224 protein-coding genes, 1 pseudogene and 1 riboswitch (2 of these 226 only partly in view) are annotated in these 228444 nt (G+C 62.1%); of the genes and pseudogenes, 124 read left to right on the forward strand and 101 right to left on the reverse strand.

The features are described from left to right. Positions 1-1764: the 3' portion of a pyruvate dehydrogenase (acetyl-transferring), homodimeric type gene (aceE, locus tag VUN82_20970; GenBank protein ID XAS71526.1), read on the forward strand. It extends 1026 nt beyond the left edge of the window; only the last 1764 of its 2790 coding nucleotides appear in the window; its start codon lies beyond the left edge, outside the window; the stop codon is at positions 1762-1764. Positions 1765-1846: 82 nt separating this feature from the next. Here aceE and VUN82_20975 read toward each other — a convergent pair whose 3' ends face one another. Continuing rightward, positions 1847-2038, reverse strand: a complete 192-nt coding sequence (locus VUN82_20975; protein XAS71527.1) for a DUF1508 domain-containing protein — start codon at positions 2036-2038, stop codon at positions 1847-1849. Positions 2039-2196: 158 nt separating this feature from the next. On the opposite strand from VUN82_20975, the gene VUN82_20980 reads away from it, so the two are divergent. Together VUN82_20980 and VUN82_20985 are read left to right on the forward strand one after the other, a co-directional pair. Further along, complete coding sequence (locus VUN82_20980) at positions 2197-2835, forward strand: nucleotidyltransferase family protein (GenBank protein ID XAS74758.1); 639 nt, start codon at positions 2197-2199, stop codon at positions 2833-2835. Positions 2836-2875: 40 nt separating this feature from the next. After that, on the forward strand, positions 2876-3358 hold the full coding sequence (locus tag VUN82_20985) for a GNAT family N-acetyltransferase (GenBank protein ID XAS71528.1): 483 nt from the start codon (positions 2876-2878) through the stop codon (positions 3356-3358). Between the two features lie 73 nt (positions 3359-3431). Here the strand turns inward: VUN82_20985 and VUN82_20990 are convergent, their stop codons facing one another. The 5 genes from VUN82_20990 to VUN82_21010 all read right to left on the reverse strand — a co-directional run bounded on the left by VUN82_20990 (position 3432) and on the right by VUN82_21010 (position 10996). Next, positions 3432-6311 carry a molybdopterin cofactor-binding domain-containing protein gene (locus VUN82_20990; GenBank protein ID XAS71529.1) on the reverse strand — a complete coding sequence of 960 codons (2880 nt, stop codon included), beginning with the start codon at positions 6309-6311 and terminating at the stop codon, positions 3432-3434. Further along, positions 6301-7236: an FAD binding domain-containing protein gene (locus VUN82_20995; GenBank protein XAS71530.1), complete on the reverse strand. Its 936-nt coding sequence runs from the start codon at positions 7234-7236 to the stop codon at positions 6301-6303. Before VUN82_20995 ends, VUN82_20990 begins: the two co-directional genes overlap by 11 nt. Beyond that, a complete protein-coding gene (locus VUN82_21000) occupies positions 7227-8558 on the reverse strand; it encodes an XdhC family protein (GenBank protein XAS71531.1) in 1332 nt (443 codons plus the stop codon). Before VUN82_21000 ends, VUN82_20995 begins: the two co-directional genes overlap by 10 nt. Positions 8559-8906: 348 nt before the next feature. After that, entirely contained in the window at positions 8907-10496 is a 1590-nt protein-coding gene (locus tag VUN82_21005; GenBank protein ID XAS71532.1) for an NCS2 family permease, read from the reverse strand. 5 nt (positions 10497-10501) lie between these two features. Next, complete coding sequence (locus VUN82_21010; protein ID XAS71533.1) at positions 10502-10996, reverse strand: nucleoside deaminase; 495 nt, start codon at positions 10994-10996, stop codon at positions 10502-10504. 399 nt (positions 10997-11395) lie between these two features. Here VUN82_21010 and VUN82_21015 point away from each other — a divergent pair, with 399 nt between their 5' ends. Further along, positions 11396-12739, forward strand: coding sequence for an 8-oxoguanine deaminase (locus tag VUN82_21015; GenBank protein XAS71534.1), 1344 nt, complete (start codon positions 11396-11398; stop codon positions 12737-12739). Between the two features lie 151 nt (positions 12740-12890). Next, on the forward strand, positions 12891-13826 hold the full coding sequence (locus VUN82_21020) for a type IV toxin-antitoxin system AbiEi family antitoxin domain-containing protein (GenBank protein XAS71535.1): 936 nt from the start codon (positions 12891-12893) through the stop codon (positions 13824-13826). 92 nt (positions 13827-13918) lie between these two features. On the opposite strand, the gene VUN82_21025 is transcribed toward VUN82_21020, so the two are convergent. Then, complete coding sequence (locus VUN82_21025) at positions 13919-14095, reverse strand: hypothetical protein (GenBank protein XAS71536.1); 177 nt, start codon at positions 14093-14095, stop codon at positions 13919-13921. Positions 14096-14467: 372 nt separating this feature from the next. On the opposite strand from VUN82_21025, the gene pucL reads away from it, so the two are divergent. Together pucL and VUN82_21035 are read left to right on the forward strand one after the other, a co-directional pair. Then, on the forward strand, positions 14468-15382 hold the full coding sequence (gene pucL / locus VUN82_21030) for a urate oxidase (GenBank protein ID XAS71537.1): 915 nt from the start codon (positions 14468-14470) through the stop codon (positions 15380-15382). A 179-nt stretch (positions 15383-15561) separates the two neighbouring features. Next, positions 15562-17070, forward strand: coding sequence for a nucleobase:cation symporter-2 family protein (locus VUN82_21035; GenBank protein ID XAS71538.1), 1509 nt, complete (start codon positions 15562-15564; stop codon positions 17068-17070). A gap of 159 nt (positions 17071-17229) precedes the next feature. On the opposite strand, the gene VUN82_21040 is transcribed toward VUN82_21035, so the two are convergent. After that, entirely contained in the window at positions 17230-17985 is a 756-nt protein-coding gene (locus VUN82_21040; protein ID XAS71539.1) for an IclR family transcriptional regulator, read from the reverse strand. A gap of 221 nt (positions 17986-18206) precedes the next feature. Here VUN82_21040 and VUN82_21045 point away from each other — a divergent pair, with 221 nt between their 5' ends. From VUN82_21045 to VUN82_21060, 4 genes are read left to right on the forward strand one after another with little or no spacing between them, the layout of a single operon-like run. Beyond that, positions 18207-19607: an NAD-dependent malic enzyme gene (locus VUN82_21045; GenBank protein XAS71540.1), complete on the forward strand. Its 1401-nt coding sequence runs from the start codon at positions 18207-18209 to the stop codon at positions 19605-19607. 16 nt (positions 19608-19623) lie between these two features. Next, entirely contained in the window at positions 19624-21237 is a 1614-nt protein-coding gene (aceB, locus tag VUN82_21050; protein XAS71541.1) for a malate synthase A, read from the forward strand. 1 nt (position 21238) lies between these two features. After that, positions 21239-22501 (forward strand): aldolase, encoded by a 1263-nt coding sequence (locus VUN82_21055; protein XAS71542.1) that lies wholly within the window; start codon positions 21239-21241, stop codon positions 22499-22501. Between the two features lie 14 nt (positions 22502-22515). Continuing rightward, on the forward strand, positions 22516-23328 hold the full coding sequence (locus VUN82_21060) for a bifunctional allantoicase/(S)-ureidoglycine aminohydrolase (protein ID XAS71543.1): 813 nt from the start codon (positions 22516-22518) through the stop codon (positions 23326-23328). Between the two features lie 326 nt (positions 23329-23654). Here the strand turns inward: VUN82_21060 and VUN82_21065 are convergent, their stop codons facing one another. Then, positions 23655-23975, reverse strand: coding sequence for an MmcQ/YjbR family DNA-binding protein (locus tag VUN82_21065; protein ID XAS71544.1), 321 nt, complete (start codon positions 23973-23975; stop codon positions 23655-23657). 70 nt (positions 23976-24045) lie between these two features. Between VUN82_21065 and VUN82_21070 the strand changes: the two genes are divergently transcribed. From VUN82_21070 to VUN82_21100, 7 genes are all read left to right on the forward strand, one after another. After that, the gene (locus tag VUN82_21070; GenBank protein ID XAS71545.1) at positions 24046-24405 is read left to right on the forward strand and encodes a VOC family protein; all 360 of its coding nucleotides are present in this window, start codon (positions 24046-24048) and stop codon (positions 24403-24405) included. A gap of 121 nt (positions 24406-24526) precedes the next feature. Next, positions 24527-25111 (forward strand): DinB family protein, encoded by a 585-nt coding sequence (locus VUN82_21075; GenBank protein XAS71546.1) that lies wholly within the window; start codon positions 24527-24529, stop codon positions 25109-25111. Between the two features lie 309 nt (positions 25112-25420). Beyond that, positions 25421-25894, forward strand: coding sequence for an ATP-binding protein (locus VUN82_21080; GenBank protein XAS71547.1), 474 nt, complete (start codon positions 25421-25423; stop codon positions 25892-25894). A 105-nt stretch (positions 25895-25999) separates the two neighbouring features. Continuing rightward, positions 26000-28180, forward strand: a complete 2181-nt coding sequence (locus VUN82_21085; GenBank protein ID XAS71548.1) for a transglycosylase domain-containing protein — start codon at positions 26000-26002, stop codon at positions 28178-28180. Between the two features lie 99 nt (positions 28181-28279). Further along, a complete protein-coding gene (locus VUN82_21090) occupies positions 28280-29011 on the forward strand; it encodes a glutamine amidotransferase (protein ID XAS71549.1) in 732 nt (243 codons plus the stop codon). Between the two features lie 207 nt (positions 29012-29218). After that, positions 29219-30418 (forward strand): MFS transporter, encoded by a 1200-nt coding sequence (locus VUN82_21095; protein ID XAS74759.1) that lies wholly within the window; start codon positions 29219-29221, stop codon positions 30416-30418. A 174-nt stretch (positions 30419-30592) separates the two neighbouring features. Continuing rightward, positions 30593-31915, forward strand: coding sequence for an ammonium transporter (locus tag VUN82_21100; protein ID XAS71550.1), 1323 nt, complete (start codon positions 30593-30595; stop codon positions 31913-31915). An 83-nt stretch (positions 31916-31998) separates the two neighbouring features. Here the strand turns inward: VUN82_21100 and VUN82_21105 are convergent, their stop codons facing one another. Then, positions 31999-32595: a DUF1992 domain-containing protein gene (locus tag VUN82_21105; GenBank protein ID XAS71551.1), complete on the reverse strand. Its 597-nt coding sequence runs from the start codon at positions 32593-32595 to the stop codon at positions 31999-32001. Positions 32596-32732: 137 nt separating this feature from the next. Here VUN82_21105 and VUN82_21110 point away from each other — a divergent pair, with 137 nt between their 5' ends. Continuing rightward, the gene (locus VUN82_21110) at positions 32733-33083 is read left to right on the forward strand and encodes a VOC family protein (GenBank protein ID XAS71552.1); all 351 of its coding nucleotides are present in this window, start codon (positions 32733-32735) and stop codon (positions 33081-33083) included. A gap of 161 nt (positions 33084-33244) precedes the next feature. Here the strand turns inward: VUN82_21110 and VUN82_21115 are convergent, their stop codons facing one another. Next, positions 33245-35542, reverse strand: coding sequence for a bifunctional SulP family inorganic anion transporter/carbonic anhydrase (locus tag VUN82_21115; GenBank protein ID XAS71553.1), 2298 nt, complete (start codon positions 35540-35542; stop codon positions 33245-33247). 186 nt (positions 35543-35728) lie between these two features. On the opposite strand from VUN82_21115, the gene VUN82_21120 reads away from it, so the two are divergent. Next, on the forward strand, positions 35729-36790 hold the full coding sequence (locus VUN82_21120; GenBank protein ID XAS71554.1) for a glutathione S-transferase C-terminal domain-containing protein: 1062 nt from the start codon (positions 35729-35731) through the stop codon (positions 36788-36790). Positions 36791-36836: 46 nt separating this feature from the next. Here the strand turns inward: VUN82_21120 and VUN82_21125 are convergent, their stop codons facing one another. After that, on the reverse strand, positions 36837-37424 hold the full coding sequence (locus VUN82_21125) for an adenylate kinase (GenBank protein ID XAS71555.1): 588 nt from the start codon (positions 37422-37424) through the stop codon (positions 36837-36839). Between the two features lie 323 nt (positions 37425-37747). Between VUN82_21125 and VUN82_21130 the strand changes: the two genes are divergently transcribed. Beyond that, on the forward strand, positions 37748-40423 hold the full coding sequence (locus tag VUN82_21130; GenBank protein XAS71556.1) for a Tat pathway signal sequence domain protein: 2676 nt from the start codon (positions 37748-37750) through the stop codon (positions 40421-40423). A 77-nt stretch (positions 40424-40500) separates the two neighbouring features. Here VUN82_21130 and VUN82_21135 read toward each other — a convergent pair whose 3' ends face one another. Next, on the reverse strand, positions 40501-41379 hold the full coding sequence (locus tag VUN82_21135) for a MurR/RpiR family transcriptional regulator (GenBank protein XAS71557.1): 879 nt from the start codon (positions 41377-41379) through the stop codon (positions 40501-40503). A gap of 108 nt (positions 41380-41487) precedes the next feature. On the opposite strand from VUN82_21135, the gene VUN82_21140 reads away from it, so the two are divergent. The 8 genes from VUN82_21140 to VUN82_21175 all read left to right on the forward strand — a co-directional run bounded on the left by VUN82_21140 (position 41488) and on the right by VUN82_21175 (position 48243). Beyond that, positions 41488-42882: an MFS transporter gene (locus VUN82_21140; GenBank protein XAS71558.1), complete on the forward strand. Its 1395-nt coding sequence runs from the start codon at positions 41488-41490 to the stop codon at positions 42880-42882. Next, on the forward strand, positions 42879-43391 hold the full coding sequence (locus VUN82_21145) for a GAF domain-containing protein (GenBank protein ID XAS71559.1): 513 nt from the start codon (positions 42879-42881) through the stop codon (positions 43389-43391). Before VUN82_21140 ends, VUN82_21145 begins: the two co-directional genes overlap by 4 nt. Then, a complete protein-coding gene (locus VUN82_21150; protein ID XAS71560.1) occupies positions 43392-44645 on the forward strand; it encodes an amidohydrolase family protein in 1254 nt (417 codons plus the stop codon). Positions 44646-44744: 99 nt separating this feature from the next. After that, entirely contained in the window at positions 44745-45476 is a 732-nt protein-coding gene (locus VUN82_21155; GenBank protein XAS71561.1) for an SRPBCC family protein, read from the forward strand. A 90-nt stretch (positions 45477-45566) separates the two neighbouring features. Next, on the forward strand, positions 45567-46397 hold the full coding sequence (locus VUN82_21160) for an oxidoreductase (protein ID XAS71562.1): 831 nt from the start codon (positions 45567-45569) through the stop codon (positions 46395-46397). Between the two features lie 179 nt (positions 46398-46576). Further along, entirely contained in the window at positions 46577-46747 is a 171-nt protein-coding gene (locus VUN82_21165; GenBank protein ID XAS71563.1) for a hypothetical protein, read from the forward strand. A 196-nt stretch (positions 46748-46943) separates the two neighbouring features. Further along, positions 46944-48059, forward strand: a complete 1116-nt coding sequence (locus VUN82_21170) for a glycosyltransferase family 2 protein (GenBank protein XAS71564.1) — start codon at positions 46944-46946, stop codon at positions 48057-48059. A gap of 7 nt (positions 48060-48066) precedes the next feature. After that, on the forward strand, positions 48067-48243 hold the full coding sequence (locus tag VUN82_21175; GenBank protein ID XAS71565.1) for a hypothetical protein: 177 nt from the start codon (positions 48067-48069) through the stop codon (positions 48241-48243). Between the two features lie 84 nt (positions 48244-48327). Here VUN82_21175 and VUN82_21180 read toward each other — a convergent pair whose 3' ends face one another. Next, positions 48328-49572, reverse strand: coding sequence for a hypothetical protein (locus VUN82_21180; GenBank protein XAS71566.1), 1245 nt, complete (start codon positions 49570-49572; stop codon positions 48328-48330). 367 nt (positions 49573-49939) lie between these two features. On the opposite strand from VUN82_21180, the gene VUN82_21185 reads away from it, so the two are divergent. Both VUN82_21185 and VUN82_21190 read left to right on the forward strand, forming a co-directional pair. Beyond that, complete coding sequence (locus VUN82_21185; protein ID XAS74760.1) at positions 49940-50419, forward strand: NUDIX domain-containing protein; 480 nt, start codon at positions 49940-49942, stop codon at positions 50417-50419. 56 nt (positions 50420-50475) lie between these two features. After that, the gene (locus VUN82_21190; protein ID XAS74761.1) at positions 50476-51048 is read left to right on the forward strand and encodes a molybdenum cofactor biosysynthesis protein; all 573 of its coding nucleotides are present in this window, start codon (positions 50476-50478) and stop codon (positions 51046-51048) included. Positions 51049-51050: 2 nt separating this feature from the next. Here VUN82_21190 and VUN82_21195 read toward each other — a convergent pair whose 3' ends face one another. From VUN82_21195 to VUN82_21215, 5 genes are all read right to left on the reverse strand, one after another. Beyond that, positions 51051-53024: an ABC transporter ATP-binding protein gene (locus VUN82_21195; GenBank protein ID XAS71567.1), complete on the reverse strand. Its 1974-nt coding sequence runs from the start codon at positions 53022-53024 to the stop codon at positions 51051-51053. After that, positions 53021-54754 carry an ABC transporter ATP-binding protein gene (locus tag VUN82_21200; GenBank protein ID XAS71568.1) on the reverse strand — a complete coding sequence of 578 codons (1734 nt, stop codon included), beginning with the start codon at positions 54752-54754 and terminating at the stop codon, positions 53021-53023. Before VUN82_21200 ends, VUN82_21195 begins: the two co-directional genes overlap by 4 nt. 72 nt (positions 54755-54826) lie before the next feature. Next, the gene (locus tag VUN82_21205; protein ID XAS71569.1) at positions 54827-55729 is read right to left on the reverse strand and encodes a helix-turn-helix transcriptional regulator; all 903 of its coding nucleotides are present in this window, start codon (positions 55727-55729) and stop codon (positions 54827-54829) included. A 106-nt stretch (positions 55730-55835) separates the two neighbouring features. Beyond that, complete coding sequence (locus tag VUN82_21210) at positions 55836-56540, reverse strand: AAA family ATPase (GenBank protein XAS71570.1); 705 nt, start codon at positions 56538-56540, stop codon at positions 55836-55838. A 9-nt stretch (positions 56541-56549) separates the two neighbouring features. Continuing rightward, positions 56550-57227: an NAD(P)H-dependent oxidoreductase gene (locus tag VUN82_21215; protein ID XAS71571.1), complete on the reverse strand. Its 678-nt coding sequence runs from the start codon at positions 57225-57227 to the stop codon at positions 56550-56552. A 166-nt stretch (positions 57228-57393) separates the two neighbouring features. Here VUN82_21215 and VUN82_21220 point away from each other — a divergent pair, with 166 nt between their 5' ends. The 3 genes from VUN82_21220 (at position 57394) to VUN82_21230 (ending at position 59274) form a co-directional block, all read left to right on the forward strand. After that, the gene (locus VUN82_21220; GenBank protein XAS71572.1) at positions 57394-58026 is read left to right on the forward strand and encodes an HAD-IB family hydrolase; all 633 of its coding nucleotides are present in this window, start codon (positions 57394-57396) and stop codon (positions 58024-58026) included. Between the two features lie 78 nt (positions 58027-58104). Next, a complete protein-coding gene (locus tag VUN82_21225; GenBank protein XAS71573.1) occupies positions 58105-58512 on the forward strand; it encodes a helix-turn-helix domain-containing protein in 408 nt (135 codons plus the stop codon). 15 nt (positions 58513-58527) lie between these two features. Continuing rightward, positions 58528-59274 carry an alpha/beta fold hydrolase gene (locus VUN82_21230; GenBank protein ID XAS71574.1) on the forward strand — a complete coding sequence of 249 codons (747 nt, stop codon included), beginning with the start codon at positions 58528-58530 and terminating at the stop codon, positions 59272-59274. A 92-nt stretch (positions 59275-59366) separates the two neighbouring features. On the opposite strand, the gene VUN82_21235 is transcribed toward VUN82_21230, so the two are convergent. The 4 genes from VUN82_21235 to VUN82_21250 all read right to left on the reverse strand — a co-directional run bounded on the left by VUN82_21235 (position 59367) and on the right by VUN82_21250 (position 62376). After that, positions 59367-59978 (reverse strand): flavodoxin family protein, encoded by a 612-nt coding sequence (locus tag VUN82_21235; protein ID XAS71575.1) that lies wholly within the window; start codon positions 59976-59978, stop codon positions 59367-59369. Between the two features lie 39 nt (positions 59979-60017). Further along, the gene (locus tag VUN82_21240) at positions 60018-60263 is read right to left on the reverse strand and encodes an acyl carrier protein (protein XAS71576.1); all 246 of its coding nucleotides are present in this window, start codon (positions 60261-60263) and stop codon (positions 60018-60020) included. Positions 60264-60352: 89 nt separating this feature from the next. Further along, a complete protein-coding gene (locus VUN82_21245; protein ID XAS71577.1) occupies positions 60353-61327 on the reverse strand; it encodes a beta-ketoacyl-ACP synthase III in 975 nt (324 codons plus the stop codon). Continuing rightward, entirely contained in the window at positions 61324-62376 is a 1053-nt protein-coding gene (locus VUN82_21250) for an AvrD family protein (GenBank protein XAS71578.1), read from the reverse strand. The genes VUN82_21245 and VUN82_21250 overlap by 4 nt, the downstream gene beginning before the upstream one ends. 180 nt (positions 62377-62556) lie before the next feature. Here VUN82_21250 and VUN82_21255 point away from each other — a divergent pair, with 180 nt between their 5' ends. Further along, complete coding sequence (locus tag VUN82_21255) at positions 62557-63393, forward strand: alpha/beta hydrolase (protein ID XAS71579.1); 837 nt, start codon at positions 62557-62559, stop codon at positions 63391-63393. Positions 63394-63398: 5 nt separating this feature from the next. On the opposite strand, the gene VUN82_21260 is transcribed toward VUN82_21255, so the two are convergent. The 9 genes from VUN82_21260 to VUN82_21300 all read right to left on the reverse strand — a co-directional run bounded on the left by VUN82_21260 (position 63399) and on the right by VUN82_21300 (position 70333). After that, positions 63399-64943, reverse strand: coding sequence for a CYTH and CHAD domain-containing protein (locus VUN82_21260; GenBank protein XAS71580.1), 1545 nt, complete (start codon positions 64941-64943; stop codon positions 63399-63401). 95 nt (positions 64944-65038) lie between these two features. Further along, positions 65039-65524, reverse strand: a complete 486-nt coding sequence (locus VUN82_21265; protein XAS71581.1) for an SRPBCC family protein — start codon at positions 65522-65524, stop codon at positions 65039-65041. Between the two features lie 130 nt (positions 65525-65654). Next, positions 65655-66026: a hypothetical protein gene (locus tag VUN82_21270; GenBank protein XAS71582.1), complete on the reverse strand. Its 372-nt coding sequence runs from the start codon at positions 66024-66026 to the stop codon at positions 65655-65657. A 126-nt stretch (positions 66027-66152) separates the two neighbouring features. Next, positions 66153-66488, reverse strand: a complete 336-nt coding sequence (locus VUN82_21275) for a PRC-barrel domain containing protein (protein ID XAS71583.1) — start codon at positions 66486-66488, stop codon at positions 66153-66155. Next, the gene (locus tag VUN82_21280; GenBank protein ID XAS71584.1) at positions 66475-66903 is read right to left on the reverse strand and encodes a hypothetical protein; all 429 of its coding nucleotides are present in this window, start codon (positions 66901-66903) and stop codon (positions 66475-66477) included. The genes VUN82_21275 and VUN82_21280 overlap by 14 nt, the downstream gene beginning before the upstream one ends. After that, positions 66900-68129, reverse strand: a complete 1230-nt coding sequence (locus tag VUN82_21285; protein XAS71585.1) for an Nramp family divalent metal transporter — start codon at positions 68127-68129, stop codon at positions 66900-66902. The genes VUN82_21280 and VUN82_21285 overlap by 4 nt, the downstream gene beginning before the upstream one ends. Then, a complete protein-coding gene (locus tag VUN82_21290; protein ID XAS71586.1) occupies positions 68126-68611 on the reverse strand; it encodes a hypothetical protein in 486 nt (161 codons plus the stop codon). The genes VUN82_21285 and VUN82_21290 overlap by 4 nt, the downstream gene beginning before the upstream one ends. 569 nt (positions 68612-69180) lie before the next feature. Further along, complete coding sequence (locus VUN82_21295) at positions 69181-69339, reverse strand: hypothetical protein (GenBank protein ID XAS71587.1); 159 nt, start codon at positions 69337-69339, stop codon at positions 69181-69183. Positions 69340-69568: 229 nt separating this feature from the next. After that, entirely contained in the window at positions 69569-70333 is a 765-nt protein-coding gene (locus VUN82_21300) for an IclR family transcriptional regulator (protein ID XAS71588.1), read from the reverse strand. Between the two features lie 112 nt (positions 70334-70445). Here VUN82_21300 and VUN82_21305 point away from each other — a divergent pair, with 112 nt between their 5' ends. The 4 genes from VUN82_21305 (at position 70446) to VUN82_21320 (ending at position 74674) form a co-directional block, all read left to right on the forward strand. Continuing rightward, positions 70446-71840, forward strand: coding sequence for an SLC13 family permease (locus VUN82_21305; protein XAS71589.1), 1395 nt, complete (start codon positions 70446-70448; stop codon positions 71838-71840). Positions 71841-71897: 57 nt separating this feature from the next. Further along, positions 71898-73127, forward strand: a complete 1230-nt coding sequence (locus VUN82_21310; protein ID XAS71590.1) for a CaiB/BaiF CoA-transferase family protein — start codon at positions 71898-71900, stop codon at positions 73125-73127. Continuing rightward, positions 73124-74005: an enoyl-CoA hydratase/isomerase family protein gene (locus tag VUN82_21315; protein ID XAS71591.1), complete on the forward strand. Its 882-nt coding sequence runs from the start codon at positions 73124-73126 to the stop codon at positions 74003-74005. The genes VUN82_21310 and VUN82_21315 overlap by 4 nt, the downstream gene beginning before the upstream one ends. Before the next feature lie 87 nt (positions 74006-74092). Next, entirely contained in the window at positions 74093-74674 is a 582-nt protein-coding gene (locus VUN82_21320; GenBank protein XAS71592.1) for a thymidylate kinase, read from the forward strand. Between the two features lie 145 nt (positions 74675-74819). Here the strand turns inward: VUN82_21320 and VUN82_21325 are convergent, their stop codons facing one another. Further along, the gene (locus tag VUN82_21325; GenBank protein ID XAS71593.1) at positions 74820-75554 is read right to left on the reverse strand and encodes an NUDIX domain-containing protein; all 735 of its coding nucleotides are present in this window, start codon (positions 75552-75554) and stop codon (positions 74820-74822) included. A gap of 104 nt (positions 75555-75658) precedes the next feature. Here VUN82_21325 and VUN82_21330 point away from each other — a divergent pair, with 104 nt between their 5' ends. The 6 genes from VUN82_21330 to VUN82_21355 all read left to right on the forward strand — a co-directional run bounded on the left by VUN82_21330 (position 75659) and on the right by VUN82_21355 (position 82505). After that, entirely contained in the window at positions 75659-76681 is a 1023-nt protein-coding gene (locus VUN82_21330) for an SPFH domain-containing protein (GenBank protein XAS71594.1), read from the forward strand. Positions 76682-76690: 9 nt separating this feature from the next. Beyond that, positions 76691-77593, forward strand: a complete 903-nt coding sequence (locus tag VUN82_21335; protein XAS71595.1) for a hypothetical protein — start codon at positions 76691-76693, stop codon at positions 77591-77593. A gap of 80 nt (positions 77594-77673) precedes the next feature. After that, on the forward strand, positions 77674-78570 hold the full coding sequence (locus VUN82_21340) for a LysR family transcriptional regulator (GenBank protein XAS71596.1): 897 nt from the start codon (positions 77674-77676) through the stop codon (positions 78568-78570). Between the two features lie 133 nt (positions 78571-78703). Further along, complete coding sequence (locus VUN82_21345; protein ID XAS71597.1) at positions 78704-79801, forward strand: tartrate dehydrogenase; 1098 nt, start codon at positions 78704-78706, stop codon at positions 79799-79801. Positions 79802-79894: 93 nt separating this feature from the next. Further along, positions 79895-81349: a C4-dicarboxylate transporter DctA gene (gene dctA / locus VUN82_21350; protein XAS71598.1), complete on the forward strand. Its 1455-nt coding sequence runs from the start codon at positions 79895-79897 to the stop codon at positions 81347-81349. Position 81350: 1 nt separating this feature from the next. Then, positions 81351-82505 carry a glycerate kinase gene (locus VUN82_21355; GenBank protein ID XAS71599.1) on the forward strand — a complete coding sequence of 385 codons (1155 nt, stop codon included), beginning with the start codon at positions 81351-81353 and terminating at the stop codon, positions 82503-82505. A 51-nt stretch (positions 82506-82556) separates the two neighbouring features. Here the strand turns inward: VUN82_21355 and VUN82_21360 are convergent, their stop codons facing one another. The 5 genes from VUN82_21360 to VUN82_21380 all read right to left on the reverse strand — a co-directional run bounded on the left by VUN82_21360 (position 82557) and on the right by VUN82_21380 (position 87473). Beyond that, positions 82557-83060, reverse strand: a complete 504-nt coding sequence (locus VUN82_21360) for a hypothetical protein (protein XAS71600.1) — start codon at positions 83058-83060, stop codon at positions 82557-82559. 335 nt (positions 83061-83395) lie between these two features. Continuing rightward, a complete protein-coding gene (locus VUN82_21365; GenBank protein XAS71601.1) occupies positions 83396-84304 on the reverse strand; it encodes a nucleoside hydrolase in 909 nt (302 codons plus the stop codon). Between the two features lie 63 nt (positions 84305-84367). Beyond that, positions 84368-85228, reverse strand: coding sequence for a carbohydrate ABC transporter permease (locus VUN82_21370; protein XAS71602.1), 861 nt, complete (start codon positions 85226-85228; stop codon positions 84368-84370). After that, the gene (locus VUN82_21375; GenBank protein XAS71603.1) at positions 85225-86118 is read right to left on the reverse strand and encodes a sugar ABC transporter permease; all 894 of its coding nucleotides are present in this window, start codon (positions 86116-86118) and stop codon (positions 85225-85227) included. The genes VUN82_21370 and VUN82_21375 overlap by 4 nt, the downstream gene beginning before the upstream one ends. A 53-nt stretch (positions 86119-86171) precedes the next feature. Further along, complete coding sequence (locus VUN82_21380; GenBank protein XAS71604.1) at positions 86172-87473, reverse strand: sugar ABC transporter substrate-binding protein; 1302 nt, start codon at positions 87471-87473, stop codon at positions 86172-86174. 169 nt (positions 87474-87642) lie between these two features. Between VUN82_21380 and VUN82_21385 the strand changes: the two genes are divergently transcribed. Beyond that, the gene (locus VUN82_21385; GenBank protein XAS71605.1) at positions 87643-88635 is read left to right on the forward strand and encodes a LacI family DNA-binding transcriptional regulator; all 993 of its coding nucleotides are present in this window, start codon (positions 87643-87645) and stop codon (positions 88633-88635) included. Positions 88636-88772: 137 nt separating this feature from the next. Then, positions 88773-90614: a gamma-glutamyltransferase gene (gene ggt / locus VUN82_21390; protein XAS71606.1), complete on the forward strand. Its 1842-nt coding sequence runs from the start codon at positions 88773-88775 to the stop codon at positions 90612-90614. A gap of 8 nt (positions 90615-90622) precedes the next feature. Here ggt and VUN82_21395 read toward each other — a convergent pair whose 3' ends face one another. The 14 genes from VUN82_21395 to mpaB form a co-directional block, all read right to left on the reverse strand. Next, the gene (locus tag VUN82_21395; protein XAS71607.1) at positions 90623-91222 is read right to left on the reverse strand and encodes an NUDIX hydrolase; all 600 of its coding nucleotides are present in this window, start codon (positions 91220-91222) and stop codon (positions 90623-90625) included. Beyond that, entirely contained in the window at positions 91219-91404 is a 186-nt protein-coding gene (locus VUN82_21400) for a hypothetical protein (GenBank protein ID XAS71608.1), read from the reverse strand. The genes VUN82_21395 and VUN82_21400 overlap by 4 nt, the downstream gene beginning before the upstream one ends. Before the next feature lie 26 nt (positions 91405-91430). Further along, entirely contained in the window at positions 91431-92120 is a 690-nt protein-coding gene (locus tag VUN82_21405; GenBank protein XAS71609.1) for a hypothetical protein, read from the reverse strand. After that, positions 92121-92870, reverse strand: coding sequence for a hypothetical protein (locus tag VUN82_21410; protein ID XAS71610.1), 750 nt, complete (start codon positions 92868-92870; stop codon positions 92121-92123). It abuts the gene before it with no gap. Then, a complete protein-coding gene (locus VUN82_21415) occupies positions 92867-93577 on the reverse strand; it encodes an ATP-binding cassette domain-containing protein (GenBank protein XAS71611.1) in 711 nt (236 codons plus the stop codon). Before VUN82_21415 ends, VUN82_21410 begins: the two co-directional genes overlap by 4 nt. Next, positions 93574-95241: a daptide biosynthesis intramembrane metalloprotease gene (mpaP, locus tag VUN82_21420; GenBank protein ID XAS71612.1), complete on the reverse strand. Its 1668-nt coding sequence runs from the start codon at positions 95239-95241 to the stop codon at positions 93574-93576. The genes VUN82_21415 and mpaP overlap by 4 nt, the downstream gene beginning before the upstream one ends. An 11-nt stretch (positions 95242-95252) precedes the next feature. Further along, a complete protein-coding gene (locus VUN82_21425) occupies positions 95253-96485 on the reverse strand; it encodes a YcaO-like family protein (GenBank protein XAS71613.1) in 1233 nt (410 codons plus the stop codon). Next, positions 96482-97300: a daptide-type RiPP biosynthesis methyltransferase gene (mpaM, locus tag VUN82_21430; GenBank protein ID XAS71614.1), complete on the reverse strand. Its 819-nt coding sequence runs from the start codon at positions 97298-97300 to the stop codon at positions 96482-96484. The genes VUN82_21425 and mpaM overlap by 4 nt, the downstream gene beginning before the upstream one ends. Before the next feature lie 82 nt (positions 97301-97382). Continuing rightward, positions 97383-97520: a daptide-type RiPP gene (locus VUN82_21435; protein XAS71615.1), complete on the reverse strand. Its 138-nt coding sequence runs from the start codon at positions 97518-97520 to the stop codon at positions 97383-97385. A 61-nt stretch (positions 97521-97581) separates the two neighbouring features. Beyond that, on the reverse strand, positions 97582-97707 hold the full coding sequence (locus tag VUN82_21440; protein XAS71616.1) for a daptide-type RiPP: 126 nt from the start codon (positions 97705-97707) through the stop codon (positions 97582-97584). Between the two features lie 48 nt (positions 97708-97755). After that, the gene (locus tag VUN82_21445) at positions 97756-97899 is read right to left on the reverse strand and encodes a daptide-type RiPP (GenBank protein ID XAS71617.1); all 144 of its coding nucleotides are present in this window, start codon (positions 97897-97899) and stop codon (positions 97756-97758) included. Between the two features lie 4 nt (positions 97900-97903). Next, positions 97904-99118, reverse strand: a complete 1215-nt coding sequence (gene mpaC / locus VUN82_21450; protein XAS71618.1) for a daptide-type RiPP biosynthesis dehydogenase — start codon at positions 99116-99118, stop codon at positions 97904-97906. Continuing rightward, positions 99115-100389, reverse strand: a complete 1275-nt coding sequence (gene mpaD / locus VUN82_21455; GenBank protein XAS71619.1) for a daptide-type RiPP biosynthesis aminotransferase — start codon at positions 100387-100389, stop codon at positions 99115-99117. The genes mpaC and mpaD overlap by 4 nt, the downstream gene beginning before the upstream one ends. Continuing rightward, positions 100386-101453: a daptide biosynthesis RiPP recognition protein gene (mpaB, locus tag VUN82_21460; GenBank protein XAS71620.1), complete on the reverse strand. Its 1068-nt coding sequence runs from the start codon at positions 101451-101453 to the stop codon at positions 100386-100388. The genes mpaD and mpaB overlap by 4 nt, the downstream gene beginning before the upstream one ends. 100 nt (positions 101454-101553) lie before the next feature. On the opposite strand from mpaB, the gene VUN82_21465 reads away from it, so the two are divergent. The 4 genes from VUN82_21465 (at position 101554) to VUN82_21480 (ending at position 104191) form a co-directional block, all read left to right on the forward strand. Continuing rightward, positions 101554-101778 carry a hypothetical protein gene (locus VUN82_21465; GenBank protein XAS71621.1) on the forward strand — a complete coding sequence of 75 codons (225 nt, stop codon included), beginning with the start codon at positions 101554-101556 and terminating at the stop codon, positions 101776-101778. Positions 101779-102177: 399 nt separating this feature from the next. Next, positions 102178-102585, forward strand: coding sequence for a hypothetical protein (locus tag VUN82_21470; protein ID XAS71622.1), 408 nt, complete (start codon positions 102178-102180; stop codon positions 102583-102585). 51 nt (positions 102586-102636) lie between these two features. Further along, positions 102637-102822 carry a hypothetical protein gene (locus VUN82_21475; protein XAS71623.1) on the forward strand — a complete coding sequence of 62 codons (186 nt, stop codon included), beginning with the start codon at positions 102637-102639 and terminating at the stop codon, positions 102820-102822. 247 nt (positions 102823-103069) lie between these two features. Further along, complete coding sequence (locus VUN82_21480; GenBank protein ID XAS71624.1) at positions 103070-104191, forward strand: hypothetical protein; 1122 nt, start codon at positions 103070-103072, stop codon at positions 104189-104191. A 142-nt stretch (positions 104192-104333) separates the two neighbouring features. On the opposite strand, the gene VUN82_21485 is transcribed toward VUN82_21480, so the two are convergent. The 3 genes from VUN82_21485 to VUN82_21495 are packed head-to-tail and all read right to left on the reverse strand — an operon-like array spanning position 104334 to position 108031. Next, entirely contained in the window at positions 104334-105656 is a 1323-nt protein-coding gene (locus tag VUN82_21485) for an MFS transporter (GenBank protein XAS71625.1), read from the reverse strand. Further along, complete coding sequence (locus VUN82_21490) at positions 105653-107248, reverse strand: AMP-binding protein (GenBank protein XAS71626.1); 1596 nt, start codon at positions 107246-107248, stop codon at positions 105653-105655. The genes VUN82_21485 and VUN82_21490 overlap by 4 nt, the downstream gene beginning before the upstream one ends. Positions 107249-107266: 18 nt before the next feature. Then, a complete protein-coding gene (locus VUN82_21495; GenBank protein XAS71627.1) occupies positions 107267-108031 on the reverse strand; it encodes an enoyl-CoA hydratase/isomerase family protein in 765 nt (254 codons plus the stop codon). Between the two features lie 115 nt (positions 108032-108146). Here VUN82_21495 and VUN82_21500 point away from each other — a divergent pair, with 115 nt between their 5' ends. The 5 genes from VUN82_21500 to VUN82_21520 all read left to right on the forward strand — a co-directional run bounded on the left by VUN82_21500 (position 108147) and on the right by VUN82_21520 (position 113387). Next, positions 108147-109043: a LysR substrate-binding domain-containing protein gene (locus VUN82_21500; protein XAS71628.1), complete on the forward strand. Its 897-nt coding sequence runs from the start codon at positions 108147-108149 to the stop codon at positions 109041-109043. A 127-nt stretch (positions 109044-109170) separates the two neighbouring features. Then, positions 109171-109707 (forward strand): hypothetical protein, encoded by a 537-nt coding sequence (locus tag VUN82_21505; protein XAS71629.1) that lies wholly within the window; start codon positions 109171-109173, stop codon positions 109705-109707. A 322-nt stretch (positions 109708-110029) separates the two neighbouring features. Continuing rightward, positions 110030-111244 (forward strand): hypothetical protein, encoded by a 1215-nt coding sequence (locus VUN82_21510; protein XAS71630.1) that lies wholly within the window; start codon positions 110030-110032, stop codon positions 111242-111244. 275 nt (positions 111245-111519) lie between these two features. Next, positions 111520-112611 carry a DUF4041 domain-containing protein gene (locus tag VUN82_21515; GenBank protein ID XAS71631.1) on the forward strand — a complete coding sequence of 364 codons (1092 nt, stop codon included), beginning with the start codon at positions 111520-111522 and terminating at the stop codon, positions 112609-112611. 521 nt (positions 112612-113132) lie between these two features. Continuing rightward, positions 113133-113387: a hypothetical protein gene (locus tag VUN82_21520; protein ID XAS71632.1), complete on the forward strand. Its 255-nt coding sequence runs from the start codon at positions 113133-113135 to the stop codon at positions 113385-113387. Positions 113388-113539: 152 nt separating this feature from the next. Here the strand turns inward: VUN82_21520 and VUN82_21525 are convergent, their stop codons facing one another. After that, complete coding sequence (locus VUN82_21525; GenBank protein ID XAS71633.1) at positions 113540-113908, reverse strand: hypothetical protein; 369 nt, start codon at positions 113906-113908, stop codon at positions 113540-113542. 213 nt (positions 113909-114121) lie between these two features. Here VUN82_21525 and VUN82_21530 point away from each other — a divergent pair, with 213 nt between their 5' ends. The 14 genes and pseudogenes from VUN82_21530 to VUN82_21595 all read left to right on the forward strand — a co-directional run bounded on the left by VUN82_21530 (position 114122) and on the right by VUN82_21595 (position 127732). Next, complete coding sequence (locus VUN82_21530; protein XAS71634.1) at positions 114122-114445, forward strand: hypothetical protein; 324 nt, start codon at positions 114122-114124, stop codon at positions 114443-114445. Positions 114446-114863: 418 nt separating this feature from the next. Beyond that, a complete protein-coding gene (locus tag VUN82_21535; protein XAS71635.1) occupies positions 114864-115292 on the forward strand; it encodes a hypothetical protein in 429 nt (142 codons plus the stop codon). A gap of 88 nt (positions 115293-115380) precedes the next feature. Then, the gene (locus VUN82_21540) at positions 115381-115515 is read left to right on the forward strand and encodes a hypothetical protein (GenBank protein XAS71636.1); all 135 of its coding nucleotides are present in this window, start codon (positions 115381-115383) and stop codon (positions 115513-115515) included. A 600-nt stretch (positions 115516-116115) separates the two neighbouring features. Then, positions 116116-116919, forward strand: coding sequence for a TIM barrel protein (locus tag VUN82_21545; GenBank protein ID XAS71637.1), 804 nt, complete (start codon positions 116116-116118; stop codon positions 116917-116919). 65 nt (positions 116920-116984) lie between these two features. Then, a pseudogene (locus VUN82_21550) lies at positions 116985-117881 on the forward strand (2-hydroxy-3-oxopropionate reductase). Positions 117882-118013: 132 nt separating this feature from the next. Continuing rightward, positions 118014-119789: a glyoxylate carboligase gene (gene gcl, locus VUN82_21555; protein ID XAS71638.1), complete on the forward strand. Its 1776-nt coding sequence runs from the start codon at positions 118014-118016 to the stop codon at positions 119787-119789. A 19-nt stretch (positions 119790-119808) separates the two neighbouring features. After that, complete coding sequence (locus VUN82_21560; GenBank protein XAS71639.1) at positions 119809-120978, forward strand: glycerate kinase; 1170 nt, start codon at positions 119809-119811, stop codon at positions 120976-120978. Continuing rightward, positions 120971-122320 (forward strand): allantoinase AllB, encoded by a 1350-nt coding sequence (allB, locus tag VUN82_21565; GenBank protein ID XAS71640.1) that lies wholly within the window; start codon positions 120971-120973, stop codon positions 122318-122320. Before VUN82_21560 ends, allB begins: the two co-directional genes overlap by 8 nt. 11 nt (positions 122321-122331) lie before the next feature. After that, complete coding sequence (locus tag VUN82_21570; protein XAS71641.1) at positions 122332-123117, forward strand: winged helix-turn-helix domain-containing protein; 786 nt, start codon at positions 122332-122334, stop codon at positions 123115-123117. Positions 123118-123198: 81 nt separating this feature from the next. Continuing rightward, on the forward strand, positions 123199-123669 hold the full coding sequence (bcp, locus tag VUN82_21575) for a thioredoxin-dependent thiol peroxidase (protein XAS71642.1): 471 nt from the start codon (positions 123199-123201) through the stop codon (positions 123667-123669). Between the two features lie 178 nt (positions 123670-123847). After that, the gene (locus tag VUN82_21580) at positions 123848-125017 is read left to right on the forward strand and encodes a SpoIIE family protein phosphatase (protein XAS71643.1); all 1170 of its coding nucleotides are present in this window, start codon (positions 123848-123850) and stop codon (positions 125015-125017) included. A gap of 19 nt (positions 125018-125036) precedes the next feature. After that, on the forward strand, positions 125037-126998 hold the full coding sequence (locus VUN82_21585; GenBank protein XAS71644.1) for a glycosyltransferase family 2 protein: 1962 nt from the start codon (positions 125037-125039) through the stop codon (positions 126996-126998). After that, positions 126988-127320, forward strand: a complete 333-nt coding sequence (locus VUN82_21590; protein ID XAS71645.1) for an STAS domain-containing protein — start codon at positions 126988-126990, stop codon at positions 127318-127320. The genes VUN82_21585 and VUN82_21590 overlap by 11 nt, the downstream gene beginning before the upstream one ends. Further along, complete coding sequence (locus VUN82_21595) at positions 127313-127732, forward strand: ATP-binding protein (protein XAS71646.1); 420 nt, start codon at positions 127313-127315, stop codon at positions 127730-127732. Before VUN82_21590 ends, VUN82_21595 begins: the two co-directional genes overlap by 8 nt. A gap of 245 nt (positions 127733-127977) precedes the next feature. Here VUN82_21595 and VUN82_21600 read toward each other — a convergent pair whose 3' ends face one another. Beyond that, positions 127978-129072 (reverse strand): alanine--glyoxylate aminotransferase family protein, encoded by a 1095-nt coding sequence (locus VUN82_21600; protein XAS71647.1) that lies wholly within the window; start codon positions 129070-129072, stop codon positions 127978-127980. A gap of 157 nt (positions 129073-129229) precedes the next feature. On the opposite strand from VUN82_21600, the gene VUN82_21605 reads away from it, so the two are divergent. The 6 genes from VUN82_21605 (at position 129230) to purM (ending at position 134413) form a co-directional block, all read left to right on the forward strand. Next, positions 129230-130060 (forward strand): phosphatase PAP2 family protein, encoded by an 831-nt coding sequence (locus tag VUN82_21605; GenBank protein XAS71648.1) that lies wholly within the window; start codon positions 129230-129232, stop codon positions 130058-130060. Positions 130061-130214: 154 nt separating this feature from the next. After that, positions 130215-130724, forward strand: a complete 510-nt coding sequence (gene uraD / locus VUN82_21610; GenBank protein ID XAS71649.1) for a 2-oxo-4-hydroxy-4-carboxy-5-ureidoimidazoline decarboxylase — start codon at positions 130215-130217, stop codon at positions 130722-130724. Next, complete coding sequence (gene uraH, locus VUN82_21615) at positions 130721-131062, forward strand: hydroxyisourate hydrolase (GenBank protein XAS71650.1); 342 nt, start codon at positions 130721-130723, stop codon at positions 131060-131062. Before uraD ends, uraH begins: the two co-directional genes overlap by 4 nt. A gap of 89 nt (positions 131063-131151) precedes the next feature. Beyond that, entirely contained in the window at positions 131152-131496 is a 345-nt protein-coding gene (locus VUN82_21620) for a hypothetical protein (GenBank protein ID XAS71651.1), read from the forward strand. 134 nt (positions 131497-131630) lie between these two features. Further along, positions 131631-133259: an amidophosphoribosyltransferase gene (purF, locus tag VUN82_21625; GenBank protein XAS71652.1), complete on the forward strand. Its 1629-nt coding sequence runs from the start codon at positions 131631-131633 to the stop codon at positions 133257-133259. Next, the gene (gene purM / locus VUN82_21630; protein XAS71653.1) at positions 133256-134413 is read left to right on the forward strand and encodes a phosphoribosylformylglycinamidine cyclo-ligase; all 1158 of its coding nucleotides are present in this window, start codon (positions 133256-133258) and stop codon (positions 134411-134413) included. The genes purF and purM overlap by 4 nt, the downstream gene beginning before the upstream one ends. A gap of 75 nt (positions 134414-134488) precedes the next feature. On the opposite strand, the gene VUN82_21635 is transcribed toward purM, so the two are convergent. The 3 genes from VUN82_21635 to VUN82_21645 form a co-directional block, all read right to left on the reverse strand. Continuing rightward, on the reverse strand, positions 134489-135259 hold the full coding sequence (locus VUN82_21635; protein ID XAS71654.1) for a VOC family protein: 771 nt from the start codon (positions 135257-135259) through the stop codon (positions 134489-134491). After that, positions 135256-136038 carry a VOC family protein gene (locus tag VUN82_21640; protein XAS71655.1) on the reverse strand — a complete coding sequence of 261 codons (783 nt, stop codon included), beginning with the start codon at positions 136036-136038 and terminating at the stop codon, positions 135256-135258. Before VUN82_21640 ends, VUN82_21635 begins: the two co-directional genes overlap by 4 nt. Positions 136039-136341: 303 nt before the next feature. Beyond that, positions 136342-136566, reverse strand: a complete 225-nt coding sequence (locus VUN82_21645; protein XAS71656.1) for a DUF3073 domain-containing protein — start codon at positions 136564-136566, stop codon at positions 136342-136344. Between the two features lie 384 nt (positions 136567-136950). Here VUN82_21645 and VUN82_21650 point away from each other — a divergent pair, with 384 nt between their 5' ends. Continuing rightward, positions 136951-137730: a septum formation family protein gene (locus tag VUN82_21650; GenBank protein ID XAS71657.1), complete on the forward strand. Its 780-nt coding sequence runs from the start codon at positions 136951-136953 to the stop codon at positions 137728-137730. Between the two features lie 9 nt (positions 137731-137739). On the opposite strand, the gene clpB is transcribed toward VUN82_21650, so the two are convergent. Next, positions 137740-140397 carry an ATP-dependent chaperone ClpB gene (clpB, locus tag VUN82_21655; GenBank protein ID XAS71658.1) on the reverse strand — a complete coding sequence of 886 codons (2658 nt, stop codon included), beginning with the start codon at positions 140395-140397 and terminating at the stop codon, positions 137740-137742. 205 nt (positions 140398-140602) lie between these two features. Between clpB and VUN82_21660 the strand changes: the two genes are divergently transcribed. Beyond that, complete coding sequence (locus VUN82_21660; GenBank protein XAS71659.1) at positions 140603-140938, forward strand: hypothetical protein; 336 nt, start codon at positions 140603-140605, stop codon at positions 140936-140938. A 23-nt stretch (positions 140939-140961) separates the two neighbouring features. Here VUN82_21660 and VUN82_21665 read toward each other — a convergent pair whose 3' ends face one another. From VUN82_21665 to VUN82_21680, 4 genes are read right to left on the reverse strand one after another with little or no spacing between them, the layout of a single operon-like run. Then, on the reverse strand, positions 140962-142041 hold the full coding sequence (locus tag VUN82_21665; protein ID XAS71660.1) for an ATP-binding cassette domain-containing protein: 1080 nt from the start codon (positions 142039-142041) through the stop codon (positions 140962-140964). Continuing rightward, positions 142038-142859, reverse strand: coding sequence for an ABC transporter permease (locus VUN82_21670; GenBank protein XAS71661.1), 822 nt, complete (start codon positions 142857-142859; stop codon positions 142038-142040). The genes VUN82_21665 and VUN82_21670 overlap by 4 nt, the downstream gene beginning before the upstream one ends. Before the next feature lie 7 nt (positions 142860-142866). Beyond that, entirely contained in the window at positions 142867-143655 is a 789-nt protein-coding gene (gene modA / locus VUN82_21675; protein ID XAS71662.1) for a molybdate ABC transporter substrate-binding protein, read from the reverse strand. After that, positions 143652-144062 (reverse strand): TOBE domain-containing protein, encoded by a 411-nt coding sequence (locus VUN82_21680; protein ID XAS71663.1) that lies wholly within the window; start codon positions 144060-144062, stop codon positions 143652-143654. Before VUN82_21680 ends, modA begins: the two co-directional genes overlap by 4 nt. Positions 144063-144364: 302 nt before the next feature. On the opposite strand from VUN82_21680, the gene VUN82_21685 reads away from it, so the two are divergent. Continuing rightward, positions 144365-145234: a DUF4031 domain-containing protein gene (locus VUN82_21685; protein XAS71664.1), complete on the forward strand. Its 870-nt coding sequence runs from the start codon at positions 144365-144367 to the stop codon at positions 145232-145234. After that, the gene (locus VUN82_21690; GenBank protein XAS71665.1) at positions 145231-145995 is read left to right on the forward strand and encodes a 2-phosphosulfolactate phosphatase; all 765 of its coding nucleotides are present in this window, start codon (positions 145231-145233) and stop codon (positions 145993-145995) included. Before VUN82_21685 ends, VUN82_21690 begins: the two co-directional genes overlap by 4 nt. A gap of 9 nt (positions 145996-146004) precedes the next feature. Here VUN82_21690 and VUN82_21695 read toward each other — a convergent pair whose 3' ends face one another. The 3 genes from VUN82_21695 to VUN82_21705 all read right to left on the reverse strand — a co-directional run bounded on the left by VUN82_21695 (position 146005) and on the right by VUN82_21705 (position 147932). After that, positions 146005-146406 carry a YccF domain-containing protein gene (locus VUN82_21695; GenBank protein ID XAS71666.1) on the reverse strand — a complete coding sequence of 134 codons (402 nt, stop codon included), beginning with the start codon at positions 146404-146406 and terminating at the stop codon, positions 146005-146007. 87 nt (positions 146407-146493) lie between these two features. Continuing rightward, positions 146494-146943, reverse strand: coding sequence for an SRPBCC domain-containing protein (locus VUN82_21700; GenBank protein ID XAS71667.1), 450 nt, complete (start codon positions 146941-146943; stop codon positions 146494-146496). Between the two features lie 392 nt (positions 146944-147335). After that, a complete protein-coding gene (locus tag VUN82_21705; protein ID XAS71668.1) occupies positions 147336-147932 on the reverse strand; it encodes a phosphoribosylanthranilate isomerase in 597 nt (198 codons plus the stop codon). A gap of 97 nt (positions 147933-148029) precedes the next feature. Between VUN82_21705 and VUN82_21710 the strand changes: the two genes are divergently transcribed. The 5 genes from VUN82_21710 to VUN82_21730 all read left to right on the forward strand — a co-directional run bounded on the left by VUN82_21710 (position 148030) and on the right by VUN82_21730 (position 151385). Then, positions 148030-148677 (forward strand): HutD family protein, encoded by a 648-nt coding sequence (locus VUN82_21710; protein XAS71669.1) that lies wholly within the window; start codon positions 148030-148032, stop codon positions 148675-148677. A gap of 57 nt (positions 148678-148734) precedes the next feature. Further along, positions 148735-148800, forward strand: a riboswitch (guanidine-III (ykkC-III) riboswitch). A gap of 9 nt (positions 148801-148809) precedes the next feature. Continuing rightward, positions 148810-149124, forward strand: coding sequence for an SMR family transporter (locus tag VUN82_21715; GenBank protein ID XAS71670.1), 315 nt, complete (start codon positions 148810-148812; stop codon positions 149122-149124). Positions 149125-149126: 2 nt separating this feature from the next. Next, entirely contained in the window at positions 149127-149513 is a 387-nt protein-coding gene (locus VUN82_21720) for a multidrug efflux SMR transporter (GenBank protein ID XAS71671.1), read from the forward strand. Positions 149514-149717: 204 nt separating this feature from the next. After that, positions 149718-150725 (forward strand): aldo/keto reductase, encoded by a 1008-nt coding sequence (locus VUN82_21725; protein ID XAS71672.1) that lies wholly within the window; start codon positions 149718-149720, stop codon positions 150723-150725. Positions 150726-150734: 9 nt separating this feature from the next. Next, positions 150735-151385, forward strand: a complete 651-nt coding sequence (locus VUN82_21730) for an MBL fold metallo-hydrolase (GenBank protein ID XAS71673.1) — start codon at positions 150735-150737, stop codon at positions 151383-151385. A gap of 14 nt (positions 151386-151399) precedes the next feature. On the opposite strand, the gene VUN82_21735 is transcribed toward VUN82_21730, so the two are convergent. Then, positions 151400-153151, reverse strand: a complete 1752-nt coding sequence (locus VUN82_21735; protein XAS71674.1) for a DEAD/DEAH box helicase — start codon at positions 153149-153151, stop codon at positions 151400-151402. Between the two features lie 376 nt (positions 153152-153527). Then, positions 153528-154928, reverse strand: coding sequence for an MFS transporter (locus VUN82_21740; GenBank protein XAS71675.1), 1401 nt, complete (start codon positions 154926-154928; stop codon positions 153528-153530). 68 nt (positions 154929-154996) lie between these two features. Here VUN82_21740 and soxR point away from each other — a divergent pair, with 68 nt between their 5' ends. Continuing rightward, positions 154997-155458 carry a redox-sensitive transcriptional activator SoxR gene (gene soxR / locus VUN82_21745; GenBank protein XAS71676.1) on the forward strand — a complete coding sequence of 154 codons (462 nt, stop codon included), beginning with the start codon at positions 154997-154999 and terminating at the stop codon, positions 155456-155458. Positions 155459-155505: 47 nt separating this feature from the next. Here soxR and VUN82_21750 read toward each other — a convergent pair whose 3' ends face one another. Beyond that, positions 155506-157320, reverse strand: coding sequence for an FG-GAP-like repeat-containing protein (locus tag VUN82_21750; GenBank protein ID XAS71677.1), 1815 nt, complete (start codon positions 157318-157320; stop codon positions 155506-155508). A gap of 358 nt (positions 157321-157678) precedes the next feature. On the opposite strand from VUN82_21750, the gene VUN82_21755 reads away from it, so the two are divergent. Then, positions 157679-158374 (forward strand): class I SAM-dependent methyltransferase, encoded by a 696-nt coding sequence (locus tag VUN82_21755; protein XAS71678.1) that lies wholly within the window; start codon positions 157679-157681, stop codon positions 158372-158374. Between the two features lie 59 nt (positions 158375-158433). On the opposite strand, the gene VUN82_21760 is transcribed toward VUN82_21755, so the two are convergent. Continuing rightward, positions 158434-159471 (reverse strand): AsnC family transcriptional regulator, encoded by a 1038-nt coding sequence (locus VUN82_21760; GenBank protein XAS71679.1) that lies wholly within the window; start codon positions 159469-159471, stop codon positions 158434-158436. A 139-nt stretch (positions 159472-159610) separates the two neighbouring features. Here VUN82_21760 and VUN82_21765 point away from each other — a divergent pair, with 139 nt between their 5' ends. Both VUN82_21765 and VUN82_21770 read left to right on the forward strand, forming a co-directional pair. Continuing rightward, complete coding sequence (locus VUN82_21765; protein ID XAS71680.1) at positions 159611-160828, forward strand: M20 family metallopeptidase; 1218 nt, start codon at positions 159611-159613, stop codon at positions 160826-160828. Positions 160829-160859: 31 nt separating this feature from the next. Then, a complete protein-coding gene (locus tag VUN82_21770) occupies positions 160860-162152 on the forward strand; it encodes an MFS transporter (GenBank protein XAS71681.1) in 1293 nt (430 codons plus the stop codon). Between the two features lie 122 nt (positions 162153-162274). Here VUN82_21770 and VUN82_21775 read toward each other — a convergent pair whose 3' ends face one another. Next, the gene (locus VUN82_21775) at positions 162275-163528 is read right to left on the reverse strand and encodes an MFS transporter (GenBank protein ID XAS74762.1); all 1254 of its coding nucleotides are present in this window, start codon (positions 163526-163528) and stop codon (positions 162275-162277) included. A gap of 189 nt (positions 163529-163717) precedes the next feature. On the opposite strand from VUN82_21775, the gene VUN82_21780 reads away from it, so the two are divergent. The 4 genes from VUN82_21780 (at position 163718) to VUN82_21795 (ending at position 166036) form a co-directional block, all read left to right on the forward strand. Further along, positions 163718-164164: a hypothetical protein gene (locus tag VUN82_21780; GenBank protein XAS71682.1), complete on the forward strand. Its 447-nt coding sequence runs from the start codon at positions 163718-163720 to the stop codon at positions 164162-164164. Positions 164165-164234: 70 nt separating this feature from the next. Then, on the forward strand, positions 164235-165140 hold the full coding sequence (trmB, locus tag VUN82_21785; protein ID XAS71683.1) for a tRNA (guanosine(46)-N7)-methyltransferase TrmB: 906 nt from the start codon (positions 164235-164237) through the stop codon (positions 165138-165140). Positions 165141-165160: 20 nt separating this feature from the next. Continuing rightward, positions 165161-165553, forward strand: coding sequence for a hypothetical protein (locus VUN82_21790; GenBank protein XAS71684.1), 393 nt, complete (start codon positions 165161-165163; stop codon positions 165551-165553). Then, positions 165554-166036: an SRPBCC family protein gene (locus VUN82_21795; protein XAS71685.1), complete on the forward strand. Its 483-nt coding sequence runs from the start codon at positions 165554-165556 to the stop codon at positions 166034-166036. Between the two features lie 48 nt (positions 166037-166084). Here the strand turns inward: VUN82_21795 and VUN82_21800 are convergent, their stop codons facing one another. Both VUN82_21800 and VUN82_21805 read right to left on the reverse strand, forming a co-directional pair. Continuing rightward, the gene (locus tag VUN82_21800) at positions 166085-166759 is read right to left on the reverse strand and encodes a zf-HC2 domain-containing protein (protein ID XAS71686.1); all 675 of its coding nucleotides are present in this window, start codon (positions 166757-166759) and stop codon (positions 166085-166087) included. After that, positions 166756-167253 carry a sigma-70 family RNA polymerase sigma factor gene (locus tag VUN82_21805; GenBank protein XAS71687.1) on the reverse strand — a complete coding sequence of 166 codons (498 nt, stop codon included), beginning with the start codon at positions 167251-167253 and terminating at the stop codon, positions 166756-166758. Before VUN82_21805 ends, VUN82_21800 begins: the two co-directional genes overlap by 4 nt. Positions 167254-167404: 151 nt before the next feature. On the opposite strand from VUN82_21805, the gene VUN82_21810 reads away from it, so the two are divergent. Continuing rightward, the gene (locus tag VUN82_21810) at positions 167405-167950 is read left to right on the forward strand and encodes a hypothetical protein (protein ID XAS71688.1); all 546 of its coding nucleotides are present in this window, start codon (positions 167405-167407) and stop codon (positions 167948-167950) included. Between the two features lie 92 nt (positions 167951-168042). Here VUN82_21810 and VUN82_21815 read toward each other — a convergent pair whose 3' ends face one another. Then, positions 168043-168993, reverse strand: coding sequence for a hypothetical protein (locus VUN82_21815; protein XAS71689.1), 951 nt, complete (start codon positions 168991-168993; stop codon positions 168043-168045). A gap of 365 nt (positions 168994-169358) precedes the next feature. Next, positions 169359-170207: a hypothetical protein gene (locus tag VUN82_21820; protein ID XAS71690.1), complete on the reverse strand. Its 849-nt coding sequence runs from the start codon at positions 170205-170207 to the stop codon at positions 169359-169361. A gap of 165 nt (positions 170208-170372) precedes the next feature. On the opposite strand from VUN82_21820, the gene VUN82_21825 reads away from it, so the two are divergent. Then, the gene (locus tag VUN82_21825; protein XAS71691.1) at positions 170373-173807 is read left to right on the forward strand and encodes a DEAD/DEAH box helicase; all 3435 of its coding nucleotides are present in this window, start codon (positions 170373-170375) and stop codon (positions 173805-173807) included. A gap of 77 nt (positions 173808-173884) precedes the next feature. Here the strand turns inward: VUN82_21825 and VUN82_21830 are convergent, their stop codons facing one another. After that, a complete protein-coding gene (locus VUN82_21830) occupies positions 173885-175063 on the reverse strand; it encodes an MFS transporter (protein XAS71692.1) in 1179 nt (392 codons plus the stop codon). Beyond that, positions 175060-175725, reverse strand: coding sequence for a GntR family transcriptional regulator (locus VUN82_21835; GenBank protein ID XAS71693.1), 666 nt, complete (start codon positions 175723-175725; stop codon positions 175060-175062). The genes VUN82_21830 and VUN82_21835 overlap by 4 nt, the downstream gene beginning before the upstream one ends. Before the next feature lie 286 nt (positions 175726-176011). Here VUN82_21835 and VUN82_21840 point away from each other — a divergent pair, with 286 nt between their 5' ends. Next, positions 176012-179533 carry a glycoside hydrolase gene (locus tag VUN82_21840; GenBank protein XAS71694.1) on the forward strand — a complete coding sequence of 1174 codons (3522 nt, stop codon included), beginning with the start codon at positions 176012-176014 and terminating at the stop codon, positions 179531-179533. Positions 179534-179619: 86 nt separating this feature from the next. Here the strand turns inward: VUN82_21840 and VUN82_21845 are convergent, their stop codons facing one another. From VUN82_21845 to VUN82_21860, 4 genes are all read right to left on the reverse strand, one after another. Next, positions 179620-180420: a GNAT family N-acetyltransferase gene (locus VUN82_21845; GenBank protein ID XAS71695.1), complete on the reverse strand. Its 801-nt coding sequence runs from the start codon at positions 180418-180420 to the stop codon at positions 179620-179622. An 83-nt stretch (positions 180421-180503) separates the two neighbouring features. Further along, entirely contained in the window at positions 180504-182402 is a 1899-nt protein-coding gene (locus tag VUN82_21850; protein ID XAS71696.1) for a DUF2264 domain-containing protein, read from the reverse strand. Beyond that, positions 182402-183553, reverse strand: coding sequence for a substrate-binding domain-containing protein (locus VUN82_21855; protein ID XAS71697.1), 1152 nt, complete (start codon positions 183551-183553; stop codon positions 182402-182404). The genes VUN82_21850 and VUN82_21855 overlap by 1 nt, the downstream gene beginning before the upstream one ends. Then, complete coding sequence (locus VUN82_21860) at positions 183546-185504, reverse strand: heparinase II/III family protein (GenBank protein ID XAS71698.1); 1959 nt, start codon at positions 185502-185504, stop codon at positions 183546-183548. The genes VUN82_21855 and VUN82_21860 overlap by 8 nt, the downstream gene beginning before the upstream one ends. 164 nt (positions 185505-185668) lie before the next feature. On the opposite strand from VUN82_21860, the gene VUN82_21865 reads away from it, so the two are divergent. The 5 genes from VUN82_21865 to VUN82_21885 all read left to right on the forward strand — a co-directional run bounded on the left by VUN82_21865 (position 185669) and on the right by VUN82_21885 (position 190632). Then, positions 185669-186682 carry a hydroxyacid dehydrogenase gene (locus tag VUN82_21865; protein XAS71699.1) on the forward strand — a complete coding sequence of 338 codons (1014 nt, stop codon included), beginning with the start codon at positions 185669-185671 and terminating at the stop codon, positions 186680-186682. An 83-nt stretch (positions 186683-186765) separates the two neighbouring features. Beyond that, positions 186766-188046, forward strand: coding sequence for a sugar ABC transporter substrate-binding protein (locus VUN82_21870; protein ID XAS71700.1), 1281 nt, complete (start codon positions 186766-186768; stop codon positions 188044-188046). An 8-nt stretch (positions 188047-188054) separates the two neighbouring features. Beyond that, on the forward strand, positions 188055-188981 hold the full coding sequence (locus VUN82_21875) for a sugar ABC transporter permease (GenBank protein XAS71701.1): 927 nt from the start codon (positions 188055-188057) through the stop codon (positions 188979-188981). Continuing rightward, a complete protein-coding gene (locus VUN82_21880; GenBank protein ID XAS71702.1) occupies positions 188981-189925 on the forward strand; it encodes a carbohydrate ABC transporter permease in 945 nt (314 codons plus the stop codon). The genes VUN82_21875 and VUN82_21880 overlap by 1 nt, the downstream gene beginning before the upstream one ends. Before the next feature lie 5 nt (positions 189926-189930). After that, positions 189931-190632: a hypothetical protein gene (locus tag VUN82_21885; protein XAS71703.1), complete on the forward strand. Its 702-nt coding sequence runs from the start codon at positions 189931-189933 to the stop codon at positions 190630-190632. 136 nt (positions 190633-190768) lie between these two features. Here VUN82_21885 and VUN82_21890 read toward each other — a convergent pair whose 3' ends face one another. Continuing rightward, positions 190769-191107, reverse strand: coding sequence for a hypothetical protein (locus VUN82_21890; GenBank protein ID XAS71704.1), 339 nt, complete (start codon positions 191105-191107; stop codon positions 190769-190771). 109 nt (positions 191108-191216) lie between these two features. Here VUN82_21890 and VUN82_21895 point away from each other — a divergent pair, with 109 nt between their 5' ends. Beyond that, entirely contained in the window at positions 191217-191861 is a 645-nt protein-coding gene (locus tag VUN82_21895; GenBank protein ID XAS71705.1) for a hypothetical protein, read from the forward strand. Positions 191862-191946: 85 nt separating this feature from the next. After that, complete coding sequence (locus tag VUN82_21900) at positions 191947-192405, forward strand: hypothetical protein (protein ID XAS71706.1); 459 nt, start codon at positions 191947-191949, stop codon at positions 192403-192405. Positions 192406-192460: 55 nt separating this feature from the next. On the opposite strand, the gene VUN82_21905 is transcribed toward VUN82_21900, so the two are convergent. Both VUN82_21905 and VUN82_21910 read right to left on the reverse strand, forming a co-directional pair. Further along, positions 192461-192763, reverse strand: a complete 303-nt coding sequence (locus tag VUN82_21905) for a DUF3040 domain-containing protein (GenBank protein ID XAS71707.1) — start codon at positions 192761-192763, stop codon at positions 192461-192463. Positions 192764-192898: 135 nt separating this feature from the next. Next, complete coding sequence (locus VUN82_21910; protein XAS71708.1) at positions 192899-193684, reverse strand: carboxymuconolactone decarboxylase family protein; 786 nt, start codon at positions 193682-193684, stop codon at positions 192899-192901. Between the two features lie 104 nt (positions 193685-193788). On the opposite strand from VUN82_21910, the gene VUN82_21915 reads away from it, so the two are divergent. Next, on the forward strand, positions 193789-194187 hold the full coding sequence (locus VUN82_21915; protein XAS71709.1) for a nuclear transport factor 2 family protein: 399 nt from the start codon (positions 193789-193791) through the stop codon (positions 194185-194187). Between the two features lie 6 nt (positions 194188-194193). Here the strand turns inward: VUN82_21915 and VUN82_21920 are convergent, their stop codons facing one another. From VUN82_21920 to VUN82_21950, 7 genes are all read right to left on the reverse strand, one after another. Beyond that, complete coding sequence (locus VUN82_21920) at positions 194194-194616, reverse strand: helix-turn-helix transcriptional regulator (GenBank protein XAS71710.1); 423 nt, start codon at positions 194614-194616, stop codon at positions 194194-194196. Positions 194617-194626: 10 nt separating this feature from the next. After that, positions 194627-195601, reverse strand: coding sequence for a DnaJ C-terminal domain-containing protein (locus tag VUN82_21925; GenBank protein XAS74763.1), 975 nt, complete (start codon positions 195599-195601; stop codon positions 194627-194629). Between the two features lie 90 nt (positions 195602-195691). Then, a complete protein-coding gene (locus VUN82_21930) occupies positions 195692-196351 on the reverse strand; it encodes a nucleotide exchange factor GrpE (GenBank protein XAS71711.1) in 660 nt (219 codons plus the stop codon). Positions 196352-196353: 2 nt separating this feature from the next. Further along, a complete protein-coding gene (gene dnaK / locus VUN82_21935; protein ID XAS71712.1) occupies positions 196354-198225 on the reverse strand; it encodes a molecular chaperone DnaK in 1872 nt (623 codons plus the stop codon). A gap of 306 nt (positions 198226-198531) precedes the next feature. After that, positions 198532-199476, reverse strand: coding sequence for a DUF817 domain-containing protein (locus VUN82_21940; protein ID XAS71713.1), 945 nt, complete (start codon positions 199474-199476; stop codon positions 198532-198534). Beyond that, positions 199469-200275 carry an oxygenase MpaB family protein gene (locus VUN82_21945; GenBank protein ID XAS71714.1) on the reverse strand — a complete coding sequence of 269 codons (807 nt, stop codon included), beginning with the start codon at positions 200273-200275 and terminating at the stop codon, positions 199469-199471. Before VUN82_21945 ends, VUN82_21940 begins: the two co-directional genes overlap by 8 nt. A 41-nt stretch (positions 200276-200316) precedes the next feature. Beyond that, the gene (locus VUN82_21950; GenBank protein ID XAS71715.1) at positions 200317-201069 is read right to left on the reverse strand and encodes a WHG domain-containing protein; all 753 of its coding nucleotides are present in this window, start codon (positions 201067-201069) and stop codon (positions 200317-200319) included. Positions 201070-201212: 143 nt separating this feature from the next. Between VUN82_21950 and VUN82_21955 the strand changes: the two genes are divergently transcribed. After that, positions 201213-202145: an NAD-dependent epimerase/dehydratase family protein gene (locus tag VUN82_21955; protein ID XAS71716.1), complete on the forward strand. Its 933-nt coding sequence runs from the start codon at positions 201213-201215 to the stop codon at positions 202143-202145. 50 nt (positions 202146-202195) lie between these two features. Further along, on the forward strand, positions 202196-202450 hold the full coding sequence (locus VUN82_21960) for a hypothetical protein (GenBank protein XAS71717.1): 255 nt from the start codon (positions 202196-202198) through the stop codon (positions 202448-202450). A 10-nt stretch (positions 202451-202460) separates the two neighbouring features. On the opposite strand, the gene VUN82_21965 is transcribed toward VUN82_21960, so the two are convergent. Further along, the gene (locus VUN82_21965; protein ID XAS71718.1) at positions 202461-203297 is read right to left on the reverse strand and encodes an alpha/beta hydrolase; all 837 of its coding nucleotides are present in this window, start codon (positions 203295-203297) and stop codon (positions 202461-202463) included. A 201-nt stretch (positions 203298-203498) separates the two neighbouring features. Here VUN82_21965 and VUN82_21970 point away from each other — a divergent pair, with 201 nt between their 5' ends. The 12 genes from VUN82_21970 to VUN82_22025 all read left to right on the forward strand — a co-directional run bounded on the left by VUN82_21970 (position 203499) and on the right by VUN82_22025 (position 216305). Then, the gene (locus tag VUN82_21970; GenBank protein ID XAS71719.1) at positions 203499-204161 is read left to right on the forward strand and encodes a hypothetical protein; all 663 of its coding nucleotides are present in this window, start codon (positions 203499-203501) and stop codon (positions 204159-204161) included. 37 nt (positions 204162-204198) lie between these two features. Next, a complete protein-coding gene (locus VUN82_21975) occupies positions 204199-205623 on the forward strand; it encodes a phage tail sheath subtilisin-like domain-containing protein (GenBank protein XAS71720.1) in 1425 nt (474 codons plus the stop codon). A gap of 1 nt (position 205624) precedes the next feature. Further along, positions 205625-206104, forward strand: coding sequence for a phage tail protein (locus tag VUN82_21980; GenBank protein ID XAS71721.1), 480 nt, complete (start codon positions 205625-205627; stop codon positions 206102-206104). A gap of 1175 nt (positions 206105-207279) precedes the next feature. After that, on the forward strand, positions 207280-208038 hold the full coding sequence (locus VUN82_21985) for a hypothetical protein (GenBank protein ID XAS71722.1): 759 nt from the start codon (positions 207280-207282) through the stop codon (positions 208036-208038). A gap of 30 nt (positions 208039-208068) precedes the next feature. Then, a complete protein-coding gene (locus VUN82_21990) occupies positions 208069-209589 on the forward strand; it encodes a phage baseplate assembly protein V (protein XAS71723.1) in 1521 nt (506 codons plus the stop codon). Between the two features lie 3 nt (positions 209590-209592). Next, complete coding sequence (locus tag VUN82_21995) at positions 209593-209931, forward strand: hypothetical protein (GenBank protein ID XAS71724.1); 339 nt, start codon at positions 209593-209595, stop codon at positions 209929-209931. 13 nt (positions 209932-209944) lie between these two features. Continuing rightward, the gene (locus tag VUN82_22000; GenBank protein XAS71725.1) at positions 209945-210379 is read left to right on the forward strand and encodes a GPW/gp25 family protein; all 435 of its coding nucleotides are present in this window, start codon (positions 209945-209947) and stop codon (positions 210377-210379) included. After that, positions 210376-212997: a baseplate J/gp47 family protein gene (locus VUN82_22005; protein XAS71726.1), complete on the forward strand. Its 2622-nt coding sequence runs from the start codon at positions 210376-210378 to the stop codon at positions 212995-212997. Before VUN82_22000 ends, VUN82_22005 begins: the two co-directional genes overlap by 4 nt. Continuing rightward, positions 212984-213559: a hypothetical protein gene (locus VUN82_22010; protein XAS71727.1), complete on the forward strand. Its 576-nt coding sequence runs from the start codon at positions 212984-212986 to the stop codon at positions 213557-213559. Before VUN82_22005 ends, VUN82_22010 begins: the two co-directional genes overlap by 14 nt. Before the next feature lie 6 nt (positions 213560-213565). Next, positions 213566-214042 (forward strand): hypothetical protein, encoded by a 477-nt coding sequence (locus VUN82_22015; protein ID XAS71728.1) that lies wholly within the window; start codon positions 213566-213568, stop codon positions 214040-214042. Between the two features lie 54 nt (positions 214043-214096). Beyond that, on the forward strand, positions 214097-215026 hold the full coding sequence (locus tag VUN82_22020; protein XAS71729.1) for a PASTA domain-containing protein: 930 nt from the start codon (positions 214097-214099) through the stop codon (positions 215024-215026). A 52-nt stretch (positions 215027-215078) separates the two neighbouring features. After that, a complete protein-coding gene (locus tag VUN82_22025) occupies positions 215079-216305 on the forward strand; it encodes a pyridoxal phosphate-dependent aminotransferase (protein XAS74764.1) in 1227 nt (408 codons plus the stop codon). A 28-nt stretch (positions 216306-216333) separates the two neighbouring features. Here VUN82_22025 and VUN82_22030 read toward each other — a convergent pair whose 3' ends face one another. Next, positions 216334-217371, reverse strand: coding sequence for a zinc-dependent alcohol dehydrogenase family protein (locus VUN82_22030; protein XAS71730.1), 1038 nt, complete (start codon positions 217369-217371; stop codon positions 216334-216336). A 93-nt stretch (positions 217372-217464) separates the two neighbouring features. Between VUN82_22030 and VUN82_22035 the strand changes: the two genes are divergently transcribed. Together VUN82_22035 and VUN82_22040 are read left to right on the forward strand one after the other, a co-directional pair. After that, complete coding sequence (locus VUN82_22035; GenBank protein ID XAS71731.1) at positions 217465-217923, forward strand: carboxymuconolactone decarboxylase family protein; 459 nt, start codon at positions 217465-217467, stop codon at positions 217921-217923. Between the two features lie 17 nt (positions 217924-217940). After that, the gene (locus tag VUN82_22040; GenBank protein XAS71732.1) at positions 217941-218843 is read left to right on the forward strand and encodes a sigma-70 family RNA polymerase sigma factor; all 903 of its coding nucleotides are present in this window, start codon (positions 217941-217943) and stop codon (positions 218841-218843) included. Between the two features lie 28 nt (positions 218844-218871). Here the strand turns inward: VUN82_22040 and VUN82_22045 are convergent, their stop codons facing one another. The 5 genes from VUN82_22045 to VUN82_22065 form a co-directional block, all read right to left on the reverse strand. Further along, positions 218872-219684 (reverse strand): hypothetical protein, encoded by an 813-nt coding sequence (locus VUN82_22045; GenBank protein ID XAS71733.1) that lies wholly within the window; start codon positions 219682-219684, stop codon positions 218872-218874. Further along, positions 219659-220873, reverse strand: coding sequence for an amino acid permease (locus VUN82_22050; protein XAS71734.1), 1215 nt, complete (start codon positions 220871-220873; stop codon positions 219659-219661). Before VUN82_22050 ends, VUN82_22045 begins: the two co-directional genes overlap by 26 nt. A 264-nt stretch (positions 220874-221137) precedes the next feature. Continuing rightward, positions 221138-221599 (reverse strand): hypothetical protein, encoded by a 462-nt coding sequence (locus VUN82_22055; protein ID XAS74765.1) that lies wholly within the window; start codon positions 221597-221599, stop codon positions 221138-221140. Between the two features lie 16 nt (positions 221600-221615). Further along, positions 221616-223604: a primary-amine oxidase gene (locus VUN82_22060; protein XAS71735.1), complete on the reverse strand. Its 1989-nt coding sequence runs from the start codon at positions 223602-223604 to the stop codon at positions 221616-221618. Positions 223605-223711: 107 nt separating this feature from the next. Further along, on the reverse strand, positions 223712-224344 hold the full coding sequence (locus VUN82_22065; protein XAS71736.1) for an isochorismatase family protein: 633 nt from the start codon (positions 224342-224344) through the stop codon (positions 223712-223714). A gap of 134 nt (positions 224345-224478) precedes the next feature. On the opposite strand from VUN82_22065, the gene VUN82_22070 reads away from it, so the two are divergent. Both VUN82_22070 and VUN82_22075 read left to right on the forward strand, forming a co-directional pair. Next, positions 224479-225435, forward strand: a complete 957-nt coding sequence (locus VUN82_22070) for a helix-turn-helix domain-containing protein (protein XAS71737.1) — start codon at positions 224479-224481, stop codon at positions 225433-225435. Positions 225436-225492: 57 nt separating this feature from the next. Further along, positions 225493-226083: a TetR family transcriptional regulator C-terminal domain-containing protein gene (locus tag VUN82_22075; GenBank protein ID XAS71738.1), complete on the forward strand. Its 591-nt coding sequence runs from the start codon at positions 225493-225495 to the stop codon at positions 226081-226083. On the opposite strand, the gene VUN82_22080 is transcribed toward VUN82_22075, so the two are convergent. Next, entirely contained in the window at positions 226084-226719 is a 636-nt protein-coding gene (locus VUN82_22080) for a LysE family translocator (protein XAS71739.1), read from the reverse strand. Between the two features lie 162 nt (positions 226720-226881). On the opposite strand from VUN82_22080, the gene VUN82_22085 reads away from it, so the two are divergent. After that, positions 226882-228294: an aldehyde dehydrogenase family protein gene (locus VUN82_22085; GenBank protein ID XAS74766.1), complete on the forward strand. Its 1413-nt coding sequence runs from the start codon at positions 226882-226884 to the stop codon at positions 228292-228294. Between the two features lie 137 nt (positions 228295-228431). Then, on the forward strand, positions 228432-228444 hold the 5' end (the start) of the coding sequence (locus VUN82_22090) for a prephenate dehydratase (protein XAS71740.1). Its footprint extends 845 nt past the window's final position; 13 of the gene's 858 nt are visible here — the first part of the coding sequence; it begins with the start codon at positions 228432-228434; its stop codon lies off the right edge, out of view.

Raw genomic sequence — 228444 nt, forward strand, 5'->3', positions numbered from 1 at the left:
TCCGGCGGGTTCGTCCGGGACCACTTCTTCGGCAAGTCCCCGCAGACCAAGGACATGGTCGCGGACCTGACCGATGAGCAGATCTGGGGCCTCAAACGCGGCGGGCACGATTACCGCAAGGTCTACGCCGCGTACAAGGCAGCGGTCGAGTTCAAGGGCAAACCCACCGTGATCCTGGCCAAAACCGTCAAGGGCTACGGCCTGGGCCCGCACTTCGAGGGCCGCAACGCCACCCACCAGATGAAAAAGCTGACCATGGAAGACCTCAAGGCCTTCCGTGACCACCTGCGCATCCCCATCAGCGATGACCAGCTCGACGCGGACCTCTACCGGCCCCCGTACTACCACCCCGGCATGGACGCCCCGGAAATCAAATACCTGATGGAACGCCGGGCAGAACTTGGCGGGTTCGTCCCCGAACGCCGCCGCACCCACACCCCCGTCACCCTGCCCGAAGCCAAATCCTACGAGGTCGCCAAACGCGGCTCCGGCAAACAACAAGCCGCGACCACCATGGCCTTCGTGAGGCTGCTGAAGGACCTGATGCGGGATAAGAACTTCGGGGCCCGGTTCGTGCCCGTCGTCCCGGATGAATCCCGGACCTTCGGCATGGACGCGTTCTTCCCGACCGCGAAAATCTACAACCCCAAAGGCCAGAACTACCTCTCCGTGGACCGGGACCTCGTGCTGGCCTACAAGGAATCCCCCGCCGGGCAACTGATCCACCCCGGCATCAACGAAGCCGGCGCCGTCGCAGCGTTCACCGCCGCCGGAACCGCCTACGCCACCCACGGCCAACCCCTGGTCCCGATCTACGTGTTCTACTCCATGTTCGGCTTCCAACGCACCGGAGATTCCTTCTGGGCCGCAGCAGACCAAATGACCCGCGGCTTCATCATCGGCGCCACCGCAGGACGCACCACCCTCACCGGCGAAGGACTCCAACACGCCGACGGGCACTCCCCCATCCTGGCCTCCACCAACCCCGCCGTGAAAACCTACGACCCCGCCTACGGCTACGAAATCGGCCACATCATCCGCCACGGCCTCGAAGAAATGTACGGACCCGACACCGAGGCCACCGGCACCGGCACCGGCACCGGTGAAGACCGAAACGTGATGTACTACCTCACCGTCTACAACGAACCCATCACCCAACCCGCCGAACCCGAGAACCTGGACGTCAACGGGCTCCTCAAAGGCATCTACCGCCTCGCGCCCGCCCCGGAAAACACCACCGGGAACGGGAACAGGCCCACCGCGAACATCCTCGCCTCCGGCGTGTCCGTGCCCTGGGCCCTGGACGCCGCCCGGATCCTCGCCGAGGACTGGGGAGTCGCCGCCGACGTCTGGTCCGTGACGTCCTGGAACGAACTGCGACGCGACGGCCTCGCCGCCGAAGAACACGCCTTCCTCAACCCCGGCCAACCCGCCCGCACCCCGTTCATCACCGAACAACTCGCCGGCACCACCGGACCCGTGATCGCCGTGTCCGACTACATGAAAGCCGTCCCCGACCAAATCCGCCAATTCATCCCCAACGACTTCGCCTCCCTCGGAGCAGACGGCTTCGGCTTCTCCGACACCCGCCAAGCCGCCCGCCGCTACTTCAAAAACGACACCCACTCCATCGTCGCCAAAACCCTCCAGTTGCTGGCGGCGAGGGGCGAAGTTGAGGAGGGCGCGCCGTCGTACGCTATTGACCGCTACAAACTGCTCGACGTGAACGCCGGCACCACCGGCGGAGCAGGCGGCGACGCCTAACAACACGCACAAATACAGTTGGCGGCAGTGTTCGTGAAGAACACTGCCGCCAACTTGTTTTTGTGTGTAGTACCGGGGAGGCCTAGGTGCCCAGATTCCTCCGGTCTACGACGAATCCGGTTGCCGCGTTTTCGCGGACTGCGTTGATACCGGCCACGACGGCCTTCAAATTGGGAAACTGTGGCGACACTGCCACAACTGTGCCGTCATCGGCTGTGAGTCGGAACCTGAACGTGTTCGTCCCGGCCTTGAGTATTTCGAAACTGCCCGCCATCTTCCCCTTTTCCTCCACGCATCATTGCATTAGAGCGATTTGAACAATTCCCTACCGACAATAATGGCCGTCGGAACCTACCAACAGACCTACTGAGGAGTAGTTTGCAACCGATTTTGGTAGATGTCCCGGAAAGCTCTGAGCGAGCTACAGACCGCGTGCATGCCCGCGCGTATCGTGAGGATATGACTGGATCCGGCGTGGCGCCCACTACGGGCGTCCTGCTTGCCGCAGGGGCTGGTACGCGCTTGGGCCGCGGACCGAAAGCGCTGCTCCCCTACCGCGGCCGCACGCTGGTTGAGGTGCTCGCCGATACTCTCTTCGACGGCGGCTGCCGGGAGGTTGTGGTCGTGGTCGGGGCCGAGGCGGACCGCGTTCGAAGCACCACAGATCTACGGACATACACCGTGGTCGAGAACGAGAACTGGGCCAAGGGCATGGCTGGTTCTTTCCGCGCAGGAATCGAGGCGGCCTCGCCGGGACACAGCATCATGGTGGCTCTGGTGGATCAGCCCGGTTTAACCCCGACGGCGGTCAGCAGGCTGCTGGGCAGCCACCGTCCAGGTCGGGTCACGGCAGCCGCCTACCCTGACGAGTCAGGGCACCTTAAGCGTCGGCACCCGGTGATTATCGACGTCGGGCTCCGATCCCAAGCGGCGGAAGCGGCGAATGGTGACACGGGGGCGCGATCGTTCCTCAAAGCGCACCCGGGCTTGGTGGACCTGGTGGACTGCAGTGACCTCTGCTCCGGCGAAGACCTGGATACGAAGGACCAGTTGCACCTGCTGGAGGACTGACTGGAGGCTTGATCAATCCCGGGCCGGTAAGTTTGAATCCATGATCCAGATTGCACTTGACGATCCCACGCGCCCGGATGTCCATCAGCTCCTCAGCGAACATCTGGCGGACATGTTTGCGACGTCGCCCGCAGAGAGCGTGCACGCATTGGACCATTCGGCGTTGTCGCATGAAGCGATCACGTTCTGGACGGCCCGCGAAAACGGCGTGTTGCTGGGATGCGGGGCGCTGAAGGAACTGGCCACTTCTGACGGAGACGGCCGGTCCGGCGAGATCAAGTCGATGCGCACCACCGCCGCTGCCCGTGGGCGCGGAGTGGCCACCCTGATGCTCAAGCACATCGTGGCCGAAGCTGGCCGCCGGGGCTACGAACGCGTGAGCCTGGAAACCGGTACCGAAGAATACTTTGCGCCCGCGCGTCGTTTGTATGCCCGGCAAGGATTCACCGAATGCCCGCCCTTCGCGGACTACACCCTTGACCCGAACAGCGTGTTCATGGAGCTCGCCGTCTCCCCCACGTAGCCGTCCCACCCAAGTAAGTCGCAGTTAAGCGCGTTCTCAAAACGCGCTCAACTGCGACTCAGTTGGGGTGGGGTTAGACGGGTGCAGTGGTGCGGTCGCGGAGGGCCAGGTAGATCTTGTCCCGGGCAATGGGCAGTTGGCCGAAGCGGATTCCAGTGGCGTTGCGGATGGCGTTGGCCAAAGCCGGTGCGACGGGGTTGAACGGGCTCTCGCTCATGGACTTGGCGCCGAGGGGCCCGGTGCTGTCGTTGGTAGTGGCGAAATAGACCTCGCTCCGCGGCACGTCCGCGAATGACGGAATGTGGTACTGCCGCAGGATATCCGTGGTGACGTGTCCGGCGTCGTCCACTTTCACTTCCTCGTACAGCACAGCACCAAGCGCCTGCGCGATACCGCCTTCGATCTGCCCACGACACTGCCGCGGGTTCACCACAACGCCGGCATCTGCGGCCTGGACACTCTGCAGAATCCGCAGCTCACCCGTTCCCGTGTTAACAGCAACGCGGAAACCGTGGACATTGAACGCGACTGACCGCGGCGTTCCTCCCCAGTTGCCGTCGGTGGTGAGCCGAACGCCTTGGAGACGGGCGGCGTCGTAAATTTCCTTGAGCGGAACCACGCGGTCGCCGCACTCCACAGCTCCGTCCACCAAGCGGCAATCAGTCAAAGCAGCCCCCGTCAGCGAAGCCGCAACGGTCTGGATCCTGGTGGCAAGCTCGAGAGCTGCGCCGAGCGTCGCCTTGCCGGCCACCACTGTCCCGGACGAACCGAACGCGCCGGTGTCGTGCTCCACGAGGTCCGTATCGGACTGACGGACGGTAATTTTTGAGGCGGCTGTCGCCAGCGCAGTAGCGGCGAGTTGCGCATGCACGGTTGTGGTGCCGTTCCCGAACTCTGCAGTACCGACGTCGACGGCGAACCTTCCGTCCGCTTCCAGGCTCACCCTGGTGTGGGCGAAGTGGCCGCGCGGCGGGACGGTATCGATCATGGAGAGGGCCGAGCCCTCACCGACGACCCAGTCGGGGCCGAGGTCCTCCAGGCCAGCGGCCCGGTAACGCTCCTTGCCCCGGTCCAGAGCGTCCCGGACCAAGGCCACGCACTGGTCCAAACCGTAGCTGCCGTAGTGAACGTCCTCCTCAGGTTCGGGCGTAGTAGACAACATGTGATCGCCTGGACGGACCATGTTCTTGAGCCGGAACTCGAGCGGATCCATGCCGATGCCGATGGCAAGTTCGTCGACGGCGGACTCGATCGCGAAGATCATCTGGCTCAACCCATACCCTCGGAAAGCACCAGCGGGAACGGTGTTGGTGTAGACGGCTTGGGCGTCCACTTTCTTGTTGACGCATTTATAGACGGCCAGCGACTCGCCACAACCATGGAACATCACCCCGGGCGCATGGTTTCCGTAGGCGCCGGTGTTGGTGATGACGTCCAGTTGAAGGGCGGTCAGGTATCCGTCCCGGCTGGCTCCCGCCTTCAAGTGAATAGTGAAGGGGTGGCGCGTTGTGGTGGAGGTGAACTGTTCGGTCCGGGTGAACTCCACCTGCACAGGCCTCCGCAGCGCCAAGGCCGCGAGAGCCACAAGATCCTCGGTGAGGACCTCCTGCTTGCCGCCGAAACCGCCCCCGACGCGGCCAGCCACCACGCGAACAGTCTCCTCCGGCAGGTTAAACAGTCGCATCAGGGTGCGCTTGACCAGGAAGGGAACCTGCGTGGAGGACCGGACAACCAGTCTGCCGTCCTCGTCCAGCCAGGCAATGGACGCGTGCGTTTCCATCGCGACGTGCTGAACCCTTTGCGTCTTGTACGTGTGCTCATGGATGAAGTCGGCTGCCGCAAAGCCGTCCGCCACGCTGCCCAGTTCGGCGTGGACCTCGGCCACCACGTTCTCTAGGGGCCGGGAAATTCTGGAGTAAACGCCGTCCTTGTCACCATGGATTGCGGGGGCGCCGGGAACAATGGCCTCCTGGGGCGTGAACACCGGTTCCAAAAGCTCGTACTCCACAGCAAGCGCTCGGGTTCCGGCCTCCGCAGCACCAACAGATTCGGCCACAACAGCAGCTACGCGCTGGCCGATGAACCGCACCACGTTGTCCAGCACGCGGGTGTCATCGGGATCATCGGTGAAGTGTTCGTGCTGGGCCGTTGAGAACAACTGCGCTGGTGCATCTGCGTGCGTGAAAACAGCGACGACGCCAGGAACCGCCAGTGCCGCGGTCTTGTCGATGGACACGATCCGGGCGTGCGGATGCGGTGAACGCAGGAGCTTGAGGTGCAGTAGTCCAGGCAGCTGCTCGGCCGGAACATCCAGCGTGTACCGGGCAGCTCCGGTAACCACGGCTTGGCCGGCGGGTGCGGGAACGTTGTCCCCGAGCTGGCCGGGAGTAGCTTCCACAGCCACGGGATGTCCGGCGGTGGGATTTCCGGCTGCAGGCTGTCCAGCTGCAGACTGTCCGGCTGCAGGCGATTGTGCCCCGGAAACGTCAGCTCCGGCGTCGTGCTTGTGCTCGACGCCATGACCGTCGCCGTGACCGCACACCGCGTCAGCGATGGAGCGGTAACCGGTGCAACGGCACAGATTGCCCTTGAGGTTGCGGGGCAGGTTGGCGCGTTGCTCGTCGTCAAAAGTGGCTGCGGTCATGACCATGCCGGCGGTGCAGAAACCGCATTGGAAACCCTGGGCTTCGAGGAACTGCTCCTGCACAGGGTGAAGATTTTCGCCGGTGGAGAGACCTTCGATCGTGGTCACGGCTTTGCCCTCGGCGCGGACAGCCGGATAGATGCAGCTGTGGACGGGCGTGCCGTCGACGTGCACGGTGCAGGCGCCGCAGTCACCGCCGTCGCAGCCCTTCTTAACGCCGAAGTTTCCTTGTTCCCGGAGGAAAGTGCGCAGGCATTGGCCGGGGCGGGGTGTGGCCTGAGCGGCAGCGCCGTTGATCTCAATTGCCATGGGAGGCCTCCTTCTGCGGGTTGTTCTGTGCGGGTTGCGTGGATGGTTGGGGCGAAGTGGCGTGCGGCGGCCAGAAATCGCCTGACACGGCCATTGACTCGCCCAGCAGCTCGGCCCGGATCTCCTCGGCCAGTTTGAACGTCATATCGCGACGCCACTCCGGGAACCCATGGATGTCATCGTGGTACAGCGGCCAGGGAATGGAATCCCCGACGGCGTCAGCCAGCATCCCGGCGTCGGGAACCTGGCCGGCGGGGAACCGTAGTTGGACGGGCTTTTTGGTGGAGGCGGTGACCGTGATGACCAAACGGCCGTCGGGATCGAGGCGTCCGATGAGCAGCACGCCGGAGCGGCCAAGGTTACTCAGCGATAATCGCCGGAAGGCGACCCGTGCGGAGAGAGCCGAGGCTGGAAGGTGGATGCTGCGGAGCAACTCCCCCGGGGTCAGGACATTCTCCATGTCCCCGGTGACGAAATCGGCCACAGGTACTGTCCGGCTGGTGCCGTCGGGGCTCTGGATGGTTGCCGCGGCGTCGAGCCCGGCACACAGCGAAATCATGGGGCCAGCGGGCAAGGATGTGCAGATGTTGCCGCCCACCGTGGACATGTTCCAGATCTTGAAGGAGGCCACGAAGGAGTCGCAGCAAGGACGGATCAATGCCAGGCCGGGCCACTCACGGTTGGCTATTTCTGCGGACTGAGGCAAGGCGTACAGCTCGGCAACAGTGCAGGTTGCGGCGAGCTCAATGCCCTCATCGGTTACGGTAATGGCCTGCCAATCCGCTTGGCCCAAATCAAGGAGCCGTTTGAGGACAGTGCTTCCGTAGGAGAAAAGGACAGTTCCTCCGGCGAGCCAGGCATCGCCGTCGCGCCATTGAGAAGGATCCGTGGTGGGAACCACGGCCTCGATGGTGTTCATGTCCATGGGTCCTCCTGAGTGAGGTGTTGAGGTGCTGGGTGAATCGGCGCTGGGTGAATCGGTGCCGCGTGAATCGGGCCGGTGCTGTCCTTCAGCGAGGGGAAGCCGGTGGCAACGCGGCCTGGGGCGTTGGGACTGGGGACTTTGTGGCCGGCGCCTTTGGGGTCCGTGACTCTGTGGCTGGGGGCTCCCCGCTCGGCAATGATTTCCGCCGTAATGGAGATTGCGACTTCGGCCGGTGTCACTGCCCCAAGGTCTAATCCGATCGGGGAGTGCAGCCGCTCGAGCGCTTCGGCGGGACTGCCGGCCTCGAGCAGGGCGTCAATCCGTTGCCGGTGGCTGCGACGCGAGCCCATCGCACCGACGTAAGCCAGATCTAAACGGAGTGCTGTTTCAAGCAGGGGGATGTCGAACTTTGGATCGTGGGTCAGGACGCACACCACGGTCCGGGCGTCGACCCGTCCGGCCACTGCTTCGGCTTCCAGGTAGCGGTGCGGCCAGTCGGTGACCACCTGGTCCGCGCCAGCGAAACGGCCCTGCTGGGCAAACGCTGGCCGCGCATCACACAGGGTGACGTTGTAGCCAAGCAACTGTCCGGCGGGGAGCAATGCGGCACCGAAATCATTGGCCCCGAAAATGAGCATCCGCGCTGCCGGCAAGCGGCTTTCCACGAACAGGGTGATGGGCTCGGGCTGGGTTACTTCTTCCGGGCCGGCCGAGGCCCACCTGTCCACGGTCACCCAGCCATCGATGCAGCCTTCGGGTGCTGCCAGCCGGACCAACCCGGTGCGTCCGCCTTGGAGCAGCGTCTCAACCTGGGCCGCCGCAGCCATCAAGGTGGCGGGATGGTCGCCCACCAACCGCGCCAGTTGCGTTGATTCCATGGCGCGGAACCGAACAGGGTCATCAACGACCACCACTCCCCCTCCGCCACCGAGCCTGCGGATGAGGGCCAAGGCCGTGGGTTCGTTTGATACGGGCATGTCCAACAAGGCCATTTCGCCGGAATCGCTACCCAGTGGCTGGATGTGGACTTCCAGTTCTCCTCCACAGGTGAGTCCTGCGGCGAACGCGTCCTCGGCACTGTAGCCAAAAGACTCAAGGCGTGGGCCGCCGTCGCGCATTGCTTCCAAGGCTGCCTCAACGACGGCCCCTTCCACGCAACCGCCGGACAGGCTGCCCAGGATTTCGCCATGTTCGGAAACCATCATGGAAGTCCCCATGGGGCGCGGGACTGAGCCGCCGGTCCCTACGATCGTGGCCACAGCGCATCGTTGGCCAGAGACCGCAGTCCGCCAGCTGCCCAGTGAAGGCATCAGATCCAGCATGGCAACACGTCCTTTTTCCAGGTGTCCCGGCTGGGTGGCCCGGCCGGAGCAGTGCGCGATCTTGCCCTCATAATCTCATTTCCAGAAGGTGTTGAGGGGTAGTCGCGATTATTGAATAAGAGTTCATAGGAACGGGGGCAAGGGCTTCATCTCCCTGCCCCCGTTCCCTGACGGAGCATCAGCACCCGTTCCTGAATCACCAGGGCCGCCGCCCGCCGTCGTGCCTGTTCCGGAGGTGCTGTTCGGGCAGGGACCACGACGACGGACGCCTATTCGTGCGGTGGGTGCGGATGGACCGCCGTTCGAAGTGCCGGATGTGGACCCGCCGGCGCGGGGTGGGGCTCCGGGCTAGACGCCCATCAAGGCGTTGATCGGGCCCCGTGCGAAGTAGATAATGAAGCCCGCCGTGACCACCCACATGAGCGGATGGACTTTCTTGGCCTTGCCCGATGCCGCGCTGATCACCGCGAAGGAGATGAACCCGACGCCGATGCCGTTGGCAATGGAGTAGGTCAGCGGCATGGTCACGATGGTGAGGAACGCCGGCAATGCGATGGCGAACTTGGTGAACTTGATCTCGCGGATCTGCGCCATCATCATCGCGCCCACCACCACCAGCGCTGCGGCAGCCACTTCCAGCGGGACAACCGAAGTAAGCGGAGTGAAGAACATCGAACCCAGGAACAGCAGGCCGGTGACAACCGAGGCCAGGCCTGTGCGGGCGCCCTCGCCGATTCCTGCTGCGGAGTCGATGTAGACGGTGTTGGACGAACCTGACGTCCCGCCACCCACCACTGCGCCCATGCCTTCAACGATGAAGGCAGACTTCAGCTTGGGGAACGTACCGTCCTTATGTGCCACGCCTGCGCTCTTGGCCAGGCCCGTCATGGTGCCCATGGCGTCGAAGAAGTTGGTGAACACCAGGGTGAAGACCAGCATGGTCGCAGCCAGTCCGCCAATCCTTGCGAACGAACCAAAGAGATCGAACTGGCCTACCAGGCTGAGGTCCGGGACGGACATCAACTGGCTGGACAGGATCGGCACGTTGAGGTGCCAGCCGCCGGGGTTATCGGCGGTGCCCGGACCAATGTGGAACACGGCCTCGGCTACAGCGGCGAGGACTGTTGTGGCGACGATGCCAATCAACAGGCCGCCTTGGATCTTGCGTGCCACGAGGATACCCATGACCAGCAATCCGATGATGAAGACGAGAGTTGGGATGGAGGTGATGGAACCATCCGTGCCGAGCTGGACCGGCGGGCCGCCCTTGGTGGGGCGGACAAAGCCGGAGTCGACGAAGCCGATGAAGGCGATGAACAGGCCGATACCAACGGTGATGGCGGCCTTGAGTTCCTTGGGGACTGCCTTGAAGATCGCCGTCCGGGCACCGGTGGCGCCGAAAAGGACGATCAGGATGCCGTTGATGACCACCAGGCCCATGGCTTCTGGCCATGTGACTTCCTGGATGACAGCTACGGCGAGGAAGGAATTGATGCCCAGGCCGGCTGCGAGGCCGAAGGGCAGGTTGGCCACAAGTCCGAAGACGATGGTCATGACGCCAGCGGTCAGGCCAGTCACTGCGCCCACCTGTGCTGCCGAGAGCCAGCCGCCCGCCACATCCACCGGGGCGTTGTCTGCCGAGAATCCGCCCAGGATGAGCGGGTTGAGGATGACGATATACGCCATGGTGAAGAAGGTGACCAAGCCGCCGCGGAATTCTCGGGCCAGCGTGGAGCCACGCTTGGTGATCTGGAAGAACTTGTCCAGGAAGGAGTTCGACACCGGGGGCTTCTTGTTACCATCTGCCAGGCCGGTTGCCGTGTGCTTTGCCGTTGCCGCTGTGGGCTCTGCGCTCTTGCCTCCGTTGGGGAGGAGCACAGCCTGCTTTTCAGCTGCTGTCTGCATTTCTGCGGGATCCAGGATTGTCATGTCAGCCACCGGCCCTAGTAATCAATCCTGGAATCAAGCGTGTTCCATGTGGTGAACGGCTGGAGGGCCGCCGGAGCCTGGGGGTCGCCCAGTTCCAGCTTGGCTACCGGCATCAGCGCGTCCCGGTTGTCGTTCTCGAAGAACTCGTAGAAGACGGCGTCATCGAAGCCAACGGATGCGGCGTCGTGACGGTCTGCGGCAAAGAACACGCGGTCAACGCGTGCCCAGAGTGCGGAGGCCAGGCACATGGGGCATGGCTCGCAACTGGTGTAGAGGGTTGCTCCGCTCAAATCGAAGGTTCCCAGTTCGCGGCAGGCGTTACGGATGGCCGTGACTTCTGCGTGTGCGGTGGGATCGTTCGTGGCGGTGACGCGGTTGACGCCTTGGAAGGCTTGTCCATCCGCGGTAACAATGACGGCGCCGAAGGGGCCACCACTGTTGAGGACATTGGCTGTTGCCAGCTCAATGGTTTTGGCCAGGAATTGCTCGGCCGTGACGGTTGTACTCATGTTGCGACTTCCTTAGTGCTGAGGAAGCCAGGTGACCTGTTGGGGGGCGCTACGGAACGGAGCTCCAGTTAGCTTGGTTACCAGGCTTCAGCATGTGCGATGAAGGTTAAGTTGCGCCTGGTAGATAGCTTCCCGAGGTCCGGGTGCCCGCCTTTGGCAGTTAGAGCGTAGCATCAGATTTGTGAGCCGCACCATAGTTTTTTGAAAATTTAATTTCGTCATACGAAATCTTGGGGTGGCGACCGGATGTGACCGTGAGACGCCTGCGGGCGTTGACGGCCGCCGTCGTGCGTCTTACGCTTTTCGGACCGGACGCACTTGTTGGCTTCCGGCTCCTGGATCAGCAGACAGGGCCTAACTGAGCTGGAACGCATACATGCCGACCAGACAAGGACCCTCATGACCCCTCTTTGGATCAAGAACCCGCTGGGTATCTTCACCGCAAACGACCTCGACGCCGGCGGCGGCCTGGTGGTTTCTGACGGAAAAATTCTGGAACTCGTGCCTTCGGGCGGGCAGCCGTCGTTGCTTTGTTCCGTCTTTGATGCCTCGGCCCACGTGGTTCTGCCTGGACTCATCAACACCCACCACCACTTCTACCAAACCCTCACCCGCGCCTGGGGTCCGGTAGCAAACGCTCCATTGTTCCCGTGGCTGCAGAATTTGTACCCGGTGTGGGCACGTTTGACGCCCCGGAGCCTTGAGCTTGCGGTGCAGGTTGCACTCGCCGAGCTTTTGTTGTCCGGCTGCACCACCGCCGCCGACCACCACTACCTCTTCCCCGACAGCATGGAAGACGCCATTGACATCGAAGTGGGCGCGGTGCGGTCCATGGGGATGCGGGCCACGCTGACCCGCGGATCCATGACATTGGGAGAGGACGACGGCGGGCTGCCGCCCCGGACCACGGTCCAGTCACCTGAGGTGATCCTTGCGGACAGCGAACGGCTGATTCGTGAGTACCACGAGACCGGCGATGGGGCTTCGATACAGATTGCCCTGGCCCCCTGCTCGCCGTTCTCTGTCACCAAGGAGATCATGGCCGAGAGCGCCGCCATGGCTGAACGCTTCGATGTCCGGCTGCACACGCACCTCGCAGAGACCATCGATGAGGAAGATTTCTGCCGCTCCATGTTTGGGCTGCGGACCGTGGATTACCTGGAATCAGTTGGCTGGTTGGGGCCCCGCACCTGGCTTGGACACGGAATCCACTTCAACGACGACGAGATCGCCAGGCTGGGAGCCGCGGGCACCGCCGTCGCACATTGCCCAACCTCCAACATGCGCCTGGCATCCGGGACCGCGCGCGTCCTGGAACTTGAAGCCGCGGGTGTGCCCGTGGGGCTGGGAGTGGATGGCTCGGCGTCGAACGATGCTTCCAACATGATCCTCGAGGCCCGTCAGGCACTGTATTTGCAACGACTCCGGTACGGGGCTTCGGTCCCGGTGGAGAGGGCACTTGGCTGGGCGACACGTGGGTCGGCTGCCGTTTTGGGGCGCTCCGACATCGGGCAGTTGGCTCCGGGGCTTCAGGCGGACCTTGCCATGTTCAAACTGGACTCGCTGCGGTTCTCCGGGAGCCACGACCCCGTCGCCGCCTTGCTGCTCTGCGGGGCTGATCGTGCCGACCGGGTGATGGTGGGCGGTGCTTGGCGCGTGGTTGATGGCGCGATCCCCGGGCTCGACGTTGCCGGGCTCATCGCTGAGCACTCGGCTGCGGCGCGGAAGCTGGTGGCGGGGTAGGTCTGTTTTTGTGGCGGCCACCCGATTCGATGGTTCCCTGCGCAGGATGCCGTGGGCACGGCACCGTCGGCAGCGAGTCATCGAAACGGGCTTCTCCACATAGTCCAACTCACCCCTGTCTTCGCCCATCGGCTCATTGAAGTCTTGATCCATGACACAGAGCAACAGCAACGAGCTTCCCGCGGGGATGGATTTGTGGCGGACCGATGAGCTCCACGAGTTAGGGATCAACCATCGGAGGATTGCCGCGCTGGTTCGTACCGGCGCCTTAGTACGACTGCGCCGTGGTTGCTATATCCGAGGCAGCACGTGGACAGCCCAAAAACCTTGGGTTCAAAGTCTGCAGCTAGTCGCCGCGCACGCACACGGGACGCTTTCGACGTCGTCCGGCGGCTTGGTCTACAGCCACACCTCAGCGGCGCGTCTCCATGGCTTATTCCTGTGGGATGTTGGAGATAAAGTCCACATCACGACGGAAACAACAGCATCCACCACTTCACACGGCAAGGACGTCGTGCCGCACACCCGCCCGCTGGCGATGATAGGGGCTGTTTTCGTCAAGGGAATGCCTTGCACCACGTTGGAACAGACTATTGTGGACTGCTGCCTCATGCTCAACTACAAACAAGCCTTGGTACTGATGGACCACGCGCTCAGAAAAGGTGCCGACGCCGCGAAACTGCGAGAGATGTGCTCATCGCTAGCCGGACGCAACGGAGTTCTCACTCTTCGACGGGCTCTGGAGAATGCTGACGCCAGATCCGAGTCACCCGGCGAAACCCTGACCCGTGAGCTGCTCCAAAGGTTGCGGATCGAGCTGCCCGAATTGCAGGTGAAGGCTGCGTCAGCGGAAGGTCACCATCGGCTGGACTTTGCATGGAGGGAAAAGAAGGTGGCCCTGGAGTTCGATGGAAAGGTGAAGTACTTCGACTACGCACCCACCGCCGAGGTGATCTACAAGGAACGGCAGCGAGAAAAGGCCCTCACCGAGCTCGGCTGGACGTTCATCCGGATCAAGTGGGAGCACCTGTTCAGGGAACAGGAGTTCAAGATGCGCGTGCTGCAGGTTCTGCGGGGAGCAACCTAGAGCCCGTTTCGGGGGTCCGCTGCGCATTCGATGGTGCGCACGGCATGGTACGCAGGGAACCCCCGAAACGGGCGGGGTCGGCCCAGGGAGTGCTAGGGGCGCTGGCGGCCGAACACCGGGAGTGCGCGGAGCCAACGGGAGAACCCGCCGGCCTTGCGGTCGCAGTCGGCCGGGATGTAGAAGTCCGGATCTGTTGCACCGAAGGGCAGGTACAGCTCCTGACCCGGCGCTGGGAATTCCACGACGTTGTTCGTATCCTTCGAGTCCATCTGTTCCTCCTCTTTCCAGTGCAGCACTTTTCCGTACTTCGGAAAATGTTTATTGCTATGTGAAAAGTGTAAGCAGTGCGTAAAGCAGGCGTCAAGAGCCGTCCAGGAGGGGCCAGAGAGATGCTCCGGTCACATTTGGCTGCTTCATAACGATCTCCGGAAACCCATATACACAAGCCGAAATCATGCGCTACTCTCGAATGAGTTCGTGGCGTACGTCACGTAACCTGAGAGCAGCAGGCAGGGTCGTAATGAGCTGGCATCAATGGATGCCGGCTCTTTTTTGTTGGGTCGGCTCCACCAGAAACGCGGTGGAAACACGCGCTTAATTTCATTGATGGAACGTAGGTTCCACCTCACAGAAGTTGGGATATGACCATGAGCAACAACATCGTCCTCGGCGAAAACCAGTACGGCAAAGCGGAAGTCCGCGTCGTCAAGGTCACTCGGGATACTGACCGCCACCACATCGAAGATCTGAATGTCACCTCGCAGCTGCGAGGCGATTTCGAGGCTGCGCACCTCGAAGGCGACAACGGCCACGTCGTCGCCACCGATACCCAGAAGAACACTGTCTACGCTTTTGCCCGTGACGGCATCGGCTCACCGGAGTCCTTCCTGCTGCGCCTTGCCAATCACTTCACCGGCGAGTTCGAGTGGGTAACCGGCGGCCGCTGGGAAGCCGAGGCCTACAGCTGGGATCGCATCCAGGCACACGGTGCGGGACACGATCACAGCTTCGTCCGCAACGGACAAGAGGTGCGTACCGCCGTCGTCGTCCGTGATGGCGCAACCACCCACGTGATTTCCGGCCTCAAGGACCTGACCGTCCTCAAGACCACGCAGTCCGGCTTCGTCGGCTACCCACGCGACAAGTACACCACCCTGCCGGAAACCACGGACCGCATTCTTGCCACCGATGTTTCTGCACGCTGGCGCTACAACACCAACCTGGACTTGGCAGGCACGGACTTCAACAAGAGCTACGAGGACATCAAGGCCCTCCTGCTGGAAGGCTTCACCGAGAACTATTCGCACGCGCTTCAGCAGACGCTGTTCGACATGGGGAAGAAGGTCCTGGAAGCACACAGCGAAGTGGATGAGATCAAGTTCTCCATGCCCAACAAGCACCACTTCCTGGTTGACCTGAGCCCGTTCGGCTTGGACAACCCCAACGAGGTCTTCTTCGCCGCGGACCGCCCGTACGGCCTCATCGAAGCAACCGTCCAGCGCGACAACACCACTGCCGCGCCCGTTGCATGGAGCGGCATCGCCGGCTTCTGCTAAGCCCGCACCAAAGCACCACTAACAACGCACCACCCAGGGGTTTGTGTGCAGGTCCCCCAACGGCGCCCCGTCAAGGCCGGACCTGCACACAAACCCCAGCCCCAAAAGAACCCAAGATTTTGTTAGCCAGACACAGTTAGCCAGACGAAGACGTCTGCCATGAACCCAGAAAGTCTGCCATGAACACGAAGAAGAAAACCCGCCCTGCGAATAGCACCCCTTCGCAGAAGCATCAGCCAGAACGTCCCGAGGACAAGCGCCTCTCGATCGGAAGCACCTTCGCATACGGCTTCCAGCATGTCCTCACCATGTACGGCGGAATCATTGCCCCGCCGCTGATCATCGGCGCGGCGGCAGGCATGTCCTCGCAGGATATCGGCCTCCTCATCGCAGCCTGCCTGTTCGTTGGCGGGCTGGCCACTATCCTCCAGACGGTGGGCATCCCGTTCTTCGGCTCGCAGCTGCCGCTGGTTCAGGGCGTCTCTTTCGCGGGTGTCTCAACGATGGTTGCGATTGTCCAAGGTGGCGGGGGCATCCAGGCGGTCTTCGGTTCGGTCATTGTGGCGTCCCTCATCGGCCTGGCCATCACTCCCCTGTTCTCCAAGATCATCAAGTTCTTCCCGCCGGTGGTCACCGGCACGGTCATCACCACCATTGGCCTGACGCTCATGCCGGTCGCAGCCAACTGGGCCATGGGTGGAAACGCCAAGGCCGATAACTACGGCAGCATGGCCAACATCGGCCTTGCAGCAGCAACCATGGGCATCGTCCTGCTCCTGAGCAAGGTTGGCAACGCCGCCATTTCCCGGCTCTCCATCCTGCTGGCCATGGTCATCGGCACCATCATCGCGTTCGTTGCAGGAATGGCAGACTTCTCCAAGGTCGGCCAGGGCGACATCGTCGCTTTCCCCACGCCCTTCGCTTTCGGTGCTCCCACCTTCGAGATCGCAGCAATCGTCTCCATGCTCATCGTCATCCTGGTAACCCTGACCGAGACTTCCGCGGACATCATTGCAGTGGGCGAGATCGTCGACACCAAGGTTGACTCCCGCCGCATCGGCGACGGTCTCCGCGCAGACATGCTCTCCAGCGCCATCTCACCGCTGTTCAACTCCTTCACGCAGAGCGCCTTCGCCCAGAACGTGGGCTTGGTGGCCATCACCGGCATCAAGAGCCGTTTCGTGGTCAGCGCCGGCGGCCTCATCCTGGTTGTCCTCGGCCTCCTGCCGATCCTGGGCCGAGTGGTCGCAGCGGTTCCGACGCCCGTCCTGGGCGGTGCCGGCGTCGTGCTTTTCGGGACGGTGGCAGCCAGCGGTATCCGCACCCTGGCCAAGGTTGAGTACAAGAACAACATGAACCTGATCATCGTGGCCGCGTCGATCGGGTTCGGCATGATCCCCATTGCCGCTCCGAAGTTCTACGACCAGTTCCCCTCCTGGTTCTCCACGATCTTCCACTCCGGCATCAGCTCCGCCGCAGTCATGGCGATCCTGCTGAACATCCTGTTCAACCACTTCAAGGCAGGCAACACGGACAACCAGTCAGTGTTCGTCGCTGGTACGGACCGCATCGTCAGCGAGGAAGACATCAAGTGCCTCAGCGAAGGCGACCGGTTCGAGAACGGCAAGCTGATCGACGCCGATGGCAAGGAAGTCCCGCTCAAGACCTCCAGCGCGTCCGAGCACTAGCTCCCGCCCAAAATGGCAGATGACGGCAGCGTTTCCTTGGGGGACGCTGCCGTCATTTGTCGCCTCGGGGGAAGTGCCGAGATGACAAATAACGCCCATGTTTGTGAAAAACATGGGCGTCAAGTGCCAACTCGGCGGGTGGTGTGGAGAAGGAGAAGCCTAGTTCTGGTTGAGCTCCGCGGAAATCGCCAGGGCGGCCTCGCGCAGCATCGGCACAGCACGGTCGGCGAAGCTCTGGTCTACGCGGGTGATGGGCCCGGAAACAGAGATTGCCGTGGGAGTGGGAGCGTTGGGCACGGCCATCGCAAAGCACCGCACGCCGAGCTCTTGCTCTTCCTCGTCAATGGAGTAGCCGCGTTCGCGGATCAGCTTCAGGTCCGCGAGCAGGGAGTCGATGTCGCCGATGCTCTTGGCCGTGGGAGTGGGCATCCCGGTTCGGGCAACGATGCCACGGACCTGTTCATCGTCGAGCTGCGCCAGGATCGCTTTGCCGACGCCCGTGTCATGGGTGTGGGCCCGGCGGCCAACCTCAGTGAACATACGCATGGAGTGCATGGACGGGACCTGGGCCACGTAGATGACCATGTCCGAATCCAGGACGGCCATGTTGGAAGTCTCGCCAAGGCGTTCCACGAGGGTCTTCAATTGCGGACGCGCCACGGCACCGAGCTGCTTGCTGGCACCTTCGCCCAGCCGGATGAGCCGCGGGCCAAGGGCATAACGGCGGTTGGGCAGCTGGCGGATGTAGCCGAGGGACACCAGGGTCCGCAGCAGGCGGTGGATGGTGGGCAAGGGCAGGTCAGTGGACGACGACAGCTCGCTCAGAGTGACGTCGCCGCCCGCATCCGTGATCAGTTCCAGCAGTTCAAAGACGCGCTCAACGGACTGCACGCCTCCGGAGGCTTTTTCAGCCATTCCCTTGTCTCCAATGACTCAGATTCCGACAACTCTTATCCGCATCGTGAAAAGAATTGCTTAGAACACCCAAGATACAGCACAGCGGACACCTGCGCGACGAGACGCAAGATGACCGAGCAGGGGGTTGTGTTTCCACTTGGTAGATAATAATATCCATAATACGAAAACATTTAGTTTGGAACGGCGGCCCGGGAACGGGCCTAACAGGAGGAATTTCAATGGCGAATCCGAGCCCCGGAAACTCGATCACCCTGCGCGTCGCCGCACCGTCCAGCTTCACAGCTACGAGCGAACTGGCAGCAGCCGTCGGCGCAGCCGGTGCCGCAATCACCGCTCTGGACGTCACGGAATCCCACCACGAGACCATCGTCGTGGACGTCACCTGCAACACCACTGATGACGACCACGCAGCACGCGTCAAAGATGCCCTGAATGCCCTCGACGGCGTCACCGTCCAGCACGTCTCGGACCGCACCTTCCTCATGCACCTCGGCGGCAAGCTCGAGGTGGTCCCCAAAGTAGCCCTGCGCAACCGTGACGATCTGTCTCGCGCCTACACTCCCGGCGTCGCCCGCGTTTGCCTGGCCATCGCAGAAGACCCGGCCGCTGCCCGCAACCTGACGGTCAAGCGCAACACCATCGCCGTCCTCACCGACGGTTCCGCCGTGCTGGGGCTGGGCAACATCGGCCCCGCCGCCGCGCTGCCCGTCATGGAAGGCAAGGCCGCGCTCTTTAAGCAGTTCGCCAACGTGGACGCCTGGCCGGTCTGCCTGGATACGCAGGACACCGAAGAGATCATCATGATCGCCAAGGCCATGGCTCCCGTTTACGGCGGCATCAACCTCGAAGACATCGCCGCACCGCGTTGCTTCGAGATCGAAAACCGCCTCCGCGAAGAACTGGACATCCCGGTGTTCCACGACGACCAGCACGGCACCGCGATTGTCACCCTCGCTGCCTTGGTCAACGCCCTGCGCGTGGTGGACAAGAAGCTGTCCGAGGTCAAGATCGTTGTCTCGGGAGTTGGCGCTGCCGGCTCCGCCATCATCCAGCTCCTCAAGGCCCAGGGCGCCCAGCACATCATTGCCGCCGGCCGCTCCGGAGCCATCCACTCCGGCGAAAAGTACGACGACGAGCACCGCAGCTGGATTGCCGAGAACACCAACGAAGAAGGCTTCTCCGGAACCCTGCATGACGCCCTGAAGGGAGCAGACGTGTTTATCGGCGTCAGCGCCCCGCATGTGATCGGCGAGGAGCAGGTGGCTTCCATGGCTGAGAACGCAATCGTGTTCGCCATGGCCAACCCGACGCCGGAAATCGACCCCGTTGTAGCGTCCAAGCACGCCGCCGTTGTTGCCACGGGTCGCAGCGACTTCCCGAACCAGATCAACAACGTGCTGGCCTTCCCCGGCTTCTTCCGCGGACTGCTGGACGCCGGAGCATCGGACATCACGCCGAACATGCTGGTGGCCGCCGCCGAGGCAATTGCCAACCGGGTAGCTGACGATGAGCTGAACGCGAGTTACATTATCCCCAGCGTCTTCGATCCGCATGTAGCCGCCGATGTAGCGACCGCCGTAGCCAATGCTGCGCACGCAAACGCCGCCAGCGCTCTCTAGAAAAGGACACCGCCCCATGGCTATTACAGTCACTGATCCCCGGCCGATCGATCGCGCCGAGGAGATCCTCACCCCCAAGGCACTGGGCTTCATCGAGGAACTGCACAAGCGTTTCGCCGGCACCCGTGCCGAGCTGCTGGAGGCGCGCAAAGCCAAGCGCCAGAAGGTTGCGGACACCAGCCGCTTGGACTTCCTCCCGGAGACCCAGGAAATCCGCGACGGCGACTGGAAGGTCGCGGAGGCACCGGCAGCTTTGCAGGACCGCCGCGTAGAGATGACGGGTCCCGCAACCCCGGCCAAGATGGCCATCAACGCACTGAACTCCGGCGCCAAGGTCTGGCTCGCGGACCTCGAAGACGCCAGCACTCCAACCTGGCCCAACGTCATCGACGCGATCCTCAACCTCCGCGACGCAGCACAGGGCACCCTGAGCTACACCTCGCCGGAAGGCAAGGAATACCGTCTGCGCACGGACGCTCCGTTGGCTGTCGTTGTTGCCCGTCCGCGCGGTTGGCACATGGAAGAGAACCACCTGCTGATCGACGGCGAACCTGCAGTGGGCGCGCTGGTGGACTTTGGTTTGCACTTCTTCCACATCGCCAAGCAGCTGCTCCTCAATGGTCAGGGCCCGTACTACTACCTGCCCAAGATGGAGAGCCACCTTGAGGCCCGCCTCTGGAACGACGTCTTCGTGTTCGCCCAGGACTTCCTCGGCATCCCGCAGGGCAGCATCCGCGCCACGGTGCTCATCGAGACCATCCCCGCCGCGTTCGAGATGGACGAGATCCTCTACGAGCTGCGCGATCATGCTTCAGGTTTGAACGCCGGACGTTGGGACTACCTCTTCAGCATCATCAAGTACTTCCGTGACGCCGGCGAAGAGTTCGTCCTGCCGGACCGCGCGACCGTTGCCATGACGGCTCCGTTCATGCGCGCCTACACCGAGCTCCTGGTCAAAACCTGCCACAAGCGCGGCGCCTTCGCCATGGGTGGCATGGCCGCCGTCATCCCGAACCGGAAGCAGCCCGACGTCACCGCTGCGGCCTTCGACAAGGTCCGTGCCGACAAGACGCGTGAGGCAAATGATGGCTTCGACGGCTCCTGGGTTGCACACCCGGACCTCGTCTCCACGTGCCGCGAGGTGTTCGATTCGGTCCTCGGTGACCCCGCCAACGGTGGAAAGCCCAACCAACTGGACAAGCAGCGCCCCGAGGTGAACGTCACCGCTGAGCAGCTGATCGACGTCGCCTCTGCCGGCGGCACCGTCACGGAAGCCGGCCTTCGGCTGAACCTCTATGTCGCCGTCGCCTACACGGGTGTCTGGATCTCCGGCAGCGGCGCTGTTGCCATTCACAACCTCATGGAAGATGCCGCGACCGCGGAGATCTCCCGCTCGCAGGTGTGGCAGCAGATCCGTAACAAGTCGGTTCTCGCGGACACGGGCAACACCGTGACACGCGAACTCGTCAGCCGCATCCTTGGCGAAGAAACCGAGCGCCTGCGGATCGAGTTCGGCGACGAGAACTTCGCCAAGTACTACGAGCCGGCGTCCAAGCTGATCGAGGACATCTGTCTGTCAGACGACTACACCGATTTCCTGACAACACCCGCTTACGAATTGGTGGGCTGAGATGGGCTCATTCTCTTCCTCTGATCTGGCCCACATCGAGTCGCAGCTTGAGGCGACGGACCAGCTCCTGGACCGCAACTACCCGGGCGACGACGGCTCACGCCAGCCCATCCACACTGTTTACGTCCCGGCGGACCGCTTCACGCCGTCATTTGCGGCGGAGTGGGGCGCCCAGGCCTTGGCGACGGCGGAAGCTCACGGCGGCTTGGAAAAGCTGGGTCAACTGTTGGGCCAGGAGCCTCACTTGGCTGCCGCTGTTGCCTCCCGTGTAGCGGCGAAGCTCTCCTCTGAGCCGATCGAGGACCTGCGTCTGGACTTCGAGGACGGCTACGGCGACCGCGGCGATGAGGCAGAAGACGCCGACGCCGTTGCTGCCGCCAACGCTGTTGCTGCTGCGGTTGCAGCGGGAACTGCTCCGCCGTTCATCGGCATCCGCTTCAAGTGCTTCGAAGCCCCCACGAGGGCCCGCGGACTGAAGACGCTGGACTTGTTTGTGTCCACGCTTGCTGCAGCGGGCGAGCTGCCTGCTGGGCTGATCCTAACGCTGCCGAAAGTCACCACTGTGGCCCAGGTGCAGGCCATGGACTTCGCGGTCTCGCGCCTCGAGGAAGTCCACGGGCTTCCCGCGGGGAGGCTCCGGTTCGAGGTGCAGGTGGAAACGCCGCAGCTCATTCTGGGTGCCGACGGAACGTCCCCCGTAGCGCAGCTCCCCCACGTTGTTCCGGGCCGCATCAGCGCTCTGCACTACGGCACGTATGACTACAGCGCTTCCTTGGGAATCTCCGCGGAGTACCAGTCCATGGAGCACCCGGTTGCCGATTTCGCCAAGGAAGTCATGCAGCTCGCCGTCGCCGGCACAGGCATCCGCCTCTCTGACGGTTCCACGAACATCATTCCCGTGGGCGACGCCGTTGAAGACGCCTGGAAACTTCACGGCCGGCTGGTCCGTCGCTCCCTGGAGAACGGTTACTACCAAGGATGGGACCTCCACGCCGCCCAGCTCCCCAGCCGTTTCTCGGCGTCGTACGCTTTCTACCGCGAAGGCCTGCCTGCCGCAGCGCTGCGCCTCCGGAACTATGTGGAGCACACCGAAGGCGGCGTCATGGACGAGCCCGCCACCGCCCGTGCACTCGCTGGTTTCGTCCTTCGCGGCGTCCAGTGCGGCGCAGTGGGGCCAGATGAGGTCAAGGCGCTTGCCGGCGTCGAACTTTCACAGCTGAACGCACTGGCGCACCCGCGGCTCGCGCAACCGACTTCCCACTGATAGGAGCATTTGGCATGGGCAAGTACTACTACCCGCAGGGCGGCCTGCCGCCGCAGACCCACCTGACCACGGAGCGGGCGATCGTCACCGAGGCTTACACGGTGATCCCCAAGGGCGTCATGACGGACATCGTCACCAGCAACCTGCCGGGATTCTCCAACACGCGCTCCTGGATTATTGCGCGGCCGATTTCCGGCTTCGCCACCACGTTCTCGCAGTTGATCGTTGAGATCGCTCCAGGCGGCGGGGCTCCCAAGGCCGAGTTCGAAGCAGGCGTCGAAGGCGTCATCTTTGTTACCAAGGGCCAAGTGAACCTGAGGCTCGACGGCGAACTGCACCACCTCGAGGAGGGTGGCTACGCCTACCTTGCCGCCGGCGCAGAGTGGGGCCTGGAGAACGTGTCCGACGACATCGTCTCCTTCCACTGGATCCGCAAGGCCTACGAACGCCTTGAAGGCTTCGAGGCCAAGTCCTTCGTGACCAACGAGAAGGACGTGGAGCCTACCTCCATGCCGGACACCAACGACGTCTGGAAAACCACCCGCTTCACGGACTCCAGTGACCTCGCCCATGACATGCAGGTCAACATCGTCACCTTCCAGCCGGGCGGCGTGATCCCCTTCCCGGAGACCCACGTCATGGAGCACGGCCTGTACGTCCTGGAAGGCAAGGCCATGTACCTGCTCAACAACGACTGGGTGGAAGTGGAAGCCGGCGACTTCATGTGGCTCCGCGCGTTCTGCCCGCAGGCCTGCTACGCCGGCGGTCCGGGCGAGTTCCGTTACCTGCTGTACAAGGACATGAACCGGCAGGTGAAACTCACCTGATCTCCGCCGAGATCGCCGGAAAGCTGCCAGTTCGCTGGGAGCTTTCCGGCGATTTCGTGCGTTTCCGGCGGTTTCGGCGCGGGCTCTGTGGAAACCACCCAATGTTCGCTTCGAGGCCATTCCATGCGAGCACGCACCCCACGATCACCGCGGCCAGGCCAAGCACAGGCACGACGGCGGCAAGGACTCTGCGCGCAGGCTGCGGTGTGTTTCGTTCCCCAAGTTTGCTGCGCTCCCCCATGCGGGCGAGTTTAGCCTGAGCTCACGCACCCAAGTAGGTCGCAGTTGAGCGCGTTTTGCCCTCTCTAAACGCGCTCTGCTGCGATCTACTTGGGTGCGTTTGGAGCGGGGGCGCTGGCGATTCTGTACGACTCCTGCAGCAACTCGTCGAGCTCCTCTACGTCGATGTTCTCCAGCCGGACCAGCAGCAACTTTGGTGACCGTTCGTGGTGAGGGGTCCAGAAATAGGTATCCGGCTCCATTGCAGCCAGAGCTTCGCGCTCATCCGTTTTGACAGTAACAACCCCCTCTTCCCAGATCCGGGCCATGAGGGTGTTACCAAACCAGGCAGGCTGGCCCCAACTTGGGCGCTCGGTGACGCCGGGCATGCCAAGGCAGATACGCCTGAGGTCCTCTTCGGTGGCCATGGTTCACTGTGACACCGGCATCCGGGCTCCGGCAAGGAACGCGTGGACTCTCGCAGACTAGGCTAGGCACATGTTGACCATCGGCAGCACCGTCCTCGGCGTCAATGACATCACCCGGGCCACTGCGTTCTGGCACGCCGCGCTCGGCTATGTTCCACGTGAGCCGGGCGATGACACCTGGGTAATCCTCGTTCCGTCCGCCGGTCCAGGCCCCCAACTCGCGTTGATGCTGAGCGAAACGCCTGTCCAGGAGCATCCACGTACTCATCTGGACCTCTATGCGGATGACCAAGCTGCCGAAGTGGAGCGGCTGATCTCCCTCGGCGCTCAACGCGTTGACTGGGACCTGTATCCGGAGAATCCGGATTTCGTGGTCCTCGCCGACCCTGACGGCAACCGCTTCTGCGTTATCGACAAAAGTCCGCGGTAGCGCCGCCGTCGAGCCCCAACTGACTGGCAGTAGTGGTGGTTTTGAGGGCTGAAAACAACCACTACTGCGACTTACTTGGGCGCTGCCAGTTCTGTCGGGGCCCTTGGGTAGAGTGCAAGCCATGGACGACAAAGCGACATTGCTCGGCTATTTGCGCCTTCGCCGGGCGGACCTGCTCGGGAAGCTTGATGGCTTGGGTGAATACGATGCCCGAAGGCCCCTGACACCGACGGGTACCAATCTGCTGGGGCTCGTGAAACACGTTGCGAGCGTGGAGTTGGGCTATTTCGGGGAGACTTTCGGGCGTCCGAGTGGTCGCGAATTGCCGTGGCTGGAGCAAGACGCAGAACCGGATTCCGATATGTGGGTCCCGGTTTCGGAGACCCGCGCGGAAATCCTGGAACTGCACCACTTCTCGGCAGCGCACAGTGATGCCACCATCCAGGCCCTCCCGTTGGATGCTCCCGGCGTTGTGCCTTGGTGGTCCGAAGAGAAGCGGAATGTGACGCTCCATCAGATCCTCGTCCACATGTGTGTGGAAACCGCACGGCACGCCGGGCACGCTGACATCATCCGCGAACTGATCGACGGATCCGCTGGCCAAAGGCCTGGGGATCCCAACATGCCTGGCCGCAACTCCGAAGAATGGGCAGCACACAGGTTCCGCATCGAAGAAGCAGCAGTGGAAGCAGATCTCCGCCACTGAAGACCCCTAGCACTGCTCAGCAGGTCCCGATGGCCTACTACGTTGCCGCCGTCGTGCCCATCTAAGTAGCAATTGATGCGTTCTGAGCGTCCAAAACGTCATCAAATGCGACCTACTTGGGACATCCCCCGCATGAGGTGCCCCGCCTCCGCAAGGCCGACCCGCAAACTTGATGCGAAATTGAGCCAAACAAACAGAGTCCTTGATTTTGCCGCGCCACGCTGGAAGCAGACGAAGCCTCATTACATCAATCCATCGAGGTTTCGGCGACGAATAACCAACGAGAATCACAATGATGTGGGGGACCGAATGGAACAGGCAGCAGCGCTAACAGAGGTGATCGCCATCAAGGGCATCATCCAGGACCAACACCCCGTGGATTTCCACGCACTGGGTGTCGCAGGATGCATCGACAGACTTGCTGCGCCGCTTCGACGCTCCGGCGTGACTGTCCACTGGCACACACCCCACCACGGCATCGAGATCTCGTCCGCATCCGCCGCCCTGCTGTACCACGTAGCCCAGGAGACCTTCAGCAACACCCTGAACTACGCCGACGCCAGCGAACTGACCATCCGTCTCAATGCCGTCTACCACGGAATCCAAATGACGATTATGGACAACGGCAAAGGTTTCGAAATCCACGCCGCCCCCAGCGGCCGCCGCCACGGCTTCGGCCTGCTGCTGATGTCCATTGCAGTGCACGACGCCGGAGGGTCCGTTGAGATCGACTCCGGGGCTGGGCGGGGCACCAGTGTGAGGGTCACACTGCCACTGGATTGAGTCCAATTTGCGACCTTTTTGGGCTCCCAAACCATGGATTGGCGGCGTCCCCGGACGTATTCTGTAGCTACTTTTCAGCCTGACATCTCGACGGAATGGCACGAAATGGCGCGGAACAAGGGTCCCCGGTTAGGTCTTGGCAAGGTCCTTCTGAGGATCTTCGGGTTTTTTTTCGTGAGCGCCCTCTGCGGGGTGCTGATCTGCGGCTTCATGGTGCCGGTGGTTCAGTTCACCAGCACTACTATGGGCGGTTCCATCGGCTTTTACGAAAGCCTGCCCAGCCAACTCGACGTTGATTCGCCATCCCTTTCCAGCAATGTAGTCACTGCTGACGGCCAGCACATCGCCACGTTCTATGCAGAGAACCGGGTGAAGGTACCCCTGGACCAGATGTCACCCTTCATTCGGCAAGCGATCGTGGCAATCGAAGACAGTCGCTTCTACGAGCATCCAGGTGTTGATACGCAGGGCATCATCCGTGCGCTGACATCCAACGTGACCAAGGGGACCCGACAGGGCGCGTCGACCCTGACCCAGCAATACGTCACCAACGTGCTGAACGAGTCCCGCCTCTCGAAGGGCCGGCCCGAGGATGTGGTGCTCAGTGGTGACAAGAGCATCGGTGACAAGCTCCGGGAGATCAAGCTGGCCCTGGAGCTTGAGAAACGCTTCAGCAAAGACCAAATCCTTGAGGGGTACCTGAACATCGTGTTCTTTAACCGGAACGCGTATGGCATCGAAGCCGCTTCGCGGTACTTCTTCAGCACCTCGGCCAAGGATCTCACTTTGCCACAGGCCGCGCTGTTGGCCGGGCTGGTGAACGGGCCGAGCGTCTATGACCCAACAACCGCGCCTGAAGCAGCGTTCAGCCGGCGAAACATTGTGCTGGACAGGATGCTCGAGCAGGGAAAGATCACTCAAGCAGACCATGATGCGGCAGTTGCCGCCCCAGTGGAGCTGAAAATCACCCCGTCCCATCAGGGCTGCGCCGGGGCCTCCATCGCCATCTACTTCTGCGACTACGTGTCCCACCTGATCATGAACAACGAGGCCTACGGAGCAACCATCGAGGACCGCGAACGGCTCCTCTACCGGGGCGGGCTCACCATCACCACCACGCTGGACAGCCGGTTGCAGGCAGCGGCCCAAGTACAAGTGGATGCGTCAGCCGGCGCAAACCCGGACAAATGGGGCGCTGCCATGACCACCGTGCAGCCAGGCACAGGCAAGATCCTGTCCATGGCCCAAAACACGGTGTTCGTTCCGCAGGACGGGAAGTTCGATACCCAGCTGAACTTCAGCGTGGATGCCAAGGACGAAAACGGCAACGACCTCAATGGTGCAGGCGGATTCCAACCCGGTTCCACCATGAAGCCCTTCATCTTCGCGGAGTGGCTCAACGAGGGCAAGTCGCCCACTGCCGTGGTGGATGCTTCCCGGCGGGTCTACCCGGTTGGCTTCCCTTGGCGCTCGAGCTGCGGCAAAGTGCTGGGTGGCTACAGCACCGCGCAGAAGGCGCAAAACCTGGGCGCTGATGATGACCTGCAGAACAACGACGAGGGCTACTACCGCCCCATGCCCATCAACTACGGCCTCTACAACTCGATCAACACCGCCACATTCGCTACTGCAGCGCAGTTGGATTTCTGCGGCATCCAGAAAATGGTGGACGCGGTTGGCCTGCACAGCGGCCTGGACAATGCCCAGATCAACATGCACCAGATCGGCAACCTCCTTGGCTCCATCGGCGTCGCTCCCGTCATCCTGGCGAGCGCCTTCGCAACATTCGCCAACGATGGCACCTATTGCAAGCCCATCGCCATCACCGATATCAGCGACTCACAAGGCAGGAAGTACCCGGCCCAAACACCTGAATGCAAAGAGACCGTGAAACCGGCCGTGGCCCGGGGAGTCACATCGGTGCTGCAGGACGTGCTCAAGCTCGGATCCGGCGTCTACATCGAACCCAAGGTCCAGAACCAGGTCCCGGTGGCCGCAAAGACCGGCACCTCGAACAACAACGGTGCAACCTGGGTGGCCGGATACACTACCCGGCTGGCCACAGCCTCCTTCTTTGGGGACACGACGGCGGGACAACAGCGGGCAGGACAAAACGTCACGATCAATGGCAAGTTCTACAAGTCACTGGACGGCTACATGATTGCCGGCCCGCAATGGGCCAATTACATGATGCAGGCCACCGCCCTCTACCCGAGCGGCGCCTTCAACCCACCGCCTCCCCCGCCGTCGCCTGGCCCGAGCACGTCGCCCGCAGCACCTCGCTGAGCGGGTCTGCGCTGCGGGGACCGGTCTGCGTGGTATTCCCGGCAGCCGAGCCGGCAGAAAGACTTTGAAAGCCAGCCATTCCTCCCGCAGACTGGGCCTGTGAAGCCCTTCCTTCTCTTGGCCACCCGCGCTGAAGACGCAGCAGCGGATGACGAGTATCAGGCCTACCTCCGGTACTGCGGGCTCCGGGCTGAGGAATTGATCCGCATCCGGCTGGAGGCGGCACCACTGCCGGACATTGAGTTGGCCGATTACTCAGGCGTGATTGTGGGCGGCAGTCCTTACACCTCCAGCGACCCTTTGGAGGAGAAGAGTCAGGCCCAGCTTCGCGTCGAAGCTGAACTCTCAGCCCTCCTGGATCGCATCGTGGCCGAGGACTTCCCCTTCCTGGGTGCCTGCTACGGCGTTGGAACCCTCGGTGTTCATCAGGGAGCCATCATCGACCGTCGCTATGGAGAACCGGTCGGGGCTACGGAGATCAAACTGACCCCAGACGGGGAGCGCGACCCCCTGCTCAAAGGCCTGCCACACACTTTCGAAGCGTTCGTTGGGCATAAGGAAGCCTGCAGCCAACTGCCGGAAAACGCCGTGTTGCTGGCGAGTTCCGCAGCCTGCCCTGTGCACATGTTCCGCATCAGGAAGAATCTCTACGCCACACAGTTCCATCCGGAATTGGATGTCGATGGCCTCATCACCCGGATTAACATCTATAAGGACGCAGGCTATTTTCCGCCGGATGCTGCCGACGAGCTCATCGAAACCGCCAAGCATGCTTCGGTGACTGAACCGATGCGGGTCTTGAGGAATTTCACGGAGCTCTACGCTCGCTAGGGATCTTGCGGGGCCCGCTCTGCGCCCCGAGAAAGGGGTTTCTATCAGAGCCTCCCTCGCGCTGCGTTGGCTGGGTAGCGTTGTGAGTACCCACCCATGCCCCCAACGTGATTCATCCATGAGGAGCAATCTTTGAAGCAGGACCCTTTGGCGGTCGAAGCCCAGGTACACGCAGCACCAGATGAAGGAAAGACCAAGCCAGCGAAAATGCGAGCAGCCACCAAGATCCCTTGGGGTGGCCTTTTGGTGCTTGCTGCCGCGGGCTTCACGGCTGTCACCACAGAGCTGCTTCCGTCCGGGCTGCTTCCGCAGATCAGCCGGGATCTGGGCGTGGAGGAATCCGCTGTAGGTTCCCTGACCGCAGCATATGCAGCCATCATCGTTTTCACGGCCCTTCCCCTGTCCCGGCTCCTTGGCGGGCGGGTCCCGCGGAAGACCCTGTTGATCGGGACCGTGCTTGCCTTCGCGTTTAGCAATGTCTTACTCGCCCTGAGCCCAAGTCTTGAAGTGGCCATTGCCGCGAGGCTTCTTGGTGGCATTGCCCATGGCATGTTGTGGTCGAGCATGGCGCCGTATGTGGCGCGCATCGTTCCTGCCCACTCGGTGGGCAAGTCCATGGCGGTGGTCTTCAGTGGTACCAGCATCGCGTTGGCTGTCGGGGCTCCGATTGGCACACTCATGGGCACGCTCATGACATGGCGGGTTTCCTTCGTGGTCCTGGCCGGGGTTGGCTTCCTGTTGGCAGTCTTGGCGTTCTGGCTCCTGCCTGCTGCGCACGATCCCGGCACCCACAAGACACCGTCGATCCGTGCAGCGCTCAAGCTACCGGGCGTGATCGCCGTGGCCACCGCTTGGCCACTCTTGCTGCTGGCACACTTCACTCTCTTTACGTATGTTGCGCCTTTCCTGCTCGCCTCCGGCTTGCCCGAAGCCCTCACTGGCATTTCCCTGTCGGTGGTCGGGATCTCTGGATTGGTCGGGATCTGGATTGCTGGCCTGACCGCCGATTCCCATCCCCGGCGTTCGGTGATTACTGCCGTCGGGCTTCTTTTGCTTGCCTTCGCACTGCTGCCGGTTCTGGGCGGCACCTGGGTGGGGGTTTTCGCGCTGATGGTTGCTTGGGGCGTTTCCTTCGGGGCGATCGGCATCTACAACCAGGCAGCGATCCTACGGGCCGGCGGCGAGCACAAGGATGCGGCCAACGGACTCACGGTAGTGACAATCCAACTAGGAATCGCGGTCGGTGCCGGGTATGGTGCATTGGCGCTGACCACTGTTGGGGCACAATTGGTGCCGCTCGCCGCGGCGCTGCCAACGGCAATTGCCTTGGCGATCATGATTTCCAGCAAGCGCGGCGGATACCCGGCAGGGCCACACGAAAAAGGACGCCGCGAGAAGCGTCGGTAACATTCCCGAAACATGCCAGTCACGTGATCTTCACGAACGTGGGGTTTCTGTAACTTACCTGCAACCTAGCTCTTCCGAGTCGGAAACATAGCTCACCGAATATTGATCGGGGGGTAGTGAGGGCCGTGCATCAACGGGCCCGTTTCGTACAGGCTTGATCAGAAGGGAACGCAGGTGGAGATCTCTGCGCAACACGTCTGGCTGATGTTGTCATCGGCAATGGTGCTTTTCATGACTCCGGGCCTCGGCCTGTTCTATGGCGGCATGACCCGCGCCAAGGCAGCGCTCAACATGATCATGATGAGCTTTATCTCTGCAGGCATTGTGGGCGTCGTGTGGGTCCTGTGGGGATACTCGATGACCACCGGCGACGGTTTCCTCGGCCTGTTCGGCAACCCGTTCGCGCACTTCGGGCTCCAGGACCTCATAGGTTCGCCCGACCTCCTCAAGGCAGTCTTCGCCGCTACCTTCGCCATCATCACCGTGGCACTCATCAGCGGCGCCATCGCCGACCGCGCCAAGTTCAGCGCATGGGCGCTCTTCGTCCCGATCTGGGTCACCGTGGTCTACTGCCCGCTGGCTTACATGGTCTGGGGCGGCGGCTTGATGAGCGCAGGTGGAGCCGTCACGCAGATCTTCGGCCAGGTGATCGACTTCGCCGGCGGTGCCGTAGTTGAGGTCAGTTCAGGTACCGCCGCTTTCGTCCTCGCATTGATCGTGGGAAAGCGTCACGGATTCGCCAAAGACCCCAACCACCGCCCTCACAACGTCCCGTTCATCATGATCGGCGCAGCAATCCTCTGGTTCGGCTGGTTTGGATTCAACGGCGGTGCCGCAACCACCGTTGAGCAGGCAGGCCTGATCTGGGTCAACACGCTGGTGGCCCCGGCCGCGGCGATGCTGAGCTGGTTGGTCACGGAGAAGATCCGCCACGGACACCCGACATCACTGGGCGCGGCCTCCGGCGTTGTTGCCGGATTGGTCGCCATCACCCCTTCCTGCGCCAACATCACCCCGCTCGCGGCACTTGGCCTGGGACTCGTTGCCGGTGCCGCCTGTGCCGTGTTTGTGGACCTGAAGTACAAGTTCGGTTTCGACGATTCCCTTGACGTCGTGGGCGTGCACTTTGGCGCTGGCGTGATCGGCACGCTCTCTCTTGGCTTCGTTGCCTTTCCCACGGAAGGCGTGGCCGGCGGCCTCCTTTACGGCGGCGGCGTGCAGCAGCTCGTGGCCCAGACAGTGGCCGTGCTGCTCACCATCGCCCTCTCCGGCCTGGGCACACTGCTGATCGGCCGCGCTATTCACAAGACCATCGGCTTCCGCGTGGCCCACGAACACGAAGTTGCAGGAGTGGACCTCACCCAGCACGCAGAATCGGCCTACGAGTTTGGCCTCACAGCCCACGGGCACTTCCGCCAGCAGCAGGCCCACCTGTCGTCGCTGATCAAGGGTGGACGCAAAGAGTCGGAGCAGGCAAAGGAAGACAGCTTCGCCTAGCGGCCCACATTCAGAACAGCAGCCGACGGCGGAACCCAGGTCCCGCCGTCGGCTGCTGTTTGCGCCGTCTTACCCATGTAGGGTCAGCCGGAGCCGTTCCAGAGCCGTTTCCACCACGTTCGCTTGATTGGTTCCTCCGGCTCCGGCTCAGGTGGAGCTGCCGCAGCCCGCCGCTCGCGCCATCGTTCCAGCTCGGCGTCAACATCCCGCAGCTTGGTGGTCACTGGCGGCCCACCCTGGAGTTGGCGACGGGCCTCAACCACTCGCTTGTTGAAGTCCTCAAGGATGTCGCGGACCTGCTTCTCGGTGTACTGCTGATCCAGCTTCGCGTCGAGTTCAGCGTCCTCGATCCGTAGGAGAATGGCTGGCGGGCCGATCCCGCTGAGTCGCTCACGCTGGATCAGACCTTTGACCCACCAGTCCGGATCATAGTGCTCGCCCAGACCCGGTATCGGCTTGCCAGCGTATTTGAGGTTGTCGAACTTGCCCTGGTTCATGGCGTCCCGGATCAAATATTCGACCCGCGCGGCGTCGTCCACCTTCCGGCGTTTCTCCCGCTCCTCCGCCTCAGCCGCCTCGAGCTCTGCGTCTTCCTCGGCATTACCGCCCCACGAGCGGACGGCCCGCAATTCCGCGCCCCGCTCAAGCTTCCGTCTGAAGGCGTTGTTCTCGGCGTTCACGTTTCGCCACCTCCTCGCACGGCAGTCCTCTCCTGCCGGAAATCGTGGTTCCGGCTCCAGTATTCCGCACTTTGCTGGGCCGGGGGGAGGGCTAAGCGCTACTCTCGATCCAAATATCTCCACAGGAAGGGCCGCGCGTGACTACTGTTTCCAATGCATTCATTCCGGTCTCGGATCCGGGTCAGGCAGCCAAGTGGTATTCGGAACACCTGATGCTTCGGACTGTCACCGTTTCGGAGTGGACGGCAGTTCTAACGGGCGACGGCGGTGCCACAGTTACGCTGATGGGTCCGCTCAGTGGGATCGCGGCTGAGCCCGGGCTGGCATGGGCGACCTGCGGTTTCCTTGTGGAGGACCTCACGGGCATGCGGGATCGCTTGCTCAGGAATGGCCACGGCGTGTCAGTGGTGGAGGGCGATCCGGACACCTGCCTGTTCTTCACAGTCCGGGACCCCGATGGGAACGTCCTGCTGCTCACGGACAGATAAGCTCCCTGGTTCACCAGCGCCGCAGCCCTGTGGCTTCACGCCCTGTTGCTTCACCACCCCCTTTGATCGCCGGGCGGCCCCCGACACACCGGGATTAGCGGCGTGTCGGGGCCAAGGTCAGCTCAAAGCAGGTGATGGAGCAACGCAGGCTAGCTGGCAGGCTACTGAACGGCCATGCTCGGATCCAGTTGCTCGATGCCCTCAGGAGTAACAAGGACCACCCTGGCCGTGCAGATGTCGTAGAACAAGCCTGTGGCTTGCACTTGCCCGGATGCCAAGGCCGGCCCGGTGACCGGGTGCTCTTCGAGTTTCTGGAGCTGGACGGCGACGTTCACCATGCTTAGCTGGTCGAGGCGGCTGTAACCTTCAGCTTCGGCAGCGAGGGCGACAGGATGGCCATCCAACAGCGCGGTGTAGCTCGGCCGGGCGTGCTCCAACCACGTATCGAAGCCCGCGCCCAAGGCTGCGGGCGCACCCTCGGCGTCGGCTATAACGGCCTTCATCGCGCCACAGTTGGAGTGGCCGCAGATCACGATCGAGTCCACGGACAACCCCTTGACCGCGAATGCGAGTGCCGAGTCGATCGAGGCATCCCGGCCGTCGGGGCACACTACGTTGCCAATATTCCGCAGTGTCAGAAGGTCTCCGGGGCCGCTGCTGGTGATGAGGTTCGGATTGACCCGGGAGTCGACGCAGGCAACAAACAGTGTGTCCGGGTTCTGCCCCTCGGTCAGATCCTGTACCAGTGGGCGAACCTTGTCTGCGTACCGCCGATGGTATTTGTCGATGCCAAGGAGGATTGACCGCAGCGGAAGCTGCCCGCCGTCGTCGTGCGCTTCCTGCTGGGAACCATCCAAAGGCGACGGCTGCCAGGAAGTCCTGGGCGGAAGCGGGAATTCACGTGGATCCTGACGCTGTGGAGTGTTGTCCGCGGCGTCGGTGAAAGCGGTGGTTCCGTGTTCCTCCAGCACCACCGAGGCGCCGCTGGAGCGGTGTTGTGCCTGCCAGGCAACGAGCGCCTCGCGGAAAGCGTGGTCGAGGTAATCGGCGTTGAGTTCAACCACTGCGTCCTGGCCCTCGGGCACGGAGTGCAGGACGCGGTTCAGTCGTGGCAGGGCGAAGAAGCTGCAGGACCCGGCGATCGTGACGCGCCACGGCAGCTGCTCCCCGGCCGGGGCATGGGCGTGGATCTGAGCCCGGAGTACCCGCCACAACACGCAGAGTGCCGCGAGGGCGAGGCCGATAATGACGCCTTCGAGCAGGTTCAGCACAACAACGCACGCGAGCGTGACCACGTAGACCAGGAGGTCGCCGGTGCGGAGGCTGGTTTTGATGTCGGCGACCTTGATGAGCTTGGCGCCGATGACGAGCAACAGGCCGGCGAGCACTGACAAGGGAATCAGCTGGATGAGGCCGGCGAACAGTGCCGAGAACACCAGGACCCACACGCCGTGCAGGATGGCGGACGCCCGGCTCGCGGCGCCGGCCTCGACGTTGGTGGCGCTGCGGACGATCACGCCTGTCACCGGGAGGCCTCCGAGCATTCCCGAGACCATGTTGGCGGAGCCTTGTCCGACGAGTTCGCGGTTGAGGTTGGTGCGCGCGCCTGCGTGCATCTTGTCCACCGCGACCGCAGACAGCAGCGATTCGATGCTCGCGATCAGGGCAACCGTGATGACTGCCATGGCGGCGGCGCGCCAGTTGCCGTCGGGCAAGCTCGGCAGGGCAACGGCGTCGAACAGCGAACCGCTGAAGCTGATGCGCTCGACGCTGGGCGCAACTGCTGCAGACAAAGCGGTGACAGCGACCACCGCCGCCAGCGGGCCGGGAATCTTCTGCACTGCAGTGGGCAGATATTTCCAGGCAAGGAGGATGGCAACAACTGCCAGGCCGAGAAGGGCAGAGTGCAGCTCGACATTGGTTATGGCCGATGGAAGTGCGGTCAGGTTTTCGACGGCGGACCCAGCCGCCTTCCCACCGAGCAGCACATGCAACTGCTGCAGGATGATCGTGATGCCGATGCCAGCCAGCATTGCCTTGACCACCACCGGCGAAACTGCCAGCGCGGCCCGGCCTACGCGACTAATACCCAGCAACAACTGGACGACGCCGGCGGCTGCGGTAATGGCGCACGTCACCTGCCAACCGAACTCGTCAACCAACCCGGCGACGACGACGGTCAGTCCAGCGGCGGGGCCGCTCACCTGCAATGGGGAGCCGCCGAGGCTGCCAGCGACGATTCCTCCGATGGCTGCCGCAATAAGCCCGGCCATGACGGGTGCTCCGGAGGCGGCGGCGATACCGAGCGAGAGCGGAAGGGCAACAAGGAAGACGACGAGGGATGCGGGGAGGTCGGCTCCAAGGTTGCTGAGGAAGCTCGGCTTGGGTGCTTTGCCCCGGCTTCCGGGCGGGCTGTGGGAGTCGGTGGAGATGGAAGCGGAGTCGTTTGTTTGCGGCACTGGAATTTCCTAAGGCTCGGGAACACTGACTTCTCCAGCGTAGGAATGTTGTCACGTGCAATGACAAGATGATGTGATTCTTGTGACAAAACTTGTGAACAGGCAGCGTCATGTGGCGACCAATGGGAACTTCTGCAGGGAGTGGGATCGTTGAGGACTCCATGTGCGTGGACATAGTCTGAAGCAATGAATGAAGAAACCCGCATAGCGGACGAAGACAGCACACGGGGCTCTTACGTCACGGGCAACGAGTTCAACCGCGATACCAACTACATCGAGGACCGGATCACCCGCGACGGCACTCCCGGACCGAACGGTGAACCCGGCTGGCCGGTTGAGCCAGGCAGATACAGGCTGATAGCAGCCCGGGCCTGTCCATGGGCCAACCGCTCGGTCATCGTCCGCAGGCTTCTGGGCCTGGAGCACGTCATCAGCCTCGGACAGCCGGGCCCTACCCACGACGCCAGGTCCTGGACCTTTGATTTGGATCCTGACGGAAAAGATCCAGTACTGGGAATCGAGCGGCTACAGGAGGCGTACTTCCGCCGCTTTCCGGACTATCCCCGCGGCATCACGGTTCCGGCAATCGTGGACATCCCAAGCGGGGCCGTCGTGACCAACAACTACCCCCAAATCACGCTCGACTTCTCCACAGAATGGGCAGAGTTCCACCGTCCGGGCGCACCACAGCTCTATCCGGAGCACCTGCGCGAGGAAATCGACACGGTCAACAAGCGCGTCTTCACCGAGGTCAACAATGGGGTCTATAAGTGCGGCTTCGCAGGGTCCCAGGAGGCTTACGAAGCCGCCTATGTCCGCCTGTGGAGCGCCTTGGACTGGCTTGAGGAACGGCTGGCAAACCAGAGATACGTCGTGGGTGACACCATCACCGAGGCGGATGTCAGGCTGTTCACCACGCTGGCTCGCTTTGATGCGGTCTACCACGGGCACTTCAAATGCAATCGAAACAAGCTCAGCGAAATGCCGGTGCTGTGGGCGTATGCCAGGGATCTGTTCCAAACGCCGGGTTTCGGCGACACGATCGACTTCGTCCAGATCAAGCAGCACTACTACATAGTGCACGAGGACATTAATCCCACACGCATCGTCCCTATGGGACCGGACCTCTCCGGTTGGCTGACCCCGCATGGAAGGGAATCGCTTGGCGGGCGTCCGTTCGGGGACGGGACTCCACCAGGGCCGGTCAAGGCAGGCGAGGAAGTGGCTGCTGGTCACGGGGCCGTCTAACCGGCAGCAGCCCTACTTTACTCGGCGGCCAACCCCGGCCGACCTGTCACTGACGAAGGCCAGCCAGCGCCGCCTCCACCGCAGCGATCGCAGCAGCCGTGATCGAATCCCGCTCGCCGGAGCCGTCCACCATCAACAGAATTCCGCGTTGCGTGTACGCAGTCACCACAGGCTGCGTCTCATCCCGGTACAGCTCCAGCCGGCGCTGAATCACAGGTTCAGTGTCGTCGCTGCGGCCCTGTTCCTGGGCCCTTTGAAGCATGCGGGCAACGAGCTCGGCATCCTCCACTGTCAGCACAAGAACAACTTCAAGCGTCTGTTGTTTTGCGGCCAGGATCTCATCAAGGGCGCCAATTTGGATGACAGTCCGCGGGTAGCCATCCAGTAGGAACCCATTCCCGGTATCGGCATCCTCCAGGCGCTGACGGAGCATAGCCGTGGTGACGTGGTCCGGAACAAACTCACCCCGGTCCATATACTCGCCGGCTTCTGCACCGAGTTCTGTCTTGTCCCGAACATGTGCGCGGAAGAGGTCTCCCGTAGAGATCGCGGGGATGGAGAAATGCCGCGCGATCACTTCCGCCTGCGTGCCTTTGCCGGAACCTGGAGGGCCCATGATGATCAATCGCGCCATGACACAAGTCCGTTTCAAGAGGCGGCCGGGACTTAAACGATACGCCGACGACGGCGCGACACTCCCGCCGTCGCCGGTTTTTCTTTGGGGTCAGAACAGCCGGATTCCGGCTCAAGCACCCACGCGCCGCGGGAATTGATGGGCGACCCTCGAATGCATCCCCCGCCACGTGGATCCCGGTGTCGAGGTGCTTTCTGGGGGGCCAGGGAAGTGACGTCGCGAGACCAAAGCCCGATCGCCCCTTGCGGCCCGCAACATCGGAAGGTAAGTTTTTTGAAACGTACCAAAGAAAGCGCTTTCCGAAACCTTAGGTGGAATCGAACATGACTCAGCACGCCCAGATCACCTGGCTCGACGGCGAACCGCCCGCGGGACTTAGCAGTGGGACAACGTGGGGGATGCCCTTTCCGCGGGGTACCGTGCGGGGTCCGGAAGAGCTGGCCGTCAGGGACGTCCGCGGACGTACTGTCAAAGCCCAAACCTGGCCGCTCGCTACCTGGCCAGACGGATCGCTCAAGTGGGCTGGCATAGCGGTCGGCGCCACCGATAAGCCGTCGGCCTCCTACAGCGTCACCACCAACAGCGGCACCGCGCACCCACCGGAAGAGCCCGACGGCGACCGGGCAGCCGCCGTCGAACACTCACCTGAGGTGACGGTCACTGAAACTGACGAGGCCGTAACAGTCTCCACCGGGCTACTGGAGATGGTGCTCCCCCGTTCAGGCTCCACCCTGTTCAGCACCCTGACCCGCGACGGTTCGGTGGTGGCGAAGGACGGCAGACTCGTGAGCCTTCTCCAGACCGAGCTGAGCGAGGGAGCCGGCAGCACAACACGTCAGGGTTTCACGGGCCAGATCACATCCGTGACAGTGGAACAGCGCGGGCCGGTTCGGGCAGTCGTGCGACTGGAAGGCCGTCATCGGGCGGACCGGAGCGAAAGGGAATGGCTTCCGTTCACCGTCCGCTTCTACTTCTATGCCGGCGCGCGGAGCATCCGGATGATGCATTCGTTCATTTGGGACGGCGAGGCTGACAAGGACTTCCTCGCCGGGCTGGGCGTCCAGTTCAGCGTCCCGCTCGAAAGCGAAATGCACGATCGTCACGTCCGGATCGCCGGCGCGGACGGCGGATTCCTCGTTGAAGCGGTCCGCGGGTTGACGGGCCTGCGACGGGATCCGGGCGAGCCCATACGCCAAGCCCAAATTGCCGGAGAACCCACACCGCCGCTCAACGAATGGAGCCCGCTGGTTTCCGAACGGCTGCATCTCATCCCGTCGTGGAACGACTACACCCTGACGCAACTGACTGCCGACGGATTTGAGCTGCGGAAACGTACCGCTCCCGGCCACGGCTGGGTGGGAATTTCCGGCGGCACGCGCTCGTCGGGATTCTGCTCCCTGAGTGACCTGAGGGGTGGATTCGGGATTGCCGTGCGCGATTTCTGGCAGTCGCATCCTGGCCAGCTGGACATACGCGGCGCCGCAACGTCCGAGGCCACGATGACGGCTTGGCTCTACTCCCCCGAAGCCCAGCCCATGGACCTCCGCTTCTACCACGATGGCCTCGGCCAGGACACTTTTGAGGAACAACTCGAGGGCTTGGAGATCACGTACGAGGATTACGAGCCCGGCTTTGGCAATCCCTCCGGAATCGCCCGCACTCATGAGTTGACGTTGTTCGCCTACGACGCGACGCCCTCTACTGAAAGCCTCGCCGCCGATGCCCTGTCGGCGTCCACTCCCCCGCTTCTGCAGCCGTCCCCCCAGTACCTGCACGCCGCCGGCGTCTTCGGCGACTGGTCACCCGTGAACCGCAGCACCCCGGCCCGGGCAGAGCTGGAAGACAAGCTGGATTTCCTGTTCAACTTATACCAGGGCCAAACGGAACAGCGCCGCTGGTACGGGTTCTGGAACTACGGCGACGTCATGCACACCTATGACTCGGACCGGCATGTCTGGCGGTACGACGTCGGCGGTTACGCCTGGGACAACTCGGAACTCTCGCCCGATCTCTGGCTCTGGTACATGTATCTACGCTCCGGCCGCGCCGACGTTTTCCGCTTCGCTGAGGCCATGACCCGGCACACCGGTGAAGTGGATGTGTACCACCTTGGCCCTTGGCGCGGCCTGGGCTCGCGGCACAACGTGCAGCACTGGGGTTGCAGCGCCAAGCAACTCCGAATCAGCACCCCGGCCTACCGGCGCTTCTACTATTACCTGACCGCCGACGAGCGCACCGGCGATCTCCTCACCGAACTCGTGGACAGTGACCAGAACTTCCTTGGCCTGGATCCGGTCCGAAAAGTACGTCGCGACGCCGATACCTACCGCCCGGACCGCCGCGCCTTGGGCGTCGGGCTCGGCACAGACTGGGGCTCGCTCGCAGCCACCTGGCTCACGGATTGGGAACGCACCGGAAACCCCCGCTCACGCGACCGCCTCTTGGGAACCATGGCCGATATAGGCGCCCTGAAGTACGGCTTCCTCACCGGCGAGGCGCTCTACGACCTCGACCAGGGAAGGTTCGACGCCGGCAGGGAAGTCATCAGCGTCTCGCACCTGAGTGCCGTGTTCGGTTTGGTGGAAATCTGCAGCGAACTGATCCGCTTGGTGCCGGATACGTCCTTTGAAAAAGCGTGGCTGCAGTACTGCCGGCTGTTCCTGGCTTCACCGGAGGAACAAGACGCCGAAGTGGGGCAAGCCTTGGCAGGCATCTACCTGACTCAGGCGCACAGCCGACTCACTGCCTACGCCGCGGCTCGACTCGGGTCTCCTGATTTGGCGGAGCTGGCATGGGAGAGCTTTGCCCAGGGCGGGGAGAACCTGAACCATGCCGAGGCCTTCACCTTGAAGAAGATCCTGCCGCCACATGTCCTTCAACCAGTCGACGAAGCCCCCACTGTTTCCACCAACGACACCGCCCAGTTCGGCCTGGCCGTCATCCAAAACCTGGCCCTCGTCGGAGGTGCGCTGCCCGGGGAGGAGGGCCCGGCGTCGTAGGTCCTGCGGTTTACAACCCGCGTTACCGCCGCAAGCGGGCGATGATCACCCGCAAAGAGGGTCAGGAAGCCACAGCCTTAGGAACTCGACCGCGGATGCATGATCCGCATCTGGTCCCATGTGCGCTCCGAAGCAGCGATGTTCTGGTTTGAGCGTTCGCGGTCCAGGGAGGCAAGTTCGACGGCGATCGCCTGGACCGCGGCTACCGCACCTGTCAGGGAGGGGAAGAAGCCGGCACCTTCGGTGGGCACGACGATCCGGTGCTGGGCGTGCACGGCCACAGGTGAGCCCGCGCTGTCAGTGATGGAAACGACCGGCGCCCCGATGTTGTGGGCAATGTCGACGGCGCGAATGGTGCTGTCGTAAACCCTCCAAAGGCTAATGGCGATGACGAGGTCCTCGGCGCCCAGCCGCGCGATGGCATTTGTCAGGGCGGCGACGTCGGCGTCGAGGAGCCGGACGTTGTAGCCGGCGATGATTGCGTTGTGCTCCAAAGCCTTGCCCGGGATGGCGTAGCTTCCTGCTGCCACAATGAAGGTTTGCCGGGCGGCAGCGATGGCCTTGGCAATCTGATGGATTGTGCCTGCGTCCAGAGTTCGTTCAAAATGGGCCAAATTCGCGCGATCGGTGGAGACCGCAGCCTGTGCAGGACTACTGATGTGGCCGTTGTGCTCGGCGGCAACTTCCACCGCGCTCAGCGATGCCAGGAAGCGTGACCTGAGTTCAAATTGAAAGTCTGCCCAGCCCCTGAATCCCAGTGTTTGAGCGGTTCTAGTCACCGTGGAGGCGTTTGAAGCGGCTGCTGCAGCAATGTCACTCACAGACCCGTATGAGGCAAGGCGCGGCTGCGAGCGCAGGATCCCCACCACTTGCATCTGGCGTGCTGCAAGCTTCCGGCCCTGGACACGGCTGTCGAGCCACTCGGTCAACGTTGACGAGTCGAAATGTTCTTCCACCTATTGACCTACCTCACACTTTGGCCGTAACTTCGAAACATCGCATCTGCACAGACTTGTGCATATTCCTAAAAATGTACAACTTGGCCCACTTTGGCAGGAATCACCATGTCTCTCACAGCACGCTTGGATCGTCTGGCTCTCAGTCGACCACACTACAAGCTTCTCCTCATCGGAGGCCTCGGCTACTCATTCGACGGCATGGACGGCGCCGTGGTCGCGTTCCTGCTCCCTCGAATCCAGGAATTGTGGGGCCTCAGCAACGCCAGCCTCGGCCTGGTAGGTTCGGCCGCCCCGTTAGGCTTCTTCTTCGGCGCGATCCTCTCCGGATGGATGGGCGACCGATTTGGCCGCAAGAAGGTCATGCTTTGGGCACTCGCCTTCTACTGCCTCATGTCAGTGGTTGCAGCCATGGCTCCCAACTTCGAAGTCTTCTTGATTGCACGGGTCTTTGCAGGACTGGGGGCAGGCGCAGAAAGCGTTATCATCGCTCCATTCCTGTCAGAGTTCATCCCCCCGAAGCGTCGCGGCTGGTTCATTGGAACCCTTGCCGGCTTCTTCTCCTTCGGCTTCGTGGGCGCTGCACTGATTGGCCGGTTCATCGTGCCGATGGGTGAGGACGGCTGGCGCTGGGCCCAGGTGGTCACGGCCATCCCTATCCTTCTACTGCTCTGGTGGCGTCGTAGCCTGCCTGAATCGCCGCGCTTCCTTATCAGCCGCGGCCGCGTAGCCGAAGCAACTGAGGTCGTGGAGCGCTTTGAACAGAGTGTGGTTAAGGCCACCGGCAAAGAGCTCGCTTCCCTGCCTCCAGCCCAGGAGGAGATCGCCAAGCACGAGCAGAAGATCAGCATCTGGAACGCGCTGAAGTTCATGTGGTCAAAGGCCATGCGCCGTCGGACGGCCGTCATATGGCTGATCTGGTTCGTGATCACCTTCTCCTACTACGGCTTCTTCTCCTGGATTCCCACGCTGCTGGTGGGCCGCGGCATCACCGTAACCAAGAGCTTCGAATACTCCATCATCATTTACCTGGCGCAGATTCCGGGCTACTTCTCGGCAGCATGGCTGTGCGACCGGATCGATCGGAAGAACACCATCGCCCTGTATCTGGCAGGATCAGCCCTCAGCGCGTTCTGGCTGAGCCAATCCAATGATTCCGGCATGATCCTGGTGGCCGCTGCAACCCTGTCCTTCTTCCTGAACGGTACGTATGCCGGTGTTTACGCCTACACTCCGGAGCTCTTCCCCACCTGGATGCGTGCCACTGGTGTTGGCCTTGCCAGCGCCGTTGGTCGCATCGGCAGCATCCTCGCACCATCGATCATCGGAATCTTCTCAGTGGCCCTCGGTTTCGGCGGGGTGTTCACCATGACCACGGTGGTGTTGACCATCGGCGTGCTGGGCGTTGTGATTTTTGGAGCATCGACCGCAGGCAAGTCTTTGGAGGACATCAACGCGCGTGCTGAACATGATCCGGCTCCGGCAGGAAAGGCGCAGCAATGAGTTTCTTGGCAACTGACGCAGTGTTTCGGCAAACATTCGAGGCCATGGCCCAGGATCCGGGCGTCATTCTCTTCACCGCCCTCCAATGGATCCCGCAGCGATCCGGCCTCCGGCGCATTTTCACAAGCCATCCCGCCGAGTATCCCGTGGGCGCCGAGAAGACCGTGGAGATCTCGCCTGGCTGGCTGGGAACGGTCATCGACGACAAGAAGCCCTTCCTTGCCCCGGATCCTAAGGGCCTCCAAGAGGTTTTCACGGACTCCAGACTCATCCAACAACTCGGCTGTGGCGCGGTCATCAACGTTCCCGTCCTCGACCCTGACGGCAACGTGGTGGGCGTCCTCGCCATGTTGGATGCAGAAGGCCGCTATACCCCGCAAAGTGTGGAAACCGCCGTCAAGGTCGTCAGCCGTAACCTTGCTGACCTCGTTGAGGCATTTTCGGCCCATCCCACCGAAGTCCCCGCAGCCACCGAAGTCCCCGAAGTCCCCGGGAAGGAAACCGTCTAAATGAGCGCCACCCCAGAAACCGAAGCCACCGACCAGCAGTCGCCCGCCCTTGTCGTTCGCAACGCAAGCGTCCTTGATGTCAAGGCAGGCACGTACTCCACAGCCGACGTCGTCAGTGTTGAGGGGAAGATCAGCAGCGTCGGCCCCGACGCCAAGACGCCTTCCGGAGCCCGTGTGATTGATGGAACTGGAAAGTTTGTTGTCCCGGGGCTCATCGATTGCCACGTGCACGTAGTCGCGTCCAGTGCTGACTTCCGCTCGCTGACCTGGACACCGGCATCGTATGTGTACGCACAGACGGCCCGGATCATGGGACAGATGCTGCGCCGCGGTTTCACCACCGTCCGCGACCTTTCCGGCGCCGATTTTGGCCTGGCGATGGCTCAGCAGGAAGGGCTGCTGGAGGGGCCGAAGATCCACTTCTGCGGCCACGCTCTGAGCCAGACGGGCGGTCACGGCGACATGCGGCTTCCCGGTGAAGACCACGATCCCAATGGCCGCGGGTGCTGTGGAATCGGTCGCGTAGCCGACGGCGTTGACGCAGTGCGGGCAGCCGCTCGCGACGAGATCCGCAAGGGCGCCCACCACATCAAGATTATGGCGTCCGGTGGAGTCTCCTCCCCCACGGACCGCATTGATTCCACCCAATACTCCATGGAAGAAATGCGCGCCGCGGTGGAAGAAGCCGAAGCCGCCAACCGCTACGTCGCCGCCCACGCCTACACGGCCCGCGCCATCAACCGCGCACTCGAAGCCGGCGTCCGCTCGATCGAACACGGAAACCTCCTCGACGACGAAAGCCTCAAGCTCTTCATCGAGAAGGACGCCTTCCTGGTTCCCACGCTGGTCACGTACTGGGCGCTTAAGGAAGAGGGAAAGGAATTCGGGCTCACCGAGGAGATGTGGGCCAAAGTGGACTCAGTATTAACCAGCGGACTGGAAGCCATCTCCCGAGCACATGAAGCCGGCGTGAAAATGGCATTCGGTTCGGACCTCCTGGGCGGCATGCACCGCCATCAGAACGAACAGTTCAGGCTCCTCGGCAAGGTTCAACCAGCAATCGATGCCATCCGCTCAGCAACCACGACGGCGGCCCTGCTGCTTGACCGCGAAGGTGAACTAGGCGTGATCGGGCCTGGCGCTGACGCGGACATGCTGGTGTTGGGCGCCGACCCAGTGGCGGACATCGCGGTACTGGCAGACATCTCGGAACATTTGGAGTTCCTGATCCAGAACGGTCGGGTGATCTCCTAGCACTCCAGCAGGTATCGGGAACCTCTGGTTACTCCGCTCAAAGCTCGATATTGTAAGTATGCTGACAAATTTAGTAGCGAGTCAGAGGAGGAGGACATTATGACCACGAAAGTCGACAAAACCATCATGGTCAACGTTCCGGTGAGTACGGCCTACAGACAGTGGACGCGGTTCGAGGAATTCCCCCGTTTCATGGGCGGAGTGGAACGCGTGACGCGGCTGAGCGATGACCGTCTGGAATGGGTGGCCGAAATCGCTGGCGTCCATCGCCGCTGGGAAGCGAAGATCGTTCAGCAGGACATGGACCGGGCCGTGGCATGGGCCGCGGTGGAAGGTGCCAAGAATGCCGGATGGGTGGACTTCAAGGAAGCTGGCCCGAGCCAGACGTCCTTGCATCTGTCACTCGAATACGAGCCTCACGGCGTCCTTGAATTCCTCGGCGACAAACTGCATGTGGTTGAAAGGCAGGCGGAGTCGGACTTGAAGAAGTTCAAGGAGTACATCGAGAAGAAGACACCCCAACGGGATGCTGATATGGGCACCACGGGGACGACGGACACTACGACAACCGGCGCAGCCGCCAGCACCAGCGCAGCAACCGGGGCCACAACAGCGGCCGCAACCGAGGCCGGCACTGATAAGCCCGGCGACGTCCCGATCGTAGACCCCATTACGCACGCCTTCGATCAGACCAACGGCCTGGCAGATCTGGACGGCGATTCCGACGAGACAGCGGACAGCGATACACGCAGCGCCGCGGAACGGAAGGACGACGAGGGTTTCGGCCCGGGCTACATCCCACCGATGGGTGGCCTGCCCGGCCAGCGGTAGAAGCCACCTTACGAAACAACAACCAAGTGCCGCCCGGATCACCACGATCCGGGCGGCACGCCTGAGTGGTCCACCCATGAAAGGAACATCATGACTACCTGGCTCATCACAGGCTGCTCCACTGGACTCGGCCGCGCACTTGCCCAAGCCGTGCTCGCACGGGGCGATAACGCCGTCGTCACCGCCCGCGATGTCTCCAAACTGCAGGAGCTGACCACCGAGTTCCCGACGACGGCCCTGGCAGTGGCGCTGGATGTCACCGAACAGTCTCAGGTAGAAGCCGCCGTGCAACAGGCCGAGGACCGGTTTGGCGCGGTGGACGTGCTGGTCAACAATGCCGGTTACGGTTACCGCGTAGCCATTGAAGAAGGCGATGACGGCGACGTCCGGGCGCTGTTCGACACCAACGTTTTTGGCCCGGTCGCCATGATCAAGGCCGTCCTGCCTGGAATGCGCTCCCGCCGATCAGGTGCAATAGTGAATATTTCCTCCATCGGCGCTCGGATCTGCCCGCCCGGTTCCGGCTATTACTCAGCGTCGAAGGCTGCACTTGAGGGCCTGTCCGGCTCGCTGCAGAAGGAACTGAAGCCTCTGGGAATCTCGGTGACAGTGGTGGAACCGGGTGGGTTCCGGACCGACTTTGCAGGGCGTTCGCTCACCCAATCGGCTCAGGCAATTGAGGATTACGCCGAGACGGCTGGCAAGCGCCGCAAGGAAAACGACACCGTCCACGGCACCCAGCCCGGCGACCCGGACAAAGCAGCAGAGGTGATCATCGCCGCCGTCGAAGCAGCCGAAACGCCCGCGTTCCTGCTGCTGGGGGCCGATGCCGTCTACGCATTCGGTGCGGTGGAGGAAGCCCAGCGCGCCGACGTGGATCGTTGGCGCGAGCAGAGCATCAGCACGGGTTACACGGAGTAACGTCCAACGTGTAATCGGTCACACTTGGGCGGATCAGCTTGTCAATCGCGGTAGGCAGCATGAACCATGAATGAGGGAATTCGTTCCCACACAAGCTGAATCAGCAATCCTCACCGACGAGGATGCGGCCCCTGCGAAGAAGCTTGGGGCTGTTAACGGCCTGAGTGAAAGTACTGACAATGACGACACATACTGACTCCATCACGCTGAAAATCTGGGACAAGTCGGCGATCGACCACACCATCGACGCCGCCATCCGGGATCTTTCTCCTCGCGCCGCTGCCGAAAACTGCGGCATTGCAGTAACGCTCAGCGGACCGAAAACCTTCACCGTTAGCCTGAGCCGCTAAGCAGCTCAAACTCACCACAAGAGGACGACGCCGGAACCTCCCGGCGTCGTCCTCTTGCGTTTTCTGAATCGTGACGGCGTCAGGGAACTCCTGATCAAACCTTGAGACTTCCTTGATGCTTTGCGGACAGGTTTCTTGCGTTTCCGTTGAAACTCTAAGTGAAACACCACTTCGAGTTCGAACGGAGGAATCCCCGATGCATCGGGCCGTCATTTCAGAGACAACTGCTGCACCACGGGGATCCCACCGTGCCCCCGGTGGTGTGGTCACGGTTCTGGTCCCGGCACACAACGAATCCGCCGGCATTACCGAAACCCTCATCTCGCTGAACAACCAGACCAAACGCCCGGATCGTGTGATCGTGGTGGCCGATAACTGCACTGACGATACTGAAGAACTCGCCCTGGCCCAGGGCGTCGAAGTCCTCCGCACTGTTGGCAACAGGGATAAGAAGGCCGGCGCCCTGAACTTCGCTCTGGGGCAGCTTCTTCCCGGAGCCGATCCCGAAGACCTGGTTCTGGTCCAGGACGCCGATTCGCAGCTTGCCCCGGACTTCATCGAGAATGCCACGAACAACCTCCTCAAGGACGAACTGTTGGGGGCGGTGGGTGGAGTGTTCAGCGGTGGGCCGGGAGGCGGGTTCGTCGGACACCTGCAGCGAAATGAGTATGCCCGGTACGCCCGGGATGTAAAGCGCCTCCACGGCAGATGCCTGGTAGTCACCGGGACCGCGGCACTCTTCCGTATAAAGACCCTGCGGGACGTCGTCGCAGCACGGCTGAACGGTACGCTTCCTCCCGGAAACGGCGAGGGCGGCGTCTACGATACTTCGGTGCTGACCGAAGACAACGAATTGTCCTTTGCTCTCCTCACCCTCGGATACCGCATAGCTTCACCGTCAAACTGCACGCTGGTCACCGAAGTCATGCCGACGTGGCGGGAACTTTGGGCGCAGCGGCTCCGGTGGAAGCGCGGAGCCGTGGAGAACTGCGTGCAGTACGGGTGGACCAAAGTGACCAGGGCCTACTGGGGACGGCAGTTCCTCTCCATGCTCGGCGTCCTGGTAACCCTGGCCTACCTCGGATCCATCGTCTTTGCCCTGACCAGCGGAATGGGACTGAACCTCCACCCATTCTGGCTCGCCGTCACCTGCATCTTCGTCCTGGAACGCATAGTAACTCTGCGTTTCCGGGGCTGGAGGTACATGTTGCTTGCCGCAACCATGTACGAAACCGTCATCGACGTTTTCCTCCAGGCAGTCCACGCCAAGGCCTACCTGGACGCCGCACTCAACAGAAAGAAAGTTTGGTAAACGACTCATGTACAACAACCCAGCAGGATCCGTAGGCGCAGCAATTGCAGGAGGAGCCGGCTCCGGCACTCTTGCCGTGACCGGCGCCGGGGACCTCTTCTGGTTCGCACTGGCCGCCTTCGCCATGCTGGCCCTTGGCCTGGCCATCAAGAGGATCGTCCCGGTCCGCGCGCAGAAAAACTAGCAAGCCCAGCAAACCCGCAGTTGTGTCGGATCACGCCCCCAGCGCGACACAACCGCGGGTTTGTTGTTTTAACCCCGCCGTTCGTTAACTAACGAGCGCCGTATCAGCCGAATACTTGGATACGGTGGTGTACCCGGCCTTCGTTCCGGTAACGCGAACTCGCATGGTGTCTGCTTGGTCGGCGGCCACCAGGACATAGGTCTTGGCTGTTGCCCCCGCGATCGCCACACCGGAGCGGTACCACTGGTACGTCAGCGTAGTTCCTGAGGTCCACGTCCCCGGGTTGGCCGTCAGCGTGGAGCCAACGGTGAGCGTCCCCGTGACGGTGGGAGTGGGTGCAAGCAGTGTACCGGCCACCACGGCAGCCGTGGGCGCCGATTCCTTGGTAGTCGTGGCATAACCGGCCTTGGTGCCCGTAACCCGCACGGTCAACGTGGCGCCCTGATCCGCAGCCGCAAGGGCCCGGGTGGCGGTTGTTGCGCCAGCGATTGCCGTTCCGTTCTTGTACCACTGATAAGTCAATGCAGTTCCGCTGGTCCATGCGCCCGAATTGGCAGTCAGGGTTGATCCAACTGCCGCCGTTCCGGAGATAGTAGGTGTTGGGGCTGTCAACGGGATGCCCGGAACAAACGAGAAATCACGAATGGTGACGGATTCAGGTGCCACATGGGCTGCATCACCCCCACCGCCCCCGGTAACCCATAGGTTGAAGTGGATCTGTTCGTGGGCCGGAACTGGAACTGTGGAGCCTTGCAGGACCGTCCGCTTCAGCAGCGTTCCTCCGTAGCCCTCCCCGGCAAACGTCTCGAAGGTGAGCTTGCCTGGCTCCCAGACCATCCTGTGGGTGAGGATCGGGGCATTGGTGACATCGAAGGTGACCGTATTGTTGCCCTGGCCAGGAGGCAGCGTGGCATCAAACCAATAGCCGTGGCCCTGTGTAACAGGCCAGTTCTGGCCATAAGCAGCCCCGCCTCCCCAAGCGGACGCCTCGCAGAGGTCGATCTCCGTGTAGCCAGGTTCGGCCGCGGGGTCATAGGTGAAGAGGCAACCCCAGACCACTTCCTTCTGGAGCGCGCTAACGTCCTTTTCCACGGTGGTGCTGTACGTTCCGTAGCCGAAACCCTCCCGTGTGGATTGGAACTCCGCGCCCTTGGGAGCCGAGCCGGTCGGGTTGGTGATGGACAGTTTGACGTACCCGTTGGCGTCGGGGTTGCTCACGTTGTTTGCGTCCCAGCTCGCGTTGTACATTGGGGCCCCACCCCAGAAACGCTTCTGCCAGTTGAAACCCTTCCAGGCAAAGCTGCCCACAGGGCCAGGGTCCTCAGCCATGGGGGTTGTATCGGCTGCGTGTGATGGGCCTGTTCCAGTGAGCATTGATAAACCCACCGCCAGCACGACGGCCAAACCTGCTGCTTTTCTTCGCCCATGCGGAATGAGCCCTACTGACCATGCCATAGCCGTGCCTCCATTGATGCGCCCAGACTCGTCCCCGGCAAAAACCGGAGACCGCAACAACATTCCACCCCCACCAGGAACGTGCAGTTCCTCGATTATCAAGTAGACATGGGTCCTTAGGAAGCGAATTGAAGAACCAAAATCCGGGATATGCCATCAATTGGATAACGGCCGCCTGGCCGGGAGTAATCTTGGCTTAGCCCGTTCATTTCGCATTCAATTCATGACGCCGGGAGGTCACATCACGATTCGCAGCGCGGGAATCCTGCTCTACCGGCACGGTTCCACGGGAGAGCTGGAACTTTGGATTGCCCACATGGGTGGACCCTTCTGGGCGCACAAGGACGAACACGCCTGGTCAATTCCCAAGGGCGAATTCCTTGAGGACGAAGACCCATTGGTTGCCGCCCGACGCGAATTTATCGAGGAAATTGGGACTCCGCCGCCACCTGCTGACTACGAGTTGTTGGGGGTTTTCAAACAGCCCTCCGGCAAACTCATCACCGCCTTCGCAGCAGAAGCAGACTCCTTCCAGCCCGATGAGATCGTCAGCAACACCTTTCCTATGGAATGGCCTAAGGGATCCGGCTCCATCAAGGAATTTCCGGAAATAGACGACGCCCGGTGGTTTGGAGAAGCAACAGCCAGGACCAAGCTCGTCAAAGGGCAACTGCCCATTGTGGACGCTCTGGCCCGGCACCTTGTCGGGAAAGCCCTCTAGAGCCTCTCGCACACAGGGCGCTGCCGTTCGAAGCGTCGAGGCGCTAGCGTTGAATGATGACCCCTGAGTACAGGTACGACGTCGAGGTGCTGCATCTCTTGGTATCGCCGGCGCACGCCTATTTTGGCCGCGCCCGCGAAGGTGCTGCGGATGTCCCGACGACGGACGCTGAGCAGGCCGAGCTTGTGACGGGCAAGGGCATTGTGGGTGACAGGTTCTTCGGCAAGGCCGCCCACATGGACGCCGCAGTGACCGTGTTCGCGGTGGAAGCGCTGGAGTCAATCGCCTCCGAACTGGACGTCGGGCCCTTCGACCCGTTGGTGACCCGGCGAAACGTGGTGCTTCGCGGGGCCGAACTGGCCCCCTTGCTGGGGCATGAGTTCACTCTGGAGTCCGACGGCGATTCCGTGCGGCTGAAGGCAGGGAGGCCAGCACACCCTTGCGCTTGGATGGACCAGATGCTGGCACCGGGGGCACACAAGGCGATGCGCGGCAGGGGCGGCGTGCGTTGCCAGGTGATCTCCGGAGGACTGCTCCACAGAGGTCCGGCTGTATTGGTGAGTCCTGTGCCCTTGGATCCAGCCAGGGCCGGCGAGGCAACGGTGCTGCGGCCCTCCCGGCTTCCCTAAGCTCACACCTCTTCAGCCGCTGGCGCCGCGAACTGCGCCTCGTAGAGCCGTGAGTACGCCCCGCCCGCAGCAAGCAGCTCAGCATGGGTCCCCTGTTCCACGATCTGCCCCGATTCCATCACCAGGATGAGATCGGCGTCGCGAATGGTGGAGAGCCGGTGCGCGATGACGAAGCTGGTCCGGTCGGAGCGCAGTGCGTTCATGGCTTTCTGCACCAGAACCTCGGTACGCGTATCCACCGAGCTCGTGGCTTCATCGAGGATCAGGACCGATGGACGGGACAAGAAGGCGCGGGCAATGGTGAGCAGCTGCTTCTCGCCGGCGGAGACGTTGCCGCCTTCGTCGTCGAGCACTGTGTCGTAGCCCTCGGGAAGAGAACGGACGAACCGGTCCACGTAGGTGGCCTGGGCAGCTTCAAGGATCTCGGGCTCAGATGCAGTGGGCCGACCATAGGCGATGTTGTCGCGGATAGTCCCGCCGAAGAGCCACGTATCCTGCAGGACCATGCCCATCCGCGAGCGCAGTTCCTGCCGTGACATGGAGGCGATGTCCACGCCGTCGAGAGTTATGCGTCCGGCGTCCAGTTCGTAGAAGCGCATCATGAGGTTCACCAGCGTTGTCTTGCCGGCACCTGTTGGTCCAACGATGGCGATGCTCTGACCTGGTTCGGCCACCAGGCTGAGGTCCGTGATGAGTGGCTTGTCGGGCAGGTACCGGAAGGACACATTCTCGAACACGAGCCGCCCACGCGATGGACCGGACCGCGGAACAGGAGCAGGTTCCGGGGATTCTTCTTCCTCATCCAGCAGGTCGAACACCCGTTCCGCCGAGGCAACGCCCGATTGGAGCATGTTGGCCATGGATCCCAGTTGGGCCAACGGCATGGTGAATTGCCGTGAGTATTGAATGAAGGCCTGCACGTCACCCAACTGCATTGCACCAGAGGCCACTTGCAGACCGCCCACTACGGCGATGCCCACGTACACCAGGTTTCCGATGAACGTCATGGCCGGCATGATCAGCCCGCTCACGAATTGTGCCCCGAAGCTTGCCTGGTACAGCTCGCTGTTCTTGGCGCGGAACTTCGCTTGGACTTCGTTTTGGCGGCCGAACACCTTCACGAGTGCGTGACCGGTGTACGTTTCCTCAATCTGCCCGTTGAGCTCGCCGGTGTTTTTCCATTGTGCGACGAACAGTTTCTGCGAGCGCTTGGCAATCACCACCGTGGTCCCCAGGGTAAGCGGGATGGTCACCAACGCAATGATGGCGAGCAGCGGCGAGAGCAGGAACATCATCACCAGCACGCCCAGTACGGTCAGCAGCGAGGACACCACCTGGCTGATGGATTGCTGCAGGCTTTGAGAGATGTTGTCGACGTCGTTGGTTACGCGGCTGAGCAGCTCACCACGCTGGATGGAGTCGAAATACCGCAGGGGAAGCCGATGGATTTTCGCTTCGATCCGCTCGCGGAGTCTGTACACGGTCCGCTGCACGACGCCGTTGAGCACGTACGCCTGCATCCAACCGAACGCTGAGGCCAGAACGTACAGCGCCAGCACCCAGAGCAGCACGGATGACAGCGCACCGAAGTCGATTCCGATGCCGGGTGTCAGGTTCATGGCGTTCAGCATGTCGGCTTTGTTGTTCTCGCCGGAGGCGCGCAGGCCCGCGATCACTTGGGCTTTGGAAACCCCTGCTGGCAGTTGTTTGGACACCACGCCGGCGAAGATGAGGTTGGTTCCTTCGCCCAGCAGCCTGGGCCCGATGACGGACAAGGTGACGCTGACCACAGCGAATACCAGGACCAGCGTCAGCCAGAACCGCTCAGGCCGCAAAGTGCCCAGCAGCCGCCGGGCCGAGGCACCAAAGTTGGAAGCTTTCTCCGCCGGAATGTTCATGCCACCGAACGGACCGCCACCTCGGGGCCCAATGGGTGGCCGCTGTGGCCCCCGTTGACCTGCTGTCATGGCGCTCATGCCGCCTCCTCCGCTGCCAGCTGGGAAGACACGATTTCCCTGTATGTTTCGGACGTCTCCAACAGCTCATCGTGGGTTCCCTGCCCAACGATCCTGCCGTCGTCGAGCACTAATATCTGGTCCGCGTCCGCGATGCTGGAGACGCGCTGGGCGATGATCACCAGCGTGGCGCCGTTGGTGTGGTGTTTGAGGGCCTGCCGGAGGCGGGCGTCCGTGGCGGTGTCCAGCGAGGAGAAGGAATCGTCGAAAATGTAGAGCTCCGGCTGTTTCACGAGTGCCCGGGCAATGGCCAGGCGTTGCCGTTGCCCGCCGGAAACGTTGGTGCCGCCCTGCGAGATGGGCGCATCCAGTCCACCTTCCATCTCTTCAACAAAGTCCCGCGCCTGGGCCACTGAAAGGGCCTGCCACAGTTCGTCGTCGCTGGCGTCGGGTTTGCCGTATTGAAGGTTGCTGCGGACGGTGCCTGAGAACAGATATGGCCGTTGTGGCACCAGGCCGATATGCCCCCACAGCAGGTCCGGATGCAGGTCGCGGATGTCCACGCCGTCCATCCGGACTGCTCCCGCAGTGGCGTCGAACAGCCGCGGCATCAGGTTCACCAACGTGGTCTTCCCGGCGCCAGTGCTGCCAATGATTGCCGTGGTCTGGCCGGCCATGGCTGTGAAGGTGACGCCGCTGAGGACTGGCTGTTCGGCACCCGGGTAGGCGAATCCGACGTCGCGCATTTCCAGTTCGCCACGGCGGATACCGCCAGTAACAGGGTTCGACGGCGGCTGGACACTTGAGGCGGTCTCCAGCACCTGCCCGATCCTGTCCGCAGAAACGGACGCGCGCGGGATCATCACGGCCATGAAAGTGGCCATCATGACGGACATGAGGATCTGCATGAGGTAGCTGAGGAAGGCGATCAGCGTGCCTACCTGCATGGAGCCGTCCTCGATCCGGAACGAGCCGAACCAGATCACCGCCACACTGGAAATGTTCATCACCAACATGACCACCGGGAACATGAGCGCCATCAAACGGCCGGCCCGCAGCGCGACGTCAGTGACGTCTTCGTTCGCCTTGCCAAACCGGGAGGTCTCCATGTCTTCCCGCACGAAAGCGCGGACCACCCGGATGCCGGTGAGTTGCTCGCGGAGAACGCGGTTGACGGCGTCGATCCGAACCTGCATTTTGCGGAACAGCGGCACCATCCGGGTCACGATCAACCCGACGGCCACCAGCAATACAGGCACGCAGACCGCGATCAGCCAGGACAGCTGGGCGTCCTGCCGCACGGCCATGATCACGCCGCCAATGCTCAGCATGGGCGCGGCAACCATAAGCGTGCAGGACATGAGGACCAGTTGCTGAACCTGCTGGACATCGTTGGTGGACCGCGTGATCAAGGACGGCGCCCCGAACTTGGTGACTTCCTGCTCCGAGAACTCCCCCACCCTTGCAAAGACGGCGTCCCGCAGGTCGCGGCCCATTCCCATGGCTGCCTTCGCGCCGAAGTACACGGCCACCACCGCACACGCAATCTGCAACAGCGTGATCAGCAGCATGAGGCCACCCATGCGCAGGATGTAATCGGTATCGCCGGTAGCGACGCCGTTATCGATGATGTCGGCGTTGAGCGTAGGCAGATAAAGGGACGCGATGGACTGCGCCAATTGAAAAACGACGACGGCAATCAGCAACCGCTGGTGCGGCTTCAGGAACCGAACGAGAACCTTCCAAAGCATGGGGACTCCGAACCAACGTAGTGAACCGAAGGCTAGTTTACGTCTGGTTGCTGTGGGCAACTAGAGGGATTCTCAGACCACTGCTTTCCTGTTCAAACCTTGCAGGGCAGCCTGCGTTCCGGTTCCGCTTTTGGGTAGGTAAGTGAAAAGACGGAGGGCCCGGAACTGCGGGACACCCAGCACCATGGGAGCGAAGCTGAGGCGGCCTACCTCGGGGTGATCATAAACAACATCCACGTGGTACGAATCGCCAACCACTTGCCGCTGCCATAATTCCCGGAAGGCTTCCGAAACCTGGCATAGACCGCGTGCCATGGCATCGAAACGGTGATCGTCCGGGAAGTTGGCTGATTGCGCACGGAACTGCGCCACCATGGAGCGGGCCATCATCTCCTTATGCACGTGGGGCCTGGCGAGCTCCGGATCCGTGAAGAAGCGTTGGAGGCAGCTTTCACCCACACGGGTATCGAAAGTTTCTGCGGCCGCGGAATTCATGGCCACTACGGTCCAGAAAGGGTCAGCGATGTAGCTGGGATTCGCCATGGCATCCACCAGCTGCTGCAGCAGAGCGAGCTGGACGTCGTCGACGTCGAAGTTGTGACCGGCGGCCTGTCCCAAAGTCTGACCGCCAGCCGTGCTGACCGTATTGCCGGACGGACCCGAACGGCGCCCGGATGCAAGCCGCCGGACATAGGTCCGGTCCTCAGGGCTAAGCCGCAGTGCGTTCGAAATGGCATCGAGGATTTCCTCCGAGGCGCCAATGGCCCGCCCCTGTTCCAGCCACGTGTACCAGGAGACCCCAACATTGGCCAGGACGGCCACCTCTTCGCGCCTCAGTCCGGGAGTCCGGCGTCGTGGGCTGACTGGTAACCCGACATCCTGCGGACGGGTCTGCTCGCGGCGGGTGCGGAAGAACTCGCCAAGGCGGGCGTGGTTGGAGCGGGCTTGATGTGAAACAGGCTGGTCGGTAGGCAATGGGGTCTCCAGTAAAAAGACGAGCGTCCGGCCACCCGCTGGGCAGCTACGGCACAGCGGGTGGCCGGACGAACCGGTGAGCAGGATCCAAACAGATGTTTCCTGGTTACTGCAGGACCCGCTCCCGTTCGGAGCGCACGTCCAGCTGCGCGTATTCCTCGGCTGCCAGGCGTGTGGCGTCCTGGGGACTCATGCGCGGCTCAAGGTTGAGCAGGGAAGCAATCCGGACCAGACGCTCCTCCACGGAACCTGACACAACATGGAAGGCGATGCCCAACTCGTCCATGGTGTACTGCAGGATCTCATCGGACATGTTCCGGAATTGATCGTTGACCGGGCGGTGTCCATCAGCAGAGAGCGGGAGCTCGTTCTTCAGGTGCACGAACACATCGAAGGAGTTCTTGACGTGCCTCTTGAAGCTGTTGCCCAGGCTGGTCATCACCTCTTCGAAGAAGGCGAGTTCCGGAGTCTTCTCCACGCTCTCCCCCGCCGCCAGATGTGCTGAGGCGCTGGGGTTCAGCCCGAGGGAAACCCGCACGGACCCGTAGATCCATTCCTGCAGCGATGAACCGTCGGAGATGAAACCGGCCGAGAGCTTGTCCTCATACACGGCACGCTCCACGTGACGGGTCACGATCATCTGGATGAGCTCCGCCGCAGTGCATTCCTCGAGGGTCTTGCCAGGGGCGGCCTCGGGCAGGATCTCCCGCATGGTCCTGGCTTTGGTGCGGGGCAACCCGGTGTAGTGGGACAAGGCCATGGACGTAAACGTCTTGCCCGAGGAATAGGTACCCGAAATGCCGATGCGCACAGGGAGCTCCTAGTCGTTGACGAGCTGGAGGGTACCCGCGGCGCTGAGCTTGCCGGCGAACTCGATTGCGGCGTCGCTCAGGTCCGCTTCTGCAACCTTGCGGGTGCCATCGACGTCGCCGTTCAGGACAGTGGGAGCGAAGCGGACGTGGGTTGCGTCCTCGATGCCCACAAAGTTCAGCCAGTCAGCGAAGAAGGTGCTGCTGAAGTCGGAGCCGAAAGCGGCCGGAACACCCGGGGCGTAGACACCGCTGGTGTGGATCGCAAGGGCTTGCTTGCCTTCCATGAGGCCGCGGTAGCCCTGCTCCGGGTCAAAGCCGAAGCTCCAGCCGGGCTGGGTGATGATGTCGATCCACTGCTTCAGCACGTAGGGGACGCCCGAGTTCCACATGGGGATGTTGAAGACGTATGCGTCGGCTGCAGCGAACTGATCGAACACAGCGCGGGCGGATTCCCAAGCGGCAACCTGCTCCGGCGTCTGGTCCTGTCCGGTGAAGACAGCCATCTTGGCGGCAGCCGCGATTCGACCGAAAACAGGCAACGCGCCGTCGTCGAACAAGTTCAGGGTCTCCAGCTCAAAGCTCTCCGGACCGGCAGCCTGGACGGAGTCGATGAAGTGCCGGGCCAACCGCAGGGAGTCGCTGTTGGCGTAGCGCGGAGAGGCGTTGATGTGGAGGATGGTAGGCATTGGCTTCCTTTCGAGGCTTTGCTGCGGGGACGCTTTGTGCCCCGTATTCGATCCTCACGGACATCGCATCAGCGCGTAAGAACGCACTTTTTTGTGCCTAGGGCACCTCAAAGTGCCCTCCCCTGGAAGGCTTCCACTTGCCGGAGCGGTACCTAGGATTCTTCCTGTGGAAGAATCCGGAAACAGCTTGCAGGCCGCCTACACCGACATCGACGGCACCGTCACCGCCTACAACACCATCTTCGAGTTCCTCCGCTTCGATGCCGGCAACTCCCGCAAAGCCGAGGCGGAGCACTTCCTTGGGGGCCTGAGGACAGCAGCCAGGAACGGCGTACCAAGATCCGTGACGAACGCCCGATACTTCAGCTGGTGGCGGGGCCGCAGCGTGAGCGAAGTCCAGGAACTCGGCGAGCGCTGGGCAGATTTCCAGGCCGCGTCGCCGGACGGCTGGTCCTTCCTGGAACCCGTGGCCTCCCTCCTGGACAAACACACCGCGGAGGGACGGCGCATTGTGGCCGTCACGGCGTCGTTCGAGCCTGCTTTGGTACGTGTTCGACGGCGGTGGCCCCACCTCGAGCTGCTGTGCACGTTCCCTACTGCCGCGAATGGCATCTATACCGGCGAAATCAAGGAAGCCCTGGTAGCCGACGCCAAAGCGCGGGCCGTAGCAGCGCACGCCGCCGAGTTCTCGGTGGACCTCTCAGGCAGCTTCGCCTACGGGGACCACAGTTCGGATCTTCCTTTCATGGCATTGGCCGGAGAATCGCTACTGGTCACGCCAGAGGCAGTTAAGGTTTGAGTCACTGTTTCCCCACCTGTAACAACCCCCAAGTAAGCTGTGGCAAGCAGTCCATTTGATGAGGAAAGTATTGGGGAAATGACTCTCACGGCTGAACAGAAACGCATGAAGGCCCAGAAGCACTACAACGCTTCCCTGGATCTCTGCCCGGCACGCCAACTGCTTGAGGCCATCAGCAGCAAGTGGGTCACTTTGGTGATGCTCGCACTGGAGGACGGGCAGCAGCGGCACAGCGACCTCCGCAAACGGATACCCGGCGCAAGCCAGAAAATGTTGACCTCCACGCTCCGCTCGCTTGAACGGGACGGGCTGGTCCTAAGGCATGTGACCGTCTCCGTGCCCGTGCGAACTGACTACGAGCTCACTCCGCGCGGACATTCGCTCCTGCGGATCATCTTCGAGATGAAGGAGTGGGCCGAGGAACACATGGACGACGTCGCCGCTTCCCGCATGGAACACGACCGCCACCGGCTCGCTTTCAACTAGCGCCAGGACCCCGGCATGCACCTGTTTTGCCTGCACCACGCCGGCGGAACCACAGCGAGTTTTGCGGGCTGGCGTTTTGACGGCATGCACGTCACCAAGCTCGCATACCGCGGCAAGAATTTCCGTTCGATTGGCGGCGCCGCGGCCGCTATGGCCGAACGAATCGCAGGCTCGCAGTCAGGGCAGTTGGCACTCTATGGCCACAGCATGGGGGCGGTGCTCGCCTTCGAGGCCGCCCTTCGGCTTCAGGGCACCGGGCGGGTGGTGCACGTGTTCCTCGCAGCCGCCCGGCCGCCGTCGGGAATGTACGACGCCGGTGCTGCCGCGGCAGCCGCGTCCGGCGCCCGGTCCGGGACAGCACAGTCCGGGACTTCGCCGTCCGGACTGGCACGGTCCGTGGCAGCCCTGCCCGGGGCTTCGCCATCCGTGGCGGCCCTGGCCGAGCTCGTGCTCAGCACGACCGCCCTGTCCGAGCGGGCCCGGGAAGTACTGCTTGAGGATCTGGCATTGTTGGAGAGCTATCCCGGCAGGCTGCCCGCCCGCCAATTGGAGGTGCCGGCCACGGTCCTCTACAGCTCTGATGACCCTGTGGTTACGGCTTCAGAGTCACTGCGCTGGGCGGACTGGTGCGCGCAGAAGCCACGATTGATCGAGGTCGTGGGCGGTGGCCATCTGTTCCATGTAGGCAACGCGAAGGTCAGGGCGATCGTGGCAACCACCCTGTCCGCCGAGGCCACTCATGACACGCATGCCCCCTTATGACACGCAAACTATTCGGCGCCAGGGAAAAAGCCTGGCGACGCCCGGATATGGGCGTCGCCAGGCTTTTTCCGCGGCCCTGAAACTAGAAGGACCTAAGCTCCCGCGCTCACGAGTTGGCGGTCAAGAGCGGTCTTGCCGGCGGCGAAGATAGCGGCCATCTCCGCAACCCGCCGCCCCAGGTGCTCTGCGGTAGCGACGTCTGCAGGGTGAACGCCTTCCACGCCGACGTCCGAGAATGTCTGGGCGGCGGCACCGTTGAAGTAGCCAAAGCGGTTGAGATCGTTTTCGCTGCCTTTGGTGCTCTTCCATCCCGGGAGCAGGCCCAGGTTGATCCAGTTCATACCGTGCTGGGCTGCGAAAGTGGAGAAGTAGTCCAGGGTGGAATTCTTGTCACCGGCCTTGCAGGCGGCATTGGTAAAGCCGGCACCCAGCTTGTTGTGCCATTTCTGCACGGCCCAGCGGCCTGCGGTCTTCTCGGCGAACGCATGGAAGGCCGATGGTGCGGTGCCCATGTAGGTGGGGGCGCCGAAAATGATGGCGTCTGCCTGGTCGATGAAGTCCCAGGATTCCTGGGTCAGCTCATCCACGCGCAGGAGGGCCGTTGTGGCTCCGGTGGCGGCGGCAGCGGAAACCACTGCGTCTGCCAGCACCTTGGTGTGGCCCGAGCCTGAATAATAAACAACTGCAATCGCCGGAGTGGCCATGGGTGTCCTTACTGTTTGCGTCTTCTTGTGGTGGTGTGGCTAGATGGCGGGCTGCATGGCCAGCTTTGCCGTGACCATGCTGGCTGCGGCGCGGGCGCTGCCTGCCTCGGTGAGCTCGAATTCATCCACGCGAACACCGAATTTGTTGCTAAGGATCACGGCGGCTTCAACAAGTGACAGTGAATCGATGTCAAGGTCGGCGAACGAGTCGTCCGGTCCCATGTGGCCGAGCTCGTCCATGGTGGACCCGATCGCCCCTACGACGTCCATAGCTGTAATTTCCATTTGTTTCCCCCTTTTACAGGTGGCCCGGGTTAGCCGGCGCCACAGTGGTCCTGCATGGCACCCCGGCCTGCAGGAATCGGTGTCCGGCCCTAGTGCGGGTCGACAACCGAGATCGATGGCCAGGTCATGGCAATGGCTCCCCAGGTGGTTCCTCCGCCAAAGGCAGTCAGGACCACCTTGTCCCCGGGGCTCCTGTGGCCTTTGGTTCCGGCGTCAGTCATGGCCAACGGGATGGAAGCGGCTGAGGTATTCCCCACCCTGTCCAGGTGGACCTCGGCCCTGGATTCCGGAATGCCGGTCACCGAAGCAACGGCGTTCAGAATCCGAAGGTTCGCCTGGTGTGCAATCAAGGAATCCACGTCGTCGGCAACCCAGCCAGCGCTTGCGAGCACTGTTTCCACGGAACCGGACATCGCCGCGACTGCCTGCGTGAACACTTCCTTGCCCTGCATCTCAAAAAATGAACCGGGACCTTCCGGCACGTGGATGAGTGTTTCGCCCTCGCCGTCGGAGTGCAGCGTTGACGCCTTGATGGCCCCTGGTTCGTCTGCCGTTCCGGCAGACAGGTAGGCTGCACCCGCTCCGTCCCCGAAGATCACCGAGGTGGTCCGGTCCGTGGGATCGAGCAGGCGGGTGAAGGTGTCCGCGCCGATTACCAGTGCCGAGTCCACGGATCCCGAGCGGATGGCCCACGTGGCGGTGGTCAAGGCATAGACAAATCCGGAGCAAACCGCGGACACATCGAATGCAGCGATGCCCTTCAACCCCAGGTTCGCCGCCACCTTGGGTGCAGTGGCCGGGCAGACCTTGTCCGGCGTCGAGGTTGCCACAATCAAGAGCCCAGCCGAATCGACGCCGGCACTGGCCAAGGCGCGCCGCCCGGCCGTGGTGGCCAGGACGCTGGTGCTTTCCGTTTCGTCAGAGTGGCGGCGTTCGGCGATGCCTGTCCTGCGCCTGATCCATTCGTCGGAGGTGTCCATGACAGCAGAAAGGTGTTCGTTGGTGACCACCTTCCTGGGCAGTGCGCCACCCAGTCCCCGGACAACGGCGGACGCCGCACTCATTTTTCATCCCCCACGGAAGCACTCACTGCCGCAACCTTGGACGGCAGTTGGTGGGCAACGCTGCAAACTACTTGGCCGCCGTCGAACGTTCCTACGACGTCAGCGCAGCGCCACCATCCGCCGTCCTTTTCGATCAACCGGCTCTTCTGCAGGCGCACCGCAAGGCCGGTCCCCTGCCCGCCCCCATTCTTCGGGCAGGGGCCGCTGAGTGTGATGCGGGTTTTGCGCATCCACAAGGTGTTGCTGTCCGCGCGGTTCATGGAATCGAGCCGGTACAGGAGAACCTGTCCCAGCTGCAGCGAGGCAACAAAGTACTCGACGGCGGACAGCGCCTGCGGGTAGGCGGCCTCCAGCCCGCGGTGGTCATCGAGGCGTCGGCTCAGTGAGGGCTGCTGGCGGAATGAGAGCTGCGCGCAGGCCGTTCCTTCACCGGCATCTCCTTCATTCGGATCCAGGACGACATCCAGCAACGAAACCTGCCGTTCTGCCCACAGCCCACCGTAGAGACGCGTGCCGGCGTCACCCACCAAAGCTTCCTCGGACGGCGATTGGACTGAAGCGAGCCCGAGTTCGGCGTGCTCATGGGCCACTTCCAATACCGCGGTCATGGACGCAACAGAGCAGCGAAGGACCGAAGCGTTTCCCAGGTCCTGCAGCGTCGCCCGGCATTCGAGATCGCCCAGCGTACCTTCCACAGGTTCACTGCCACCCGAGATGGTCACCGACGCCAGGTAGGCGGCAGGTAACAGTTCAGGTGAATAGCGGCTGGCCAGCAAGGCCTCTGCCATCCTGGCAGCCAAAACAAGGACATCCGTGGTGCCAAGGTGCGGTGTTTGCTCGGAGTTCCCCTTGATGGACCACGTACCTTCAACGCCGAGAGCGGCACGGGCCGTGAGCGTGGATTCGGAGACCGTATGGTTCACGCGGAGTTCCCGGAGCCTTGGATTGGTGGTCTTGTAGCCGTGGCTGAAGAACCGACGGCGGCCATCGCCCAGGAGTTCATCGATGGAGGCGTAACTCCGGGTGATGGAGCGTAGGGCAAGTGGCATGGGTATTCCTAGGATCGTCATCGGCGGTGATCCTAGAATCCATCGCGCAGCCCTCGGCAACCAGTGTCCGTGGATGGTGGTGGTGGGAACACCACCCTCACCGCTGTGGGCGTGTCTCTGTATGTCTGGACAGTAGGCTGGACCTGTTCCACCCAGAACCGCTAAGAAGGGACTTCAGTTTTGGCTTACATCACCGTCGGAAACGAAAACAGCACCGAGATTGAGCTTTATTATGAGGACCACGGGACGGGCCAGCCAGTGGTCCTTATCCACGGGTATCCGCTGGACGGTTCATCCTGGGAGAAGCAAACTGCTGCCCTCCTGGACGCCGGCTACCGCGTCATTACCTACGACCGCCGAGGCTTCGGCAAGTCCAGCAAACCCACGGTGGGCTATGACTACGACACCTTCGCCGCAGACCTGAAGACCCTTCTGGAATCCCTGGACCTGAACGATGCCGTGCTGGTTGGCTTCTCCATGGGAACGGGAGAGGTTGCACGCTACATCAGCACCTACGGTTCGTCCCGGGTGGCGAAGGCCGTCTTCCTCGGTTCCCTGGAGCCCTTCATGCTGAAGACCGACGACAACCCGGACGGCGTTCCGCAGGACGTCTTCAGTGGGTTGTATGAGGCTGCCAAGGCCGACCGCTACGCCTTCTTTACCGAGTTCTTCAAGAACTTCTACAACACCGAAACCTTCCTGGGGACAGAGCGCCTCAGCCAGGAATCCCTGGACGCCAGCTGGAACCTTGCCAGCCAATCGGGTGCCTTTGCTTCCGCAGCCGCGCAGCCCACCTGGCTGACGGACTTCCGTGCAGACATCCCCAAGATCGATGTTCCCGCTTTGATCGTTCACGGCACCGCGGACAACATCCTCCCCATCGACGTCACGGCGCGCCGCTTCAAGAATGCACTGCCCAGCGCCGAGTATCAGGAGATCGAGGGCGCACCCCACGGTCTGTTGTGGACGCACGGCGCCGAGGTCAACGAAGCCCTTCTGACCTTCCTCAAGAAGTAGCACCTCTACTTTTTGAGGCGGAGCTTCCGGGCTTTCTTGCCGCTGCGTAGATACTGCTGCTGCGCGGCGTCGGCCTTCGCTCGTTCTGCGGCATGGAGCAGGCCGTAAGTGAAGGCGCTGTTACCGGCACCGGACACGGACCCCAGCTTCAAAAGCTCGGCACGGGCCATGGCGCTGTCCTGATGTTCACCCAAAATGGTCTGGACATCATGGGCAGCGTCCGCGAGCTTTGCGGCCCGCTTCCCGTGGACACTTTCAGCGGTGGCCGCAGCGAAGCGCAGCTTCTTGGCCGTCTTGCGCACATTGTGAAACGCCGTGTCACGTGAAGGCCCGACGGCGGCACCCACCGCTGCGTCGTGGCGCTTGGCGAGGCGTTTGGCCGTTTTGTTGACGAGTTTCGCTGTGGTCTTGCGTGCAGGCCCGGTTCCTTTCGGCGCAATGGCAGGAGAGTCCAGGAAGGCTTCGAGCCCATCCAGAAGCCTGAAATAGCGGGGGCTGTTGAGCCGGGTCCTGATGGCTCCCATCGCTGTATCCGCCCGAACTTTCATGCGCTCATCCAGCTCGGCGTGAAGCGGGCCCAAAACCAGCTTCATTGGCAGCTCCTCCGCATCCTTTCGGAGCCGCTCATGGAGGACCTCCACGTCCCGGTAGCGTCCAAGCGTCTTGGCCAACGATTTCAGCTCGAGCTCAAGTTCCTGAACCGGGGAACCCTTGAAAAGCTTTCGGTAACTGTGGAGCACCGAGCGGATCCGTCGGGTCAAAGACCGCATCTCATGGACGGAATCGTCACGGTTCATTCGCACATGCGCGTCCTGCAGGAGCAACTTGGCCACCTGGGCGTCGAGGTAGTTCAGCACAGGCACAACGGCCGGACCCTTTCGGCTGGGGACCTCACGGCCGGTCCCCTTTGCTCGGGGCCAGGAGTCTCCCAGAGCTGTTGCCAGCTTGGACGTGCGTTCGCTGGGGCTCGCACCGACCTCAATGAGCTGGGCTGCGACGGCGTCCAGGATGTCATCGCCGTTGTTCGCGTGCCCACTACCGTTGAGTTCCACTTCCCATTCGCGCCACTGTTGTTCAGCGGGATGTTGTTCAGTGGGATCACCCAGTGAAACATGTGCCCGCACCCGGTCATCCACGAACTCCGCCACCCGTCCGCCGTCGTCCTGGTAGAGGGGGTAGCTGGTGCGCTCGGTATTGAGGGTGGCAACTGCAATGACCGCGTGTCCGCGCGTATAAGCAAGGACCCGATCCATCAATTCCACCGGCACGGTGTCTGTCTGGCCCAAAGGCGCGTGGATTTCGGTGCGACGTCCTGGGCTGTGGGGAAGCTTGAGGTGCCAGCCGGCGTCGGGACCACCTGTCCGCCGTCGCAGCGTGATTCCGCGGGCCGCAAGCGCGAGATCGTTGGTGTCGAAGTAGACCGCTTCCAGGCTATGGGTGGCTGGCTCTCCCACCCGGGCCACGCCGTCGATATCTCCAAGTGTGGGAAGCGGCGTGGACGGATCGACGTCGAACTTCCGTTCTTCCTCTACGTTGCTGGACGTGGCCATCACTTCTCCTTGCTGGAGCTTATTCTTCGTGGCACCCATGGAGGCCGGCCCGTTCGCTGGCCGACCTCCAGGGTAAGAGGCTTAACCGGAAGCCGTTAAACCAATGCTCCTCCCCCTTCGTCCACATCGCCACCGGTTACTGTGCCGCGCCAGGCTCCGGTTTCGTGCCCTTGGGCCTCGATGAACTTCTTAAACTTGTCCAGATCTGCGCCCACGCGCAAACTGTCCACTCCCACTGCCGAGCCGGCCTTTTCGGCGAGGGTGTCCGGCTCCCAGTCGATCTCCACGTTGACGCGGGTATGCCCGGCGTCGAGCGGTTCGAAAGTGACCGTTCCCGCATTACGCGGGCCGTCCACGCTCGCCCAGCTCACCAGGGAATCAGGCACCTGCTCGATGATCTGGGCGTCGTATTCGCGCTTCACGCCACCCACGTTCGTTGCAAAGTGGAGCGCGGTGTCATCGATCTGCTCCACGGATTCAACCCCGTTCATGAACTGGGGAAAAGTCTCGAACTGCGTCCACTGGTTGTAGGCAACGGACACAGGTACATCTACTTCGATTGTTTTATTGACGGTAGCCATGGGTTGTCGCTCCTTCAATGTTCTCTTCAGGTATGGACTGTTTTGAGTTGGATAATGCCGGCGGCGCGCCAGCCGGCTGGCTGCTTAACCGTTGGCGCGCCTGTCTTATGGGGCGCGCCGGGGTTACGGCCTAACCTGCGTCGAAATCCTCTTCGTCGTCGTCCTTGGGTGACTGGTCCCGTGGCAGATCATTGCCACTGCCATCGGCCAGTGAGTCAGCAGGCTGGTCCAGATTCTGCTCGGCCTGGGACTGTTCGTCGATGCCGCCAAAGCGGCCTGCCCCCGGTTCACCGGCGCTGTCCGAGTCCTCAGGATCCAGGTGGCTGAGATTTGGGGCGCCGGTTACGTATGTTTCGCCATCAGGGCTGTCCTCGCTCAAGCCGGCTTCGCTGAGATCCTCTTCCACGCGAGGCTGCGCTTGCGATCCCCCCGCTTCCTGCTCTGCTGTAGGGGTGCCGTAGCCCCCCGCTTCCTCTTCAGGCGTGGCGTTCTGCTTGTCCATGTGACCTGTCCTTTCCATGCGGTGGAACGTGTTAATGGAACACTTCGAACCTATAAGGACGGTTGGCGACGTGTCCATGCTTTGAAGAAATTAGTCAGCAAACTTAGCAATTTGGTGCTTGAGGCGCTATCGTGGCAGCCCGGATTCGTAAGCCACGAAGTCCGGACGCAACACCACCTCCTGTGAACCCATCATCGCTATGTCCTCCCACAACACCAGGAACGATCCCCTGTGCCACCAACGCATGAACTGCGCCACCGGCCAGGGCTGCGTCATCCCTTGCCGCTCAAATCCAAGGAATGATGTCGCGGTGCGCGGACTGATGATGATGCCCACCAAACGGGCTCGGCTCAGTAGCTGGGTTGGCGTCGCGTCCAGTGCGAAGCGGGCGTCCGAGATTTGCCCCAGCAGCTCACCGTTGCTGTCCACCACCCTCGTTCCCAAGACGTCATTCAGGATCATGTCTACCTCCCGGAATCCGGCCGATGACACGGTCCCGAAGCCACCGCTCCACCCATGATGCTTCGAGCGAGTCAGAACGCACTCCAACTGTAATAACAGTGTCCACACCGGAAACCGCATCCCATGGAATACGGATCAACCTGTTCGACGGCGGCCTGCCGCCGAAGATCCGCGTGCCCAGTATTGCGCCTGTTAGCAGTGCAGTAATAGTGGGCGGTTCTGCGCCTTCCGGGATGGGCTCGTCCGCCGCGGGACCGCTCAACTCGAGGTCGTCCACGGTGGTGACAGGTACGCCGTCGAAGTCCAACACCTGCCGGTCCAGCAGGTGGAGCTGGGCGTCAAGGACCAACCCGGCCGGGCGCGGCGCAGGCCTGATTTCCCTCGGCTGGATCCTCTTGCGCTTGGCGGCACTCATGCGCCTGCTCCTGTAACAATCATGAGCGGAATGGCCGCCAAGGATGCAGCCAGGATGATCACCAAATACACCATTCCGGCAATATTCACTGCCCTGTTGTTAACGTGCTCGCCCATATATTGGGGATCGTTCGCGACAATCAGGATCGGTAGATAGGTGAGCGGAAGGGCGATCGCGGAGAACACCACCGAATACTCCGTCACCAGGATGGGATCTACACCAGTGGCGAGGACTGCGGCACCTGCCAGAAGGACCACGATCATGGAGATATGGAACCTGGCTGCCTGAGCCGGGCGTCGGAACTTTCCCCACGACCAACCAAAGAACTGCGCCAACGTGTAGCCGCTTGAAAGCGTCGTTTCCAGAGCCGCCCCGAATGTAGCGGCCACAACGCCCAAAATCAGCACAGCCAGCGCTAACTGGCCTCCCCCCTGAGCGACGGGCAACGCCACTTGCGAAAGCGTAGTGACGCTGATCCCCGCAGGCAGGAGGACGACGGCGGCGCAAGCGGCGATTGCCACGGAAAGGAACCCGCCCAGTGGGAAACCAAGCAGGACATTCATCCGGGCCTGGAGCAGATCCTTGACCTTCCACCTTTCCTCCACAGCGCCCGAGGAGAAGAAGAAGACCTCATAGGGTGTCATGGCAGCCCCGAACAGTGCGATGGCGAAGTACCAATAGACCCCTGAGCCCTCCTCCCGTGGGACCGACGGTGCGAACGCCTGGCTGGCCAGGACACCCCAATCGGGCTTGAGCAGGAAAAGCGCCACAGCAAAGACGACCAAGGAGAGTCCCAGGAGCCCTGTGACGTTTTCCATGATCTTGAACTTCACGCGCCAAATCACCAGCCATACGGCCAGCAACGCAACGGGGACCCAAAGCAGGTAAGCCACGCCGCTGGCCAACTGCAGGGCCAGGGCGATGCCGCCGATCTCGGCGGTGACCGTCATCAGGTTGATCAGGAAGGAAGCGGCAAGGTTGGCCAGCCCTGCACGCGGCCCCATGCGCTCACGAATGACCTCGAAGGTTGCCCTGCCTGAGACGGCTGCCACCCGTCCTGACATGTTGGCAAAGAGGCAGATTCCGACGACGCCGACCACCACCACCCACGCCAGGGAAAGCCCAAAGCGTGAACCTACTACGGCATTGGTCACCAAATCCCCGATGTCAACAAAGCCCCCGATCGCCGTCAGGATGCCCAGGGCAACACCGAGGAGCCGCTTCACTGGATGCCGGCCTTGGTCATGAGGGCTTTGAGCTGATCGGTGGCACTGCGCAACTCACCCAGGACTTCTGGCAAGCCGTGCGCGCCTGATCCCGATTGCCCCTGTTCAGGGCCGCCGCTCGGGGCAGTCAACGCATCACGGGCATGGAGCAACGCTCGCGAAATCGTGGCGAAGGAGGCCAGCATGTCATCCCGAAGCGACTTTTCCTCCTCAGTGGGGGCCGTGAAACCTTCAACTTCATCGGCAGCCGACTGGACCTCGCCCAGCATGTCATCTGCCGCAGTAGACCCGGCAGCCGCCGTCGTGCTGTCCTTGATCCTGAGGTCCACAGCCAGGGTGGCGGCTTGGACGGCGGAAAACACGTCCTTCGCTGGTCCCTTAAGCGCGTCGGGGGAAGGCCGCTGTGAGCATGCGGTCAGCACCCCGGCGAGTACCGCCAGAGCCAGGAGAATCGACGCGAGGCGCCTGCCATTCGAACTCACGATGGCTGCGGAATCTGGCAGCCGGCTTGTGGATCCATCCCCGTGTAATTAAGGGGCCCGGCCACAATATTCAGGGCGATGGTCGCAAACTGCGAACACTGCGCGGGTGGGGCGTTGTAATAGCCGCGTTGACCGGCCGCTATTGCTCCAATGACGAGCCACACAACTACGAACAGCCCAATAATTGAACCGATTCGCATTTCTTCCCCAATCGATAAAACGGGAAACCCAGGTATTACTACTTTCTGGGTGGCCAAGGGCGCGGTCGGGGCGGGGATTCCTACCCTGCCCGCGACCGCAAAACCCGTGTCAATCCGAAGGATTGGTTTCGGTAGTCAAACCGCGATCATCTGCGGTTCGCTCATCCTTTTCTTCTGCCGGCCCGGGTGGATTCGCTGATTCATTCCCTCCAGCATCGGCGGCATCTTCCGAACCCTCCCCGGATGCGTCGCCAACAGGTACCTGATCGTTGGAGGCGGGTGCCCCAAGATCACGGGGGATCGGATGACCTGGTGTCGTGATCCCATCGTGTACCTGGCTGAAGCCGGCAACTTCGGTTGGATCAGTTGTCATACGCGCGACCGGCCCCGGCCAAGAACCCAGCCAATAAGGGCCAAGACCAGCAAGATAATTCCTACCCACAGCAGGAAACTCAAGGCCTGGTTAAAACCGCCAACAAGCAGCAGCACGATCGCAATGACGCCGGCAATCACCAATAGTGTGTTCATCTAAGCTACGCATCCCTTCAAACAAATTTGTCCAGTTAGGAAGGCGTCCGCTGGGACTCCAATTGGAGCTCCACCCCAAAGCAACGGGCACCGAACGGAGAAATGATCTCCTTATTCCGTACTTACCCCAAATGACGACAGTTCAAACAGAACCACTGCCCTCCGAAGCACGTGCACAGCATCATGATAGGCGCGCGTTCTGTCCCGGCGAAGTATTTCGACAGGAAACTTAGTACCTCTTCGCCGAAAAGGCTCCGAGTGCTTGGCTGATCTCCCGCGCAGTACCCGCAGCGGCCTCGCCGTACTCCTGATACTTGGCAGGCACGATCCTGCTTGAAGGCCCGGAGATGGAGATTGATCCTGCGGCCACGCCGCCTGGTCCCAGCAAAGGAACCCCGATTGAGGTGATTCCCGTACTGAGGCCCTGTTCATTGATGGAGTATCCGCGGGCGCGGGTTTCCCCGATCATGGCCCGGAGTTGGGCCGGGTCAACGACGGTTTGCGGTGTTAGGGCTTCAAGGGGTGTGGCCAGATATTCATCCACAATTGCGTCGTCAGCAGCTGACAAGTAGGCAATCCCGGTGGAGGACGCATGCATCGGCAGTCGGGATCCCAGCGGAAGGAAAGCCCGGAGGACGTGGGGCGTGTCGAGGCGTTCGATGATGAGCATGTATCCGCGGTCGGGCACTGCGAGGTGGACAGTTTCCGTGGTGTCCAACTGCAATGCGTTCAAGGGGCCCATGGCGGCGTCCCGGATGATCGAGCCGCTGCTGCCACGGCTTGCCACAGCAAAAGCATGGTTGGTCAGGACCCACTTTCCCGCCTGGGCTTCAGACTGCGCCACCCATCCCAATTCCGCCAGGGTCCTCAGCATGCGAAGGACCGTGGCTTTAGGGACGTCCACCTCCCGACTCAGCTCGGATAGTCCTGCCGGCTGGTTGTCCGAAACCGCCTCAAGGACGCGTATCGCCGTGACCACACTCTGGGTACTCATTCGCACTCCCCCTTGACCGCTCACTTTCTTATGCCCTACGGTACAGGCGATTTCCCATAATGAACCATTGGTTCATCCAGTGAACCGACGATGTTTGATTGGAGAACGGGTCTTGGAACAACAAATAACTGCCCTCGCCATCTTTGTGGGCGTCTTCGTCCTGGCCACCCTGCGCAAAGTGCACATTGGCGTGCTCATGTTTGCAGCGGCTGCCGGCGTTGGCGTTTGGATGGCAGGCATGACCATCGACAAAGTGGTGGCGGGCTTTCCCATCGGGATCCTCGTCCTGCTGGTAGGCGTCACGTATTTCTTCTCGATCGCCCAGGCCAACGGAACCATCGACCGCATCATCGAGATGGCCATCACCAAAGTAGGTGACCGCGCCTTCTTTCTCCCCATCGCATTCTTCGCGCTCACTATCGGCATCTCAGCCATGGGTTCCCCTTTGGCAGGCTTGGTCATGGCCCCCATCGGCATGCCACTTGCCAAGCGCTATGGCATCGACCGCATGCTGATGGGCATCGCCATTGGGTCCGGACTGAGCGCAGGTGGCTTCGCCCCCACCAGCTTGTACGGCATTGTCACGTACGGCACAGCCCGGGCAGCGGGAATCGACCTTGATCCCCTGGTCCTCTTCAGCGTCGCCCTGGGAACCAATCTCCTGCTGCTGGCCGCCGCTTATGTCATGTTTGGCGGCTTCAAGCTGCTCAACACGCGTACCCCTGACGGTTTCGGTACCCAGCTGCCATCCTTCAGCGCAAACCGCCCGACGCCGTCGCATCCCTTTGAGCGCGAAGGCAACATTGCTCGGGGCAAGCAAGCAGCCGTCCAGGTCCTTGACCCGGCAGCCGCGCCTCAGGCAGCGGCGTCGGAGGTACCGACGTCGACCTCAAAGCTCAACCGCAACCAAATCATCACGGTGCTGTGCATGGCCGGGCTGGTTGTCACCGTCGTCCTCATGTCGGTCTTGGGCTCAAATCCGGACATCGGCGTTCTCTGCTTCGCGTTCGCCTCAGTCCTCACCCTTTGCGATCCGCAGTCGGGGAAATCGGCTGTATCGAAGATCGACTGGTCCACAGTGTTGCTGGTGGGCGGGATCATCACGTTCGTCGGAGTCCTTCAGACCATGGGAGCAGTCGCGATGCTCGGCGAAGCAGCGGGCGCCGTCGGGACTCCCCTGCTGGCCGCGCTGGTGATCTGCGGGATCGGCGGACTCATCTCCGCCTTCGCTTCCACCACCGGAATGCTGGCTGCATTGGTTCCCCTGGCACTGCCACTCGTGGCTTCCGGAGACATCGCCGGGTGGGCTGTCATCGCTGCGCTGGGTGTGTGTTCCTCGATCGTTGACGTCTCGCCGTTCTCGACCGTCGGCGCCACCTTCGTGGCCACGGTCGATGCAGATGAGCGGCCCCGCATCACCAGGCTCCTCACCCGTTGGGGGCTGTCCATGGTGGTGGTCGGGCCCCTGCTGCTGGTCGGTGCGCTGGTGGTTCCGTCGAGCCTCTAGCTTCCTTTTCACACTCTTCTATGCACTCAAGTCTCCTATGCACGAAAGGTGCCCACCATGCTCAAACCACTCCGCGGAATCACCGTGGTCGATCTCAGCCGAGCCCTCGCGGGACCCTACTGCACCGCACTCCTGGCCGATATGGGTGCCCGGATCATCAAGGTAGAAAGCATCAACGGGGGCGATACCGCCCGCCAATGGCCGCCGTTCCAGGATGGCCACAGCCTCTACTTCGATTCTGTGAACCGGAACAAATCCTCTGTATGTGTCGATTTCTACTCAGCCGAGGGACGCGACATCCTCTCCACGCTGATAGCGGATGCCGACGTCCTGGTGGAGAACTTCAAACCCGGCACCCTTGAGAAAATGGGGTTCGCCTCTTCACGATTGGAAGAACTCAATCCCGGGCTCGTCGTCGGATCCGTCACCGGATTCGGCAACACTGGACCACTTAAGGACGACGCCGGACTGGATCAGGTCATCCAGGGAATGTCCGGACTGATGTCGGTCACGGGGTCCGGTGCCGGCGAAACATACCGGGTTGGGATACCGATCGTGGATATCACCTCGGGAATGGTGTGCGCGTTTGGGATCCTCGCAGCGCTACTCGGGGCCCGCAATGGTGCGAACGCCAGCAGGGTGTCCACTTCACTTTTGGAAACCGCGTTGAACCTGTCTGCTTTTCAGGGACAGAAGGCGCTCAGCCTCAGTGAAGCGCCCACGCCACAAGGCAACAACCACCCGGTCATCGCCCCCTACGGCAAGTTCGCCACCGCCACGGAACCCATCAACATCGCAGTGGGTAGCGACAAGCAGTGGAAGGCATTCTGTGACCTGCTGGGCATTCCCTTGGCCGTAGAGGATCCCCGCTTCATCACTGGGGCGGACCGCTCAGCCAACAGGCAGCTGCTTACCGAACTCATCGAAGCTGCTTTGGTGGCCAAACCGGCGGCCGAATGGGTGCCCTTAATCAGCCAGGCAGGGATCCCGTGCGGCCCCATCTACGACTACGTACAGGCTCTGGCTTCCGAGCAGGTTGCCGCTCTGGGTCTTGTCCAGCACACCCAGCGGCTGGATGGCTCTGAGCTTCCACTCCTGCGCGGGCCACTTAGCTTGGACGGCGAGGCCAGCGAGATCGTGTCGCCCCCGCCGCTGCTCGGCGAACACACCACCGAAGTACTCATGGAACTGGGAATGACCCACGACGACGTCAGCCGGCTTGAGCGCGAGGGTCGCGTTCTGTGCGGGCCGGCGTCGGTTTCGGCACAGATTGGAGTCCTGCGATGACCAGAGTTTCCGAGGCTTCGCGTGTTTCCCGTGTTTCCCCTGTTTCGCATGAGGGCGTTGTGGGCGTTGCGGACCCTGTGGGCCGTATGGCGGTTTCGGTGGCTGATGGCATAGCGACCGTGGAAATCTGCAACCCTGCGCAGCGCAATGCCCTGACCAAGGCCATGTGCCTGGAAATCCAGGAGCTGATGCCCAGCCTCGACGCCGATCCCGATATTGCCGTGGTGGCTCTACGCGGTGCGGGCGACACTTTCTGCGCAGGGGCTTCCATCAGCGAACTCTCGTCCGTGCTGTTGGATCCACAGGCGGACGGTTCGGTGGTTGACCACCTCAGCCTGGCCGATCACGCCATTGCATCCCTTTCAAAGCCCACAGTGGCTTTGGTTGACGGCGCCTGCATGGGCGGAGGGTGGCAGATCGCCTCTGCCTGCGACTTCATTATCGCCAACGAGCGCGCCGTCTTCGGACTGACCCCGGCCAAGATCGGCATCATCTACCCACGCCCGGGCATTGAACGGCTGGTCCGCCTGGTGGGGCACGCCAACGCCAAATACATCCTCCTTACCGGGCAAACATTTAGCGCAACGCAAGCCCAAGCGCTGGGTTTGGTGGCCGACGTCGTTCCTTCCGCGTCCTTTGAGCAACAGTGCGAGGCGCTTCTTGGTTCCCTGCGGAGCCGCTCGCGTTTCTCGGTGCATTCCATGAAGCGGCTGGTGGACCTGGAAGCTGCGGATGCTTCGGACTCCGGACAGCCTGACATTGATCAGGAGTGGGCTGCCGCCTGGTCCGCGATGCCTGACAGTCCTGACATGGAGATCGGCATCAGCGCGTTCCTGAACCGTGAGCAACCCCGGTTTACGTGGCGGCCTCTTGGGTGAGCAGGGCTTGCCCGGGACGTGATCTATGCCTCGATCAGGGACAAGGCCGGCCTTTCCTCCGTTGGAATAGAGACGACGGGAGGCCCCATGCTCATTGTTCTGACAGGAATAGACGGTTCAGGAAAGACGACCGCGGCCCGCGCCTTGGTGGATTCGGCTCACGCTGAGGGGCGGAACGCGCTGCTCCTCAGCAACCATGCTGCACGCCGACGGATGTCTCTCATTTCGGAGCGATTCGGGTGGAAGTTGCCGACACGCGGTGCCGATTTTGTAGAGACGTGCGTCCGCGTGGGCAACGTCCTTGTTTCACATGCACGAGCCCGGAACTTCAGCGGCCTGGTGGTCATGGACAGGCATCTGTACTGCCAACTCGCACTGCGCCGCGCTGCTGGTTTGGGCCAGGGCCGGCTGCTCCCCTGGCTGGTGGGAAAGCTCCCCGATCCGGACCTCATAGTCCACTTGGACGTTGACCCACGCCGTGCTCATGGACGGGTCATGGCGCGGGGCACGGACCACGAAGAGCTAGAGGATCTGGAAGCTTTCCGGGCTGCGTACCGCTCGCTCCCGGAGTTCGCCGACTTCCTAGGGGTTGACGCCAACGGAACGCCCGACGACGTGTTCGCCCAGCTGAACCGGGTGATCGCCGCGAAGGAGCCTGTCCGTGTTTGAACCCAACTGGCTGGCAGTAGTGGTTGTTCTGAACGCTGGGAACAACCACTACTGCCAGTTACTTTTGAATCTCGGGCCGTAGTGGTTGTTCTGAACGCTGGGAACAACCACTACTGCCAGTTACTTTTGAATCTCGGGCCGGCGGTTAGTCGCGCGGGCGCATCAGGGGCGGGTTCAGGACCGCCCGCGTGGGCTGGCCCGGCGTCGGGCGTGCTTCCGGGGCCAGCCGGAACAGCGCAGCCGGACGTCCGGCGTCGCCCGTTGTCATGCGCCCAGTATCCTCGAGGAAGCCGGGGGTTCCTGTCGCTTTTCGATGGAAGTTGCGCGGGTCCAGGCGGGTTCCCCAGACGGCTTCGTACACCACGCGGAGCTGGGCGATAGTGAATTCCTCGCCGCAGAAGGCTGCGGCCAAGGGTGAGTATTCAAGCTTGGACTTGGCGCGTTCCAAGGCGTCGTCGAGGATTCTCGCATGGTCGAACGCCAGCTGGACGCTGCCGTCCAGAACCTGTTTCACCGGGTACCAGCCAGCCTGCTCCGCATCGCCGCCCGCCGCGAGAACGGGAAAGTCCGGCGCCAGCAGCAGGTGGGCAACGGTGAGGACGTCGCCCCGTGGGTCGCGCCCCTTCGGGCCGTAGCTCCCCAATTGCTCAAGGTGTCCGGGGAGATGTTCGACGCCGGTCTCCTCCGCGAGCTCCCGGCTCGCCGCCTCGAGCAGTTCTTCGCCGGCGAGGACGAAACCGCCCGGCAGGGCGAGCTTGCCCTGAAACGGCTCGATCAGGCGGGTAATGAGTAGGACGTTCAGCCCGCCGTCGCGAACGGTTAGGGCGACGACGTCGACAGTTACCGGAAAGCGCGCGGTCGCTGCATGGGATTCAGGCATGAAGCAATCGTAGAGACTTATCGTCACCTTGACAATAATCGCTGATCGTCCGTAATGTTTGATTATCGTCATGTTGACGATAAAGAAACGAAAAGGAGAGCATCATGGCCACCATCAAGCGCTACCCCTGGATCCACCACTTCCTTGGGAGCCCCACTGGTTACGTTGTGCACCTGCAGAAGGGCACAGTGCAGCACCAGGGAGTAGGACAGGCATTCTGGTTCCGGCCCGCGAACTCTGTACTGAGCGAAGTTCCGGTTGACGATCAGGAACTGCCCACACTGTTCCACGCCATCACCCGCGACCACCAAGACGTGAGCGTGCAAGCCAATGTGACCTACCGCTTCATCGATCCCGTCGCCGTTTCCACGCGCCTCGACTTCGGCCTTCAAACCGGCGCATCCGCACCGGCAACGGGCCGGGAGCAGGTATCAACCATCATCGGGCAGCTGTGCCAGAGCCACGCGATCGACCAGATTGCCGCCACCACACTCGCCGAAGCACTCGAACGGGGAGTCAGCCAACTACGGCTGGTCCTCACCGATGCGTTGCGTGCCGACGTCAGGCTTCAGTCCACGGGCATCGAAATTCTCGGTGTCCAGGTCCTCGCAGTGCGCCCCGAGTCGGACGTCGAACGCGCCCTTCAGACCCCGGTGCGCGAACAGCTCCAGGCCGAAGCGGACCGGGCTGTGTACGAGAGGCGGGCAGTCGCCGTCGAGCGTGAACGTACGATTTCCGAGAACGAGATGGCGAGCCAGATCGAACTCGCTGTACGACGTGAAAACCTGGTGGCACAGGAAGGTGCCAATGCGCGGCGGAGTGCCGAAGAGAAAGCGGCCGCGGGACTCATCGAGGCCCAAGGCTCCGCGGAACGAAAGGGAATCGGGGCGGCCGCCGAAGCCAACCAGATCCGACTGGTAGGTGAAGCAGCCGCAGCCCGCGAAGCTGCCACCATGGAGGTTTACCGCGGAATGGAGCAGGCTACCCTGCTGGCCCTGGCACTCAAGGACGCAGCTGGATCCCTTCCAAACATCGGGAACCTGACCATCACTCCGGACCTGCTGAGTGGAGCGCTTGCCGGCCTGTTCAAGGAACCGACCGCGATCGTCACGCCGGAAGCCAAGTAGGGACAGGTCATGGCAACCCCACGCGTCGTTTTCGTCCACCGACGGACCGAACTCCAGGAGCTCCTGGACCGGCACGCCACCCGCGGCCAAGCCGAATTCTTCCTTCGCACCCGCGGCCGGACCATCCAGGATGTTCAGGACCGGCACGATCGCCTCACCGCCGCCCTCGCGACGGTCCGGGCGGCAGTCCCTGCCGAATGGCGGCAGGCCGAAGTGGAACGCGCTGACCTGAGCCGATTCCTGCTCACAAGCGAGGACATCATTGCTGTGGTGGGGCAGGACGGTCTGGTGGCGAACGTAGCAAAGTACCTGAAAGGGCAACCGGTCATCGGAATCGATCCCGAGCCCGGCGCCAATCCCGGCATCCTTGTCCGGCACACACCGTCGGCCGCAGCTACGTTGCTGGGTTCGGGAGATATTGCACGGCTTCACTGCCAGAACCTCACCACCGTGACAGCAACGCTCGACGACGGCCAGCAGCTTTCTGCGCTGAATGAAGTTTTCATCGGGCACGCTTCGCACCAATCAGCGAAGTACTCAATCACTGCGCCGAGCTTCACGAATGCGGGCGGGCAAACCGAGCGGCACTCGTCGTCGGGCCTTATCGTTTCCACAGGCACCGGCGCTACCGGATGGTGCGCCTCGATCGCCTTGGAACGGGGCGGACGGGCACTGCCCGCACCCACAGACCCCCGGCTGGCCTGGTTCGTTCGCGAGGCATGGCCCTCCCCCGTCACCGGAGCCTCCTTGACTGAAGGTCTGCTCGAAGCCGGCGAGGTCCTTCGGATCACAGTGGCCTCGGACCAGCTGGTGGTGTTCGGCGATGGCATGGAGGATGATCGGCTGACCGCCTCGTGGGGGCAGGAAATCATCGTTCAACTGGGGCAGCGACCCTTGCGGCTGGTTGCCTGAATCTCCGGCTGACAAGGGAATTGATAGGCATAAACTATCGATGCCTCTGAAACCTCCCTATACCCAAAGGACCCCACACCGTGGACACGCGAAAGCTCAAGTACTTCCTCGCCGTCGTGGATCACGACGGGTTCAATCGCGCGGCCGAGCATCTTCTGATCGCCCAACCATCACTGTCCCAAACCATTGCGAGCCTTGAGAAAGAGCTCGGCGTTCCCCTGTTCCATCGGATTGGCAGGCGCGCAGTCCTGAGCGAAGCCGGCAAGGAACTCGTGGGCCCGGCTCGCCTGGTGATGAGGGATCTCGATGCGGCCCAATCTGCCGTCCAGTCTTTGAGGGGAATGCGCAGCGGCCGACTGGACATCATCACGATGCCCTCTCCCGGCATCGAACCTTTAACCTCCATGATCGCCGCTTTCACCAAGCTCCATCCATGGGTCCGACTCAACGTGGGCGCCGCTTTCACGCCGGAAGAAGTGATCGAGTCCGTCCGCAGCGGCAGCAGCGAGATCGGCTTGGCGGGCTCGCCTACCAAAATCAAGGTGCCTGGCGTCGAAGTACTGGAGCTTGAGCGCCAACCCCTGATCTTGATCGTCAACCCACAAGCGGACACGTTCGCGCCGAAGGACACAGCCATCCAACGCGAGGACCTCGGCAATCATCGCCTCATCGTCAGCCAGCGTGGGTCACTCATGCGCTGGATGGTGGACGACGCTTTGGCGCACGGCGTAGAAGTGGAGATCGTGGTCGAAGTCGCCCACCGGACGTCCATCCTTCCCTTGGTTCTGGCAGGGGTTGGTCACGCTGTTATGCCGTCGTCGTGGGCACCCACGGCGCATAAGGCTGGGCTGAGGACGCTTTTGATTGAGCCAGTCAATTATCTGGATGTCGCAGTGCTGAGCCGGAAGGAAAATCTCACGCCTGCTGCCAGAGCGTTCTTGGACGTGGCCCGCACCCACCGCGGCGAAAGAAACTGATAGGCGCTACCTATCAGCCGTATCGAAACTAAGTCTTGGACGCCACTAGGCGCTGAACCGTCTACTTGAAGAGGAAGAACAGTGTGACCCCGCTAACAGGCTCACTGCTAACAAACTCAACGAGGAGGTAGGCATGAGCGCCACCCAGAAATTCAGCATCGCATCGATTCCCGCAGACGGTGTGGGCAAGGAAGTTGTTTCCGCCGGACGCCGAGTCCTGGACGCACTTGCCGAGAACTCCAACGGCAAGTTCGCCTTCGAATGGACCGAGTTCCCGTGGGGTTGCGGCTACTACAAGGAGACGGGGCAGATGATGGACCCCAAGGGCCTTGACGCCCTGAAAGACTTCGATGCCATCTACTTCGGAGCCGTCGGCTGGGAGAACGTCCCGGACCACATCAGCCTCTGGGGCCTGCGCCTGAACATCACGCAGAACTTCGACCAGTGGGCCAACATCCGCCCGGTCAAGTTCCTTCCAGGCATCCAGTCCCCGCTTCGCAAAGCCGACAACACCGAACTCGACTGGATCGTTGTCCGCGAAAACAGCGAAGGCGAATACGCCGGTCTTGGCGGCCGCAACCTGAGCGGCCGCGGTCCCGGCAACGAAGTCGCTTTGCAGACCGCGCTTTTCACGGAAAAGGGCTGCGAGCGCATCATGCGTTTCGCGTTCGACCTGGCCCGGACCCGCACGGTCAAGAAGGTTTCCTCCGTCACCAAGTCCAACGCACAGCAATACGGCATGGTCCTCTGGGATGAAACCTTCCAGCGCGTCGCCTTGGACTACCCTGACGTGCAGACAGAGAGCGTGTTGGTTGACGCCATGAGCGCCAAGTTCATTCTCAAGCCCGAGGACCTGTCCGTGGTAGTTGCCTCCAACCTGAACGCCGACATCCTCTCAGACCTCGGCTCCGCGCTGGCCGGCAGCCTCGGCCTGGCCGCGAGCGCAAACCTGAACCCGGAGCGCCGCTTCCCGTCCATGTTCGAGCCGGTTCACGGTTCCGCACCGGATATCGCCGGCCAAGGCATCAGCAACCCGATTGGTGCGATCGCCAGCGCGGCACTCATGCTGGACCACTTCGGCCTCCACGAGGAGGCCCGGCGCGTCGAAGCAGCGATCGAGCAGGCAACCGGTTCCGGCCACCTGACCCGGGACGTTGGCGGCGAGGCCACCACGGACGACGTCACCGAGGCCATCATCTCTGCCCTCACCCACACTCTCGCGGCTGTCTAACCCAACAGAGCAAACGTTCGACGGCGGTCAGCCGGCCGCCGTCGAACCTCCCCTTCAGCTTCTCCAGAGACATTCCACAACGAGGTAGGAATCATGGAACACATCACCGCCGGCGCATCGCCAGCAGATAAGAACATGCTACGCAAGACCCGCTGGTATCGGCAGTTGTACTTTTGGGTGCTCACCGCGATCTTGGTCGGCATCCTCCTGGGCTGGCTCGCTCCGACCGCGGGCATCGCCATGGAACCCATCGGCACCACGTTCGTGAACGCAATGAAGATGCTCATCGGCCCCATCGTGTTCCTAACCATCGTGGGTGGAATCGCCAGCGTGGCCGATCTCAAGAAGGTGGGAATGACTGGCCTGAAGGCCCTCACCTACTTCCAGATCGGCACCATCTGCGCCATGGTGTTCGGCTTGGTCGCCATCAATGTCTTCCGGCTTGGGGACGGGGTCAACGCGGATGCCAGCAGCATCAAGACCTCCGAGTCCGCCGCGAAACTGATCGACGCCGGGCAGCACCAGGAGTGGTGGCAGTTCATAACCCACATCATTCCCAACAGCATCGCGGGCCCGTTCGTTGAGGGCGACATCCTGCAGATCATCTTCATTGCTGTGGTGTTCGGCATCGCCCTGAACGCGATAGGCAAAGTTGGCGCACCGGTGCTGGACGGCGTCCAGCGGCTGACCGGCGTGATGTTCAAGATCCTGGGCTTCATCATGAAGGCCGCTCCGCTGGGTGCTTTCGGTGCCATGGCCTTCGCTGTTGGCAAGTACGGTGTTTCGTCGCTGACCAGCATGGGCGGATTGATTGCCCTCTTCTACGGCACCTCCATCCTGTTCGTGATTGTGGTGCTCGGCTCCATCATGGCCATGCTGCGGCTGAACATCTTCACCATGATCCGGCACCTTAAAGAGGAGTACATGCTCATTCTGGGCACCTCCACGGCTGAGCCTGCGCTGCCTGGCCTGATGCGCAAGCTGGAACATGCCGGCGTGAAAAAGGAGACCGTTGGCCTCGTGGTACCTACCGGTTACAGCTTCAACCTGGACGGCGCCGCCATCTACCTTTCGCTCGCTGCCCTGTACATCGCCCAGGCAACCAACACGGAGCTGACCATTGGCCAGCAGCTCGGCCTGCTCGCGGTGATGCTCCTGACGTCAAAGGGTGCAGCAGGCGTTGCCGGTGGCGGTTTCATTGCCCTCACTGCCACGCTCACTACGCTCGGCACCATCCCCGCGGCCGGAATCATGCTGATCTTCGGCATCGACAAGTTCATGTCGGAGTGCCGCGCCCTGGTGAACTTCACCGGCAACGCCGTGGCCACTCTGGTCATCGCCCGCTGGGACCGCACACTGGACACCGACCGAGTCCGCCGCGTCTTTGCCGGCGAGACCGTGGAACCGATGCCCGTGGATGACACTCCGGCGATCCCTGTGGAGGAGGAGACAGAGCCGGCCGAGGCACCCAAGCACTCAGCCGCCGTCGTGCCTTCTGGACCCGCTGCCTCCGCCGACCGTCGCCCCGCCTACTCGAAATCCCTCTGACATGAACAACTCCATCGCCCCGAAGACGGTGCTCATCGCCCCCGACAAGTTCAAAGGCAGTCTCACCGCCGGCGAGGTTGCGGAAGCCCTGGCTGCCGGACTCCGTGCCGCCAGTCCGGTCGGGGCGCTTGGCTGCGAACTCCTTCCACTCGCGGACGGAGGTGACGGCAGCGTCGATGCCGCCGTCGCCTCCGGCTTCGGCCGCTACAACTACACCGTCACCGGTCCCACGGGCCATCCCGTCCAGGCAGACATAGCGTTCGACGGCGCCACGGCAGTTGTGGAGGTCGCGAACGCGTGCGGTTTGGCCGTCCTGCCTCAAGGTGACTTGGCGCCAATGGAGTCCTCAAGCCGCGGTTTCGGCGAAGCTGTGCTGTTTGCTTTGGGCCTCCGGCCGGTGCGTTTGGTGCTGGCGCTCGGCGGCAGTTCCAGCACCGATGGTGGAATGGGGATGCTCGCCGCGTTGGGCCTCCGGTTCCTGGATGTGTCCGGTCTCGCGCTGCCAGGTAACGGGCGCTCGCTCTCGCTGGTGCATTCGGTGTCCGGTTCGTTGGTGCCGGAACTGGCGAACGTGGAACTCATCCTCGCGAGCGACGTCCACAACCCGCTGTGCGGCGCCGACGGTGCGCCCGCGGTTTTCGGGCCGCAGAAGGGCTGCTCCCCCGCCGACGTTTCAACGCTCGACGCCGGTCTGACGCACTATGTCTCGGTGCTCGCCGGGTCCGGGTTTGCTGACGCCGGGCTAGCTGAATCGCCAGGCGCAGGCAGCGCCGGCGGTATCGGCTTCGCCTGCTTGGCTTTGGGTGCGAAGCAAGTGTCAGGCGCCGACTACTTCCTGGACCTCTTGGACTTCGATGGCCGCAAGGAGAACTGCGATCTTGTGATCACCGGCGAGGGCAGCATCGACGAGCAGACCCTGGCCGGGAAGCTGCCAGCCGCCGTCGCCCGCCGTTCCGGCACCCGGCCCATCATCGCCGTCGCCGGCCGCTCGCTGCTGCCGCAGGAGCGGTGGGCCGAGATGTCTCTGTCCCGGGTGTATGCGCTGGCTGACTACACTTCGCTGGACTCCTCGAAAGACCCTTTGCTTTCAGCGGAGTTGCTTCAACAGATCGGCAGGGAAATCGGCGAAAGTGTGCTGGAGGCTGTTGGCGCTTAGAGGCCCGCGTGCGCCGCAGCTGGCCCGGAAACCGGGCCAGCCATTCCGCCGCTACGCCAGTTCTCCGCAGATGTCCCGCTGCTGGCCTGAACTACTCACAAGAGTGAAAACGCCTGTAACAGGATCGATGTCGTAGACCAATTTTCCGATGTAATGCGTAGTCGTAGGCCCCGCAGGAATGTCCGTCGGAAACAAAATCAGCCCGTTGTGGCCAGTTGCCGTGACCGTGAGCGTCCCATCGGCATTGAGCCGCGTGCTGGCTACCGAACCGTCAGTCCGGATCGTGACGGACTTCCCGGTATCCAGGTTGGTGTAAGTCAGGAGGACGCCCTTGCCGGCTTCGAGGAGACGCACCACGTTGCCTTCTTCGTCCTTGAATTCTCTTGTGTGGATGATGCCGCCAGATCCTTCAAGCAGCAGCGCAAACGAACAACCCTCCCCTGCTGGAAGGGATATGGGTAACTGCAAGGCGGCTGCCGCCGGCACCGTGGGGTAAAGCATGGCAGCGACCAGAACTGCAACCGGCGCAAGCCTAAGCGCGTTTTTGATTTTCATGGGGTTCCTCGATTTCGAGCGGAGCGAGTGTATTCCGCGGCACCATCCATGGGTTGTGGAAGGAGACCAAGTGCCTGCGCTCACGGGACAAGTCCCTAACAGCGGCCATTCCCCGAGACCGCCTGGCCGATGCCAGCGAAAAGGGGCATCGGGCGAGAGATTACTCTCCATCGAATAGAAAAACCACACGTTGCGGCCTTCTGAAGAAAATCAGCCCGAGCCGTGAGGCGAGCGGGCTGATCGTGGTGACAGCAGTCTAGCCCCGGCTACCGGCCAATCCCCGTCACTGCTGAACGAAGCACGCGCCCCGCCCAGCAGTGACGGCATGGTCAGGCTCAGGGAGTTTCGACGTTATGCAGCAGCTTGCCTGCTTTGACGATCCTGGTGCTGATTTCGTTCGCGACTGCTTGGGCGTCGATGCTGGTAACGCGCCGAACCCGGCCCTCGGAATCCGGGGTGAACGTGCTCACGCCAGCCGAGTCGCCGTCGCACGTGATCGAGACCGTACCGGGTCCGGACACTTCGAAAAGTTCCGGTCGAAGCAGCGTCAGGACCGTGATGGGGTCGTGGGGAACATTCCATTCCTCGTTCCAGAATGCCCACCACTGCCGGATATCGGCGTCGAGCGCTTCCCCTAGCGGGCCGGCCGCAGCGATCAGTTCGAGCTGGTCCCGGCGCATCTCCACTTGGCGCGTTACTTCAAGGCCGGTGACGGTGATGTTGAGGGCGGAAGCGAAAACGGTCCGCGCTGCTTGGTCATCACTGCGGAAATTGTGCTCGGTTTGGCCCGTGCCGAACGCTCCGCCCATGATCCACAAATGCCGAACATTGCGCTCGAACGTTGGATCAGTTTCAAGGGCCGCTGCGATGTTCGTCAGGGGTCCAATCGCTATGAGGTCGATCTGTCCCGGATTGTTGGCGACTTCCCGCACCAAATACGCCACGGCGTCCTCGGACTCGATGGTTTCCTGCGGGAGTCCGTCATGCAAGGAACCCTCGTGGCCGGGCCACCACACTTCACGGCCTGACTTCGGGCTGGCAATTCCCTGATACACGGCCATGTCACGGCCCGACAGTTTGCCGAACCGCTTTGCGAGGCGCGCCCGCAGCAGAGTGTCCCCGTAGACGGTGGTCACGCCAAGGAGTTCAGCCTCGGGTGAGCCAAAGATCAGGGCCAAAGCCAGTGCGTCGTCGACGTCGGATCCAATGTCGGTGTCAAGAATGATGCGGTGCTGAGCACCCATGGTTGTTCCTTCTGTAGTTTGCTTCGGACAGGGGTGTGCCGTGCCGAGGTGATTGATGGGGAGTTACTTGAGACCGGTGGTGGTCACGGACTGGATGAAGTAGCGCTGGAACCCAATGATGATGGCGAGCGGAATCACCGTAAGGACTATCGATCCAGCGAACATCACGCCGTAGTCCACGTTGAATTGGCCTTGGAGATTGGACAGGGCGATGGGACCGAGAATGTGCTGCTCGTCGGTGCCATTGAGCAACGGCCAAACGTAGGACTGCCATTGGAACAGGAAGAGCGTCAGTCCAGCGCCAATGAGGGACGGAACGGACAGCGGCAGATAGATCCGCCGGAAGGTGCCCCACCAGCCCAAACCGTCCAAGCGGCCTGCCTCCACCAGGTCCTTGGGGATGGCCAGGAAGAACGTGCGTAGAAGGAATATCGCCATGCCGTTTCCCAAACCGGGAAGGATCAGCCCGGCATATGTATTCTGCAGGTTCCAGTCACGGAAGAGGTCCGCCAAGGGGATGGCGATCGCGTCGAACGGGATCAGGAAGCTCACCACCACCACCACGAAGACGGCGCCGCTTCCACGAAACGGGATGGCAGCCAGTGCGAAAGCTGCCATGGAGCAAATCACGAGCCCGATCACGACGGTGGCCGCGCTGACGAATATTGAGTTCAGCATGGCCAAGCCCAGGTTGCTTCGCAGCAGCTCGGCATAGTTGTCCAAGCTCGGAGTCAGGGTGAAGAACGTTTCCCATTGCAACGGGTTCAGGTACCGGAAGGTATCGCCACCGGGCCTAAGCGAATTAACGAACGTCCACCAGAGCGGGATCAGGAACAACAGTCCAACACAGGCGCCCAGGACGCTCAGCGCGATGTAGCCAACGCTCCGGCGTCCTGATGCTTTGGCCGCGGCGACCGTACTCATGCCGCATCAGAGCTCCGAAGCAGCCGGAATTGCAAGGCGACGACGGCGAGGGTCAGTATCACGAGAATGATCACTTCCGCTTGGGCTTTACTTAGGTCCCCGAGGGTGTAAGCCCGGGTGTAGATGTCATACATGAGCAGGTTGCTGGACCCTGACGGACCACCTTTGGTGAGTATTTGGACGGGCGCGAAGATCAGGAAGTTGGAAACGGTGTCGGCAACCAGGACGAAGGCAAGAGGTCGACGGACCAAGGGGAACGTGACGGACCAGAGCTTCCGCCAGGCCGAGGCTCCATCGATGGATGCGGCCTCGTAGAGCTCGTTGGGAACATCGTTGATACCGGCGATCAGGAACAGCATCCAATAACCGACGCCGATCCAGCTCAGGAGCACCATGATGGACGCGAGCGACTGCTGCGGGGAGGTGAGGAACGGCTGCGCCGGAAGTCCCAGAAGGTCAAGGAATGAATTACCCAGGCCGTCTGGCCGATAGATGACACTCCACACGACCGCCGAAACTGCAGGCGGGACTGCTATGGGAAGGACCACCAGGGAGCGCCAAACCTTCGCGCCGGCAGCCTTCCGGGTATAGAGAACAGCAAGCAGGAACGACACAGCAATCTGGAGAGGGTTCACGATTGCCGAAAAGACCAGCGTCACCAGCAGGGCGTTGTTGAAGTCTGCATTGCCAAAGAGATCGGCGTAGTTCTCAAAGCCCACAAACACTGTTCCACCACGCAGGAAGCTTTCACGGAACAGGCTCTCCCACAGGGCCACAGCCGCGGGTGCAAGACGAAGCACTATCAGGCTGATCAAAGCGGGAGCCAGGAACACCGCCGCCACTGCCACCAACGATGCACGCCTCCTGCGACGAACCGGAGGCACGGCCACGGTCCGATGCTGCGTTGAAGGTGGACGATTGGTTGTTTGCGAGGGGGACATGGCTAGAGCCGCTTCCAAGCGTCGGTGATCTGTTGGGATGCCTGCTTCAGTCGCTCGTTGACTGGAGTCCCGTTTCGGATATCAGCGAAGGCCTTGCCCATGATTTCTTCGAACTGGATATAGCCAACGCTGACCGGGCGCGGTTTTGCCGTCTGAGTGTTTTCGTGTTCGATCAACTTGGCCAGCCCCTTGCTGTGGTCACCGCCCAACGCTTCGAGCTTGGGCAGATACTGGGCCGTTGCAGCGCTGTTGGCCGGGATGATGGTGGTCGCTTCGGTGGTGGCCAGGTTTCCTGCCGGGTCCAGGGATGCAAACTCCAGGAACTTCTTTGCGGCCGCCTTGTTCTTGGATGCTGGATTGATGCCCCATGACCACGAGCCTGTCGGCGTTACCTGGCTTCCGCCGTCGAAGTACGGCATGGGTGCCACGCCCCAATCGATGTTCGTCTTGGCGAATCCGCCAACGTCCCAAGGACCGCCAACGAAGTACGCCACGTTACCTGAGGTGAAGACCGGGCTGGTCTGGAAACCGCCAACGCCGCGGGGAGAGAGTCCCGATGCGAACGTATCCGAATACCACTGCATGGCCTTTTTCCAGCCCGCGTTGTCGATGTCCGTGGTCAGCATCTTGTCACCAGTGATGCCTGAACCTCCGCCGGCGGACTCCGCCAGGGGCTGCAGTTGGTAGTAAGCCTCGACTTGTTCAAGGAGCAGGCCGTACTGCGTTCCCGCCGCCTGGACCTTCTTGGCATCCGTGGCGATCTGTTCCCACGTCATTCGCTGGGAGGGATCAACCGACGGGTGCTTTACGCCTGCGGAGTCCAGCGCCTTCTTGTTGAAGAACAGCATTTGGGTGGAGTTCCAGATGGGCAGCGCCCAAAGCTTGTCATCGTAAAGGTTCACACTGAACTGTGCGTCCGGAGCGGCGGCTTTGGCTGGCTCCTTCAGACTGCTCAGGTCCTCAAGGAAACCTTGAGCAGCCAACTGAGACAGCCTCGGCTGATCGACTGTATAGACATCTATTGTGTCGTCCTTGGCTCCAAGCCGCTGCTGGAGCGTTGGGTTGAGTTGATCGAACGGCACCTGCGAATACTTGATGGAAATGTCCGGATTCTTAGCGTGGAAAGCGGCAATGACCGGGGCGAAAGTGGCCGGATCTTCAGGACCAAGAAGATTTACTGTGCCAGTTCCGGAGCCTTCACTTCCTAGTGCAGAAGGCGAGTTCTGGGAGCTCGTGGAGCAGCCGGACAGGAAGATTGCTCCGGCCGCAAGCAGCGACGTGGCTGCAAGGAGATTGTGCTTCACGGGAAGCCTTTCTGGAGATTGAGTCGGATGCGAAACGAGCATCTAACCGGTTAGACTACGCGGAGGAAATGGCTTTGACAAGAGATTTCCGAAGTATTGAATCATCAGCCCCAGCAGTTATGATCAACAGATCTACCCGGTTAGACCGTTAGCACATCAGGAGAAGCCCATGCCGACAGCCAGAGACGTGGCAAAACTGGCAGGAACGTCAAACGCTGTTGTCAGTTACGTGTTCAACAACGGCCCCCGCGCAGTTTCCGCGGCTGCCCGTGAACGCGTGCTCAAGGCTGCCAAGGAACTGGACTACAAGCCAAACGCTTTGGCCCGTGCATTGAGCGCAGGCAAGACCAGGTCCATTGGCCTCATCGTCCCGGACATCGCCAACCCATTCTTTGCCGAACTGGCGAGGGCAGTAGAAGTTGCTGCCGCAGACCGCGGCCACCTGCTGTTGATTGGGGATTCCGCAACGGTGGAGGAGCAGGAACACCGTCTCATGGAGTCGTTCATCGAAAGGAAGGTGGACTCCATCATCCTTGTTTCGCTACTGGACGAGCCTGATCTAAAACCGATAAACGCTGCGGGTCTACCTGTTGTTGCACTCCACCCACTGTCGGCTGGACAACATGCATCATCCCTGACCATCGACTACGAGCAAGCCGCCTATGTGGCCACGCGTCATTTGTTGGAAGAGGGCTACCAGAGCATCGGTCTGCTGAACGGGCCAGTCGACTCCGTGGGCACCAGGCAGCATGCCTCTGGTTTCGAGCGAGCCGTTTCCGGCACATCAGTGACTGTTTCCCGACGGGCGTCACCGATCTCCAGGGCTGGAGCGGCCGAGGTTGCCTTGGAGTGGCTCAGAACTTCCGATGCCCCACGGTCCATTTACGCGACAACGGATGAACAAGCCCACGGTGTTTTGTTCGCTGCCTACACACTTGGTCTCAATGTTCCGAACGAACTTGCCGTGATCGGCGTCGATGGGACTGCCGCCTCCGAATTCTCCGTGCCTCCTCTATCCTCCATTCGGCAGCCAACGCAGTCCATAGCGAACCGCGCCGTTGAGATCCTGGTCGACGGGAACGACGACGCCGACGGGGACAAGACAATCGTCAACGAACTCTTTGACTTCGAGCTTATCGTTCGCAAATCGTCCCGCGCCTGACAAACCGGACCGTTCAGAGGCTGAGCCCCATGGCAGCTTTTGGCGGCGAATACAACCGTTGAATCTCCCCAATGTCCCGAAGTAGGGTGGCCGGACCGTCCAACCACATCATCGTCTGGGAAAAATCTGGGAGAACCATGACACATGTGAGACGCCAATTGGCTGCGGTCACCGCAGCCTTGGCCCTGAGCGTGACAAGCGGAGCGGTGGCGAGTCCTGCCTTCGCCGACCCTCGCGAAACCGACAAAAACCCTACTGCCACCGGGTACGGCGGCGCCGTGAGCACCGTGGATCCGGAAGCTTCAGCAGCCGCCATCGAAGTCCTTCGCAAAGGTGGTAACGCAGCCGACGCCGCTGTCGCTGCGGCCGCCACCCTTGGCGTAACAGAACCGTACAGCGCCGGCATTGGAGGCGGCGGCTATTTCGTGTTCTACGACGCCAAGACCAAGAAAGTCAGCACCATTGATGGCCGCGAAACAGCGCCGGCAGCCATGCCGAACGATGCGTTCATCGATCCCGCCACCGGCAAGCCCTATCTCTTTACGACGAAGCGGCCCGAGCTGCCAACGAGCGGCGTCTCCGTCGGCGTCCCCGGCACCCCGGCAACTTGGGAACGCGCACTTAAGCGTTGGGGGACTTTGAACCTCGGCGAGGCACTCAAGCCCGCCATCAAGGTAGCCAACCGCGGTTTCGTGGTGGATGATACGTTCCGAAACCAGACCCTCGATAACAAGTTCCGTTTCAACACCTTCACTTCCACTCAGGACCTGTTCCTCCCCGGCGGTGACGCTCCCGCCGTCGGGAGTATCTTCAAGAACCCCGAGCTGGCCGAGACGTACCGCCTGCTGGCGAAGCAAGGCACCAGCGCTTTCTACACGGGCCCGCTCGCAGAAGAGATCGTGTCCGCAGTAAAGGCACCGCCGAAATCGGGTGAGACTGATCTGCCCGTGCCAACCGGGTTCATGAGCACTGATGATCTGGCGGCATATAAGGCTGTGGACCAGGATCCGACGCACGTGAACTACCGCGGCTACGACGTCTACGGAATGGCGCCATCAAGCAGCGGCGGCACTACGGTGGGCGAGTCGCTGAACATCCTTCAGACCTTCGATCTGAAGGACATGCAGCTGGTGGATGCCTTGCACCACTATTTCGAGGCCAGCTCATTGGCGTTCGCAGACCGCGGCGCTTATGTGGGAGATCCGAAATTCGTTGATGTTCCCACCGATGTCCTCACCGACCCTGTTTTCGGAAAGGAACGGGCTTGCGAGATTAATCCGACTTCGGCAGCCACCAAGCCGGTCGCCCCGGGTGACATAACGACGTACGACGGCGCGTGCCCGGCGGCGGCTGCACCCCTCGCCGACGAGACGGACACCGAGAACATTTCCACCACCAACATGACGGTCGCCGACAAATGGGGCAACGTGGTGGAGTACACCCTGACCATTGAGCAGACGGGTGGATCAGGTATCGTCGTCCCAGGCCGCGGATTCCTCTTGAACAATGAGTTGACTGACTTCAGCGCCGAATACAAGGCGACTGATCCCAACAGGATCCAGCCAGGCAAGCGTCCCCGTTCTTCGATGTCGCCAACCATCATCCTGGAAGACGGTGACCCGTTCCTGGCTCTCGGCTCCCCGGGCGGATCCACCATCATCACCACCGTGTTGCAGACGATTCTGAATCGCGTTGACCTGGGGATGGATATCTCTGAGGCCATCGCAGCTCCGCGTGCAGCTCCTCGAAACGGAACCACCGTGAGTTCCGAGCCGGCGTTCATTGATGCTTATGGTCCTGCACTGAAATCGTTGGGCCATGATCTGGTCCCGGCCGGTGATGCTTTCACCTCAGCGGCCGAAATAGGTGCGGCCACGGCGATTGAGTTCGGCGACGGCGGAAAGCTCACGGCAGCGGCTGAGCCGACTCGTCGTGGAGGTGGATCGGCCATGGTTTTGAAGCCAAGCAGCGGGCCGTGATTGATGTATTAGCCCGGAAACAGGCCTCGGACTGTTGCCTGCAGTTTTTCCAACGCCGGGCTCACTTGGGTGCTGGCAGCGAACTTCATGAGTCCGCGGCAGGCGAGTCCCGCGTCTGTCAGCTCGCCGCTCAGCAGGAAGTCCATCAGTTCATCGCTTGGCAATAGCCGTACGAAGCCCGCCTCGGAAGGGTCCCACGATGGGTCGCTTCCGAGGCGGGCTTCTGCTGCAATGATCAAATGCTTCCGCCGGGACGAGTTGGCGGACCACCATTCGGATCCTGCGTAGTAGACGGCTGACGATTCATAGCCTGTTTCCTCGGCCAACTCGCGTTGGCCGCCATCGAGGGGAGCTTCGTTCTCATTCAGGTATCCCCCGGGCAGTTCCAGCAAGGTTTTTCCTGGCCCAACTCGGAACTGCTCAAACAGCACCACATCCGTTCCACCGTCCGTGAAGGCGAGAACTGCCGCGGAGTCCGGGCTCGCGATGACGTCCCAGGTTGAAACTGAGCCGTCAGCTTCAAGGTACGTGTCCTGATTGATGGTGACAAAGCCTTTGTAAGCACGCGTCGTCCAGAGCTTTCGCCACAATTCGTCCGAATTGTTCACTCTTGGCGGTTGGTCTTGAGTTCCCGGCAGAATCTCCACACCATCACCAACGAAGCTGCCGCGATGATGATTCCGGATATAAAGGACCAAACAGACTCGCTGCCGCTTGAGAGGAAAATGTAGGTGGCGTAGGAGGCCATGACGAGGGCGAGAAGCAGCCATACCATCGGTTTACGATTCACAATGAGTTCCTTGATTGTGGTAGTTGTCAGGCCAAGTCACGCTTGGAGAACACGGCGCAGGCTGCCCCCAAGACGATTAACAGCCAAGCAACGGCCCCGAAGAAAGACTCCGACGCCGGTATGTGGACTGCCGCTTGATTCGCCCAATCGGCAGCTTGGAATGGGAAGAGGTACGTCTCGGCATTGCCCAGGGACAGGATCTGCGGCACAACCAAACTGAGGGGAACCGCGAAGAGGCTCACAAGATGGCTACGAAGGAGGGAACCGATCGCGAATCCCCAGACCGATCCCATCGCTCCCATTCCAGCGAAGGCCAGCACCACATGCGGGCTGACCTGCCATCCTTGGGCGAATATTCCCCCGGCAAGACCGAAGCAGATGCCCACCATCGCGCCGCTCAGGATTGCTGCCAGAGCAGTTGTAAGTGCTCTTGCAATGAACGCCGGGTTCCTTTGAAACAACACAACCCTGCGTGTAAGGCATCCTGCCCGGAAATCCGCGGTGAAGGAAAAAGAGCCCATCACACCCGCACCCGTGAGCATGAGCGATAACCCTGCCCCTCGAAGAACGCCTTCAAGATCCGGAGGGGGCGTGGTGGATTCGAGGGTTGCTGCCACCACGAGCGTGGCCAGGAGCCCGATGACCAGCAGGGAAGCAATCCCTGACCCCTTCCACAGCCACGGGCGGCGAAGATCCGCAAGAAGTGCGGACACCATTTAGAACTCCTTTCTCTTGAGCACAGCAACGGCGCCAGCGCTTGCTGCGAGGAGCCACCCCAGCGAGACCAGGAACGCTGGACCTTGTGGAAGAAGGCCCTCAAAAGGAAGAGAGACAATGCCTGCCAACGCACCGGAGGGCAGCCAACGCCCTATTGCCGGATCGTTTGCCAAGATGGGCAGTTCGACGGCCAGCGGAATAAGCATGGTGGCGATCGTCGTCGCGTAGTAGTGCCGAATGATCCAGCCGAGCGAGCAACCCCACAGGGAACCAACAGCGGACGCAACCACGACGCCGGGCAGGGCTCGCCAAGACTCGGGAGTGAGGAGGTCCGCACGCATTTCGGGTGCCAGAGTGAAGGCGACGCTGGCTCCCCAAGCCACGATCCCAGCCGCCAGAATGACCAGGCCGACCACAAGCGCCGCCGCGTACTTGGCGGCCACAAGGTGCATTAGCCCGGTCATCACTACGCTGCGCCGGAGCGTCCCGTAGTAGGACTCACGGGTGACCAGGTAGCTCCCGGCAAAGGTGGCCACGATCGCAATGGTGGTGGCCAAAGCCCAAAACGCTTGAATGTTCTCGGTCGCTGACAGCTCGTCTGCATTGTCTGGCCAGCCCAGGAAGTTCGCCACGAACCAGGGCACCAAGGCACTGAAGGCCACGATGCCCAGAACGGAATATCCGCTGAAGTACCTGAGTAGCTCTGCGCGTAGTCCACCGGCCCAGTTGGAGTTCGAATGGAGCGTCACTGGGCACCCTCCAGGATCTTGAAATACGCAGATTCTAGGCTTCCGCCGCCGAGAGCCTTCGCTTCCTCAAGGGTCCCTTGGAACAATGTCCGCTGCTTCAGGATGACGACGTCGTGGGCAATTTGTTCGAGCTCCATCAGCTGGTGGCTTGAGACCAAGGCACTCCCGCCGGACTCAGCTAACCTGCGCAGAAAGCCGCGCAGCCAGACGATGCCCTCCGGGTCCAGACCGTTCGCGGGCTCGTCCAGGACAAGCAGTCGAGGGTTTCCGATGACGGCAGATGCAATCCCCAGCCGTTGTTTCATCCCCAGCGAGTAGTCCCGGACCTTTCTGTCGGCGTGGGCCGCTAGGTCCACGATTTCCAGGACTCGCTCAACATTTTCCCGGCTCACGCCAGCTGCCAACTGGCAGATCTGAAGGTGTCGTCGCCCTGTCAAACCGGGCTCCACCTCCATCCCGTCCAAGTTCACTCCAACGTGTACGGCAGGCCTCTTTAGCAAGCGGTAGGCGGTTCCGAAGAGTGTTGCCCGGCCCGACGTCGCCTCCACTAAACCTGTCAGCCCTCCGAGTGCCGTACTCTTTCCGGCCCCGTTGGGTCCAATGAGTCCCACAACCCGCCCGGCAGGGACATCGAACGTCAGATCCTCGACGGTCAATCGTTTGCCCCGTCTCTTGGTGAATCCCTCGAAGCTGGCGTGGATTGTCATGAGTGCCCTCCAGTGGAGTCGTCGCGTTCCGCTTGTCCGGGCCATAACGGGGAGTGCGAAATGGCTTGCCAGAGCCACTCCCCCAGATTTGTTTGGCGTCGGCTCGTTACTTCTGCCCGCCCGGAAGCGGGGAGGGAGGTGCTTTCTTCCACCACGCCGACGTAGGCCAGCACAGGCAGCGTGGTGCCTGCGAGCGCTACGGGAACGATGGTGTCCACAGGTGCGCTGGATGACGACGGCGGGTGCTCCCCAATCGTGGCGTGGCCCAGGTTTTCGTGAATGACCATTCCCTGTGACTGCAAGGTGACGCTGTCGCCCGGTTCCAGCGCGCCATCGCTGGAACCGTTGGGCGTCACGATGAGCAACTGGTCATTCATGTAGGTGTAGCCCGCTACGGTCACCCGATTCACTGGGATCACGGCGAGAAGAACTCCGATAGCAAGAGAGCCTGCGAGCATGAAAAGGACACGCCTCCACAGCGGGCTTCCGTTCTCCGCAGCCCCGCGGAAGAACTGAACCACACTCCTGGAAGCCATCACTACGAGCAAGCAGAGGATGGCAAACACCACGATGTGCCCCATGTATCCGAGCTGCAGGAAGATCGGCACGATGCGTTGGAAGCCAATCATCATGAAACTGACGCCTGCAATGAAGCTCGCCAATCCGAACCACGGGAGCAAGCCATTACCGCGAAAAGAGGCCCGCGCTCCCAGAACCCGGGAGCCAATGACGTCGGCCAGCGCCTTCACGGATTTCTGGCGAAGATGAGGAATGTCCAGGGCGGACATCAACGCAACGTAGCCGTCCAGCTTGATGAATGGGAAAAGATTCAGAATGGCAACAGCCCAACAAATGACGCCATAGAGCAGAACCGCATCCTTCACCGAGGATGCCGGAAGGAAAGTCTGCACCGCCAGTGCGATGCTCCCCAGACCAAGATGGACCAGGGGCCCTGCGAGCGCGATCACCACTCGCTGCTTGCGTGAGTTCAACCGCCAGCCATCGGTTACGTCGCAGAAGAAGGCCGGTGATAGGTAGAACAGCATGATGCCAATTCGCCGAGGGGTGCCGCCAAAGTAGCTAAGGGCCATTCCGTGGCCGAGTTCATGCAGCAACGTGGAGGCAAACATCGCACCTGCAACGTACAGATATACCTCAAGGGCCAGCGGCGTCGCCAAGACCCGCCAAATGCTTGGACCAGCCGTCAGGGCGCCCACCATGGCGCCTATGAGAAGCAAGGCAAGGGGCAGCGCGGCTATCGGCCGCGCAAAGGCAGCGACCAAAGGTCGGAATCGCAGTAGCAGCGGCGCCGGATTGAACAAGGTGAACTGCACCGTCAAGGGTGGCCGGAATTGAACCCGCCGGTCCCTCGGCTGGTTCGTGCCGCCGTCGAAAATGCCAGTGTGCGCCAACTTGCGAACGATCCCCATCACGTCGGCAGCCGTCCACGGCAACCCCAAAAACTGGGCTATCTGGGCAGGGTTTCGCTCTCCATCGACCGCTCTGAGGACGGCGGCCACATCTGCTGAAACCCGGGATTTTGGGACACTGTTCATGGCAACAATCCAGGGGCCGCCGTCCACTAACGGGTGGTCAATGGAGGCCGCTGGCGCCAGCTGAACCGGCCACTGAACGGGTGTCGGGGTCTTGGACGATCCGAGCATGGCGAGCTTTCTCATATCAGCGGGTGCGGTGTTAGGGACATACCGGAGGGGTCACAGACCGAACCGGACGGCATCTGGACCAGTCCTTTGGTTTCATCCATCGTCAGCGGAACAGCACCGGGACAAATCGCCTTGCCCGCTACCCACCCGAGTTCCTGAATTGCCGCTGGGAGGCGGTGGGTGAGGCTGACCCAGTGTGATCGAATGTCTCGCCCCGCCAAAAACTTCACTAGGACGTCGACGTTCGGAATGGATTTGACCTGCGGAAAGTGGGCAGGCCTGAAGGTTCGAACCCACAAAAGTAATTCAGCCAGGGCTTGCCCGGTGGTCCAGAAGTCCGCGCGGGATTCGTCGTCTACCACCTCCGGTAATTGAACTGCCGATGGCGTCCGTGACAAGAAGAGTTCGCGAATCTGCAGGCCTTCCTGCAGGGCTCCCTTCAGAGCGGCGACGGGGTCGGCGGCCGCCTTGAGTCCAACAGCACCGAAGTGGCCGTGCCCGGTGTCGCCAGCGATGATGCAGACCCCAATATGCAAGGGACTTTTACCCTGTGGGATGAAGGCCAGCGTTGGGGCGATGTCAGCTTTGCGTGCAGCCTCCAGAAGCAGAAGCAAACCCCGTGTGCCTGGGGCGTGGAGCACATCTGCCGGCATCGACCCAGCCACGAACTCGTGGAGGGGAACCCTTTGGCGCCAGGCAGAAAGGAAGGCATCCCGTTCTATGACTTCACCGATGCCGGATGCTCGCGCGAAGTGTTCTGACGGACCGGACGCTGCGCCATTCGGCGATGGATCAAAGAACCCGTTCCATGGATCCGGATGCGTGGATCCAGCAGCGGCGTAGTCCACCACAGGAGCCGGTACGTGTGATTCCTGGCCTGTTAGCAAGTCCGTTGCCAGGTACCACGGGAAGTCGAAGGCGAGGGCAGAGGCACGTCCCAACCCTGCGCTGACAAAATCGATGCGCTTGTCGATGGCGTCCCTCCCGACAAGGAGGTGCTCCGTGTCAGCTGCCATGGGCGCCAACGCGAAACGCTCTACGGCCTCGCCTGCGCCCCGCGTCATGGCGGACCGCTTCTTCACGTCAAAAGCTCCGACGGCGGTCGCGAAACCCTTCCCGTCGGGCCGCCCATTTGCGAGCGAGGCTACGGTTCGCCAGAGCCCTACATCGTTTGGCAAATAGACCGTCGCGGAGGAAACCAGACCCAGCGACGGATCAAGGGTAAGTACAGGATCGATGCTCATCTGCCACACACCCATAGCTCGATGTCGTTCAGGCCGGGAACCTGCGTGGCGATGCGGACCGGGCGACGCTCGAGGATAGTGAGGCCTTCTGCCAGTACTTCTTCCTCGATGAGGCTGTTACTGACGAATGCGATGTCGCTTGAATACGCGGACGATCGGTACGTGCCGCCTTCATCGAAACCAACATGGATCATGGTTACGTGCCGGGCCCCGTTGACCGGATCACGGCTTTCCACGGTGATGAGGAATGCGTCCTCGCCCAGCGCCGAAACTGTGGTCCCGCCGTCGTATCCTTCCGATGCCTGGTGAGTGTCGGCGTTCAGTACCGTCAAGAGGAAGCGTCCGTCGGGCGTCAAGCAATCACGGACGCGGCGGAACAACTCCCTCCTGTCTTGGGGGTCCAGGAGCGTGATGGAACTGGCGCCCAGAACGACGCAACCGAAGCCGCCGTCGATCTCAAATCGGGACATGTCCGCCTCGAATAATTCCACCGGCACTTCGCGGGGATTAAAGGTTTTGGTGCCGATCCTTTGCGAGAGCATCGCGAGCATTTCCGGTGAGGAGTCGACGGCGGTCAGCGGACGTCCCAGGGCGAGGAGCGGCCGGGTGATTCGGCCTGATCCCGCAGCCAATTCCAGAATGGGGCCGGTAGTTTTGCGTGCTGCAGCCAGGATCTCGGGCAGTTCGGTGAGGTCGTCAGCGGTGATCTGATCGTAAAGACGGGAGCCGGCGACGCTGTACAGATCCTCGGGAGGATCCAGGTGGCCAAGGACGCGCAGGATGGCATCGGCAGATTTGTCGGGCGGGATATTCATCAGCTCGTGTTCTCCGGGAGTTGGTAGGAGTCGGGGATCCACGCGGGCGGCGGCAAAGCGTCGCGCCACCCGCGTGCACCAGCTACGTGGCGGCGATTCCGATGACGATGCCGGCGATGATGATGACGTCACCAACGCGCATGTACCACGGGGTATCGTCCGGGGTGTCGAGATTCTCCAGTTCTTCGATGGTCAGCTGAAGGTTCGAGTTTGCGATCATTGCGTTCTCCTTTCTCGTGTTGATCGTTCTGTTGTTGGGCCCTTTCCGTTTCCCGGACGGGTTAGGTGATGCTGACGGCGATAATGCCGATGGCAACTCCCTGGGACACTCCGATGAACCAGTTGTTGAAGTCCGGGGTGTCCAGCGACTCGATCTCCTGGATGGAGATGTTGAGCTGTTTCTGCATTTGCGTTCACCTCCCTTCGTTGCAAGTTGGAAGGCCTGCGCGAGCCCGTCAGGTGATGCTGACGGCGATCCCGATCAATGCGAGGCCAACGGTGATGCCGTGGATGCGTTCGCTCCAGTCGTCAGGGACGTCGATGCTTTCCAGTTCCTGAACGGTGAGGTCCAAAGTCCTGGGTGCAAGAGTGCTGCTCATGTGCTCACCCCCTCTCCCTTACCGCTCGTAGCTCGCCCACTGGGCCTGGCAAGATTTGTTGTTCCAGCGCTGCTTTGGAGAGGACATACTGGACCTGCACGCCATCAAGTCCCCGCAGCATCGGCAACCCGCCACCCCAGTTCCGGAGAGCGGCGGCGGTGGTCTTCTTCAACGCCTGCTCGCTAATGGCGTCCAGGCGTGCGATGCCCCACCGCCACATCAATTGGTTGATGCCCTTGGCGGGGTTGGGGTCCAATGAAGGATCCGCATCTGTAACCACTGACCAAAGCTTCAGAAGGCGGCTACGGTCACCCCAGGCTGCGGTTCCATCGAGGATCTCCTCCCAGATGGGACTGATCACCGAGGCTGTGGCGGTCATCTTTCGGACTCCAGTGACATGGGCGAGTTCGTTGGCGACATACCAGTGCTTCGCTCCGTAGGGGTCCCGAGCTACCAGGGCCCAACCCGTGTGCGTCTCCGTGCTGAGATGGGCCGCCTTCAGTCTCAGCTCGGGCCCGTCCTCACGGGTCACTCGATTCCCGAGCCTGACGATCCGCGACAAAAGTGAGTAACCGTCGTCGTCGAAAATGTTGGAGCTGCTGCCAATCAGGGTCCCCGCCACCCGAAGGAACGCCTCAAGCAGCCCTTCGAAAAGCAGCTGCCTCGACAGGGTGGCGAGATTGCCGGCGTCGAGCACTGCCACGTCACCTGACAGGTGACGTGAGGCGATCAAACGGCGCCCGACGGCGGTGTCCAGGCACGCTACAGCGCTGACTTCGGCGCCGGTCCCCACGGTTGACGGCATGAGGACGGTTCGGGGACGCTCATTTGGATAAGCGACCGGAGGCAGAACGATGAGACCCGAGCGCTTGGCATGGCGTTCGACGAAGATCGTGAGGCTCGGGTCCGCGGTGAACAATGCCGCCAGTTTTACGGCGTCCATCACCGAACCGCCGCCAAGTCCAACAACGGTCTGAAGTCCGTGTTGGCGAATGAAGCTGCCCACAAGCCGCAGGGTCTCCACCGTGACTGGGGCGGCTTTTAGGTCTAACGTTGGCGCTCCTTTTAGGTCGCCGGCCAAGAGGGCATCCCTCTGTCCTGCAAGTGCACTATCCACCACGAGTCCGGTCCGGCCGCGGGTAAGTCCGCCGATGTATTTGGGTGCCATCCCTGGATCCAGTACGACGCACCGCGTGTTCCACGTGCGATCCGCGATCATGCGAAAACTCCGTCACGTTCTGCTTTTGCCAGACCGTGGACGATGGCAGCGTGCAGTTCCTCGAAGTTCTCCTGTGTATAGGTCAGTGCTGGCAGGAGTTGGATCCGGCCTGGCCCGGGTTGCACAATGGCCCCTGCTTGATGGATCCGCCGCACGACGGCAAGGACACCGTTCGGAGAAAGGGGCGATCCACTCTTGGCTCGCAGCAGAATGCCCCTCATGCAGCTGCGTCCTGAGGACTCGCCAACCCCTGGAGTTTCTTGGAGTTGGACAATGAGCTTGTTTACGGCTTCTGAGACCCGCTGGGTCAGGGTGGTGTGATCCAGCCTTTTCATCTCGGAGATCGTGCTGAGAATGGCAGCGCACGTTGCTGGTGTTCCGGCCTGGGTTTCGCCGTGGACAAAGACGGCCTCGTTCTTATCAAAGAGCTGGGTTACGCGCTGGCCGATAAGAAGGGCGGCGCATGCGCTGGTGCCGTTGGTCAGTCCCTTGGAAGTAACAATGACGTCCGGGGCTTCCCGCCACTCATCTGAAGCAAACCACCCTTTAATACGGCCGAATCCGGTGGCGACTTCGTCAGCCACAACAAGGAACCCATGCTCCTCCCGGTGCTTGAGGAGTGCGGTCACGAAAGCGTCCGGTACGGCTTCGGCCCCCGAACCAAGGACGGGCTCTACGATGACCGCCGCGATGCGATGCCCCTCCCGTTGCATGAGATGAGCCAGCTCGGCGCCGCCGTCGTCGAACCGGGCGTGCCTGATGTTGCGCCTGTCCACGCCATAGACGGCTTGGCCGAGGTCGTCGCCGCTGAGTGCCTGGCTTCCGTACGTGAGCCCGTGGTAGCTGCCGCTGAGACCAATGATGAGTTTGCGTTCGGGTTGTTTATCCAGGACGAAGTAGTGGCGGGCGAGCTTCATGACGGCGTCGTTGGCGGCACCTCCGGAGGTGGAGAAGAGGACTCGCTCGAATTGATGATGGGGCAAATCAAGGAGGGCTTTCGAGGCCTCGATAGCCTTACTGTGCGCGGCCCGGAAGAGCGGGAGGTAGGACGCAGTTTCCAGTTCTTTGGCTATTGACTCTGCAATTTGTGCGTTGCCGTAGCCGAGGTTCGCGTTCCACAAGCCGCTCTTCGCGCAGAGTCGCCGTCGCCCGTCTTCGAAGGTGACGTGGACGCCTCCGGCACTCACCGCTGTGTAGCTTGCGGCCTCGAAATCATGTTGGCTTACCAGCGGGACCCAGAGTGGGAGCTGCGGTTTTAGGGGTGCGGTCATCGGTTTGTGCCGATGAGGTCAATGCCGAACTGCTCGAACTGATTCAGGACTGCCGTCACAGATCCTGTGGCTACGGTCTCTGAGACGTTGAGGGCTGGTGCTATGACTGCTGCAGCAGACCTCACGTCCCGGAAGTTGGAGATGGCTTCGATGATGGTGGCGGCATCAACCCCAATCTTGAAGACGCGACCCGACTGGGTGTCCAGCAGCGTGTACTCCCCTGCCCTTTGGACGAGGAAGGGAGCGAAAGCCGAGGGGAACCCCGATGCTGTGCTGAAGAGGCTGACTCCGAAGCCCACAAACCTGGTGGTCTCGCGGGCTTCCCGTGGTATGAACTTCCATGCATCCAAGGCGGCAAGGTAGCGCGGAATCCACGGGTTGGCTTTGAGGGCCTCGACATCCACCTGGCAGTTAGCCATGGCTGTTCCGGGGCCCACTGACTTTGCGTGCAGGTCTTCAATCGCCTCGCCGACCCAGCCAATCTCTGCCCCATAGGGGCCGCTCAGGATTCTTCCATCGGACGTGATGTGGAATCTTGCCAAGGAGACACTCTGTTGTTCTACCCTTGCGAGCAACGCCCGCTCGGACAGAACAGCATTCACTTCCGTCAATTGCCGGACGAAATGGCCCGAACGCCGGGCTTCTTCAGCATCGTCAAAGAAGGCCTGCCAGTCCTCGCTCGTGGTTATCCTGACCACTGTTACGCCCACCAGATTGACGAAAGGAATGGCCACGTAGTCCTGGATTTCCAGGCTGAGTGTGCCGTCTACCAGGAGTTCTTCCCCGGCGGCGTCGAACGAGCCGGACACGGTTGTGATGGCTTCGTCGTCCTTGTCCCCATTGAGAGCAAGGATGACTGAGCCCTCAGTGACCAGCGTCTTCGCGTAGTCGATGTGCTCGGGATTCTCGACGAAAATGACGTGGCCTGCGATGCGCCCAGGCATGCCGGTAATCCACTGATCCACTGCTGCGGCAATGGTCTGCTGCTGACTTAGCGTCAATTCCCCAACCCCCAATAGTTCCTTCGTTCTTGAGAAGAAGCTATGGGCCGGAGTGGCTGCCATGGTGGAGGAAATTGAAACTAGGTGGTGGAATGCCCCAAAGATAGGTGCTGCGTGGCGCTATCTAGGTGGTGGGGAAAGGTGGTCTAGGTGGTGGGAATCAATGCCCGATCATCTCGAGACAACCGCCGTCCATAATGCTTCCATCTGGGGCGATGCCCACCTCGCCCTCGAGCGAAACGTATCCATGGACGCAACCACCGCTTGGCGCTGCAGCTCCGAATCTGACGCCGCTGCCGATATCGTCTGTCTGAATCTCACTTTTGTTCAGACCTACGGATTCCAGGGCCTGACTCACCTTCTCTGGGTTCGCTTGCGTCCCCAGTGATGTGAGTGCCACACGTGCCGGCTCAAGGTACGCCTCCAGCCGCGTCTTCATGTCCGGGGATAAGGACCTTCGCTGGCGATAAGTTTCATTCGCGGCCATTGCTGCGTCACCGTCGTAGAACGCGCAGTTTCTGTCCGGCATAGGCTCAGTGCCCGCGCTGGGGCAGGCTGCCGTGGGTGTGGGAGTGGTCGACTCAGAAGTGACTGTAACTGGCGTCCCGCAGCCCGCCACGGTGAGAGCTGACACCGCAGTTAGTGTGAGCCCGACGGACCATCGTATTTTCCCCATTCAAGGACCCTACGGGATGGGCTCCGGCAGGCATAGGCAATTTAGCTATCGATTTGATATTCTTGCGTTTGCCCTTCACACGCGTATCGAAGAATCTTTGGGGGACCTACGATGAACGCGAAGTCAACCATGCGGATCCGAAGCTACTGGCTAGGGTTAGCCATCTCTTATGGGCTCGCCCTCACAGTTGCGACTGTGGCAGATTGGCCATGGCCCCTGGTTGTTCTGGGTGTATTTATCCTGTTCATCATCCTGCAGGGACTCCACTATGGTCAGATCGGCCGCAAGGTCCATCGGGAGCCGGCCTCAGATGCACCAGCGATTAGCCTTCTGGCCTCCGCATTCACGGCTGCGGCGATCCTCATTCATGGAACGTCCATGGCGTTCTGGGCCGGACCCCTCCTGGGATTGGTCACAGCCGTCGTCATGTATTTGGTCCTGGCTAAGTATGGCCGGTTTTACAGTCCGTCTTCTGGGGGCGCTGATCAGCCTTCGGAGCAGGCAATTCATGACGCGTAGTCGTGAATTATCGTCTAGATGAACCTACTTCCGAACGGGATGGAACTGAGAATGAAGATTTTGTCTCTAATCGGAGCAGCGCTGTTCTTGTTGGCGGCTTCCATGATGTTCTTCAGTAAGCCTTGGGTGGGCGTTTTATTTCTGGCCGTCGCGGCCGCCCTAGTTGCCACATCGCGGATTTCCGAAAAGCAGCAACAAACTCCGCAAGACATTAAGCCGCAGAACCCCGAGGCGTGACGGCCCCAACCACGCAAGGAAAATGTCTGCGCCTCGACATAACTTGTCCCAGGGTGACAAGAGTAGCCCTATCGTCTACGAGAGGAATTCGCCATCCCTATCCGATCCCTAGGCCGGCATGGCTGCTAGGCCCGGTCGATTGAACCAGCCGTCTCTGAATGAATCTCACGCTGCAGGTCGCTCGGAGCACTCCAGATTGGTAGGGACGGCGCTGCTTATTGTCCTCTACATTCCGGCTGGCGCCGTCATGATGATCTTGACTATTGCCTTAGCGCCCGGATGGATTGTATTCACCAACGGTCATGTCATCGATTTTGTTCGGCTAAAGAAACTTCTAGAAATCTTCGCGCTCGATACGAGCGGATTGGCTGGTTTTCTTGCATTTGGGGGGCTGCTGTTAGCCATTAACCGAATCGAAATGAAGTCTCATGATAGCCCTGACGCGGACGGGGCGGTCAGAACATTTATCCTTCTGCGCTTTCGTAATTCCATACAATGGGCTGCAGTCATCGGAGCATCCACTGCTCCCGCGGGAGGGCTGATCTGGATTATTACGAACGTCGACCACGTTGACTGGCTCAGGTCGATTATCGGAGTTGCAGTGACATCTCTTGCTTTGTGGACGGTCTTGCTTCTAGCCGTACCAAGCAGCGGCTATTTCGGGCTGCAGTCTGTCGCTAAGACATGGAATTTAAACCACACTGCCTTTCGAAGAGACATGATCCTTCAAAATTGGGGAGGCCGCTGGAGAACAAACATACAGCAGACCCCACCGCGCCGGTGGTACCTGTGGCACGTTGCCTGGAGATGGCTAATCATTGCTTTCGGTGCTACCTGCGTCGTTCTCTTGCTCGCCGAGATGACGGACGAGGTCAAGCCGGATTGGGGCAACCCCGCGACGGCATCAGTGGCGCTAAGTTTGTTCCTCTTCAACGCTTACGTTGGAGGCGTTACCCTTCTCATCGCCGGGTGGCTTGCAGAAACAGGAATCACTGCGGTGAACCGGGGTTGGCGCAAGACGGGGGTCGTCCTTAAGAGCCTGGCCCTTTTCCTAGGGCCTGCCATAGCTATAGCCACCATCGGATTTGCTTATCTCCCGCTTGCGGTCATGGTTTGGATCATTGCTGCCACACAGGTGGCTTATGTACTCGGCCTTTTGAACGACGGAGATCTTCACCATGGGATTTGGTGGCCAGTACGCGGCATGATTCTGAACGCAAGATTGCAGTCGCAACGTTGGGCACACTTTAGGTGGAAAAGACTTGACGAAACGCTCCGGTCCGGCCTTTGTGAACTTCCCAGCAGGGAACGAAAGCGCAAGGAGAAAGAAATTTCCCGTTGGCACGATCGCCTCAGCAATTTCATGTAGTCCCTGGTCACATCTACTTCCGCACGACATGCGTCGGAGACGTCAGCTTGTCATTCGCGGCGCAAACGATCGGGTCCCATACCGAACGACAAAGGGTGGATTAGTGCAAAGAGGCTTTGCACCAACCCACCCCGAAGAAGCCCTACAAAACCGTCGTCCGCGAGAGCGACAGATCCTTCGTTTCCCGGAAGAACAGAACAACAACGACGGCGGACACGAGGGCCATGCCCATCAAGTAGAAGGCGGGAGCGAGCGGCGTCCCGAAGCCCGCTACGAGCCCGGTAGCAACGAACGGCGCGGTCCCGCCGAACAGCACGTATGCCAGCGTGTACCCAATCGCGGAACCCGAGGCACGCACGGACGAAGGGAACATCTCCACCAAAGCCGGCACATTGGACGTACCGATCACGGCGACCAAGGCGCCTAAGATGCTCGTGCCCAGGATTGCGAAACCAAGTCCCAGTGGCATGATCGAGAAGGCCGGAATCGTCATGACGACGAATCCCACACACGCCACCAGCAGCATCCGTTTGCGTCCGTAGCGGTCACTGGCACGCGCCGCCAGAGGGCAGACCGCCGTGTAGACGAGCATCGTAATCACACTCGTGATCATCGACTCCGTACTGGAGTAATGAAGGCTTGAGGTCATGTACGCAATCATGTAGCTGCTCATCAGGTAGTAAGCGATGGCGTTTGTGATGCTGTATCCGAAGAGCGTGAAGATCTGCCGGGCGCAGAGACGAATTGCATCACCCAGCGGCTTCTTAGCCACGTCGCCCTTCTTCTCCAAACCACGGAAAACGGGGGTGTCGTCCACTCTGGACCGAATGTACAAACCGATCAGACCCAGCGGCGCAGCGAGAAGGAATGGGATGCGCCAGCCCCAAGCTTGAAGGTCGGCGGTGCTCAAGGTCGCGGTGATGGCTGCTCCCAGCAGCGCACCCGCTACGGAAGCCAGACCAACAGTGGCCGGGATGATGCTGGCATAGGTCGCCCGCTTCCCTTCCGGCGCGTACTCCACGATGAACGCGGAAGACCCCGTGTACTCGCCACCGGTCGTGAACCCCTGAACCGCCCGGAACAGGAACAGCAGGACAGGAGCCCACACTCCGATCACTGCGAACGTCGGCAGGATGCCAATGCAGAACGTCGCCGCGCTCATGATCACCACGCACAGGCCGAGCATCTTGTTCCGCCCAATCCGGTCACCGTAGCGTCCAAAGAAAGCCGCCCCGAGCGGCCTCGCGATGAAGCCGCCGGCGAAGATCGCCCACACGGCCAGAAGTGACGCCGTCGTGGAGTAATCGGGGAAGAAGAGCTTGGCGATGGTGACGGACATGACTGCATAAGCCGCGGAGTCGAACCATTCGACGAAATTTCCGACGGCGGCCGCCGCGGCGACGCGCTTCAGGCTGCGCCGGGGGGAAGACTCAGTTTCAGCAACTTTCTCGGTCATCGTATTCATGATTGTTGTCCTTCGAGGTGGGGAGAGGCTACAACGTGTGGGAGTTCGCGGAGCTGGGCCCGCTGGACTTTTCCGGTGGCCGACTTCGGCAACGCGGTGACGTATTCAATGAATCGCGGGTACGCGAAGCGGGAGAAGTTCTTCTTCACGTGAGCCACGATGGTTTCGCTCAGGGCCGCTCCCCCAGAGTGACCGGGCACCAATTCGATCCAGGCCTTGATGGACTGGCCGCGGAGCTCGTCGGGCACGCCTGTGACGGACACGTCCCGCACGGGATCGAGTTCGCGAATGACTGCCTCCAGCTCATAGGGCCCCACCCGGTAGCCGGACGTTTTGATGACGTCGTCGGTCCTCCCCAGGAACCAGAAATAGCCGTCGTCGTCTGCGTAGGCTTGGTCCTTGGTGTGGTACCAGCCGCCCCCGAATGCGCTGGCGGACGCCTCCGGCATGTTCCAGTATCCCAAGGGAAATTGGGGGTTGGAGCGTGCCCGGAGGCAGATCTCGCCGGTCTCACCGACGGGGACTTCCTGCTCGTTTTCGTCCAGCAGGCGGACCTCCCATCCAGGAAGTGGACGGCCCATCGAGCCGGGCTTCACCGGCACATCTGGGTAGTTGCCCAACAGCGGGTAGGACTCCGTGGAACCGTAATAATCCAGCAGCGTCACCCGGTACTGCGTTTCGAACCACGCGATCAGGTCCGGCGTCAGCGGCTCATTGGACGAGCAAACCGTCCGCAGGGACAGCGGGAAGCGTGTACCGGCGTCGGGCACTTCCTCGCGCATCTTCCGCAGAAATGTCGGGTTGACCAGAGCGCTGGTGACGCCGTGGCGACTCATGCTGTCCAGCAGGGCTGCGGGGTCGAAGCCGCCGTTGGGCCGGAAAACCAAGTGTGTTGCGCCTAGCCGGAGCGGTCCCATGAGCTTGGCCAGCGACCATGCCCAATCGCCCGCACCGTAGAAAACATCGCCGTCGCCGATCTGGTGGCAGTACTCGAACTCGTTGTGGCCCAGGAGGGTCCGGTGGGCGTGGACGATTCCCTTCGCCCGGCCGGTGGTGCCCGAGGTGTAGAAGATCAGGGCGGGGTCGTTGGCTTTGGTTTCGACGTCCTGGAATTCTGCTTCGGCGGCGGCGATGTCTGGGCTGTCGATGTCGATGAACGTGCCTTCGTAATCCTTGAACAGGTGCTTCGCAGACTCCTCGGCGATGATCACTGACGCGCCGCTGTCCTCTAACCGGAACCGGATGGGCTCCGCGGCCCAGAGCAGGGACATCGTGACCAGGATGGCACCGGTCCGGAGCACACCGAGGTAGGCAGCCGGGGTGTCTGCGCGTTGCGGGAGAAGGACTGCGACCCGATCGCCCTTCTTGATGCCGGCTTTTTGCAGGGTGGCGGCGATCTGCCGGGAACGGTCCTGGATTTCGCCCCAGTTCACCTCGCGGTGACCTTCGACGGCGGACTCCAGGATGAGCGCGCGCTTGTCCCTTGGGTGCCGGTCGGCGACGTCGACGGCCATGTTGTAGAGCTCTGGAACCTCCCAGCGGTGGCTGTTCCGCAGTTCGGTGTAGCGGTCTTGGGTTGCTGTGGTTGTCATGGTTTTTATCCCGTCCTTTCAGCGGCGGCCGGCAAGGAATCGGGCCATTTCGCGCTGCGGTTCCCCGGTGCCGTAGGCCTCCCGATGGACACGCTTGGCTTCTGCCATGGCGTCGCTGAGGTCGTCGTCTTCCAAGCTGCGCAGGCGGTTCTTGGTCAAGCGAACGGCGCCCGGGGGAAGGAGGCTCAAACGTGCGGCGAGATCCTTTGCGTAGCCCAGCACGCCGCCGTCGTCCGCCAAGTAGTTTAGGAGGCCCAGACGCTGAGCTTCGGCAGCATCCACGAGTTCGCCGGTGAGGACGAACTGGGAGGTCTTGGACTTGCCGAGGATGCTCCACATGGCCCAGATGCCGGTGATGCTGGGGATGCCGGAGAGGACTTCGGGCTGGCCCATGCGGACTTTGGAGTCGCCGACGCGGAGATCGGCAAGGAGCGAATACTGGAACCCGGAGCCGGCGGCGACTCCGTTGACCGCCGCGATCGTGATCTGGTCGAGGTTGCGGACGGCGCGGTAGAGGCGGTCGAAACCGTCGATCCAAGCTTCCGCCGACTCGTGATCCTCAGGGTTCATGGAGGCGGTCTCGGCCAGGTCCTGTCCGGCGCAGAACGCCCGGCCGCTGCCAGTGAGGATCACCGTGCGGACCTCGTTGTTGCCTTTGAGGCCTTCCAGGTAGTCGATGAGTTCGCTGCGCATCGCTTCGGTCCAGGCGTTGAGCTTGTCCGGGCGGTTGAGGGTGATGATGGCGGTGGGGCCGGTTTGTTCGAAGAGGACGTCCTGGGACATTGGGGAGATTCCTTTGGTTCGTTGGGGCTTCTTGAGTCCCATCTGACCATCGGCGAATGTGACCCGTCTAACATCAATATCTACTCGACTTGATACCAAACTGATATGGTGCGGCATGGACTTCCACCATCTCAAGTACTTTGTGGTCCTCTCTGAGGAGCTTCATTTCGGCCGGGCAGCGCAACGTCTGCACATGGCCCAGCCGCCACTTTCGCAGCGGATCAAGGACCTGGAGAAAGAACTCGGGGTGGAGCTGTTTCATCGGCGGCGCACTGGCGTGGAGCTGTCTGAGGCGGGCGCATTGTTGCTGGAGCATGCGCGCGGGGTCTTGGATCACATGGCCATGGCGCAGGAATCGATGCGGCGGATCCGGCCTGGAGCGTCAGGCATCCTCCAAGCGGCGGTCCCGCCGGATACGAATCCCGTGGCGCTGTCCACGATGGTTTCTTCGTTTAGCTCGCTTGCCCCTGATGTTCTATTGAACCTGCACGAGCTCACCACCGTTGAGCAAGTGGAGCGACTGCGCGACGGCGAACTGGACGTAGCGGTGGTCCGTCACCCTTTGAGCAGCGTGGGTTTCGAGTCGGGGCCGGTGTTTTCCCGGGCCCTAGGGGTGGTGCTGAATGCTTCGCATCCACTGGCCTCTTTGGATTCTGCACGGCTGGGCGACCTGCCCGGGAATCCGTTGATCATCTTCCCGCGGCACATGGCCCCTACCTTGTACGACTCGTTCCTGCATACGTGCAGGGACGCCGGGTATCTTCCTGCGGCCATTGTTCATGCCCGAAACCAGCACTTCACGCACGGGCTGATCATGGCCGGCCGGGGCGTGCACTTCAACGAGGAGCCGTGGACCCCGCTGCCTTCGGGGATTGTGTGGCGGCCATTGGTAGGTGACCCGCTGGCTTGGCGGACTTCGGCACTGTGGTTGAAGAGCCGTCGGTCAGCGGAGACGGACGCGTTCGTGGCGGCTGTGGGTGCGGGGCTTGAGGCGGGTGGGCACGGGCGATGAAGGGCCTTTAGTTGCCCCTCATGGACAGTGATGCGGTGTCAGAACTATACCGATAGGGGTATAGTTCTGACGTTTTATCTCGTTCCGCCGAATGGCAAAACCATACCGTTGACGGTAGACTTTTGACATGAGGGCAACCTATCGGGACGCGCTGCGTCAGATCGCTTACGACAACCATGGTTATGTCACAACCGCGAATGCAGTGACCGCTGGCGTCCCCGCCGTGGAACTGCCGAAGCTCACAGCCCGTGGCGGCCTCGATCACGTCGGATACGGCCTCTACCGCATGACCGACATTCCTCCGACGGACGATGATCAGTTCGCCGAAGCTACACTACGCGCTGGAGACGACGCCTACCTCCGCGGCGAATCTGTCCTGGCACTTCTCGGCCTAGGGGACGTGAACCTTACGAAAATCACCGTTGGGACGGACCGTCGTGTCCGCCGCGCAATGCCCCCCTTTGTAAAGGTCACCAAGGCTCAGGCCGGTACGACTTTAACTCGCTACCGCGGGATCCGCGCCCAGCAGCTCAGCGAAGCTCTCCTCGAATGTCTGGGCCGGGTCCCCAGCACGCGACTGCGAGATGCGGCAGTCAAGGCCCGTGCTGAGGGACTACTGACTACGGCGGAGTGGAACCGTTTGCGCAAGGAGCTCGCCGCATGAGCTATGACACCCCACCTCGTAACCTCGCCGCCCAAACCAGAGAATGGAAAACTAGAGGTAGACGAAAACGTCACCCTTCGTCAGAGGACGACAATGGCTCTGGTCGTGATCGGGCAAATGCTTCCCGAGGGCGCGGTGAAAGGTGGCGGCGCGTGCTGATCTCCCGACCTTCGAGCCTGCTAGCGATTCACCTGGACACCCCCTCCAACCTCTTTTGGTCGCTGTGTCAAATTCGACACAAAGCGTCGTACACCCTTGATATGGTGAACGAAAATTCAGTGGAAGGTTGGTAATGGGGCGTCGTCGGGGATTTTTCGCGGAAATGCAGCATCAGGCGCGGCTGGCTGAACAGCGACAGCGGGCGGCAGTCCGTGAACACGCGGCAGCGGCCCGGCGGGCAGAACAGGCTTTCAAGGCGGAGCAAAGGGCAGCTGACGCGTTCCAGAGGGCTTCGGAGGCTGAGCGGAAGCGTTTGCAGAAGGAAGCCGCCGATGCCCACGTCGCTGCCAAACAGGCTGAAGTGGAGCAACTGAATGCCGAACTTTCTGCGCTATACGACCACGTCGATTCTCTTCTGGAGGCGACTCTCGAGGTTGACGACTACGTGGATCTTGAAGCACTCCGGCAGACGGCCAAGCATCCTCCGTTTGATCGGTCACTTGAGATTCCGACGCCTCCCCCTGTCGTCCTCTTGGATCCCGAAGAGCCAATATTTCAGCCTCCTGCTCCCCCGACTGGGTTGTTTGGCCGGAAGAAGAAGCTGGCTGAAGCGCAGGCACAGGCTGAAACGGAGTACGCAGCTGCCCGTGGTGCCTGGGAGGAAGAGACGAAGCAACTGCCCGAGCGCCGTCGTCAACTCGCCGAGCGGCACGCAGCAGCTGAGGCGAAAAGGCAGGAGCAACTTGCGCAGGCACGCAAGGTCTACGAGGCAGAGTGCGCTGCCCGCGAATCGGAAGCCGCCGAACATAATGCGTCTCTTGATCAGTTGATCGCGAGTTTGGGTTATGGTGTCGTCGATGCCGTGCAGGAGTACGTTGGAATCGTGCTCGCCAACTCCGTGTACCCCGAGTTGTTCGCGGTGGAGCACGAATCCGAGTTCGATCCTGCAACTGCTGAGCTTGCCTTACGAACGCTCGTGCCGGGCCCGGACAGTGTTCCTACGATCAAGTCTTACAAGTACGTCAAAGCATCGGATGAAATCACGCCCGTTGCTTTGTCTCAGAAGGATTCAAAGGACCGATATGCCGGTGCCGTGCATCAGGTCGCACTGCGTACGCTGCACGAAGTTTTTGAAGCCGACCGGCGCCGATTGATCCAGAGCATTTCGTTGGAAGTGGGAACGAATACCATCAACCCGGCGACGGGCCGTGACACTTACATTCCATTCGTTGCAGTAGCTGTCCCGCGTGACGTCTTCACCGACATTGATCTTTCAGCAGTCGTACCGTCCGCGACACTTGAACATCTTGGCGCTTCAGTCTCCAAGAATCCATTCGGTCTGGTTCCTGCCAATGTCTCTGGAGTGCGTTCCTCCTGATGTCGGCTGAGCAAACAATGATTTTCAATCCTCCGCCGGGGTGGCCAAAGCCGCCGCCCTCATGGCGCCCTCCGGCCGGGTGGACGCCGGATCCAGCCTGGCCAGCCCCTCCCGAGGGCTGGCTATTATGGCTGCCCGCTGAAACTGGTGAGGATGACCTCACTCAAACCCCGCCAGCAGCGATTGACACGCAAGACCAATGCGTAGTTCCCATGTCCCGTGGTCAGTCTTCTGAATCAGCCCGGATCGCTTTCCTTGAGGCCGAAAATAATCTTTTGAAGCAGCGTCTTGAACAGACCGGGACGGCGGCAGCGTCGTATGTTGAGCTAAACGACGGACTGGTACTGCAAGAGGTCGGCATCTATCGCTACCACCACCCACTTGAGAACGCGGCCTCCTACCGTGACAGGCTGGGTGAGATCGAAACACGCATCGCTGACCTGGTACGGGCCGGTGGCGCTATCATCAAGTCCAACATGTTCACCTTCGACAATTCCTTGGCCAAGGGGCGGCGCATGACCGAGGACTTGGCAAAACTCATGCTTAGGGCATATAACGCCGAATCTGACAACAGCATCCGGTCACTGAAACTCGGCAACGTCATAACCGCGAAACGGCGCTTGGAAGCATCGCGAGTGGCCATCGCCAAGCTCGGAGCACTTATGGAAATGCACATCAGCGATGAATTCCATAACCTCCGCTTGGAAGAGATTGAGCTGACAGCTGACTGGTTGATGAAGAAGCAGGAAGAAAAAGAAGCCCAACGTGAAGAGCGGGCCCGCCTTCGCGAAGAACAACGCGTTGAGAAGGAACTCGCCGAGGAACGCTCCCGGCTGGCCAAGGAACGTTCGCATCTCATCAATGCCCTTACTGCCCTCGGCGCTTCCGGCCAATATGACACTGAACTTGAACAGCGGCTGAGAGAAGTCGATGAGGCCATCGCCCAGAATGACTTCCGTGCTGCCAATATCAGGGCCGGGTATATCTATGTGATATCTAACCGGGGAGCCTTTGGCGAAGGAGTTGTGAAGATCGGCCTCACACGCCGGCTGGAGCCAGAACAACGCGTAGCCGAACTCAGTGGCGCATCTGTCCCCTTCCGATTCGACGTTCACACCCTGTACTTCTCTGAAGATGCAGTCACCCTTGAGAACGAACTCCACAAACACTTCGCGGCCCGCGCCCTGAACCAGGCAAACCTCCGGAAAGAGTTCTTCTTCGCTACACCAGCCGAGGTACGCGACGTCCTGGAGCGTAAAATCGGCAACCTGCTCGAGTTCACAGAGCATGCTGACGCAACCGAATACTTCCAGTCTGTCGGTTACTGGCCCCAACGAGACGATAACCAACTCACCGAACAGAAGTGAATGCCACCCTATGGCCAACGCAGCACTTTAACTGGCGTACACGGTTATTCGTGAGGCGGGAGTAGACGGTTTTCGAAGGATGGCTGGACTCAGCCTGAACCCGGAGTACTGCATTGCAAGGCTTGCAAGCTTGGCAAACTGGCTCTGGTAGGAAAATTGGGTGCTGCCGTAATGCAGGGAGGACGCGTCACTGCAGGGAGCGGCATGGTTGATCCGTCACTAATCCGATTCACCCAGAAACAACATCAAATCGTCCTTCAGGAACGGGGGTGGGTATCGGAGCTAGCAGCTGGCCTCAACGGCGGGTCCATGGATCCAGCGGATCTCCCAGCAATTCGTCTAGTCGAACGAAACGGAAATTACTACTTCTCGTTGGACAATCGGCGACGAGCCGCTTTCCAAGCAGCTCGTATGGCCATACCATTTCGCATCGCCACGCCGGGCGAAATCGCCACGGAAGCGGCTCGTAAATTCAGTACAAAGAACGATGGAGTGTCCATCGTGATTCGAGGAGGCAATCAATGACATCGGTTCCGGAAACCATCCCCGGGATGAATCGGCTTGACTTGGCTGACCTCATTGACCAACTCAGAGATAACCTGAAAGAAGATCCGGAATCCTGGGAGAATCCCGATCTGGACAGGTTCCTGGAATCCTTATCTGCATGGACCCGAGATATGGATGGTGTCTTCTTGAACCGTGGTGAACCACTCCCCGAGGTACCTTCCTGGGAACTTATCGCCGATATGCTTCTTGCAGCCAGAATTTATGAGTAGGGACGCGGGGTGAGGACGCAACGCTCGCCCATGTTGACCATTCCCCGAGTCCCGAGGTCACCGCGAAGACAGTTCATTATTCTGGTTTCGCCGACATTCCATAAGCCCAAATCATTTGTAACCGGCAAACAGCTCTGACGAGCCCGGCGACATCAAAACTTTTCGATCTCGTCTCGATTCGGCAGCGGCGTCTGCTCCAGGGCCTCCTCGAAGAGCGCATCATCGGATGAACTGAACGGAGGTTCCCACCAGCTTCGAAGCACGTCGCCCGCCACGACACGAACTTCCTGTCCGAGCCTTCTATCCTTCGCTATACGGTTGACAGTTTCTGTGAAGCGATAGACATAGTCCTCATAGGTTTGTTTGTACGCCTCCCGGAATCCGCCATGCTCGGGAACTGGGCTATCACCCTTACTTGACAGTGCAGGCAGCAGCGAGGGGTCGCGACTCCACTCGCCATCAACGACTTCTTCAACATTGAGATCTAGGACGATGGGCGCAGGTCGGTTCAGTTGGGTCATCAGCCCAGTATGTCCTGGTCGACAGACATTCGATACGAGGTGGCGCCATCCATTCCTCACACTGTCGGCCGATCCGAAGACGAATGCACAATTCATATTTAAAGCCAATGAGAATCAACTGGCCTGACTGGCTATTCATGAGGGGAGTAGACCCTTTTGTTGCGCGCGACGTTTGCTAAGTTTCGTTTGGGGTCAGGGCCCTATGGTGTTGCTATGGAACGGTACCAACGAGTGGACTGGCACCAGGGCTTCGACGAAGAGCCTATGGGGATGGGTAGCGAGATAGATGCCCAAGGTTTCGAGACGCGCAAAGTCGAACAGTTCAGGGACGGCACCTCCACCTTCGCGAACGAACTAACGGCCACTGGGAGTACTTGGCTCTCGGAAGTTGCTCTTCCTTCCTTGGAGGAGATCAACCAGCAGCAGTCTAAGTTCAATGCAGAGCCGATCGAGGCATCTCTCGGCAATGCGCCGGGTTGTGGGCGTAATTGGTCGAAAATCTCGCGGGTGTTCTTTGGAGTTGGCAGCGTTGCTTGATGGTCTGCGTCGTTAGCCCACGGACAAGCATCTACGCCCACGAGCAATCCGGCACGGCCGTTAAAACACGCCCGCCGGCCCTGAATAGGCCAACGTCCGGATCCGCCAACATCTTTGGGACAAACCCCGGAACGGCGGCACCACTCACTGCAACCCCAAAACCATGGAAACATGCATTAGATGAAGGAAACCTGTAGCTTTCAGCCGTAGCGGATCAAATCCAGGTGACCCGCCCTTGAGCATGAAGCAATGCAAAATCCATTCTTACCTGAGGAAACGCCTAAGTCTTAAGGAGACAGTAGTTCGGTAGCACTTCCACAGTCGGGCTTAGACTGGCAGCGAGACGTGTTGATGTGGGACGAGTTAGCGCTTTTGGCCTTTCAATGTGCGTTGGTGTTGTCACCATTACACTGCGATCATGGAAATCCTCCCCACTGTGGCCATAGGGATCAATCTGTATGTCGTGCCGACGTCAGAAGGCGGACGGGAGACGCCTCTGCTCGCTGGTTCTGCGGTGAAGATTAGATTCAGGTACCGGCCGAACTGGGGATTGCCTGGTTGGGCCGATGGCGAGCAAGCCGGTGCGCCGGTATTGGGTTTCTCTCGGGAGGACATTCATCCGGGTGAAACAGTTCGCGCTGTAATCGCGCCCTTCTACTTTGAAGGTGTGCCAGCTTGGCGGGATGTAGCGCCGGGCGATGAGCTGCGCATGTATGAAGGTCCACGCATCTGTGGGCGTGGAACCGTCATTTGGGTGCAGCACTCTACCTGGCCCATGGCAGAGGAGGACCAAGAGCGGTTCACCCGCTGGCTCGAATCAGGAACAGACGTGTCAGCAGCTATTTGAAGCGTTGGGTGGCCTTGTCTAAGCTTGCATCTTTGCCAGCGCTGTCGGAGGCGGTGTATTGGGCGTAGTTGGTGGATGAATCAATGGCGTGGCGATCGATCGTGGCCGGGGAGTAGCCGAGGGCCTCGGCGATGATGGCGACCGGGGTGAGTTTGGTGAGTTCATGCAGGGTTCCGAGTCTGGCCCCTCGGCTGCTGAAAGCCGTGCCGAGTCGCTGGGTTAGGGTCGAGGCCCGAAGGTGCTGGCCGGGGGCGCCACCGAGGATAGCGGATCAAATCCAGATGACGGTCCCACGATCATGAAGGAATGCAAAACTGCTTCTGACCTGCGGAAACGCCAAATTCGTAAGGGGGCGGGAGTTCTCGCATCCACTTCTACTCCCGTGCTTTAAACAACGCATATGCAGGTTGACCCCTGCCTATCATTTGGCACGAATGAAGTCGGCCAATCTTGCTTTGCCCTTCGAGGACCGGCAGTTTCCCCGCCTGTCCAGCTTCCCGCCTTAGGCCCCCGGCGTGCCGCTGAGTCGCAGCGCCGCGCCGAACAGCCCCTGCGCTGGCCACAACGAGCATTCGTGCAAAGCATACCCGCGCACAGGTCGAACCGCGCTGCATCCAAACGTTTAGGGCTCTAGCCGCGACACGTTGGTATCCCAAACGCCCACCCTCGTCACCCACCCCCTTGACTCCCACCCCCACCTTGCCTAAACTTTTCATAAAGCAGAATCTAAATTCCACAAGGCGGAAAGTGAAGCCAAGCACCAAGGCAGCAGCCAAGCCAACCCGGAAGATAGACCTAAGCCCCCTCCTCGGAAGGACCTACGATGACGTACACAGTGAACTGCTCCATCCTCCTGACGGAACTGCCCTTGCTCGAGCGCCCCGCCGCCGCGAAGGCAGCCGGTTTTGACGCCGTCGAGTTCTGGTGGCCCTTCGAGACCTCCGTCCCCACCGACGCACAAGTAACCGAATTCGAGAACGCCATCAAGGACGCCGGCGTTCAGCTCACGGGTCTGAACTTCAACGCCGGCAACATGCCTGGCGGGGATCGCGGCCTGGTCTCCTGGCCGGCACGCTCCACCGAGTTCCAGGACAACATCGACGTTGTCGCCGGCATCGGTGAGCGCCTCGGCTGCAAGGCCTTCAACGCCCTCTACGGCAACCGCATCGACGGCGAATCCGCCGAGAAGCAGGACGCCATCGGTGCCGAAAACCTCGCAACCGCAGCGGCCGGCGTCGCACGTATTGGCGGAACTGTCCTCCTCGAACCGGTCAGCGGCGCACCCAAGTACCCGCTCCTCACCGCTGAAGACGCCCTCAAGGTCATCGCCCGCGTCAAGGCAGAATCCGGCGCCCAGAACATCAAGCTCCTCGCCGACTTCTACCACCTGGCAGTCAACGGCGACGACGTCGAATCCGTCATCGAGAACCACGCCAAGGACTTCGGCCACATCCAGATCGCCGACAACCCCGGCCGCGGCGCTCCCGGAACCGGCACCCTCCCCCTCGGCGAATGGATCGCCCGCAGCCGCGAACTCGGCTACGACGGCTACATCGGCCTCGAGTACAAGGAACCGCAGGAATCGGCCTTCAGCTGGGCCATCCGCCAGCGCGCCAACGCCAACTAGCGAACGACGGCGGCACCCGCCAAAGCGGCTATCTCGCCGTCCAGCACACCTGAGCTAAAAAGACTTTCAGAAAGAGAACCACAATGAGCAACGTTGCAGTCATCGGACTCGGAATCATGGGCCTCCCCATGGCCATCAACCTCGTCAAGGCCGGCCACACGGTCACCGGTTTCAACCGCAGCCAGGACAAGATCGACAAGCTCGTCTCCGAGGGCGGCCAGGGTGCCACGAGCATCGCGGACGCAGTCAAGGACGCCGACGTCGTCATCACCATGGTCCCGGACTCCCCCGATGTCGAGGGTGTTGTCAGCGGCAAGGACGGCGTCTTCGCCAACGCGAAGAAGGGCGCACTCTGGATCGACGCATCCAGCATCCGCCCGGACGTCGCAGCCCGACTGGCAGCAGACGCCAAAGAAGCAGGCATCCGCCCGCTCGACGCTCCCGTATCCGGCGGCGAACAGGGCGCCATCGACGCCGTCCTTTCCATCATGGTCGGCGGCGAAGCTGCAGACTTCGAGGCAGCACAGGATGTCCTCAACGCAGTGGGCAAGACCATCGTCCACGTCGGCCCGTCCGGCTCCGGCCAGACCGTCAAGGCAGCAAACCAGCTGATCGTAGCCGTCAACATCCAGGTCCTCGGGGAGGCCATCGCCTTCCTTGAGGCCTACGGCGTAGACACCGACGCAGCACTGAAGGTCCTCGGCGGCGGCTTGGCCGGCTCCAAGGTCCTGGACCAGAAGGGTCAGAAGATGCTCGACCGCAACTTCGACCCCGGCTTCCGCCTGGCCCTCCACCACAAGGACCTCGGCATCGTCACCTCCGCAGCCCGCGAAGCCAACGTCGCTGTCCCGCTCGGCGCAGTCGTCGCCCAGCTCGTCGCCGCAACCGTCAACCAGGGCGACGGCGGCCTCGACCACTCGGGCCTCTTCAAGCAGGTCCTCCAGCTCAGCGGCCGCAGCTAACCCAGCCGCCCAAGAGGCAACAAAGCAACACAGTAGGGAACCCGCCGTCGTACCTAAACGACGGCGGCTCCCTCACCACACCCAAAAACACCCCAGACTTCGCCCGCAAGGGCAACAAACAAGGAGTACACCATGGCTAAGATGCGCACCGTTGATGCGGCAGTCGCCATCCTGGAAAAGGAAGGCGCCACCGAGGCTTTCGGCCTGCCAGGCGCAGCGATCAACCCCTTCTACTCAGCAATGCGTGCCCACGGCGGCATCCGCCACACGCTGGCCCGCCACGTTGAAGGCGCCAGCCACATGGCTGACGGCTACAGCCGCGCAGCTGATGGCAACATCGGCATCTGCATCGGCACGTCGGGCCCCGCAGGCACGGACATGATCACCGGCCTGTACGCAGCCCAGGCCGATTCGATCCCCATGCTCTGCATCACCGGCCAGGCACCCGTTGCCAAGCTGCACAAGGAAGACTTCCAGGCCGTGGACATCGAGTCCATCGCCAAGCCGTTGACCAAGTTCGCAATGACCATCCTGGAACCGGGTCAGGTTCCCGGCGCGTTCCAGAAAGCTTTCCAGCTGATGCGTTCAGGTCGTCCGGGCCCGGTCCTGCTGGACCTGCCCATCGATGTTCAGATGGCCGAGATCGAGTTCGACATCGACGCCTACGAGCCCCTGCCGGTGGAGAAGCCCAGGGCTTCCCGCAAGCAGCTGGAAAAGGCCCTGGACATGTTGACCTCGGCCCAGCACCCGCTGATCGTTGCCGGTGGCGGCATCATCAACGCCGGCGCTTCGGCCCAGCTGGTTGAGCTGGCCGAGATCCTGAACGTTCCGGTTATCCCGACGCTGATGGGTTGGGGCTCCATCCCGGACGACCACCAGCTGATGGCCGGCATGGTTGGCCTGCAGACTTCGCACCGCTACGGCAACGAGACGTTCCTGCAGAGCGACTTCGTGATCGGCATCGGCAACCGTTGGGCCAACCGCCACACCGGCGGCCTGGACACCTACACTGCCGGCCGTAAGTTCGTGCACATCGACATCGAGCCGACGCAGATCGGTCGCGTTTTCTCGCCGGACTTGGGCATTGCGTCCGACGCCGGTGCGGCGCTGGACGGTCTGTTGGAACTGGCACGCGAACGCCAGGCAGCCAAGACCCTGCCGGACTACTCGGGCTGGGTTGCCGAGTGCCAGGAGCGCAAGGGCTCCCTGCACCGCAAGACCAACTTCGACAACGTGCCCATCAAGCCGCAGCGCGTGTACCAGGAGATGAACAAGGCCTTCGGCCGCGACACCACCTACGTGTCCACCATTGGCCTGTCGCAGATCGCCGGCGCACAGATGCTGCACGTGTTCGGTGCGCGCAAATGGATCAACGCAGGCCAGGCCGGACCGCTGGGGTGGACCGCTCCCGCCGCTCTGGGCGTTGTTCGTGGAACCCCGGATGCCACCGTTGTTGCCCTGTCCGGTGACTACGATTTCCAGTTCATGATCGAGGAACTGGCCGTTGGCGCACAGTTCAACCTGCCGTACATCCACGTTGTGGTGAACAACAGCTACCTGGGCCTGATCCGTCAGAGCCAGCGCGGCTTCAACATGGAACAGAACGTTTCCCTGGCCTTCGAGAACATCAACTCCCCGGAGACCAACGGTTACGGCGTGGACCACATCAAGGTTGCCGAAGGTCTGGGCTGCAAGGCCATCCGCGTTGAGGACCCCAACGATCTGCCTGCCGCTTTCGACAAGGCCAAGGCACTCATGGGCGAGTTCAAGGTTCCCGTCGTTGTTGAAGTGATCCTGGAAAAGATCACCAACATCTCCATGGGCGTTGAGATCAACGGCGTGAACGAGTTCGAAGAGCTGGCAGAGACCGCGGCGGACGCTCCGACCGCGATCCTGACCAAGGCTTAAAGGAAAAGGAGGCACCGGAATGCGTGTTGTCATCGCCCCGGACAAATTCAAGGGCTCGCTGTCCGCGCCCGACGTCGCCAGGCATCTCGCAACAGGATTGCTGGCAGGCTTCGGACAAACCGGGCTCGAGGCAACACGCATTCCGGTCGCCGACGGCGGCGAAGGAACCATCGACGCCGCCATCGGCTCGGGCTTCACCCGCCGGACCACTGCCGTCACCGGCCCGTTGGGCGAACCGGTGAAGGCAGACTTCGCAGTGCGGGACCAGGAAGCAGTCATCGAAATGGCGGCTGCTTCAGGCCTCGCACTCCTGCCGGACGGCCCCACGAGTGAAACAGCACGTAACGCCACCAGCATCGGCACGGGCGAACTCATCCGCGCCGCGATGGACCTCGGCTGCCGCAAGATCATCCTGGGTGTGGGCGGCAGCGCCAACACCGACGCGGGCGCTGGAGTTCTTCAGGGTCTCGGCGCCGTGTTCCTGGACAAGGACGGCAACGAGCTCCCCGGCGGCGGTGCGGCTCTCGCTGAAGTAGACAGCATCGACTTCTCCAACTTCGACGTCCGTATCGAGGCAACGGAGTTCGTGTTGGCGTCCGACGTCGACAATCCCCTTTTGGGGTCAAGCGGAGCCCCAGCCATCTTCGGTCCGCAGAAGGGCGCGACGCCGGACGACGTCACCTCGCTCGACGCAGCAGCAAGCCACTTCGTGGACGTGCTCGCAGCAACCACAGGCCAGCACGCCAAGTACGCCGCCAAGGCAGAAGGCGCTGGAGCAGCAGGCGGCGTTGGCTACATTGCCATCGCGGCACTGAACGCTGAGCGGCGGCCGGGTATCGACGTCGTGCTTGAATTTACTGACCTTGAACAGAGACTGAAGGGCGCCGATCTGGTGATCACCGGAGAAGGCAGCCTGGACGAACAAAGCCTGCTCGGCAAGACCCCCATGGGCGTCTCCCGCGCAGCACAGAAGGCCGGGGTCCCCGTGATCGCAGTCTGCGGCCGGAGTACCCTGAGCCGGGAACAACTCACGGATGCCGGCTTCCACACGGTCCACGCTTTGACCGACATGGAAACTGATGTCCAGAAATGTATCGCTGAAGCCGGTCCGTTGCTTGAACAATTAGGTAAGCACATAGGCGTGTACCTGGCGGAACGGACCGAAAACAAGGAGTACCTCAATGTCTGAAGCAATCGGCGCCTATGACCTCGTTATCCGGGGCCAGCGCATCCTGACCACTGCCGGCCTCGCAGCGCGCGAAGTTGGTGTCCGCGACGGCATCATCGTCGCCATTGAACCCTTGGGCAACGGCCTGACGGGCAACGAGGTCATCGAACTCGCAGACGACGAAACCCTCATCCCCGGCCTCGTGGACACGCACGTCCACGTCAACGAGCCCGGCCGCACCGAGTGGGAAGGCTTCGCCTCCGCCACGCGCGCCGCAGCCGCCGGTGGCGTCACCACCATCATCGACATGCCGCTGAACAGCATCCCGCCCACCACCAGCGTGGACGGCCTGGAGCAGAAGCGCGTTGTGGCCAAGGACCAGGCGTTCGTGGACGTCGGATTCTGGGGCGGTGCCATCCCGGGCAACAAGGGCGACCTCCGCCCGCTGCACGACGAAGGCGTTTTCGGCTTCAAGTGCTTCCTCCTGCACTCCGGCGTGGACGAGTTCCCGCACCTTGACGCGGATGAGATGGAAGAGGACATGGCTGAGCTCAAGTCCTTCGACTCCCTGATGATCGTGCACGCCGAGGACTCCCACGCGATCGACCGCGCACCGCACCCAGGCGGCGACCACTACGAAACCTTCCTCGCTTCCCGCCCCCGCGGCGCCGAGAACAAGGCAATCGCCGAGGTCATCGAACGCGCCCGCTGGACCGGCGCCCGCGCCCACATCCTGCACCTCTCATCCTCGGACGCGCTGCCGATGATCGCCTCGGCAAAGCGCGACGGCGTCAACCTCACCGTTGAGACGTGCCCGCACTACCTGACGCTCATGGCCGAAGAAATCCCCGACGGCGCCACCGCCTACAAGTGCTGCCCGCCCATCCGTGAGGCCTCCAACCGCGAGCTCCTCTGGAAGGGCCTGCAGGACGGCATCATCGACTGCATCGTCTCGGACCACTCCCCCTCCACACTGGATTTGAAGGACTTGGAGAACGGCGACTTCGCAGTGGCATGGGGCGGCGTTTCCTCGCTGCAGCTGGGCCTGTCCCTGATCTGGACCGAAGCCCGCCACCGCGGCATCCCGCTGGAACAGGTCGTATCCTGGATGGCCGAGAAGCCCGCCGCCTTGGCCCGCCTGCACAACAAGGGCCAGCTCGCCCTCGGCTACGACGCCGACTTCTCCATCTTCGCGCCGGACGAAGCCTTCGTTGTGGACGTCACCAAGCTCAAGCACAAGAACCCGATCACGCCCTACGACGGCCGCCCACTGGCCGGCGTCGTCCGCAAGACGTACCTGCGCGGCACCCCGATCGACGGCCAGAACCCCGGCGGCAAGCTGCTCCGCCGCGGCAACGTTTAGGGTCCACCGCCATGGCAGTCAGTGCCTACGGGCCGCCGCCCACACGTCCCGTCCGGGGCGTTACGGGCCGGCGACCGGGAGTGAGCGCACAGCCCGGCCTAAGTGCGCGGGGCCTCGCGCTCTGGGTCAACCCGGCCGAGGGCGACGAGATGGATCCAGCAGTCTGGGAACGGGCAGCACGCCTTGTGCTGGCCCGCGCCATGAAACTTGCCCCGGAGGCGGAAGTCCGCATCTGGCCCGCCATCGGGGCAGAACACTCCGGCGTCGGCGATACTTCCTGGGGCGGCACTCCGCAGGAAGCCGCCGACGCCGGTAACCACCCTTCCCTGTCCCTCGCCGAGGCTCTCGCAGACGGAAATTCCCCCTCCAACGGACGAATCACCTCCGTACGCGAGGATGATATGTCCGTTGGCGGGGGCCAGACCATAAGCGGCGGCAGCACCGCCGTCGAGCCCGTCATGTTGGCCGGGCGTCGTAGTCAACTTGCAATCGACCTCGCCGCTGAAGTAGTGCTGCTCGACGGCGAGCCGGTTGCCTTTACTGGCATGGAATACAAGCTGTTGCGCTACCTCGTGGTGAACTGCTCGCGCGCCATTAGTCGTGAAGAATTGCAACGTTTTCTGGAGTCATTTGATCTCCCCGGCGCGGCATTTCGCTCCATTGACGTTTATGTTGGAAGGGTGCGGCGGAAGCTTGGAAGCGCCCGCCACACTGTCGCCACCGTTCGTGGTGGCGGCTACCAGTTCGTGCCAGGGCCTTATGCCACAGTGCGCGGACCTGCGGAATACAGCATCTGACTTCGCTGTTCTGTCTTTAGACAATCCGTTTTCTTGAATGACCAATGCCGGCTGCAAGCCGGTGAAACGCAAAGGATCGCCATGACCCAGAAACTCCTCGTCGGAACGCAAGCACCTGACTTCGCGCTGCTCGACGCCGACGGCACCAAGGTCTCGCTGTCCGATTACCGCGGACGCAACGTCATTGTGTACTTCTACCCCAAAGCAGCCACCCCCGGCTGCACCACCGAGGCCTGCGATTTCCGCGACAACCTCGCAAGCCTGCAGGGCAACGGTTACGACGTCATCGGGATCTCCCCTGACGCCCCCGAGGCCCTCGCCAAGTTCACTGGTGAATTTGCGCTGACCTTCCCGTTGCTCTCCGATGAGGACCACGCCGTGGCCCTCGCCTACGGCGCCTGGGGCGAGAAGCTGGTTGACGGCGAGATCGTCGAAGGCCTGGTCCGTTCCACCGTTGTGCTCGACGGCGAAGGCACCGTCAAGCTCACCCAGTACCAGGTCAGCGCCCAGGGCCATGTCCAGGCCCTGAAGGAAGAGCTGCTGGGCGTCTAACCCTCTCTCACTTCCCGCGGCTTTAGGGACGTCCTTCTCTCACATCCTGAGGCTTTAAGGGAATCCCTCTCGCACATAACTGCACAATTTTTGTAACGCCCGCCCATGATTGTGAGCGGGCGTTACACGTCTCTTTACTAAACGTGACAAAAGGCCCGCGGCAGTAGTTAATGGAGCCATGGTCTCAACCGCGTCCCCTCGCCATGCTGTAGTCGTAGAAGATGACGCCGATATCCGTGGCCTCCTCGTTTTGGTCCTTGAGCAGCTCGATTTTGTGGTGACGGAAGCGCCCGACGGTCTTTCCGGCGTCGAGGCCGTCCGCAACACCAACGCCGAACTGGTGACGCTGGATATCAACCTCCCGGACATCGATGGCATGGAAGTTTGCCGGCGCCTGCGGGAGTTCTCGGACGCCTACATCTTGATGCTCACCGCCCGTGCCGACGAGATTGACCGGCTCAACGGTTTGGACACCGGAGCGGATGATTACGTCAACAAGCCGTTCAGCCCCAAGGAACTGCAGGCCCGCATCCGTGCACTTTTCCGCCGGGCCCGAACACCCGCTGCACCCGCCGAGGACACCCGTCAGACTGACGAACTCGCCCGCGCTGCGGTTGTGCAGACGAGCCTCCTCCCGCAGGAAACTGTCCGGCTGAAGGATTACGACGTCGCTGGTGCCTTCCGCCCATCGCGCAGCGTGGGTGGGGACTTCTACGACTGGTACCAGACCGGCGACGGGATGCACCTGACGTTCGCCGACGCCATGGGCAAGGGCATGGGCGCGGCCTTGATAGCGGCCACTGTCCGCGCCGTCATGCGGTCAGTGGCGGACACCCCTGCAATTGCTGACGCCTTCGAGTCCGCCAGCGCCACACTGACCTCCGATCTGGACCAGTCCGGGTCCTTCGTGACCATGTTCCATGCTCGCCTGGACAGTGCCTCGGGCAAGCTCAGCTATATCGACGCCGGTCATGGACTCGCTCTGCACGTTCCGGCCGAGGGGGCGGCACGGAGATTGGTATCCGCCGGGCCACCTGTCGGGATACTGGAAGAACAGCAATGGCCGGCCGCGGAACTACAGCTGGAGCCGGGCGATTCCCTCGTGATCGTCAGCGACGGCGTCCTCGACGCTCACGATTCCCTTGAAGAGTTCGTGAGGAACGTAGAGAAGGCGGCGAGGAGCAGGGGCACCTCGGACGAGGTCTGTGCTGCCCTGCTGGAGCTTGCACCGGCGGACACAGCGGAAGATGACGTGACTGCCGTCGTGGTTCATCGACGGCGTGAGGTTGGCCGGGATGTTGGGCTGGAAGGCAACCACAGCGGAGTAGCTCAGACAATCCGGCACTAGTCACACAAAAGGGGGGAACGTGACGCGATTCTGGACTCGGCTTTGTGTTGTCCTAACGGTCATTCTGGGCGTGAATTACGTCGCGTGGCGCTGGCTGGCTTCCCTGAATTGGGAAGCGTGGTGGATCGCTGTTCCGCTGGTGATTGTAGAGACGTACAGCCTTATTGACGTGATGCTATTCGGCCTGACGGTCTGGAACCTGAAGATTCGCAAGCCACCGCCCGCGGCGCCGGATAACGCGACGGTGGACGTTTTCATCACCACGTACAACGAGCCGCTGGACCTGGTGATGACCACCGCCCTCGCCGCCAAGGGCATACGCTGGCCGCACAGTACCTGGATTCTGGACGACGGCGACCGACCTGAGATGCGCGAGCTCGCCGAGTCGAACGGGATCGGTTACGTAACCCGCGGCGCCGACTGGACGCCGGACATGCCGCGGCACGCCAAGGCCGGCAACCTGAACAACGCGCTCATGATTACGTCGGGCGAATACCTGTTGATCCTCGACGCCGACCAGATCCCGGAGCCGGACATCCTGGACAAGACGCTGGGCTACTTCAACGATGACCGCGTGGCGTTGGTCCAGACGCCCCAGTACTTCATCAACGTTCCCGCCGACGATCCCCTGGGCAGCCAAGCACCCCTCTTTTATGGCCCGATCCAGCAGGGCAAGGACGGCTGGAACGCGGCGTTCTTCTGCGGCTCCAATGCGATCCTGCGCCGGGAAGCCCTCATGCAGCTTGGTTTGGTGGGATACGTCAAGGCCACGGAGAAGAGTGTGCGCCGTGCTCTGGCTGCGTCGCGGTCTGCCATCAAGAAGGCCCGGCGTTCGGCAGAGGCGGAGAACCCGCTGGTGGAGCAAATGCTCAACGAGGTGGAAGCCGCCACCGAAAGCGCCCAGCAGGAGCTCGAAGCCGGGGCATCCCTGAGCGAGATCACGTACCGCGTACGCCGCAAAGTGGACGACGCCGTTCGCACGCTCGTGGCCGCCGACTTCTCAGCGCTCCAATCCGACCTCGAAGAAATCGCTGCCATGGAACTGGCCCACGTCGGCGAGTCTGGCGTCACGACAGTGGCAAGTGACGCCGTCGACCGCATGTCCGGACGCGACTGGTCTCCGCTGGGCGCCCTCGAGTCCGTTCACGCAGTCCTGGACGCCATCTCCGTGGAACGAACCGACGAAGCCCAGCCCATCATGCCCTTGGCCACCATCTCCGTCACTGAGGACATGGCTACGGCGATGCGCCTTCACGCCCTTGGCTGGAAGAGCGTCTACCACCACGAAGTCCTCGCCAACGGCCTGGCTCCCGAGGACATCAAAACCATGCTGACCCAACGCCTTCGCTGGGCCCAAGGCACCATGCAGGTCCTCCTGCGCGAGAACCCGTTGGTCCAACGCCGCCTCGCGTGGGGCCAGCGGCTCATGTACTTCTCCACCATGTGGAGCTACCTGAGCGGTTTCGCGGCCGTCGTCTACTTTGCGGCGCCCATCATCTACCTGACGCTCGGCATCCTCCCCGTCAGCAGCCTGAGCCTCGAGTTTTTCGCCCGTTTCATCCCGTTCATGGTGGTAAACCAGATGCTGTTTGTGATCGCCGGACACGGGATCCCCACCTGGCGCGGGCAGCAGTACAGCCTCGCGCTGTTCCCCACCTGGATCAAGGCCTGCACGACGGCGGCACGTAACGTCTGGTTCGGCCGTCCCCTCGGGTTCGCCGTCACCCCCAAGGCCCGGCAGAGTGGCGGCCCCAGCTGGAGCCTGATTCGTCCCCAGATCATCGTTGCTGTGTTGCTGGCCGTTGCTCTCGTTGTCGGGCTGGCGCGGCTTCTTTCTGGCCTGTCGGAGCCCCTCGGAACCCTGGTGAATGTAGCGTGGGTAGCTTACGATCTGGTGGTCCTCAGCGTGCTGGTCAAGGCTGTTTTGTACAAGGGATTTGTTCCTGAAGTCTCCGAAGAGAGGAATGCTGATGCAGTTTAGCTACGAGGTCAAAGACTCCTACGCGGAGGTGAAGAGCGTCGGCCGGTTGAATATGGTGGCCGCTCCGAAGCTGCGCGAACTAGTGGCCGAGGTTGTGGCGGGTGGGTCCAGTCGCGTTGTGGTGAACCTTGAAGAGACCGACTTCATGGATTCCTCGGGCCTCGGAGCCCTCATCGGTTGCCTCAAAGCGACTCGTCAGGCAGGCGGCGATTTGCGGATCTCGGGTGTGCAGCCACAGGTCAAAATGGTCCTGGAACTGACCAACATGGACCGCGTTCTCACCGCATACTCCTCAGCCGAGGAGGCGTTCGGAAATGACTGAGGTCATCGCACGCAGGGGATTCCGCGGCCTGTCCAACGAAGAAGCCATCGAAGCCATCCATGCCGAGCTTGATGCTTTGTGGGACGACGCCTCCTTCGTCCCGGACATGGACCGGATGACCTTCACCACCGCCGTCATTGAGGCCGCCGCCAACATCGTGCAACATGCCCTTCCCGTGGCCGAGAAGCCCGTGGAGATGGGTGTGGACATCAGCGTCCGGCCCAGCCGCCTTCAGGCGCGCGTCAGTGCCTACAACGCCCGCGAGCCCTTCGCCGAGGACATGCAGGCCAACATGCCGGACGAGGACGCCGAATCCGGACGCGGTCTTGCTCTCATCGAAGCCTTGGTGACCACCGTAACCTTCGAACGCCAAGACGGAACCAACACCTGGATCCTGACCCGCGAAACCTGACCTTCTCTCACATCCACCGGCCTTTCCGGCGATGCTCTCTCACACCCGGCGCCTGTGATCGCGGGCGCGGTGTGTTCTGCCCATCGTAAGACGCTAGGCACCTGTAACCATTGATGGTCGGCGCAACCGCCAAAACCAATCACGATCTGCGAGAGCATCGGCCCAAACCGGTCACGATCTGCGAGAGCATCCGAAGTACTGACGTTCTCTCACATAATCGCCGATTTCCCGGAACGTTCTCTCACTTACGCCTTGTCGATGGCCTCTTTCAACGCGCCCAACACCAAAGTCACCGACGCCCGGTTCGCGTTCGGCCCCATCATTCCGATGCGCCAGACCGTATCCGTGAACTCGCCCACCCCGGAACCGATCTCCATACTGAAGTTCTCCAGAAGGTAAGCGCGGACGGCGGCCGAGTTGACGCCGTCGGGCACTTTCACGGTGGTGAGGCTCGGCAGTCGGGCGCCTTCGGCCGCGAACAGCTCAAGTCCCATCTCCTGCAGGCCGCTCTGCAAGGCAGCGCCGGCAGCGCGGTGGCGGGCTTGGACGACGTCGAGCCCCTCGGCGAGGATGCGGTCGAGCGCGGCTTCGAGACCGGCGATCATGGTGACCGGCGCCGTGTGGTGGTACGTACGGGCACCGCTGGCAGCCCCGACGTAGCCGCCGAGCAGGCCGATATCCAGGTACCACGAGCGCGGATCCTTGACGCGACGCTCAAACGCGCGGTCGGACACGGTGAATGGCGAAAGCCCTGGCGGAACGCCCAGGCACTTTTGAGTCCCGGCATATCCGACGTCGATCCCCCAGTCGTCTGCCAAGAGCTCCAGTCCGCCGATGGACGTCACGGCGTCGGTGATCAGCAAGGCGTCGCCCTTTCCTGCCCCCAGCGCAGCGATGTCGGAGAGGACGCCGACGGACGTTTCAGCATGGACGGCCGCAATCACCTTCGGATGAGGATGGGCCGAGAGCACCCGATCTGCATCCACCGGCTGGCCCCACTCGTGGTCGACCCGAACGACACTTGCCCCGCACCGCCGGGCGACCTCACACATTCGCGCCCCAAAAAGTCCATTGACAGCGATCACCGCCACATCGCCATCGGACACGGTGTTCACAAAAGCGGCCTCCATGCCGCCCGAACCTGTGGCACTCAACGGGAGCGTGCGCGCATTCGAAGTACCCCAGACAGCCCGCAAACCCTCGCATGTACGGTCCAAGCGTTCGATGAAGACCGGATCCAGATGGCCGAGCACTGGATAGGCCAGTGCAGCCATGGCCTCGGGGTAGCAGTTGCTCGGACCGGGACCGAACAGGAACCTTGACGTCAGAATGTCGGGCATGTGCGAACTCCTTCAGCTGGTTCTCGTCATTCTGCCCCAGGGTGCCGTGCGGTGCGAGTCTCCAAGCCCCGAGCCTCCAAGCCCAAACTGCTAAGGTTACTCATCAATGCGGAGGCCGCCACGGTAAGGGGACAGCCGCCACAGTGAGGGGACAAGGGTGACGACTGAAGGAAATGAGCAGCCAGAGAAGGGCGTCCGCGGCGAGGTAACCCAAGACCGATTCGTTGCGGGACAAGATCTCACAAGGTGGAACACCCGGATTGGCCGTGTCCTGGCGGGGGCTGCACAACGAATCACCAAACTTCTGGGCCCTTACGCAGCGCTGATCATCACGTTGGCTGTGGGACTTCTCATTGCCGTCTCCCTCGCAGTGGCTTTCGGCGAGGTCTACGAGTCGGTCACCGAAGCCGACGGGGTCGCGGGCCTCGACCACCCTGTCCTTGACGCAGCCAAGACCGTTCGCTCCCCTGCAGTGGACCTTGCCATCACCGCTTACACGAATGTTGGCGGCACGGTTGGCATGCCGATCATCGCGGTGGGGATCATGATTGCGTTGGCCACGAAGCGCCGCTCTTGGACTCCTGTCATCCTGATGCTGACAGCGGGCCTGGGCTCACTGCTGATGACGATTCTGGGCAAGCCTCTGTTTGGCCGCACCCGCCCTGACCTCGCGGACGCCATTCCTCCGTACGAGCACTCGCCGTCGTTCCCCAGCGGCCACTCCCTGAATTCCATCGTGATCGCAGGAATCGTGGCCTACTTGATCATTCTTCGCCTCAAAACGGCCAAGGCCAGAATCATCACCGTCGTCCTTGCATCAGCGTTTGCCGCGACCACGGGCTTGAGCCGCGTCTACCTCGGACACCACTGGCTCACAGATGTCCTGGCCGCGTGGGCTCTCGGCATAGCATGGCTTGCCTTGGTCATTACGGCGCACCGCCTCTACCTCACTGTGAGAACGCGGCGCCCCGACGCGGTACTCTCTTGACACCAGAGCAAGTGCTCGGCTTAACTATTTACGTATGCTGAAATAACAGTTCCATGATGCGGAAGCAATGAGAAGCAAGCTTCCTCCTGCTAAAAGGTAGGAGTTCCGCATAGCCCACACCATGGATGCCAGCATTTGCACGAGGATGACAAGCATGGAGCTTGCAGTATTCAACAGTGTTGACCGGGACGAGGCCATCAGGACCCTGACCCCTTGCCTGGATATCAGCCGCTGGGTTGAGGACGTCGCCGACGCCCGACCCTTCACGAGCGTCGACGAACTGCTGGGTCAGGCCCGCCAAGCCGCCGAGCCGTTCACGCCGGAAGAGGTGGAATCCGCGCTCGCCCACCACCCCCGGATCGGCGAACGACCCAAGGCCCAGACCACCGAGGCGGCCATGTCCCGTTCGGAACAATCCGGAGTGGACCCCAGCGACGACGGCACAGCCGCCGCCCTCGCCGAGGGGAACCATGCTTACGAAGAGAAGTTCGGCAGGGTCTTCCTGATCCGCGCGGCAGGACGCAGCGCGCAGGAGATCCTGAGTTCCCTTCAGGAACGCCTCACCCACACCCCCGAAGAAGAAGACGCAATTGTGGCTGGCCAGCTGCGGGAGATCGCATTGCTGCGACTCTCAGGCGTGATCAGCGAAGGAGAAAATGCATGAGTGTTTCACAGGTAACCACGCACATCCTGGATACCGGTTCCGGTCGCCCGGCGGCGGGGGTCGCCGTCGTACTCTACGTCCGCGAAGGCGATAACTGGACTCTGATCGCAAAGGGCGAGACCGATGCCGACGGCCGTATCAAGGACCTCGGTCCGGAGCGGATTCCGGGCGGCGCTTACCGTCTGAACTTTGCCACAGGCACCTACTACGAGGGCCTCGGCACGGAAACGTTCTTCCCGGAAGTGGATTTGAACTTCACGGTTTCGGACGCCGGCGAGCACTATCACGTGCCGCTGCTGCTGAGCCCGTTCGCGTTTTCGACGTACCGCGGTAGCTGATTCAACGCCGAGGTGGCAGTTAATGCCAATGTTCAGCGAGGACATTGGCATTAACTGCCACCTCGGCGAGGAACGGTAGGCTTGAAGGCATGGCTTCTGAGGACACCAACGCCCAATCCGGAAACGGCACTGCCCGCCGCGAAATCACAGTTCGCCGCGCACCCAAGTTCGTTCCGTTCATGATTCTCGGTGCCATTGTGGGTGCAATCGCCGCCGCCTTCATCGCGTATGGCCGTCCCGCGGACCCCGCCTTCGACGCCAGCACCGTCTTCGGCTTCTTCCTGGTGGCCTGCGTTTCCGGAGGCGTCATCCTGTTCTCGATCCTCGCCCTGGTTCTGGACCGGATCAGCGTCAAGCGGTCCAAGCGTGCCGTAGTGGAAGCCGTCCCGGATTCGGTTCCGGATGAGGGTCCAGAGCACGACGGCGGTCGCTAGGCAGGCAGCCCGACGCACCTCTTTCGGGGGTGCTGTTGTGAGACACACCGCATTTTTGCCAAATGAAGCCTGTTCGCGGGGTCACAAAGCCGGAGCGGGAACTTACCACGGCCACAACATGAGACAATCGACCAGTGGCACGTGGCGACGGAAAACTTTCTCATGATCTTCTCCCCGGCGAAAAAGGCCCTCAGGACGCTTGTGGCGTCTTTGGGGTCTGGGCTCCCGGTGAAGAAGTAGCAAAACTCACCTATTACGGGCTGTATGCGCTGCAGCACCGCGGACAAGAATCGGCTGGTATTGCTACCAGTGACGGCAAGCGCATCAACGTCTATAAAGACATGGGCCTCGTGTCCCAGGTCTTCGATGAGACGACCCTGAACACCCTCACCGGGCACCTGGCCGTTGGCCACTGCCGGTACTCCACCACTGGTGCAAGCCACTGGGCCAATGCGCAGCCCACCTTGGGCGCAACCGCGACCGGCACGGTTGCCTTGGCCCACAACGGCAACCTGACCAACACCGCTGAACTCCGGGAAATGATCCTTCAGCGCAATGATGGCCAGTTGACCGGTGAGATGAAGCAGGGCAACACCTCGGACACCGCCTTGGTGACCGCACTCCTTGAGGGCGAAGAGGGCAAAACCCTGGAGCAGACCGCGTTGGAGCTGCTGCCCAAGATCAAGGGTGGCTTCTGTTTCGTCTTCATGGACGAAGGAACGCTCTACGCCGCCCGCGACACCTACGGCATCCGGCCGCTGTGTCTGGGCCGCCTGGAGCGTGGCTGGGTTGTTGCTTCGGAGCAAGCCGGCCTGGCCACAGTTGGTGCGAGCTTCATCCGTGAGATCGAGCCCGGCGAGTTCATTGCCATCGATGAGGACGGCGTCCGCTCCCAGCGTTTCGCCGAGGCAACGCCTGCCGGCTGTGTCTTCGAATACGTTTACCTTGCCCGTCCGGATGCTGCCATCGCCGGCCGCTCCGTGTACGAAGCCCGTGTTGAGATGGGCCGCCAGTTGGCCCGCGAGAACACCCACGAGGCCGACATCGTCATTCCAGTTCCCGAATCCGGCACCCCCGCCGCAGTTGGTTATGCGGAGCAGTCCGGCATCCCCTTCGCTCATGGCTTCGTCAAGAACGCCTACGTGGGGCGCACCTTCATCCAGCCATCGCAGACGCTGCGCCAGTTGGGTATACGCCTCAAGCTCAACGCCTTGGAATCCGTCATCCGGGGCAAGCGCGTTGTTGTTGTGGATGACTCGATCGTCCGTGGCAACACGCAACGCGCCATCGTGCGGATGCTCCGCGAAGCAGGTGCCGCTGCTGTCCACGTGAAGATCTCCTCTCCCCCGGTCCAGTGGCCTTGCTTCTACGGCATCGACTTCGCCTCCCGCGCAGAGCTGATTGCCAACGGCGCCACGATCGAGGAAATCTCCCAGGCAATCGGAGCCGACTCGCTGGCCTACATCTCCGAAGACGGCATGATCGGCGCAACCCAGCAGCCGCGCGAACGCCTCTGCACCGCCTGCTTCACCGGCCAGTACCCGATTGAGCTGCCGCATGCCGACAAGCTGGGCAAGAACCTGCTGGAGCGCACGGATCTCGGCGGACTGCCCGCTGCTGAGTCCCTCTCAGTGGACGACTCCGAGGATCCGGCCGAGAAGCCCGGCGCTACGGGCTGCGATCCTGGCCCGGATGCCGAATTCGAGAACCTGCTGACCGACGCTGATCGTTTGACCGACGCCGACAAGAAAGAGTCTGTATGACCTCCGCAACCCCCGCCGCTGGAAGCACCCCGAATTCAACGGGCATCACCTACGCCTCCGCGGGTGTCGACGTCGAAGCGGGAGACCGCGCAGTCGAGCTCATGAAGGATGCCGTGAAGGCGACCCACAACACCTCGGTGATTGGCGGCGTCGGCGGTTTCGCAGGCTTGTACGATGTCTCGAAGCTGCTGACCTACAAGAAGCCGCTGCTGGCCACGTCAACTGACGGTGTGGGCACCAAGGTTGCTATTGCGCAGGCCATGGACATCCACGACACGATTGGTTTCGACCTCGTGGGCATGGTCGTGGACGACATCGTGGTGGTTGGCGCCGAGCCCCTCTACATGACGGACTACATCGCTTGCGGCAAGGTTGTCCCCGAGCGCATTGCGGACATTGTCCGCGGTATCGCAGCTGCTTGCTCCGTTGCCGGCACCGCCCTGGTTGGCGGCGAGACCGCTGAGCACCCGGGCCTGCTAGGTGAGCACGAATACGACGTCGCGGGTGCCGCTACCGGTGTTGTCGAAGCTGACGCCTTGCTCGGTCCGGACCGGGTCCGCGGCGGAGACGTCGTGATTGGCATGGCCTCCTCGGGCCTGCACTCCAACGGCTACTCTTTGGTCCGCCGCGTCATAAACCACGCTGGCTGGGCCTTGGATCGCCAGGTTTCCGAGCTCGGCCGCACACTTGGCGAAGAGCTCCTGGAGCCCACGCGCGTCTACGCAGCCGACTGCCTGGACCTCGCCCGCACGTTCCCGGTCTCAGCCGGCCAGGCCGTCCACGGGTTCAGCCACGTCACCGGTGGTGGCCTGGCAGCCAACCTGGCGCGTGTCCTCCCGCAGGGCCTGGTTGCCACTGTTGACCGCAACACGTGGGAACTGCCGGCTATCTTCAAGCTTGTTTCCGAGCTTGGCAATGTGCCGCTCGCCGACCTTGAGCGCACGCTGAACCTCGGTGTCGGCATGGTGGCAATCGTGTCCCCGGAAGCCGCTGACGCAGCCGTGGCACGCCTCAACGAGCGCGGCCTGCCGTCCTGGATCATGGGTACGGTTACTGCAGATTCTGACTCGATCGACAAGACAGGCCCGGACTACGTCCAGGGTGCCAAGGGCGTCGACGGCGGTGCCGTACGTTTGGTGAACGCCTACGCATAGGCGCGCTTCCTCTTAGTTAAAGACGGCCGGGCAGTTGATCTCAACTGCCCGGCCGCTCTTTTTTGTTTTTGCTGTTCAGATCTGGATCAAGCTGAGAACGCCGCCCTGGGGATCCCGGATAGTAGCCAGAGATCCTGCTTCTGGCCTGTCTTCCGGCTCCACAAGCACGATTCCACCCGCGGCTACCGCTACTTCGGCGGCTTGACGAACATCCGCCACTCCGAAATAGATCTGCCAACCGGCTTCTTCCCCCTCTTCGGCAGGGACAATCCCGGCCACCTCCTCGCCTTTGACCATCAGCGTGCTGTAACTGCCGCCGTCGTCCTGGGGATATTCGGTGACTTCATGCCCGAAAAGCTGCTGGAAAAAAGCGATGGCGGCCTGCGGTTCCGGAGTCAGCAGCTCAGCCCAGGCCAAGGCGCCGGCCTGATTGAACAGATGGCTTCCAATGTGGGTGCCCGCTTGCCAGATCCCCGTTGTCCCGCCGCCGGGCGCCTCGATGAACGCCAGGACGCCTGTATCGGCAACCTGCTCCGGGCCAAACTCGAGCTTCCCACCAGCATGGACGGCGTCTTCCGCTATCTCCTCGGCGTCCGTTGCAGCGAGGTAGATGTTCCACTGTCCATGCTTGCCCGCAGCCTCCTGCATGGGGTTCTGCGGAGCGATGACCGCCACCAGGTCCTTGCCAACAAAGGCCTGAGCGTAGCTGCGACCGTCAGGTGTAGGGAGGTCCGTGAATGTCCAGTCGAACAGCTTGCCGTAGAACTCCTTGGCTGCGGGTACGTCCGGGGTCTGCAGATCGGCCCAACAGGGTTCACCGCTTGAATAATGCGTCCGGGAAGTCATGCGGCAAGTCCTGTCATGATGCTGAATGCGGCGCCGGCGGGGTCCATGAGCACAGCCATTCGTCCGACACCGGGAACATCGAAAGCCGGAGCGATTACGTGCGCTCCAAGCTCAACGGCCCGCTCCACTCCAGTATCTACCTCCTCGACGCCGAAATACGTCATCCAGAACGGCGAGAGTCCTTCAATGGGCAGCTTGAGGGCACCGGCAATCCGCTTTCCTTCCACGAGCAGGCTGGTGTACTCCTGAAGATCTCCAGCGGGTGTGGTTTCGCTGCTGCACCCCGTGACGGCCTCGTAGAACTTCACGGCCTTGGGGACGTCGTCCGTCTGTAGTTCGTTCCATATCATGGCGCCAGGCTCGTTGACCAAACCGGATCCGGGATGCGTTCCAGCTTCCCAGAAGCCGATCTGTGCACCCGTGGGATCTATGGCGAAGAACATCCGTCCGCTGCCATTCGGCACGTCGTCAGGCTCGAACAAGATCGACCCGCCTGCCGCCACAGCCCGTTCCGCTGCCTCATCCGCTGAGTCCACGGCAATGTAGTTGGCCCAGTAGGACGGCATTCCCTCCGGCGCATCCGGCATTTGCTGCATCATGCCGGCAACGTTCCGGCCGTGGAGTTTTGCCATGTAGTAAGTCAGGCCGTTGCCGGCGTCCATGGGATCCAGCTCCCAGCCGAAGAGCTCACTGTAAAACCTCCGGGAAACCTCGACGTCGGTGGAGGACAGGTCCACCCAACATGGTGTCCCCTGCTTGTAACTCTCGACCGCCGGCATGCCGCTCCCTTTCCTAGCAACGCGGGGTCACTTGTGGCCCATGTTGAGGCCTGAAATGGGCCCTAACTGACCCCGCGTCGGAGTCCATGGGGACTACGCTATGGCGCTTCCACTGCTTGCGCCAGACGTGGGCCGCATTACCCCAGTGGTACTGATGCGAAAAAAGGCCCGCAGGGTACGCCAATGAATGGCGTGCCCTGCGGGCCTCTTTCAGAGATATTCGGCATCCGAAGATGCGCGACGACCTTAATGTACGACGGCGGTACGCAAGTCAGTGCCAGAGGCACCGATTGTTTGCGACAGCTATCCGATACGGCGGGTGTCTACCTCGTCGTCATCGTCTTCCGCGTACTTGTCCTCATAAGCCGAGTAGTCCGGCTCCGGGGGATCTTCGGGGAAGTGGCTCTTTACACGACTCGATGGGCCCGTGAGCTCACGCTCAAGTGCCGAGTAGTCAGTGTTCGGGGAGTAGTACTTGATGTCCCGAGCCTGCTTGGTAGCTTTTGCCTTTTGACGGCCGCGCCCCATGGCGTGACCCCCTTTTGTACTTGGACCGGAGGTGGTCACCTTGGCTATCGGTGAGGCCCCGGAATGTTTGGTCAATTTGTCGTATGTCTAGATTACATGCTTTCGAGGGTGCCTGCGTGCCACCCCGGACCTGCATCGGGTACAACTACGGTCCAAACCGCTCCCCACCACCTCCAATACACCAAAAAATTGGGTAGAGTCTGCCTCAATGCGGCTCCAAAGCAGGAAGGCAGACTCCGGGATATGAGCGAGGACAACACCCCACCACGTGATGATTCACCGCGCGAAAAACGCGATAAAGGAGAGGCCGGGGTGCCACCTGCGCCCAGGGTACCGCCCACGCCGCCGCAGGCCCCAGGTGTGCAGCCGAAGCAGGCCCCAGGTGTGCAGCCGAAACAAGCCTCGGAAACACAGCCCGAGGCTTCAGGCCTGCAGCCTGATCCTGCACCGGACCTTGATCCGGACTTCGTACCTAATCCCAGCGACCAGCCTGATCCTGCGTTGCCGGCATACTCCGATCAGTCCCAGCACCCCGGCAAGCGGGAGCAGCCCGGCCAGCCAGACTACTCCGGCCAGCCAGAGTACCCCGGCCAGCCCGGGGATCCCTCCCGGACAGGGGATCCCCTCCAGCAGCCCCAACCCGCCCCGCACAGGGATCCGGTAAAACGCCAGCGTTTTGTCATCGGCGCAATCGTGGTCGGTGTCCTGGTGCTCATCGGCGTCGTGATCTGGGTGCTGCTGAACCTGTTGGGTACACGGCCTCAGGCTGTTGTGTCTACCCCGAGCCCCACGGCAAGCCTTGGCCCATTACCGCGGGATACAGAAGCCAAGGATTTCCAGGTAGGCGATTGCTTTGCCGACTTCGACCCCAACGCATCCAAAGCCCGGGCCGTGCCCTGTGACACCGAGCATTCAGCCCAACTGGGCGCCGTCCACACATACCCAGCGGACGATTCCTTCCCCGGCACGAACGCGCTGAAGGACAAGGGCCGTGAAGTCTGCGGCGACGTAAAGCTGAATCACGCGGCGGCCGATAAGTACGTACTGCTCCAGCAGAACGTCTACCCAAGCACCACCAGTTGGGATCGGGGCGACCGCCGCGTTGATTGCTTCATCGTTGTGGATTCGGGCAACACCATCAAGGAAGACCTCCTCAATAAGTAGCCCGCCGACCTACTTCTTCCGAACCAGTAGCCCAGTGCCCACAGACGGGCCGCCGTCAGGACCTGTCAGCGACTCAAATCCCTCAATGGTGAGTTCATCGACGTCGGCCGCAGTATCCACCAAGACGGTGTCGCCATCGGTGATCGTTCCGGCAAGGATCTCCTTGGCCAGGCGGTCTCCGATTTCGCGCTGGACGAGACGTCGCAGAGGCCGCGCGCCGTACGCCGAGTCATAGCCGGACATGGCGAGCCAGGCGCGGGCTCCGTCGCTCACCTCGAGGGTCAAGCGGCGGTCCCGCAGACGCTTGGTGAGTTCGGCAACGTGAAGTTCCACGATCCGGGCCAGCTCCTCGACGGACAGGGGGTCGAACAGCACGATCTCGTCCAAACGGTTCAGGAACTCTGGCTTGAACGAGGCCTGTACCACGGCCATGACGGCATCACGCTTGGCTTTGGCATCCAGGGACGGGTCCACCAGGAACTGGCTTCCGGAGTTGGACGTCAGCACCAGGATCGTATTGCGGAAGTCCACCGTCCGCCCTTGACCGTCTGTGAGGCGGCCGTCGTCGAGAACCTGCAGGAGGATGTCGAACACCTCTGGATGGGCCTTCTCTACCTCGTCGAGCAGCACAACAGAGTATAGGCGGCGACGGACGGCTTCTGTCAGCTGACCGCCTTCCTCGTAGCCGACGTATCCCGGAGGTGCACCTACCAAACGCGCAACGGAGTGTTTCTCTCCGTACTCGGACATATCGATCCTGATCATGGCCCGTTCGTCGTCAAAGAGGAAGTCTGCCAAGGCCTTTGCGAGCTCGGTCTTGCCGACGCCGGTGGGGCCAAGGAACAGGAACGAGCCCGTGGGACGGTTGGGGTCGCTGATGCCCGCGCGTGCACGACGAACGGCGTCCGAAACTGCCTGTACGGCCTTGGTTTGGCCGATCAGGCGCTTACCGAGTTCCTCCTCCATGTGCAGCAGCTTTTGTGATTCACCCTGCAGCATGCGCCCAGCGGGAATGCCGGTCCACGCCGAGATAACCTCCGCAATGTCGTCTGCTGTCACATCCTCTGCGACCATGAGTTCGGGCTTTGCGTCGCCGCGCGCGGATTCCTCCTCAGCAGCCGCATTGAGCTCACGTTCGAGGGCAGGCAGCTCGCCATAAAGTATCCGCGACGCCGACTCAAGGTCGCCTTCGCGCTGGTACTTTTCGGCGGCTGACCGCAGTTCGTCGATCTTGGCTTTGAGGTCACCAACCCTGTTGAGTCCGGCCTTCTCAGCTTCCCAACGGGCGTTGAGGGCCCTGAGTGCTTCCTTCTTGTCCGCCATGTCAGCGCGAAGGGCAGCCAACCGCTCAACGGATGCAGGATCAGTCTCGCCCTGCAGGGCCAGTTCTTCCATGGTGAGGCGATCGACGGAACGGCGGAGTTGATCGATCTCTTCCGGCGCTGAGTCAATCTCCATCCGAAGCCGTGACGCGGCCTCGTCTACGAGGTCGATCGCTTTGTCCGGGAGCTGACGGCCCGAGATGTACCGGTTGGACAGGGTTGCAGCTGCCACCAGGGCAGAGTCGGCGATGGCCACCTTGTGGTGGGCCTCGTACCGTTCCTTGAGGCCGCGCAGAATGCCGATGGTGTCCTCGACGCTCGGCTCGCCCACGTAAACCTGCTGGAAGCGGCGTTCCAAGGCAGGGTCCTTCTCGATGTTTTCGCGGTACTCGTCCAGGGTGGTGGCACCAATGAGCCGCAACTCGCCGCGGGCCAGCATCGGCTTGAGCATGTTGCCCGCATCCATCGCGCTGTCGCCCGTTGCGCCAGCTCCAACTACCGTGTGGATTTCATCGATGAATGTGACGATCTGGCCGTTGGAGTTCTTGATCTCCTCCAGAACCGCTTTGAGCCGCTCCTCGAATTCACCGCGGTATTTGGCGCCCGCAACCATGGAGGCCATGTCCAAGGCAATGAGGGTCTTGCCGCGGAGGCTCTCCGGGACGTCGCCGGCAACCATGCGTTGGGCGAGGCCCTCGACTACCGCGGTCTTACCTACGCCAGGCTCACCAATCAGTACCGGGTTGTTCTTGGTGCGCCGGCTCAGGACCTGAACCACGCGACGGATTTCGCTGTCACGCCCAATGACCGGGTCCAGCTTCCCTGAGCGGGCAATAGCAGTGAGGTCCGTGCCGAACTTCTCCAAGGCCTGGAACGTATTTTCGGGATCCGGCGAGTTGACCTTTCGATCGCCCCGGACACCCGGCAGCGCGGCAAGCAGTGCTTCGTGGGAGGCACCGGCGTCGCGCAATAACTTTCCAACCGTGTCACTGCCAGCCGAAAGCCCCAAGAGCAGGTGCTCAGTAGAGACAAAGGAATCGCCGAGTTTGTCGGCCTCATTCTGGGCAGCCTGGATGGCCTGCATGGACTGCCGGGAGAGCTGGGCTTGCTGGACCGAGCTGCCCGAAGAGGACGGCAGCGACTTGATGGCCGAACTGGCCTGAACGCTCACGGCATCAGGATCGGCACCCGTGGCGCGCAGGAGTGCAACAGCAACGCCCTCGCGCTGGTCCATGAGGGCCTTCAGCAGGTGTGCTGGCTCCAATTGCGGGTTGCCGGCAGTAGAGGCATTCATGGCGGCCGCAGAAAGGGCCTCCTGGCTTTTGGTGGTGAATTTGACGTCCAACGAAAGCTCCCTTTCTGGAGTAAGACCAATACTTTCAAAGTTGAGTCTACTACGCTCAACTTTGCTTTGTGGCCCATGTGTTCCATGTTTGCCCACGGCGAAACACCTGTCCAGACGAAACCATGGCTATGTGAATAACAGGGGTCTACGATCAGGCAGTGACAGGGTGGAACCACTAACAAATACCCGCAACAAAGGACACGACATGACTAAGTACGTGGCGCTTTACACCGCTCCCCAGTCCGCCGAATCCGCAATGGAAGAAGCCTCCCCCGAGTCAGCAGCCGAAGGCATGAAAGTCTGGATGGACTGGGCCAACAAGGCCGGCGACGGGATCATCGATCTTGGCACGCCTCTGGGCGGAGGTAAGGAAGTGGCAAACTCAGGTGTCTCCGATACCAACACAGGCGTAGCGGGGTACACCATCCTCCAGGCCGAAAACATGGACGGCGCCCTTGCTCTCCTGGAGGGCCACCCGCACCTGATGATGCCCGGAGCCAGCATCCAGGTCGACGAGGCCCTGGACATTCCAGGCATGTAACTGCCAACCAGGCGGGGCTGGCCTCACGCCGGATAGATCGAGACCAGCGCGGACTTCACGACGAACCGCACGTCCACGCCCGGTGCCAGGCCGAGATCGGCAGAGGCAGCAGGAGTGATGTCTGCGGACAATGTGCCGCGCTTCCCCGCGCCCGGTCCGCCCGCCCTGACGCGGATCTGGTCGCCGTGCGGCTCCAAGTCACTGACGGTGACAGGAAAGGAGTTGCGTGGGCTTCCGTGCACTTCGCCAAGAAAAACGGAAACGGCCGACGGCGGGAAGGCCGCCACGCCTGCCTGGCCGAGTGCAGGTGACCACTCCGGATCGTGGTGTCCGGCGAAAAGCCGGCCATCCGGCGTCGTGATTCCCTGCTCGGAGATGATTCCGCTGACGAGGTTCAGTCCTGCAAGCCCGGCCGCAAAGTGGCTCCGAGGGCGTTCGAGGACTTGGCGGGTTGGGCCTTCCTCGGAAATCCGCCCGTTCTCCACGACAATGACGCGATCGGCGAGCATGTAGGCGTCCAGGACGTCGTGCGTGACGATGATGGCGTTGCGTCCATCCAGGACCCGTTTGAGGACGCGGCGCAGCAGTGGTGCGGCATGGATATCCAGGGCCGACATCGGCTCATCGAGGAGCAATAACTCGGGCTCCGTGGCGAGCGCCCTAGCAACGGCCACACGCTGTGCCTGACCACCGGACAGCTCTGCTGGTTTGCGGGACTCCAGATGAAGGGCGTCCACCTCAGTCAGCCAAAGCCGGGCGGTTTCGCGGGCCGCGGCTTTGGCTGTGCCCTTGCTGCGGGGCCCGAAGGCGACGTTGTCCAGCACGTTCAGGTGCGGAAACAGCAGTGCCTCCTGAGCGAGCAGCGCAGTGCCGCGCAGGTGCGGGGCGTTCCACTGGTGATTGCCGCCGTCGAGGTCAAAAAGCTGCCGGCCGCCAATCTGTGCACTCCCGGAATCTGGCCGCAGAAGGCCCGAAATCACCCCAAGAAGAGTTGATTTTCCGGCGCCGTTGGGACCGAGAATGGCTAGCGTTTCGCCATCGGAAAGCTTGATTGACATCTCGAAGTTGCGGGATATAAGGCTCGCTTCCAGTTCAAACGTCATGGCTGGACGTCCGCAGGGGCGTTTGCGCCAGTGTTGCTGGGGCGTCGACCGTAGCTGAGGCCAACTACTGCCGCGGCCACCGCCACCAAAACCAGAGACAGAGCGACGGCGGCGTCGGGGTCAGTTTCGCGCTGAAGGTAAATCTCCAAGGGAAGAGTGCGCGTGACGCCTTGCAAGCTGCCGGCGAAGGTCAAGGTAGCGCCAAACTCTCCGAGGCTGCGCGCGAAGGACAAAACGGCGCCCGACGCGAGCCCCGGCAGGACCAAGGGCAGTGTGACGCGGCGCAGGACGGTGGTTGGCCGCGCGCCCAGGGTCGCCGCCACGGCCTCATACTTGCTTCCCGCAGTCCGCAGGGCGCCTTCGAGGCTGACAACCAAGAACGGCAAGGCCACGAATGTTTGTGCAAGCACCACGGCGGTAGTGGAGAACGCGATCTGAATTCCGGCCATTTCGAGCGACTTCCCCAGCAAACCTTGCCGCCCGAAGGTGTAGAGCAGCGCGATACCTCCGACGACGGGCGGCAGCACGAGGGGCAACAGCACCAAGGAGCGCAGCAGCCTCTGCCCGGGAAACTCCCCGCGGGCCAGGACAAGGGCCAACGGCACACCAAGCACGATGCACAACAGGGTGCTTGCTGCTGACGTCCTCAGGCTCAGGCCCAACGCATCGAGCGACGATTCCGACGTGATGAGCGGAAGGAACTGGGACCAGTTCACGCGCACCAGCATCGCGAGCAGGGGAAGAATCACCAGCAGACCGCCCGCAACGGCGATCACGTAGATCCACCGTGGGATGCCGTGGTATCCAGTTCGATTCATTGCGTTCCTACGAGGGGCCGAAGCCAGCGTCGCCCAGAACCTTCTGCCCCGCGCTGCCGGTGACCATGGCAATGAAGGCGCGGGCGAGGTCCTTGTTTTTGCTGGTGCCCACAGTGGCGATCGGATACGTATTGACGGCCTTGCCGGACTCCGGAAACGGTATGCCCTTCACCTTGCTCCCAGCACCCTTGATGTCCGTCACGTAAACCAGCCCGGCGTCGGCTTCCTGCGAGACGACCTTGCCCAGCACATCACTGACTGATGACTCTTCGCTGACCGGGCTCAACGTGGTCCCCGAGGCCTTCTCTATCGTCTCCGCGGCCGCACCACAAGGAACCTGGCTGGCACAGACCACAACTTTGACGCCGGGCCTGGACAGGTCCGCGAAGGAAGAGATCGACGCCGGGTTGCTGGGCGGGACAGCGATCTCCAGTATGTTCGTGGCAAAGTTTGTCGCGGTGCCGTCCACGAGTTTTGCGTCCGAGACCTTGGTCATGTTCTTGGTATCGGCTGAGGCAAACACATCAGCTGGTGCACCCTGGGTGATTTGCGTTGCCAAGTCTGAAGAACCGGCGAAGCTAAGGTTCACTTTGGTGCCGGGGTTTTTGGCCTCGAAGTTCTGGGCAAGTTGGGTGAACGGTGCTTTGAGGGACGCTGCGGCGAAGACGGTGATGGTGCCCCCCAGCTGATTCCCGGTTGCCGTTGGGCCTGCGGCGTTTGAAGCACAGCTCGCCATACCGGCCGCCACGGCGACCGCGACTAAGAGCGCCATGGCTTTCGTGCCAGTGTTCCTCATACGACGCTCTTTCCCTGAGGCGTTTCGATGATGACAGTTGTGGCCTTCACCACCGCTGTAGCCACTGACCCAAGTTCCAGACCAAGCTCGCGCACGGCTTCACTGCTCATCAGCGACACCACACGGAACGGCCCACATTGAAGCTCCACCTGTGCCATGACTTTGTCCGCGGTAATGCCCGTGACCAGACCGACGAAGCGGTTCCGGGCCGAGCTGCCTGTACGGGCGGGATCGTCCGGAAGGTGCGACTGATCGCGGGCAACCTTGGCCAGCTCCAAGCCATCCACAGCGAGTCGGCCCGCGGCGTCCTTCCGGGCGGTAAGTGTTCCGTTCTCGGTCCACCGCCTCACAGTGTCGTCGCTGACACCAAGGAACCGGGCTGCTTCGGAGATCCGTATTTGCGGCATGAAAATATTCTAAGGCAGTATTTGCGGATTCTATTGTGTGATAGCTCCGCAAAACGGAATGTTACTGTCTAGTTCCAAGCGAGAGCGCCGCTGGTGCGCTGGGCGGCAAACGGTGCGGGCCGCCGTCGTACTCTATCCGGCGTGGAGTCATAGCCGTAACCTGTTGCCAAGGAACTCCTACGCTCCTTCCCAGTTGCTGTGACCACACGGGCAGTGAAGCCTGTGCTTCCGGGGCGGACGCTCGGCGGTAGCCGCTCCGACGACCGGTAACTGGGAAGGATCGTTTGGCTTACACTTTGCCAATGGCCGTATATGTCGATCCGCCCCTGTGGCCCGCCCACGGCACCGTGTTTTCACATCTGGTATCAGACAAGTCCTTGGACGAGCTTCACGCTTTCGCCGAGGCGGCCGGAGTCCCCGAAAGGGCGTTCGACGGCGACCACTACGACGTTCCTGAACGCCGCTACAACGACCTCGTAGCGGCTGGAGCCATTCCCGTGGAGGCAAGGGTCCTGGTCCGGAAACTCATCGCGAGCGGCCTTCGCATTCCAGCACGCGATCGCAGCAAAGCCCTCACCGTTCCGCTGATGGAGCGATGGAACAGCACCTACCCCGGGCACGAGGAACTCGGTTTGGAACTACTGGAACGGTGGGGCGAGGACGGCCGTAAGTACCACAGTCGGACCCATTTGCTGGCCGTCCTCGAAGCCCTGGACATTTTGACGGAACCCGCCCTCCCTGCCCGCACAGTCACGCTGGCGGCCTGGTTCCACGACGCCGTCTATGAAGGTGTCGCGGGGCAGGACGAAGAAGAATCCGCGCGGCTTGCCGAGGACCGACTGACTGCTGCACGGCTTGCCCCGGAAGATGTCGCCGAGGTGGCCCGATTGGTCCGGCTCACCGCCGAGCACAATCCCAAACCCGGCGACCACGCCGGAGCCCTCCTCTGCGACGCCGATCTCTCCGTACTCGGAGGTAACGAACAGTCCTACGCGCGCTACCTGGCCGCAGTCCGGGAAGACTATGCCCACGTCAGCGACGACGACTTCGCCAAGGGGCGTGCCGCCGTCGTGCGTCATCTGCTGTCACTGGACCCTCTCTTCCACGGTGAGCGGGCCAAGGCGCTCTGGCTTGACGCAGCCCGCCGCAACCTCACCGCCGAACTCGGATGAGCGAACCGGGAGCGCCCCAGCGGCAGTTGCCGTACTCGGTCCGGTTCGAATGGGGGCTCGACGGCGCCCGCGCCATAGTGCCACGGGCGGACCTTGCTGTTGTGGTTGACGTCCTTTCCTTCACGACGTGCGTGAGCGTCGCCGTGGATCGTGGGGCGGCCGTTTTTCCCTACCCGATGCGCGATGCTGCGGCGAGTGAGTTCGCCGCTCATCATCAGGCTGCGCTGGCCGGACCGCGTGGCGGGGAGGGGTTGAGTTTGTCTCCGGCGAGCCTGCGTCATGCGCCGCATCTTGAGCGTGTAGTCCTGCCGTCACCCAACGGCTCGACGCTGAGTCATGAGCTCGCCAACTCCGCACGACAAGTAGTGGCTGTATGCTTACGCAACGCCGCGGCGACCGCCGACTGGGTCCATGCCACACTGCCTCCGGATGCGGTGATTGCTGTGATCGCCGCAGGTGAGAAGTGGACCAATGGCTCGCTGCGGCCAGCATTGGAGGACGAGCTCGGAGCGGGAGCATTCATCGCCGGATTGGCAGGATCGGGGCGCCGGAATTTCTCACCTGAAGCCGGATCTGCGGCGGCGGCCTTCGACGCCGCCGAGCCCAAGCTGGCCTCGGTGCTGCGCGGTTGCTCCAGCGGGCGGGAACTAATAGATGGGGGCTTCATTGAAGACGTGGCAATTGCCGCCGAGTTGGATGGCAGCACGGTGGTTGCTTTGCTGACGGATGGGGCTTTTCAGGGCCTCCGCCCGACCGATTAGACCGGCGAGCTAGCGATAGGTGCTGACGAACGGCTGGTTGGTCGGCACAATCTGCTTGCCGAGAGGCATGAGCGACACCGGGATCAGCTTCAGGTTAGCGATAGCCAGCGGGATACCGATGATGGTGATGGCCATGGCGAAAGCCGTAACCACGTGGCCGATCGCAATCCAGATACCAGCAACCAGTAGCCAAATCACGTTGCCCAGAAGTGCGAAGACACCCGTTCCGCCGGGCTTCTCCACCACCATCCGGCCAAACGGCCACAAACAATATGCGCCGATCCGGAACGAAGCGATGCCCCAAGGAATGGTCACAATGAGCACGCAGCAGATAATGCCTGCTGCGAAATAGCCCAGTGCCAACCAGAAACCACCGAAGACCAGCCAAATGATGTTGAGCAGCGTTTTCATAGTCTCAATTCTCCCTTGCCGGACAGACATTAAGCCTCAGGGTCTGCCCTGAATCGGCCCTGAGTTTGACGACGCATCAGGGGCGATTTAGTCCAGCAATGCGTCCAGCTTGTCGAAGGAAGTTCCCCAGCCATCCCGTGTCATTTCGACCCATTCTTCAGATGCGAAAGGTCCCTGGGTAAGATGCATCCGGGTGCGTCCGTTGAGGTCTTCGAATTCGAGGTGCATTTCCTCGTACTCATGATCGGCATCGGGAGCAGCCTTTGCCCTTGCTACGAGGAGCGCGGGTGCATCCAACTCCGTGATGACAGCTTCGATGGGTGCTTCCTGCTCCCCCTCATCGTCCGTCCATGCCATGACCACTTGCCAGATTCCGCCCACGTGCGGCTCCACGATGATCTTGTCGCGTGGAGCATCCACTTCCACGGGCCCGAACCACTTGGTGAGCTGATCCGGGTCCATCCAGGCATCGAAGATCCGATCACGCGGGGCGTCGAACTCGCGGATCAGGGTCAGGGTGTGCTGTTCCGTGCTCATTGCTTGGGCTCCTGGTTTCGTTGGTCCGATTGTTTGGTTCCGCGTTTGGTTCCGCGTTTGGTTCCGTGTGTAAGTCCAGTGGAGTGTCTCAGTGAATCGTGTCGTCGTGAGGGAGTCTAGGGTGTGCCAGTGCTAAGTCCGATGCTCTCTCACATCATCACCCGAATTCCCCAACCTTCTCTCACATCAATCACCCGAATGACCCGATGTTCTCTCATATCATGAACCGTTCGGGGGTGTCCGCCGGCAGGACGTGACAGAGGAACGCCCCAAAAGCCGCAGGACGTGAAAGAGGAACGCCCCAAACACGGCAGGACGTGACAGAGGAACGGCCGAAAAGCAGCAGGACGTGAGAGAGGAACGCCCGAAAAGCAGCAGGACGTGAGAGAACGTCAGGCCTTTGCAGCTTCCACGAACGCGCGGATCTTCGCCAGGTCCTTCACTCCCCGAGACGACTCCACACCTGAGGAAACGTCCACGCCCCAAGCACCGGCCGCAGCGGCGGCAAAGGCGACGTTGCCGGGTTCGAGACCGCCTGCGAGCAACCACTCCCGGTCGCCCAGTCCCTTGGCCAGCACGGACGCGTAGTCCCAAGACTCCCCCGAGCCTGGCACGGCTGCATCGATCAAGAGCAGATCCTCGCCAAGATCGCTGAACTCGTCCGGGGTGGCACCCATGGTTACGGCCCGGATGAGCCGCATTCCGGCGTCGTGCACTGTTTTGACGTCCTCGGCAGTCCGGGTACCGTGCAGTTGAACCCACGTGAGTCCGGCGGCGCGGGCAACAGAAACGGCGTCGGAAGCGGGCTCGTGCCGGAACACGGCCACGGCACGAACACCTGCGGGCACCAGCGGCAGTAGTACACGTACCTGGTCAGGACTGACCTCACGTGGGCTGGACGTCAGCACGAAGCCGACGGCGTCCGCCCCGGTGTCCACGGCTGTGCGGACGGATTCGGGTGTGCTTAATCCGCACACTTTGACGAACATTCCTGTGCCTCCAGCCGTATTCCCAACGTTTTCCACATATGACGTTAGCAAGCCATGGTGGCAACGCAGAAGCTGTGTCCACCACTAGGCTGGTCGGATGGAGATTATCCGCTTTGCCGACGTCCACCCCGAACCGTGGCGCAATGGAGGCGGGGTGACGCGCGAACTCGCCAGCCACCCGAAGGCCGCCTCGGCCCAGGATGGGGCATGGGATTGGCGCGTCAGCATCGCCGACGTCTCCAAGGCCGGGGACTTCTCCAATTTTCCGGGCATGGAACGGGTCATCACCATCATTGACGGTGAGTTGCTGCTGCTGACCGTCGACGGCGAGGAGCACCCGCTGGAGAAGTATCGCCCGTTCCGTTTCTCCGGCGAGGCAGCTTCGTCGGCCACTCTGCCCACCGGGGACATCCGCGATCTCAATGTCATCGCTCGCGCCAGCGCGTTCAAGGGGTACACGTCCATCGTCGAGATCTCCAAGAAACGCGCGCACCCCGTCTTCGAGGGCCAGCTGGCCGTCCTCCTGGAAGGCAAGGCGACGGTCGCGCCCGGCGCGGCTCCGGAGGAAGGCGCCGCTGTGGGGGAAGAGCCCGACGGCGCCAGTCCGGCTCCCACCGAGACCGAACCGGTTGAACTGAACCGCTACGACGCCATAGTGGGCTCGGATACGCGGAGCCCCGAGATCTCGGGCCGAGGTTTTGTTGCCGTGATCTCCATCGACAAAGTGGACCCCGCAAACGCCTGAGCTGGTGACTTTGGCCACCAGAAGTGGCCACCCTCTGCAGGAGTTGCTAGCCTGAAATCAAGGTTCCGCTCTGGAACCTCCGGACGACGGTTCAGTACCCGGCACGCGACAAGACTGGCCAAAGGATCTGTCATGTCGTGGTTAATTCTCATTCTCTCCGGAGCGCTTGAGGCCGTTTGGGCTGCTGCCCTTCACCGATCAAAGGGCTTCCGCAAGCCAATCGCCACAGTCGTTTTCCTGGTGAGCGTCATCGCCAGCACCGGCGGCCTTGCGGTTGCCATGCAATCCATTCCTACTGGTACGGCGTACGCGGTGTGGGTTGGTGTCGGCGTCGTCCTGACGTCGGCATACGCCATGGTCACCAAGGTGGAACGCGCGACGACGGCCCGGCTGCTGCTGCTCGCAGGGATCGGCGCGTGCGTGGTTGGCCTGAAGGTGGTGGCGTAGCCGTGGCTGCAACGACCACCACGACCCAGAACTCTGCGAAGAACGGCGTCTTCTGGCTGGTTCTCCTCGCCTCCGCCGTCCTTGAAGCCGTGTGGGCCACCGCTCTGGGACTCTCCAACGGCTTCACCCAGTTGATTCCCACCTTGGTCTTCGCGGTGACGGCAACATTGAGCATGCTCGGACTCGGGATCGCGGTAAAGCGGATTCCCTTGGGCACCGCCTACGCGGTGTGGGTTGGAATCGGCGCTGCGCTGACTGTTGGGTGGGCGATGGTTACAGGGGTAGAGCCTGCCAGCCCGCTGAAGCTTCTCTTCATCGCCGGAATCGTGGGTTGTGCTGCCGGTTTGAAGGCGTTGCCTGCTGAGAAGCCCGCGGCAAAGGCCGAGTAGCGCCGCTCCTTCCCAGTTACCGCCACTCGCACCTGCCCCAGTGCCGGCAAAACCCCGGAAACACGGGGGCTGTGCATCTTTGGAGTTCGTCAGGGCCCCGAGCAACTGGGAAGGACCGCAGCCTCGCGCAGGAATACCCATCGCGTCCATGGAGTTCACGCCAACAAAGGGCACTTCGAATACCAACACGCATGGGAGAAGTTCATGACTGCAGTTCAACTCGGCGATGGCCTTTCTGTTAGCCCCCTCGGCTTTGGCGGCATGGCCCTGACGCCGGTGTATGGGGGAATCGACCCCGAGGAAGCCCTGCAGACACTTAGGCATGCGGTGGATGCGGGAATTACCTTCATCGACACCGCGGATGTTTACGGCGCCGGAAGCAACGAGGAGTTGGTCGGCAAGCTCCTGAAGGGCCGGCGTGACGAGGTCCAGTTGGCAACAAAGTTCGGGATAGAGGGCAACGCCGCGAACGGGTACACGGGAGTTCGCGGCGATGCGCCCTACGTCAGGCAGGCGGCAGAAGCTAGCCTCCGCCGCCTGGACACTGACGTGATTGACCTCTACTACCTGCACCGCCGAGACCTCCGCGTTCCGATAGTGGAAACCGTGGAGGCCATGGCGGAGCTGGTCCGGGAGGGCAAGGTTCGGCACCTCGGACTGTCTGAGGTGACAGCCGAGGAGCTTCGGCAGGCCAACGCTGTCCATCCGATTGCCGCGGTCCAGAGTGAATGGTCAATCTGGAGCAGGGATGTTGAGCAAAACGTTGTTCCCGCAGCGAAGGAACTCGGTGTTGGCTTTGTGCCTTATTCGCCGCTCGGCCGCGGGTTCCTCACGGGAACCATTAGCGCGAGCGACTTGGGCGAAAACGACTTCCGCCACAAGATTCCCCGCTTTGGTGGCGAGGCCCTCGATGCAAACCAGGCCGTAGTGGCCGCGGTTCGGGAGGTAGCCGATGACCTGGGTGCAACTCCTGCCCAGGTAGCACTGGCTTGGCTGTTCGCCCAAGGCAAGCGCCTTGGACTGCCGGTGGTCCCCATCCCCGGTACGCGCAAAACGCACCGCATCGACGAGAACCTTGGCGCGTTGTCCCTGCAACTGGGAACAGCGCAACTTGAGGTGCTCGACCAGACCGCGGACGCCGTCGTGGGTTCACGTTCTGCCGACCCCAACTGGGTGTCGCAAGGCCGCGAAGCCAACGCGGCCACTGCATAGACTGAGCCGATGGATTCGCTTATTCACTCATCGCGTGACGTCACCATCCGGAGCATCTCGGTCAGCGAGATGAACAACAACGTGTATCTGTTGACCTCGAAGTCCACAGGCGTGCAGCTGTTGATCGACGCCGCCGACGAACTTCCGGCCATTCAGCAACTCCTGAAGGACAGCGAAACGGATACTTCCGAGGTGCCGAAGCTCGTCCGAATAGCCACCACCCACCAGCATTGGGACCACATCCGCGCCTTGGGTGAGCTGGTCTCAGCTACGGGCGCCAGCACTTCTGCAGGGGCGGACGACGCCGATGCGCTGCCCGTACCGGTGGATGTCCGGCTTGGTCACGGCGACGTCGAGCGGTTCGGCGACTTCGAGATCACGGCGATCCACCTGCGTGGGCACACCCCCGGCTCGATCGCTTTCGTTTACCAGGATCCGGACGGGCCGGCCCACATTTTCAGTGGCGACTCGCTGTTTCCCGGAGGCGTCGGCAACACACAGGGCGATCCTTCACGTTTCACTTCACTGTTGAACGACGTGAAAGGGCGGCTGTTCGACGCCTACCCGGACGAGACCGTGGTGCACCCGGGCCATGGATTGCCCACGACCCTCGGAGCCGAGCGGCCACACCTTGAGGAGTGGCGCGCCCGCGGCTGGTGAGCAACGTGGACGTACTAGCGGCCGCGACGTTCGTTCGAAGCCGGTGCCGATGCACGACGCGGGCCGCTGCGTGCCGGACGACCGGCGCCGGAGCCCCCGCGACCGGAGTTGCCGGAAGCAACGGAGCCCGAACCGTAGGATCCGCCGGATGTAGCGCCCGTTGCGGAAGACCAAACAGCCTTGTTTCCGCCAGTGCGGGTGCTCGTGGTCGACGCTGTGCGCGGAGCCGAAGCAGAGCGCTGGCCACCGGTAGCGGCACGCTGGCCCGAAGCCGGACGGCCACTGCGGGCGCCCTGGCCCTGCGAGCCGGGAACGTCGTTGCGGTGCGTGGCACCAGCCTTGCCGCGGCCGCGTGAGCTGCGGGCGACGTCGTCGTTCATTGCTGCGCGACGGTCAGCGCGGTTGATGTCGGTGCGAACCGGCTCAGCTGCCACCTTGCCGCGTCCGCCGCGACCGCCACGGCCACCCGTGGTGGGTGCAGCCTGGCCGCCGGTACGGCGTGCGCGCTTTCGCTGGGCGTTGGCGCCAGTTGACGTGCCACCACCCTGCGGGGCTTTCGCCGCGAGGAGGGCCGCACGGGTGCGGGGATCAACCTTGTCTGCGATGTCGCCCACGAGCTCGGCGACCAGCGGCGAGTTGGCAGTGACGCGCTCGAACGACACATCGACGCCCGCAGCCTTCATGAGCTTCTTGACGTCGCTCTGCTGCTCCGGGAGCGTCAGGGTGACAACAGTGCCATCGGAACCGGCGCGGGCCGTGCGGCCTGAGCGGTGCAGGTACGCCTTGTGCTCTGTGGGCGGGTCAACGTGGATGACGAGTTCGACGTCGTCAACGTGCACGCCGCGGGCTGCGACGTCGGTGGCCACCAGGACGCGAACGTCACCGTTGGAGAACTCGGCCAAGTTGCGGTCGCGGGCGTTCTGCGACAGGTTGCCGTGAAGGTCGACGGCGGGGATTCCGGCGTCCGTCAGGGTCTTGGCAAGCTTGCGGGCGTGGTGCTTGGTCCGCATGAAGAGGACGCGGCGGCCGGCGCCGGAGGCCAGTTCGACGATGAGCTGCTTCTTGACAGTCTGATCGTTGACTACCAGGACGTGGTGTTCCATGGTGGTGACGGCAGCCTGCGGGTCATCCACGGAGTGCGTGAGCGGGTTGGACAGGTAGCGGTTGACCAGCTTGTCAACACCGTTGTCCAACGTCGCCGAGAAGAGCAGGCGTTGACCCTGGGTGGGGGTCATGTCCATGAGCTTCTTGACCACCGGGAGGAAGCCGAGGTCAGCCATGTGGTCTGCCTCGTCCAGCACGGTGACCTCAACGGCTTCGAGGGTCAGGATGCGCTGGCGGATCAGGTCTTCGAGGCGGCCCGGGCAGGCGATGACGATGTCGACGCCGGCGCGCAGCGCCTTTTCCTGGCGTGCCTGGGAGATGCCGCCGTAGATCACCGTGGTGTTCAGGCCCATGGCCTTGGCCAACGGCTCGATTGTGGCGTTGATCTGGGTTGCGAGTTCACGCGTCGGTGCAAGGACGAGACCCATGGGGCGGCCCGGCTTGCGGAAGTGCTTGGCTTCACGCTCGGCCAAGCGGGCCACAAGCGGGATGGCGAACGCGATGGTCTTGCCGGAGCCGGTGCGGCCACGGCCCAGGACGTCGCGGCCTGCGAGCGTATCCGGGAGGGTCTTCACCTGGATGGGGAATGCCTCTTCGATGCCGTCTGCGGCGAGGGAATCAGCAATAGCCTTGGGCGTGCCAAGGGCAGCAAAAGTAGTCATGTACTTATGTCTTTCGGGCGGTGTCCAGTTGCGGACATCGGCCCCCGACGCCGGTTGGGCCAGGGGTTCGCCGAGGAAAAGTCAGGTGGTCTACCGGTTCGCTGCTGGAGCGTTGGCCGGGACCAAATGGAAGCGTTCATCGACGCAGGATGTGCCTCTCACATGAAAAATGCCCCGTCACGTAGCCTGTTGGGCCACCTGCTTCAGGGCGTCACCGCACATCAAGTGCTCCCAGTCTAGCAGTGTTCGGCCTCGAGCCCCGCATCGGGCTGATTAAGGCTCGCGTTGTGGGGCCCCAACTGGGTAGCAGCTGAGCGCGTTTTGGACGCTCAAAACGCGCTCAACTGGTACTTACTTGGGCTTGGTGAGCGTCGGGCTACTTGTGGAGCGATGCCTCAGGTTCGGTTTCCCGCGTGGTGGAGACACCCGCCCGGGGGGCGACCCGTGGCGCGATGACGACCCCGACGACGGCGATCACCGCCGTCAGTGCGAAGACCCCCGCAAACGGGTTCGTCGTCGTAAATGCTGCGAAGACGAGTCCCGTGGCGGCGAGGGACAAGGCGCCGCCCAGAGAGTCCGAGATGGACATCGCTGCGCTGTTGAAGCCCTGGTTTTCCTCACCGGACAACGCCAAGGTCATCACTGAGAGCCGCGGGTACATGAGTCCCATGCCGCCGCCCGCAAGGATCCAGCCTCCAATGGCAATACCCGCCGGCAGCGCCGAGGCCGCGGTCACCAGGGCCAGCATTATGGCCACCAGCACCAGCGCAGCACCAATTTTCACGGCGAGGGCATCGGCCAGCTTGGAACCCAACCGGCCCTGCAGAGCGGATGCTCCTGCCCATGCGAGCGCGGCGCCGGTCAGCGTGAGCCCGGCAAACGTCGGCGTGAAGGCGTACTGCTCCGTCAACAGATACGGCAGGTAGACCTCCGCGCCGAAAAAGGCTGCCGAAGCTAAACCGCGGGTGAGGATCACGCTGGGAAGGCCTCGACGGGCAACCAGTGTTCCGCGCGGGACCAACGGCCTTACCGCCACCACTGCAAGGACAAGCGCGACGACGGCAATCACGCCGCCCACGCCCGGCACCTCTGCTGACAGGTTCAGCGCGAGGACGGTCAGGGCAGCCAGCGCCGCCCAGCCCATGCGTCCGAAAGCCCAAGGCACATGCTGGGTATCTGTGTCGGGGTCGGGTGCCGTCCCGCGTACAGCCGGAACCACCATCAGCAGCGCCGGAACGACCAGCCCCACAACGCCAAGGAACACCCAGTGCCAACTGCTGAGCTGTGCCACGATCCCTGCGGCAAACGGGCCCACCAAGGAAGGGATCACCCAGGAAGCGGCAAAGGCGGCAAAGATTTTGGGATGAAGCACCGGCGGGTAGACCCGTGCCACCAACACATACAGGGCAACGGTCATGGCACCGCCGCCGAGTCCCTGCACGAGCCTTCCCAGCACCAGAACTTCCATGCTCCCGGCTGTTCCCGCGATCAGAAGACCGGCGACGAACAGTGCCACCGATGCGTACAGCGGCGCCGCCGGACCCCGGCGATCAGACCAGTTACCTGCTCCCACCATGCCCATCACGCCAGTCGCCAGGGGGCCGGCGAAGGCCAGCGCGTAAAGGCTGGCTCCGTCCAGGTCCCGACTGACGAGCGGCATGATGGTGGTTACCGCCAGGGACTCGAAGGCGCTGAGGAAAACGAGCGCACAAGCACCGACGGTGGCCAGCAGGTAAGGAAGGCGGAGTATCCCGGCCGTTGAGGTATCAGAGGTCATGGACGTTACCCTAGAACCTCAACTAATGTTGAGGTCAATCCACCACGCCCACCACCGGAGGACCAGCCATGCCACAAGTTCCAGGCAGCGCCCACCGGCCCCTGAGCATCGGTGAGCTTTCGGAACGCAGCGGAGTATCGCCGTCGGCCCTTCACTTCTACGAACGCAACGGGCTCATTACAGCTGAGCGCACGGCCGGCAACCAGCGGCGGTACAGGCGCGAAACGTTGCGTCGGGTGGCATTCATCAAAACATCGCAAAGAGTTGGCCTTCCTCTAAAGGACATCCGTGAGGCGCTGGACTCCCTGCCGGATGGGCGAACGCCCACCAAACGGGACTGGACGCGGTTGTCGTCGCGATGGCGCAGGGAACTCGACGAGCGAATTGCCGCGCTGCAACACCTGCGGAATGACCTGGATGGGTGCATCGGCTGCGGTTGCCTGAGCCTGAAATCGTGCACGCTTCAGAACCCTGCCGACGAGCTGGGGGCGACCGGAGCGGGAGCCCAGCGCTGGAACCAGCCAAATTAGGAGGCAGAACTGTCACTTGCGTTGGAACAACTTGAAGCAAGGACCGGCTATGCGATTGCTGTCATCACGTTCCAGCCAGCCCCAACCTTTACTCTTGGCTGATAGCCTCCATGTTCTGTTCCCGGGTAGAGCCAGAAGTCGCCAGAGACATCACGCGCCAGGATGTCTGGAATGTCGTCACCATCGAAATCGCCCGGTGTCACAATGCTGGTCATCGCATTCCAGCCGGTGCCGACTTGCCGTCGAGGTACCCATTGGCTGGACAGATCGCGCTCGTAGAGCCACAAGGTTCCGGCACTGTCGCGTGCAAGCACATCGGTTCCGGGGATTGCGTTTCTCCCGGGTCCCATGATCGCCGTCATGTCATTCCAACCGGCACCGACTTTCGTCCGCGGTAACCACCCGCCCATGCCATTGCCCGGATAGAGCCACAGGTCGCCTGCGCTGTCGCGGGCCAAAATGTCCGAGTGCCCGTCATAATCAAAATCTCCGGGTGCGACCACTGCGGTCATGGCATTCCAGCCCACGCCGACCTTGGTAGGTGACCACCAATACGACTGTCCATCCCCTGGATACAGCCACAGGTCTCCGGCGCTGTCCCGTGCCAGGACATCCGGCTTCTTGTCTCCATTGAAGTCACCGGGAGTAACAACTAGGTTCATGGCATCCCAGCCCGAGCCAGCTCGAGTCCGCGTAAGCCAGCCCTTGTTGGTGTTGCCCGGATAGAGCCACAATGCACCTCCCGAATCACGGGCCAGGATATCTGTGGCGTAATCGGAGTTGTAGTCCTTGCGCACGTTGTCGAGGCGAGGCGCATTGACCACCACGATGTGCCCACCGTCATTTGTTAGCCCGTAGCCCTTACTGCCATCCGGGGACATCGTGAAGCTGCTGACCACTCTGGGCATGGGGGTGCTGGCCAGGACTTGAAGGGAAGGCAAAGCAAGGACGACAGCTTTGCTGCCCAGCACATAGAGCCTCTTGCCGTCCGGGCTCGTTTGGATGACGGGACGTCCCGGAGTGCTTGAGCCTGAGTCTGCAGTGGCAATGGGCCTCACCGTATTCTTCGCAACGTCGATTTCAGCCACGAAGTAATCGCCCGCGACGTTCTCTCCGTTCACGACGCGCCCCGGATATTGATCCACGACGTATGCCCGCGAACCGTCTCGAGTGAATACAGGCGCGGTTACAGGAGAGATGGTCGGAACACTTGTAAGAACCGTGTCCGTCGAGATCGCCACGACTGCTATCCCGCCCGAAGGCTTGGGGTAGAAGATCTTGGTTCCGTCGGCCGAGATGGAGCCTTGACCCAATCCACCTTCGATTGGAAGCGTCTTGACCACTTTGTTGGTGACGGCACTGATGACAGTGATGGTGTTGTCAGCGTAATTCGATACGTAGATCTTGTCCCCGGACGGGGCGACTAGAACGTCGTTAGCACCAGCCCCGACCGGAACAACGGCCTTCACAGCTTTTGCTGCGAGGTCGATTACGTTCACCGACCCGTTTTTTAGTGGCGACTCATAGGGCCGCCCAGACAACGCGTAGAGAACGGCACCGTTTGCTGAGATGGCTACCTTCTGCGCCTCTTCAGCCAAAGGAATCCTGGCAGTGACCGTGTGCCGTACCGTGTCCACCACAGCGATGTCAGCCGTCTCGTATTTTGTAGGGAGGTACGCGGTGGATCCGCTTGGCGACATCGCGAGGTCGAAGGCGTTCATAACTTCAACGCTGCCGGACACGATGTCCGGTGGTACGTAAATATCTGCAAAATACTGACGGCCATATACGAAGGCCCTGGACCCGTCACGACTGAACTTCAAAATACTTGCGTCCACTGCAAGGGTGTCTGGAGAATCCATTGAAGCCAACGGAACTCCCATCGCTTTTATCCCCGCGGGACTTTGACCTGCGGAGATCAACGACGTAGCCAAGGGAAGAGACGATTTGACGGTTGGCTGAATGGGATGCCCGTGAGCAACCCCAGCGCCCACGAGCGAAAGCACTGCCGCAGCCGTTAGCGCAGCGGGCACACGAATATTGCGTTGCAGGAACACCATGAATCCCCCAGCACGAGGCGCCACCGGAATGATTCGGGCGCAGAAGGTCACAGGTTATCCGCCATCGCGGGCAAAAACCAGATGCGTCCGCCCAGCGGTGGAACTTGCCGAAGCAGCAACAGGGATTGCCTTGCGCCGAGCCTCACGGCACGCTTGGCATATGACTGAACACACGCACGACGGCGATACTCACCACAGCGAGCCGAGGCATGGCGGGCTCAATCTCCACGAGGACGCTGACAACGCCGCTGACATGTGGGACGGCATGTACAAGGAGCGTCCAAAGGTCTGGAGCGGGCACCCGAATCCTCAGTTGGTCGCCGAAGTGGCGGGCCTTCGTGCGGGAACGGCCTTGGACCTTGGCTGCGGCGAGGGTGCAGACGCGATCTGGCTCGCCGGGCAGGGCTGGAAGGTCACCGCAATGGATGTGTCCGCCGTCGCGCTTGAACGTGCAGCAGCCCATGCCGTGGACTCCGGTTACGCTGACCGGATCATGTGGCAGCAGCAGGACTTGGCCGAATGGAAGCCGGAACCCATCTTTGACCTCGTATCAGCACAGTTCCTCCACAGCCCCCTCCTGCCGTGGCGCGACTCCGTAGCTTCCGCAGCAGCGGCAGTAGCCCCGGGCGGCACGTTGCTGGTGGTCGGACATCACCCGCATGGACTCGCTCCTTGGAGCCACCACCGTGAAACGGGCATGTTCTTCTCGCCGGAACAGTTGGCTGGCGCGCTCCGCCTGGATCGCGAGCCGTGGTTCGTCAACGTCCTGACTTCGCGGGAACGCACCGTCACGGGTCCGGAGGGCGAACCGGCTACTGTCGTGGACACGGTCCTCCGGGCAACGAAGCACGCCTGATAGAGGCGGGAACCGCGCCCAAGCGGGGTGACGCCGTCGTCGTCAACTTCGGCAAAACCTCAAGCTGTCTCCGGCAGCAGTTCCCCGTAGGGTGCCACGACTGTTCCTGTTGCCGTTGAGTCCGGGTTCAGCATCCAGCCAACCCGTTTGGCCGTATTCAACATGACGACGCTCTCCACCAGTTCGATCCCCGGGATCCGCTGCTGGATGGCGAGTTCCATTTCCATGACCTGCGCAAGCGAACGCAGCCACATGATCATGGTGAAGTTGGTGCGGCCGGTGGTTGACGCGGAAAACCTGACATTCCGGATGGAACGCAGTTCAGTGGCTGCGGCCTCGTGCTGTCCCGCGGGGACGTTCGCAAACCACTGGACTGTGATGGGATAACCGGAGAATTTTTGGGCGATCTCGCAGCGGAAGGAGAGCATTCTGCTGTTCAGCACCCGCCCCAACTGGCGTTGCACGGTGGCGGGATGCCGCCCCAAAGCCCGCGCTATCTCAGCAGCAGAAGCACGCCCGTCGCGGGACAGGAACGGGATAAGCGCCAGGTGGCTTTCGGGCAGCGGCACGACTATGGCGTCCGGAGCGGAGGGGTTGGCCGATTCGGGCCCTGCCATCGCCCGAAGCGCTTGCTGTTCCCCCTTGGTGAGAACATTCAGCCGCCAGGCATAGCCGCTGGTGTGGATGCGGGTGCAGAGCGACGTGTGGTACTTGGTGAGCCCACGGATTTCCTTAAGTCGCGGCAGCAGGCTCGTGCTGAACTGATCGAGGTCCTGGGTGATGACCGTGAGCGTGAGATCGCGGTTACTGGCGGCTTCTTCCACGGTGATGACCTCAGGGAGCTCTGCGAGCGCAGTGACAACGTCCGGCCGTAGGTCCATGTCGCAGTCGATGTCCACCATGGCGAGGCACATGTTCTTCGGATCGCCCATCAGGTGCGCCGTAGTCCAGGCCGCTCCCGTGGCTTTCAGGCGGTCCCACCGCGCGGCCAGGGTTGTGGCATGGACACCCAGGACCGCGCCGGCGTCGGACCAGCTGATGCGGGGAGAAATCTGCAGGGCATTGACGAGGCGTAGATCCTCTTCACTGAGTTCCATGCGTACATTCTCTCAACTGTGCATGAATCGTGCGTTTCTGCGGCTTCGTTGCATTTTTGTAGATGTTTTCAGGATTGTGAGTTAAGTCACCACAGAATTGCTGGAAGAAACCCGTAGCCAAGCGAGACCAGGAGTACACATGACCATCGCCGCCGACGCCAAGGAACTGCAGGACGACATCGTCCGCCTCCGCCACGACCTCCACCGTGAGCCGGAAATCGGCCTGCAACTGCCCCGCACCCAGGAAAAGGTGCTGAAGGCACTCGACGGACTCCCTTACGAAATCACCCTGGGCAAGGACACGACGTCGGTCACTGCAGTTCTGCGTGGGGGCGCGGCTTACGCCTCGGCTGAGAAGCCCGTGGTGTTGCTGCGTGCAGACATGGACGGCCTTCCCGTCCAGGAAGCCACTGGGGTGGACTACACATCCCGTGTAGATGGAGCGATGCACGCCTGTGGTCACGACCTCCACACTTCCATGCTGGCCGGAGCCGCCACCCTGCTGGCAGAGCATCGCGACAAGCTGGCCGGCGACGTCGTCCTCATGTTCCAGCCCGGCGAGGAAGGCTTCGACGGCGCCAGCTACATGATCAACGAAGGCGTCCTGGATGCTGCTGGCAGGCGGGCAGATACGGCGTACGGAATGCACGTCTTCTCCTCGCTGGAACCGCACGGCCAGTTCGTCACCAAGAATGGCGTGATGCTCAGTTCTTCGGATGGGCTCGTTGTGACCGTGCTGGGCGCCGGCGGACACGGCTCCGCACCGCACTCAGCCAAGGACCCCGTGACCGCAGCAGCCGAAATGGTCACCGCCCTTCAGGTCATGGTGACGCGCCAGTTCAACATGTTTGATCCCGTTGTCCTCACCGTTGGTGTGCTGCACGCAGGAACCAAACGAAACGTGATCCCCGAGACCGCGCGTATCGAAGCCACCATCAGGACCTTCTCCGAAGAGTCACGGCAGAAGATGATGGAAGTAGTACCCAAGCTGCTCCAAGGCATTGCCGCAGCCCACGGACTGGAGGTTGATGTGGACTACCAACAGGAATACCCGCTCACCATTAATGACGAGGACGAAACCAACACGGCGGAGAAGGTCATCGCTGGCATGTTCGGCGAGTCCCGGCTGACCCGGATGGCAACTCCCCTGAGTGGTTCCGAGGACTTCTCCCGTGTCCTGGCCGAGGTCCCGGGAACATTCGTGGGGCTCAGCGCCGTTGCCCCCGGCACCGACCACGCGACGTCGCCCTTTAACCACTCGCCGTACGCAACTTTCGACGACGGCGTCCTCACCGACGGCGCTGCCCTGTACGCAGAGCTCGCTGTGTCCCGCATCGCAGCCCTCGCCGCCAACTAACTCCCAGCCCTATCCCACCTTGGAGAATCACATGACCGCCACCGTTGGAACGTCCACCGAAGTCAAGGTCCACAAGTCTCATCTGCGCACGCTCGTCGGAACCGGCATCGGCAACGCCGTTGAATGGTACGACTGGGCCATCTACGCCACGTTCTCGCCGTTCATCGCAAGTGCTTTGTTCAGCCAGGCCGACCCCACGTCCGCTGTGCTGTCCACCTTGGCGATCTTCGCCGTCGGGTTTGTTGCACGGCCGTTCGGCGGTTTCGTGTTCGGCTGGATCGGCGACCGCATCGGCCGCAAGACCTCCATGACGGTGGCCGTTGCGCTTGGAGCTCTCGGCAGCCTCCTCATCGGCATCGCGCCGACGTTCCAGGCTGTTGGCGCATTCGCATCTGTGATGCTCCTGCTCGCCCGGCTCATCCAGGGCCTTGCCCACGGTGGTGAACTGCCGTCGTCGCAAACGTACCTGTCCGAGATGGCACCCAAGGAAAAGCGCGGCTTCTGGGCCACACTCATCTACACGTCCGGCACCGCCGGCATTCTGGCTGGAACACTGCTTGGTGCGATCCTCACTGCTGTCCTGTCAAAGAACGACATGAGCGCCTGGGGTTGGCGTATTCCGTTCCTCATCGGCGGCGCGCTGGGCATCTACGCGCTGTTCATGCGGGCCAAGATGAAGGAAACCCACGCATTCGAGGCTGAGACGCCCAAGGAAAAGCGCCTGCCGATGTGGCCGCAGATCGTCAAGTACCGCAAGCAGGCCCTGCAGGTTATCGGCCTGACCGTTGGCCTCACGGTGGTCTACTATATCTGGGGTGTCGTGGCGCCGAGCTACGCAGCCACAACGCTGAAGATGGACCGCGGCGCAGCCCTGTGGGCCGGCGTGATCGCCAATGTTGTGTTCATCGCCGCGCTCCCGTTCTGGGGCAAGCTGTCTGACCGCATTGGCCGCAAGCCTGTGCTGATCGGCTCGTCCATCGGTGCCATGCTCATGCACTTCCCCATGACGTGGCTGCTGAAGGATTCGCCGTGGCAGCTGACCGTGTCCATGTCCGTGATGCTGTTCTTCATCGCTGGTAGCGCGTCGATTGTTCCGGCCGTCTACGCCGAGCTGTTCCCGACGCACATCCGCACTGTCGGCGTCGGCGTCCCGTACTCCATCTGCGTAGCGGCCTTCGGTGGCACGGCTCCGTACCTCCAGACCTGGCTGGGCACCATTGGCCAGGGCTACCTGTTCAACGTGTACGCAGTGATCCTGCTGGTGATCGGCATCGCGTTCGCCTTCTCGATCCCGGAGACGAAGGGCAAGGACCTGACGGTCTAGGTCCCCGTTGTGAGGCTCGCTCTGCGCCCCTCCCGAAATAGGGCCCACGCCGCCCGGGTTCCCTGGCCGAGCTTGCGAGGTTAGGGAGGCGGTGGGGATGCAGAGCGGGCCTCACAACTCATTTAAACGAACTTGTTGCGGCCCGCGCGGTAGCCGAAGAACGCAGCCAGCGCTCCGACCACCAGGAACAGGATGCCCGCGGCAGTGAATCCACCCGTGGCTTGGTGCAGTTGTCCCACGAGCAAAGTTCCCACAGAGCCCACTCCGTAGCCAACACCCTGCATCATTCCCGACAGGTGCGCGGCGGTGTGGGCATCGCGGGTGCGGACCATGATCATCGTGAGGGCAACCGCCGTGAGGGAGCCTTGTCCCAGTCCCAGCAGTCCGGTCCAGATCCAGATCAGTTCAGTTGGCCCGAAGATACTGAGGGCGAAGCCACCGCCGGTCATCAGGGCCACCACGGTGTTGATCACCCTCTGATCCTTGAAGCGCGTGGCCAGGGCAGGCGCGAAGAGTGAACCGAGCATCTGAAGCACGATCGACACCGACACAATCAGGCCAGCCGTCCCGCCCTCGATGCCCCGGTCCCTCAGGATCGGCGCCAGCCACGCAAACACACTGAACGACATCATGGCCTGCAGCACCATGAACAGGGTGACCTGCCAGGCAACCGCCGATCGCCAAACGTTCACGCCGCCACGGACCGCCTGGTGCTTTACCGATGGCTGGCGGATGGCCAGCGGAAGGAAGAGCAAAAGCACGACGCCGGCAGGCACGGCCCAGGACCACAGCGCCGAAGTCCAGTGGCCGGTTGCCGCAAACACCGGATACGTGAACCCGGCACCAAGAGCGGCGGAAGCACAGATTGCCGTCGTGTAGAGGCCGCCCATGAGCCCGAGCCGGTGCGGGAAGTCCCTTTTGACCACGCCGGGGAGGAGGACGTTGCAGAGCGCGATCGCTGCTCCGCAGGCTGCTGTTCCTGCGAGAAGCATGGGCAGGTGGCCTACTCCCGGGATTTCGCTTGGACGCACCAGAAGCCCTGCTGTGAGCACCACCATGGCGCCCAGCAAGACCCTTTCTGCGCCGAAACGGCGGGCAAGGATCGGGGCGAGCGGAGCGAAAATGCCCAGCAATGTCACGGGAACGGTGGTCAGGACCACCACAGCCCAGCCCGGCAACCCGGCGTCGGACGTTATTTCCGGAAGGACGGCCGAGAAACTCGAGAAGACCGTCCGCAGGTTCAGGCCGATCAGGACGAGGCAAATGCCGAGGTAGATGAGGCCCCTCTTGGAGCGCAGCTGCGTAGGTGGGGCGGGCGGGACGTCGTCGATCTCGGCATCCACAGCGATTTCAGGGCGAACGGCCTGATAGCGGATCGGGTCTGCCTGGCCGCTTGTATCTGCGACGCCGGATCTGTTCGAGGAGGTCACACGTCCTATTCTGTCAGCCGTGTCTGATCTGCCGCCCAAGGGCGTGATGTGACCAGGATCTGGGCGTCTGCGGGTTGTCCACATACGCAGGATTGCACCTGTCTGTGCCGCATCGGCGTCCATAGCGTTGAGAGCATGAACCTAACTTCTTTGCCCTCGCCTACGTCATCGAACCCGGACAAGGCGGAGTCGCCGATCGGATATGTTCTTGTCCCGCCGAAGCAGCCTCCTGGGCTCAACACAGGAATTGGCAGCCTCGTCTTTGCCGTTGCTGCGCTCTTATACCTGAGAGTCACATTGCCTGTGGCGTTATTGGCGGCGTTTTTCACCAGGTCACCCTCTGAGGCGGGACCTTACGATTGGATTGCCCCGACCGTATTGTGGAGCCTCCCGGCCCTGTGCGGCCTAGTTTCCCTGGTACTCGGCACGGCATCGGTGGCGCTGGCTCGACGACCCACGCCAACTGGGCGACACACCAAGGCGTGGTTCACAGGAATTGCCGGGCTGGGCGTTCTCGGGCTGGACGTTGCAATTGTTGCTGCCTGGATTTTCACCACCGGTCGCGTCATGATCCTGTTTTGACGCCGGAGCACGGATTCAGCCTCGTCTGAGCCAGCCATCTGCCCGCCGGAACCAAAGTATTCTGGAAAGGATGAGTGAAACCCCAGATTCCCCGCGACCAGTCACGCCAGGCAGCCAGGCTTCCTTTGGAACCTACGGTGGCCGGCCGGTCAGTTTCGTGCGCCGCGGCACCCGTTTGCAGGGCCGGAGGCAGGCCGCGTGGGAAGAGCACGCCGAGCGGTGGGCCGTCCAGGTTCCACGTCACGTCGCCAACACATCGGTGCACCCCGATTACACGTTTGATGCCGAGGCCGTCTTTGGGCGCAAAGCTCCGCTGATCGTCGAGATCGGTTCGGGTTTGGGCGACGCCGTAGTCCATGCTGCCGAACAGAATCCGGACAAGGACTTTTTGGCCGTTGAGGTTTACACGCCCGGATTGGCCAACACCATCATCAAGATCAACAGCCGTGGCCTGACCAACGTTCGGGTGGTGGAAGCCAACGCGCCCGAGGTTTTGGAGTCGATGCTCCCCGCCGGTTCAGTCAGTGAGCTCTGGGTGTTCTTTCCCGATCCCTGGCACAAGGCACGCCATCACAAGCGCCGCCTTATCCAGCCGGCTTTCGCTTCCGTGGCTGCCAAGGCGCTGGAAAAGGGTGGTTACTGGCGCATTGCCACCGACTGGTCCAACTACGCTGTACACGTCCGCGACGTCCTGGCAGGCTCAACGGAATTTGAGAACATGCACGAAGGCGAGCGCAGTGGCGAGGAGAGCCCTCTGACGCAAGTGTGGCAATCCGGCGTCGAGTCTGTTGTGGGAGGGGCGCCGGTGCGGGAAGGCCGCGCACCTGTCAGCACGGAGCACACGGGTCCGAACGAGGGTGTGGACGAGGAAGGCGGCTGGGCTCCCCGGTTCGAGGGCCGTATCCGCACGAGCTTTGAAAACAAAGCCCACGAGGCCGGGCGTATGATCTTCGACCTCACGTATCGCAAGACCTAGCCGAAGCACTTGGGGGAATCATGAGCTATCAGCCACCGGCTGAGTACTACCAGCAGCAGCAACGGTCCAGGACGCCTGGCCTGGGTGCGGGCATCACAAGCATCGTCGCGGCAGTCCTCTCGCCAGTCGCTGCTGTGGTCAGCATTCCCCTGGGCGTCGCGGCCGTTGCTTCAGCGATGAGCCGCTACAACCCCGGCAACGACGTCTGGTGGTTCAGTGCGCTTATCCTGGCGTTGGTTGCGGTGGTACTTGCCATTGTGTCTGTGGTCAGTGGGCTGATTGCTGTATTTCGGGCTGGGCGCATGAATGCCGGACGTATTACGGGGATCATCGGACTGGCGATCATGGCGGTCAACGTCTTTGGCGTCACCTTCATGGTTCTCCTGGTGCTCGGTTCAGGGCAGGGGTCCTGAATGCCCCAGGTTCGTGCTGAACGATTTATCCGCCTGGATGCCGAGACAGCCTTCGCGCTCTCGCAGACCACTGGCGAGTTCAGGCTCAGATGGGATCCGTTCATTTCGGCGCAAAGCTTCGTTGACGGAGCCAAAGGAGCGGGCAAGGGAGTTCGTACACGAACCGTCTCGAGGATGGGCCTGAAGATGGTGAGTGAGTACGTCTCCTACACCCCGCCCCGCAATGTCGGAATGACCATGGTGTCCGGGCCGTGGTTCTTTGAGAACTTCGGCGGTGGCTGGCGGTTCACCCCCGACGACGGCGGCACCCGGGCAGTGTGGAAGTACACCTTTTCCTGCCGCCCGGCTTGGCTCAAGCCCGTAGCCGAGAGAATCGGAAGCTGGTTGTTGGGCCGCGAAATCGAACGGCGGATCGAAGCATTTGCCCGGGCCTGCGAGGACCCCGCCCTCGTCGCAGAGCTGCGGGCAAACCTACGGCGCTAAGACCTACGGCACTGAAATCTAGGGCGCTGACATTTAGGGTGCTGACATCTACGGCACTGAAATTGAGGCCACTGTCTTGTCCCCTTCATCCCGGAGCTCCACTCCGGCGATGCCGCCAAGCTGCACGGGCGTAGCGCCAGTGATCTTGATGCGACCACTCGGGGTCGCCGTCCAGCCGCAGGTGCGCTCTTCCGCCCCGTCACGGCCCTTCACCCAAAGGTAGAGCGTTCCTTCGAGCGGCATGCTCTTGCCCTCGACCTCAAGCTCCGTGCCCCAGGTCTTCTTGACCATGCCTACTGTCAGTTGCAGGCCTGTTTCGGACTGCACCGAGTAGCTGGCATCGGGTTTTGGTGGTTGATTCAGCAGCGGGCCGGCAAGGAAACCAAGTGCCAGGCACGCAGCGGCGACTGTCCCCACGAAAGCCGCCCACCGCCGTCGTGATTTCTTCCTGCGTGCCGAAAGGTCAACCAGGATCTTCTGCGGCAATGCTTCCCGGCTCGGTTCCAAAGGTGAGAGTGCACCGGCGGTACCCGTCACGGTGAGCGCGACGGCGTCGGCGGACGGAACGGCGTCGAGCAGCGCGGGGAGGCTTTCCAACTCCTCGAGTTCCTTGCGGCAGGCAGCACATCCGGCGAGGTGCGCTTCAAAAATGCGAGCTTCCTCGGGGTCGAGCCCGCCCAGCAGGTAGGCGCCCAGCAATTGGTGGACGGGGTTGCCGTTCATCGTTCCACCCCCATTTCATCAAGGATCGTTCGGAGGGCTTTCACAGCATAGAAAGCCCGGGATTTCACAGTGCCGGCAGGGATGTTCAGCTGCAGGGCTGCCTCGCTGACGGTGAACCGCTGGTAATGCAGGGCCACAAGGACCTCTCGGTGTTCGTGGCTGAGCCGTAGGAGCGCCTCTTCCATGAGGACGCGGTTCAAGAGTTCATCAACACGTTCCGTCGCGACATGGTCTGGAAGGTCGTGCTCGCCTGCCTCGACGGGACGCCTCTGAGCCTTCCGGTAGTTGTCGATGATGACGTTGCGGGCGGTCCGGAAAAGGTAACTGCGCAGGCTGCCCGTAATCTGCGGGGCGTGCTGCCAGACCTTGAGGATGGTTTCCTGCACGACGTCGTCGGCCAAGTGCGTGTCCGAAGTGCAGCTGAGCACAAAGCGCTTCAACGCTGTGCCGTGATCGCGGTAGATTGCCGCCACCACGTCCTCGTCCAGCGGCATAGCCACCTCCTTCGCGCTGTTTCCTGCTGCCCTACCCCCATACGACGCCGCGCGCGGGAAAAAGGTTCAGCTCCTTGAACCATTCTTCCCCCGCTGGCGTCGTAGGGGTTAGCGCCGACCCATCCCGGCCGGCCCGTCAAAGGAGCTAAACATGAGAAATAGACTCAGCGTTGGGATCGGCGCAATGGTTTTCGCCGTGGCTCTTGCCGGTTGCGGCGGAAGCCCCGGGACAAGCACCACGTCCTCTGCCGCGCCCACGGCCGCTACGTCCTCGACGGCACCTACCTCCACGTCCCCAAGTACAGCCATGTCCAGTCCGGCCACGGCCGGTGCCGAAATGAAGGTTGCATCATCCAGCGCCGGGCAGATCGTGGTGGACAGCAAGGGCATGAGCCTGTACTTCTTCACCAAGGACGTCAAGGATTCAGGATCCAGCGCGTGCACCGGCGCCTGCCTGACGGCGTGGCCAGTGTTCACGACGACGTCGGACAAGCCAACCGTTGAAGGCGTCACGGGCACCGTGGGAACCATAGCGACCCCTGACGGGAAGAAGCAGGTCACCCTCAATGGCATGCCGCTGTACTACTACGCCAAGGACAAGGCTCCGGGCGATGTCACCGGCCAAGGCGTCCAAAGTGTCTGGTACTTGGTGAGCCCCAGTGGAGAAATGATCAAGGGGGCCGCAGCGGGCTACTAAAGCGTGACGCCGAGATCGCGGGAAGCCTGCCATATCGCCGAAATGTTCCGTGCGAACAGGCAGGGTTCCCACGAACTCGCCTTCAGGCCGCATCACCTGAGCGCTCGAAGGATGCGCTCCTTGAACGCGCGTTCTTGAAACAGGTCCTTCCACTCGATCCGGATGAACCGCCACCCCTCCTCGACGAGTGCCTTCTCCCGCCGTCGTTCTTGAAAGATGACCTCATCTGTCGGATTGAAGTCGAAGTATTTGGTTCGACCGTCGAACTCCAGAGCCAGTCTTTCCTCTTCCCAAGCGAAATCCATACGGTGGCGACCCAAGCGGGACTGCACCTCGAATTGTGGCTGTGGACGCCTGATGTTGAGCCTTTGCATCAACTCACGGGTCAGCGTCTCGCCGGCAGACTCGGAGCGGTGGTCTGCGTTGTCCAAAGCCTTGCGCAGCGTGCGGATACCCCGCTTCCCTGAGGAGACCTCGGCCAAGGAAGTCAGCCTGCTCCTATCAGCGCCGACGCGCAGTCCATGATCCATAATCACCAGTGCTTTGGGATAGCTGAGCATCCTGGCGCTGTCGCAGATGGTGCGTTCGAGTGTGGTCGCCCGTAAGCCCTGAACCTGCATGACATCGTCCTCAGTGAAGCTTTCTGTGTGTCCGCGAACGTCCTTGCCCCAGCGGTCGGAGGATGGCCGTGCCGTGTGCAGGACGTGAACCTTGTCATCCGCGCCCCACACGAACAGACCGTGGAGTCGTGCAGCCGACAAATGGCTGTAGACGAATCCGCCTGTTGACGTTGTCAGCGTCCCATGCGCATGTGCCAGGATCCTCTCCTTGGCTTGCCTCCTCGGACCCAGCGCATTCCACTTGCTGCCCCTGATGTAGCAGCCGTACCTCAAGCGGTGCAGCTCACCGGAGTCCACCAGTGCCTTGACCTTTCGACTGTTCAGGCCGAAACGGAGTAACTCGTCGGTTCTCCACATGTACCCGCGCACAGGAAGCGGATGGACTAACGGGGCGGTGCTTTCAAGCCATGATCTTGGATCCATGGACTTAGCATGCCGACGAAACATCCAGTCCTTAAAGGGGTGCGCCACGCTATGTGGACATCCAGTGCCGAGGCCCCGGGAACGATGCGAATACGCCGGAACTTTGCCCGCTAACGCGCACGTTTTCAGCGAAGTCAGGAGAACGGCCGGGCTACGATCGAGCGAAGTGGCGACGTCCATCGCAGGGGTGGCAGCCAAATCGCCGGAAAAGCGCGGCAACGGCTGGACGGCAGGCATCCGGAAGCGTGCGTCAAAGCGCAAAGTGGGCCCACACCGTCAGGGTTCCCTGGCCGAGCTTGCGAGGCCAGGGGGACGGTGGGGTACACGCAGAGGATGTCGGCCGTCCAGCCGAACGATCGAGCGAATTACGCGTCGGCGAGCTCGTCGGACTCTTCGAACTCCACGGCAGCGATGATTTCCTTGGTCTCCGGGTGGATCATGAAAGCTTCGTCATCGTCTTCCACCATGATGTAGTCACCGTGGTCGGTGGAGAAGTGCCAGGCGAGGGTCTTCACGCCGTCGTGCTCGTAGTTGGGGTCTCCCATGGTGATCTTCTGCAGCGCGTAGCCAGCCACATCGCACAGTTCCCGGATGATGACCTCGAACTCCGGAGCGTTGGCGAGGGCTTCTTCGTCTGCTTCGGCCTGGCGCTCTGCAAGGTCCGGAATCAGGGCGACGCGCTCAGCAATGTGCGCTTCAAGCTCCTCATCGGAGAGGACCAGCAGTTCGGACGAGCCGCGAAGGTAGGCGGCGTTGAGGTCGATGATGTCCTCTTCTTCCAGCAATGCCTCGAATTCGCCGTCGAGCTCATCCAGGACAACAACGGCCGCGAGAGGCGTTTCGGATTCGTCCAGCTCGCCGTCGAGGTAGGCCTCGGCGTCGTCCTCACTCAACGCATCAAAGGCTGCTGCGGTGCGGTTGAACAGGTCAAGGTGCCGGGTGGCGCCCATGCCTTCCAAACCGGCACGCACGTAGGCGTCAACCTCTTCACGCTCCGGGGCGGTGAACACGTACTGGGCGAATCCACCGGCCAATGCCTGGGTCATGTAGAAATCGGCAAAGTAGCTGTTGAGCGCAGCGGGCGCGATTTCGTCGCTGTTGAGGAGCTCCGCGTACATCTGGTTCACGACGTTGACGTTGGAATCCACTACGTCTGCATTGCCTGCTTCGAAGCTGGTTTTGTTCAGGACGACGGGGTACTCGTTGGTAGTCATGGGAAATCCTCACTGCTGAAAGCTGTTGGTGCTCCGGACCCTTTCAACGTACGCGTGGGAGCGGCGCGGCAATCGAGGTAGAGGTTAACGGAGGGCGAAGTTTGGGAGCCGTTTTCTGCTGACTAAGATTGAGCAGATAACCTCCTGCCGAAAGTAGCCCGACGCATGCCGTCCCACACAGACGAAACCTGGGAACTGGCCATTCAGACTCCTGCCATTAATGACCGCTCTTTGGCGGCCGGACTGGCCTATGCCATGGGCAGCCGCGTAAGCGGAATTTCTTTCGATTCGGCCACCGGTCTCTTGCTTGGCAAGGTCCGCGGCACTGGGCCGCAACCATATTCGACGTCGGCCAAGCTGGTTCGCAAGCCAAGCGGCTGGAGCTGCACAGTAGGTATTTGCAGCTGCCCTGTCCGCAAGGATTGCAAGCATGTGGCCGCGTTGCTTTTCACCGCTGAGGACCACCCCACGATCCGCGCCCAGCTCCTGTCCCAGGCGCCCGGGATCCAGACCTCGCGCCTTGGTTCCTCCGAGCAGGGCGGTTCCGGGCGGCCGGCTTGGGAGCAAGCCCTCAACAGGCTGATCGCGAAGCCGGGCACTGCGCCGAGCACTGCCGGCATTCCCCTCGCCCTGCAGTTCGAGGTGGAAGAACCGGCCGCCCACTTCTCCTACACAGGCCGCCGCGACCCCATGCGCAGTATCCGGCAACTCAAGGCCCGGCCCGTGATGATGGGTGCCAAGGGCAAATGGATCCGCGGCGACGTCTCCTGGAACAACCTCAGCTACGTCAGTTTCCGCCGTGAATTCAATGAGGCTCACGTCGAGTGGCTTCAGACTTTCCTCGCTGCGCATGGTTCCAGTAATGGTCGCCAGCAACCGTCCGGCGCCATGTGGTTGAGCCTGAATGATTTCGCTGCCAAGAACCTCTGGACCCTTCTCGCCGACGCCACTAAAGCCGGCATTCCGCTCATTCACGCCGCTGGTAGCGAGCCTGTCCACGTCGAGACCCAACCGGCCGTCGTCGGACTCAGTTTGGCGCGCCTTGAAGCGCTGGGCGGCAAAGACGGGAAGCAAACGCCCGACGGCGGCCTGCAGCTTGCGCCGTCCGTGACGGTAGGCGGCGAGCAGATTGATGCCGGAACTGTGGGCTTCATAGGCAAGCCCGCGTACGGGATCTTCTTCACGCATTCCGGCGCCGAAGCCCTGCCCGGAGTGCCGCAGCAGAACAACCTGATCACACTCGCTCCGATTGAGGGCGGTATCAGTGATGAACTGCTGGAGTTTGTCACTGAGGGGGAAACGCTTCAGATTCCGGCCGAAGACGAGAGCCGGTTCCTGACCTCGTTCTACCCGAAGCTGCGGCAGTCAACCCCCGTCAAGGCAGCGGATGAATCGGTGGAACTGCCGACGCTGGCAGTCCCTACGCTCTCCCTCCTCGCCAATTACGGCATTGATCACAAGGTGCGGCTGCACTGGGAGTGGCACTACAAGTCCGGCACGTTGGTCACGGCGCAGCCCCTGTGGCGGCATCCGGATGATCGTGGCTACCGCGATGACCTCGAGGAAGCCCGGATCCTGGATTCGATCGGTCGGCCGTGGGACTTGGTTCCGGCATTGGCGGAATCAGCTACCGGCGGCTGGGGCGCTCCGCGGCTCGCGGCCTCGGCTGAGCTTTCCGGGCTGGACACGCTGGCTTTCACTGAGGAGATCCTGCCGGCGCTCAAGGACCTGCCCGATGTGGTGGTCGAAACGTCCGGCGATATCGCTGATTACCGCGAAGCCGCCGAAGCTCCCGTTGTCTCCATCTCCACGAAGGAAACGGCGAGCGGCGACTGGTTCGATCTCGGCATCGTCATCACCCTCGAAGGCGAACCGGTCTCGTTCGCCGCCGTGTTCTCCGCCCTCGCTGCCGGAATGAGCCGCATGCTGTTGCCCAGCGGCGCCTACTTCTCCCTCGACCTGCCTGAGCTGCACCAGCTGCGCGCACTGATCGACGAAGCCAGGTCACTGCAGGACAACCCGGACAACAAGGACGGCACCCTGCAGATCAGCCGTTTCCAGGCCGGGCTCTGGGATGAGCTCGCCCAGCTGGGGATCGTTGACGAGCAGGCGGCCGCATGGCGAGAGGCAGTGGGCGGACTGCTCGACGACGGCGTGACCGGACTTCCGCTGCCTGCAGGCCTTAACGCTGAGCTGCGTCCGTATCAGCTTGAAGGTTTCAACTGGCTCAGCTTCCTGTTCAAGCACAGCTTGGGCGGCGTGCTGGCGGATGACATGGGTCTGGGTAAGACCGTGCAGGCGATCGCGCTGATCTGCGCGGCCAAGGAGTTGGCTGTTGCTACGGCTGATTCCTCAACGCGCGCTCCGTTCTTGGTGGTGGCCCCCACCAGTGTGGTGAGCAACTGGGCCGCGGAAGCGCAACGCTTCGCTCCAGGGCTTGTGGTGCGGACCGTCGGTGAAACTTTTGCCAAGAGCGGCCTGTCACCCGTCGACGCGTTGGCGGGTGCCGACGTCGTTATTACGTCCTATGCCCTGTTCCGCATTGATTACGATGCCTACGCAACATTCCAGTGGGCCGGCCTGATGCTGGACGAGGCGCAGTTCGTGAAGAACCACCAATCCAAGGCATACCAGTGCGCGCGCAAGCTGCCGGCCCGGTTCAAACTGGCCATCACGGGCACTCCGCTGGAGAACAACCTCATGGAGTTCTGGGCGCTGACATCGATCGTGGCGCCTGGCCTGTTCCCGAGTCCCAAGCGGTTCGCGGAAAACTACCAGAAGCCGGTGGAGAAGAACGGTGACTCGGCGCAGTTGGCCAAGCTCCGGCGTCGTGTCCGTCCACTGATGATGCGCCGCACCAAAGAGCAGGTCATCAAGGACCTGCCGCCCAAGCAGGAACAGGTCCTGGAAGTAGTGCTCAACCCGCGGCACCAGAAGGTTTACCAGACGCATCTGCAGCGCGAGCGCCAGAAGATCCTGGGGCTGATCGACGACGTCAACAAGAACCGCTTCACGATCTTCCAGTCCCTGACGTTGCTCAGGCAGCTGAGTTTGGATGCGTCGTTGGTGGATTCGTCGTTGTCAGGGGTGCGGTCGTCCAAGCTCGATGTGCTCTTCGAACAACTGGAAGACCTCATTTCCGAGGGACACAGGGCCCTGATCTTCAGCCAGTTCACGGGATTCCTGGGCAAGGTGCGTGAGCGTTTGGACGCTGAGGGCGTGGAGTACTGCTACCTCGACGGCAGCACCCGGAACCGCGGCGACGTCGTCAGCGAGTTCAAGAACGGCGTTGCTCCGGTGTTCCTGATTTCGCTGAAGGCCGGTGGCTTCGGGCTCAACCTGACCGAGGCGGATTACGTGTTCCTGCTGGACCCGTGGTGGAACCCGGCATCCGAAGCACAGGCTGTGGACCGTACCCACAGGATCGGGCAGGCCCGGAACGTCATGGTCTACCGTTTGGTCGCGAAGGACACTATCGAGGAAAAGGTCATGGCTCTGAAGGCCAAGAAGTCGCAGCTGTTCGCGGATGTGATGGAAGGCGATGCGCTGGCTGGTGGCTCGTTGACGGCGGATGACCTGGCGGCGCTGTTCGCGGAATAATCTCCGCAAGTAACTCGCAATTGTGGTTGTTCCCAGCGCTGGGAACAACCACTAATGCCAGTCAGTTGGGCCTGGGATCAGTCGTCCAGCCGCACCCCGCGCAGCAACAGCATCGTTCCGCCAACTGCCACCGCGGAGGCAAGGAACACACCCGCCGCGCCGAGTCCGACGGCCACAACTCCGATCGCGCTCGGCAGGACAACTTGGCCCACCCTGTTGCCGGCGAGCCTCAAGGCCAGCGCGCGTCCGCGTTGGCCTTCGGGCGCCTGGGCTGAGAGCCAGGACATCGTCAATGGCTGGCCGATTCCCAAGCCAAGGCCGAGGAACGCCATGACGACGAAGAGCAACCACATGGGCATCGGAATTGCCGCTACTGCCAGCGACACTGCGGAAACTGCAAGGCTCAGAACCAGCAGCCTCATCCGTCCCAGTTTCCGGGACATGTTGCCAAGCCCCAGCCGCGAAACCATGGACAACACCGCTCGAACAGTCAGCATCAGGCCAACAGTTGCCGCACTCAGGCCCCGCTCTGCGCCAAGGGCGGGCAGATAGACGACAGTCAGGTCAACCACTGCCAGGACGGTAGCGCTCGTTGCCAATGCCCGGACCACACCAGGGGTTTTGAGCAATGCCATGGCGCCGCCCTTGGCGCCAGCGGATCCGTTGGACATGCGTCTTCTCCGGCTAACCTTCGACGAGACCACAAAAGTAGTCACGAAGAGCACCAGGCTCATGGCCGTCGCCAGAAGGAAGATGGCATTCGTATCCGGGCGGACGGAGGCGCCGCCCACCAAGGAAATCGCCAACGGTCCAAGTGCCTGTCCCAGCGACGCGGCGAACGTCAGATACCCGAACGCAGAGTCCAAGCGCGCCGACTCTGCATTGTTCGCAACGACCGCCTGCTGCCCCACCACACAAGCGAGCTGCCCGGCGCCAAGAAGCGCTGTTCCGGCCACCAGCGCGGGAACCGACGTTCCGAAGAACAGCAGAAAAGCGGAACAACCCAGCACGACGGCGGACCCGATCGCCATGAGCCTACGTTCACCAAGGCGGTCCACCAGTCCGCCGATCGGCAGCGCGAGGAGTAGCGGGAAGACTGCGTAGCTTGCAGCGAGAAGACCGAGCGCAAACCCGGGGACGTCCAGTTCCAACGCCCTGTAGCTGGTGGCTGGCCGGACCAGAAAGGTGACGGCCTGGATGAGGGCCGAGTGGATCAGAAGTGCAATGGACGAGCGTCGCCCCAGTTCGCCAATCATTCGTTCACGAGACCCGCGCCTGAAATGGCACGCAGCGTCTCATCCCGGGCGGCGATGACGTGGTCGAACGCGATTTTTGCTGCCTTGTCCGGCTTCTTGGAAGCTATGGCTTCCACGAGTACCCGGTGGTCGGCGAGGGCCTCTTCCCGACGGTCAGGGGAGTTGTTGGTGAAATGCCGGTAGCGCTCAACCTGGCTTGAGATCTGGTCATGGAACCGTTGAGCCCACGAGTTACCAGCTATAGCTGCGATGGTGGCGTGCAGTTTCACGCCATACTTCATGGCTTCATCAGCGAATCCCACCATGGCTGCATTGCGTTCAAGGATCCCCTGCAACTTCTCAATATCCTCCACGGCCGCCTTGGCACACGCTTCGCGGGCCATCAGCGATTCCAGTGCAGCCCGGACGTCGTACAGTTCGGAAATTGCCGTCTCATCCAGCACCGGAACCAGCACTCCCCCGGTGGCTTGCTGTTCCAGGAGGCTCTCGGAAATGAGGCGCCGGATGGCTTCCCGCAGAGGCGTACGGCTGACGCGTAGCTCGGTGGCCATCGCTGGCTCGTAGATGCGCTCCCCGGGTTTGAGCTCGAGGCTGAGGATGCGCCGTTTGAGCTCGCTATAGACGAGATGTGCTCCGGTGTTCCGTGGTTGTGGATCTGCCATGCCGTGCCGCCCCTCAAGAGAAGTGTACTTGTATACATCTATACAGTTCGTGGGAATGGTGAGCAAACCGGAAGCAACCCGGGGTCACTTATGGCCCCTTCCGAGGCGAAACATGGGCCATATGTGACCCCGCGTTGCTTGAATGGAGGTGACCACTTCTGACCAACCCCGTTCGAGCCTGTTCGAGTGCCTTGTTGCCCCGTCAGGGGCCTCATAGTGTCGCATTGCCCAGCCTTCCCAAAGCCGGGCCAAGCACCCGAGACAACCCCGACGATGAGGTCCACCCATGGCGTTTACCGCGCGAAGAATCCGAAGGCCAGTGGCTGTGCTGGCGGCAGCTGTCACTGCCGCAGCGAGCCTGGCGCTCATGCCCGCAACAGCCACGACAGCAACAGCGGACGATGCAACAGCCGTAACCATCACCCCCAATCCCGCCAGCCGGGGCAAGGCCTTTGAAGGTTGGGGAACGAGCCTGGTGTGGTTTGCGAATGCGACGGCGGGCTACTCCCCCGAGCTGCGTGAAGAGCTGTACCAGAAGGTCTTCGGCGAGGACGGCCTCAACCTCAACATCGCCCGTTACAACGTGGGCGGCGGCAACGCCTCGGACGTAGCCAATTATCTCAACGACGGCAGCGCTGTGGAGGGATGGTGGAAGCCGGTCACCGACGCGCAGGCCGGCCAGGCGCCGTCGAACCTTTACAACCCCGACGGGACAGTCGACAAAACACAAGCCAACAAGCTCGCGTTCCTGAACCAGTGGAACCCGGATGACCCCGCGTCGTACAACCCCGACGCCGATCAGAACCAACGGTGGTGGGTGGAGCGCCTCGCCGCCGACCAACAAATCACCCACTGGGAAGCCTTCAGTAACTCCCCACCCTGGTTCATGACCAAGAGCGGCTACGTATCCGGCCAGGTCAACACCAGCAAGGGCGAAAACCTGCTACCCGAAGCCGAGGGTAAGTTCGCCGCCTACATGAGGCACGCCGTCGAGCTTCTCGAAAAGGGCAGTGGCATCAAGATGGACACTATCGATCCGTTCAACGAGCCGAACTCGGGCTACTGGGGCACGGACATCAACGCCGCAACCGGCAAACCGCCCACCACGTATACGCAAAAGCAGGAGGGTGCCCTGATCTACCCTGCCGCCCAGGATCGCGTCACCAAACTCCTGGCCGCGGAGCTGGGGAAGGGCAGCACGGATGCCGTCATCTCGGGGATGGACGAGACGGATCCCACCAAGTTCATGACCAACTGGAACGGCTACAGCCAAGAGGCCAAGGACGCGGTCGGTCAGCTCAATGTCCACACTTACGGAACCAATGATCGCCGCCGGGTCCGCGACCTCGCCAACTCCACGGACAAGCCGCTGTGGATGAGCGAAGTGGGCGGATTCTGGACGGGCAACCCGGCGCTCGGCGATTCCACCAGCGGCTGGGACCGTTCCAACATCACCAACGGCCTGGGCATTGCAGGGCGCATGGTGAACGACCTCCGCGAACTCGAACCGGACGCGTGGGTCTTCTGGCAGCCTGTGGAGGACACCTACAAGCAGGAGAAAGCGGACAAGGGCTGGGGTTCCATCTATGTTGACTTCGACTGCAATTACGAGGGCCGCGAAGGCTTCTCCAACCGCCGGCTCAATGACGGGGCCACTCAGGAACAAGCCAAGTGCAAGGTCCTGACCAACCAGAAGTACAACACCACCCGCAACTTCACCCACTACATCCGTCCGGGCGACTTCCTCATCCAGAACGACAACGCCAAGACCGCCAGCGCCCTCCGCGCGGACGGAAACGGCGCCACCCTTGTCCACTTCAATGACACCCCGACGCCGGAAAAGGTCACCATCGATCTCAGCCGTTTTGGCAGCATCGCGCCAGGCTCTACGGTCACGCCGGTGGTCACCAGCAAGTCCCCGCTGGATGACATCGAGAAGAACGCGCTGGTGAAAGGTGCGCCTGTCGCCGTCAACACCACGTCAAAGTCCGCCACGCTTGAGGTTCCTGCCGCCTCAGTGGTGACGTTCGTCGTCGACGCCGTCAGCGGAGTTTCAGACGACGCCGCGCCTGTGCAGGACGGCCACAGCTATCACCTCACCGGTGAGGCAAGCGGCAAGTACCTGACGGCTCGTGCGGACGGTTCTTCCTCGATCGAAGAACTGGGTACGGACGCTGCGGGCGTGGCTCCGCAGATTTGGACGTTCAACGCAGTGAATGCTGACGATGAGTTTGCGAATGATCGCCGTTGGGTCCTGACGAACAAGGACGGCCGGGTGCTCACAGGCAATGGTGGTGTGCTGAACGCCAGTCAATCCGGTGCTGCTACGCTTGCTTCCCTGACCTTGGACCAAGCCAAGGCGACTCCTGCTGCACAGTGGATAGTGACAACGGAGAACGGCAAGCACTGGTCGCTGGTCAACGCCGGGGCTGCAATTGCCCTGCAGGTTTCGGCTAACCAAACTGCTGTTGGAACGTCCGTGGGGTTGGCGTCTTCTACGGGAACCACGGCTACAGCAACGGGCAACCCGCATCAGTCCTGGGCCTTCACGGACATCGCCGACTTGAAACTTCTGGGCACTCAGCCTTTGGAGCTCAGCACGCTCACCGGTGTCGCACCTGTCCTCCCCAGCACGGTGACTCCGCTCTACAAAGCCGGCCCGGGCAAACCGCTTGCAGTCACGTGGTCCCCTGTAGATCCAGCAGCGTGGCAGAAGGAAGGGAAGGTTGCACTCCACGGTTCAGGTGTTGATCCGTACGGCCAGACGTTCACTGATGCGCTCTTGACTGTGACTGTAGGGCAGTACGTGGCAACGGATGCGGCGTCTGTGACTGTTGGTGTCGGCTCCACTTTGGCCTCGGTCCAAGCGGCAGCGCCGAGCACGGTCCCCGGCCAAATCGCTGACGGTCCTGCCCGCAATCCACTGCCCGTGGCGTGGGACTGGTCTTCCTTTGATGCTTCAGCGCTGCAATCCACAGGTTCAGTGACCGTTCCGGGTAAGGCCGGCTCCCTGTCCGCGACCCTCACCGTCGTGGTGGTGGACCGTGTTCCGAGCAGCAACATCTGCAAGGACGATCCCACCACGGCAGCAACCGCCAGCTACACCGAGGGCTCCTACATCGCCAAGAACACGTGCGACGCCAACGCCTCCACCCGCTGGTCCAACTGGGTAAGCGGTGGCCGGGCCGGTGACAGCCTGAGCTACGCCTTCAGCCGGGACTACACCGTTTCCTCCGTGGCCGTGACGTCTGCGGAAAAAGCGGCGCAGAGCCTCAAGATCCAGTACCAGGACGCCGCTGGCATCTGGAAGTATACGTCCGCCGGAACCATCACGGGACTCTCGACGGCGGCACCGGTCACCGTCCTCTTCGACCCCGTGACCACCCGCGGGATCAGGGTTTCGTTCGTGACCACGGGTTCGTACACAAAGGTCGCTGAAGTGGCCATCGCCGGTTCCCGCTTGGCGGATGCCGGGCTCGCCGATCTCGGCAGGCTCCTTGTGAACCAAGCCTCGGTCGTGGGTTTTGCTGCCGGAACCAGCGACTATCGGGTGTTGTCGACGTCGGCGACTCCCGCCGTCGTCGGCTACCCGCTGGACACCAACGCGAAGGTTACGGTCCAGCAGCCCACCGCTGAAAACCCGACGGCGGTAGTCACCGTGACGGCGCCCGACGGGACCACGAAGGATTACCGGCTGACGTTCTCCACCGGTAAGGACGCGTGCAAGAGCAATGGATGGAAGACGAGTCCGGCGCCGGTGTTCGGTGACCAGGGCGAGTGCGTGAGCTACTTCACCGAGGGGAAGTAGGCACGATTTGTCACTACCCGTGCCTCCTCCAGATCCGTCCGGAGGAGGCACGGCGTGCTTAAACGTGTTGGCCACAGACTGATTCGTCAGCCACGCGCCCAGCGGTACGGGGTGGTCGTCGAGACCTTGAGCAGTCCGGAGCGCTCCAGAATTGGGCGCGAGAATTCGGTGGAGTCGCTGTGGATGAGCGTCTTACCGTTAGCGAGCGCGGACTGGGCACGGCGTGCCGTCAACGCCCGGTAAATCCCGCGGCCACGCCATTCTTGGCGGGTCGCGCCACCCCAGATTCCGGCGAAGTCGGTGCCGGGGACCGGTTCGAGCCGTCCGGCGCTGACGATTTGACCGTCCGCCTCTGCCACCCACAGCTCCATGCTCTCGTCCAGAGAAAGCCGGCGCAGCAAGGCATCAGCCATCTCATCCGACACCGGTTCGCCGAACACCTCGTCCTGCATCGCGCTCATGGCTCGCACGTCCGGTTCGTCGACCACCTGCCGCAGCGTCACGCCGTCGGGAAGAGGCACATCTACGCTCAACGCCCGGGCTTCACCGATCGTGATCGATTCCGGATCGTCTTCAGTGAAGCCATTGTGCAACAAAGCCTCGTGCAAACCTGGAGCAAAGTCGTGTCCGCGGGTTTTCCATTCGACTTTGATGATTTCGGGTTTGGCTTGGAAGTACGCAATCGCCTCTTCGACGAGCCGCCTGACGCTTTGCTCATCCGCATCGCCGAGGTCCCGGTACGTGATGAACCCGCGGCCGCCAAGGAACGTCGCCAGACGAAGGCGGCCGTGCTCAGTGACCTCCAATGCGCTCGGAGTCTCCGCATCGGTACGAAGCTGCTGATCATAGGCTGCGAGGAGCCGGACCTTCGTCTCAAGTTGAGTCATTCCGCGAGCCTACTGCAACGTGGCGAGTCGCCCGATTCGATGGCTAGCTGCGCACAAGGCCATGCGCAACGTCGAATGCGCAGCTACGCGTCGAAATGGGCGAGTCGCTCCAGGGATATTGACGTCCTGTCGGTGAACTCGAACCGGCCACCGCCCTCGGCAACGTACGTGACACCTGCCTCCTCCGAAGCACCTCCGTCACCGGCGAGAATCACGACGGCGGCATAGTCGCCGTCGTGCGCGGTGCCCGCGGTTCCCACCCACGGAATAGTGAGTTCCGAACCCATCGGGTGGGCGCCGGACCGGACAAACGTGCCGGAAGCATCCAACGCCAAGCCAAACCCAGGCACGGCCCGCACAGAACTCACTACGGAAGACGCAGCATCCACCGGCCAGCCACCAATTCGCAGCGAAGCCCCCGAAGAAGCAGCACCCCGCACCCGAACCAGCCGAAGCTCCACAGCCCCGCGCGTCACAGAAACCACTGTGACGGAAGGCCCGGGAGTCGCAGTTCCGGCAACCCCACTGCCGTGGTCGGGGCCGGCGTCGGGATCAGGAGTAATCCAGTGAGCAGTGAACCGTGAAGCGCCCACCTGGACTCCGCCCTCGGAAGACGAACCAAGGTACTCAAACCCGGTCCGATGCGTCAGCGCACCATCAACGTCAGCGAACGTCACCGCGTTGTCCACGGACTCTGCGGAGAGGTCAGGGAACGTGTGCGTGGAGTACCCAATCCGGGCGTAAAGAGGGCTGTCGGCAACCAAAGCCCCAGGCACAGCGTGGTCCGTTCCGTGGTTCCGGATCCGCACCACACCGTCGGAAACAGTCGCATCCACTTGCCACCCCGGAGCCGCGATTAAGCGCTGGGTGTCGGCAACCTCAACAGGCAAGGGGGCTTCCACGGCAGTCCACGCAGGGTGATCCGCCGGAAGGGCCAAACCGAGCATCCCCTTCGCAGCCCAGTACGGCGATCCGGCACCGGAGTACGCCTGCTTCATACCCGCGAACTCGCCGTGCCAGCCGATGGACAGGAGCCCATCCTCAGTGATGGACCCGTGCCGGGCAAAGTAGTCGAGCATTCCGGAGGCAGTCCGGCGCGCCAAACCCGGCTGCAGACGTGTGTGCCCGGACAACTCCCCTGCCCAGAACGGCGCTGCGGCTGCGAACCGGTATATCAAGCTTCGCCCCTGAATCATAGGAGCCCCGTTGGACCCGACCAGGTAAGAAGCGTCATCCAGGAAATCAGCCAGCCGGTCGCCGTCGAGCTTCTTGCGTGCGGAAACCCGGGGACCGGAAGGTGCCATCAGAGCCCACAGCTGCGGGTACACCTGGAAAGCCCAGCCGACGTAGTGGTCGTATGCGCGCTCCGGACCATCAGCAAACCAGCCCCCGCCCCGGTAGAGCGAGTCGTGGATGGCGAGTCCGGCGTCGATGTCTTCGTCCGAGTAGCGCCCACCAACAGAAGCCAGGAACGTCTCCACCACAATCTGGAACCACACCCAGTTGATGGGCGGATAGTCCTCGCCGATCACGGTCTCGAACCAGGCTATGAGCTGCTCCTGTACGCGCTCCGGAAGCTTCTCCCACAGAACGTCGCGGGTCAGTGCCAGGCCAACCGCCAACGACGCCGCCTCAACCTTCGCCTGTCCCAGCTCCCCTGGCGTCGGCCACCGGTTGGGATTTGCGGGGTTGGTTCCGGCGTCGAGCCCCTCGGCGTACCACTCGGCGATCCAGCCGGTGTTGGCGGGATCCCCGGCGATGCGGAACGAAGCCAGCAGGAAGGTACGGGCGAAGGCTTCCAGGGAATCGCTGCGAGGGCCGTACCGGCTGTTGGCGCCTGGGAGGTGAATGTTCGCGTGGTCCTCGGTCCCAAACCGGTGGGCCGAACGCAGCAAGTAATCCGCATAAGAGCACCAGTGATCGCGGGTCAGGCCTGTAAAAGGGGACAATGCAAAGTCCAGCGGAGGCAGCACAAGAGCCATCAGAGCGAATCCTCCAGCACAACGTCAGTCCGGACGCGGGGCGCACCCACGGACGACTCCCGCACGATCAGTTCAGGGTTCAGGTCAATCCGATGCACTGGGCGCATCCTTCCTTCAGCCAGGCGGGCAGCCATGAGCTGCACTGCAACCTTGCCGACGTAGCTTTTGGGGGGCCGCACCGCTGAGATCGCAGGCTCGGCAAGGTAGGCCACTTCGTCGTCGTATCCCACGATCGCCATGCTGCCGGGAACATCCACTCCACGGTCCACGCAATGCTGCACGAACGCCACGGCCTGGGTATCTGAGTGCACCAACATAGCGGTGGTCCCCGAAGAACGGCACAGCTCCAGGACGTGGTCAAAATGTTTGGCGCGTTCGCCATTATCCAGCTTGGCCGAATCCTCATTGATGGACTTGTCCAGCGGGATCTTGAGGGCGGCAAGGGCTTGCTTCCAACCGCGGACCACGTGCGGGCTGGTGGGACTGGTGGAATCCGTGAGGCAGCCGATCATCCGGTGCCCCTCCTGCCACAGGTGCCGCACAGCCATTCCCGCCCCGAATGCATGATCAGTCGCCACCCATTCAAGGCGGTGGGCCGGGATCTCGGAGGGCGCACGCCGCTCGGTCAGGATCACGGGGATGGGCAAAGCATTGAGCCAGCGCAGCAGCTCCTTGCCATGCTCACCGCTCATATCCGGCGCCACGATCAGCCCGTCGATGTTCTGGGTATCCAGCAGTGCCTGGACTTGGCGACGATTATCAGCAGCATCGTAGGCTGAGCCGCGCACCAGAATCCGGAGGTTCTGCAGTTCGGCCTCGCCGCGGGCACCGCTGATGACCTGCGGCCAGTAGTAGTCGAGCGAGGGAACCACCATGCCGATGGAATAGCTGTGCGCCGATGGCCTTCCCACCGCAACTGAGCGGTCCAGTGGACTGGGAAGCGTAGCGCCGCCATGCACGCGGGAAACGAGGCCTTCATCGGCCAGAATGTTCACGTCACGCCGGATGGTCAGTTCGCTGACACCGAGTTTCGAGGCGATGTCGCGCACTGTGATAGCACCGTGGGCGCGCAGTTCCTCCATCAACCGCTCCCGCCGTTGCAGCGAAAACAGCGACTTACCGCTCCCCTCGGGACTTGTTTCGTTAGTCATCGATGGTCTCCACAGTGAGGGTGAATGCGCCCGAAGCGCTGGTTTCGGCGGGCATGCGGAATCGCAGGCGCGTTAGCTTTTCGCCCCAAACGCCACTGAGGAGCGGATCGTCGAGGTGCCATTCATCCACGAGCACGACGGCGGTCGCCGGCTTCCAGCGGAGCTGCACTCCCTTGGTGGTTTCCACGTTGGGAATGCCGTCGGGCGTGACCGTCGCCGTCGCGTCATGACCCAAACGAACGGTGCCGGCCGCGAGATAGGTGATGTCGACGTCGGGCGTTCCCTCCGCTGGCGCTGGCGGCAGGTTCCACCGGTCATCTATCATCACGGTTCCAAGTTCCCGGTTCAGCATGGAGGTCCGGATCCACTGCTCGGCGTGGTCCAGCCCGTAGGCGGAGCCAAGTCCGAGTGCGAGGGCCGGCTCCTCGGGAGTGGGCTCCTGGAGAACCGTAGCCGCGAAGGACGAACCGGTCCCCTGCTCCAGGCCGAACGGCGCCGGCACGCTGTGCCACGCGCTTTGCATGGCCCGGATCTGATACCGATCAGGGCCGAACGTCTGCGCGGTGTAGGTGGGCTGGCCGGCGTCGACCAGCAAGGGGACCCCGTCCATGGCGACCACCACGGACCCGACGTCGCGGTGATTGTGGTGCTCACCGTTATGCCCGCCCTTGGCCGCGAGAGTGAGCCCGTCTGTGGTGCCGGGAGTTTGCCGGGCGATCATGATCTGGACGGAAGGAAGGTACGTCCCCCAACCAGGTCGCAGCTGTGCGCGTTTCGAGGGCTCAAAACGCGCTGTGCTGCTACTTAGTTGGGTGAGGGAGGTGAGGACGCGGCCTAGTCCAGCCCGCGGGTCGGGTTCGGGTTCGACGGCGGCAAAGGTTGCGGCGTGCTGGGCTGCCTCGGAGTCACCGAGTCGCACGGCCCAGCGGTGAAGCATGTCCCATGGCAGGCCTTGATATGCGCGGGCAGGACCGTCGGCGACGTTCAGGAACCAACGATGACCCAGGTGCATCCGGTGCGGGAACGCGACGAGTTTGCGGATCACCGGCAGGTCCACATTGAGCGTTCCGCCGGTAGCTTGCTCGAGGACGGCGAGTCCTTCAAGGGCGCGACCGGCCCCGTTCCACCAATAGGCGAAGCCTTCGTCAATAGCGCCGTCAGCGGGAATCGAGGCAAGAAAACGGTCAAGTCCCTCGATGCAGCGGGCAACCGTTTGAGCCTGTAGTTCGGGGTCATCCACAAGCAACAGCGCGGCCACGATGATGTTCGAGTGGATCCAGGGATTCCAGTTGTGGACGTCCCCGTTGAGGCCCAGCCAGTGCCAGTCCAGCCTGTCCAGAAACGGGCGGATTACCCTCTCGTCGGTCTCCAAGCGAATGCGGTTCCGCAATCCAGGAGCGCGCTCATCCAGCTGCTCACCAAGCACCAGATCCAGCCACGCGAGCTGGGCAACTACCTCACCGGCGCCCAGGTCCAGGTATGGGCGGGAGCGGTCAGGAACCACTTCGCCGTTGCGCGTAAAAACATCATCATGGGCAGCCCAACTCCAGGAGCTCTGCTCGCACAGGAGGTAGGCGCCGTCGATCACTTCATCAAGCCAGCCGCCTTGGTCGGGGCCCGCCACCGCAGCCATCACGACGGCGCGCGTCAGCCGCTGCTGCCGGCTCGCCACGAGTCCTTCATAGGCCGTGCGGTTGCCGTCACGAAAATAGCGCGCGTAATGGGACACGAGCGGTTGAGGCCAGGGAGTGCCCTTCTCCGTCACGGCCTGGCTGCGTATCTTCGTGAGCGAGCGTGCAGCAACGCGCTGCCATCCGGCGTCGGATGCTGGACGAACGGTGAGTCGATCGCGTGCGCCGCGAAGCGATTCAACGAGGGAGCCAGCCTCAGCCTGGGAGCCCCACGAAGTGAGCAATGGTGGCGCTTGGACGGCGTCGGTGCCGATTGCCATAGGAATTCTTCTCTCATTTGTTCGAGTGTGAACGTTTAGGATCAAGCTCGATTGAGTTGAATGAACTGTCTTGTTCATGAGTATGTACTGATTATTAGATGTGATGCAACACATAAATAACCGGTCGAACAGGCCGGCTGAAATCCGAAGGGAGGATCCCCTCAATGTCGCTCAAGCCCCAGGCAATGCTGGTCATGAATAGCGGAACCTTTGCTGATCAGTTCGATTCCACGCGACTGGAGCGGCTGGCAGAATTGGTGGATCTTGGAAATGAGCCGTGGACGGATTGCCTGGACAATCCTGAGCTGTACGGTCGCTTGGAAGAGGTGGAAATCCTCCTCACCAGTTGGGGAGTTCCCCGGCTCAACGCCGAGCGCCTGGAGCGCATGCCCAAACTCCGGGCAATTTTTCACTGTGCAGGAACGGTACGTAGCTTCGTCAGTGAGGCACTCTGGGACCGCGGAATCACTGTCACCAACGGTGCCGATGCCAACGCGATCCCCGTCGCCGAATTCACCTTCGCTTCGATCGTCCTGGCCGGCAAGAAAGCCCACGTCCTGGCCAACGATGCCCGCACCTTCCGCGAAAACTGGAGCTACATCAGCGAGCGCGGCGAGCTGGGTAATATCGGCCGCGTGGTGGGCGTGATCGGATTCTCACGGATCGGACGGCGGGTGGTCCAATTGGTCCAGCAGCTCCAGGACGTAACCTGCCTGGTCTGCGACCCCCATGCCAGTCCCCTCGAGGTGGCTGCGGCAGGCGGCAGGCTAGTGACGCTTGAAGAACTGCTGCCGGTATCTGATGTGGTCACTATCCATGCGCCTGCCCTACCCGAAACCCGCAACATGATCAGTACTCAGGAGCTGCAGGCGATGAAAGACCACGCCACGCTTATCAACACTGCACGCGGTTCCCTGGTTGACACCGCGGCCTTGGAAAAAGAGTGCGCCACCGGACGAATCACCGCCCTGCTGGACGTCACGGAACCTGAACCACTGCCCGCTGACTCCACACTGTACGACCTCCCCAATGTGATCATCACCCCACACATCGCAGGCTCACTCGGAACCGAAACCCGGCGGATGTCCGATGCCGCCCTTGACGACCTGGAACGGTACCTCGCCGGCAAGGACCTCCTGGCCCAAGTAGTTCACGAGGACCTCGGCCTCAGCGCCTAGCCCCTCACACACAGCGACCACACAGCCAACCACACACAGCCGCAGCTGCGGCAGACTTCCCAACCCCAACCAAGGAGAACGCAATGAAGCGCACAACCCTCGCCGTAATCGCCCTTGCGGTGACTGCAGGACTCGGACTCACCGGCTGTGCCGGCGCTGCGGGTCCCGCTGAACCGCAGGCGGCCGACGGCAAGACCAAGCTGACTGTCTCGGTATGGAACTATGCGGGCACTCCGGAGTTCAAGGCCCTTTTTGACGGCTACGAGGCCTCCCACCCCAACGTGGATATTGAACCCGTGGACATCCTGGCTGACGACTACCCCCAGAAGGTCACCACGATGCTGGCGGGTGGCGACACCACCGACGTCCTGACCATGAAGAACGTGATTGATTACTCCCGCTACGCCAACAACGGCCAGCTGCAGGAAATCAACAGCGTGGTGGACAAGGTGGGCAAGGACAACCTGGCCAGCATCGATGCGTTCGATATCAATGGAAAGTACTTCGCTGCACCCTACCGTCAGGACTTCTGGCTCCTGTACTACAACAAAGACCTGTTCAAGGCCGCCGGCGTTGAAGACCCCAAGGACCTGACCTGGGAGAAGTACACAGAGCTTGCCAAGAAGCTCACCAGCCAAGCGGACGGCAAGAAGGTATACGGTACCTACCACCACATCTGGCGTTCCGTGGTTCAGGCAATCTCAGCGGCGCAGAACGGCGCTGACCAGAACAGCGGCGAGTACGGCTACTTCCAGGACCAGTACAACACCGCCCTGGACTTGCAGAAATCCGGAGCCACATTGGACTTCGGCACTGCCAAGAGCCAGAAGACCAGCTACCGCACCATGTTCGAATCCGGCCAGGCAGCCATGATGCCCATGGGCACTTGGTACATTTCCAGTCTTCTGCAGGCCAAGAAGGATGGCAAAACCAACGTAAATTGGGGCTTGGCTCCAATGCCTCAGAAGAACGACGACGGCAAGGTCACCACGTTCGGTTCGCCCACTGCCTTCGCTGTGAACAAGAACGCAGCGCACTCCGATGAAGCCAAGAAGTTCATCGAATGGGCAGCCGGCGAAGAAGGAGCAAAGGCTATCTCCAAGATCGGCGTTGTGCCTGCCCTGCAGAACGATTCCGTGACAGCCGAATACTTCAAGCTCGACGGAATGCCCACGGACGAGCTGTCCAAGAAGGCCTTCACTCCGGGCGACACCGCCCTGGAAATGCCCGTCAGCGATAAGTCCGCAGCCACGGACAAAATCCTCAACCAGGAGCACGAGCTCATCATGGTCGGCGAGAAGTCCGTCACCGACGGCATCGCTGAGATGGACAAGCGCGTCAAGAGTGAAGTTCTCGGCCAGTAAGAACCATCATGACTACAGAAACCATCACCCCGACGCCTGCCCCGGCACTCAGCCGGGGCAACAGGAAGCAGGCCAGGCGTAATACGTTGATCGGCTGGACGTTCATCCTTCCGAACTTCCTTGGGTTCCTGGCCTTCACCCTCATTCCGGTCCTGGCGGCGTTCGCGCTCTCCTTCATGGAATGGACCTCGTTCAGCGCACCCAAGTGGGTGGGCCTGGCCAACTTCCAGCGCATGTTCGCCAGCGACTCCTTCTGGATCGCATTGCGGAACACGGTTGTCTACGCACTCGGCCATGTCCCGCTCACCATGGCGCTCGCTCTCATCCTCGCGATGCTCCTGAACCGCAAGCTCAAGGGCATCGGCTTCTTCCGGGTAGCGATCTTCTTTCCGTACATTACGTCCCTGGTGGCCGTAGCGGTCGTCTGGAACATGCTGTTCAGCCCGGACACCGGCCCGATCAACCAGTTCCTTCACGCTGTGGGCATCGCCGAGGCTCCGGGCTGGACATCCAGCTCGGACTGGGCCCTGCCCGCCGTGATCATCACCAGCGTGTGGCGTGACATGGGCTACTACATGGTGCTGTATTTGGCTGGGCTGCAGGCCATTCCGACGGAGCTGTACGAAGCCGCGGAAGTGGATGGGGCCAGCGCCTGGCAGCGTTTCTGGAACGTCACCATCCCGTCGCTGCGGCCAACCACGTTCTTCGTGGTGGTCATGCTGACGGTCTCCAGCTTCAAGGTGTTCGACCTCATTGTGGTTATGACCAATGGTGGCCCTGGCCGATCCACCACGGTGCTGTCCCAGCTCATCTACCAGGAGGGCATCGGCGAAGGTAAGTTCGGCTACTCCTCGGCCATTTCACTGGTCCTGTTCATCATCGTGCTGACGATCACCGTCCTGCAATTCAAGATCCAACAGCGGAGGGAACGCTGATGACCAACATGGCTGAAGACCTCAAAGCACTGGAGCTCAACGTCCAAGCGTCGTCCGTACAGGGCGGCGCACCCAGCGCGGAAGACCGCCGTCGTACGGATCGAAAGCGCTCGCCCCGCGAGCAGAAGAAGCGGACCGCGAACTACGTCATCTACGGCGTTCTAGTGGTGCTGGTGGTGGCGCTCATGGTGCCGTTCATCTGGATGCTTTCCTCTTCCCTGAAGGAAAACAACCAGGTCCTCACCGTCCCCATTCAGTGGGTTCCCAAAGAATTCGTTTGGAGCAACTACGCGGACATCTGGACGCGCATCCCCATGATGGGCTATCTGCAGAACTCCCTGTACCTTGCGGTGGTCATCACGTGCCTCCAGGTGCTGACGGGTTCGCTGGCCGCTTACGGCTTCTCCAAGGTCCGTTTCCCGGGCCGCGATGTGCTCTTTCTCTGCTACATCGGCACCATCGCCGTTCCGTGGCAGGCCTACATGGTTCCGCAGTACATCATGATGCAGCAGCTCGGACTGACCAACAGCTTCAACGCCCTGATCCTGCTGCAGGCATTCGGCGCGTTCGGTGTGTTCCTAATGCGCCAGTACTACATGACCATCCCGGACGAGCTCTGCGAAGCCGCCCGCATCGACGGCTTGAGCGAGTACGGTATCTGGGCCCGCGTGATACTGCCCTTGTCCAAGCCTGCGCTCGCAAGCCTGGCATTGCTGACTTTCGTCAACACGTGGAACGACTACATGGGTCCGTTCATCTACCTCACGTCCAACCGCCTCTGGACTGTCCAGCTGGGCTTGCGTTCCTTCGTTGGCCAGTTCGACGCCGAGTACGCCATGATCATGACCGGCTCAGTGATCTCCGTGATCCCGATCCTCATCATCTTCCTGATCGGGCAGCGCTACTTCATCCAGGGCATCGCAACCAGCGGGATGAAAGGATGAGTGCTGTGGGTGCGACGACTTTGCAGCAGAAGCGACGCCGGTGGGCCGGGCCGGGGTTCGAAACCTTTGGGAGCATTTTCGGCTTCATTTACACGTTCCTGGTCGGCAACGTCCTGCTCGCCATAGCCAACGCTCCGCTGGTCCTCAGCCTGTCGTTGGTGGCCGACCCCGCCGCTGCGTGGCCGTTCTTCCTGGCGCTTTCGGTAACTATCGCGCCGTCCCTCGCGGGCATCTTCGCTGCCTTCAAGGCCTTGAACGACGACGGCGGCGCGGTCAAGCCGGTGGCTGCTTTCCTTCAGGGATACAAGCGCAGTTTTGGCAGGACTGCCGTATTGGGCCTGGGCGCTGTTGGCCTGCTGATGTTCCTCGGTGTGGATCTCGCGATCGTTTCTGCAATGCCGACTGCTGCGGTCCTCGTGCCGCTGATCGTCGTAGTAGCCGCCGTGGCGGTGAGCCTTACCGTGACGGCGATTGCCGGCGTCGTGCTTCTTCCCGAGGCAAGGCTGAAAAGCATCCTCAAGGCCTCGCTCTATTTGGCCGTCCAGCGCTGGTATCTGAGCCTGGCCATGCTGGTCCTGCTCGGGATCATTGCCTCTGCAGCCGTGCTTCAGCCCGTTCTGGGCATCGCGTTGGCCCCGGCGCCCCTGCTGTTCGTGATCTGGAGCAACGCTTCGTTCGCCTTCCACGCGGCGCTCCGCGCGCCCTAGCTAGCCCCCTGATGTTCTCTCACATCCTGACGTCTTTTCCCGGATGTTCTTTCACATCATGTGAGAGAACGTCCGGGTTTAAGGGCTGTGATGTGAGAGAACATCGGGTGTTGTAGCCGTTAGGCCGCGGGCGTCATTAGCCGCGGCAGAGCTCGCCGTACTTGGTGCCGGCTTCCTGGTAGGCGGCGGAAAGCTCACCCATCTTGTTCTCGTCCGGGGATTCCTTCACGAGTTCATCCGAGTATTCAAGGATGGCCGTGACCACGGGCTTCATCTCATTGGAAGCAACCGGTTCAATCGGGCGGATGGCGTTGGCGACGCGAATGGTTGCGGTCTTGCTGGCGTTGCTCGGGAGGCTGGCAACGGCGACACCCACCCGGTCACACGTTTCTGCGGTGGTCAGCTGCGGCGAAGAGCAAGCTGAAGCCGTGGCAAGCAGCCCGGCAGCGATCAGGACAGTGGTGAGTTTCTTCATGATTCCCTCAATAGTCGGCGCGTCCCTTCGATTGTAAACAGTGCAGGGGCGAGGCCGCGCATCGGGACCCGTATCGAACAGCACGCCGCCCTGGCCTAGGCTGGAGAACATGGCGATCATTCACAAGGCAACCCTGTCCCCGTCCAAGCTCGAACTCATCGCTGGATACCTGCCGACACAGCCCTGGTTCGTCCAGGATGGCGCCCCGGAACTCATTGGGGCCTACCGTTTTGACGACCCCGCCGGCGAGGTCGGGCTCGAGACACATGTCGTCGCTGCGGGAGAGCGGATTTATCAGGTCCCCCTGAGCTACAGGGGCTACGAACTGGCCGGCGCCCAAGAATGGCTCATCGGCACCATGGACCACTCCGTCCTCGGCAAGCGGTGGGTCTACGACGCCTGCGCCGACCCCGTTTACGTCAAGGCCCTCGCCACTGCCATCCTCACCGGCCAGGAAGAGGCTGCACTGATCGTCGACGGCGAACGCGAGCCCCGGCCCAGCACGGTCAACGTGAAGGGAAGCGGAACGCTCGACGCCGGTGTCCCCGCCTTGAGTGCCTCGGCCCCCGTATCGGGCAGTGGCGTGACCATCATTGATGCTGGTGAGCTTCGCTTGAAGGTATCGCGGGTTGTCGATGTTGATTCTTCGGCCAGCGCTGCTGCATCTCCGGAGCTCCACAGCGAGTTGATTCTCAGCGGGAAGTGGGCCGGACTGGAGAAGCCTGTGGAGCTGGCAGCGGTAATCCGGACCTGAACGAGCGTTGTGTTCGGGCACCTGTTGGTCCCGCAGCCCTCGGCGTAGTCTGGCAACGGGGCCATCTACTCCGTGAGGGGTTCACATGTACAAAGCACAAAACATCATTCCCGCAGTCCAGGACCTCGCCGCCGAGTGGGTGAAGCATGCTGCTGAGGGCACGTCGTCGCAAGCTGATGCAGTCGTGGGGTGGGCGTTGTCCCGGATCAATCACGCCGACGTTCCATCTGTGGTGCACGGCGTGATGCTCACACTGACCGGGAACCGTAAAGCCGCAAAAAGGGCTCAGCGCACCGCGGCCAGAGCGGTCAAGAGGACAACGCAGACTTTGAGCCGCCGAACCAGTCAGCGGAGTTCCCCGCGTGCCGGATGGATGGTTGCCCTCGCAGTTGCTGGCGTCGGCGCAGGCCTGGTGCTCGCATGGCGAATGATGGTGCCTCCCGGGGAACCTGTCCCTGCCAAACCGGCCGCGCAGACGGCCAAGCCGACCACGCCGAATGACCTCGCTGCTTCGCCTACGGATGTGCCCCCGGAGACCTACTGAAGCTGGCCGGACGTACTGAAGCTGGCGGATTTCTACGGACTAGCTCGGTGCCGGGCTAGTCCGGCTTGCCCTCATCGTGTCGGCGAGTCCGTCTCCTGAGGACCATCCTGCTGAACAGTAAGTAGGCGCCTGTTCCAGCGAGCAGGAACCCGACCACACCCACAAGGACGAGTTGTGTGATGATCCCGGCAATGACCATCGCGAAACCGGCCAAAACTGCCAGGACACCAAAAACTGAGCGCGCCACTGCACCTCGCGGGCGCCCCGACTTCAGCTGGAGGTCCAAGTCAGGATCCGATGAAGCGAGATCCCGCTCAAGCTCTTCCAAACTCCTGCGTTCTTCATCCGACAACGACATCGGAATCTTCCCTCACTACACGAGCATGGGACGCTTTCCAGCGCCTACACGCCAACCACTAGCACGTGCCCTTCTTGCCGTGCCATGACTTTATTATCGTCCTTTTCCGGCTACGATCCACAGCTAAAGCCAGCCCTACCCTGCGTTGGATGCCGGCACCGTCTCGTTGAGTACGCGCAGGGCGTTGAGCGTACGGGGATACCCAATGTATGGCAGCAATTGCGTGATGACGTCCAGCATCAGCCCGCGGCTGTTCCCTACGTTCAGATTCGCCAGAATGTGCCCCTTGACCTGTGGCTCGCAGCCGCCAAGGGAGACAAGCATGGACAACGTGAGGAGTTCACGTCTCGGAACATCAATGCCGGTGCGTGTCAGATAGTCGCCGAAGCAGTTCCCGGCAAGGTACTCCTGGAAGTGCATTTCATCAGCTGAAGCAGCTGCACGCATATCGTCGATGCGTTCTGTGCCTGCGATCTCCCTCTGGATAGCCAGACCTTTCTCCCCTCGGTCTTTCGGGGTAGTGGTGGACTGGCCGGAAACAGGTAGTTCCACGCCGTGCTCCTTGAGGATTTCATTGGTGGCGTGCAGGAAATCCGAAACCTTGCCCATGCCGACGTAGGGGACGGCTTGGTAGACAAGTTCCTTCACCTCCACCGGGGTCACTCCCACCGTAAGCGCGGCTCCGAGCAATGCACGGTACTCACGCATTCCTTGTGACGCGATAAGAGACGCGAGCTGAACCATGAGCCTCGTCCTGGTATCCAGTCTTCCGTGACTCAATACCTCGTCGAAAGCGAAGTTGTTGAAGATCTCCACGAGTTCGGGGTCTGTAACCGCCAAGGCTGGAAGCTGACCGGGGAAGAGTTCGTCGTGATTGCGTCGTGCCGTTTCGCTGGGTGCCATCGTGGGCCTCTCTTTCATAGGAGCTCTCCTACTAATCACACTCCTTTTGATGACGGCGCGGGAGAGTCCACTGTTACAGGTTCCGGCAGTGCCTCCTTCGCGTGCGGGAGCATACTGGGGACATGACCGAGAACGATGACTTCCTTGCCTGGGTCAGGACCACGCTTTACCAGGCTGAGGTGGCCCTCCTCAATGGAGACTCCGCCCCGCGTCGGGCCATTTGGTCCAGCCACGAGCCCGTGAGCGTCCTGGGCGCCTGGCGCAACGCCGTCGGGCAGGAAGAAGTCGGCCGGCTTTTCACAGATCTGGCCAACAGGTTCTCCGACTGCACCGCCTACTCATTCGAACTGCAGGCCTACGACGTCGTTGGCGACATGGCCTACACCGCTGGTTTGGAGCGATCCTCAATCTCGGTTACCGGGCAGCCGGTGAGCCAGGTCCTGAGGGCCACCCAGGTGTACCGCCGCGAGGATGGCGAGTGGAAGGTTGCGCACCGGCATGCTGACACTGTTCTGGAGTGAGATGGCCTACTGCTCTGGCCGCGGCCTCCACACCACAACGGCTTGCGACCTCGCACGGGGACGTTGACCGCGGGCCAGACTGACGACGTCGCCCGCTGCTCCTGCCGCGAAAATACGCGTGTCCAAAGGACTTCGGCGCCGGGTTAGTTCTTCTGTCAGTTCGGCCACCCGGTACTGCAACGCCGCTACCTGGTTTTCAAGGTCCAGGATGCGCCTGATGCCTTCGAGCGAGACGCCGGACTGGGAGAGGCGCTGGACCTCCCGCAGCTTATCGACGTCGTTCTGGGAGTACCGCCGGGACTTCCCGGGGGCACGGCTGGGCGAGACAATGCCCAGGCGATCGTACTGGCGCAACGTCTGCGGATGCATGTCGGCAAGCTCCGCGGCGACGGAGATGACAAAGATCGGCTGGTTGACGTCGATTGCCATGACCGTCTCCTTACAACCGGGCCTTCGCGGCCAGATCGTGACGCGGGTTGGCGTCGGTGGTCGCGGCAGCAAATGCCTTCACGGCCTCCTCCGCTTCCTTGTTCAGGTTCTGGGGGACGGCGACGTCGATAGTCACCAGCAGGTCACCAGTCGCCTTGGACGTTTTCACGCCGCGGCCCTTGACCCGGAGGGTGCGACCGGACGGCGTCCCGGCCGGGACGCGTACCTTGACGGTGTCGCCGTCGATCGTTGGAACATCGATAGTCGCGCCGAGCGCAGCTTCTGCGAAGGTAACGGGCACGTGGATGCGGATGTTGTCGCCGTCGCGCTGGAAAAACTCGTGGGGCTTCACATTCACGGTGATGATGAGGTCACCGTTTCCGGCGGGACCAACGTTGCCCTTGCCGCGTTGCCGGACCTTCTGCCCGTCCTTGATGCCTGCGGGAATCTTGACGTCGATCACGTGGCCGTTGCTTTCACGCAGGCTCACAGTAGTGCCCTTGATGGAACCGGCAAACGAGATGGACGTCGTCGCAGTGCGATCCGAGCCCTTCTGCGGAGCACGCTGGAACCCGGTCTGGCCACCACCAAAGCCTCCACCAAACAGGTCAGCAAACTCCGGAGGAATACCGCCGGCGCCCGAAGGCTGCCGCCCGCCGCCACCAAACAAACCACCGAACAGGTCCTCGAACCCACCGTTGGCGCCAGCACCACCACGCCCGGCGCCGGCACCCGGAGCGAACCGGGCACCACCCATGGCACGGATAGCGTCGTACTGCTGCCGGTCCTCAGGGTTGGACAACACCGAGTAGGCCTCGGAAATGTCCTTGAACTTCTTCTCCGCAGCTGCATTCCCCGAGTTCGTATCAGGGTGATGCTCGCGGGCTAGCTTGCGGTAAGCCTTCTTGATATCCGCGTCGGACGCGTCCTTGGCAACACCAAGGATCGCGTAAAAATCCTTTTCAACCCAGTCCTGGCTGGCCAAGAGCGTTTCCTTTCGTTTGGGGAACGAGATGGCAGTTCGTGCCAATGTTTTAGTCAAACACTGTCACAAACTGCCATCTCGAGAGGGGTACTACGCCGGAACCGCGACGATCACTTGGGCCGCGCGGAGGACCCGCTCGCCTGAGCGGTATCCCGAGCGCAGCACCTGGCTGACCGTGTCCACGTCGATGTCCTCGCCGGGCTGCTGGATGAGTGCCTCGTGGATGGTGGGGTCGAATTCGACACCGGTTTCCGCGATGCGTTCCAGTCCGTACGTCTTTAGCGCGTTCTCCAGTTTGGTGGCGATGGCGGCGAAGGGGCCGTCTTCGAGGTCACCGTGCTGGCGGGCGGCGTCGACGTCGTCCAGCACCGGGAGCAGGGAGTTCAGGACGCCGATGACGGCCATCTCCCCTGCTACGGCGCGGTCGCGTTCGACGCGCTTGCGGTAGTTGACATACTCAGCCTGAAGGCGAAGGAGGTCATTGCGGAGCTCCGCTGCCTGGGCTTCCGCCGCGGCGCCGGAGGCTACCGATTCCTCGGCCGGCACCTCTACCCCGTTGAGGATTTCCTCAGCCTGGGAGAGAGCGTCACCTTCCGTGGGGGCGGTGTTGCCTTCGGTGGGAGCAGCAGCTTCGCCTTCGGGGTGGCGGGCAGCCCCGGTTTCCGGGTCAACCTTGCGGTTGTCCCGGATTACGGGCTTGCGCGGCTCGTTTCCTTCAGAGTGCTCTGCTTCGTTGCCGTGGTGGGGCATGGCTACTTCTTCGCTTCGTCTTCGTCGATGATTTCAGCGTCGACGATGTCTTCGTCGGACGCACCGGAACCAGCGCCGCCAGCCGGGGCACCTTCAGCACCGGCACCCGGAGCGTCAGCTGCGGCTGCCTGCGAGTAGATGGCTTCGCCGAGCTTCGTCTGGGAAGCCTGGAGCTTCTCGAAGGCCGTCTTCACGGCGGCGTCGTCGGTGCCTTCCAGCGCGGACTTGAGGGCGTCGACGTCGGCCTTGACCTCGGTCTTGACCTCTTCCGGCAGCTTGTCGTCGTTGTCGGCGATCAGCTTGTCCACAGAGTAGGCGAGCTGCTCGGCGGAGTTACGGGTGTCCGTAGCTTCGCGGCGGGCCTTGTCCTCTGCGGCGTGCTCCTCGGCTTCACGGACCATGCGGTCGATGTCTTCCTTGGAGAGCGCCGTGCCACCGGTGATGGTCATGGACTGTTCCTTGCCGGTGCCCTTGTCCTTGGCGGACACGTGGACGATGCCGTTGGCGTCGATGTCGAAGGTGACCTCGACCTGCGGGACGCCACGGGGTGCCGGAGCGATGCCGGTCAGTTCGAACGTGCCCAGCGGCTTGTTGTCGCGGGTGAATTCACGCTCGCCCTGGAAGACCTGGATGGCCACGGACGGCTGGTTGTCGTCAGCGGTCGTGAAGGTCTCGGAACGCTTGGTGGGGATAGCCGTGTTGCGCTCGATGAGGTGCGTCATGACGCCACCCTTGGTTTCGATGCCGAGGGACAGCGGCGTGACGTCGATGAGGAGGACGTCCTTGCGCTCACCCTTCAGGACACCGGCCTGGAGTGCAGCACCGACGGCTACAACTTCGTCCGGGTTGACGCCCTTGTTGGGCTCCTTGCCGCCAGCAAGTTCCTTGACGAGCTCAGAGACAGCGGGCATACGGGTGGAGCCACCGACGAGCACGATGTGATCGATGTCGGAGACCTTGATGCCGGCTTCAGCGATGACGTCGTGGAACGGCTTCTTGGTGCGGTCCAGCAGGTCCTTGGTGAGGTCCTGGAACTTGGCGCGGGTCAGCTGCTCGTCCAGGTGGACCGGGCCGTCGGGGGTGACGGACAGGTACTGGAGGGAGATGTTGGTGCTGGTGGAGGAAGAGAGTTCCTTCTTTGCCTGCTCTGAAGCTTCGCGGAGACGCTGGAGGGCGATCTTGTCCTTGGAGAGATCGATGCCCTTGATCTTGAGCTGGTTCAGCAGCCACTCGACGACGCGGTTGTCCCAGTCGTCGCCACCGAGGCGGTTGTCACCTGCGGTTGCGCGGACCTGGATGGTGGAGAAGTTGTCTTCGTCCTTGCCGACTTCGAGAAGGGAGACGTCGAAGGTACCGCCACCGAGGTCGAAGACCAGGATGAGTTCGTCTTCCTTGCCCTTGTCCAGACCGTAAGCCAGTGCAGCCGCGGTGGGCTCGTTGACGATGCGGAGGACGTTGAGGCCTGCGATTTCGCCGGCTTCCTTGGTGGACTGGCGCTCGGCGTCGTTGAAGTATGCCGGAACGGTGATCACGGCGTCGGTGACCTTTTCACCCAGGTAGCTCTCGGCGTCGTTCTTGAGCTTCATGAGGATACGCGCGGAGATTTCCTGCGGCGTGTACTTCTTGTCATCGATGGCGACAGACCAGTCGGTGCCCATGTGGCGCTTGACGGAAGCGATGGTGCGGTCGATGTTGTTGACGGCCTGGCGCTTTGCGATCTCGCCAACCAGGACTTCGCCGGACTTGGAGAACGCAACGACCGACGGCGTGGTGCGGCCGCCTTCTGCGTTGGCGATGACGGTGGGCTCGCCACCTTCAAGGACAGAGACCACGGAGTTAGTGGTTCCGAGGTCGATACCTACTGCACGTGACATATCTTGTTTCCTTTCAATGGCCGATGTTCGAGATTGCCCCCGGCACCGGTCCGCTGGGCGGGTGGGTTATCGGGAGCCCACTCAACAATCGGCTAGTTGAGCGTTCTGCACTCAACTGTACTCAGCCTCGTTTCAATGTCAATCCAAAGTTGAGTCAAGTACGCTCAACTCCGGATTTCGTCCCGAAATTTTCCCCGGAAGTACGCGGCTCAGGGGTTGGTTTCGCCCTGCGTGAACTGGCAGACTTGCGCGATGGACTTCGCTGAGTGCGCCCGGCGAGGCGTGACGACACGCAAAAGGCCGGGGTCACTCCGGCGGGCGGGCGACACTGATATCCGGCTGTCCCTGGCGAATGTGGGTGGCGCCAGGGGTTTGGGTGGCGCCGGGGGTTTGGGTGGCGCTGGCCGGCGGCGGCTCAGGTTTGTACACCCACGCCACGAGCACCACGGAAATGATCATCAGGAGGAACCACGCGAGGAGCTTATCGATCGAGACCGCCTGCCAGCCATTCAACTGATTGGGGTAGAGCCACGCATGGGACCACGTGCCAATGTTCTCGGCGAACCAAATGAACAGTGCCACCAAGAGGAAAGACATCAGGATGGGCATCCGGAAGCGCTTACGGAACACCCGGAAGTGCATCACGCACCGCCCGTAGACAAGCACGACGGCGGCCAGCAGCACCCAGCGCGCGTCAAAGATGTAGTGGTGCGAGAAGAAATTGACGTAGATCCCCGCAGCCACAAGAGCCGTGATCCACCGCCAGGGGTAGTGGTCGAAGTGGAGGTCAAAGAGCCGGAACACACGAACCATGTATGAGCCAACGGCCGCATACATGAAGCCACTGAACAGCGGAACAGCACCGATCCGGAGGAAGCCCTCGGCCTCGTAAGACCACGAACCCACGTCCGTCTTGAACAGCTCCATGACTGTTCCCACCGCATGGAACAGCAGGATCACCCGCAGCTCGCGCAGTGTTTCCAGCTTGAAGCTGACCATCAGAATCTGAATGACGACTGCGGCGATGGTCAAAAAGTCATTCCGGGCCAAGCTGGCGTCGTCCGGAAACCAGAGGCGGGCTGCGATGATTACCGCGAGCAGTGCTGCACCAAAGACGCAAGCCCACGCCTGCTTCAGTCCGAACACCACGAACTCGGTCAGGCGCATGCGGAGTCGGCCGCCTTGGGCGTGCTGCAGATAACGATGCGCGAGGTCATCGATGGCTTGCTCCACCGAGGTCGAATTACGCATTCCTTGACCTGCCCCTCGTCCTGGAAGGGGTGGTTTTCAGCCGACCCAGGTAGTAATCCCTGGGCCAGTGCCGTATCCGCTGCGGGAGCCGGGGATAGACGCGTCCGAGCCACCGCATGGTCCGCTCGAAGCGACGGCTATCGCGGGGAGTCCACTCCAAGCCGAAGCCCTCGCGCAGATGGTCCGGAAGGAGGCCGGCGGTCAGGAAGCGGGCAAGCGGCATCACCAGGCGCATCAGTGCCGGCCCACCTGCCGGATACAGCAGCTCTTTGGCTACGTTTCGGGCCTTTTCATCAGGTCGAAGCACGTCCACGTGCGAAGACCAATACCCAGCGAAGGCCTCACGATCGGGCGGCCACATGTTCGCCGGAAGCTGCAGCGCCGTCCCAATGCGCGCATAGTCGCGGTACATGCGGTCGGCGGTCTCGTCGTCGAGCGGTCCATGCACTTGCTCGTAAACGGTGACGGCGGTGTCATACAGAGTGGCGACAACCCAAAGCTGGGACTCGGGGTCGAAAGCGTTGTAGCCCTTTGTTGCATCATCAGGGTTCCGCCGCACTGGAGCATGGGCGCGGTTAACTGCGCGGCGAACCGCGGCGACTTGCTCGTCGGTGCCATAGACAATCGCATAAACGTAAGTCAGCGTCGCCCGAAGGCGGTCCTGCGGCCGTTGGGCAAAGTCGCTGTGATCGGCGACGCCGTGCCCCACCCTTGGATCAGCGATCTGAAGCAGGATGGCGCGCCCGGCACCGGCGAGCAGGATGCCCTCCGCGCCGATATCAGCAAGCCCTCGAACCATCTTGATACTTTACCGTCTGCTGCTCGTCACAGGCCCGCTCGTCACAGCCCCGCCATGCCCTGGAGGACGAGCAGTTGGTGCTCGAACAATTCATCGCGCGCGGCAAACGTATCCCGCCCGTACTGGCCAAACACTTCGAAGCTCACAGCCCCGAAGACGGACGTCCACGCCAGCACGCCCCGTGCGAGCGCTGATTCGGGCACCGTGATCCCAAGTTCAGTCCGGATGTTCCGCATGTCTGCTGCCAAGACCGGTGGGATGACGACGGCGGGACTCACCTCCATCTCCAGTGCGCCCGCGCGATGGGCTGCGTCAAAGATGCTTACGAGGCGAAAGATGACACGTGTTCCGGGAACCGTGGTTCGCTCACCTGGTGCCTGATAGCCGGGAACGGGGCTGCCGAAAAGCAGGGCGTAGCTGGCTGGTTCCCTGAGCGCCCAAGCACGAATCGCCTTACCCAGGGCACGAAACTGGCCTGCGAAATCATTCTCAGGAACCGCCGCTACAGCTGCATCCACTTCGTCGCCGAGCTCGTTGTAGCCGTCGATGAGCAAGAGTGTGAGAAGTTCGTCCCGGCTTTCCACGTAGCGATAAACGGCCGAAGAAACGACGCCAAGGTCCCGAGCCACAGCCCGCAGCGAGAGAGCCGCCGCGCCATGGACGGCCAAGTGCTCCCGGCCGAGTCGCACTATGTCGGCGATGGTTTGTGCCCTCGCACGCTCACGGGGAGTTGGCGGCTTGGCTTTGGGCTGGGCTTTTGGCGCAGCTTCGACGCCTCGCGCAGTGGAAGACATGACACCACCTTGCCACAACACAGAGAGCACCATCAACAAATGAGAGCAGTGCTCTTGACTTTGACTGTGTTGACGGTCATTCTGGATTCAGAGAGCACCGCTCTCGCTTCACGTTTCACTGGACTTCGAGGAAAGAGATCAGCATGTACGTCGTGACCGGAGCAGGACCTGTTGGTTGGACCGTCGCCGAACAACTCGCTGAGCAGGGAGAAGACGTTCGCATCCTGACGCGTTCCGGCAGCGGCCCGGACCATCCCCGCATTGAACGAATGCGCGTGGACGCCTCTGATCCCAGGCAATTGGGCGAGGCGCTCAACGGCGCCGCCGCGGTATTCCACTGCATTCACGGATCCGCTTACCGTGCGGCGGCATGGGCGGCCGAACTCCCGCAAGCCGAACAAGTGGTGATGGATGCAGCGGCAGCCGCGGGCGCCGTCGTCGTATTTCCAGAGAGCCTCTACGCCTACAGCGAGCCGGAGAACGTGATGACTGAGGCGGGTCCACGGGCGGCGTCGGGCGGCAAACGAGGCATCAGGACCCAGCTCCTGAACGCGCGGCAGATGCATGCTGCAAATACTGTGAGCGTGGTGGCCGGCGACTTCTTCGGCCCGCTGGTGCGTACGGCGCATGCAGGCGAACGAATGGTCCCGCTGGTTGTGGAGGGAAAGACAGTCCAAGTGATTGGCAGCGCTCGGCAACCGCACTCGTTCACTTTTGTCCCTGATCTGGCGGCGGCAATGATCACGGCGGCCCGGAATCCTAAGCTCTGGAACTCCGTGCTCCACGCGCCGACCGGTCCTGCGCTGACCCAACGCGAACTTGCCGCAGCGTTCGCTGACGCTGCCGGCGTTTCTGTTCCGAAGGTGAGTGCTGTGCCCGGGTGGGTGCTGAGGACCGCAGGTCTCTTTTCGACCGACATGCGCGAGCTTGCCGAGATGCTCTACCAGTTCGAGCGGCCGTTCGTGATGGATTCCTCGCAAAGCCAGCGCCTCCTGGGCTGCGAACCGACGCCCCTGCCGGAAGCTGCCGCGGCAACAGTGGCGTGGTGGCGGGACGCTGTCCTGCAAGTGAAGTAGGCGGCAGGGGTGACACAATGGTTTGAGAAATCATCCGCAAGGAGCCACTCATGAAAAAGGTCAGCTACTCACCCGCACTTACCGCGGCCATGGCGAAGACGCGAACAGCCATCCGCGTTCCTGCCGACGTTCTCGTTGAACAGGTGAGTGCTTCCATGGCCATTGAGGGACGGACGCTTACCGCTAAGCCGACAGTGAAGCACACCCGGGCATCTGCCGAAGCAGTTGCAACCATTGCCGCTAGATCGTCCGAGCGCAGGGAACGTTCTGTTCGGAGCAGGCCACTCGGAGCAACCAGCGAGTAACTCCGACCAGTCACTGGTCCTTCCATGCAGCAGGCGGTGGCGCGTCCAGGAACGTTGTGACGACGTCCTGCACGAGCGCGGTCCTCGCCAACCCGAAGAAATGCGTGGTGCCGGGAAACACGGCGAGCTGCGATGCGGGCACGCCTTCGAAGTCGCCGTTCACGTCTCCTCCCCGCAGCTGGAGGAACCGCACCGCGTGCTCGAGCTTGACCATGTCGCAATCTCCCACCGTGATCAACGTTGGGGCAGCGATTCCGCGGATTTCGTCATCACTCCATCCGCTGGAGCCAGCGTCATAGTGCCCGAGTTTGTCCAAAAGTCCTTGCAGGTGCTCTCGGTCCGGATGCGGTGAAACAGCCAGATAGCGCTGCTCCATCGGGGTGCCGGCGATCATATCCACGGTCATGGAGGCCACAGCTTCGGCGTTTCCGCCGCGATCGCCGTCGGGCGTGAACGACACGGAAGAGACGATGAGTTTGCGAACAAGTTCCGGGCGGTTGATCGCCAGGTGCAACGCCACTGCTCCGCCAACACTGAAGCCGAATACATCAGCCTCGCGGACGCCCAAATGTTCAAGGAGGCCAACGACATCGGATGCAAGGTCCGCAGTTTTCAGGGGACGGTCGATGTCGTTGGTTCTTCCATGGCCTTGGAAATCCGTGGCGATAACCCTGCGGCCTTCGGACAGGCCCGGGATCAAAGCGCCAAATTGCTGCTGAATATCGAACAACCCGCCGTGCAGGAGCAAGAGCGGAGTTCCGCCGTCGCCAAACAACTCGTAGTACATCTGTAGTCCATTGACCGGGACAAATCCGGTCTCGAGGGGTGCCGTCGTTGGCTCATGCATCTTCAGGACCTCCGCGTCGTTTCGCAAAATCCTAGTCCGGCGCTAACTTGCGCGAAAGCAACCGTAAGTTCGACGGCGGGCGCCCACCTGCACATTCAATCGAATGGAGTTACTCCTGATTCCCCAGTGACTACACGCAACAGCGGGAGTAACCTAGTCCCAGTTGCAATTCTGGTCACATTTCGAGTTCTGGGTTCTGCCGTGGGCTATGTGCGTTCGTCGTTGACCGACCTCCTGGGGGTACTTTCCGACGCCGTCGCTCCCCAGCGCGTAAGGTTCGACGACGGCTCCCCCGAAGCCGTCATTCCCACCCCGGACGCTCCGGTCACCGTCCATGCAGTCACGCTCAACCGTGTGGGAAGATCCCGTCGCGATGGCCCGGTCCTCGACCTCGAACTGCGGGTGGCGGTGGAATGCCACGGCCCCGAACAACTGGACAACATGGAGCAACTGCTCCTGGCAGTGGAACGCCACAGCCAGTACTCGGTGGTGTCCACCGGCGAATTCCGGCCCGAAGAGTACTCCGGAGCTATCCGGCAAGGGCTCGGGTTCCTGGTCCGGATCCCCGTGGCCCTTCGCTTCGAAGAGCCCTCCGGACCTCCCGTCCTTGAACCACTCATTGCCAAGACCGGCGTTGCCCGGCGCATCCACGGACGGCTCGTGGACGTCCACAACAAAGGCATTCCCAACGCCTACATCCATGCCCATTCCTCCGCCACGGCAGTCGTAAGCGATGCGACCGGCCACTTCGAGGTCCTGGCCTCGGCGGATGAACTCCAGCACTTTGCCGTAGCCGTACGCGGCACCGAAAAGGAAGTCTCGGCCAGCACCAGCAGCCTGCCGGTCATCATCCGGTGGGTGTGAATCCGCGGACTACCGCGGGCAGGAAAGGGAGCGCACCATGGCGAACTATCAGGCGCCAGGCGTTTATGTTCAGGAAGTGCCCAGCGGCGCACGCGCCATCGGGCAGGTCAACACCAGCATCGCAGCGTTCGTAGGCGTGGCTCCGGACCCGGACGCCTTGGTGGATGAGCTCCGTGTGCTGGACAACTGGACCCAGTTCGTGGACCAATATGTCGGCAACGCGACAGCGGGCACACCGCTCTCCAACGCTGTTTACGGCTTCTTCTCAAACGGAGGGAGCCGTTGTTATGTGGTGAACATTGGGGCCAACGGCAGCCTCACGGGCACGGCCACCAAGCCCACAGGCCTCACGCTTTTCGAGGCCGTCGACGACATCTCCATGGTGGCAGCGCCGGGCTTCGCGGATGCCGAATCCTACGCTGCACTGGCTGCGCATGTAGAGCACCCGCTCCGGCAGGACCGCATGGCCATCATGGACACGGCGGAAAAAGTGGACGACGTCGGGGCACTCACCAGGGCCGCGACGTCGGGCGTTCCGGAGGGTGCGCGGGATGCGGGCCCGGAAGAGGAGCGGAAGACGGCGGACGCTGACTCGGGTGGGGATGCTGGCCCGGGTGACGCCGACGAAGCCGAAGACGCATCTGACGAACCTTTAGGCGCAGAAGCCAGCGACAGCACGCCGTCGTCTGCATCCTCGGTGTCCTCCGACCACCCGGACTGGCCCGACTCAACCCGGCCCCCGGCGGCCCGCTCGGCGGATCCGGATACGGAAGCCGGCGACCAGCAGGACCTCGGCGCCCCGCAATCCCCCGGCGGTTACACAGCCCTGTATTTCCCGTGGATCGTGATGATCGATCCCGTGTCCGGGAAAAAGGTGACGCAGCCGCCGTCGGGCCATATCGCAGGCGTTTGGGCGCGCGTTGACGCGACCCGGGGCGTCCATAAGGCGCCGGCCAACGAGCCCATCCAAGGCGCGATCGACCTTGTGCGGCGGGTGAGCCGCGGTGAGCAGGAGGTCCTGAACCCGGCCGGCGTGAACTGCATCCGGTACTTCCCCGGTGAGGGCATCCGGATTTGGGGCGCCCGAACCAAAGCTCCCGAGGCGAGCGAATACCGGTACGTGAATGTGCGGCGGCTGACCAACATGATCAAGGAGTCGGTGGCGGACGGGACGCGCTGGGTGGTGTTCGAGCCCAATGATCACACGCTGTGGAAGTCGATCCGGCGCGACATCGGGGCGTTCCTGACCAACGTGTGGCGGGACGGGGCCCTTCTCGGGACTACTCCTCAACAGGCCTTTTTCGTGAAGTGCGACGAAGAAACCAACCCTCCAGAGGTCCGCGACGCCGGGCAAGTGGTCACGTTGATCGGGATCGCGCCCGTGAAACCGGCCGAGTTTGTAATCTTCAAGCTCATGCAGTCTGCGGACAACACCAGCGAGACAGAGAGCGCAGGAGCCTGACATGACAACCCCAACACCTGCCGCCCAACCGGGCAACGTGGTGGACCCATACCGGGCCTACAACTTCAAGCTCGTGATCCAAGGAGTGGTTCAGGGCCACTTCACCAAAGTGGAGGGACTCGGCCTGAAAATCGACCGGATCCTCTACCGCTCCGGCGGCGAAAACAGCACAGTCCGCGTCATCCCCGGACAAGTGGAATACACGCCAGTGACCTTGAAGTATGGGCTCACCGACTCCACCGAAATGCTGCAATGGCTCTTCAAAGCCGTTGACGGAAAGGTGGAACGCCGTAACGTCTCCATCGCAATGCTCAACGACGCCGGCTCCGTGGAAGTCCGCCGCTGGAACCTCCTGGGGGCCTGGCCGTGCGACTGGTTCGGCGCACCCCTTGACGCCTTGGGCAAGGATCTCGCCATCGAATCCCTCAGCATCGCGTACGACCGCCTGGAGCTCGACGATGCCCGCGCTCCCGTCGCCTGAGCCTGGGTTTTCATGGCGGCGGGCAGCTGCTCGGCGGTTGCGGGGCGTGGCTGCGTGGCTGGATCGCGGGTCGGCTTCTCCGGGCGCGGGCGCGTCGGCGGCTTCGGCTTCGGAACCTGATTCGTCGGAAAGTTCGACGACGGTGCGTGGCCTCAATGTGGAAGGCGCACCTGAGCACTGGGTTCAGTTGCTGCGCGACGCCGGGTTGGTTCCTCCCGCCGCTCCCACCAACAGCCCGCCCGTTGTGAGGCCCACTCTGCGTGCCTGGGGACTCTCTCGGCGCGCCAAGCAGGCCCCACAACAAACGCCCAGGCTGCGCCTTCGCACGGATCGCCCGGCGACACCTCCCGTTGCGGGGTCCGATGTGCGCGCTTCGGGGCCAACATCGGACGCAGAGCAGGCCCCAGAACGTACACGGGGCACCACCTCCGTCGTTGCGGGGCCCGGTGTGCGCGCTTCGGGGCCAAACTGGGGCGCAAAGCAGGCCCCACAACAAACGCCCAGGTTGCGCCTTCGCACGGATCGATCTGAATCACCCGGCGTTGGGAGGCCTGATCTGAGTGCTTCCGGGCCAACATGGGACGCAGAGCAAGCCCCAGAACGCATACCCATGCCGCGCCTAAGCCCTGATCGATCTGAATCACCCCACGTTGCGGGGCCCGATGTGCGTGCCAAAGCCCAAGATTGGGGCGCAGAGCAGGCCCCACTACACACCCCCACCACGGCACCCCTCGTTGCGGGGCCGGAAATGCATATTTCCGGGCCAACATGGGACGCAGAGCAGGCCCCACAACACATACCCATGCTGCGCCTTCGCCCTGATCGATCTGAATCACCCCACGTTGCGGGGCTCGATGTGCGTGCCAAAGCCAAAGATTGGGGCGCGGAGCAGACCCCACTACACACCCCCACCACGGCACCCCTCGTTGCGGGGCCGGATATGCATACTTCCGGGCCAAAACGGGACGCAAAGCAGGCCCCTCTACACACCCCACAACCCCAGGGCCACCCCAGCGCGATCCCAACCCATACCCCCGCGCCAGCGCTCAAGGGAGATTGGCCGGAGCTCGCCCCACGGCCCACGCCCGCACCCCCGGCAAGCCCGGCAACCACCCCGCTAACCGAAGCTATCGCCCGCCAAGCCCGCCTCACCGACGAACAGTTGGCGGTCTGACATGGAACGTGTCGCCTTCCTGATCGAGGACACCGGGGAACATCTTGGCTGCCTGCTCAACCCGGAAACGGTCGTGATGCAGCGCTCCGCCGGTGTGGAGCCCCGGAGAAGTGCCGGCGGCAAACTCAGCGGCAGCGGCCTGGCGGACGACCCCCTGCTCTTCACGGGAGGCGGCCACACCGAGCTGAGGCTGGACCTGCTCTTCGACGTCGACCTCGCGCCGGCGTCGCTCCATGTGCAGGACGTACGGCAAATGACCAGGCCTATCTGGGCGCTCGCCGAGAACAGTGCGGAGGTCGAGCGCCAGCGGAGGCCGCCGTCGGTCCGCTTTGTGTGGGGGCGCGCGTGGAATGTGCCGGGCATCGTGACCGAGGTGGCGGAACGCTTTGACCGCTTCGCCGCGGACGGTTCACCGCTCAGGTCCTGGATGCGGATGGTCTTTGTTCGCGTGGGCCAGTCTGCAGACGAGGAAGGCGGCGAGAATTACGAGCTCGCCCAGCGTCTCCCTGCCGTGGATCTGACGGCCCCGCCCGTGGACACGTTGGCGGTCACGGGCGACGGGAGCACGGACAGGGACGCAGCAATGCCCGACGGCGGCGAGCTTCTTCCCGAGGTGCCGCCAGCTGAGTTGGGGCGACTTTCCGTGGAAGCCTTCGGGACACCCCTGCTGTGGAAGCTTCTCCTTGAATACAACAACATCGACGACCCCGCGCACTTCAGCGGACCCCTCGCCGTCCCACCGGTTGGTGAAGCACCATGAACGGTGAAACACCATGAATCGTGAAACACCATGAGGCAAGTCCAAGGCCTTCCCGAACTCATCGTCACCTTGGGGCGGCGCAGACTAAGCACGGCCGAAACGGCTGCGATAGTGTCCGTCCAGGTGCTCAGTTCACTCGCACGCCCAGCCCAGTGCCTGATCAGCTGGCGACCCGGTCCGGGCAGGACAGCAGCGGCGAGGGGTGGCGTGGATCCGGCGCCCGGTGATGCCCTGCGGGTGGAGCTCGGCGGTCATCGGACTCCACTATTCCTGGGCGAGGTGACCGTGGTGGAGTACAGCTACGGAGCCAATCTTGGTCAGGAAATCCGCATCAGGGCCTACGATGCCCTGCACCGGCTGAGGAAGCGCCAATTCACCAGGCTGCACGAGGACGTCGATCTCGCTGCGTTGGCGAGGAAACTCTGCGAGGGTACCGGCCTGGACGTTGTGGGCGGCGGCGAGAAGCTGGGGCTGGTGTACCAGTGCGCCTGCACGGACCTGAGCCTCCTGGTTGAACAGAGTGCCCGCGTGGGCGCCTACCCCGTGGTGCACGACGGCGCCCTCAGGCTCACAGGACTCGACGGCGAAGGCGAACCCCTGGAGCTCAGCCTCGGGGCATCCCTTCATTCGGCGGAGATCGAGGTCAGCCAGGAACCGGCGTACGCCTCCGCAACAATCAACGGCTGGCGTGCCGAGGACGCCTCAGTCCATCAGGCCGAAACCAGCAGCAGCGACGCCAAAGCCCGGGTCACTGCCGACCCAACATTGGCCAGCGTCGGCGCAGGCGGGACCCTCCGACGAGACAACGAAGTGCTGGAATCCACCCAGGAGGCGAATGGATTGGCACAGTCCGAGCTGGACGTCAGGATGGCCGGGCAGGTCACGGCGGTGTTTGTGGCTGAGGGCAATCCCGGGCTTAGGGCAGGCGGGCGAGTCAGGATCAGGGGGGTAGCGCAGTCCATCGAGGGAACATATCTGATCGCGAGCGCCTCACACCGTTTGGATAGCACGGGCTACGAAACCACCCTTACCACCCGCCCACCGAGCCCTGTCCCCGAACGACGCCCGGACGTCTTCACGCTCGGGATCATCACGGACGTGGACGATCCCGAGGCCCGGGGGCGCGCCCGCGTACAACTACCGGCCTATCCGGACCTGCAAACCGCTTGGGCGCCCGTGCTTACTGCGGCCGCGGGTCCTGGCAAGGGGATGGTCACACCGCCGGCTCCCGGCGACAATGTCCTGGTGCTTCTTCCCGCCACGGATCCGGCCCAGGCCATCATCCTCGGCGGTCTTTACGGCAGCGAACAGACGCCCGACAACCGCGTCAACACTTCCCGGGAGAGCCGTTACACGTTCCGCAGTGCGGATGGCCAACAAATAATGCTCGACGGCGGTGCCCGCACGGTGAGCTTCACGGATGGCCACGGCTCGTCGGTGGAGCTGGGGCCGGACAAGCTCCGCATCACCGCTGCCACGGACCTGGTGCTGGAAGCCCCGGGCAAAGCCATGAAAATCCGTGCGAAATCCGTCGACTTCGAGGAGGCCTGAGCCATGAGGATTCTGGTCGAGGAGGCCATCCTGCGCTGCGGGCACGACGGCAAAGTCAAGAACGTGCCATCGCAGGCGTGGGTCCGTGTCAAAGGATCGCCGGTGCTCGTGGACAACGATCCCCAGGGCAGGGATATCAGCATGTGCCCGAATGTTGGCATCAACATCAAACCGTGCAACAAGACGCTGCCGGTCGCCAAGGGCTATTCCACCTTCATCAGAATCGGGGGCAAGGCCATCTGCCTGGACACTGTGGAGGGCTTCACCGACGGCACACCCCCGGGCGGCGTGAAGTACAACGTGCGCCGGCCTGGGCAAACGTTCGTGGGGTCGGGCTCATGAAAAAGGAACAGTCATGAGCGCCCCACGCTACACATCGATTGCTTTCATCCATCCGGATTTCGACGCAGCAGCCGGCATCCCCGGTCTGCGAGTCACCCCCGCAGGGAGGCTGGCGACTGTTACGGATGCAGCCTCCATCCGCCAAGCCCTCCTCCTGCTGCTCAGCACCAGGCCCGGCGAGCGCGTGAACCGACCGACGTACGGCTGCCATTTGTTCCGGTTGGCATTCGCTCCGGCTGACGACACCACCGCCGGACTCGCCATCCACTATGTGGCCCGCGCGGTGGAACAGTGGGAGCGGCGCATCACGGTCCTTTCCTTGGATGCCTCACGCTCGCCGGAGGACCCCGAAGTCCTTGAGGTCCGGCTGAAATACCGTGTCCGTACTACCCAGCTTGAGGATGAGATCGCCATCGCCCTGCCCGTGGAGTCTGGAGGTGCACTATGAGTATCCCCGTGCCCAACCTGGATGATCGCAGCTTCGCGGACCTCGTGACCGGCGCCCGCGAGCGCATCCAACAAATCGCACCTGAATGGACTGACCTCTCGGTCCACGATCCCGGCATCACCATCGTGGAGGCCTTCGCCTACCTCACGGACACCCTGATGTACCGGCTCAACCGCGTGCCGGACAAGCTTTACGCCGTCTACTTGAACCTTCTGGGCACGTCGCTGTACCCGCCGAGCACCGCCGAAACGATGCTGGAATTCAGCCGCTCAAGTGTGGGCGATCAGGAGATCCGCATCCCCCGCGGCACGCAGGTCAGCTGCCCACCCGGCGTTCCCGGTTCACCCCAGCCCGTATTTACGACGACGGCGGCAGCCACTTTGGCGGCTGGCATGAGCAGCGTCTTGGTCCCCGCAGCCGATGTCACCATGTACGACGCCGTACCGATTGGTACTGGGACGGGAAGACCAGGTCAGAGCTTCGTGATCCCCAACGCGCCGATCGTCTCGGGCGCAGGGCTGGCGATCGCCGTCGAAGTTCCGGCAGGGACGCGGCTGAGCAGCGGCGAGGCAGTGCTGGTAGACGGAAAGCCGTTCCGGTACTGCAAGGAAGTGGAGGCATTCGCCGACGCAAGGCCGGGTGAGATGCCGGTGCGGATCGACCGAAGTGCCGGCGTCGCGATGTTCGCTTGGTGGGACGAAGAGTCCAGAACGCGGACTGAAACGGGGCAAGGGCCATTAGTACCGGGAGCGGGCGCCGAAGTCCGCGCTTGGTACCGCAGCGGTGGCGGTTCGGGCGGTAATGTCGGCGCGGGTCAGCTCACGGTGCTGCGTTCCCCTGTCCCGGGGGCCAAGGTCACTAATCCGGAGCCGGCAACGGGCGGCCGCGACGGCGAATCTTTGGAGAACGCCCTGAGGCGAGCGCCCCAGGATTTTCAAGCCCGCGACCGCGCCGTTACTGTCCGGGACTACGAGGTCCTGGCACGCCGCCACGGCGGGGTGGGCCGCGCGCGCGCGTTCACGCGGAAGGATCTGTGGGCGTTTGCCCGGCCGGGGGAAGTGGAAATTGTGCTTGTGCCCTTCGTTCCAGACGGCAGGGCAGGGGCGGCGAAACCATTACGCGCAGCGGACCTTATGTCACACGCACGCGACGAAGTGCGGCTTGAAGTGGAACAATATCTCCGCAGGCGGTCCACGGTTGGCGCCGAGCCTGTAGTGCGCTGGGGCCTCTACAAACAGGTGCTGGTGGATGCGCGGATCGTTGTTCGTCCCGATGAGGATGCCGACGCCGTGAAGTCCAGAATCGTGGGCCGCCTGTCTGAAGGGATCAGTCCTCTGAGCCCGGATTCGTCCAGTTACGGATCCGGCTTTGGGAAGCCACTGCGTGTCTCCAACCTGTACCGTGCCATGGAGGAGGCCGAGCCCGGCGTTCAGTATGTGGACCGGGTCAGGCTGGAAGTGGACAAAGTTCCGGACAGTGATGCCGTGTCCTTGGTACAGGCTGAAGGCCAGGACAGAACGTGGTTCGTGGCTCAGGGCGGCACGCTGTTCCGCACCACCAACGCCGCCGACGGTTGGGAAGCCTGTGCGGATTTTGGAGATACCTCCGACGCCGACCAGACCGAAGAAACCGTCCGCGCCATCGCCCCGTTCCGTTCCCCCGCACCCGGCCGGGTAGGTCCGGAGCGGCACCCGGGCATGGTGGCCGTCAGCACGGTGACGGGTACGGGGTCGCGCATTTATATCAGTGAGGACCTCGGCGAATCGTGGCGCAAAGCAGCCGAACTGGGGTTCGTCGTCGCCGATTTGTGTTGGGTGGACCGCCAGGGTGAGCCGTTGTTGTTGCTGGCAGGCGAGCGCGGCCTCTACGAACTTCCGATGAGCCAAGGTGCCATTCCCGTGCAGAACGTAGTAGACACGTCCCAGCCGGATCGTGGTTTTTACGCCGTAGACGCTTTGGTGGATGTCCGTGGGAGGACCGGCGTTGTGGTGGCCGCCGAGGCCTCGGCCGGCGTCTGGCTCTCCCCCGACGCCGGGACCGCCGACAGCTTCAAGCAGGTCAAGGCCGCGGGAGAGGACATCCGCTGCATGACGATCCAGTACGACGGCGGTTCGAGCTATGTGTGGCTCGGCCGGGCAGTGCCGGAAGGGACCGGGACGGGATGCCTGCGGCTGAAGATCGACGAGTTGGGCCGCACGGATTTTGAAGAGTCCTTCATGAATTCGTGGGAGGAGTTCAGCACTGGCTGGACCGGGGGCAGTTGCTGGGGTGTCCACGTGATGGGTAACGCTGCCTACGCCGCTACCCAGAGCGGGGGGGTGTTACGGCTGCAACTGGGCCAGGCGTCGGCGCAGTGGAGCGTGCCGGACGTGAATTGCAATCTGCCGCTGAGGGACCGCACCCGGTTCGAGCCCGTTCGTTCCGTGTCCGGGGCGATCCGTGACGGCAAGCCTCTGGTCCTGGCGGCCGGTCCCAAAGGCGTATATCGGAGCACGGACAACGTCGTTCTATGGGAAAGCTGCACCCGGCGCGTGGTGGACGATGTTGTGACGCTGCCCGAGACCTGGCTGTTCTGCTCGGGTGACCACAGAATCGAGGTGGTCCATGGCAACGGCTGAGCCTATGGGGCCGTCCGAGTCCAAGCTGCTGAGGGTCCTGCCGGAAGTGTTCCAAGTGGCCGCCGATACCAGCACGCCCCTGCAGGCCCTTCTTGCTGTGGCGGAGGACATGCATGGGCCCGTCCGGCAGGTCTTGGACCGCATCCATACCGTTCCCGATCCTGGCCGCGCGCCGTCGTCGTTGATTCCCTTTCTCTCGCGCTGGGTAGATCTGGACTGGTTGACGCTTCCCGGCCCGGAGGGCGGCGCTGGATCCGGTGGTACAGGGCCCGGCAGCCTGCCCGCGACCGGCGCCATTCCCATATCCCGGCAGCGGAATCTCATTGCGGCCGCCGCGCAGCTCTCTGCACGCCGCGGCACAGTGGACGGGCTCACCCGTTTCCTGCACCTGGCCACTGGGGTGCCCGGGTTCGACGTCGAATCCGTGCCCGGCGCCTTCCATATCAAGGTGCTCGTGCCTGCGGAAGCGGGTGGGCAGCTGGAGCTGATCCGGCGGATCGTCAAAGGCATGAAGCCTGCGCACGTGACGGATGAGGTTACGGTGCTGCCGGATGAACGGTGACCAACCATGAATAAGGAGAACCGCACGCCGATTCTTGTGGTGGTTGCCTGCGGGGTCATCGCGCTTTTAGTCCTGGTGTTCGGCGTCAGTTGCGGCGGCGGGAACAACGGTGTGGCACGGGACTGGCAGGGCGGATTCTCCAGCGCAGCCGCAGGCGTGCAACTCACCTCAGCTGACCTGTCTGCCCAAGGCGGTTCGTGTTCGGCGTCGGATACCCAGCTGGTGGTTACCGGAGCGTGCGTGTTCGAGGTGAAGGAATTCGGCGGGGGTTTGTTCTATTTCGGACCTCCCACCAAGCGGGCAAGGCTCGCGCCGCAGCAGGCGGTCACCGTCTCGCTGTTGGTGCAGGGCACGCGGGCTGAACAGAATTCAGGCCCGGGGAAAACCGTGGACCTGACCTTCGGGACCTCGGGCGGACAGTTGGGAATCATCTGTCCCGGCCTGGGGACTTGTGTGTTGCTGATCCAGGAAGCCGGAGGCTGAGATGTGCTGCTGTGCGCTGAAACGACAAACCGCGATCCCAGGAGTTGTTGTGCCATGACTGCCATCACCATGACGTTGAGCTCCCCGGACGTGGTCCTTAAAGAAGGGAAGGGATCGCTGACAGCATCCGTCACCAACGGCTCCGCTGAAGCCGAGCGAGTGGTGCTCGGCGCCTTCCCCGGGCAGGTGACCAATCCGCCGTCGAAAACGTACACCACCATCCCCAACCCGTTGCGGACCATCGCCGCCGGGGCCACCGAACAGTACGTGGTCAATTTCGACACCGACGGGGCTTCCGCGGGCAGCTACCCGGTGAAGTTGATCGCCTACTCCGCCGACGACGCACCCGAGGACTACGCGGACCAAGCGCATGTGGTCACGCTGACTGTTCCGGCCGCCGAAAAGCCAAAGCCGACTCCGGGATTCCCGTGGTTGTGGGTGATCATCGGGGGTGTGGTGCTGCTGGCGGTTATCGGCGTGATCCTGTACTTCATGTTCAAGGACGCCAACGTTCCGGACGTGAAAACCAAACCGCAGGCTGAAGCGGTCAAGATCGTGACCGACGCCGGCTTCAAAGCCGCGACGACGGAAATCGAAAGCGCCTCGCCTGAAGGAACCGTAGTCAACCAGAGTCCCGCCGGCGGCGAGAAGGTAGGGCGCGGCAGCACGGTCAACCTGGAAATTGCGGTGCCCGTGAAGGCCACCGTGCCCAGTGTCCTGGGGTCACGGATCGAAACCGCCCGCAATGCCTTCCAGACCGCACAACTGCAATTGGACTTCACCCAGGGCTCCGCCTGCCAAAGCTCGCCTCCCCTCTCCCTGATGAGGTGCGTAGTGGTGGGCGTCAATCCCGACGTCGGCACGAAAGTCAACGTCAACGCACTCGTTTTGGTGCGGACCGAGTTGAGGTCCAGCATCATCCTTGATCCGGTAAACATCTGCCTGAGCAACCCCCAACTCTGCGAGGTGCGACTGAACCCGTGATTATTTCCGGACACGTTTGCCTGCCTGGGCAGCTGCCATGAAAAGATCAACCATGCGTCCCATGCAGCACTCCAGCAAACTCCAGAATGTCCGCTACGAACTCCGTGGTCCCATCCTCCAGGCCGCCAAGGCCATGGAAGCCGAGGGACACCGCATCCTCAAGATGAACCTTGGGGACACGGCACCGTTCGGGTTGGAAGCGCCGGAGTCCGTGGTGGTTGACATGATCCACCACATCCGCGGGGCCCAGGGCTACAGCGATTCCAAGGGCATCTTCTCCGCCCGGACCGCGATCTCGCAGTACTACCAGACGCGCGGCCTGATGACGATCGGCGTCGAGGATGTCTTCATCGGCAACGGCGTCAGCGAACTCATTTCCATGACCCTGCAGGCGTTCATGGAAAACGGTGACGAGATCCTCGTCCCGGCTCCCGACTATCCGCTCTGGACCGCGACCGTGACACTTACGGGTGGCAAAGCCGTGCACTACCTCTGCGATGAGGACGAGAACTGGTGGCCGGACATGTCCGACGTCGAAGCGAAGATCACCCCGCGCACACGGGGCATCGTGATCATCAACCCGAACAATCCAACGGGTGCCGTCTACCCCCGGCACATCCTTGAGCAGTTCGCAGCGCTGGCGCGGAAGCACGATCTGGTCCTGTTCTCCGATGAGATTTACGAGAAGATCCGCTACGTCGACGCACCGCACATTCATACCGCGTCCGTGGCAGACGACATCCCGGTTCTGACGTTCAGCGGACTTTCCAAGGCCTACCGCATGCCCGGCTATCGTGCGGGCTGGGTTGCCGTGACTGGACCATTGACCGCAACGGCTGCCTATCGGGAATCCTTGGAACTGCTGGCCTCGTTGCGGTTGTGCTCCAACGTTCCCGCCCAGCATGCCATCCAGACCTGCCTGGGCGGATACCAGAGCATCGAGGCCCTCATCCGTCCCGGCGGGCGCCTTCGTGAGCAACGGGATCTGGCGTTGAAATTGTTGACCGCAATCCCGGGCGTTTCGTGCGTCCCCGCGGCCGGCGCAATGTACCTGTTCCCTCGGTTGGACCCGGAGATCTACCCCATCGAGAGCGACGAGAAGTTCGTCCTCCAACTCCTGCAGGAACAGAAGATCCTCATTTCGCACGGAACGGCCTTCAACTGGCCCACGCCGGACCACTTCCGCTTCGTGATCCTGCCGACCGTGGAGGACATCGAGGAAGCCGTGCGCAGGATCGAACACTTCCTCGCCGCGTACAGGAACCGCCCGGCGGACTAACCGCGTGGCCTAAGCCAGCGTGGTGCCCCTAGCGGTTAGGGTCTATCATCGTCATGCCTGCAGGGGCTGCTTTGTCGAATCCGGGCAACAATAGCGCTGCTTCTTCCAGGCCGATGGTGCGTTCAATCAGCAGCTGCGGCTGAAGCGCACCCTGCTCAATGAGCGCCATCATGCCTGGGTAATCAACTGCGGCCATGCCATGGCTGCCGAGAAGATCGAGCTCCCACCCAATAACCCTGGCCATGGGAACCTGCGGGTTGCCGTCGATGGAGGGCAACAAACCGATCTGGACATGCCGGCCCCGCCTGCGAAGGCTGAGGATTGCGTCGGCGCAGGTCTGTTCACTTCCGACGGCGTCCACCGCCACGTGGCTGCCCCCGCCGGAGAGGACGTTGACTGTGCCGGGGATGTCCGTGCCGTCGGCGAGCACTGTGTGATCCGCACCCAATCGTGCAGCCACAGCCAGAGCCTGCGGGTTCCGGTCCACGGCGATGACCCTGGCGCCCATGGCTTTGGCGATCATCACAGCGCTCAGCCCGACGCCTCCGGCACCTACAATCGTCACCCATTCACCGGCTTTCACCTGCGCACGGGCTGCCAACGCGCGGTATGCGGTGGCGAAGCGGCAACCCAGGCTTGCCGCCGTCGTAAATTCGACGCTTTCCGGGAGGGCAACCAGGTTGCTGTCGGCAGCGTGCAGGGCCACGTATTCGGCGAAGGATCCCCAATGGGTGAAGCCGGGTTGTTGCTGCTCCGGGCAAACCTGGGCTTCTCCGGCAAGGCACCACTCACATTTGCCGCACCCGCAGACGAACGGAACAGTTACCCGGTCGCCCACCTTCCAGCGCTGGACGCCGTCGCCCACGGCAGCAATGACGCCGGCGAGCTCGTGGCCGGGCACGTGGGGAAAGGCGATGTCGTCGTGTCCAGCCCAGGCGTGCCAGTCGCTGCGGCACATGCCCGTGGCCTCGACCTTCACCACCACTCCACCGGCTGGGGCCTCCGGCCTGGTTACTTCCCGCACTTCAGGCTGGGCCCGGACGTCATCAAATATCACTGCTCGCACGCACCGACTCTAACAATGTCCTGAAAGCTGTCACACTTCCGGCTCCCCTTACGACATCCCTGATGTAAGGCACCACAACAGAAGGGAAACAGCATGACCCGCATCAATATCGGCCACAGCAACAAACTCGGCTATGCCGCTGTCATCGGGCTGGAAGGCTACGCCCGCAAGTCGGTGGATCCCGACTTGTACGAGCTCATCAAGCTCCGCGCCTCCATCCTTAACGGCTGCGGTTTCTGCGTGGACATGCACGCAACCGACGGCCGGAAGCGCGGCATCCCGGAACGAAAGCTGCATGCTGTCGCCGCCTGGCAACACTCCAAAGTGTTCTTCGACGCCCGAGAGCAGGCCGTACTCGCCTTGACCGATGCATTGACACAGCTGGGACCCGACACAGTTACCGATGAGATCTGGAATGCGGCTGCCACCCATTTCGACGACAGCCAGATGGGAGGCCTGGTCCTGGCCATCTCCACGATCAATGTGTGGAACAGGATCGCCATCAGCACGCAGATGGAGCCGCCGGTAGATGAGAAGAACCCGATCGTCTGAGGGGTAGCGTGGAGGGCATGAGTCTTGCGGTATCGGCCACGGCCGCGTGGCAGAGCGAACGGAATCGTTTGCTGGGAATCGCCTACCGGATGTTGGGAGATTTCGGCCATGCCGAGGACGTCGTCTCCGAGGTTGCCATCGATGCCGTCCGGCAGGAACGCAAGGCCGATGGCCACCGTGTGGAATCCTGGCCGGCTTGGCTGACAACGGTGTGCGTGCGGCGCTCCGTTGACCGGGTGCGCCAACTCGCCGCTGTGCGCGAGGACTATACCGGGCCTTGGTTGCCGGAGCCGGTAGACACCTCGAGGCTTCCGGAGGAAACCGTGGCCAACCGTGAGCTGCTGTCCTTGACTTTGCTTCATTTGGCTGAGCAACTGGCTCCGGAGGCGAGGGCCGCACTGGTGCTCCACCGCGCTTTTGGGATGTCCGCGCCGGAAATCGCGGACATCCTGGAAAAGTCCCCAACTGCCGTACGCCAAATGATTTCCAGGGCCGAGCGCCGCTTGGACATCGACCCGGACGCTCCCGCCCCCAGGACCAAGGATCGCGCGGCCTTGGAGAAGCTGGTACGCGCCATCGAGCACGGCGACATTGACACGGTAGTAGCGATGCTGGACCGGGACGCAGTGCTGTGGGCCGACGGCGGTGGCAAGGTCAAGAGCGCCATGAATCCCGTGTTCGGGGCGGAGCGGATCGGGCGATTCTTCGCGGGTATCCTCGGCAAAGCAGCCGCCTTCGATCCCGCACAGCCGGTCCGTTCCCGGATCATCGAGGTCAATGGCGAAGCTGCTGTATTGCTATGGCATCAGGGCCGCTGCGATGTCTTGTTGATCGACGGCGGCCTCGACGGGAGCGTCCGGGAGCTGCGCCAGCTTGCCAATCCGGACAAGCTGACCCGGCTTTCGCTGGGCGAACCGTAAGGCGCCGCGTTGTTAAGTCGCAGCTGACTCAGTCCCCCGCCGAACCACTTACGCGCAAGGCATTGATGATCGCCGGAATGGACGCAATCAGCATGACCAGCGCCCACACGAGCGCCACCACCACAGTGATCAACGCCCAGAACTGATCTCCAATGGACACCAGCGGACCTGGCAGGAACCCGTGGATCACTCCAAGGATCACCTGAAGCAGCACGGACACCGCCAGTAGCACCACCAGTCCCGTGACTTTGAGGAACTTGGGCTGACTGAGAATGAGCAACACCGCGAACACGATTTTCAGGACCAACAGCAAACCCAGGATTGCCGCCGCCTGCCCTTTCGGAAAGCTCCCCCACAGGGCCAGGTACGCGATGGTTCCAAACGGGGTGGCCACGAACAACCCGATCATCAGGAACAACTTCGCCAAGGCCAACATTGCGGTGAGGAACGCCGCGATAACCCACAGCAGCGTCACGATGAACGTCGTGACGCCTTGGATCCGGCCATATGTCCGCAGATCGATGATCAGGCTGAGCCCCAGCATGACCACCGTGAACAGCAGCAAGCCATCCAGGAACGCGAGGAATCCAATGCCCGCGCCTGGTGGTTCGGCGTCGGCTCGCTGCGTCTTGAGGAAGACATCCAGCGGAACGCCCAGGTTGTTGGCATCGTTTGCGGAGACGGGGTCGACGGCGGTCTGCCCCAGCAGGAGCGACATACCCACCTCGGCCAGGACTACCAGGGCAAAGACAACCACCGCGGCAATGAAGAAGGGTCGGCGCAGGGCATCAGGGTCAGGCCCGCTGCGGAACCCCTCACGAATTGACCACGCTGCGGCCATGGCTCAATTGTGGCACCGGGGGTTTCAAATACAAGCGCCCCACCAACAATGCCGCAGCACCCAGCATGGCCGGCACCAGCAGCGCCCAGCCGCTGAAGAGCAACACCACGAGCATCACGACGGCGGCCACGATGACTCCGTACCAGGCGGCGGTTCCGCGGGGCAACAGGAGTACCCCGGCGGCCAGGCCAAAAGCGGTGACGGCGGTGAAGCAGGCCGAGGCGGCGCCGATCTGGAACTCCATGCTGAGGAACCCCACAGCTGCGAGGGCAAAGGAAAGTGACGTCATGACAGCGAGTGCCGCCAGGCTCACGGACGGCACCTCCCCGGCACCCACGCCACGCGCCAAAGTCCGCGGCAGCACGCCGTCGGACGCCAACCTGGCGCCAAGCTTGCTGGCCCCGGCCACGAACGTATTGAGTGGTCCGAACGTCAACACGGATGCCGCAACAGCCGTCACGGGAGCCGCGGCTGGTCCCAGTCCTTTCGCCAGCAGTTCGGCCACCGGGACGCTGCTGCCCGCGAGTCCGGGACCGAGGACGGCGACGCACGCCGCCACCAAGCCGATGTACACAACCCCGACGACGACGAGCGTCAGCCAAGTGGCCCGCTTCAGGTCGCGTTCGGGGTGGCGGAACTCGCCGGCCAGATGCGTCACGGCTTCCCACCCGGCGAAACAGAAGAAGAGCAGGCTCGCTGCACCACCCACTGCCCAGTAGCCGTTCGGGGCGAAGGGAACGAAGTTTTCAGCCTTGGCGTAGGGCGCCGCAACGGCTACGGCGAGTGCCAGCAACGCCACGAGTAGGACCATGAGGAGGAGTTGGAGTTTGCTCGAGACACGGATCCCCACCGCATTGCTCAGGAAACCCGCCGCCAGGATCAGTCCTGCCGCGATCAGGGCCGTTTCCCGCCCACCGCCCATGGCATGCGCGATGTACTCGCCGCCGATCACCGCGGTGGCGGGCGCCCCGAACGGGATGGCGAAGTAGAAGAGATAGCCGGCCACCACTGAGGCTCGCTGCCCGAAAGCGCGTGTCACGAACGTGGCGATCCCACCGGCGTCGGGCTGTTGCCTGGACATTTCAGCAAAACTGAACGCCACCGGGGTGCAGAAGACCAACAGCAACGCCCACGCTAATAACGACGCCGGTCCGGCAACTTGGGCGGCGATGGCCGGCAGAACCAGCACGCCTGAGCCTAGAATCGCACCTACATAAATCCCTGTGGCCCTGAACAGTCCAAGGCCAGAATTACCCGAATTACTGACAGCTCTACTCACCCCTCTACTGAACAGTGTTCGGGCCAGGTGCAACAAGCGGGAAAACTGCCTGCTCGGGGCAATATCCTGCCGAATTCTTGCTGGGCTTGTGCTTCCTGACCTTCTTTGGGTTTTGGCTGGGCATTGTTCAACCCCCAAAGGGCTGATTACCGGCTTGACTGGCGCCGAAGAAGGTCAGGAAGCAGCGGCCATTTGTACCCGACGCCGCAGCCGGGCCACCAAAGTAGCGGCGAGTAGCGCCGTCGTGATTTCCAGTCCGATCACCAACAGCAGCCCCGCAGCCCCGGATGAAAAAACAGCGCCGGTGGTATCAACAACGCTCGACGCCGGTCCCCCGCCGTGCGTGTGTCCGGCACCTCCCGCTCCCAGCAGCAACAAGGAATGAACGGCAATCATTGCTACAGCCGAAACTGTCACTTGGTGGAGAGCTCCGACGCGGCTGTGGCGCCAGATGTGAAAGGTGCAGGGGACGCAGATTGCCGCCACAGCAACCATGAGGACGGCGAGCCATGCGCCATGGTGTCCCCACGCCGCGACCCAAAGGTGGACCAGGCACGAGACAGCCGTGAGGGCTGCGCAGATCCGGGGATGGAGGACGGGCCCGGCTGACCGGACCCGTCCCGTCGTCGTGGTCATGTGCCTGGATGTCCGTTTAGTGGCAGTGTCCGTGCTCATGGTGGCTTCCGCCGTGTTCATCCGCAGCGGCGGTGGCAGAGCTGTGGCAGCTCGAACCTGAAGAGTTGGTGGGCACATCCAGCACAGGGCTGCGGTCGAAGAAGCCTTCGGGGCGCAGCTTGAAGCCAACCGTGTCCACGGGCATGATGGGCCAATCCTCCACGCGGGGAAAGTGTGTGAGCCCAAAGGTGTGCCAGAGAACGATGTCCTGGCCGTCGATCTCCCGATCCTGGGCGACGTAAGCCGGCAGGCCTGCTCCGCCGGAGTGCTGGTTCACGAAGTCACCAGTGGGGTACCGCTCCTCGTCGGAGTAACGCGTAACCCAGAGGTCCTTCGTGGCGAAAGCGGCGCGCTTCGCGATGGAGGAATCTGGATCGGCCAGAAGGGTGGGCTGGTTTTCGGCGTGAAGCTTGTAGCCTACGGGCTCGCCAAGGCGGTTCCGGGACTCGGGGTTGGAGATAATCCACGTCCGGCCTGCACGAGCGTCGGCTTCCCGGACGGCTTCGGACTCCTTAGTAAGGAGCGTCCGCTTGCGGGAGAAGGCGTTGCCGCGCTCATTCCCCGCACCCATGGCTTGACGGACTACGTCCTCTTCCTCGACCCGGTTGGTGAAGCCGTCGATTGCCATGTCCAGGCGAGCGCTGAAGAGGTGCTGGTGGAACGGGGCTCCGAGTCCTGGAGCCAACTGCGAGATGTTGTCAGAGCCACCCTCGGGGAAGGCGCTGGTGAACACGATGCCGGTGGCCTTGGCTTCGAACTCGATGGTGCCGTCGAGGTAGAGGTACCAGTAAAAGCCGTAGTCGTAGTTGCCGATGGTGGTGAAGAAGGAGATCACCAGGCGGCGGTTGCGTCGCGTGTAGTTGATCCCGGTCCAGAGGTCCGAGTGCTTGGAGAGGATGCCCCAGTCTTCCTCGTGCATGCAGATGCCGTTGCGGATTTCCCGGGGGTTGCCGAAGGCGTCGCTGATGACAGGGCTGAGGTAGGTGATGTCACCAAGGCAATCGCAACCGAGTTCCAGGGAGTTTGCATACTGGCCCACGAGGTATTCGCCGGTGTCGAAGTAGTTCTGCCAGGACCGGATAGGTGATGGATCACCGTAGGGCACAACCATTTCGGCGATGGAGGCCCGGTTGATGATGGGCCTAAGGCGGTCCCCGTCCTTGAAGGCAAGGTTGTGGAGGACAACTCCTTCGCGCACATCGAAGCCGACGTCCACGCTCCACTTTTCCCACTCAACGTGGTTGCCGCCGGTGACTGTGAAGCTCGGGCCTTCGGGTTGGGTAATGCTGATGGGCTTTTGGCTGGTCCTGAGCGGGCCTGTGAGTTCGGGATCGGTGTAGTTTCCGTGCTCTTCCGGAACCGGCATGACGCCGAGATCAATCACCTGGGTGACTTCCTTGTTGACCACATCCACATACGCCACCAGCCCATCCACGGGGTGCGCCCAAGCGCTGTCCTCAGGGAAATCCTGCACAAATGCCAGGCCACGGAGGATGCGGCGGCCCCTCTCGTCGTCGTACTCAAACACGCCGGCGGACAGCGGAGCGACGCGTACCTTGGCCACATCGAGGTTCCGTGCTGCCAGAGCGGCGAGCCACCGTTCATCCGTGGCAAGCAGCGTCTCAACAACTTCGAACTCTTCCTCCAGCACCGGAAGTTCGCCGGAGACTTTGGTGTCCAGTTCTGTTGCGGACAGGATCTTGCCGTGGGTCACGGACACCAGGACGTCAGTAGGAGCCCCGCCGGAGACGTCGTGGATGAACACACGGAACCGGCGGTCTTCTATTTCTTGCCCGCGGGACGGATCCACAAGGCCCAGGTAGGCGATCCGCTGCTCGTGGCCAAGATGTCCGGCAGCCTGGAGGAGGCGCTGCACCTCGGAGATTTCAGCACCCGTGGCCAGGCGGTACTGGGTTTCCTCAACGGCGGCTGCGTCAGTTGCTGTCTGGGTTGCTGTGGGCGTCATGGCTGCCTCTTGTCCGGGACCTGTGATGGGTCAGGATTTATTTTCTATAGATGTAGAGAATAACCGACGTGTTAGCTCAGTCACAAGGCCTGGTCCACATATTGTTTCTAAGAAACTGCAGCGCTCCCGGCCGTTGCCGACGTGCCCAGATCACTCTTTTCCAGTGCACGCCCGGCTTGGAGTGCCTCTGCCCATACATCCGTGGAGGCAACAGCGGCCCAATTGGAGTTCAACAGCGCCATGATCGTGGTGTGCACGGTTTTCGCGTCCGCCGCACCTGCATCATTGACGAGGTTGATGGCGCCAGTGGCATCTGAGAGGACTTCAGTGGTGAAGCCAAGGAACTCCGCTTCAACGGCGGAGGCAAGGATGCAGTTGTTCGTCATGTAACCCACCAAGGTGACGGTATCGACGTCGTGCTCCCGCAGCCAGCCAGCAACGTCCGCGCCAGCGTAAACCGAGCCGTAACGCTTGATGACCTCTTTCCATGAAGCAGTCCGGCGCGCTTCGACGTCCGGGTGGAGATCAAATTCAGGCGTTCCAGGGGCGAAGACCGGCGCGCCTTCTCCTTCGCTGTGCTGTATCGCCAGGATGGGAATTCCTGCGGCGGCCGCGGCATCGATGGCCTTCACGATCATCGGAAGTGATTCCTGGTGCTTCGGGTACTGGATCTCAAGGGGTCCGCTGAAGTACTGCTGCTGGACATCGACAAGGACAAGGGCGCGGCGGGGGGTGCTCATACTTTTCTCCCAAATAGCGGATCGTTGCTCGCCAACTGGCGACCCTTCCATCATTGGCACCCCGGTCAGAAACCGCCAGTGGCACAAATGCCCTTATACGATGGATTCAGGCCAAAAGCAGAGAGGAGGGCTGCATGCGGATCGCTGTCTACGCATTCGATGACGTCACGATGTTTCATCTGGCGGTTCCGCAGATGGTTTTCGACGAGGTCACACGGCAAGGGCTGGCTGAGTGGACCACGGTGCTCTTCTCAGACGAGGCGGGCCATATTCGAACCACCGAGGGTTATCAATTAGGGGAAATCCAGGGGCCGGATGCCGCAGAGCAGGCAGACGTTGTGGTTGTGCCGTCGTGGTTCGCGGACGGACGTGAAACCAGCGAGACTCTACGCAAGATCCTTCAACAGGCTCACGAGCGCGGCGTAACTATCCTGGGGCTTTGCCTTGGCACGATCCCCGTCGCGGATGCCGGCCTCCTCAGCGGACGTTCTGCCGTCACACATTGGCAGGCCTTTGACACCCTTGCCAACCGGCACCCAGATGTCTTCCTCGATCAAAGAGTGCTCTACATCGATCACGGAGACGTGTTGACTTCCGCGGGGACAGCATCCGGACTGGATGCTTGCCTCCACTTGGTTCGGGGCCGGCTGGGGGCGGAGGCAGCGAATCGAATTGCGCGCAGCCTGGTCATCGCTCCACACCGTGAGGGCGGGCAGGCGCAGTACATTGAGCACCCCCTTCCACCTCGCTCCTCGGATGATCCTATGGCGCGCCTGCTGGACTGGGCCCTGGGCCGACTCGGCGAGGACCTCAGCATCGATCGCCTCGCAGCCCAGGCCCACATGAGTCGCCGAACCTTCGTCCGCACTTTCCGTGCCTCAACAGGAACAACACCTTCCGCATGGATACGCACACGACGACTCGATGCTGCCCGGCGATTGCTGGAAACCACAGACATGTCCGTAGATCAGATTGCGGCTGACTGCGGATTTGGCAGCCCCGTGACGCTCCGGCAGAACTTCGCAAGCGCGTTTGCCATCACACCCACCGAATACAGACGCACCTTTGACGCTCAGTCAGCGCCCGCCTGAAACGTAAGATGAGACCCAAGACCTGTCTGCCATATATTTCTCCGGGAGCCCCCTAAAGTGCCAAAGATTGTGGACCACGATCAACGACGCCTCGAACTGGTGGACGCAACCTGGCGGATCATTGCAAGGCTGGGCATTGAAGGCGCCACCATGCGGGAAATCGCCGAAGAAGCCGGCTTCGCCAACGGCGCCCTCAAGCCCTACTTTCCCACCAAGGACCTGCTGCTGACGTCAGCTTTCGGGCACGTTTTCAACCGCACCAACCAGCGCATCGCCGCCGTGACCTCGGGCTTATCCGGCATCGCCGCCCTCCGCGCCTTCTGCGCCGAAGTCCTGCCACTGGACGAGGAACGCGTCAACGAAGCCCGCATCGTTATCCCGTTTTGGCAGAAGGCACTCAACGACGCCGAGATGGCAGCCCTGCACAGCGAGTCCATGAACCAGTGGCACAACACCATCACGGCACATGCGGCAGCAGCCCGCGCGGCCGGCGAGATTGCCGCCCCCATTGGGGATGCCGCCGTCGCCGATCATCTGCTCAACTTGATGCTGGGCGCCCAGATCGTGGCGGCACTTTCCCCCGCAGAGCACTTTGCCCATGACCTTGAAGGGCAGCTGGACAACTATCTGACGCTGCTGGCTGGCTAGCTAACTGGTGGCGCCTGATGCCACCACGCCAACGCCCAGTCCGGCGATAACCCCGCTGCTGACACGCTCGACGGCGGTACTCACCTTGGGGCGCTTGAGCCACCGCATCGCCTTGAACGCCACCACTGCGATCATCGAGAGGTAGGCAAAGGCAATGACGGCAACCACGATGCCCAGGATGAGTGACGTGCCCATGGTGTCGCCGCCGTGCGGGATGAACTGCGGGACCACAGCCAGGTAGAACAGGCCCACCTTGGGGTTGAGCAGCGTGGAGAGCGCTCCTGCCCCCAGTGCCGCAAGCCGGCTGTACGGGAGGGGCGCTTCCGAGTCTGCTCCGCCTGCCGTGGCAGCTTTACGGGACTTGATGAACGAAGAAACGCCGAGGTACAGCAAGTACAAGCCGCCCGCGATCTTCAGCCACCGGAAGAGCTCCGCCGACTGTTCCAACAGCGCGGCCAATCCGATACCCACCAAAGCAGCCCACACAATCGCGGCACCTGCGGATCCAGCCGCCGCAGCGATCCCGGCACTGGGCCAGTTCAGGGCAATACGCAGGACCAGGAACGTATCGGGGCCCGGGGTCACGGAGAGGACCAGGCAGAGACCGGCGAAGGCGGCGAGGGATGCAAGAGTCACCCGCCAAATTATCCGGTACGAAAGGGGCCGAGGGAAAGCGTTCGCTTCGCGTCAAGGGCTGTTCGTGCATAGACAAGGCGACTCAGCGTGACGCCAACCACACTGGAATCATCGCCGCGTGCCTCAACGGCCGCCAAGACTTACTACCCGAGCGGAGTACCAATGGAGACTTACGACGCCCTGCTGGCCTCGATCACCCCGGCCACCGGCCAGAACAGCCGCACGATTCTTGACCCTGCAACGGGTGAGGCTGTCGGTGAAGCCCCCGTCCACACCGTTGAAGATCTTGACGCCGCTGTTGCAGCTGCCGCAGCTGCACAGCCGGCCTGGGCTGCCTTGGGCCACGACGCGCGGTCCGCTGCACTCATGAAGGCCGCCGACGCCGTCGAACGCTCTGCTGAAGAACTCGCCCAATTGCTCTCCCGCGAGCAGGGCAAGCCGCTCAATGGCCCGAACGCCCGCTTCGAAGTCGGCGCTTGCGCCGCATGGCTCCGCGCAACGGCTGCCACGCCGCTGGACCCTGAAACCGTAGTGGACGACGGCGAAACCCGCGCCGAACTGCACTACCGGCCCATCGGCGTCGTGGGTGCCATCGGACCCTGGAATTGGCCCATGATGATCACCGTCTGGCAGATCGCCCCTGCCCTCCGGATGGGCAACGCAGTGGTGGTCAAGCCCTCCGAATACACTCCTCTGTCCGTGCTGGCATTGGCCGCAATCATCAACCAGGAACTGCCCGAGGGATTGCTGTCGGTGGTGTCCGGTGGCCGCGACGTCGGCGCCCGGCTTGCTGAGCACCCGGCCATTGGCAAGGTCATGTTCACCGGCTCAACCGCCACAGGCAAGGCGATCATCCGTTCCTCGGCGGATACGATCAAGCGCCTCACGCTGGAACTCGGCGGCAACGACGCCGGCATTGTGCTCCCCGACGCCGACCCGAAAGCCATCGCCGAGGGCCTGTTCTGGGGTGCGTTCATCAACACAGGCCAGACTTGTGCCGCGCTGAAGCGCCTCTACGTCCACGACTCGCTGTACGAGGCAGTGTGTACGGAACTGGCAGCTGTTGCGGGTGCAATGCCGATGGGCAATGGCTTGGACGAGAACAACGTCCTTGGCCCGCTGCAGAACCGCCAGCAGTACGACATCGTGGCCCGACTGGTGGAGGCTGCCCGCGCATCCGGGGCCCGCGTCCTCCTCGGTGGCAACCCCGACGCCGATCAGCCCGGCAACTTCTACCCCACGACCCTGGTGGCCGACATCGACAACGACAACCCGCTGGTGGCCGAGGAACAGTTCGGCCCTGCCCTGCCGATCATCCGGTACAGCACTGTTGACGAGGCCGTCGCCAAAGCAAACGCGCTCGACGTCGGACTGGGCGCCTCAGTCTGGTCCTCCGACGTGGCTGCCGCCCGCGAGGTTGCCTCCCGTATCCAGGCCGGAACCGTATGGATCAACAAGCACGGCGCAGTGGACCCCCGCATCCCGTTCGGTGGCGCAAAGCAGTCCGGCTATGGCTTGGAGTTCGGCGCGGAAGGCCTCAAGGCCCTGGGCGTTCCGCAGATCATCAACGGCTGATTTTGCCCCAACTGACTGGCATTAGTGGTTGTTATAGGCCCTTATTCCAACCACTAATGCCAGTCAGTTGCGTTTTCGCTGGCCAGACGGTGGACACTTTTGCGCAGCCCTATGCTCCGCGTGAAAGCATGAGCACCATGGCCCAGAAGA

The sequence above is a fragment of the Micrococcaceae bacterium Sec5.1 genome, assembly GCA_039636795.1.
Taxonomy (GTDB): Bacteria; Actinomycetota; Actinomycetes; order Actinomycetales; family Micrococcaceae; genus Arthrobacter.

Excerpts from the sequence above, each read along its gene's own strand:
- VUN82_20975 (XAS71527.1), bottom strand. The coding sequence starts at position 2,038 with ATGGCGGGCAGTTTCGAAATACTCAAGGCCGGGACGAACACGTTCAGG.
- VUN82_20985 (XAS71528.1), top strand. The coding sequence starts at position 2,876 with ATGATCCAGATTGCACTTGACGATCCCACGCGCCCGGATGTCCATCAG.
- VUN82_20990 (XAS71529.1), bottom strand. The coding sequence starts at position 6,311 with ATGGCAATTGAGATCAACGGCGCTGCCGCTCAGGCCACACCCCGCCCC.
- VUN82_20995 (XAS71530.1), bottom strand. The coding sequence starts at position 7,236 with ATGGACATGAACACCATCGAGGCCGTGGTTCCCACCACGGATCCTTCT.
- VUN82_21000 (XAS71531.1), bottom strand. The coding sequence starts at position 8,558 with ATGCTGGATCTGATGCCTTCACTGGGCAGCTGGCGGACTGCGGTCTCT.
- VUN82_21010 (XAS71533.1), bottom strand. The coding sequence starts at position 10,996 with ATGAGTACAACCGTCACGGCCGAGCAATTCCTGGCCAAAACCATTGAG.
- VUN82_21015 (XAS71534.1), top strand. The coding sequence starts at position 11,396 with ATGACCCCTCTTTGGATCAAGAACCCGCTGGGTATCTTCACCGCAAAC.
- VUN82_21020 (XAS71535.1), top strand. The coding sequence starts at position 12,891 with ATGACACAGAGCAACAGCAACGAGCTTCCCGCGGGGATGGATTTGTGG.
- VUN82_21025 (XAS71536.1), bottom strand. The coding sequence starts at position 14,095 with ATGGACTCGAAGGATACGAACAACGTCGTGGAATTCCCAGCGCCGGGT.
- pucL (XAS71537.1), top strand. The coding sequence starts at position 14,468 with ATGACCATGAGCAACAACATCGTCCTCGGCGAAAACCAGTACGGCAAA.
- VUN82_21035 (XAS71538.1), top strand. The coding sequence starts at position 15,562 with ATGAACACGAAGAAGAAAACCCGCCCTGCGAATAGCACCCCTTCGCAG.
- VUN82_21040 (XAS71539.1), bottom strand. The coding sequence starts at position 17,985 with ATGGCTGAAAAAGCCTCCGGAGGCGTGCAGTCCGTTGAGCGCGTCTTT.
- VUN82_21045 (XAS71540.1), top strand. The coding sequence starts at position 18,207 with ATGGCGAATCCGAGCCCCGGAAACTCGATCACCCTGCGCGTCGCCGCA.
- aceB (XAS71541.1), top strand. The coding sequence starts at position 19,624 with ATGGCTATTACAGTCACTGATCCCCGGCCGATCGATCGCGCCGAGGAG.
- VUN82_21055 (XAS71542.1), top strand. The coding sequence starts at position 21,239 with ATGGGCTCATTCTCTTCCTCTGATCTGGCCCACATCGAGTCGCAGCTT.
- VUN82_21060 (XAS71543.1), top strand. The coding sequence starts at position 22,516 with ATGGGCAAGTACTACTACCCGCAGGGCGGCCTGCCGCCGCAGACCCAC.
- VUN82_21065 (XAS71544.1), bottom strand. The coding sequence starts at position 23,975 with ATGGCCACCGAAGAGGACCTCAGGCGTATCTGCCTTGGCATGCCCGGC.
- VUN82_21070 (XAS71545.1), top strand. The coding sequence starts at position 24,046 with ATGTTGACCATCGGCAGCACCGTCCTCGGCGTCAATGACATCACCCGG.
- VUN82_21075 (XAS71546.1), top strand. The coding sequence starts at position 24,527 with ATGGACGACAAAGCGACATTGCTCGGCTATTTGCGCCTTCGCCGGGCG.
- VUN82_21080 (XAS71547.1), top strand. The coding sequence starts at position 25,421 with ATGGAACAGGCAGCAGCGCTAACAGAGGTGATCGCCATCAAGGGCATC.
- VUN82_21085 (XAS71548.1), top strand. The coding sequence starts at position 26,000 with ATGGCGCGGAACAAGGGTCCCCGGTTAGGTCTTGGCAAGGTCCTTCTG.
- VUN82_21095 (XAS74759.1), top strand. The coding sequence starts at position 29,219 with ATGCGAGCAGCCACCAAGATCCCTTGGGGTGGCCTTTTGGTGCTTGCT.
- VUN82_21120 (XAS71554.1), top strand. The coding sequence starts at position 35,729 with ATGAATGAAGAAACCCGCATAGCGGACGAAGACAGCACACGGGGCTCT.
- VUN82_21125 (XAS71555.1), bottom strand. The coding sequence starts at position 37,424 with ATGGCGCGATTGATCATCATGGGCCCTCCAGGTTCCGGCAAAGGCACG.
- VUN82_21130 (XAS71556.1), top strand. The coding sequence starts at position 37,748 with ATGACTCAGCACGCCCAGATCACCTGGCTCGACGGCGAACCGCCCGCG.
- VUN82_21140 (XAS71558.1), top strand. The coding sequence starts at position 41,488 with ATGTCTCTCACAGCACGCTTGGATCGTCTGGCTCTCAGTCGACCACAC.
- VUN82_21145 (XAS71559.1), top strand. The coding sequence starts at position 42,879 with ATGAGTTTCTTGGCAACTGACGCAGTGTTTCGGCAAACATTCGAGGCC.
- VUN82_21150 (XAS71560.1), top strand. The coding sequence starts at position 43,392 with ATGAGCGCCACCCCAGAAACCGAAGCCACCGACCAGCAGTCGCCCGCC.
- VUN82_21155 (XAS71561.1), top strand. The coding sequence starts at position 44,745 with ATGACCACGAAAGTCGACAAAACCATCATGGTCAACGTTCCGGTGAGT.
- VUN82_21160 (XAS71562.1), top strand. The coding sequence starts at position 45,567 with ATGACTACCTGGCTCATCACAGGCTGCTCCACTGGACTCGGCCGCGCA.
- VUN82_21165 (XAS71563.1), top strand. The coding sequence starts at position 46,577 with ATGACGACACATACTGACTCCATCACGCTGAAAATCTGGGACAAGTCG.
- VUN82_21170 (XAS71564.1), top strand. The coding sequence starts at position 46,944 with ATGCATCGGGCCGTCATTTCAGAGACAACTGCTGCACCACGGGGATCC.
- VUN82_21175 (XAS71565.1), top strand. The coding sequence starts at position 48,067 with ATGTACAACAACCCAGCAGGATCCGTAGGCGCAGCAATTGCAGGAGGA.
- VUN82_21180 (XAS71566.1), bottom strand. The coding sequence starts at position 49,572 with ATGGCTGAGGACCCTGGCCCTGTGGGCAGCTTTGCCTGGAAGGGTTTC.
- VUN82_21190 (XAS74761.1), top strand. The coding sequence starts at position 50,476 with ATGACCCCTGAGTACAGGTACGACGTCGAGGTGCTGCATCTCTTGGTA.
- VUN82_21195 (XAS71567.1), bottom strand. The coding sequence starts at position 53,024 with ATGAGCGCCATGACAGCAGGTCAACGGGGGCCACAGCGGCCACCCATT.
- VUN82_21200 (XAS71568.1), bottom strand. The coding sequence starts at position 54,754 with ATGCTTTGGAAGGTTCTCGTTCGGTTCCTGAAGCCGCACCAGCGGTTG.
- VUN82_21215 (XAS71571.1), bottom strand. The coding sequence starts at position 57,227 with ATGCCTACCATCCTCCACATCAACGCCTCTCCGCGCTACGCCAACAGC.
- VUN82_21225 (XAS71573.1), top strand. The coding sequence starts at position 58,105 with ATGACTCTCACGGCTGAACAGAAACGCATGAAGGCCCAGAAGCACTAC.
- VUN82_21230 (XAS71574.1), top strand. The coding sequence starts at position 58,528 with ATGCACCTGTTTTGCCTGCACCACGCCGGCGGAACCACAGCGAGTTTT.
- VUN82_21235 (XAS71575.1), bottom strand. The coding sequence starts at position 59,978 with ATGGCCACTCCGGCGATTGCAGTTGTTTATTATTCAGGCTCGGGCCAC.
- VUN82_21240 (XAS71576.1), bottom strand. The coding sequence starts at position 60,263 with ATGGAAATTACAGCTATGGACGTCGTAGGGGCGATCGGGTCCACCATG.
- VUN82_21245 (XAS71577.1), bottom strand. The coding sequence starts at position 61,327 with ATGAGTGCGGCGTCCGCCGTTGTCCGGGGACTGGGTGGCGCACTGCCC.
- VUN82_21250 (XAS71578.1), bottom strand. The coding sequence starts at position 62,376 with ATGCCACTTGCCCTACGCTCCATCACCCGGAGTTACGCCTCCATCGAT.
- VUN82_21260 (XAS71580.1), bottom strand. The coding sequence starts at position 64,943 with ATGGCCACGTCCAGCAACGTAGAGGAAGAACGGAAGTTCGACGTCGAT.
- VUN82_21265 (XAS71581.1), bottom strand. The coding sequence starts at position 65,524 with ATGGCTACCGTCAATAAAACAATCGAAGTAGATGTACCTGTGTCCGTT.
- VUN82_21270 (XAS71582.1), bottom strand. The coding sequence starts at position 66,026 with ATGGACAAGCAGAACGCCACGCCTGAAGAGGAAGCGGGGGGCTACGGC.
- VUN82_21275 (XAS71583.1), bottom strand. The coding sequence starts at position 66,488 with ATGATCCTGAATGACGTCTTGGGAACGAGGGTGGTGGACAGCAACGGT.
- VUN82_21280 (XAS71584.1), bottom strand. The coding sequence starts at position 66,903 with ATGAGTGCCGCCAAGCGCAAGAGGATCCAGCCGAGGGAAATCAGGCCT.
- VUN82_21295 (XAS71587.1), bottom strand. The coding sequence starts at position 69,339 with ATGAACACACTATTGGTGATTGCCGGCGTCATTGCGATCGTGCTGCTG.
- VUN82_21300 (XAS71588.1), bottom strand. The coding sequence starts at position 70,333 with ATGAGTACCCAGAGTGTGGTCACGGCGATACGCGTCCTTGAGGCGGTT.
- VUN82_21310 (XAS71590.1), top strand. The coding sequence starts at position 71,898 with ATGCTCAAACCACTCCGCGGAATCACCGTGGTCGATCTCAGCCGAGCC.
- VUN82_21315 (XAS71591.1), top strand. The coding sequence starts at position 73,124 with ATGACCAGAGTTTCCGAGGCTTCGCGTGTTTCCCGTGTTTCCCCTGTT.
- VUN82_21320 (XAS71592.1), top strand. The coding sequence starts at position 74,093 with ATGCTCATTGTTCTGACAGGAATAGACGGTTCAGGAAAGACGACCGCG.
- VUN82_21325 (XAS71593.1), bottom strand. The coding sequence starts at position 75,554 with ATGCCTGAATCCCATGCAGCGACCGCGCGCTTTCCGGTAACTGTCGAC.
- VUN82_21330 (XAS71594.1), top strand. The coding sequence starts at position 75,659 with ATGGCCACCATCAAGCGCTACCCCTGGATCCACCACTTCCTTGGGAGC.
- VUN82_21335 (XAS71595.1), top strand. The coding sequence starts at position 76,691 with ATGGCAACCCCACGCGTCGTTTTCGTCCACCGACGGACCGAACTCCAG.
- VUN82_21345 (XAS71597.1), top strand. The coding sequence starts at position 78,704 with ATGAGCGCCACCCAGAAATTCAGCATCGCATCGATTCCCGCAGACGGT.
- dctA (XAS71598.1), top strand. The coding sequence starts at position 79,895 with ATGGAACACATCACCGCCGGCGCATCGCCAGCAGATAAGAACATGCTA.
- VUN82_21355 (XAS71599.1), top strand. The coding sequence starts at position 81,351 with ATGAACAACTCCATCGCCCCGAAGACGGTGCTCATCGCCCCCGACAAG.
- VUN82_21360 (XAS71600.1), bottom strand. The coding sequence starts at position 83,060 with ATGAAAATCAAAAACGCGCTTAGGCTTGCGCCGGTTGCAGTTCTGGTC.
- VUN82_21365 (XAS71601.1), bottom strand. The coding sequence starts at position 84,304 with ATGGGTGCTCAGCACCGCATCATTCTTGACACCGACATTGGATCCGAC.
- VUN82_21370 (XAS71602.1), bottom strand. The coding sequence starts at position 85,228 with ATGAGTACGGTCGCCGCGGCCAAAGCATCAGGACGCCGGAGCGTTGGC.
- VUN82_21385 (XAS71605.1), top strand. The coding sequence starts at position 87,643 with ATGCCGACAGCCAGAGACGTGGCAAAACTGGCAGGAACGTCAAACGCT.
- ggt (XAS71606.1), top strand. The coding sequence starts at position 88,773 with ATGACACATGTGAGACGCCAATTGGCTGCGGTCACCGCAGCCTTGGCC.
- VUN82_21405 (XAS71609.1), bottom strand. The coding sequence starts at position 92,120 with ATGGTGTCCGCACTTCTTGCGGATCTTCGCCGCCCGTGGCTGTGGAAG.
- VUN82_21415 (XAS71611.1), bottom strand. The coding sequence starts at position 93,577 with ATGACAATCCACGCCAGCTTCGAGGGATTCACCAAGAGACGGGGCAAA.
- mpaP (XAS71612.1), bottom strand. The coding sequence starts at position 95,241 with ATGCTCGGATCGTCCAAGACCCCGACACCCGTTCAGTGGCCGGTTCAG.
- VUN82_21425 (XAS71613.1), bottom strand. The coding sequence starts at position 96,485 with ATGAGCATCGATCCTGTACTTACCCTTGATCCGTCGCTGGGTCTGGTT.
- mpaM (XAS71614.1), bottom strand. The coding sequence starts at position 97,300 with ATGAATATCCCGCCCGACAAATCTGCCGATGCCATCCTGCGCGTCCTT.
- VUN82_21435 (XAS71615.1), bottom strand. The coding sequence starts at position 97,520 with ATGATCGCAAACTCGAACCTTCAGCTGACCATCGAAGAACTGGAGAAT.
- VUN82_21440 (XAS71616.1), bottom strand. The coding sequence starts at position 97,707 with ATGCAGAAACAGCTCAACATCTCCATCCAGGAGATCGAGTCGCTGGAC.
- VUN82_21445 (XAS71617.1), bottom strand. The coding sequence starts at position 97,899 with ATGAGCAGCACTCTTGCACCCAGGACTTTGGACCTCACCGTTCAGGAA.
- mpaC (XAS71618.1), bottom strand. The coding sequence starts at position 99,118 with ATGATCGCGGATCGCACGTGGAACACGCGGTGCGTCGTACTGGATCCA.
- mpaD (XAS71619.1), bottom strand. The coding sequence starts at position 100,389 with ATGACCGCACCCCTAAAACCGCAGCTCCCACTCTGGGTCCCGCTGGTA.
- mpaB (XAS71620.1), bottom strand. The coding sequence starts at position 101,453 with ATGGCAGCCACTCCGGCCCATAGCTTCTTCTCAAGAACGAAGGAACTA.
- VUN82_21465 (XAS71621.1), top strand. The coding sequence starts at position 101,554 with ATGCCCGATCATCTCGAGACAACCGCCGTCCATAATGCTTCCATCTGG.
- VUN82_21470 (XAS71622.1), top strand. The coding sequence starts at position 102,178 with ATGAACGCGAAGTCAACCATGCGGATCCGAAGCTACTGGCTAGGGTTA.
- VUN82_21475 (XAS71623.1), top strand. The coding sequence starts at position 102,637 with ATGAAGATTTTGTCTCTAATCGGAGCAGCGCTGTTCTTGTTGGCGGCT.
- VUN82_21480 (XAS71624.1), top strand. The coding sequence starts at position 103,070 with ATGATGATCTTGACTATTGCCTTAGCGCCCGGATGGATTGTATTCACC.
- VUN82_21485 (XAS71625.1), bottom strand. The coding sequence starts at position 105,656 with ATGAATACGATGACCGAGAAAGTTGCTGAAACTGAGTCTTCCCCCCGG.
- VUN82_21490 (XAS71626.1), bottom strand. The coding sequence starts at position 107,248 with ATGACAACCACAGCAACCCAAGACCGCTACACCGAACTGCGGAACAGC.
- VUN82_21495 (XAS71627.1), bottom strand. The coding sequence starts at position 108,031 with ATGTCCCAGGACGTCCTCTTCGAACAAACCGGCCCCACCGCCATCATC.
- VUN82_21500 (XAS71628.1), top strand. The coding sequence starts at position 108,147 with ATGGACTTCCACCATCTCAAGTACTTTGTGGTCCTCTCTGAGGAGCTT.
- VUN82_21505 (XAS71629.1), top strand. The coding sequence starts at position 109,171 with ATGAGGGCAACCTATCGGGACGCGCTGCGTCAGATCGCTTACGACAAC.
- VUN82_21510 (XAS71630.1), top strand. The coding sequence starts at position 110,030 with ATGCAGCATCAGGCGCGGCTGGCTGAACAGCGACAGCGGGCGGCAGTC.
- VUN82_21520 (XAS71632.1), top strand. The coding sequence starts at position 113,133 with ATGACATCGGTTCCGGAAACCATCCCCGGGATGAATCGGCTTGACTTG.
- VUN82_21525 (XAS71633.1), bottom strand. The coding sequence starts at position 113,908 with ATGACCCAACTGAACCGACCTGCGCCCATCGTCCTAGATCTCAATGTT.
- VUN82_21530 (XAS71634.1), top strand. The coding sequence starts at position 114,122 with ATGGAACGGTACCAACGAGTGGACTGGCACCAGGGCTTCGACGAAGAG.
- VUN82_21535 (XAS71635.1), top strand. The coding sequence starts at position 114,864 with ATGGAAATCCTCCCCACTGTGGCCATAGGGATCAATCTGTATGTCGTG.
- VUN82_21545 (XAS71637.1), top strand. The coding sequence starts at position 116,116 with ATGACGTACACAGTGAACTGCTCCATCCTCCTGACGGAACTGCCCTTG.
- gcl (XAS71638.1), top strand. The coding sequence starts at position 118,014 with ATGGCTAAGATGCGCACCGTTGATGCGGCAGTCGCCATCCTGGAAAAG.
- VUN82_21560 (XAS71639.1), top strand. The coding sequence starts at position 119,809 with ATGCGTGTTGTCATCGCCCCGGACAAATTCAAGGGCTCGCTGTCCGCG.
- allB (XAS71640.1), top strand. The coding sequence starts at position 120,971 with ATGTCTGAAGCAATCGGCGCCTATGACCTCGTTATCCGGGGCCAGCGC.
- VUN82_21570 (XAS71641.1), top strand. The coding sequence starts at position 122,332 with ATGGCAGTCAGTGCCTACGGGCCGCCGCCCACACGTCCCGTCCGGGGC.
- bcp (XAS71642.1), top strand. The coding sequence starts at position 123,199 with ATGACCCAGAAACTCCTCGTCGGAACGCAAGCACCTGACTTCGCGCTG.
- VUN82_21580 (XAS71643.1), top strand. The coding sequence starts at position 123,848 with ATGGTCTCAACCGCGTCCCCTCGCCATGCTGTAGTCGTAGAAGATGAC.
- VUN82_21590 (XAS71645.1), top strand. The coding sequence starts at position 126,988 with ATGCAGTTTAGCTACGAGGTCAAAGACTCCTACGCGGAGGTGAAGAGC.
- VUN82_21595 (XAS71646.1), top strand. The coding sequence starts at position 127,313 with ATGACTGAGGTCATCGCACGCAGGGGATTCCGCGGCCTGTCCAACGAA.
- VUN82_21600 (XAS71647.1), bottom strand. The coding sequence starts at position 129,072 with ATGCCCGACATTCTGACGTCAAGGTTCCTGTTCGGTCCCGGTCCGAGC.
- uraD (XAS71649.1), top strand. The coding sequence starts at position 130,215 with ATGGAGCTTGCAGTATTCAACAGTGTTGACCGGGACGAGGCCATCAGG.
- uraH (XAS71650.1), top strand. The coding sequence starts at position 130,721 with ATGAGTGTTTCACAGGTAACCACGCACATCCTGGATACCGGTTCCGGT.
- VUN82_21620 (XAS71651.1), top strand. The coding sequence starts at position 131,152 with ATGGCTTCTGAGGACACCAACGCCCAATCCGGAAACGGCACTGCCCGC.
- purM (XAS71653.1), top strand. The coding sequence starts at position 133,256 with ATGACCTCCGCAACCCCCGCCGCTGGAAGCACCCCGAATTCAACGGGC.
- VUN82_21635 (XAS71654.1), bottom strand. The coding sequence starts at position 135,259 with ATGACTTCCCGGACGCATTATTCAAGCGGTGAACCCTGTTGGGCCGAT.
- VUN82_21640 (XAS71655.1), bottom strand. The coding sequence starts at position 136,038 with ATGCCGGCGGTCGAGAGTTACAAGCAGGGGACACCATGTTGGGTGGAC.
- VUN82_21645 (XAS71656.1), bottom strand. The coding sequence starts at position 136,566 with ATGGGGCGCGGCCGTCAAAAGGCAAAAGCTACCAAGCAGGCTCGGGAC.
- VUN82_21660 (XAS71659.1), top strand. The coding sequence starts at position 140,603 with ATGACTAAGTACGTGGCGCTTTACACCGCTCCCCAGTCCGCCGAATCC.
- VUN82_21665 (XAS71660.1), bottom strand. The coding sequence starts at position 142,041 with ATGACGTTTGAACTGGAAGCGAGCCTTATATCCCGCAACTTCGAGATG.
- VUN82_21670 (XAS71661.1), bottom strand. The coding sequence starts at position 142,859 with ATGAATCGAACTGGATACCACGGCATCCCACGGTGGATCTACGTGATC.
- modA (XAS71662.1), bottom strand. The coding sequence starts at position 143,655 with ATGAGGAACACTGGCACGAAAGCCATGGCGCTCTTAGTCGCGGTCGCC.
- VUN82_21680 (XAS71663.1), bottom strand. The coding sequence starts at position 144,062 with ATGCCGCAAATACGGATCTCCGAAGCAGCCCGGTTCCTTGGTGTCAGC.
- VUN82_21685 (XAS71664.1), top strand. The coding sequence starts at position 144,365 with ATGGCCGTATATGTCGATCCGCCCCTGTGGCCCGCCCACGGCACCGTG.
- VUN82_21690 (XAS71665.1), top strand. The coding sequence starts at position 145,231 with ATGAGCGAACCGGGAGCGCCCCAGCGGCAGTTGCCGTACTCGGTCCGG.
- VUN82_21695 (XAS71666.1), bottom strand. The coding sequence starts at position 146,406 with ATGAAAACGCTGCTCAACATCATTTGGCTGGTCTTCGGTGGTTTCTGG.
- VUN82_21700 (XAS71667.1), bottom strand. The coding sequence starts at position 146,943 with ATGAGCACGGAACAGCACACCCTGACCCTGATCCGCGAGTTCGACGCC.
- VUN82_21705 (XAS71668.1), bottom strand. The coding sequence starts at position 147,932 with ATGTTCGTCAAAGTGTGCGGATTAAGCACACCCGAATCCGTCCGCACA.
- VUN82_21710 (XAS71669.1), top strand. The coding sequence starts at position 148,030 with ATGGAGATTATCCGCTTTGCCGACGTCCACCCCGAACCGTGGCGCAAT.
- VUN82_21715 (XAS71670.1), top strand. The coding sequence starts at position 148,810 with ATGTCGTGGTTAATTCTCATTCTCTCCGGAGCGCTTGAGGCCGTTTGG.
- VUN82_21725 (XAS71672.1), top strand. The coding sequence starts at position 149,718 with ATGACTGCAGTTCAACTCGGCGATGGCCTTTCTGTTAGCCCCCTCGGC.
- VUN82_21730 (XAS71673.1), top strand. The coding sequence starts at position 150,735 with ATGGATTCGCTTATTCACTCATCGCGTGACGTCACCATCCGGAGCATC.
- VUN82_21735 (XAS71674.1), bottom strand. The coding sequence starts at position 153,151 with ATGACTACTTTTGCTGCCCTTGGCACGCCCAAGGCTATTGCTGATTCC.
- VUN82_21740 (XAS71675.1), bottom strand. The coding sequence starts at position 154,928 with ATGACCTCTGATACCTCAACGGCCGGGATACTCCGCCTTCCTTACCTG.
- soxR (XAS71676.1), top strand. The coding sequence starts at position 154,997 with ATGCCACAAGTTCCAGGCAGCGCCCACCGGCCCCTGAGCATCGGTGAG.
- VUN82_21750 (XAS71677.1), bottom strand. The coding sequence starts at position 157,320 with ATGGATTCTCCAGACACCCTTGCAGTGGACGCAAGTATTTTGAAGTTC.
- VUN82_21755 (XAS71678.1), top strand. The coding sequence starts at position 157,679 with ATGACTGAACACACGCACGACGGCGATACTCACCACAGCGAGCCGAGG.
- VUN82_21760 (XAS71679.1), bottom strand. The coding sequence starts at position 159,471 with ATGGAACTCAGTGAAGAGGATCTACGCCTCGTCAATGCCCTGCAGATT.
- VUN82_21765 (XAS71680.1), top strand. The coding sequence starts at position 159,611 with ATGACCATCGCCGCCGACGCCAAGGAACTGCAGGACGACATCGTCCGC.
- VUN82_21770 (XAS71681.1), top strand. The coding sequence starts at position 160,860 with ATGACCGCCACCGTTGGAACGTCCACCGAAGTCAAGGTCCACAAGTCT.
- VUN82_21780 (XAS71682.1), top strand. The coding sequence starts at position 163,718 with ATGAACCTAACTTCTTTGCCCTCGCCTACGTCATCGAACCCGGACAAG.
- trmB (XAS71683.1), top strand. The coding sequence starts at position 164,235 with ATGAGTGAAACCCCAGATTCCCCGCGACCAGTCACGCCAGGCAGCCAG.
- VUN82_21790 (XAS71684.1), top strand. The coding sequence starts at position 165,161 with ATGAGCTATCAGCCACCGGCTGAGTACTACCAGCAGCAGCAACGGTCC.
- VUN82_21795 (XAS71685.1), top strand. The coding sequence starts at position 165,554 with ATGCCCCAGGTTCGTGCTGAACGATTTATCCGCCTGGATGCCGAGACA.
- VUN82_21800 (XAS71686.1), bottom strand. The coding sequence starts at position 166,759 with ATGAACGGCAACCCCGTCCACCAATTGCTGGGCGCCTACCTGCTGGGC.
- VUN82_21805 (XAS71687.1), bottom strand. The coding sequence starts at position 167,253 with ATGCCGCTGGACGAGGACGTGGTGGCGGCAATCTACCGCGATCACGGC.
- VUN82_21810 (XAS71688.1), top strand. The coding sequence starts at position 167,405 with ATGAGAAATAGACTCAGCGTTGGGATCGGCGCAATGGTTTTCGCCGTG.
- VUN82_21815 (XAS71689.1), bottom strand. The coding sequence starts at position 168,993 with ATGGATCCAAGATCATGGCTTGAAAGCACCGCCCCGTTAGTCCATCCG.
- VUN82_21820 (XAS71690.1), bottom strand. The coding sequence starts at position 170,207 with ATGACTACCAACGAGTACCCCGTCGTCCTGAACAAAACCAGCTTCGAA.
- VUN82_21825 (XAS71691.1), top strand. The coding sequence starts at position 170,373 with ATGCCGTCCCACACAGACGAAACCTGGGAACTGGCCATTCAGACTCCT.
- VUN82_21830 (XAS71692.1), bottom strand. The coding sequence starts at position 175,063 with ATGATTGGCGAACTGGGGCGACGCTCGTCCATTGCACTTCTGATCCAC.
- VUN82_21835 (XAS71693.1), bottom strand. The coding sequence starts at position 175,725 with ATGGCAGATCCACAACCACGGAACACCGGAGCACATCTCGTCTATAGC.
- VUN82_21840 (XAS71694.1), top strand. The coding sequence starts at position 176,012 with ATGGCGTTTACCGCGCGAAGAATCCGAAGGCCAGTGGCTGTGCTGGCG.
- VUN82_21845 (XAS71695.1), bottom strand. The coding sequence starts at position 180,420 with ATGACTCAACTTGAGACGAAGGTCCGGCTCCTCGCAGCCTATGATCAG.
- VUN82_21850 (XAS71696.1), bottom strand. The coding sequence starts at position 182,402 with ATGGCTCTTGTGCTGCCTCCGCTGGACTTTGCATTGTCCCCTTTTACA.
- VUN82_21855 (XAS71697.1), bottom strand. The coding sequence starts at position 183,553 with ATGACTAACGAAACAAGTCCCGAGGGGAGCGGTAAGTCGCTGTTTTCG.
- VUN82_21860 (XAS71698.1), bottom strand. The coding sequence starts at position 185,504 with ATGGCAATCGGCACCGACGCCGTCCAAGCGCCACCATTGCTCACTTCG.
- VUN82_21865 (XAS71699.1), top strand. The coding sequence starts at position 185,669 with ATGTCGCTCAAGCCCCAGGCAATGCTGGTCATGAATAGCGGAACCTTT.
- VUN82_21870 (XAS71700.1), top strand. The coding sequence starts at position 186,766 with ATGAAGCGCACAACCCTCGCCGTAATCGCCCTTGCGGTGACTGCAGGA.
- VUN82_21875 (XAS71701.1), top strand. The coding sequence starts at position 188,055 with ATGACTACAGAAACCATCACCCCGACGCCTGCCCCGGCACTCAGCCGG.
- VUN82_21880 (XAS71702.1), top strand. The coding sequence starts at position 188,981 with ATGACCAACATGGCTGAAGACCTCAAAGCACTGGAGCTCAACGTCCAA.
- VUN82_21890 (XAS71704.1), bottom strand. The coding sequence starts at position 191,107 with ATGAAGAAACTCACCACTGTCCTGATCGCTGCCGGGCTGCTTGCCACG.
- VUN82_21895 (XAS71705.1), top strand. The coding sequence starts at position 191,217 with ATGGCGATCATTCACAAGGCAACCCTGTCCCCGTCCAAGCTCGAACTC.
- VUN82_21900 (XAS71706.1), top strand. The coding sequence starts at position 191,947 with ATGTACAAAGCACAAAACATCATTCCCGCAGTCCAGGACCTCGCCGCC.
- VUN82_21905 (XAS71707.1), bottom strand. The coding sequence starts at position 192,763 with ATGTCGTTGTCGGATGAAGAACGCAGGAGTTTGGAAGAGCTTGAGCGG.
- VUN82_21910 (XAS71708.1), bottom strand. The coding sequence starts at position 193,684 with ATGAAAGAGAGGCCCACGATGGCACCCAGCGAAACGGCACGACGCAAT.
- VUN82_21915 (XAS71709.1), top strand. The coding sequence starts at position 193,789 with ATGACCGAGAACGATGACTTCCTTGCCTGGGTCAGGACCACGCTTTAC.
- VUN82_21920 (XAS71710.1), bottom strand. The coding sequence starts at position 194,616 with ATGGCAATCGACGTCAACCAGCCGATCTTTGTCATCTCCGTCGCCGCG.
- VUN82_21930 (XAS71711.1), bottom strand. The coding sequence starts at position 196,351 with ATGCCCCACCACGGCAACGAAGCAGAGCACTCTGAAGGAAACGAGCCG.
- dnaK (XAS71712.1), bottom strand. The coding sequence starts at position 198,225 with ATGTCACGTGCAGTAGGTATCGACCTCGGAACCACTAACTCCGTGGTC.
- VUN82_21940 (XAS71713.1), bottom strand. The coding sequence starts at position 199,476 with ATGCGTAATTCGACCTCGGTGGAGCAAGCCATCGATGACCTCGCGCAT.
- VUN82_21945 (XAS71714.1), bottom strand. The coding sequence starts at position 200,275 with ATGGTTCGAGGGCTTGCTGATATCGGCGCGGAGGGCATCCTGCTCGCC.
- VUN82_21950 (XAS71715.1), bottom strand. The coding sequence starts at position 201,069 with ATGTCTTCCACTGCGCGAGGCGTCGAAGCTGCGCCAAAAGCCCAGCCC.
- VUN82_21955 (XAS71716.1), top strand. The coding sequence starts at position 201,213 with ATGTACGTCGTGACCGGAGCAGGACCTGTTGGTTGGACCGTCGCCGAA.
- VUN82_21960 (XAS71717.1), top strand. The coding sequence starts at position 202,196 with ATGAAAAAGGTCAGCTACTCACCCGCACTTACCGCGGCCATGGCGAAG.
- VUN82_21965 (XAS71718.1), bottom strand. The coding sequence starts at position 203,297 with ATGCATGAGCCAACGACGGCACCCCTCGAGACCGGATTTGTCCCGGTC.
- VUN82_21975 (XAS71720.1), top strand. The coding sequence starts at position 204,199 with ATGGCGAACTATCAGGCGCCAGGCGTTTATGTTCAGGAAGTGCCCAGC.
- VUN82_21980 (XAS71721.1), top strand. The coding sequence starts at position 205,625 with ATGACAACCCCAACACCTGCCGCCCAACCGGGCAACGTGGTGGACCCA.
- VUN82_21985 (XAS71722.1), top strand. The coding sequence starts at position 207,280 with ATGGAACGTGTCGCCTTCCTGATCGAGGACACCGGGGAACATCTTGGC.
- VUN82_21990 (XAS71723.1), top strand. The coding sequence starts at position 208,069 with ATGAGGCAAGTCCAAGGCCTTCCCGAACTCATCGTCACCTTGGGGCGG.
- VUN82_21995 (XAS71724.1), top strand. The coding sequence starts at position 209,593 with ATGAGGATTCTGGTCGAGGAGGCCATCCTGCGCTGCGGGCACGACGGC.
- VUN82_22000 (XAS71725.1), top strand. The coding sequence starts at position 209,945 with ATGAGCGCCCCACGCTACACATCGATTGCTTTCATCCATCCGGATTTC.
- VUN82_22005 (XAS71726.1), top strand. The coding sequence starts at position 210,376 with ATGAGTATCCCCGTGCCCAACCTGGATGATCGCAGCTTCGCGGACCTC.
- VUN82_22010 (XAS71727.1), top strand. The coding sequence starts at position 212,984 with ATGGCAACGGCTGAGCCTATGGGGCCGTCCGAGTCCAAGCTGCTGAGG.
- VUN82_22015 (XAS71728.1), top strand. The coding sequence starts at position 213,566 with ATGAATAAGGAGAACCGCACGCCGATTCTTGTGGTGGTTGCCTGCGGG.
- VUN82_22020 (XAS71729.1), top strand. The coding sequence starts at position 214,097 with ATGACTGCCATCACCATGACGTTGAGCTCCCCGGACGTGGTCCTTAAA.
- VUN82_22025 (XAS74764.1), top strand. The coding sequence starts at position 215,079 with ATGCGTCCCATGCAGCACTCCAGCAAACTCCAGAATGTCCGCTACGAA.
- VUN82_22035 (XAS71731.1), top strand. The coding sequence starts at position 217,465 with ATGACCCGCATCAATATCGGCCACAGCAACAAACTCGGCTATGCCGCT.
- VUN82_22040 (XAS71732.1), top strand. The coding sequence starts at position 217,941 with ATGAGTCTTGCGGTATCGGCCACGGCCGCGTGGCAGAGCGAACGGAAT.
- VUN82_22045 (XAS71733.1), bottom strand. The coding sequence starts at position 219,684 with ATGGCCGCAGCGTGGTCAATTCGTGAGGGGTTCCGCAGCGGGCCTGAC.
- VUN82_22055 (XAS74765.1), bottom strand. The coding sequence starts at position 221,599 with ATGACCACGACGACGGGACGGGTCCGGTCAGCCGGGCCCGTCCTCCAT.
- VUN82_22060 (XAS71735.1), bottom strand. The coding sequence starts at position 223,604 with ATGACGCCCACAGCAACCCAGACAGCAACTGACGCAGCCGCCGTTGAG.
- VUN82_22065 (XAS71736.1), bottom strand. The coding sequence starts at position 224,344 with ATGAGCACCCCCCGCCGCGCCCTTGTCCTTGTCGATGTCCAGCAGCAG.
- VUN82_22070 (XAS71737.1), top strand. The coding sequence starts at position 224,479 with ATGCGGATCGCTGTCTACGCATTCGATGACGTCACGATGTTTCATCTG.
- VUN82_22085 (XAS74766.1), top strand. The coding sequence starts at position 226,882 with ATGGAGACTTACGACGCCCTGCTGGCCTCGATCACCCCGGCCACCGGC.